197 protein-coding genes, 2 tRNA genes and 3 pseudogenes (1 of these 202 only partly in view) are annotated in these 225678 nt (G+C 71.5%); 69 read left to right on the top strand and 133 right to left on the bottom strand.

The features are described from left to right. Positions 1 to 406: 406 nt before the first annotated feature. The 9 genes from proC to ACLQ2N_RS13190 form a co-directional block, all read right to left on the bottom strand. Positions 407 to 1216, bottom strand: a complete 810-nt coding sequence (gene proC, locus ACLQ2N_RS13150) for a pyrroline-5-carboxylate reductase (RefSeq protein WP_425812378.1) — start codon at positions 1214 to 1216, stop codon at positions 407 to 409. Positions 1217 to 1290: 74 nt separating this feature from the next. After that, on the bottom strand, positions 1291 to 2049 hold the full coding sequence (locus tag ACLQ2N_RS13155) for an ABC transporter permease (RefSeq protein ID WP_425812380.1): 759 nt from the start codon (positions 2047 to 2049) through the stop codon (positions 1291 to 1293). Beyond that, positions 2046 to 2813 (bottom strand): ABC transporter ATP-binding protein, encoded by a 768-nt coding sequence (locus tag ACLQ2N_RS13160; protein ID WP_425812382.1) that lies wholly within the window; start codon positions 2811 to 2813, stop codon positions 2046 to 2048. The genes ACLQ2N_RS13155 and ACLQ2N_RS13160 overlap by 4 nt, the downstream gene beginning before the upstream one ends. A 61-nt stretch (positions 2814 to 2874) precedes the next feature. Continuing rightward, entirely contained in the window at positions 2875 to 3657 is a 783-nt protein-coding gene (locus tag ACLQ2N_RS13165) for a class I SAM-dependent methyltransferase (protein ID WP_425812384.1), read from the bottom strand. Positions 3658 to 3690: 33 nt separating this feature from the next. Then, the gene (locus ACLQ2N_RS13170) at positions 3691 to 4233 is read right to left on the bottom strand and encodes a hypothetical protein (RefSeq protein WP_425812386.1); all 543 of its coding nucleotides are present in this window, start codon (positions 4231 to 4233) and stop codon (positions 3691 to 3693) included. Between the two features lie 70 nt (positions 4234 to 4303). Continuing rightward, positions 4304 to 6157 carry a dihydroxy-acid dehydratase gene (gene ilvD / locus ACLQ2N_RS13175; RefSeq protein WP_425812388.1) on the bottom strand — a complete coding sequence of 618 codons (1854 nt, stop codon included), beginning with the start codon at positions 6155 to 6157 and terminating at the stop codon, positions 4304 to 4306. Positions 6158 to 6335: 178 nt separating this feature from the next. Continuing rightward, the gene (locus ACLQ2N_RS13180; RefSeq protein WP_425812390.1) at positions 6336 to 6959 is read right to left on the bottom strand and encodes a TetR family transcriptional regulator; all 624 of its coding nucleotides are present in this window, start codon (positions 6957 to 6959) and stop codon (positions 6336 to 6338) included. Next, positions 6956 to 7783 carry a sugar phosphate isomerase/epimerase family protein gene (locus ACLQ2N_RS13185; protein WP_425812392.1) on the bottom strand — a complete coding sequence of 276 codons (828 nt, stop codon included), beginning with the start codon at positions 7781 to 7783 and terminating at the stop codon, positions 6956 to 6958. Before ACLQ2N_RS13185 ends, ACLQ2N_RS13180 begins: the two co-directional genes overlap by 4 nt. 93 nt (positions 7784 to 7876) lie before the next feature. After that, positions 7877 to 8827 (bottom strand): Ppx/GppA family phosphatase, encoded by a 951-nt coding sequence (locus tag ACLQ2N_RS13190; protein WP_425812394.1) that lies wholly within the window; start codon positions 8825 to 8827, stop codon positions 7877 to 7879. 201 nt (positions 8828 to 9028) lie between these two features. On the opposite strand from ACLQ2N_RS13190, the gene ACLQ2N_RS13195 reads away from it, so the two are divergent. Continuing rightward, a complete protein-coding gene (locus tag ACLQ2N_RS13195; RefSeq protein ID WP_425813188.1) occupies positions 9029 to 9802 on the top strand; it encodes a hypothetical protein in 774 nt (257 codons plus the stop codon). A gap of 6 nt (positions 9803 to 9808) precedes the next feature. Here ACLQ2N_RS13195 and ACLQ2N_RS13200 read toward each other — a convergent pair whose 3' ends face one another. Then, positions 9809 to 11653 (bottom strand): hypothetical protein, encoded by a 1845-nt coding sequence (locus tag ACLQ2N_RS13200; protein WP_425812396.1) that lies wholly within the window; start codon positions 11651 to 11653, stop codon positions 9809 to 9811. Positions 11654 to 11787: 134 nt separating this feature from the next. Here ACLQ2N_RS13200 and radA point away from each other — a divergent pair, with 134 nt between their 5' ends. Then, positions 11788 to 13200, top strand: coding sequence for a DNA repair protein RadA (gene radA, locus ACLQ2N_RS13205; protein WP_425812398.1), 1413 nt, complete (start codon positions 11788 to 11790; stop codon positions 13198 to 13200). Positions 13201 to 13346: 146 nt separating this feature from the next. Beyond that, positions 13347 to 14471 (top strand): DNA integrity scanning diadenylate cyclase DisA, encoded by a 1125-nt coding sequence (gene disA, locus ACLQ2N_RS13210; protein ID WP_073966311.1) that lies wholly within the window; start codon positions 13347 to 13349, stop codon positions 14469 to 14471. Between the two features lie 123 nt (positions 14472 to 14594). On the opposite strand, the gene ACLQ2N_RS13215 is transcribed toward disA, so the two are convergent. Then, complete coding sequence (locus ACLQ2N_RS13215; protein WP_425813190.1) at positions 14595 to 15362, bottom strand: hypothetical protein; 768 nt, start codon at positions 15360 to 15362, stop codon at positions 14595 to 14597. 332 nt (positions 15363 to 15694) lie between these two features. Here ACLQ2N_RS13215 and ACLQ2N_RS13220 point away from each other — a divergent pair, with 332 nt between their 5' ends. The 5 genes from ACLQ2N_RS13220 to cseC all read left to right on the top strand — a co-directional run bounded on the left by ACLQ2N_RS13220 (position 15695) and on the right by cseC (position 20232). Next, entirely contained in the window at positions 15695 to 16597 is a 903-nt protein-coding gene (locus ACLQ2N_RS13220) for an A/G-specific adenine glycosylase (RefSeq protein ID WP_425812400.1), read from the top strand. Positions 16598 to 16903: 306 nt separating this feature from the next. After that, on the top strand, positions 16904 to 17452 hold the full coding sequence (locus tag ACLQ2N_RS13225; RefSeq protein WP_425813192.1) for a SigE family RNA polymerase sigma factor: 549 nt from the start codon (positions 16904 to 16906) through the stop codon (positions 17450 to 17452). Further along, positions 17440 to 18165: a hypothetical protein gene (locus ACLQ2N_RS13230; protein ID WP_425812402.1), complete on the top strand. Its 726-nt coding sequence runs from the start codon at positions 17440 to 17442 to the stop codon at positions 18163 to 18165. The genes ACLQ2N_RS13225 and ACLQ2N_RS13230 overlap by 13 nt, the downstream gene beginning before the upstream one ends. Positions 18166 to 18175: 10 nt before the next feature. Next, on the top strand, positions 18176 to 18880 hold the full coding sequence (cseB, locus tag ACLQ2N_RS13235; protein WP_425812404.1) for a two-component system response regulator CseB: 705 nt from the start codon (positions 18176 to 18178) through the stop codon (positions 18878 to 18880). Further along, positions 18877 to 20232 (top strand): two-component system sensor histidine kinase CseC, encoded by a 1356-nt coding sequence (cseC, locus tag ACLQ2N_RS13240; RefSeq protein WP_425812406.1) that lies wholly within the window; start codon positions 18877 to 18879, stop codon positions 20230 to 20232. Before cseB ends, cseC begins: the two co-directional genes overlap by 4 nt. A gap of 86 nt (positions 20233 to 20318) precedes the next feature. Here the strand turns inward: cseC and ACLQ2N_RS13245 are convergent, their stop codons facing one another. Next, on the bottom strand, positions 20319 to 21902 hold the full coding sequence (locus ACLQ2N_RS13245; protein ID WP_425812408.1) for an MDR family MFS transporter: 1584 nt from the start codon (positions 21900 to 21902) through the stop codon (positions 20319 to 20321). Between the two features lie 124 nt (positions 21903 to 22026). Here ACLQ2N_RS13245 and ACLQ2N_RS13250 point away from each other — a divergent pair, with 124 nt between their 5' ends. Next, a complete protein-coding gene (locus tag ACLQ2N_RS13250; protein ID WP_425812410.1) occupies positions 22027 to 22611 on the top strand; it encodes a TetR/AcrR family transcriptional regulator in 585 nt (194 codons plus the stop codon). A gap of 45 nt (positions 22612 to 22656) precedes the next feature. Here ACLQ2N_RS13250 and ACLQ2N_RS13255 read toward each other — a convergent pair whose 3' ends face one another. From ACLQ2N_RS13255 to ACLQ2N_RS13265, 3 genes are all read right to left on the bottom strand, one after another. Next, the gene (locus ACLQ2N_RS13255; protein WP_425812412.1) at positions 22657 to 23382 is read right to left on the bottom strand and encodes a M23 family metallopeptidase; all 726 of its coding nucleotides are present in this window, start codon (positions 23380 to 23382) and stop codon (positions 22657 to 22659) included. Between the two features lie 451 nt (positions 23383 to 23833). After that, positions 23834 to 25057 (bottom strand): PQQ-binding-like beta-propeller repeat protein, encoded by a 1224-nt coding sequence (locus ACLQ2N_RS13260; protein ID WP_425812414.1) that lies wholly within the window; start codon positions 25055 to 25057, stop codon positions 23834 to 23836. A gap of 268 nt (positions 25058 to 25325) precedes the next feature. Continuing rightward, positions 25326 to 27851: an ATP-dependent Clp protease ATP-binding subunit gene (locus ACLQ2N_RS13265; protein WP_425812416.1), complete on the bottom strand. Its 2526-nt coding sequence runs from the start codon at positions 27849 to 27851 to the stop codon at positions 25326 to 25328. 441 nt (positions 27852 to 28292) lie between these two features. Between ACLQ2N_RS13265 and ACLQ2N_RS13270 the strand changes: the two genes are divergently transcribed. Then, positions 28293 to 28913 (top strand): SCO3374 family protein, encoded by a 621-nt coding sequence (locus tag ACLQ2N_RS13270; RefSeq protein WP_425812418.1) that lies wholly within the window; start codon positions 28293 to 28295, stop codon positions 28911 to 28913. Here ACLQ2N_RS13270 and ACLQ2N_RS13275 read toward each other — a convergent pair. From ACLQ2N_RS13275 to ACLQ2N_RS13320, 10 genes are all read right to left on the bottom strand, one after another. Beyond that, on the bottom strand, positions 28892 to 29227 hold the full coding sequence (locus tag ACLQ2N_RS13275; RefSeq protein ID WP_018102272.1) for a histone-like nucleoid-structuring protein Lsr2: 336 nt from the start codon (positions 29225 to 29227) through the stop codon (positions 28892 to 28894). The genes ACLQ2N_RS13270 and ACLQ2N_RS13275 overlap by 22 nt on opposite strands. Before the next feature lie 157 nt (positions 29228 to 29384). Next, entirely contained in the window at positions 29385 to 29942 is a 558-nt protein-coding gene (locus ACLQ2N_RS13280; RefSeq protein WP_425812420.1) for an amino-acid N-acetyltransferase, read from the bottom strand. A gap of 9 nt (positions 29943 to 29951) precedes the next feature. Beyond that, entirely contained in the window at positions 29952 to 30395 is a 444-nt protein-coding gene (locus tag ACLQ2N_RS13285) for a BlaI/MecI/CopY family transcriptional regulator (RefSeq protein ID WP_425812422.1), read from the bottom strand. Between the two features lie 122 nt (positions 30396 to 30517). Continuing rightward, positions 30518 to 30697, bottom strand: coding sequence for a hypothetical protein (locus tag ACLQ2N_RS13290; RefSeq protein WP_425812424.1), 180 nt, complete (start codon positions 30695 to 30697; stop codon positions 30518 to 30520). A 43-nt stretch (positions 30698 to 30740) separates the two neighbouring features. Next, complete coding sequence (locus ACLQ2N_RS13295) at positions 30741 to 31313, bottom strand: hypothetical protein (RefSeq protein WP_425813194.1); 573 nt, start codon at positions 31311 to 31313, stop codon at positions 30741 to 30743. A 136-nt stretch (positions 31314 to 31449) separates the two neighbouring features. Next, on the bottom strand, positions 31450 to 32247 hold the full coding sequence (locus ACLQ2N_RS13300) for a type III pantothenate kinase (RefSeq protein ID WP_018102267.1): 798 nt from the start codon (positions 32245 to 32247) through the stop codon (positions 31450 to 31452). After that, positions 32247 to 33278 (bottom strand): carboxylating nicotinate-nucleotide diphosphorylase, encoded by a 1032-nt coding sequence (gene nadC / locus ACLQ2N_RS13305; protein WP_425812426.1) that lies wholly within the window; start codon positions 33276 to 33278, stop codon positions 32247 to 32249. The genes ACLQ2N_RS13300 and nadC overlap by 1 nt, the downstream gene beginning before the upstream one ends. A gap of 2 nt (positions 33279 to 33280) precedes the next feature. Then, the gene (locus ACLQ2N_RS13310) at positions 33281 to 35011 is read right to left on the bottom strand and encodes an L-aspartate oxidase (RefSeq protein ID WP_425812428.1); all 1731 of its coding nucleotides are present in this window, start codon (positions 35009 to 35011) and stop codon (positions 33281 to 33283) included. Next, entirely contained in the window at positions 35008 to 36024 is a 1017-nt protein-coding gene (panC, locus tag ACLQ2N_RS13315) for a pantoate--beta-alanine ligase (RefSeq protein ID WP_425812430.1), read from the bottom strand. The genes ACLQ2N_RS13310 and panC overlap by 4 nt, the downstream gene beginning before the upstream one ends. Beyond that, the gene (locus ACLQ2N_RS13320; protein WP_425812432.1) at positions 36024 to 37013 is read right to left on the bottom strand and encodes a Rossmann-like and DUF2520 domain-containing protein; all 990 of its coding nucleotides are present in this window, start codon (positions 37011 to 37013) and stop codon (positions 36024 to 36026) included. The genes panC and ACLQ2N_RS13320 overlap by 1 nt, the downstream gene beginning before the upstream one ends. A 165-nt stretch (positions 37014 to 37178) precedes the next feature. On the opposite strand from ACLQ2N_RS13320, the gene ACLQ2N_RS13325 reads away from it, so the two are divergent. Further along, positions 37179 to 38369 carry a threonine aldolase family protein gene (locus ACLQ2N_RS13325; RefSeq protein ID WP_425812434.1) on the top strand — a complete coding sequence of 397 codons (1191 nt, stop codon included), beginning with the start codon at positions 37179 to 37181 and terminating at the stop codon, positions 38367 to 38369. Positions 38370 to 38419: 50 nt separating this feature from the next. Further along, positions 38420 to 39538, top strand: a complete 1119-nt coding sequence (locus tag ACLQ2N_RS13330; RefSeq protein WP_425812436.1) for a DUF5937 family protein — start codon at positions 38420 to 38422, stop codon at positions 39536 to 39538. Positions 39539 to 39543: 5 nt separating this feature from the next. Here the strand turns inward: ACLQ2N_RS13330 and ACLQ2N_RS13335 are convergent, their stop codons facing one another. Together ACLQ2N_RS13335 and ACLQ2N_RS13340 are read right to left on the bottom strand one after the other, a co-directional pair. Beyond that, positions 39544 to 40218, bottom strand: a complete 675-nt coding sequence (locus ACLQ2N_RS13335; RefSeq protein ID WP_425812438.1) for a response regulator — start codon at positions 40216 to 40218, stop codon at positions 39544 to 39546. Positions 40219 to 40243: 25 nt separating this feature from the next. Further along, positions 40244 to 41461: a sensor histidine kinase gene (locus ACLQ2N_RS13340; RefSeq protein ID WP_425812440.1), complete on the bottom strand. Its 1218-nt coding sequence runs from the start codon at positions 41459 to 41461 to the stop codon at positions 40244 to 40246. Positions 41462 to 41555: 94 nt separating this feature from the next. On the opposite strand from ACLQ2N_RS13340, the gene ACLQ2N_RS13345 reads away from it, so the two are divergent. Continuing rightward, positions 41556 to 42539, top strand: coding sequence for an SAM-dependent methyltransferase (locus tag ACLQ2N_RS13345; protein ID WP_425812442.1), 984 nt, complete (start codon positions 41556 to 41558; stop codon positions 42537 to 42539). Positions 42540 to 42593: 54 nt separating this feature from the next. Next, on the top strand, positions 42594 to 43736 hold the full coding sequence (locus ACLQ2N_RS13350; RefSeq protein ID WP_425812444.1) for an NADH-quinone oxidoreductase subunit D: 1143 nt from the start codon (positions 42594 to 42596) through the stop codon (positions 43734 to 43736). A 38-nt stretch (positions 43737 to 43774) separates the two neighbouring features. Here ACLQ2N_RS13350 and ACLQ2N_RS13355 read toward each other — a convergent pair whose 3' ends face one another. From ACLQ2N_RS13355 to ACLQ2N_RS13370, 4 genes are all read right to left on the bottom strand, one after another. After that, complete coding sequence (locus tag ACLQ2N_RS13355) at positions 43775 to 44755, bottom strand: hypothetical protein (protein WP_425812446.1); 981 nt, start codon at positions 44753 to 44755, stop codon at positions 43775 to 43777. Between the two features lie 105 nt (positions 44756 to 44860). Then, positions 44861 to 45838 (bottom strand): ABC transporter substrate-binding protein, encoded by a 978-nt coding sequence (locus ACLQ2N_RS13360; protein WP_425812448.1) that lies wholly within the window; start codon positions 45836 to 45838, stop codon positions 44861 to 44863. An 83-nt stretch (positions 45839 to 45921) separates the two neighbouring features. Continuing rightward, positions 45922 to 46596 (bottom strand): ABC transporter permease, encoded by a 675-nt coding sequence (locus ACLQ2N_RS13365; protein ID WP_425812450.1) that lies wholly within the window; start codon positions 46594 to 46596, stop codon positions 45922 to 45924. 1 nt (position 46597) lies between these two features. Next, positions 46598 to 47302, bottom strand: coding sequence for an ABC transporter permease (locus tag ACLQ2N_RS13370; RefSeq protein ID WP_425812452.1), 705 nt, complete (start codon positions 47300 to 47302; stop codon positions 46598 to 46600). Positions 47303 to 47433: 131 nt separating this feature from the next. Between ACLQ2N_RS13370 and ACLQ2N_RS13375 the strand changes: the two genes are divergently transcribed. Then, on the top strand, positions 47434 to 48621 hold the full coding sequence (locus ACLQ2N_RS13375) for an ABC transporter ATP-binding protein (protein WP_425812454.1): 1188 nt from the start codon (positions 47434 to 47436) through the stop codon (positions 48619 to 48621). Between the two features lie 13 nt (positions 48622 to 48634). Here ACLQ2N_RS13375 and ACLQ2N_RS13380 read toward each other — a convergent pair whose 3' ends face one another. Then, on the bottom strand, positions 48635 to 49756 hold the full coding sequence (locus ACLQ2N_RS13380; RefSeq protein ID WP_425812456.1) for an alpha/beta hydrolase: 1122 nt from the start codon (positions 49754 to 49756) through the stop codon (positions 48635 to 48637). Positions 49757 to 49896: 140 nt separating this feature from the next. Here ACLQ2N_RS13380 and ACLQ2N_RS13385 point away from each other — a divergent pair, with 140 nt between their 5' ends. The 6 genes from ACLQ2N_RS13385 (at position 49897) to ACLQ2N_RS13410 (ending at position 54863) form a co-directional block, all read left to right on the top strand. Further along, positions 49897 to 51726 (top strand): phosphatidylglycerol lysyltransferase domain-containing protein, encoded by a 1830-nt coding sequence (locus ACLQ2N_RS13385; RefSeq protein WP_425812458.1) that lies wholly within the window; start codon positions 49897 to 49899, stop codon positions 51724 to 51726. 87 nt (positions 51727 to 51813) lie between these two features. Next, positions 51814 to 52611 (top strand): dihydropteroate synthase, encoded by a 798-nt coding sequence (folP, locus tag ACLQ2N_RS13390; protein ID WP_425813196.1) that lies wholly within the window; start codon positions 51814 to 51816, stop codon positions 52609 to 52611. A 38-nt stretch (positions 52612 to 52649) separates the two neighbouring features. Next, entirely contained in the window at positions 52650 to 53132 is a 483-nt protein-coding gene (locus ACLQ2N_RS13395) for a nuclear transport factor 2 family protein (protein ID WP_425813198.1), read from the top strand. A 210-nt stretch (positions 53133 to 53342) separates the two neighbouring features. Further along, entirely contained in the window at positions 53343 to 53702 is a 360-nt protein-coding gene (gene folB, locus ACLQ2N_RS13400; protein WP_073966343.1) for a dihydroneopterin aldolase, read from the top strand. Next, positions 53699 to 54310, top strand: coding sequence for a 2-amino-4-hydroxy-6-hydroxymethyldihydropteridine diphosphokinase (gene folK, locus ACLQ2N_RS13405; protein WP_425812460.1), 612 nt, complete (start codon positions 53699 to 53701; stop codon positions 54308 to 54310). Before folB ends, folK begins: the two co-directional genes overlap by 4 nt. 67 nt (positions 54311 to 54377) lie before the next feature. Then, the gene (locus ACLQ2N_RS13410; RefSeq protein WP_425812462.1) at positions 54378 to 54863 is read left to right on the top strand and encodes a DUF3180 domain-containing protein; all 486 of its coding nucleotides are present in this window, start codon (positions 54378 to 54380) and stop codon (positions 54861 to 54863) included. A gap of 41 nt (positions 54864 to 54904) precedes the next feature. Here ACLQ2N_RS13410 and folE read toward each other — a convergent pair whose 3' ends face one another. From folE to dacB, 6 genes are all read right to left on the bottom strand, one after another. After that, positions 54905 to 55510, bottom strand: a complete 606-nt coding sequence (folE, locus tag ACLQ2N_RS13415) for a GTP cyclohydrolase I FolE (RefSeq protein ID WP_425812464.1) — start codon at positions 55508 to 55510, stop codon at positions 54905 to 54907. A 150-nt stretch (positions 55511 to 55660) separates the two neighbouring features. Then, the gene (gene ftsH, locus ACLQ2N_RS13420; RefSeq protein WP_425812466.1) at positions 55661 to 57685 is read right to left on the bottom strand and encodes an ATP-dependent zinc metalloprotease FtsH; all 2025 of its coding nucleotides are present in this window, start codon (positions 57683 to 57685) and stop codon (positions 55661 to 55663) included. A 193-nt stretch (positions 57686 to 57878) separates the two neighbouring features. Further along, positions 57879 to 58418 (bottom strand): hypoxanthine phosphoribosyltransferase, encoded by a 540-nt coding sequence (gene hpt, locus ACLQ2N_RS13425; RefSeq protein WP_037777945.1) that lies wholly within the window; start codon positions 58416 to 58418, stop codon positions 57879 to 57881. A gap of 100 nt (positions 58419 to 58518) precedes the next feature. Further along, positions 58519 to 59601: a tRNA lysidine(34) synthetase TilS gene (tilS, locus tag ACLQ2N_RS13430; RefSeq protein ID WP_425812468.1), complete on the bottom strand. Its 1083-nt coding sequence runs from the start codon at positions 59599 to 59601 to the stop codon at positions 58519 to 58521. Positions 59602 to 59788: 187 nt separating this feature from the next. Beyond that, positions 59789 to 60922: a zinc-dependent metalloprotease gene (locus ACLQ2N_RS13435; protein ID WP_425812470.1), complete on the bottom strand. Its 1134-nt coding sequence runs from the start codon at positions 60920 to 60922 to the stop codon at positions 59789 to 59791. A gap of 49 nt (positions 60923 to 60971) precedes the next feature. Continuing rightward, a complete protein-coding gene (gene dacB, locus ACLQ2N_RS13440) occupies positions 60972 to 62459 on the bottom strand; it encodes a D-alanyl-D-alanine carboxypeptidase/D-alanyl-D-alanine endopeptidase (RefSeq protein ID WP_425812472.1) in 1488 nt (495 codons plus the stop codon). Positions 62460 to 62545: 86 nt separating this feature from the next. Between dacB and ACLQ2N_RS13445 the strand changes: the two genes are divergently transcribed. Continuing rightward, complete coding sequence (locus ACLQ2N_RS13445) at positions 62546 to 63040, top strand: inorganic diphosphatase (protein WP_018520452.1); 495 nt, start codon at positions 62546 to 62548, stop codon at positions 63038 to 63040. Between the two features lie 145 nt (positions 63041 to 63185). After that, entirely contained in the window at positions 63186 to 64880 is a 1695-nt protein-coding gene (locus ACLQ2N_RS13450; RefSeq protein WP_425812474.1) for a threonine/serine ThrE exporter family protein, read from the top strand. A gap of 18 nt (positions 64881 to 64898) precedes the next feature. On the opposite strand, the gene ACLQ2N_RS13455 is transcribed toward ACLQ2N_RS13450, so the two are convergent. Next, entirely contained in the window at positions 64899 to 65603 is a 705-nt protein-coding gene (locus ACLQ2N_RS13455) for a DedA family protein (RefSeq protein WP_425812476.1), read from the bottom strand. Between the two features lie 88 nt (positions 65604 to 65691). Then, complete coding sequence (locus tag ACLQ2N_RS13460; protein WP_425812478.1) at positions 65692 to 66450, bottom strand: MerR family transcriptional regulator; 759 nt, start codon at positions 66448 to 66450, stop codon at positions 65692 to 65694. 129 nt (positions 66451 to 66579) lie between these two features. On the opposite strand from ACLQ2N_RS13460, the gene ACLQ2N_RS13465 reads away from it, so the two are divergent. After that, entirely contained in the window at positions 66580 to 67854 is a 1275-nt protein-coding gene (locus tag ACLQ2N_RS13465; protein WP_425812480.1) for an ion channel protein, read from the top strand. A gap of 97 nt (positions 67855 to 67951) precedes the next feature. Next, positions 67952 to 69376, top strand: coding sequence for a glutamate decarboxylase (locus ACLQ2N_RS13470; protein WP_425812482.1), 1425 nt, complete (start codon positions 67952 to 67954; stop codon positions 69374 to 69376). Positions 69377 to 69380: 4 nt separating this feature from the next. Here ACLQ2N_RS13470 and ACLQ2N_RS13475 read toward each other — a convergent pair whose 3' ends face one another. The 5 genes from ACLQ2N_RS13475 to ACLQ2N_RS13495 form a co-directional block, all read right to left on the bottom strand. Beyond that, complete coding sequence (locus ACLQ2N_RS13475) at positions 69381 to 70154, bottom strand: ABC transporter permease (RefSeq protein WP_425813201.1); 774 nt, start codon at positions 70152 to 70154, stop codon at positions 69381 to 69383. A gap of 8 nt (positions 70155 to 70162) precedes the next feature. After that, the gene (locus tag ACLQ2N_RS13480; protein WP_425812484.1) at positions 70163 to 71107 is read right to left on the bottom strand and encodes an ATP-binding cassette domain-containing protein; all 945 of its coding nucleotides are present in this window, start codon (positions 71105 to 71107) and stop codon (positions 70163 to 70165) included. Between the two features lie 83 nt (positions 71108 to 71190). Beyond that, positions 71191 to 71832 carry a PadR family transcriptional regulator gene (locus ACLQ2N_RS13485; RefSeq protein ID WP_425813203.1) on the bottom strand — a complete coding sequence of 214 codons (642 nt, stop codon included), beginning with the start codon at positions 71830 to 71832 and terminating at the stop codon, positions 71191 to 71193. Between the two features lie 56 nt (positions 71833 to 71888). Then, complete coding sequence (locus ACLQ2N_RS13490; RefSeq protein WP_425812486.1) at positions 71889 to 73346, bottom strand: aldehyde dehydrogenase family protein; 1458 nt, start codon at positions 73344 to 73346, stop codon at positions 71889 to 71891. 54 nt (positions 73347 to 73400) lie between these two features. Further along, positions 73401 to 74282 carry a helix-turn-helix domain-containing protein gene (locus tag ACLQ2N_RS13495; RefSeq protein WP_425812488.1) on the bottom strand — a complete coding sequence of 294 codons (882 nt, stop codon included), beginning with the start codon at positions 74280 to 74282 and terminating at the stop codon, positions 73401 to 73403. Between the two features lie 328 nt (positions 74283 to 74610). Here ACLQ2N_RS13495 and ACLQ2N_RS13500 point away from each other — a divergent pair, with 328 nt between their 5' ends. Continuing rightward, complete coding sequence (locus tag ACLQ2N_RS13500; RefSeq protein WP_425812490.1) at positions 74611 to 75111, top strand: ATP-binding protein; 501 nt, start codon at positions 74611 to 74613, stop codon at positions 75109 to 75111. Between the two features lie 166 nt (positions 75112 to 75277). Here the strand turns inward: ACLQ2N_RS13500 and ACLQ2N_RS13505 are convergent, their stop codons facing one another. Beyond that, the gene (locus ACLQ2N_RS13505) at positions 75278 to 75514 is read right to left on the bottom strand and encodes a DUF397 domain-containing protein (protein WP_018102227.1); all 237 of its coding nucleotides are present in this window, start codon (positions 75512 to 75514) and stop codon (positions 75278 to 75280) included. A gap of 249 nt (positions 75515 to 75763) precedes the next feature. Here ACLQ2N_RS13505 and ACLQ2N_RS13510 point away from each other — a divergent pair, with 249 nt between their 5' ends. Continuing rightward, on the top strand, positions 75764 to 76279 hold the full coding sequence (locus tag ACLQ2N_RS13510; protein WP_425812492.1) for a hypothetical protein: 516 nt from the start codon (positions 75764 to 75766) through the stop codon (positions 76277 to 76279). Between the two features lie 36 nt (positions 76280 to 76315). Here ACLQ2N_RS13510 and ACLQ2N_RS13515 read toward each other — a convergent pair whose 3' ends face one another. After that, on the bottom strand, positions 76316 to 78451 hold the full coding sequence (locus ACLQ2N_RS13515; RefSeq protein WP_425812494.1) for an FUSC family protein: 2136 nt from the start codon (positions 78449 to 78451) through the stop codon (positions 76316 to 76318). Between the two features lie 68 nt (positions 78452 to 78519). Continuing rightward, positions 78520 to 79698 (bottom strand): DUF2786 domain-containing protein, encoded by a 1179-nt coding sequence (locus ACLQ2N_RS13520; RefSeq protein WP_425812496.1) that lies wholly within the window; start codon positions 79696 to 79698, stop codon positions 78520 to 78522. A 118-nt stretch (positions 79699 to 79816) separates the two neighbouring features. Between ACLQ2N_RS13520 and ACLQ2N_RS13525 the strand changes: the two genes are divergently transcribed. Beyond that, on the top strand, positions 79817 to 81505 hold the full coding sequence (locus ACLQ2N_RS13525; RefSeq protein ID WP_425812498.1) for a bifunctional 3'-5' exonuclease/DNA polymerase: 1689 nt from the start codon (positions 79817 to 79819) through the stop codon (positions 81503 to 81505). Positions 81506 to 81639: 134 nt separating this feature from the next. Here the strand turns inward: ACLQ2N_RS13525 and ACLQ2N_RS13530 are convergent, their stop codons facing one another. Both ACLQ2N_RS13530 and ACLQ2N_RS13535 read right to left on the bottom strand, forming a co-directional pair. After that, entirely contained in the window at positions 81640 to 82512 is an 873-nt protein-coding gene (locus ACLQ2N_RS13530) for a carbohydrate-binding protein (protein WP_425812500.1), read from the bottom strand. 116 nt (positions 82513 to 82628) lie between these two features. After that, the gene (locus ACLQ2N_RS13535) at positions 82629 to 83987 is read right to left on the bottom strand and encodes an alpha-lytic protease prodomain-containing protein (protein WP_425813205.1); all 1359 of its coding nucleotides are present in this window, start codon (positions 83985 to 83987) and stop codon (positions 82629 to 82631) included. Between the two features lie 218 nt (positions 83988 to 84205). Between ACLQ2N_RS13535 and ACLQ2N_RS13540 the strand changes: the two genes are divergently transcribed. Further along, a complete protein-coding gene (locus ACLQ2N_RS13540) occupies positions 84206 to 84889 on the top strand; it encodes a phosphotransferase (RefSeq protein WP_425812502.1) in 684 nt (227 codons plus the stop codon). A gap of 6 nt (positions 84890 to 84895) precedes the next feature. On the opposite strand, the gene ACLQ2N_RS13545 is transcribed toward ACLQ2N_RS13540, so the two are convergent. Together ACLQ2N_RS13545 and ACLQ2N_RS13550 are read right to left on the bottom strand one after the other, a co-directional pair. Beyond that, entirely contained in the window at positions 84896 to 87346 is a 2451-nt protein-coding gene (locus ACLQ2N_RS13545) for an FtsX-like permease family protein (RefSeq protein ID WP_425812504.1), read from the bottom strand. Continuing rightward, positions 87340 to 88074, bottom strand: coding sequence for an ABC transporter ATP-binding protein (locus tag ACLQ2N_RS13550; RefSeq protein ID WP_425812506.1), 735 nt, complete (start codon positions 88072 to 88074; stop codon positions 87340 to 87342). Before ACLQ2N_RS13550 ends, ACLQ2N_RS13545 begins: the two co-directional genes overlap by 7 nt. Before the next feature lie 131 nt (positions 88075 to 88205). Between ACLQ2N_RS13550 and ACLQ2N_RS13555 the strand changes: the two genes are divergently transcribed. Both ACLQ2N_RS13555 and ACLQ2N_RS13560 read left to right on the top strand, forming a co-directional pair. Next, positions 88206 to 89489, top strand: coding sequence for a sensor histidine kinase (locus ACLQ2N_RS13555; protein WP_425812508.1), 1284 nt, complete (start codon positions 88206 to 88208; stop codon positions 89487 to 89489). Positions 89490 to 89491: 2 nt separating this feature from the next. Continuing rightward, the gene (locus ACLQ2N_RS13560; protein WP_425812510.1) at positions 89492 to 90133 is read left to right on the top strand and encodes a response regulator transcription factor; all 642 of its coding nucleotides are present in this window, start codon (positions 89492 to 89494) and stop codon (positions 90131 to 90133) included. Between the two features lie 78 nt (positions 90134 to 90211). On the opposite strand, the gene ACLQ2N_RS13565 is transcribed toward ACLQ2N_RS13560, so the two are convergent. Next, positions 90212 to 90802 (bottom strand): TetR family transcriptional regulator, encoded by a 591-nt coding sequence (locus ACLQ2N_RS13565; RefSeq protein WP_425812512.1) that lies wholly within the window; start codon positions 90800 to 90802, stop codon positions 90212 to 90214. 152 nt (positions 90803 to 90954) lie between these two features. On the opposite strand from ACLQ2N_RS13565, the gene ACLQ2N_RS13570 reads away from it, so the two are divergent. From ACLQ2N_RS13570 to ACLQ2N_RS13590, 5 genes are all read left to right on the top strand, one after another. Next, positions 90955 to 91227, top strand: a complete 273-nt coding sequence (locus ACLQ2N_RS13570) for a hypothetical protein (protein WP_425812514.1) — start codon at positions 90955 to 90957, stop codon at positions 91225 to 91227. Between the two features lie 210 nt (positions 91228 to 91437). Continuing rightward, positions 91438 to 92220, top strand: coding sequence for an SDR family oxidoreductase (locus ACLQ2N_RS13575; RefSeq protein WP_425813207.1), 783 nt, complete (start codon positions 91438 to 91440; stop codon positions 92218 to 92220). Between the two features lie 216 nt (positions 92221 to 92436). Further along, positions 92437 to 93945 carry a glycoside hydrolase family 43 protein gene (locus ACLQ2N_RS13580; protein WP_425812516.1) on the top strand — a complete coding sequence of 503 codons (1509 nt, stop codon included), beginning with the start codon at positions 92437 to 92439 and terminating at the stop codon, positions 93943 to 93945. Between the two features lie 224 nt (positions 93946 to 94169). After that, positions 94170 to 95363: a TRM11 family SAM-dependent methyltransferase gene (locus ACLQ2N_RS13585; protein WP_425812518.1), complete on the top strand. Its 1194-nt coding sequence runs from the start codon at positions 94170 to 94172 to the stop codon at positions 95361 to 95363. Positions 95364 to 95765: 402 nt separating this feature from the next. Beyond that, positions 95766 to 97184 carry a hypothetical protein gene (locus tag ACLQ2N_RS13590; RefSeq protein WP_425812520.1) on the top strand — a complete coding sequence of 473 codons (1419 nt, stop codon included), beginning with the start codon at positions 95766 to 95768 and terminating at the stop codon, positions 97182 to 97184. A gap of 93 nt (positions 97185 to 97277) precedes the next feature. On the opposite strand, the gene ACLQ2N_RS13595 is transcribed toward ACLQ2N_RS13590, so the two are convergent. The 3 genes from ACLQ2N_RS13595 to ACLQ2N_RS13605 form a co-directional block, all read right to left on the bottom strand. After that, the gene (locus ACLQ2N_RS13595; protein WP_425812522.1) at positions 97278 to 98855 is read right to left on the bottom strand and encodes an N-6 DNA methylase; all 1578 of its coding nucleotides are present in this window, start codon (positions 98853 to 98855) and stop codon (positions 97278 to 97280) included. After that, positions 98855 to 100111, bottom strand: coding sequence for a restriction endonuclease subunit S (locus tag ACLQ2N_RS13600; protein WP_425812524.1), 1257 nt, complete (start codon positions 100109 to 100111; stop codon positions 98855 to 98857). The genes ACLQ2N_RS13595 and ACLQ2N_RS13600 overlap by 1 nt, the downstream gene beginning before the upstream one ends. Before the next feature lie 194 nt (positions 100112 to 100305). Further along, the gene (locus ACLQ2N_RS13605) at positions 100306 to 103866 is read right to left on the bottom strand and encodes a DEAD/DEAH box helicase family protein (protein ID WP_425812526.1); all 3561 of its coding nucleotides are present in this window, start codon (positions 103864 to 103866) and stop codon (positions 100306 to 100308) included. Positions 103867 to 104080: 214 nt separating this feature from the next. On the opposite strand from ACLQ2N_RS13605, the pseudogene ACLQ2N_RS13610 reads away from it, so the two are divergent. Beyond that, positions 104081 to 104643 (top strand): annotated as a pseudogene (locus ACLQ2N_RS13610) (HD domain-containing protein). Here ACLQ2N_RS13610 and ACLQ2N_RS13615 read toward each other — a convergent pair. Beyond that, positions 104631 to 105098, bottom strand: coding sequence for an NUDIX hydrolase (locus ACLQ2N_RS13615; protein WP_425812528.1), 468 nt, complete (start codon positions 105096 to 105098; stop codon positions 104631 to 104633). The pseudogene ACLQ2N_RS13610 and the gene ACLQ2N_RS13615 sit on opposite strands and share 13 nt — an antisense overlap. Before the next feature lie 725 nt (positions 105099 to 105823). Here ACLQ2N_RS13615 and aspS point away from each other — a divergent pair. Continuing rightward, positions 105824 to 107140, top strand: coding sequence for an aspartate--tRNA(Asn) ligase (gene aspS / locus ACLQ2N_RS13620; RefSeq protein ID WP_425812530.1), 1317 nt, complete (start codon positions 105824 to 105826; stop codon positions 107138 to 107140). Between the two features lie 65 nt (positions 107141 to 107205). Here aspS and ACLQ2N_RS13625 read toward each other — a convergent pair whose 3' ends face one another. From ACLQ2N_RS13625 to ACLQ2N_RS13650, 6 genes are all read right to left on the bottom strand, one after another. Further along, positions 107206 to 107988 (bottom strand): hypothetical protein, encoded by a 783-nt coding sequence (locus tag ACLQ2N_RS13625; protein ID WP_425812532.1) that lies wholly within the window; start codon positions 107986 to 107988, stop codon positions 107206 to 107208. Between the two features lie 14 nt (positions 107989 to 108002). Continuing rightward, the gene (locus ACLQ2N_RS13630; protein ID WP_425812534.1) at positions 108003 to 108881 is read right to left on the bottom strand and encodes a radical SAM protein; all 879 of its coding nucleotides are present in this window, start codon (positions 108879 to 108881) and stop codon (positions 108003 to 108005) included. Then, entirely contained in the window at positions 108878 to 110179 is a 1302-nt protein-coding gene (locus tag ACLQ2N_RS13635) for a radical SAM protein (RefSeq protein ID WP_425812536.1), read from the bottom strand. The genes ACLQ2N_RS13630 and ACLQ2N_RS13635 overlap by 4 nt, the downstream gene beginning before the upstream one ends. 4 nt (positions 110180 to 110183) lie before the next feature. After that, positions 110184 to 110543 carry a hypothetical protein gene (locus ACLQ2N_RS13640; protein ID WP_425812538.1) on the bottom strand — a complete coding sequence of 120 codons (360 nt, stop codon included), beginning with the start codon at positions 110541 to 110543 and terminating at the stop codon, positions 110184 to 110186. A gap of 212 nt (positions 110544 to 110755) precedes the next feature. Next, a complete protein-coding gene (locus ACLQ2N_RS13645; RefSeq protein WP_425812540.1) occupies positions 110756 to 111022 on the bottom strand; it encodes a hypothetical protein in 267 nt (88 codons plus the stop codon). After that, positions 111019 to 111234: a hypothetical protein gene (locus ACLQ2N_RS13650; RefSeq protein WP_328943550.1), complete on the bottom strand. Its 216-nt coding sequence runs from the start codon at positions 111232 to 111234 to the stop codon at positions 111019 to 111021. Before ACLQ2N_RS13650 ends, ACLQ2N_RS13645 begins: the two co-directional genes overlap by 4 nt. Positions 111235 to 111772: 538 nt before the next feature. Between ACLQ2N_RS13650 and ACLQ2N_RS13655 the strand changes: the two genes are divergently transcribed. Further along, a complete protein-coding gene (locus ACLQ2N_RS13655; protein ID WP_425812542.1) occupies positions 111773 to 112792 on the top strand; it encodes a DNA-binding protein in 1020 nt (339 codons plus the stop codon). A gap of 16 nt (positions 112793 to 112808) precedes the next feature. Here the strand turns inward: ACLQ2N_RS13655 and ACLQ2N_RS13660 are convergent, their stop codons facing one another. Further along, positions 112809 to 113831: an NAD-dependent epimerase/dehydratase family protein gene (locus ACLQ2N_RS13660; protein ID WP_425812544.1), complete on the bottom strand. Its 1023-nt coding sequence runs from the start codon at positions 113829 to 113831 to the stop codon at positions 112809 to 112811. Positions 113832 to 114028: 197 nt separating this feature from the next. Here ACLQ2N_RS13660 and serS point away from each other — a divergent pair, with 197 nt between their 5' ends. After that, positions 114029 to 115321, top strand: a complete 1293-nt coding sequence (serS, locus tag ACLQ2N_RS13665) for a serine--tRNA ligase (protein WP_425812546.1) — start codon at positions 114029 to 114031, stop codon at positions 115319 to 115321. Between the two features lie 281 nt (positions 115322 to 115602). Here the strand turns inward: serS and ACLQ2N_RS13670 are convergent, their stop codons facing one another. The 6 genes from ACLQ2N_RS13670 to ACLQ2N_RS13695 all read right to left on the bottom strand — a co-directional run bounded on the left by ACLQ2N_RS13670 (position 115603) and on the right by ACLQ2N_RS13695 (position 122391). After that, positions 115603 to 116394: a plasmid replication/partition related protein gene (locus ACLQ2N_RS13670; RefSeq protein WP_425812548.1), complete on the bottom strand. Its 792-nt coding sequence runs from the start codon at positions 116392 to 116394 to the stop codon at positions 115603 to 115605. Positions 116395 to 116719: 325 nt separating this feature from the next. Next, a complete protein-coding gene (locus ACLQ2N_RS13675; protein ID WP_425812550.1) occupies positions 116720 to 118420 on the bottom strand; it encodes a relaxase/mobilization nuclease domain-containing protein in 1701 nt (566 codons plus the stop codon). Next, positions 118417 to 118977 (bottom strand): MobC family plasmid mobilization relaxosome protein, encoded by a 561-nt coding sequence (locus tag ACLQ2N_RS13680; RefSeq protein ID WP_425812552.1) that lies wholly within the window; start codon positions 118975 to 118977, stop codon positions 118417 to 118419. The genes ACLQ2N_RS13675 and ACLQ2N_RS13680 overlap by 4 nt, the downstream gene beginning before the upstream one ends. A gap of 396 nt (positions 118978 to 119373) precedes the next feature. Next, complete coding sequence (locus ACLQ2N_RS13685) at positions 119374 to 120300, bottom strand: DUF2637 domain-containing protein (RefSeq protein WP_425812554.1); 927 nt, start codon at positions 120298 to 120300, stop codon at positions 119374 to 119376. Between the two features lie 364 nt (positions 120301 to 120664). Continuing rightward, on the bottom strand, positions 120665 to 121942 hold the full coding sequence (locus tag ACLQ2N_RS13690; RefSeq protein ID WP_425812556.1) for a DUF3631 domain-containing protein: 1278 nt from the start codon (positions 121940 to 121942) through the stop codon (positions 120665 to 120667). A 233-nt stretch (positions 121943 to 122175) separates the two neighbouring features. Then, positions 122176 to 122391 (bottom strand): hypothetical protein, encoded by a 216-nt coding sequence (locus ACLQ2N_RS13695; protein WP_362250743.1) that lies wholly within the window; start codon positions 122389 to 122391, stop codon positions 122176 to 122178. A 109-nt stretch (positions 122392 to 122500) separates the two neighbouring features. Here ACLQ2N_RS13695 and ACLQ2N_RS13700 point away from each other — a divergent pair, with 109 nt between their 5' ends. Both ACLQ2N_RS13700 and ACLQ2N_RS13705 read left to right on the top strand, forming a co-directional pair. Beyond that, positions 122501 to 123184 (top strand): helix-turn-helix domain-containing protein, encoded by a 684-nt coding sequence (locus ACLQ2N_RS13700; protein ID WP_362250645.1) that lies wholly within the window; start codon positions 122501 to 122503, stop codon positions 123182 to 123184. Further along, the gene (locus tag ACLQ2N_RS13705) at positions 123181 to 124791 is read left to right on the top strand and encodes a tyrosine-type recombinase/integrase (protein ID WP_425812558.1); all 1611 of its coding nucleotides are present in this window, start codon (positions 123181 to 123183) and stop codon (positions 124789 to 124791) included. The genes ACLQ2N_RS13700 and ACLQ2N_RS13705 overlap by 4 nt, the downstream gene beginning before the upstream one ends. A gap of 122 nt (positions 124792 to 124913) precedes the next feature. Here ACLQ2N_RS13705 and ACLQ2N_RS13710 read toward each other — a convergent pair. The 15 genes from ACLQ2N_RS13710 to ACLQ2N_RS13780 form a co-directional block, all read right to left on the bottom strand. After that, positions 124914 to 124987, bottom strand: a tRNA-Thr gene (locus ACLQ2N_RS13710). Between the two features lie 118 nt (positions 124988 to 125105). Beyond that, positions 125106 to 126656 (bottom strand): alpha/beta hydrolase, encoded by a 1551-nt coding sequence (locus ACLQ2N_RS13715; RefSeq protein ID WP_425812560.1) that lies wholly within the window; start codon positions 126654 to 126656, stop codon positions 125106 to 125108. Between the two features lie 94 nt (positions 126657 to 126750). After that, entirely contained in the window at positions 126751 to 127956 is a 1206-nt protein-coding gene (locus tag ACLQ2N_RS13720; protein WP_425812562.1) for a DNA polymerase III subunit delta', read from the bottom strand. A gap of 149 nt (positions 127957 to 128105) precedes the next feature. After that, positions 128106 to 131435, bottom strand: coding sequence for a dTMP kinase (gene tmk / locus ACLQ2N_RS13725; RefSeq protein ID WP_425812564.1), 3330 nt, complete (start codon positions 131433 to 131435; stop codon positions 128106 to 128108). Between the two features lie 253 nt (positions 131436 to 131688). Next, entirely contained in the window at positions 131689 to 134532 is a 2844-nt protein-coding gene (topA, locus tag ACLQ2N_RS13730) for a type I DNA topoisomerase (protein WP_425812566.1), read from the bottom strand. Positions 134533 to 134870: 338 nt separating this feature from the next. After that, the gene (locus tag ACLQ2N_RS13735; protein WP_425812568.1) at positions 134871 to 135068 is read right to left on the bottom strand and encodes a hypothetical protein; all 198 of its coding nucleotides are present in this window, start codon (positions 135066 to 135068) and stop codon (positions 134871 to 134873) included. A gap of 100 nt (positions 135069 to 135168) precedes the next feature. Next, a complete protein-coding gene (locus ACLQ2N_RS13740) occupies positions 135169 to 136008 on the bottom strand; it encodes an ABC transporter permease (RefSeq protein WP_425812570.1) in 840 nt (279 codons plus the stop codon). 71 nt (positions 136009 to 136079) lie between these two features. After that, on the bottom strand, positions 136080 to 136871 hold the full coding sequence (locus tag ACLQ2N_RS13745; RefSeq protein WP_425812572.1) for an ABC transporter permease: 792 nt from the start codon (positions 136869 to 136871) through the stop codon (positions 136080 to 136082). Continuing rightward, positions 136868 to 137917, bottom strand: a complete 1050-nt coding sequence (locus ACLQ2N_RS13750) for an ATP-binding cassette domain-containing protein (RefSeq protein ID WP_425812574.1) — start codon at positions 137915 to 137917, stop codon at positions 136868 to 136870. Before ACLQ2N_RS13750 ends, ACLQ2N_RS13745 begins: the two co-directional genes overlap by 4 nt. 72 nt (positions 137918 to 137989) lie before the next feature. After that, positions 137990 to 138997, bottom strand: coding sequence for a helix-turn-helix domain-containing protein (locus ACLQ2N_RS13755; RefSeq protein ID WP_425812576.1), 1008 nt, complete (start codon positions 138995 to 138997; stop codon positions 137990 to 137992). After that, a complete protein-coding gene (locus tag ACLQ2N_RS13760; RefSeq protein ID WP_425812578.1) occupies positions 138994 to 139317 on the bottom strand; it encodes a hypothetical protein in 324 nt (107 codons plus the stop codon). The genes ACLQ2N_RS13755 and ACLQ2N_RS13760 overlap by 4 nt, the downstream gene beginning before the upstream one ends. A 4-nt stretch (positions 139318 to 139321) precedes the next feature. Continuing rightward, on the bottom strand, positions 139322 to 140863 hold the full coding sequence (locus ACLQ2N_RS13765) for a DUF7059 domain-containing protein (RefSeq protein WP_425812580.1): 1542 nt from the start codon (positions 140861 to 140863) through the stop codon (positions 139322 to 139324). 120 nt (positions 140864 to 140983) lie between these two features. Beyond that, a complete protein-coding gene (locus ACLQ2N_RS13770) occupies positions 140984 to 141640 on the bottom strand; it encodes a small secreted protein (protein WP_425812582.1) in 657 nt (218 codons plus the stop codon). 269 nt (positions 141641 to 141909) lie between these two features. Next, complete coding sequence (locus ACLQ2N_RS13775; RefSeq protein ID WP_425812584.1) at positions 141910 to 142380, bottom strand: ATP-binding protein; 471 nt, start codon at positions 142378 to 142380, stop codon at positions 141910 to 141912. A 278-nt stretch (positions 142381 to 142658) separates the two neighbouring features. Continuing rightward, positions 142659 to 143012 carry an STAS domain-containing protein gene (locus tag ACLQ2N_RS13780; RefSeq protein WP_003967428.1) on the bottom strand — a complete coding sequence of 118 codons (354 nt, stop codon included), beginning with the start codon at positions 143010 to 143012 and terminating at the stop codon, positions 142659 to 142661. 78 nt (positions 143013 to 143090) lie between these two features. Between ACLQ2N_RS13780 and ACLQ2N_RS13785 the strand changes: the two genes are divergently transcribed. Continuing rightward, positions 143091 to 145583 carry a DEAD/DEAH box helicase gene (locus tag ACLQ2N_RS13785; protein ID WP_425812592.1) on the top strand — a complete coding sequence of 831 codons (2493 nt, stop codon included), beginning with the start codon at positions 143091 to 143093 and terminating at the stop codon, positions 145581 to 145583. Positions 145584 to 145834: 251 nt separating this feature from the next. Here ACLQ2N_RS13785 and ACLQ2N_RS13790 read toward each other — a convergent pair. The 7 genes and pseudogenes from ACLQ2N_RS13790 to ssd form a co-directional block, all read right to left on the bottom strand. Then, positions 145835 to 146161: pseudogene (locus ACLQ2N_RS13790) on the bottom strand (Rv3654c family TadE-like protein); the annotation flags it as partial. Further along, a complete protein-coding gene (locus ACLQ2N_RS13795) occupies positions 146158 to 146517 on the bottom strand; it encodes a TadE family type IV pilus minor pilin (RefSeq protein ID WP_425812594.1) in 360 nt (119 codons plus the stop codon). The pseudogene ACLQ2N_RS13790 and the gene ACLQ2N_RS13795, both read right to left, overlap by 4 nt. A gap of 130 nt (positions 146518 to 146647) precedes the next feature. Next, entirely contained in the window at positions 146648 to 146851 is a 204-nt protein-coding gene (locus tag ACLQ2N_RS13800; protein ID WP_425812596.1) for a DUF4244 domain-containing protein, read from the bottom strand. A gap of 67 nt (positions 146852 to 146918) precedes the next feature. Beyond that, positions 146919 to 147758 (bottom strand): type II secretion system F family protein, encoded by an 840-nt coding sequence (locus ACLQ2N_RS13805; protein WP_425812598.1) that lies wholly within the window; start codon positions 147756 to 147758, stop codon positions 146919 to 146921. Beyond that, positions 147755 to 148573: a type II secretion system F family protein gene (locus tag ACLQ2N_RS13810; protein ID WP_425813209.1), complete on the bottom strand. Its 819-nt coding sequence runs from the start codon at positions 148571 to 148573 to the stop codon at positions 147755 to 147757. Before ACLQ2N_RS13810 ends, ACLQ2N_RS13805 begins: the two co-directional genes overlap by 4 nt. A gap of 62 nt (positions 148574 to 148635) precedes the next feature. After that, a complete protein-coding gene (locus ACLQ2N_RS13815; protein WP_425812600.1) occupies positions 148636 to 149784 on the bottom strand; it encodes a TadA family conjugal transfer-associated ATPase in 1149 nt (382 codons plus the stop codon). Then, entirely contained in the window at positions 149781 to 150842 is a 1062-nt protein-coding gene (gene ssd / locus ACLQ2N_RS13820) for a septum site-determining protein Ssd (protein ID WP_425813211.1), read from the bottom strand. Before ssd ends, ACLQ2N_RS13815 begins: the two co-directional genes overlap by 4 nt. Positions 150843 to 151405: 563 nt before the next feature. On the opposite strand from ssd, the gene ACLQ2N_RS13825 reads away from it, so the two are divergent. Then, positions 151406 to 152245: an HAD family hydrolase gene (locus tag ACLQ2N_RS13825; RefSeq protein WP_425812602.1), complete on the top strand. Its 840-nt coding sequence runs from the start codon at positions 151406 to 151408 to the stop codon at positions 152243 to 152245. A 381-nt stretch (positions 152246 to 152626) separates the two neighbouring features. On the opposite strand, the gene ACLQ2N_RS13830 is transcribed toward ACLQ2N_RS13825, so the two are convergent. Beyond that, positions 152627 to 153451 (bottom strand): oxidoreductase, encoded by an 825-nt coding sequence (locus ACLQ2N_RS13830; RefSeq protein ID WP_425812604.1) that lies wholly within the window; start codon positions 153449 to 153451, stop codon positions 152627 to 152629. A 100-nt stretch (positions 153452 to 153551) separates the two neighbouring features. Between ACLQ2N_RS13830 and ACLQ2N_RS13835 the strand changes: the two genes are divergently transcribed. Beyond that, positions 153552 to 154547 (top strand): ATP-binding protein, encoded by a 996-nt coding sequence (locus ACLQ2N_RS13835; RefSeq protein WP_425812606.1) that lies wholly within the window; start codon positions 153552 to 153554, stop codon positions 154545 to 154547. A gap of 89 nt (positions 154548 to 154636) precedes the next feature. On the opposite strand, the gene ACLQ2N_RS13840 is transcribed toward ACLQ2N_RS13835, so the two are convergent. Further along, positions 154637 to 155965 carry a hypothetical protein gene (locus ACLQ2N_RS13840; RefSeq protein WP_425812608.1) on the bottom strand — a complete coding sequence of 443 codons (1329 nt, stop codon included), beginning with the start codon at positions 155963 to 155965 and terminating at the stop codon, positions 154637 to 154639. Between the two features lie 414 nt (positions 155966 to 156379). Between ACLQ2N_RS13840 and ACLQ2N_RS13845 the strand changes: the two genes are divergently transcribed. The 6 genes from ACLQ2N_RS13845 (at position 156380) to ACLQ2N_RS13870 (ending at position 164789) form a co-directional block, all read left to right on the top strand. Next, positions 156380 to 159154: a SulP family inorganic anion transporter gene (locus ACLQ2N_RS13845; protein ID WP_425812610.1), complete on the top strand. Its 2775-nt coding sequence runs from the start codon at positions 156380 to 156382 to the stop codon at positions 159152 to 159154. Between the two features lie 184 nt (positions 159155 to 159338). Beyond that, entirely contained in the window at positions 159339 to 161336 is a 1998-nt protein-coding gene (gene acs / locus ACLQ2N_RS13850) for an acetate--CoA ligase (RefSeq protein WP_425812612.1), read from the top strand. A 225-nt stretch (positions 161337 to 161561) separates the two neighbouring features. Next, on the top strand, positions 161562 to 162968 hold the full coding sequence (gene nhaA, locus ACLQ2N_RS13855) for a Na+/H+ antiporter NhaA (protein WP_425812614.1): 1407 nt from the start codon (positions 161562 to 161564) through the stop codon (positions 162966 to 162968). Positions 162969 to 163007: 39 nt separating this feature from the next. Continuing rightward, on the top strand, positions 163008 to 163538 hold the full coding sequence (locus ACLQ2N_RS13860; RefSeq protein ID WP_425812616.1) for a phage holin family protein: 531 nt from the start codon (positions 163008 to 163010) through the stop codon (positions 163536 to 163538). After that, the gene (locus tag ACLQ2N_RS13865; protein ID WP_425812618.1) at positions 163535 to 164479 is read left to right on the top strand and encodes an alpha/beta fold hydrolase; all 945 of its coding nucleotides are present in this window, start codon (positions 163535 to 163537) and stop codon (positions 164477 to 164479) included. The genes ACLQ2N_RS13860 and ACLQ2N_RS13865 overlap by 4 nt, the downstream gene beginning before the upstream one ends. A gap of 106 nt (positions 164480 to 164585) precedes the next feature. Then, the gene (locus tag ACLQ2N_RS13870) at positions 164586 to 164789 is read left to right on the top strand and encodes a hypothetical protein (RefSeq protein ID WP_073966437.1); all 204 of its coding nucleotides are present in this window, start codon (positions 164586 to 164588) and stop codon (positions 164787 to 164789) included. A 36-nt stretch (positions 164790 to 164825) separates the two neighbouring features. Here the strand turns inward: ACLQ2N_RS13870 and ACLQ2N_RS13875 are convergent, their stop codons facing one another. The 3 genes from ACLQ2N_RS13875 to nth form a co-directional block, all read right to left on the bottom strand. Beyond that, a complete protein-coding gene (locus ACLQ2N_RS13875; protein WP_425812620.1) occupies positions 164826 to 166031 on the bottom strand; it encodes a MarP family serine protease in 1206 nt (401 codons plus the stop codon). A 92-nt stretch (positions 166032 to 166123) separates the two neighbouring features. Beyond that, a complete protein-coding gene (locus ACLQ2N_RS13880; RefSeq protein WP_425812622.1) occupies positions 166124 to 166837 on the bottom strand; it encodes an NUDIX hydrolase in 714 nt (237 codons plus the stop codon). A 62-nt stretch (positions 166838 to 166899) separates the two neighbouring features. Further along, the gene (gene nth, locus ACLQ2N_RS13885; protein ID WP_425812624.1) at positions 166900 to 167838 is read right to left on the bottom strand and encodes an endonuclease III; all 939 of its coding nucleotides are present in this window, start codon (positions 167836 to 167838) and stop codon (positions 166900 to 166902) included. 253 nt (positions 167839 to 168091) lie between these two features. Between nth and ACLQ2N_RS13890 the strand changes: the two genes are divergently transcribed. Further along, positions 168092 to 168766 carry a Crp/Fnr family transcriptional regulator gene (locus tag ACLQ2N_RS13890; protein ID WP_014046869.1) on the top strand — a complete coding sequence of 225 codons (675 nt, stop codon included), beginning with the start codon at positions 168092 to 168094 and terminating at the stop codon, positions 168764 to 168766. A gap of 64 nt (positions 168767 to 168830) precedes the next feature. On the opposite strand, the gene ACLQ2N_RS13895 is transcribed toward ACLQ2N_RS13890, so the two are convergent. The 4 genes from ACLQ2N_RS13895 to ACLQ2N_RS13910 form a co-directional block, all read right to left on the bottom strand. Next, positions 168831 to 169661, bottom strand: a complete 831-nt coding sequence (locus tag ACLQ2N_RS13895; RefSeq protein ID WP_425812627.1) for an MBL fold metallo-hydrolase — start codon at positions 169659 to 169661, stop codon at positions 168831 to 168833. Then, the gene (locus ACLQ2N_RS13900) at positions 169658 to 170617 is read right to left on the bottom strand and encodes an NUDIX hydrolase (RefSeq protein ID WP_425812629.1); all 960 of its coding nucleotides are present in this window, start codon (positions 170615 to 170617) and stop codon (positions 169658 to 169660) included. The genes ACLQ2N_RS13895 and ACLQ2N_RS13900 overlap by 4 nt, the downstream gene beginning before the upstream one ends. Positions 170618 to 170740: 123 nt before the next feature. After that, complete coding sequence (locus ACLQ2N_RS13905; RefSeq protein ID WP_425812631.1) at positions 170741 to 171211, bottom strand: RidA family protein; 471 nt, start codon at positions 171209 to 171211, stop codon at positions 170741 to 170743. Next, entirely contained in the window at positions 171211 to 171369 is a 159-nt protein-coding gene (locus ACLQ2N_RS13910) for a DUF4177 domain-containing protein (RefSeq protein ID WP_003991873.1), read from the bottom strand. The genes ACLQ2N_RS13905 and ACLQ2N_RS13910 overlap by 1 nt, the downstream gene beginning before the upstream one ends. Before the next feature lie 82 nt (positions 171370 to 171451). Between ACLQ2N_RS13910 and ACLQ2N_RS13915 the strand changes: the two genes are divergently transcribed. Together ACLQ2N_RS13915 and ACLQ2N_RS13920 are read left to right on the top strand one after the other, a co-directional pair. Continuing rightward, a complete protein-coding gene (locus ACLQ2N_RS13915; RefSeq protein WP_425812634.1) occupies positions 171452 to 172441 on the top strand; it encodes an ArsA family ATPase in 990 nt (329 codons plus the stop codon). Beyond that, the gene (locus ACLQ2N_RS13920; protein ID WP_425812636.1) at positions 172438 to 173769 is read left to right on the top strand and encodes an ArsA family ATPase; all 1332 of its coding nucleotides are present in this window, start codon (positions 172438 to 172440) and stop codon (positions 173767 to 173769) included. The genes ACLQ2N_RS13915 and ACLQ2N_RS13920 overlap by 4 nt, the downstream gene beginning before the upstream one ends. A gap of 44 nt (positions 173770 to 173813) precedes the next feature. Here the strand turns inward: ACLQ2N_RS13920 and ACLQ2N_RS13925 are convergent, their stop codons facing one another. Continuing rightward, positions 173814 to 174167 carry a WhiB family transcriptional regulator gene (locus ACLQ2N_RS13925; protein ID WP_425812638.1) on the bottom strand — a complete coding sequence of 118 codons (354 nt, stop codon included), beginning with the start codon at positions 174165 to 174167 and terminating at the stop codon, positions 173814 to 173816. A 519-nt stretch (positions 174168 to 174686) separates the two neighbouring features. On the opposite strand from ACLQ2N_RS13925, the gene ACLQ2N_RS13930 reads away from it, so the two are divergent. After that, positions 174687 to 176930, top strand: coding sequence for a transglycosylase domain-containing protein (locus ACLQ2N_RS13930; protein WP_425812640.1), 2244 nt, complete (start codon positions 174687 to 174689; stop codon positions 176928 to 176930). 97 nt (positions 176931 to 177027) lie between these two features. Here ACLQ2N_RS13930 and ACLQ2N_RS13935 read toward each other — a convergent pair whose 3' ends face one another. Then, positions 177028 to 177492: a GatB/YqeY domain-containing protein gene (locus ACLQ2N_RS13935; RefSeq protein ID WP_425812642.1), complete on the bottom strand. Its 465-nt coding sequence runs from the start codon at positions 177490 to 177492 to the stop codon at positions 177028 to 177030. A gap of 79 nt (positions 177493 to 177571) precedes the next feature. Here ACLQ2N_RS13935 and ACLQ2N_RS13940 point away from each other — a divergent pair, with 79 nt between their 5' ends. The 6 genes from ACLQ2N_RS13940 (at position 177572) to ACLQ2N_RS13965 (ending at position 182930) form a co-directional block, all read left to right on the top strand. Further along, positions 177572 to 178513: a metallophosphoesterase gene (locus tag ACLQ2N_RS13940; protein WP_425812644.1), complete on the top strand. Its 942-nt coding sequence runs from the start codon at positions 177572 to 177574 to the stop codon at positions 178511 to 178513. 94 nt (positions 178514 to 178607) lie between these two features. After that, positions 178608 to 178681 (top strand) — tRNA-Pro (locus ACLQ2N_RS13945). A gap of 468 nt (positions 178682 to 179149) precedes the next feature. Next, positions 179150 to 180466, top strand: a complete 1317-nt coding sequence (locus ACLQ2N_RS13950; RefSeq protein ID WP_425812646.1) for a DUF1254 domain-containing protein — start codon at positions 179150 to 179152, stop codon at positions 180464 to 180466. A 292-nt stretch (positions 180467 to 180758) separates the two neighbouring features. Then, positions 180759 to 180992, top strand: a complete 234-nt coding sequence (locus ACLQ2N_RS13955; protein WP_425813213.1) for a GAP family protein — start codon at positions 180759 to 180761, stop codon at positions 180990 to 180992. A 47-nt stretch (positions 180993 to 181039) separates the two neighbouring features. Next, positions 181040 to 181690, top strand: coding sequence for a SulP family inorganic anion transporter (locus tag ACLQ2N_RS13960; RefSeq protein WP_425812648.1), 651 nt, complete (start codon positions 181040 to 181042; stop codon positions 181688 to 181690). Between the two features lie 433 nt (positions 181691 to 182123). Beyond that, positions 182124 to 182930, top strand: coding sequence for an SGNH/GDSL hydrolase family protein (locus ACLQ2N_RS13965; RefSeq protein WP_425812650.1), 807 nt, complete (start codon positions 182124 to 182126; stop codon positions 182928 to 182930). 44 nt (positions 182931 to 182974) lie between these two features. Here the strand turns inward: ACLQ2N_RS13965 and ACLQ2N_RS13970 are convergent, their stop codons facing one another. Next, positions 182975 to 183811: a class I SAM-dependent methyltransferase gene (locus ACLQ2N_RS13970; RefSeq protein ID WP_425812652.1), complete on the bottom strand. Its 837-nt coding sequence runs from the start codon at positions 183809 to 183811 to the stop codon at positions 182975 to 182977. A gap of 70 nt (positions 183812 to 183881) precedes the next feature. On the opposite strand from ACLQ2N_RS13970, the gene ACLQ2N_RS13975 reads away from it, so the two are divergent. Beyond that, positions 183882 to 185768: a S9 family peptidase gene (locus ACLQ2N_RS13975; protein WP_425812654.1), complete on the top strand. Its 1887-nt coding sequence runs from the start codon at positions 183882 to 183884 to the stop codon at positions 185766 to 185768. 95 nt (positions 185769 to 185863) lie between these two features. Then, positions 185864 to 186742, top strand: coding sequence for an SURF1 family protein (locus ACLQ2N_RS13980; RefSeq protein ID WP_425812656.1), 879 nt, complete (start codon positions 185864 to 185866; stop codon positions 186740 to 186742). A gap of 37 nt (positions 186743 to 186779) precedes the next feature. Here the strand turns inward: ACLQ2N_RS13980 and ACLQ2N_RS13985 are convergent, their stop codons facing one another. The 7 genes from ACLQ2N_RS13985 to ACLQ2N_RS14015 form a co-directional block, all read right to left on the bottom strand. Further along, positions 186780 to 187934 carry a hypothetical protein gene (locus ACLQ2N_RS13985; RefSeq protein ID WP_425812658.1) on the bottom strand — a complete coding sequence of 385 codons (1155 nt, stop codon included), beginning with the start codon at positions 187932 to 187934 and terminating at the stop codon, positions 186780 to 186782. Positions 187935 to 188053: 119 nt separating this feature from the next. After that, complete coding sequence (locus ACLQ2N_RS13990) at positions 188054 to 188629, bottom strand: SigE family RNA polymerase sigma factor (protein WP_164402689.1); 576 nt, start codon at positions 188627 to 188629, stop codon at positions 188054 to 188056. A gap of 383 nt (positions 188630 to 189012) precedes the next feature. Then, the gene (locus ACLQ2N_RS13995; RefSeq protein ID WP_425812660.1) at positions 189013 to 190077 is read right to left on the bottom strand and encodes an aspartate-semialdehyde dehydrogenase; all 1065 of its coding nucleotides are present in this window, start codon (positions 190075 to 190077) and stop codon (positions 189013 to 189015) included. Next, the gene (locus ACLQ2N_RS14000; protein ID WP_018102119.1) at positions 190074 to 191345 is read right to left on the bottom strand and encodes an aspartate kinase; all 1272 of its coding nucleotides are present in this window, start codon (positions 191343 to 191345) and stop codon (positions 190074 to 190076) included. The genes ACLQ2N_RS13995 and ACLQ2N_RS14000 overlap by 4 nt, the downstream gene beginning before the upstream one ends. Positions 191346 to 191568: 223 nt before the next feature. Then, positions 191569 to 192228 carry a DUF5063 domain-containing protein gene (locus tag ACLQ2N_RS14005; RefSeq protein ID WP_425812663.1) on the bottom strand — a complete coding sequence of 220 codons (660 nt, stop codon included), beginning with the start codon at positions 192226 to 192228 and terminating at the stop codon, positions 191569 to 191571. A 92-nt stretch (positions 192229 to 192320) separates the two neighbouring features. Continuing rightward, positions 192321 to 192920, bottom strand: a complete 600-nt coding sequence (recR, locus tag ACLQ2N_RS14010; protein WP_018102117.1) for a recombination mediator RecR — start codon at positions 192918 to 192920, stop codon at positions 192321 to 192323. A gap of 79 nt (positions 192921 to 192999) precedes the next feature. Then, positions 193000 to 193338: a YbaB/EbfC family nucleoid-associated protein gene (locus ACLQ2N_RS14015; RefSeq protein WP_330315266.1), complete on the bottom strand. Its 339-nt coding sequence runs from the start codon at positions 193336 to 193338 to the stop codon at positions 193000 to 193002. 383 nt (positions 193339 to 193721) lie between these two features. On the opposite strand from ACLQ2N_RS14015, the gene ACLQ2N_RS14020 reads away from it, so the two are divergent. Then, positions 193722 to 194501 (top strand): SLATT domain-containing protein, encoded by a 780-nt coding sequence (locus tag ACLQ2N_RS14020; protein WP_425813216.1) that lies wholly within the window; start codon positions 193722 to 193724, stop codon positions 194499 to 194501. A 48-nt stretch (positions 194502 to 194549) separates the two neighbouring features. On the opposite strand, the gene ACLQ2N_RS14025 is transcribed toward ACLQ2N_RS14020, so the two are convergent. Next, on the bottom strand, positions 194550 to 195200 hold the full coding sequence (locus ACLQ2N_RS14025; RefSeq protein WP_361027703.1) for a hypothetical protein: 651 nt from the start codon (positions 195198 to 195200) through the stop codon (positions 194550 to 194552). Positions 195201 to 195326: 126 nt separating this feature from the next. Continuing rightward, positions 195327 to 196043 carry a GntR family transcriptional regulator gene (locus ACLQ2N_RS14030; RefSeq protein ID WP_425812666.1) on the bottom strand — a complete coding sequence of 239 codons (717 nt, stop codon included), beginning with the start codon at positions 196041 to 196043 and terminating at the stop codon, positions 195327 to 195329. 143 nt (positions 196044 to 196186) lie between these two features. Here ACLQ2N_RS14030 and ACLQ2N_RS14035 point away from each other — a divergent pair, with 143 nt between their 5' ends. Then, on the top strand, positions 196187 to 198490 hold the full coding sequence (locus tag ACLQ2N_RS14035; RefSeq protein WP_425812668.1) for a protein kinase domain-containing protein: 2304 nt from the start codon (positions 196187 to 196189) through the stop codon (positions 198488 to 198490). A 68-nt stretch (positions 198491 to 198558) separates the two neighbouring features. Here ACLQ2N_RS14035 and dnaN read toward each other — a convergent pair whose 3' ends face one another. The 4 genes from dnaN to ACLQ2N_RS14055 form a co-directional block, all read right to left on the bottom strand. Next, complete coding sequence (gene dnaN, locus ACLQ2N_RS14040; protein WP_425812670.1) at positions 198559 to 199701, bottom strand: DNA polymerase III subunit beta; 1143 nt, start codon at positions 199699 to 199701, stop codon at positions 198559 to 198561. 149 nt (positions 199702 to 199850) lie between these two features. Then, positions 199851 to 200747 carry a glycoside hydrolase family 19 protein gene (locus ACLQ2N_RS14045; protein ID WP_425812672.1) on the bottom strand — a complete coding sequence of 299 codons (897 nt, stop codon included), beginning with the start codon at positions 200745 to 200747 and terminating at the stop codon, positions 199851 to 199853. Positions 200748 to 200934: 187 nt separating this feature from the next. Next, positions 200935 to 201825, bottom strand: a complete 891-nt coding sequence (locus tag ACLQ2N_RS14050) for a glycoside hydrolase family 19 protein (protein WP_425813218.1) — start codon at positions 201823 to 201825, stop codon at positions 200935 to 200937. A gap of 194 nt (positions 201826 to 202019) precedes the next feature. Further along, positions 202020 to 203303 carry an adenylosuccinate synthase gene (locus ACLQ2N_RS14055; RefSeq protein WP_073966464.1) on the bottom strand — a complete coding sequence of 428 codons (1284 nt, stop codon included), beginning with the start codon at positions 203301 to 203303 and terminating at the stop codon, positions 202020 to 202022. A 186-nt stretch (positions 203304 to 203489) separates the two neighbouring features. Here ACLQ2N_RS14055 and ACLQ2N_RS14060 point away from each other — a divergent pair, with 186 nt between their 5' ends. After that, a complete protein-coding gene (locus tag ACLQ2N_RS14060; RefSeq protein WP_425812674.1) occupies positions 203490 to 204341 on the top strand; it encodes a diacylglycerol kinase in 852 nt (283 codons plus the stop codon). A gap of 13 nt (positions 204342 to 204354) precedes the next feature. On the opposite strand, the gene ACLQ2N_RS14065 is transcribed toward ACLQ2N_RS14060, so the two are convergent. Continuing rightward, positions 204355 to 204909 carry a GbsR/MarR family transcriptional regulator gene (locus ACLQ2N_RS14065; protein WP_425812676.1) on the bottom strand — a complete coding sequence of 185 codons (555 nt, stop codon included), beginning with the start codon at positions 204907 to 204909 and terminating at the stop codon, positions 204355 to 204357. 99 nt (positions 204910 to 205008) lie between these two features. Here ACLQ2N_RS14065 and ACLQ2N_RS14070 point away from each other — a divergent pair, with 99 nt between their 5' ends. Together ACLQ2N_RS14070 and ACLQ2N_RS14075 are read left to right on the top strand one after the other, a co-directional pair. Then, entirely contained in the window at positions 205009 to 205923 is a 915-nt protein-coding gene (locus ACLQ2N_RS14070; RefSeq protein WP_425812678.1) for an ATP-binding cassette domain-containing protein, read from the top strand. After that, positions 205920 to 207546 (top strand): annotated as a pseudogene (locus ACLQ2N_RS14075) (ABC transporter permease). The gene ACLQ2N_RS14070 and the pseudogene ACLQ2N_RS14075 overlap by 4 nt, the downstream one beginning before the upstream one ends. A 44-nt stretch (positions 207547 to 207590) precedes the next feature. On the opposite strand, the gene ACLQ2N_RS14080 reads toward ACLQ2N_RS14075, so the two are convergent. From ACLQ2N_RS14080 to ACLQ2N_RS14150, 15 genes are all read right to left on the bottom strand, one after another. Beyond that, positions 207591 to 208814 (bottom strand): cytochrome P450, encoded by a 1224-nt coding sequence (locus ACLQ2N_RS14080; RefSeq protein ID WP_425812680.1) that lies wholly within the window; start codon positions 208812 to 208814, stop codon positions 207591 to 207593. Between the two features lie 163 nt (positions 208815 to 208977). Then, a complete protein-coding gene (locus ACLQ2N_RS14085; RefSeq protein WP_425812682.1) occupies positions 208978 to 209658 on the bottom strand; it encodes a response regulator in 681 nt (226 codons plus the stop codon). Further along, entirely contained in the window at positions 209655 to 210914 is a 1260-nt protein-coding gene (locus ACLQ2N_RS14090) for a sensor histidine kinase (RefSeq protein ID WP_425813220.1), read from the bottom strand. Before ACLQ2N_RS14090 ends, ACLQ2N_RS14085 begins: the two co-directional genes overlap by 4 nt. 147 nt (positions 210915 to 211061) lie before the next feature. Beyond that, complete coding sequence (locus ACLQ2N_RS14095) at positions 211062 to 211937, bottom strand: alpha/beta hydrolase family protein (protein WP_425812684.1); 876 nt, start codon at positions 211935 to 211937, stop codon at positions 211062 to 211064. Positions 211938 to 212132: 195 nt separating this feature from the next. Next, positions 212133 to 213329: a kynureninase gene (gene kynU, locus ACLQ2N_RS14100; RefSeq protein WP_425812686.1), complete on the bottom strand. Its 1197-nt coding sequence runs from the start codon at positions 213327 to 213329 to the stop codon at positions 212133 to 212135. Next, positions 213322 to 214170, bottom strand: coding sequence for a tryptophan 2,3-dioxygenase family protein (locus ACLQ2N_RS14105; RefSeq protein WP_425812688.1), 849 nt, complete (start codon positions 214168 to 214170; stop codon positions 213322 to 213324). Before ACLQ2N_RS14105 ends, kynU begins: the two co-directional genes overlap by 8 nt. 157 nt (positions 214171 to 214327) lie before the next feature. Beyond that, positions 214328 to 214741, bottom strand: coding sequence for a DUF3151 domain-containing protein (locus ACLQ2N_RS14110; protein WP_361027655.1), 414 nt, complete (start codon positions 214739 to 214741; stop codon positions 214328 to 214330). Positions 214742 to 214831: 90 nt separating this feature from the next. After that, positions 214832 to 216352 (bottom strand): MFS transporter, encoded by a 1521-nt coding sequence (locus ACLQ2N_RS14115; RefSeq protein ID WP_425812690.1) that lies wholly within the window; start codon positions 216350 to 216352, stop codon positions 214832 to 214834. Between the two features lie 85 nt (positions 216353 to 216437). Further along, positions 216438 to 217604 carry a MalY/PatB family protein gene (locus ACLQ2N_RS14120; protein WP_425812692.1) on the bottom strand — a complete coding sequence of 389 codons (1167 nt, stop codon included), beginning with the start codon at positions 217602 to 217604 and terminating at the stop codon, positions 216438 to 216440. A 95-nt stretch (positions 217605 to 217699) separates the two neighbouring features. After that, positions 217700 to 218722, bottom strand: coding sequence for a class II fructose-bisphosphate aldolase (gene fbaA, locus ACLQ2N_RS14125; RefSeq protein WP_425812694.1), 1023 nt, complete (start codon positions 218720 to 218722; stop codon positions 217700 to 217702). Positions 218723 to 218923: 201 nt separating this feature from the next. Next, on the bottom strand, positions 218924 to 219463 hold the full coding sequence (gene pyrE / locus ACLQ2N_RS14130) for an orotate phosphoribosyltransferase (RefSeq protein ID WP_164398682.1): 540 nt from the start codon (positions 219461 to 219463) through the stop codon (positions 218924 to 218926). A 71-nt stretch (positions 219464 to 219534) separates the two neighbouring features. After that, a complete protein-coding gene (locus ACLQ2N_RS14135; RefSeq protein ID WP_425812696.1) occupies positions 219535 to 220332 on the bottom strand; it encodes an aldose 1-epimerase in 798 nt (265 codons plus the stop codon). 21 nt (positions 220333 to 220353) lie between these two features. Beyond that, a complete protein-coding gene (locus ACLQ2N_RS14140; protein ID WP_425813222.1) occupies positions 220354 to 221490 on the bottom strand; it encodes an SRPBCC domain-containing protein in 1137 nt (378 codons plus the stop codon). A gap of 108 nt (positions 221491 to 221598) precedes the next feature. Beyond that, positions 221599 to 223191, bottom strand: coding sequence for a polyamine aminopropyltransferase (locus tag ACLQ2N_RS14145; protein ID WP_425812698.1), 1593 nt, complete (start codon positions 223189 to 223191; stop codon positions 221599 to 221601). Positions 223192 to 223275: 84 nt separating this feature from the next. Further along, a complete protein-coding gene (locus ACLQ2N_RS14150; protein WP_425812700.1) occupies positions 223276 to 223797 on the bottom strand; it encodes a DUF2617 family protein in 522 nt (173 codons plus the stop codon). A 757-nt stretch (positions 223798 to 224554) separates the two neighbouring features. Between ACLQ2N_RS14150 and ACLQ2N_RS14155 the strand changes: the two genes are divergently transcribed. Beyond that, positions 224555 to 225678: the 5' portion of a pyridoxal phosphate-dependent aminotransferase gene (locus ACLQ2N_RS14155; protein WP_425812702.1), read on the top strand. It continues 52 nt past the right edge of the window; 1124 of the gene's 1176 nt are visible here — the first part of the coding sequence; the start codon lies at positions 224555 to 224557; its stop codon lies off the right edge, out of view.

Genomic DNA, 225678 nt, shown 5'->3' on the forward strand with positions numbered 1-225678 from the left:
GTGTCCGATTCCCGGCCGAAGCGGGTCAAGCAGTTTTCGCTTTCCAGTTCTTCGCTTTCGCGTTTCCCTTTCCGGCGAGTCCGACTCTATCAGATCCTTTCGGGCCTGATTCCCAGTCAGCGGGGCTTGTCTTCGCGGCCCTTGGGCCGTTCCGACGAGTGAGACATTAGCGGAATGCTGGGCCCCGACGCTAATCGGGGGTCGCGCTCCTTCGAACGCGGATTCCTCATTTCGCATAAACGCACGCCAAGACATGCGACAACTGTCGCGTGCTCGTTGTGGTTACTGCGGAATGGCTGTCCGGGGACCAACCGGAGTCGGCGCTCACGTCGGACAACTCGGAGCACACTACGGATACGGGGAGGGCGTGTCAACCCCCGGCTGGGCCGGAGGTCACCGGCCCTGTTCAGCCGTTGCCGGAGGCCAGCTCGCGGCTGCGGTCGCGGGCCGCTTCGAGGGCCGCGATGAGGGCCGCGCGTACGCCGTGGTTCTCCAGCTCGCGGATGGCGCTGATGGTGGTGCCGGCCGGGCTGGTGACGGCCTCGCGGAGCTTGACCGGGTGCTCACCGCTGTCCCGGAGCATCACGGCGGCGCCGATCGCGGCCTGGACGATGAGGTCGTGGGCCTGAGCGCGCGGCAGGCCGAGCAGGATACCGGCGTCCGTCATCGCCTCGACGAGGAAGTAGAAGTACGCCGGGCCCGAGCCGGAGAGGGCGGTGGCCGCGTCCTGCTGGGACTCCGGAACGCGCAGGGTCTTGCCGACGCCCTTGAAGATGGCGTCCGTCGAGGCGAGGTGCTCCCCCGTTGCGTGACTGCCCCCCGAGATGACGGACATGCCCTCGTCCACCAGGACGGGGGTGTTCGGCATGACACGGACGACCGGGGTACCGGCGGTGAGGCGGTCCTCGATGAACGCGGTCGTGATGCCGGCGGCCGCGCTGATGACCAGGCGGTCCGCGCTGAGGTGCGGGGCCAGCTCGTCCAGGAGGCGGCCCATGTCCTGGGGCTTGACCGCGAGGATCAGGATGTCCGCCCGCTTCGCGGCCTCCGCGTTGGTGACCGCGTCCACGCCGTAGCGGTCGCGCAGTTCGGCGGCCCGGTCCGAGCGGCGGGTGGTGACCAGCAGGTTCGACGGGCGCCAGCCGGCCCGGATCATGCCGCTGAGCAGGGCCTCGCCGATCTTGCCGGTGCCAAGGACTGCAACTGTCTGGGTCATGCCGTTCACCCTCCGGGCGGAGCTCGATGTGCGCGGTGCTCAGTGCTCGTCGGCGCCATCTTCGCACCGCCCCGTCAGGCGGTGCGGCGGCGGAGGGTGGCAGCGCCGAGGGCCAGGACCAGCAGGGCGCAGCCCGCCACGACGAGGACGTCCCGCACGAAGACCCCGGTGACCGCGGTGTGGTGGAGGACCTCGTTCATCCCGTCCACGGCGTACGACATCGGCAGCACGTCCGAGACGGCCTCCAGGAACGGCGCCATGTGGCCGCGCGGGATGAAGAGGCCGCACAGCAGCAGCTGCGGGAAGATCACCGCGGGCATGAACTGCACCGCCTGGAACTCGGAGGCCGCGAATGCCGAGACGAACAGGCCGAGTGCCGTGCCGAGGAGCGCGTCGAGCACGGCGACCAGGAGCAGCAGCCACGGCGACCCCATGACGTCCAGGCCGAGGGCCCACACCGAGAGGCCGGTGGCCAGGAGCGACTGGAGGACGGCGACGGCGCCGAAGGCGAGCGCGTAACCCGCGATGAGGTCGCCCTTGCCGAGGGGCATCGAGAGCAGGCGCTCCAGGGTGCCGGAGGTGCGTTCGCGCAGGGTGGCGATCGAAGTCACCAGGAACATCGTGATCAGCGGGAAGATCCCCAGCAGGGAGGCGCCGATCGAGTCGAAGGTCTGCGGGCTGCCGTCGAAGACGTACCGCAGCAGCGTGATCAGGAGGACCGGGACCAGCAGGAGCAGGGCGACCGTGCGGGAGTCGTGGGCGAGCTGGCGCAGGACGCGGGCGGCGGTGGCGAGGGTGCGGGCCGGGCTCAGGGGGGCTGTCGTGCTGCTCATCGGGCGTTCTCCTCGCGGTTGGCGGCCGCGTCGACCAGGTGCAGGAAGGCCGCTTCGACGGTGTCGGTGCCGGCGGCGGTGCGCAGGGCGTCCGGGGTGTCGTCGGCGAGGATCTCGCCCTCGCGCATGAGGAGGAGGCGGTGGCAGCGCTCGGCCTCGTCCATGACGTGGGAGGAGATGAGGAGCGCGGTGCCGCGTTCGGCGGCGAGGGTGTGGAAGAGCTGCCACAGGTCGCGGCGCAGGACCGGGTCGAGGCCGACGGTCGGTTCGTCCAGGACGAGCAGGTCGGGGGTGCCGAGGAGGGCGACGGCGAGCGAGACACGGGTGCGCTGGCCGCCGGAGAGGTTGCCGGCGAGGGCGTCCTCGTGGCTGGTCAGGTCCACCTCGGTGAGCGCGCGGGTGACGGCCTCGTGGCGGGCGGTGCGGTGGGCGCGGCCGGGCTGGAGGATCGCCGCGAAGGAGTCGAGGTTCTGGCGGACGGTGAGGTCGGTGTAGACGGAGGGCGCCTGGGTGACGTACCCGACGCGGGGGCGGAGGGAGGGGTGTCCGGCAGGGCTGCCGAGGACCTGGAGGGTGCCGGTGACCTTGGCCTGGGTGCCGACGACGGCGCGCATGAGGGTGGATTTGCCGCAGCCGGAGGGGCCGAGGAGGCCGGTGATCCTGCCGGGTTCGACGGTGAAGTCGAGGCCCTTGAGGACCGTGCGGCTGCCTCGTTGGACGGTGAGGCCACGGGCCTCGACGGCGACGCCCGAAGAATTCATCATGTGATGAATATTGGCTCCGCGGGGGCGCCGCCGTCAAGGGACCGGGCGGGGCTGCCCCGGCTCAGCGCACGGCCGCGTGCAGCTCGACGACGTACGCCTCCTCCACCGTTCCGTCGGGGAACTCCGTCAGGAGCCGGGTCCGCTCCTCGGCGAGGAAGCTTCGCGCCGCGTCGTCGTCGGCGGTCAGGAACACGGAGTGGCTGCCGAGGTTGTCGAGGTGGGTGGTGAGGGGGATGCGTCGGGTCCACGGGACGCGGCGGTACGTGAAGGCGAGGTCCGGCGGCAGGTCGCGGTCCTCGGCGGCCGAGCGCCTGGGGCCCAGTTCCTCCGGGCCGACGCCGAAGAAGCGCAGGAGCCGTTCCTCCTGGGCCGCGAGCCACGGGACGGTGGTGTCGGCGACGTTCCACCAGAGGGCGAGCGTGCCGCCCGGCCGCAGGACGCGCCGGACCTCGGCGGCGGAGCGGGCGTGCTCGGTCCAGTGCCAGGACTGGGCGTACGTGATCAGGTCGGCCGAGGCGGTCGCGAACGGCAGCCGGTTGCCGTCGCCCCGCACGAGCGGGACGTCCGGGAGGCCCCGGCGCAGCTGGGCGGCCATGCCGGGCCCGGGCTCGACGGCGACGACGCGAGCGCCGCGGTCGAGGAGGCGGCGGGTCGAGATGCCGGTGCCGGCGCCCACGTCCAGGGCGCGGGCTCCTCGCAGGGGGCGTCCGGCTATGTCCTCGACGGCGTCGAACAGCGCGTCCGGGTAGCTGGGGCGGGCGGCGGCGTACTGGGCGGCGGCGCGGTCGAAGGACAGGGCGCGCGAGGGGCCCGGGACGGCATCCGGTGAGTGTGTCGTGGTCATGCCGCCATCGTGCCCGCCGGGCGCCCGGACGCGTCAGCCTCGGCGGCCCTTCTTCTTGCGGGCGGCCGGGTTGCCGGTGCGGGAGGCGCGGCGCTTCGCGTACCGGGCGACGGCCTCCTCGTACTCCGTACGCCTCAGCTTCTCGCCGGGCGCCTCGGTGAACGTACGGAAGAAGTACGCGAGCAGCGAGCCGACGAAGCCGATGGCCTTCAGGCCGCGCAGGTTCTCCTCGCGGGCCGGGTCGGCCGGGCGGCGGCCGAAGCCCTCCCAGGTCTTGCGGAAGGCGATCGCGCTGCAGACGGCGAACATCGCGACCACCAGCACGCCGACGAAGCCGCCGACGTCCGCGATCTCCAGGCCCTGGTACGCGAAGCGCAGGACGAGGCAGGCCGCGGCCGCCGCGAGGAGGGAGCCGACGGCGGCGCCGGCGCGGCGCAGTCCGTAGTGGCCGTCGTGGGCGACCCACGTGGTCCCGAAGAAGCGGAGGGGCTCCGGCTGCGGGCCCTGCGGGGTCGCGGCCGGGGACTCGGACGGGCCGGGGGCCGTGCCTTCGGGGGTCTCGCTGTTCTCGCTCACGGAGTCGATTATCCCGCAGGCTGGGGGCCGGCCGGGGGGCCGTGCGTGCGGCCCCCCGGTACCGCTGGGGTCAGCCCAGCTTCGAGACGTCGCGGACCGCGCCCCGGTCGGCGCTCGTCGCCATCGCGGCGTAGGCGCGCAGCGCGGCCGAAACCTTGCGGTCGCGGTTCTTCGGGGCGTACACGCCGTTCAGGGCCTCGCGGCGGGTGGCCAGCTCCTCGTCGGAGACCAGGAGGTCGATCGAGCGGTTCGGGATGTCGATCCGGATCCGGTCGCCGTCCTCGACCAGCGCGATCGCGCCGCCGGAGGCCGCCTCGGGCGAGGCGTGGCCGATGGACAGGCCCGACGTGCCGCCGGAGAACCGGCCGTCCGTGATCAGGGCGCAGGTCTTGCCGAGGCCGCGGCCCTTCAGGTACGAGGTCGGGTAGAGCATCTCCTGCATACCCGGGCCGCCCTTGGGGCCCTCGTAGCGGATGACGACGACGTCGCCCTCGTCGACCTGCTGGGTGAGGATCTTCTGGACGGCCTCCTCCTGGGACTCGCAGACGACCGCCGGGCCCTCGAAGGTCCAGATGGACTCGTCGACACCCGCCGTCTTCACGACGCAGCCGTCCACGGCCAGGTTGCCGCGCAGGACCGCGAGGCCGCCGTCCTTGGAGTAGGCGTGCTCGACGGAGCGGATGCAGCCGCCCTCGGCGTCCTGGTCCAGGGTGTCCCAGCGCTCGGACTGGGAGAACGCCTCCGCCGAGCGCACGCAGCCGGGAGCGGCGTGCCACAGCTCGACCGCCTCCGGCGCCGGGGAGCCGCCGCGCACGTCCCAGGTCTTCAGCCAGTCGTCCAGCGACGGGCTGTGCACGGAGTGCACGTCCTCGTTGAGCAGGCCTCCGCGGTGCAGTTCACCGAGGAGGGCCGGGATGCCGCCGGCGCGGTGCACGTCCTCCATGTAGTACGTACGGTCCTTGGCGACGTTCGGGGCGACCTTGGCCAGGCACGGGACGCGGCGCGACAGGGCGTCCATCTCGGTCAGGCCGTAGTCGACGCCCGCCTCCTGGGCGGCGGCCAGGAGGTGCAGGATCGTGTTGGTGGAGCCGCCCATCGCGATGTCGAGCGCCATGGCGTTCCCGAAGGCGGCGGCCGTGGCGATGTTGCGGGGCAGGACCGATTCGTCGTCCTGCTCGTAGTAGCGGCGGGTCAGGTCCAGCACCGTGCGGGCGGCGTTCTCGTAGAGCGCCTTGCGGGCGGTGTGGGTGGCCAGGACCGAGCCGTTGCCGGGGAGGGAGAGGCCGATGGCCTCGGTCAGGCAGTTCATCGAGTTGGCGGTGAACATGCCGGAACAGGAACCGCAGGTGGGACAGGCGTTCTCCTCGATGCGGAGGATGTCCTCGTCGGAGATCTTGTCGTTGACCGCCTCCGACATCGCGTCGACCAGGTCGAGCGTGCGCACCGTGCCGTCGACCAGCGTGGCGCGGCCCGACTCCATGGGGCCGCCGGAGACGAAGACGGTCGGGATGTTCAGGCGCAGGGCCGCGTTGAGCATGCCCGGGGTGATCTTGTCGCAGTTGGAGATGCAGATCAGGGCGTCGGCGCAGTGCGCCTCGACCATGTACTCCACGCTGTCCGCGATGAGGTCGCGGGAGGGGAGGCTGTAGAGCATGCCGCCGTGGCCCATGGCGATGCCGTCGTCCACGGCGATCGTGTTGAACTCGCGCGGGATGCCTCCGGCGGCGGTGACCGCCTCGCTGACGATCCGGCCGACGGGGGCCAGGTGCGTGTGGCCCGGCACGAACTCCGTGAAGCTGTTGGCGACAGCGATGATCGGCTTCCGGCCGATGTCCGCGCCGGGTACCCCGGAGGCGCGCATAAGGGCGCGGGCGCCCGCCATGTTGCGGCCGTGGGTGACTGTGCGGGACCTCAGCGTGGGCATCGTCTTTTCGCTCCTTCTGCGTTGAAGACTGTTCTTGAGCGTACGCCGTTGGTGCCAGGATGTGGACCGGGCGTCCGCTATGCGGAAGCGTGGGGGGCCGGTGCCTGCGGCGGGCCTTGGTTTCGGGGCTCCGCCCCGGACCCGGCGCCTCAAACGCCGGCGGTGCTGTGAGCGAGGGTTACGCGGACGGCTCCGTCAGGTAGCGCTGGAGCGTCGGGGCCACCATCGCCACGATCTTCTCCGGCGGCGCGGACGCCAGCGGTTCCGCCCCCAGCACGTACCGGAGTACCGCGATCCCCACCATGTGCGACGCCGCCAGCTCCGCGCGGAACGTCGCGTCCGGGATGTCCAGGCCCGCCGCCACGCGTTCCAGCAGGCGGCGCAGTACGAAGCTTCGGAGGACCTTCGCGGCGGCCTCGTGGGTGAGGGCGGAGCGGAGGACCGCGAGGAGGGGGGCCCGGGTCGCCGGGTTCTCCCAGATCCCGATGAAGGCGCGGGCCAGGCGTTCGCCCACGTCCTCGGTGTCCCCTTCGAGGACGGCCGGGACGAGCAGCGCGGGCTCGAAGGACAGCTCGATCGCGGCGGCGAAGACCTCGTCCTTGGTACCGAAGTAGTGGTGGACCAGCGCGGGGTCGACGCCGGCCGCACGGGCGATGCCCCGCACCGAGGTCTTGTCGTACCCGCGCTCGGCGAACTCCGTGCGGGCGGCCTCCAGGATGCGGGTGCGCGCGTCCGGGCCGGTGTCCGACGCGGCGCGGGCGGGGCGGCCCCGGCGCCGGGGGCCGGTCGCGTCCGGCGTCATGGGCGGGGGGCGCGCTCGGTGGACGCGGCGAGGTGGAGCCGGGTGAAGGCCAGCGCCTCGGCGAGGTCGGCCTCGCGTTCGGCGGTGGACATCGCCCGGCGGGTGTTGACCTCGATGACCACGTGCCCGCCGAAGCCGGAACCGGCCAGCCGCTCAAGCAGCTCCGCGCAGGGCTGGTCGCCCCGGCCGGGCACCAGGTGCTCGTCCTTGTTGGAGCCCTTGCCGTCGGCCAGGTGGACGTGGGCCAGCCGGTCCCCCATCCGGTCCACCATGGCCAGGCCGTCCGTGCGGGCGGTGGCGGTGTGCGACAGGTCCACCGTGAAGTGGCGGTAGTCGTCGTTGGTGACGTCCCAGTCGGGGGCGTACGCGAGCATCTCGCGGTCCCGGTAGCGCCAGGGGTACATGTTCTCCACGGCGAACCGGACGTCCGTCTCGTCGGCCATCCGCCAGATTCCGGTGACGAAGTCACGGGCGTAATTGCGCTGCCACCGGAACGGGGGGTGGACGACGACCGTCGACGCGCCCAGCTTCTCCGCGGCGGCGCGGGCCCGCTGGAGCTTGACCCACGGATCGGTCGACCAGACCCGCTGGGTGATCAGCAGACAGGGCGCGTGCACGGCGAGTATCGGCACCTGGTGGTAGTCGGAGAGCCGGCGCAGCGCCTCGATGTCCTGGCTGACCGGGTCGGTCCAGACCATGACCTCGACGCCGTCGTAACCGAGGCGCGCGGCGATCTCGAAGGCCGTCGCCGTCGACTCCGGATAGACCGAGGCCGTCGACAGGGCGACCTTCGCATCCGGGACGCGCACCACTGGTTCTGCCACGCAGACAGCGTACGGGCAGTGGTGCGCCCCGCCGAGGGACAGCGGCGGAAAGTGAGAAGGGCCGCACCACCGGCACCACCGGCCCGCGCACCCTCAGGCCGGCGCCGGTTCCCCGTCCGCCGGCAGGTGGTCCAGGCGGCGCAGGATCACGCCCTCGCGCAGCGCCCACGGGCAGATCTCCAGCTCGTCCACGTCGAGCAGGTCCATCGCGCCCTCCGCGACCAGCGCCCCGGCCAGCAGCTGGGCGGCCCGGCCCTCGGACACGCCGGGCAGCATCCCGCGCTCCTCGGTGGTCATCGCGGCCAGCTTCGGCACCCACTCCTCCAGCGCCTTGCGGCTGAGGGTGCGCGGCACGTCCTGGCCCTCGGCGGAGCGGGCCGCACCCGCGATCCTGGCCAGCTGCTTGAACGTCTTGGAGGTGGCCACCACGTGGTCCGGGCGGCCGATGCGGGCGAAGTCGCCGACGCTGCGGGCGATGCGGGCCCGTACGTGCCGGCGCAGCGCCCTGACCTCCGCCGGGTCCGGCGGGTCGCCCGGCAGCCAGCCCGCGGTGAGGCGGCCGGCGCCCAGCGGCAGCGAGACCGAGGCGGCCGGTTCCTCGTCCATGCCGTACGCGATCTCCAGCGAACCGCCGCCGATGTCGAGGACCAGCAGCTTGCCCGCCGACCAGCCGTACCAGCGGCGGGCGGCGAGGAAGGTGAGCCGGGCTTCCTCCGTACCGCTGAGGACCGCGAGGTCGACGCCCGTCTCGTCCCGTACCCGTTCCAGGACCTGGTCGGCGTTGCTCGCGTCGCGTACCGCCGAGGTGGCGAAGGCGAGGACGTCCTCGCAGCCCTTGTCCTCGGCGGCTTCGAGCGCGCCCGCGACCGTCCCGACCAGCCGCTCCACGCCGAGCGGGCCGATCGCGCCGTCCTCGTCGAGGAGTTCGGCGAGGCGCAGCTCGGCCTTGTGCGAGTGCGCGGGCAGCGGGCGGGCGCCGGGGTGGGCGTCCACCACCAGCAGATGAACCGTGTTCGACCCCACATCGAGGACTCCGAGTCTCATACGGGGAACGCTACTGCGGGCGGGACACTCAGGCCGACCGTCAATTGAAGGCCGGCCCCGCGACGCCGCCCTTCAATTGACGGTCGGCCTTACTCTGGGCCCGTGCCAAAGACGAAAAAGGCGAAGCCGGGCAAAGCCACGAAGAAGCGGGACATCGAGGCGGAGACCCCGCAGGACATCAAGCATGTCGAGAAGGTGGAGATGCACACCCCGGCCGCGGAGCCGGATCCCTCCGACGAGACGGAGCTCGACTTCGCGCGCGCCTGGGTGGAGTTCCCCGACCCCGCCGACGACGAGCAGGTCTTCCGCTGCGACCTGACCTGGCTGACGTCCCGGTGGACGTGCATCTTCGGCAGCGGCTGCCAGGGCATCCAGGCGGGCCGCGCGGACGACGGCTGCTGCACGCTGGGCGCCCATTTCTCGGACGAGGACGACGAGAAGCGGGTGGCCGGTCATGTCGCGCGCCTCACTCCGGAGCTGTGGCAGTTCCACGACGTGGGGACGGAGACGGGCTGGACCCAGACCGACGAGGACGGGGACCGCCAGACGCGCCGCTGGCAGGGCTCGTGCATCTTCCAGAACCGGCCGGGCTTCCCGGCGGGGGCGGGCTGCTCGCTGCACATCCTGGCGCTGCGGGAGGGCCGGGAGCCGCTGGAGACCAAGCCCGACGTGTGCTGGCAGCTGCCCGTACGGCGTACGTACGAGTGGATCGACCGGCCCGACGACACGCGGGTGCTCCAGGTGTCGATCGGTGAGTACGACCGGCGGGGCTGGGGTCCGGGCGGCCACGACCTGCACTGGTGGTGCACGTCGGCGACCTCGGCGCACGGGGGCGGCGAGCCGGTGTACGTGTCGTACCGGCCGGAGCTCGTCGAGCTGATGGGCAAGGAGGCGTACGACACGCTGACGGAGCTGTGCGAGCAGCGGCTCGCCTCGCTGCTGCCGATGGCCCCGCACCCGGCGGACCCGGCGTAGAGCGTGTCAGTCCGCGGGGGGCGGGGTGCTCGGGCCCTTCGGCGGTGCGGGCGGTCCGGAGGACCCGGTCGGGTCCGGGGTCGGGCTCGGGCCGGGCTCCGTCGGGGTCGGGGTCGTCGGATCGGGCGTGGGGGTGGAGGGGTCCGGGGTCGGGTCCGGGTCCGGTGTGCCGGGCCTCGGCGGGACCGGGCGCGGATGGAGTCCGCGCGGTGAGGCGCCGGGGGTGGGCGCCTTGGCCCCGTAGCCGTGCAGGGCGACGACCGCGCCCGAGGGGGCGACGGTGAGGTGGGCGGTCCAGGGGCCGGCGGGCTGCCGCGCGTGGTCCACGAGAGCGCGGATCGTGACGCTGCCGCCGGCCGGGAGTCTGCCGGAGGTACGGCTCAGGCTCACCCAGGGCCGGTCGGTCGCGGCGGTCCAGGACACCGGGCCGGCCTTCGAAGCGGTAAGGGTGATCAAGGTGGCGGAACCGGCGGTGCGGGTCCGGACGGTGAGCCGGCCCTCGCCGTGCGCGGCGGGGTCGCGGGAGGGGTCGGCGCCCTTGCTGATGATCTCGGCGGAAACCTCCGGCAGGGGGTCCTCGCGGGTGAAGCGGGAGCCGCCGTCCGGGCGGGCGTTGCCGGCGTTCTCGTAGGGCGCGTAGGGGGTCTCGGCGCCACCGGTCTCGTTGTCGGCGGCGCTGACCGCCGAGCCGTCGCGGCCCTCGCCGGTGAGGGGCGCTCCCCGGTAGGCGGACCACAGGGCGATGACGGGGGCGGCGACGACGGTGGCGACGACCGTCGTGGTCATGACGCGGGAGCGCAGCCGGTCGCGGCGCGCGGCGTGGTCCTTGGGGTCCATGGGGAAGCCGGTGCGGTCGAAGCGTGGAGTGGCGGACCGTTTCTTCTGGTGTTTCTGCGCGTGCAGCATGGCCACGTACGCGGAGGGGCGCGGCGCCTCCACGACCGGCAGCGCGGCGGCCGGGGCCACCGTCTTCCCGGGCCACGGCGCCTCGGCCCCGGCGCGCTCGGCGGCGCGGCGGCAGCGCGGGCAGTCGTCCACGTGCCGGACGAGCTCGCGGCGCAGCGTGGGCGAGAGGAGTGCGCGGTGGTCGCCGGTGAGCCGGCCGGCCGTGGGGCAGTTGCCCGTCTCCACGACGGCGAGGGCGGCCCGGGTGCGCTCGACCTCGCAGGCGGCGCCGGCCAGCAGCTCGCGGGCGGCCGTGGGGGCGAGGCCGAGGACGGCGGCGACGGCGTGCGGGCTCAGTCCGTGCCGGACGGCCAGCTCCAGCGCCTCGCGCTGCTCCGGCGTGGTGCCCGCCGCCTCGGGCCAGGCCAGCTGGGCCAGCTCCCGGCGGTGCGCCTCGGCGGCGGGGGCGCTCTCCGGTGGGGCGGGGCGCTCCGGAGAGGCGGGCGCGGCCGCGGTGGGGTGTGCGGCCGGCGGCGGCGTGGGGCGCACCGCGCGCCGGGCGGGGCGGGGGGCCGCCGGGGCGTGGCGGTCCTCGTCGGCGGGCCTGCGGTGCGGGGGGCGGGCGGCGTCGGGGCGGCGGTGGGCGCGGCGGCCCTCCTTCTGCTCGGTGAGCCGGCGCAGACACGTCCACCGGGCCAGGGCGTACAGCCAGGTTTTACGTTCCTCCTCGTCGGCCGGGCAGCGGGAGCCCTGCCGTTCGGCCAGGGCGAGGACGCCGCCCAGCGCCTCGGTGGCGGCGTCGTGGTCGCACAGGACGGAGAGGCAGTAGGTGAAGAGGCCGTCGAGATGCGGCTCGTAACGGGCGGGCGGCTTCTTCGGCGCGGCGTGCGAGGAGTGGGGCGCGCGATGCTGTCCCCGGTGTGCGCCGGGGGTGTCCGTCGGAGTCTCCAGCCTGCTGCTCGTCACCTTGTGACCGTAAACACGGAGGGCTCACCCCTCGTACTCCTTGAGTAGATTTAACCCTTACGGGTGAACGTATCGCGCGATAAGGGACAGGCGTTCCCGGCCGCGCTGTCAGTCCTCACCGATACGGTGGCGCCATGGCTGCCCGTACGAAATCCGCGAAGGACCGGCCGTCCTACCGCTGCACCGAATGCGGCTGGACCACCGCGAAGTGGCTCGGCCGCTGCCCCGAGTGCCAGGCGTGGGGGACGGTCGAGGAGTTCGGCGGCGCGGCCGCCGTCCGGACCACCGCGGCGGGGCGGGTCTCCACCGCCGCGCTGCCCATCGGACAGGTGGACAGCCGGCAGGCCACCGCCCGGCCGACCGGTGTCGGCGAGCTGGACCGGGTGCTGGGCGGCGGTCTGGTGCCCGGGGCCGTCGTGCTGCTCGCGGGCGAGCCGGGCGTCGGCAAGTCCACGCTGCTGCTCGACGTCGCGGCGAAGGCGGCGAGCGACGAGCACCGCACGCTGTACGTGACGGGTGAGGAGTCCGCCTCCCAGGTCCGGATGCGGGCCGACCGCATCCACGCGATCAGCGACCACCTGTATCTGGCGGCGGAGACCGATCTCTCGGCGGTGCTCGCCCACCTCGACGCGGTCAAGCCCTCGCTGCTGATCCTGGACTCGGTGCAGACCGTGGCCTCGCCGGAGATCGAGGGGGCGCCGGGCGGGATGGCGCAGGTCCGCGAGGTGGCGGGGGCGCTGATCCGGGCCTCCAAGGAGCGCGGGATGTCGACGCTGCTCGTGGGCCACGTCACCAAGGACGGGGCGATCGCCGGGCCCCGGCTCCTGGAACACCTGGTGGACGTGGTGCTGTCGTTCGAGGGCGACCGCCATGCCCGGCTGCGTCTGGTGCGCGGCATCAAGAACAGGTACGGGGCGACCGACGAGGTCGGCTGCTTCGAACTGCACGACGAGGGGATCACGGGCCTGGCCGATCCGTCCGGCTTGTTCCTCACGCGGCGCGACGAGCCGGTGCCGGGCACCTGCCTGACCGTGACGCTGGAGGGGAAGCGTCCGCTGGTCGCGGAGGTGCAGGCGCTGACGGTGGACTCGCAGATCCCGTCCCCCCGGCGGACCACCTCGGGTCTGGAGACCTCCCGGGTGTCGATGATGCTCGCGGTCCTGGAGCAGCGCGGCCGGATCAGCTCGCTGGGCAAGCGGGACATCTACAGCGCGACGGTGGGCGGTGTGAAGCTGTCCGAGCCGGCCGCCGACCTGGCGATCGCGCTGGCGCTGGCGAGCGCGGCGAGCGACACCCCGCTGCCGAAGAACCTGGTGGCGATCGGCGAGGTGGGGCTCGCGGGCGAGGTCAGACGGGTCACCGGGGTGCAGCGCAGGCTGGCCGAGGCGTACCGCCTGGGGTTCACGCACGCCCTGGTCCCGACGGATCCGGGCAAGGTCCCGGCCGGTATGAAGGTGACGGAAGTGGCCGACATGGGCGACGCGCTCAGGGCGCTCCCGCGCCGGACCCGCGCACAGGCCCCCCGGGAGGACGACGCGCGCCGGTAGACTTTGCCCTGGTCTCGCCCGTCCGTACGAACGGTACGAGGGACCAGGGGATGTGTCGGACACTCCCCGGGTCCTTCGATCGGATTGGGCCTGCTCCCTAGCGACAGGCCACGAGGGCACCGCAAACCTGTGACCGGAGGAGTGCAGTGGCAGCCAGCGACCGGGCAGCATCGCCCGGAAAGTCCGGCCAAACCACGGGCAACGAGGCGCTGATGCGCGCCTCGTTGAGCGCCGTCGCGCCCGGAATGGCCCTGCGGGACGGCCTGGAGCGCATTCTCCGCGGCAACACCGGTGGTCTGATCGTGCTCGGCATGGACAAGACCGTCGAGTCGATGTGCACGGGCGGCTTCGTGCTGGACGTGGAGTTCACCGCGACCCGGCTGCGGGAGCTGGCCAAGCTGGACGGCGCGCTGATCCTCGACAAGGACATGTCCAAGATCCTGCGTGCCGGTGTGCAGCTGGTCCCGGACGCGTCGATCCCCACCGAGGAGACCGGCACCCGGCACCGCACGGCGGACCGGGTCTCCAAGCAGTGCAACTTCCCGGTCGTCTCGGTCTCCCAGTCGATGCGCCTGATCGCGCTGTACGTGAACGGGGAGCGGCGGGTCCTGGAGGAGTCGGCGGCGATCCTGTCCCGCGCCAACCAGGCCCTGGCCACGCTGGAGCGGTACAAGCTGCGGCTGGACGAGGTCGCCGGGACGCTCTCCGCGCTGGAGATCGAGGACCTGGTGACCGTCCGGGACGTGACGGCGGTGGCCCAGCGCCTGGAGATGGTCCGCCGGATCGCGACGGAGATCGCCGAGTACGTGGTGGAGCTCGGCACCGACGGACGGCTGCTCTCGCTCCAGCTCGACGAGTTGATCGCGGGTGTGGAGCCGGAGCGCGAGCTGGTCGTGCGGGACTACGTGCCGGAGCCGACGGCGAAGCGTTCGCGCACGGTGGCGGAGGCGCTGACCGAGCTGGACTCGCTGACCCACACGGAGCTGCTCGAACTCCCGGTCGTAGCGCGGGCGCTGGGCTACAGCGGCTCGCCCGAGACGCTGGACTCGGCGGTGTCGCCGCGCGGTTTCCGGCTGCTGGCGAAGGTGCCGCGGCTGCCGGGCGCGATCATCGACCGGCTCGTGGAGCACTTCGGCGGTCTGCAGAAGCTGCTCGCGGCGAGCGTGGACGACCTCCAGACGGTGGACGGGGTCGGCGAGGCCAGGGCGCGCAGCGTGCGCGAGGGCCTGTCCCGGCTGGCCGAGTCGTCCATCCTCGAACGGTACGTCTGAGGACTGTCCCGCAATCCTGGGCGGGCGCCCGGAGGGCGGGCAGGGCGGCGTCGGGCGCATCCCCGAGTTCTCGGCTTCGCTCGAAAGGGGAGACCCCGCTCCTCGGCGTGCCGGCCCCGGTGCTCAGTCCTTCGCGAGGACGAACGAGGCGCGCTGCACGGGCTCGCCCGGCGCCTTGGCCTCCACGAGGTACGTGCCCGGCTCGGCCTTGCCCGCGGGCGGCGTCGCGCACTTGGGGGCGCTCTTCGCCCGGTCCCACTCCACGGTGTGCACGACGGTCTTCCCGGCGGGGACCTCGATCAGGACGGGCTTCGCATCGCGCGGGCAGTCCTTGGAGGACCACACCTCGTCATCGTCCCCGCCCGCCTCGGTGACGGTGAGCACCGCGCTCTTCGGCCCGAAGTCGGCCTTGCAGGCGGTGGACGAGGTGTTCGTGACGAACAGCCGGAACGTGGGCTTCTCGTCGGGGGCGTAGCTGAGTTCGGTCTTCAGGCCGACCCGGATCGCGCCCGCCGCGCAGTCGGGGAGCGAGGAGCCGGCCGGGACGGGACGCGCGGCCTCCGCTCCGTCCGCGGCGCCGGAGCCGGTGGAACCGGAAGCGGAACCCGAACCGGTTTCCTGGCCACCGCCGTTGGCGTCCGAGGAGCCCGAGCCCCCGCCCGTACCGGCGGAACCGCCGCCCGAACTGCCGTCCTTGTCACCGCCGCTGCCGCCGGAGCCGTTGGACTCGCCGCTCCCGCCGGGCTGTTCGGTGATCGCGGGGCCGGAACCGGAGGGTCCGGGCGTGATCGAGCCCGCGGGGCCGGAGCCGGGCGCCTTGGAGTCGTCGTGGTGATCCCCGCCGCCGCCACCGGAGGTGACGGCCCATGCGATCAGCAGCGCGAGCAGCACGACCAGGGCCGCCGCGACCGCCCTCCGTCGCCAGTAGATGCTGGAGGGTAGCGGACCGATCGGATTGCGCAGAGATCCCACGGCCCAAACTGTACGAGAGATCCGGCCCAACTCCCGCCCCACCCGCCGCCTTGATCCCCAAGTTTTGCGGATCATCATCCCGCGCGGGCCAGTTCGGGCGTCGGGAGCGACCGATGTCGCCGTGTGCGACGAAACGTTTACGCACGGCGAGTGCGCCGAGGTGGGCGGAGAACGGCCCATCGGCCAGTTGCCGCAACCGCTCGCGGGGCGTGGGGCTCTTACCGGAACGCCGTGTCAGGATCGATGGTGCGATGACTGCCACGACTGCGACACAGACGCCCCCCGCCTCCCTCCACGCCCCCGTGATCGGATGGTTCGACCAGCACGCCCGCGATCTGCCCTGGCGGCGCCCCGAAGCGGGGGCCTGGGGTGTGATGGTGAGCGAGTTCATGCTGCAGCAGACCCCCGTCAACCGGGTCCTGCCGGTGTACGAGCAGTGGCTCGCCCGCTGGCCCCGCCCCGCCGACCTCGCGGCCGAGCCGCCCGGCGAGGCGGTCCGCGCCTGGGGCCGGCTCGGCTACCCGCGCCGGGCTCTGCGTCTCCACGGGGCCGCCCAGGCGATAACGGAACGCCATGGCGGCGACGTACCGCGTGAGCACGCCCAGCTCCTCGCCCTGCCCGGCATCGGCGAATACACGGCGGCGGCCGTGGCCTCGTTCGCGTACCGGCAGCGCCACGCCGTCCTCGACACCAACGTCCGCCGGGTCTTCGCACGGGCCGCGACCGGCATCCAGTACCCGCCGAACGCGACGACCGCCGCCGAGCGCAGGCTCGCCCGGGAGCTGCTGCCGGACGAGGACGAGCGGGCGGCTCGCTGGGCGGCGGCCACGATGGAGCTGGGCGCCCTCGTCTGCACCGCGAAGAACGAGGACTGCTCGCGGTGCCCGATCGCGGAGCAGTGCGCCTGGCGGCTGGCCGGGAAGCCCGCGCACCAGGGGCCGCCGCGCCGCGGCCAGACCTACGCCGGCACGGACCGGCAGGTGCGCGGCAGGCTCCTCGCCGTGCTGCGCGAGGCGGTCGGCCCGGTCCCGCAGGCGGCGCTCGACGCGGTGTGGGACGAGCCGGTGCAGCGGGCCCGCGCGCTGGACGGGCTGGTCGCCGACGGTCTGGTCGAGCCGCTCGCCGACCGGCGGTACCGGCTGCCGCTGACCTGACGGACCCGGCCGTCCCACCCGCGTAACAGCGTCCGCCCGCCTTCGTAACAACGGCGGACAGGGCCCGCCCGCCCCGTGACAATGACGGGGCGGGCGGGCCCTTCGCACGTCCGGCGCGGGGTCCTTTGTCCGGTCTCCTCCCCGCGCTGTTACACAACCGATGGACAGCCGTGCGTCCGCCTACGGCTGCCTCGCACACCCTCGTGACAACCGCTCCGTAGCGTCTGCGACGTCAGCCGGAAACGACCACCGGCGGGCAGCGGTACGAGCGGTTCACGGGGATTCACGGGGATGGAGGCGGTTGTGATGGCGCAGGGCGAGGTGCTCGGCTTTGAAGAGTACGTACGGACCCGGCAGGAGGCGCTGCTGCGCAGTGCGCGCCGGCTCGTCCCGGACCCCGTGGACGCCCAGGACCTGCTCCAGACCGCGCTGGCCCGCACCTACGGCCGCTGGGACCGCATCGAGGACAAGTCCCTCGCCGACGCCTATCTGCGCCGCGTCATGATCAACACCCGCACCGAGTGGTGGCGGGCGCGCAAGCTGGACGAGGTGCCCACCGAGCAGCTGCCCGACGCCAGCATCGAGGACGGCACCGAGCAGCGCGCCGACCGCGCCCTGCTCATGGACATCCTGGGCGTGCTGGCTCCCAAGCAGCGCAGTGTCGTCGTCCTGCGACACTGGGAGCAGATGAGCACGGAGGAGACGGCGGCGGCGCTCGGCATGTCGGCCGGTACGGTGAAGAGCACGCTGCACCGTGCGCTGGCGCGGCTGCGCCAGGAGCTGGAGAACAGGGAGGCGGCGAGCCGGGAGGTCCGGCGCGCCGAGGAGCGGGGGCGGGAGCGGTGCGCGGCCTGACAGGCAGCGGTGACGACGGCACGGTCACCGGCACAACGGGCGTGGCAGCGGCCGGCGCCGGCAGGCGCCTGCTGACCGGCTGGGCGGCGAGCAGCGCGGCCCTGGCCGGCCTCGCCGTCTTCGGGCTGTTCGCCGTCAGCTGCTCGACCGGCGGCACCGGCACCCGGGACGAGGGTCCGGCGGGCGCCGAACCGGTCGTCCAGGTCACCCCGAGCACGACGGCCGCCGCCACGGCGAGGCCCGCGCCCCGGGTGGACGCCGTGGCGCTGCTCAAGGCGGACCCGAAGGTGAGCGGCCGGGTCCGGATGGACCTGAAGGCGTGCAGCGGCGACGAGTATCCGGTGGACACCTCGTACGGCAGGATCACCGGCGGCTCGTCCGCCGACGTCGTGGTGAACGTGATGACCTGCGGCGACTCGGTGGGAGTCGGCACCTACGTCTACCGGCCGCGCGCCGACGGGACGTACCGGAACGTCTTCACCGTCGAGCAGCCCGCCGTCTACGGCACCATCGACCGCGGGGACCTGGTGGTGACGACCCAGGTGTACGAGAAGAAGGACGCGGTGGCCTATCCCTCGGGCGACGAGGTGATCACGTACCACTGGGCGAACGGCCGGTTCACCGAGCGGGACCGGGTGCGCAACGACTTCAACCGAGCCGTGGGCGCGGGCGACGGGGACCTTCCCGAACCCACGGAACCGCCGAGGAACTGAGAGCTTTCCGATGGCCGAGACCCATGTGCTGTTCGTCGAGGACGACGACGTCATCCGCGAGGCCACCCAGCTCGCGCTGGAACGGGTGGGCTTCGCGGTCACCGCGGTGCCCGACGGACTGACCGGTCTGGAGGCGTTCCGGGCGGACCGGCCCGACATCGCGCTGCTCGACGTCATGGTCCCCGGTCTGGACGGGGTCAGCCTGTGCCGCCGTATCCGGGACGAGTCCACGGTCCCCGTGATCATGCTGTCGGCGCGGGCCGACTCGATCGACGTGGTCCTGGGTCTGGAGGCCGGCGCGGACGACTACGTCACCAAGCCGTTCGACGGGGCGGTCCTGGTGGCCCGGATCAGGGCCGTGCTGCGCCGCTTCGGCCATGCGGCGGGCGACCGGACCGGCGGCGGGCAGCCGGAGTCCGAGGCCGTGGGCGGGGTGCTGGTCTTCGGGGACCTGGAGGTCGACACCGAGGGCATGGAGGTCCGCAGGGGCGGTGCCCAGGTGGCGCTGACCCCGACCGAGATGCGGCTGCTCCTGGAATTCTCCACGACGCCTGGCACCGTGCTCTCCCGCGACAAGCTGCTCGAACGGGTCTGGGACTACGGCTGGGGCGGGGACACCCGGGTCGTGGACGTCCATGTGCAGCGGCTGCGCACGAAGATCGGCCAGGACCGGATCGAGACGGTCCGCGGCTTCGGCTACAAGCTCCGGGCATGAGGCGGCCCTCCCTGCGGACGGGCGTCCGCTGGAAGATCAGCATCGCGATCGCGGCGGTCGGCGCGCTGATCGCCGTGGCGCTGAGCCTGGTGGTGCACAACGCGGCCCGCGTCTCGATGCTGGAGAACGCCCGCGAGGTCCAGCTGGAACGGCTGACCTACGCGCAGCTGCTGTACGAGGCGAAGAAGACGAAGAAGGCCGACCCGCGGTTCGGGGCGAAGCTCAACGATCCGACGATGCCGCGGAGCCTGCGCGAGGAGACCCGGCGCAACCGCCGCGCCACGCATGTGGACGACTCCGGCGGGGTGCCCGACGTCTGGGCTGCCGTGCCGGTGGGCAACGGGAACGTGCTGTCGCTGCACACCCGGTTCGCGGACCGCTCGACCACGATCATGGGCGACCTGGACCGGGCGCTGATCATCGGTTCGGTCTCGGTGGTCCTCGGCGGCTCCGCGCTGGGTGTGCTGATCGGCGGCCAGCTCTCGCGGCGGCTGCGCAAGGCGGCCGCCGCCGCCGGGAAGGTGGCCCAGGGCAACACGGACGTCCGGGTCAGGGACGCGGTCGGCGGTGTCGTGCGCGACGAGACGGACGAGCTGGCCGGCGCGGTGGACGCGCTGACCGACGCGCTGAACGAGCGGATCGAGGCGGAGCGCCGGGTCACCGCGGACATCGCGCACGAGCTGCGGACGCCGGTGACCGGGCTGCTCACGGCGGCCGAGCTGCTGCCTCCGGGCCGCCCCACGGAGCTGGTGCGCGACCGGGCCCAGGCGATGCGCACGCTGGTCGAGGACGTCCTTGAGGTGGCCCGGCTGGACAGCGCGTCGGAGCGGGCCGAGCTCCAGGAGATCGCGCTCGGCGAGTTCGTCAGCCGGCGGGTGGCGCTGCTGGACCCGGAGGTCCGGGTGCAGGTGGTCCACGACTCCTGGGTCAACACGGACCCGCGCCGCCTGGAGCGCATCCTCGGCAACCTGCTGGGCAACGCGGCCAAGCACGGGGCGACCCCGGTGGAGGTCACGGTCGAGGGCCGGGTGGTCCGGGTCCGCGACCACGGGCCCGGGTTCCCGGCGGCGCTGCTGCGGGAGGGACCGAGCCGGTTCCGTACCGGGTCGGCCGACCGGGCCGGGCGCGGGCACGGTCTCGGGCTGACGATCGCGGCGGGCCAGGCCCGAGTGCTCGGGGCCCGGCTGACGTTCCGGAACGCGGCGCCGGAGGGCGCGGCGGAGGGCAGTGGCGGGGCGGTCGCGGTGCTGTGGCTGCCCGAGCACGCGCCGACGGCCACCGGCAGCTATCCGATGCTCCAGTTCACGGAGCAGCGGAGCCCGTCGGAGCCGGGAGCCGACGAGGGGCGCTGACGGGCGAGGCGTGCCGGGACCCTCCGGACACGGGGAGGGCCCCGGGGCGTGTCCCTCCGGGGCGCTCCGCGCGTATCCCTGTCCGGTCAGATCTCCGCGACCGCCGGGGCGGGCTTGGCCTCGGGGCCGGCGCCCCGCAGCGGGACCTCCTTGACGAACACGGAGGCGACGACCGCGGCCAGGCCGACGGACGCGCCGACGAGGAACGCGATGTGGGTGCCGGACGACACCGCGAACTCGTACGCCTCGCGCGCCGGCACCGGCAGCTTGGCCAGACTCGCCGCGTCCAGCTGGGCGGAGTGCGCAGTGGCGGCGCCGCCGCCGCGCGACGCCATCTCGTCCTGGACCCGGCCGGTGAACAGCGCGCCCATGATGGCAACGCCGAAGGAGCTGCCGAGCGTACGGAAGAGGGTGGTCGAGGAGGAGGCGACGCCCATGTCCTTCAGCTCGACGCTGTTCTGCGCGACGAGCATCGTGATCTGCATCAGGAAGCCCATGCCGGCGCCGAGCACCGCCATGTACAGCCCGGAGGTGAGGCGGCTGGTGCCGGTGTCCATCTGGGCGAGCAGGAAGAGGCCGACGACCATGAGGATCGAGCCCACGACGGGGAAGACCTTGTACCTGCCGGTGCTGGTGGTGACCCGGCCCGCGATGAGCGAGACGACCATCATGGACAGCAGCATCGGCAGGAGCAGCAGCCCCGAGTTGGTCGCGGAGGCGTGCTGCACGGACTGCTGGTAGAGCGGCAGGAACAGCACCGCGCCGAACATCACGAACCCGGCCATGAAGCCGACCACGGACATGAGTGTGAAGTTGCGGTTGCGGAATATGTGGAGCGGGATGATCGGCTCGGCGGCCTTCGTCTCGACGAAGAGGAAGCCGGCCAGCGAGGCGACGCCGATCGCGATGAGCTCCATGATGACCGCGGAGTTCCAGTCGTACTCGGAACCGCCCCAGGTGGTGACCAGCACGATCGCGGTGATGCCGACGGTGAGCAGCGCGGCGCCGAGGTAGTCGACGTTCCGCTTGGTCCGCTCCCGCTTGGGCAGGTGCAGGACTGCGGTGATCATGATCAGTGCGACGGCGCCGAGCGGGAGGTTGATGTAGAAGCTCCAGCGCCAGCCGAGGTGGTCGGTGATGGTGCCGCCGACGAGGGGCCCGCCGATCATGGCGATGGCCATCACGCCGGCCATCATGCCCTGGTACTTGCCGCGCTCGCGGGGCGGCACGAGGTCGCCGATGATCGCCATGACGCCGACCATCAGACCGCCGGCGCCGAGGCCTTGGACGGCCCGGAAGCCGATCAGCTGGCCCATGTCCTGGGCCATGCCGCTGAGAACCGAGCCGATCAGGAAGATCACGATGGACGTGAGGAAGATGCCCTTGCGCCCGTACATGTCGCCGAGCTTGCCCCAGATGGGCGTCGAGGCGGCGGTGGCCAGGGTGTAGGCGGTGACGACCCACGAGAGGTGTTCGAGGCCGCCGAGGTCACCGACGATGGTCGGCATCGCGGTGCCGACGATCAGGTTGTCGAGCATGGCCAGCAGCATGGCGATCATCAGGGCGAGCACCACCACGCGGACGCTGCGCTGCGGCGGAGCCATTGGCTCCGCCTTCGTGGCCGGTGGGCCGCCCGCCTTCCCGTCCGCCGTCTTGATCAGGTCCGCCATCTGCCCCAACTCCCCTGTCACCCTGCCACCGGGCCCTTACTTGCCGCCCGGCTAGTTGCTTACACTGGAGGAAGGTAGACCCGTAACTAGCCGGGCGTCAAGTAAGTTAATTTGGGAGAGCACCATGGGCAGCACGCCGCAGCCGCGCCGGGGCAACACCCGCCAGCGCATCCAGGACGTCGCCCTGGAGCTCTTCGCCGAGCAGGGGTACGAGAAGACCTCGCTCCGGGAGATCGCCGAGAAGCTGGACGTCACCAAGGCGGCGCTCTACTACCACTTCAAGACCAAGGAAGACATCCTCGTCAGCATCTTCGAGGACCTGAACCAGCCGGTGGAGGAGCTGATCGCCTGGGGTGAGACCCAGCCGCGCACCCTGGAGACGAAGACGGAGATCCTCCGCCGCTACAGCGACGCGCTGGCCCAGGCGGCCCCGCTCTTCCGCTTCATGCAGGAGAACCAGGCGACCGTACGGGACCTGAGCATCGGCAGGACCATCAAGAACCGGGTCCTGGGCCTGGTGGACCTGATCAAGGAACCGGGCGCGCCGCTCACCGACCAGGTGCGGTGCTTCAGCGCGCTCATCACCCTGCACGCCGGGATGCTCGCCCTGCAGGACGTCGAAGGCGACCCCGAGGAGAAGCGCAAGGCCACCCTCGAAGTCGCCGTCGAGCTGGTCACCCGGGCCCACGACACCGAAGCCCCCCGGTGACCCTGCTCGGAAGCAGGGGCCGGGGAGCCGGGAGCACGGGCCGGATCAGACGTTGATGCCGTGCTTGTGCAGGAAGTTGACCGGGTTGACCGCCGAACCGTAGTTCGGGGTGGTCCGGATCTCGAAGTGCAGGTGCGGGCCGCTGGAGTTGCCGGTGTTGCCGGACAGGGCGATCTTCTCGCCCTTGTTCACGTGCTGCCCGATGTGCACGTCGATCTTGGACAGGTGCGCGTACTGCGAGTACGTGCCGTTGCCGTGCGAGATCACGATGGCGTTGCCGTACGCGGGGCCGTCGCCGCCGCCGTTCGGGCCGGCCTTCACGATCGTGCCGCTGTGGGCGGCCTCGACCTTGGTGCCGATCGGCACGGCGAAGTCCTGGCCGGAGTGCTTGTGGGCCCAGCGGCTGCCGTCGTTGCCGAAGCTGGCGCTCAGCTCGTAGTGGCTGACCGGGGTCTCCCAGGGAAGCTTGGCGATGGCCTTCTTCTTGGCGGCGGCCTTCTTCTTCGCGGCGGCGGCCTTCTTCTTCGCGTCCTCGGCCTTCTTGGCCGCGGTGTGCTCGGCGGCCTTGCCCTGCGCGGCGGCCTGCTTGGCGACCGAGTCGGCGGTGGCCGAGGTGGCCAGGGCCGGGGTCTTGGGGGCGTCCGCAGTGCCGGCCGCGAACGCAGCGCCCGCACCGAGAACCATCGACGTCCCCAGGCCGGCTGCCACGACGGCTCCACGGACACGGGACACGGACGGGCGGCGGGACTGGAACGTAACGCGCTTCGACATAAGCGGAAATCCTCCGGAGATGACTGGACCCGGCGGTGTGCCGGGCTGGCCATACCTTGGTAACCCGCGCCCCCGCCGGTGCTCAAACACCCCATCTACGATCAAAAGCCGTAGAAAGCTCCCCGGGAATTCGCTCGGAGGACCCCGCCCATCCCCCGGGGAAGACCTGCGAAAGTCCTCCCCGGAACAGGTTTACGCCCTGTTCCAAACCGCCCCAACCGGACATACGCCCCCTGTGCGGGCATACGGTCCCGCGCGTGCGGAGGGCCCGTCCACCGCAGGGCCGAAAGGCCCCCGACGGATCGGGCCCGTTGCTCCTAAGCCGGCTAGTAGGCCCGAAACGGCCTGTGCGCCTTGTCACCGGCGGTGGGACCGAAGGCCGTCCGTTTCGGGACCTTCGGCCCGGTGGTCCGAGGGTGTCCCGCCGGCCCTGACCGGCAGGGACACCCGGCTACCCCACGGGCAGCCCGGTCACCTTCTCCGCATGCAGCGCGACCAGACGTTTGCCGCCCGCGGCCAGGTACCAGCGGTCGATGTCGCCGGAGCCGTCGTTGTACGTCCACAGCAGCTTGCCGTCGGACGGGTCGAAGGCGTGGATGCCGCCGTTCTTGTCGAACTGGGTGGCCCCGTAGAGGACGCCGCCCACCTTGGCGAACTGCCAGGGGGCCGCGATCTCCAGGCTCTCCTCGTTGTGCCAGTGGCGCTTCCCGGTCGCCGGATCGACCGCCCACAGGGCGTGGCCGGTGTCCGAGACGTAGAGGACGCCGTCCAGAACGGCCGGGTCGTTGAACCGGCTGTACTCCTCGGTCGCGAAGGACCAGCGCTCGGCGCCCGTCTCCAGGTCGAAGGCGCGCATCTTCTCGCCGGTCGCGATGATGACCAGGCCCTCGTGGAGCTCGAAGCCCCGGTTGGCGGTGCGGCCGATCTTCTTCGTCCAGACCTGGTGGCCGGTCGCGGTGTCGCGGACCGTGAGGTTCTCGCGGAAGTCCGTGTAGACGAGGCGCTTGCCGGAGACCCGCGCGGTGAGGCCGTTCGTCTCGGTGCCGTGGTCGCGCCGCTCGCGCCAGACGACCTTGCCCGAGGAGGTGTCGATGGCGGCGATCACGTTGTCGGGGGTCCGGAAGTTCTTGTCCAGGATCCCGGCGACGACGTAGACGTGACCGGCGTCGGCGGCGATGACCCGGGGCTGGGAGTACTCCTTGTCACCGAGCCGGCTGCGCCAGGTGTCCCTGCCGGTCCTGGGGTCGAGACCGATGACGTTGCCGTCGTACCGGGCGCTGGCCAGGTAGAGGGTGCCGTCGCCGATGAGCATGCTCGCGCCCGGGGTGGTCACCTCGGCACGGGACCAGAGTTCCTTGCCGGTGGACAGGTCGCGGGCCACCAGCGGGTCGCCGGAGACCAGCACCACGTCGTCGACCACGGCGACTGCGGATATCCAGGCCAGTCCGTCGTACGCCGCGGCGTGCTGCCAGGCCGGCTTCGGCTTCCCGCCCGGCTCGGGGGCGGCGCCCCCGGGCTTCCCGGACTCACCGGGCTTCCCCGAACCGGAGCCGCCGCCCTCGGCCGGCTCCTCGACCGGGCCGCAGGCCGCGGTCCCGGCGCCGAGCAGGGCCAGCCCCGCTCCGGCTCCGGCCAGCTTGATCATCCGCCTGCGCGACACATCGCCTCTGCCCATGGCGTGCCCGTCCCCCTCGTTCGTTACGTGATCCCGGGCTCTTCGTTCGCAATCGAGAAGCCCTCTCGGGCAGGCCGCCCGAAGCGGGGCCAGCCTAACCAGCGGTTTTCGGTCAATGCGCGTAGCGAACGCGACCGGAACGGTCCTGTGACGCCGCTGTCACCGAGTCCGTGACGCGCAAAGGGGCGGCCCCGGCCGGTCGAAACCGGTCCGGGGCCGCCCCTTCGGACGCTCGGGCGTTACTGCCGGGAGAGGCAGAAGGCGCCTGTCACGCTTCCTTCGTCATGTTCGGGCCGCCGCCCGCCGCCTGCTCGATCGGCGGGACGTCGGGCAGAGCCGACTTCTCCTCACCGCGGAAGGTGAACTTCTCGTCGTCGCCCTCGCCCTCGCTGCCGACGACCACGATGTGGCCGGGGCGCAGCTCGCCGAAGAGGATCTTCTCCGAGAGGACGTCCTCGATCTCGCGCTGGATCGTCCGGCGCAGCGGCCGGGCGCCCATCACGGGGTCGTAGCCCTTCTTCGCGAGCAGCTTCTTGGCGTCCGTGCTGAGCTCGATGCCCATGTCACGGTCCTTGAGCCGCTCGTCCACCTTCGCGACCATCAGGTCGACGATCTCGATGATGTCTTCCTGGCTGAGCTGGTGGAAGACGACCGTGTCGTCCACACGGTTGAGGAACTCGGGCCGGAAGTGCTGCTTGAGCTCTTCGTTGACCTTGACCTTCATCCGCTCGTAGTTCGTCTTGACGTCGCCCTGGGCGGCGAAGCCCAGGTTGAAGCCCTTGGAGATGTCCCGGGTCCCGAGGTTGGTCGTCATGATGATGACCGTGTTCTTGAAGTCCACGACCCGGCCCTGGGAGTCGGTCAGGCGACCGTCCTCCAGGATCTGGAGCAGGGAGTTGAAGATGTCGGGGTGGGCCTTCTCGACCTCGTCGAAGAGGACGACGGAGAACGGCTTGCGGCGCACCTTCTCGGTGAGCTGGCCGCCCTCCTCGTAACCCACGTAGCCGGGGGGCGAACCGAAGAGACGCGAGACCGTGTGCTTCTCGCTGAACTCCGACATGTCGAGGGAGATCAGCGCGTCCTCGTCGCCGAACAGGAACTCGGCGAGCGTCTTGGACAGCTCGGTCTTACCGACACCGGACGGGCCGGCGAAGATGAACGAGCCACCGGGGCGCTTCGGGTCCTTCAGACCGGCCCGCGTACGGCGGATCGCCTGCGAGAGCGCCTTGATGGCGTCCTTCTGCCCGATGACGCGCTTGTGGAGCTCGTCCTCCATGCGCAGCAGCCGCGAGGACTCCTCCTCGGTCAGCTTGAAGACCGGAATGCCGGTGGCGGTGGCCAGGACCTCGGCGATCAGCTCGCCGTCGACCTCGGCCACGACGTCCATGTCGCCGGCCTTCCACTCCTTCTCGCGCTTGGCCTTCGCCGCCAGCAGCTGCTTCTCCTTGTCGCGGAGGGAAGCCGCCTTCTCGAAGTCCTGGGAGTCGATGGCCGACTCCTTGTCGCGGCGGACGCCCGCGATCTTCTCGTCGAACTCGCGGAGGTCCGGCGGCGCGGTCATCCGGCGGATGCGCATCCGGGAACCGGCCTCGTCGATCAGGTCGATCGCCTTGTCCGGCAGGAAGCGGTCCGAGATGTACCGGTCGGCCAGCGTCGCGGCCTGCACCAGCGCCTCGTCCGTGATGGACACGCGGTGGTGGGCCTCGTAGCGGTCGCGCAGACCCTTGAGGATCTCGATGGTGTGCGGCAGCGACGGCTCCGCGACCTGGATCGGCTGGAAGCGGCGCTCCAGCGCGGCGTCCTTCTCCAGGTGCTTGCGGTACTCGTCCAGCGTGGTGGCACCGATGGTCTGCAGCTCGCCTCGCGCCAGCATGGGCTTGAGGATGCTCGCGGCGTCGATCGCGCCCTCGGCGGCGCCCGCACCCACCAGGGTGTGGAGCTCGTCGATGAACAGGATGATGTCGCCGCGGGTGCGGATCTCCTTGAGCACCTTCTTCAGGCGCTCCTCGAAGTCACCGCGGTAGCGGGAGCCGGCGACCAGGGCGCCGAGGTCCAGGGTGTAGAGGTGCTTGTCCTTCAGGGTCTCGGGCACCTCGCCCTTGACGATGGCCTGGGCCAGGCCCTCGACGACCGCCGTCTTGCCGACGCCGGGCTCACCGATGAGCACCGGGTTGTTCTTCGTACGGCGGGAGAGCACCTGCATGACCCGCTCGATCTCCTTCTCGCGCCCGATGACCGGGTCGAGCTTGGATTCGCGGGCGGCCTGCGTGAGGTTGCGGCCGAACTGGTCGAGCACCAGCGACGTGGAGGGCGTGCCCTCCGCGGGGCCGCCGGCGGTGGCGGCCTCCTTGCCTCCGGAGTACCCGGACAGCAGCTGGATGACCTGCTGGCGCACCCGGTTCAGGTCGGCGCCGAGCTTCACGAGGACCTGGGCGGCGACGCCCTCGCCCTCGCGGATCAGGCCGAGCAGGATGTGCTCCGTGCCGATGTAGTTGTGGCCGAGCTGGAGGGCCTCGCGGAGCGACAGCTCCAGGACCTTCTTGGCCCGGGGCGTGAAGGGGATGTGGCCGGACGGGGCCTGCTGGCCCTGGCCGATGATCTCCTCCACCTGCTGGCGGACCGCCTCGAGCGAAATCCCGAGGCTCTCCAGGGCCTTAGCGGCGACACCCTCACCCTCGTGGATCAGGCCCAGGAGGATGTGCTCGGTGCCGATGTAGTTGTGGTTGAGCATCCGGGCTTCTTCCTGAGCCAGGACGACAACCCGCCGCGCGCGGTCGGTGAACCTCTCGAACATCGTTAATCGCTCCTCAGAGCGGTCAGGCAGTAAGGGGTCGGTCCCCTCCCTGTCCTTCCGCAGCTTAGTCCCGCAAGCGGGGACCGCTCATTTCGACTGCCGACACACGGCCTTGCTTCCTGGCGGATGCCCCGCCCCGAACGCCGACAACTGCTCCAACCCGATGGTGCGAGACGATGTTCCCGCAGGCCAGACAGATACCCCAGTCGCCAGTACGCCGATGGCGAACGTGAGACATGCATGGCTTGCGTGTCGCCCCTCCCCACTAGGGATGTCTTACCCGCAATTACAGACAGTCCATGCGGCGTACGCGGGTTCCCTCCGCTACGGGCGAACATCCTCGTACTCCTGAATGCGCCCGTACGCCCCCAACCCGGACACCCTAAGCGTTCACGCGTGCGCGGTACGTAACCTGCGGGGCCGGTGGAGGGTTGTTCCGTCATGACCCTCACCGTGCCGCCGCCCCGCGTCCCGCCCTCCGTCGAGCTGGGCGGTGCCTCCCGGGGCGAGCCGGGGGACGGCTGGGCCGGGTGGTACGAGCGGGAGATGGGCTGGGCCACGGCGGGCGGTTCACCGGTGCGGCTGCTGACCGGGCTGCGGTTCGACGCGCTCGTCGTGCCCGCCGTCGCCGGGCACGCGGCGCTGCGACGGGTGGGCCCTACGGGGCCGGTGGCGCTCATGGGGCTGCGGATGAGCCTGCTGGTGGCGCCGGGAAGCGCGGAGGAGCTGCCGGGGCTGCTCGACTGGCTGGAGTGGGGCGGGGTCGCGCTGTCGCTGACCGGTCTGGGCGCGGGCGGGCGGATCACCGCTCCGCCGCCTCCGGGACGTCCGGTGGAGCCGGGGGCCGCCTCCTGGCTGCGGCCCCCCGGGCCGTCACGGGAACAGGACGAAGCGCCGGCGCTCCCGGCCTTCTCCGGCTTCGGGAGCAGGCGTGGTGACGCTCCCGACCTCGTCCGGCTCGTGGACGCCGTGGCAACGGAATGCCACCGGGCCCGACTGGCGCGTGCCCGGGCGGGCTTGTTCCACGATGAGCCCGTGGCTCAGCCGTTGGCCTTCTCGTAAGCCTCGCGGATCTCTGCGGGGACGCGGCCGCGGTCATTCACATTGTGGCCGTTCTCGCGGGCCCACTTACGGATCTCGGCGGTGTCCTTGTTGCCACCGGAGACGGCGCGGCCCTTGCCACGCCCCGACGCCGCACGGCCACCGGTACGCCGGCCGTTCTTCGCGTAGGGCTCGAGAAGGGAACGCAGCTTGTCCGCGTTGCTGGTGGTGAGGTCGATCTCGTACGTCTTGCCATCCAGCGCGAACGTCACCGTCTCGTCCGCCTCGCCACCGTCGAGGTCGTCAACAAGAAGGACCTGAACCTTCTGTGCCACCGGATTTCCTTTCATCGAAAATGGAGTACGCGGAAAGGAAACCGCTTTTCCCCGGAAAACACAAACCCTCGGGAGAGGTTCAGCAGCCCAAGGAGACGGGAAACGTGCGCGATTCGGACATAGGGGCGCGGCCCCCCACTTCCCGCTCTTCGCGCGGTCACAGGTGCAGAAGCATCCGGCTGTTGCCCAAGGTGTTCGGCTTCACTCGTTCGAGACCGAGGAACTCCGCGACTCCCTCGTCATAGGAACGCAGCAGCTCGCTGTAGACATCTCCGTCGACGGGCGTCTCGCCGATCTCCACGAAGCCGTGCTTCGCGAAGAAGTCGACTTCGAAGGTGAGACAGAAAACCCGGCGGACACCCAGCCAGCGGGCGGTCCGCAGCAGCTTGTCGAGGACCTGGTGGCCCACTCCGGCGCCCTTGAGGCCGTGATCGACGGCGAGCGTGCGGACTTCGGCGAGGTCTTCCCACATGACGTGCAGCGCACCGCAGCCGACGACCGAGGCGTCCTCGTCCCGTTCGGCGATCCAGAACTCCTGGATGTCCTCGTAAAGCGTCACCGTGGCTTTGTCGAGGAGGATGCCTTCCCGCACGTAGCCGTCGAGGAGACCGCGGACGGCGGGTACATCGCTCGTCCGTGCGCGCCGGACGGTGATGGCCACGTTTATCACCGACGGTTCGGTCCGGAAATCGGTATGCGGAAGCTCTGAGGGCATACGCAGACGCTATCGCCCGGCCTCCGGCTCCGCTCCATCGGCCGCTCCACCGGGTTCGCCCTCCCCTGCTCCGTCCGCGCCGGCCTCGGGAAGAGCGGGCAGAACGATCCGCATCGCGTCGCGCAGAGCGTCGCGCTGCTCGGCCGACATCATCCCGAAGAACGCGACCAGCGCGGCCGCCGGGTTGTCGCTGAGCGACCAGGCTTCGTTCATCAGGGCGGCGGCGTATGCGGCGCGGGTGGAGACGGCCGTATATCGATATGCGCGGCCCTCCACTTCGCGGCGGACCCAGCCCTTCTGATGGAGATTGTCCATTACCGTCATGACGGTGGTGTAGGCGATGGACCGCTCCTGCTGGAGGTCCTCCAGGACTTCCCGCACAGTGACCGGGCGGTTCCATTCCCAGACCCGTGTCATCACGGCGTCTTCGAGCTCTCCCAATTGACGGGGCACAGCGTCACCTTAGTGCCAGATGTCTGGAATGCGTAGCTATTTACACAGCGAAAGGGCGTACGACTCCTCGGGAGTCGTACGCCCTTTCGCATACGGGAGCGCCGGGCGCGGGCCCGGAGGGGTCAGGCCCCTTCGGTACGCGGGGTCTGCTGAACCGACTCGGCGCGGGTGATCGCCGCGTCCACGGCCGCGTCCTCCTTGGCCTTGTTGGGGCCGCCCTGGCTCTTGACGATCGTCACGACCAGGCCGATGAAGAAGGCGGCCATCACCACGGGGGGCACGAGCGCGGATACGTAGTCCATGCCCTCCAGAGTAGCGAGCCGCCTCCCCGCCCCGAGGACACCCCTACCCCGCGCGGCGCTGCGGCGGCTGCGGTACGGGACGGCGCGGCGGGAAGACCTCGGAGGGCTTCGGCGCCGGGCGCTCGGACGGCGGCACGGGGCGGGCCGGGGCCGGCGGCGTCTTCGGCTCGTCCGGCCCGGCGGCACGCCCGCCGGGCAGCGCGAGCAGCCGGCTGCGGGGCGCCGGGGCGGTCCGGGGCACGGCCCGTCCGGCGAGCCGGGCGCGTACGGAGCGCTCCGCGATCATCTGGCAGCGCTCCAGGAGGGCCGCCGCCAGCGGGCCGCCGCGCAGGGCCCGCAGCGCGGCCAGGTCCTCGGGGCGCGGGTCGTATCCGGCGGCCAGGGCGTCCTGGAGGAGCTCCAGATATCCGGTGAGGGAGCCGGGGAGGGCGTCGCGGTAGCGGACGAGGTCGGCGAGGAGGAAGGCGCGCAGCCGTCCGGCCTCGGCGACGGCCTCGTCCACACTGCCCGCCAGCCGCAGGCAGTCCTGGACATCCTCGTCGGGCAGGGGCGCGGGGTGCAGCGCGAAGGCGAGGGCGCGTCGGAGCACTCGCAGCTCGTCCGCGCTGAAGGCCATACCGCCGCGTGATCCGTAGGGCGTGGGCATGACGCGACAATACGTGCTAAAGGGACAAAATCGGCTTAACTGGTCGTGGGTGGCGCGGCGGCTCCGGAGTGCCGTCGCACCCGGAGCCGCCGGTCAGCGGCCTGTACTACAGCCGCGACACGTTGCGCTCGTACACCAGGCGGAGTCCGATGAGGGTCAGCCAGGGCTCGTGCTCGTCGATGACGGAGGACTCGCCCAGCACCATCGGAGCAAGGCCGCCCGTCGCGATGACGGTGACATCGTCCGGGTCGGCCGCCAGCTCCTTCTTCATCCGCTCCACGACCCCGTCGACCTGGCCGGCGAAACCGTAGATGATGCCCGCCTGCATGGCCTCGACGGTGTTCTTGCCGATGACGCTGCGCGGCCGGGCCAGCTCGATCTTGCGGAGCTGGGCACCCTTGACGCCCAGCGCCTCGACGGAGATCTCGATGCCGGGCGCGATGACACCGCCGGTGTACTCGCCCCGGGCCGACACCGCGTCGAAGGTGGTGGCCGTGCCGAAGTCGACCACGATCGCCGGACCGCCGTACAGGTCGACGGCGGCGACCGCGTTGATGATGCGGTCCGCGCCGACCTCCTTCGGGTTGTCCATCAGGATCGGCACCCCGGTCTTGATGCCCGGTTCCACGAGCACGGCGGGGACATCGCCGTAGTAGCGGCGGGTCACCTCGCGCAGCTCGTGCAGCACGGCCGGGACCGTGGAGCAGATCGCGATGCCCTCGATGCCGTCGCCCAGCTCCATGCCGAGCAGCGGGTGCATGCCCATGAGGCCCTGGAGCAGCACCGCGAGTTCGTCGGCGGTGCGGCGGGCGTCCGTGGAGATCCGCCAGTGCTCGACGATCTCCTCGCCGTCGAACAGGCCGAGGACGGTGTGGGTGTTCCCGACGTCGATGGTGAGCAGCATCAGGCGCCGGCCCCGTCGGTGTCGCGGAAGTCCAGCCCGATGTCCAGGATCGGCGAGGAGTGGGTCAGCGCGCCCACGGCCAGATAGTCGACCCCGGCCTCCGCGTAGGCGCGGGCCGAGTCGAGGGTGAGCCGGCCGGAGGACTCCAGGAAGGCGCGTCCGCCGGTCAGGGCGACGGCGTCGGCGGTCTCGGCCGGGGTGAAGTTGTCCAGCAGGATCAGGTCGGCACCCGCGTCCAGCACCTCGGTGAGCTGGGCCGGCGTGTCCACCTCGACCTCGATCGGGACCTCCGGGAACTCCTCCCTGACCCGCTTGAACGCCTCGGCGACCCCGCCCGCCGCGATGACGTGGTTGTCCTTGACGAGCGCGGCGTCGGACAGCGAGAACCGGTGGTTGACACCGCCGCCGCAGCGCACGGCGTACTTCTCCAGGGCGCGCAGCCCCGGCGTCGTCTTGCGGGTGTCGCGGACCTCGGCCTTGGTGCCCTCCAGCACATCGGCCCAGGCGCGGGTGGCGGTGGCGATGCCGGAGAGCCGGCAGAGCAGGTTGAGGGCGCTGCGCTCGCCGGTGAGCAGGTCGCGGGTGCGGGTGGTGACGGTCAGCAGCTTCTGGCCGGGGGCGACGCGGTCGCCGTCCTCGACGTGCCGCTCGACCTCGAACTCGGAGGTGCAGACGATCGACAGGACCGCCTCCGCCACGCGCAGCCCGGCCACCACACCGGCCTCGCGGGCGGTGAAGTCGCCGGTGGCCATGGCATCCTCGGCGACGGTGGCGACGGTCGTGACGTCCACCCCGCCGTCCAGGTCCTCGGCGATGGCGAGGTGCGCGATGTCCTCGACCTGGATGGGGTCCAGGCCGGACTCGGCGAGGAGCCGGGCGAGCGCGGGGTCGAGCCCGCACTCCTCGTACTCCTCGCCGCCGCCGCAGCCGCAGCCGTCCCCGCAGCCGCCCGCGGCGGGGGCGGGCGCGCCGACCCGGATCAGCGGTACGTCCACGGGAGTGGGGCGCGGATTCTCTTCGGGCGTGCTCACGGTTACGGCTCCTCGGGAGTGGGGTGGGTGGTGCTCGTCGCTGCGCAGTCTGCTGCCCCGGGCGCATCCACGGGCCCGAACGCCTCGGTATCCGTCCGACGGAGGACGAGACCGTCCTCGGGGGCGAGCCGGACGACGAGGTGGCGGCGCCAGTCCGCGTCGTCGCGCTCGGGCCGGTCCTCGCGCCAGTGGCAGCCCCGGGTCTCCTCGCGCGCGCGGGCGGCGGCGACCAGGACCCGGGCGACGAGCAGCAGGTTGGTGGCCTCCCACGCCTCGACGCCGGGCACCGCGGGCTTGGTCTCCGCCGCCCCCGCCTCGCGGGTGGCGAGGTGCAGCTCCTCCAGCTCGTCCGCCGCGGCGGCCAGGCTCTCGGCGGAGCGCAGCACCCCGGCGCCCCGGCTCATGGCGCGCTGGACCGCGAGCCGGGTCTCGGGGGCCTGGAGCGGGACGGGCGTCCCGGCGGGTCCGGCGGCCGCACCGGAACGAGGGCGGTCGGCGACGATGCCGGCGGCGATGCGCTCGGCGAAGACGAGTCCTTCGAGCAGCGAGTTGGACGCCAGCCGGTTCGCGCCGTGCACCCCGGTGCAGGCGACCTCGCCGCAGGCGTACAGGCCGGGGACGGTCGTACGGCCCCGCAGGTCGGTGCGGACGCCGCCGGAAGCGTAGTGCGCGGCGGGGGCCACGGGGATGGGCTCGGTGACCGGGTCGATGCCGTGGGACCGGCAGGCGGCCAGGATCGTCGGGAAGCGCTGCTCCCACATCTCGGCGCCGAAGTGGCGGCCGTCGAGGTACATGTGGTCGGTGCCCTTGAGCTGCATCTGGCGCGTGATGCCCTTGGCGACGATGTCGCGCGGGGCCAGCTCCGCCAGCTCGTGCTGCCCGGCCATGAAGCGCGTACCGGAGGCGTCCACGAGGTGGGCGCCCTCGCCGCGTACCGCTTCGGAGACCAGCGGCTGCTGGCCCTCGGAGCCGGCGCCGAGGAAGAGGACGGTGGGGTGGAACTGGACGAACTCCAGGTCCGAGACCTCCGCGCCGGCCCGCAGCGCGAGCGCCACGCCGTCGGCGGTGGAGACCGAGGGGTTGGTGGTGGCGGAGAAGACCTGGCCCATGCCACCGGTGGCCAGGACCACGGCCGGGGCGTTGACCGCGCCGACGCCGTCGTGCTGGCCCTCGCCCATCACGTGCAGGGTGACACCGGCGGTACGGCCTTCGGCGTCGGTGAGGAGGTCGAGCACGAGGGCGTTCTCGATGGTGTGCAGGGCGGCCGCGCGGACCGCCTCCACCAGGGCGCGGGAGACCTCGGCGCCGGTCGCGTCGCCGCCCGCGTGGACGATGCGGCGGCGGTGGTGGCCGCCCTCGCGGGTGAGGGCCACGGAGCCGTCGTCGGCGGTGTCGAAGCGGGCGCCGGTCTCCATCAGCCGGCGCACCGCGCCCGGGCCGTCGGTGACCAGGGCCCGCACCGCGGACTCGTCGCAGAGGCCGACGCCGGCGACCAGGGTGTCGGCCAGGTGCTGCTCGGGGGTGTCGCCCTCGCCGAGGGCCGCGGCGATGCCGCCCTGGGCCCAGCGGGTGGAGCCGGCGTCGAGACGGGCCTTGGTCACCACGACGGTGGCGAGGCCCGCCGCGGCGCAGCGCAGGGCGGTGGTGAGCCCGGCGACGCCGGAGCCGACGACCACGACGTCGGCGTCGATGGACCAGCCGGGTGCGGGGGCGGTCAGCCGTATTCCGGTCACGGGGTCGCTCCGAAGGTGAGGGGGATGTTGTCGATGAGGCGGGTGGCGCCGACCCGGGCGGCGACGGCGAGGATCGCCTCACCGGCCGCGCGGTCGTCGGGGATCTCGGTGAAGTCGGCCGGGTCCACGAGCGCCACGTAGTCCAGGGCGAGCGGCGGGCTCGCGGCCTCCGCCTCCTCCAGGACCGTGCGGGCGGCGGCGCGCACGGCGGCGGGTCCGGCGTCCGGGCGGGCCCGGGCGACCGCCTGGGCGTCGGCCGCGAGGCGGGCCTCGCCGAGCCGGTTGAGCCCGGCGGCCCGGTCCTCGGTGGCGCCGGTGGCCTGCGCGCGGGCGTGCAGGGCGGCCTGGGCGGCGAGACGGTCGCGGGCCGCGAACAGGGCGCGGGACAGGGCGAGCGCGGTGCGGCGCTCGTGCGGGTCGAGGAAGCGGTTGCGGCTGGACAGCGCGAGGCCGTCCGGCTCCCGGACCGTCTCCACGCCGCTGATCTCCACCGGGAAGTTCAGGTCGCGCACCATGCGCCGGATCAGCGCCAGCTGCTGGGCGTCCTTCTGCCCGAAGAACGCGGTGTCCGGCCGGGTGAGGTGGAGCAGCTTGGCGACGACGGTGAGCATGCCGTCGAAGTGGCCGGGGCGCGACGCCCCCTCCAGACGCTCGCCCATCGGGCCCGCCGAGATCCGGACCTGCGGCTCGCCGCCCGGGTAGACCTCGTCCACGGAGGGCGCGAAGACCACGTCGGCGCCGGCCGCGCCGGCCACCGCGAGGTCGGCGTCGAGCGTGCGAGGGTAGCGGTCGAGGTCGGCGGCCTCGCCGAACTGGAGCGGGTTGACGAAGACGGTGACGACGACCTGCCCGGCGGGGCCCGCGTGGGCGCGGGCGGCGCGGATGAGCGAGGCGTGGCCCTCGTGCAGGGCGCCCATCGTCATGACGACGGCCCGCCGCCCCTCGGGGGCGTACGCGTGCAGCTCGGCGGCCGTGTTCAGCAGGACCGGGGCGGTGGACGCGGGGGCGGTCATCAGGACTCCTCCGGTCCGGTGCCGGTGTCGCCGGAAGAGGCCGGGCCGCCGTCCGGGGCGGGGCCCCGCGTGCCCGTGCCGCCGTCCGCCAGCGCGTCCAGCAGGTCCTCGGCCAGCTCCGGCTTGAGCAGGCCGTGGGCGAGGGCGCGGTCCGCGGTGGCGCGGGCCATCGCCACGTAACCGGCGACCGTCTGCGGGGCGTGGGCGCGCAGCTCGCCGAGGTGCGCGGCGACCGTGCCGGCGTCGCCGCGCGCGACCGGGCCGGTGAGCGCCGCGTCGCCGGAGCGCAGGGCGTTGTCCAGGGCGGCGCCGAGCAGCGGGCCGAGCATCCGGTCGGGGGCGGTGACCCCGGCGGTGCGCAGCAGCTCCATCGACTGGGCGACGAGGGTGACCAGGTGGTTCGCGCCGAGGGCGAGGGCCGCGTGATAGAGCGGACGGGACTCCTCCGCGATCCATTCCGGCTCGCCGCCCATCTCGATGACCAGCGCCTCCGCGGCGAGCCGCAGCTCGTCCGGCGCGGTGACCCCGAAGGAGCAGCCGGCCAGTCGCTGGACGTCCACGGAGGTGCCGGTGAACGTCATCGCGGGGTGCAGCGCGAGCGGCAGGGCGCCGGCGCGGCGCGCGGGGGCCAGCACCTTCGTCCCGTACCGCCCGGAGGTGTGGACGAGGAGCTGTCCGGGGCGGACCGCCCCGGTCTCGGCCAGGCCCTCGACCAGCCCCGGGAGGGCGTCGTCGGGGACGGTCAGCAGGACGAGCTCGGCGCGCGCGAGGACGTCGGCGGGCGTCACGAGGGGGACGTCGGGGAGGAGGTCGGCGGCGCGCCGCCGCGAGGCGTCGGAGACCCCGGAGACGGCGACCGGGCGGTGTCCGGCGAGGGCGAGGGATGCGGCCAGGGCGGGGCCGACACGGCCCGCCCCCACCACGCCGACGGTGAGCCGGGCGGGGCGGTCCCTCGCGTCGAGGGGGTCCTTGGGAGCTGTTGCGTTCACACTGCGGGCCTTCCGTTCCAGTCCGCGGGGGGTACCGGACGATTCCCTTGCATGCTACGCCAGCGGCCGCCCCGCCCTCCCGGCTGTCCACAGGCTGTGGATACCGTCCCGGGCGGCCCCGGAAACGCGGTGGGCAGGCCCGGCGTTCTGCGTGATGATCGTTCCATGGCAGACATGAACACGCAGGTGACGGACGAGACGGCGGAGCCGGGGAGCGAGGAGGCGCGGCGATCGCGCCGGATCGCCGCGTGGCGGCGGGCCGGGCGCGCGCTGTCCCGCGCTCCGCAGGACCGCACGCTCGGCGAGCAGCTGGCCGCCCTGGCGGCGGACGCCGGGACGGTCACCGACCTGGAGCTCCCGGCGGACATCTACGGGGACGGTGTCGTCGGCGAGCTGGAGGAGCGGGTCGCCGCCCTGCTGGGCACGGAGGCCGCCGTGTTCTTCCCGACCGGGACGATGGCGCAGCAGGTCGCGCTGCGCTGCTGGGCCGCCCGCACCGGCAACCCCGTGGTCGCCCTGCATCCGCTCGCCCACCCGGAGGTGCACGAGAGCGGCGCCCTGGGAGCGGTGAGCGGGCTGCGCACCGTCCACCCGACGACCGGTCCGAGGCTGCCGACCGCCGAGGAGGTCCGCGACTTCCCGGAGCCGTTCGGCACGCTGATGCTGGAGCTGCCGCTGCGGGACGCCGGTTTCGTGCTGCCCTCCTGGGAGGAGCTGGAGGCCGTGGTGGCCGCCGCCCGCGACCGGGACGCCGTCGTCCATGTCGACGGGGCCCGGCTGTGGGAGTGCGCGACGCACTTCGGCCGGGGGCTGCCGGAGATCGCCGCGCTCGCGGACAGCGTGTACGTGTCGTTCTACAAGTCCCTGGGCGGGATCTCCGGGGCCGTGCTCGCCGGTTCCGCCTCGCTGGCCGAGGAGGCCCGCCTCTGGCGGCACCGGTACGGCGGCCAGCTCTTCCAGCAGTTCCCGGCGGCGGTCGCGGCCCTGGCCGGGCTCGACCGGGAGCTGCCGAGGCTGCCGTCGTACGTGGAGCACGCGAAGGTGGTGGCCGGGGCGCTGGCCGAGGGGTTCGATGCGGCCGGCACGGGCTGGTTCCGGGTGCACCCGGAGGTGCCGCACACGCACCAGTTCCAGGTGTGGCTGCCGTACGGCGCGGAGGTGCTGACGGAGGCGTCGGTGCGGCAGGCGGAGGAGACGGGCGTAGTGCTCTTCCGCCGCTGGTTCACACCGGACACGGGGGCGCCGGGGGTCGCGTTCACCGAGGTGACGGTGGCCGAGGCCGGGCTGGAGTGGAGCGCCGAGGACGTACGGGACGCGGTGGCCGCGTTCCTGGAGCGGCTGGACGGGAAGAGCTGAGGCGACCGGGCCCCGGCCCGGCCGCCTCAGCCACCCGGCACCATGGACCGGTGAGCGTCACCATCGGCATCGCGGGGCTCGACCCCGCCCGCATCGTCTTCCGGACCTCCCCGCTCGTGGAGCTGGGCGTCGCCCTGCACGCCCTCTCCGAGCCGGGGCACCACCCGGGCCTGCACGGCTGGGCGACGGCCACCGCCACGGCCCTGGAGCCCGATCTCGCCGACCGGCTGCACGAGGCGGAGTTCCTGTGGCGGAACACCTTCTCGGACGTCTTCATGCCGTTCGCCGGGGTCGTCGGCGGCGACGGCACGCCGGGCGACGACCTCGCCGCCGATCTGGACATCCTGGACCGGCTGGACGACGACCGGTTCGTCTCCGCCGCCCTGGAGTTCACCTGCGCCGCGTTCTACGGGACCGGCGCGGCCTCCCCGCTGCGCAACGCGCAGGCGCGCGCCCGGGCGCTGGACATGGCGGCGGCGCGCGGCCCGCAGCAGGTGGAGTTCACCGAGCGGCTGCTGGCCGACCCCGCTCCCGTACGCCGCTGGCTGCGCCGCCTGTTCGAGGACTGCGAGCAGGCGTTCTTCGCGGACACCTGGGAGCGGGTCCGGGTCCAGCTGGTGGCCGACGCGCGGCACAAGACGGACCTGCTGCGGCGCAAGGGGCTCGCCGAGGCGGTACGGGCGGTCTCACCCGCGCTCACGCTCGACCCGGACGGCGGCAGGATCAGCGTCGACAAGCTGACCGAGGGGGCGACCGACGCGACGGACCCCGCCGTCGGCCCCGGGCTCACGCTGATCCCGACCAGCTTCGGCCGGCCGCACCTGATGGTGCTGCACGCCCCGGGCTGGCGGCCGGTGATCCACTACCCCGTGCACCGGCCGGAGCTGCCCGCGCCCGCCTCGGTGGAGCTGCTCCGGCTGCGGCTGGAGGCGCTGGCGCACCCGATGCGGATGCGGCTGTGCCGGAACATCGCGCGTTCCCCGTACACCACCGGCGAACTGGCCGACACGAACGGGATCACCCCGCCCGAGGTCTCGCGCCATCTCGCGGTGCTCAAGAAGGCCGGTCTGGTCACGACCCGGCGCCGGGGCCGCTACGTGCTGCACCAGCTGGACCTGACCGTGGTGGCCCGGCTCGGCAGCGACTTCCTGGAAGGAATCCTCCGCTGACGCCCTCAGCCCGCGCCGCCGCCGGCGCGGACCAGCCCCGTCTCGTACGCGAGGACGACCACCTGCACCCGGTCGCGCAGGGACAGCTTGGTCAGGATGCGGCCGACATGGGTCTTCACGGTCGCCTCGGAGAGCACCAGGCGCCCCGCGATCTCGCCGTTCGACAGGCCCTGCGCGACGAGCAGCATCACCTCGCGCTCGCGTTCGGTGAGCCTGGCGATGTCCTTGTGCTGCGGTTCCTGGGTGCCGCTGGGCAGCATCGGCGAGAAGCGGTCGAGCAGCCGGCGGGTGGTGGACGGGGCGACGACGGCGTCCCCGCTGTGCACGGAGCGGATCGCGGCGAGCAGTTCGCCCGGGGGCACGTCCTTCAGCATGAAGCCGCTGGCCCCGGCCTTCAGCCCGGAGAACGCGTACTCGTCCAGGTCGAACGTGGTCAGGATCAGCACCTTCGGCGGGTCGGGCTGCGCGCAGATGCGGCGGGTGGCCTCGACGCCGTCCAGCTTCGGCATGCGGACGTCCATCAGCACCACGTCCACGGCGGTGGCGCGCAGGACGTCGATCGCCTCGGCGCCGTCGCCGGCCTCGGCGACCACCTCCATGTCGGGCTGGGCGGCGAGCACCATCCGGAAGCCGGTGCGCAGCAGCACCTGGTCGTCGACGAGCATCACGCGGATCGCCATGGGGGCCTGTTCTCTCCTCGTTCGTTCAGCGGTCGGCGGCCTTGAGCGGCAGCAGCGCGCTGATCCGGAATCCTCCGCCGGGGCGCGGCCCGGCGTCCAGTGTGCCGCCGACCATGCCGACCCGCTCCCGCATGCCGATCATGCCGTGGCCGGCGCCGTCGGCGCCGCCGTCCTCGTACAGCTCGTGCGCGGCGCCCCGCCCGTCGTCCTCGACCAGCAGGCCGAGCCCGTCGTCGAAGTAGACCAGCCGCACGCTGGCCCCGGCGTGCGGGCCGCCGTGCTTGCGGGTGTTGGTCAGGGCCTCCTGCACGATGCGGTACGCGGTCAGCTCGACGCCGCTGGGCAGCGGGCGGGCGGTCCCCTCGACCTTGAAGTCCACCGCCAGACCGGCCTTGCGGACCTGCTCGATCAGCTCCTCGATCTGCTCGACGTCGGGCTGCGGGACGTACTCCCCGCTCTCCTGCGCGTCGCCCGTCCGCAGCACCCCGAGCAGCCGCCGCATCTCCGCGAGCGCCTGGCGGCCGGTGCCGGAGATGGTCTCCAGCGCCTGCCGCGCCTGGTCGGGCGCCGCGTCCATGACATAGGCGGCGCCGTCGGCCTGCACCACCATCACGGAGACGTTGTGCGCGACGACGTCGTGCAGTTCGCGGGCGATACGGGCCCGCTCGGCGGCCACCGCGACCTTCGACTGGGCCTCGCGCTCCCGCTCCAGCCGGGCCGCCCGCTCCTCCAGCTGGTCGAAGTAGGCCCGCCGGGTCCGCATCGAGTCGCCGAGCACCCAGGCCAGCACGAACGGCACCGTCAGCACGGCCACGACGAACACCGTCTGCGCCCAGTTGCGCGGGGTGCCCGTCTCGTTCGGCCAGCGGAGCTGGGACATCGAGGCGGCGGTCAGGCTGCACGCCAGGGCGAGCCGGGAGGCCCAGCGCTCACCGACGGTGGCCACGGTGAAGGTGATGACGAGCATCGCGAAGTTCGCGACGGTCGGCCGGACGCCGCAGATCAGCTGGACGACGCCCATCGCGATGGCGAGCAGCAGCATCTTCTCCGGCGCGCGGCGGCGCAGCGCCACGACGAGGCAGAGCCCGAGGACGACCGGCACGACCGCGATCCGTTCGAGACGCCCGCCGTGTCCCACGTCGCCCACCACGATGGTCATGCCGGAGAGCCCGAGGAGGAAGACAGCCCAGAAGCTGTCGACGCCCGTCGGGTGTCTGCGGATGAAATCGTAGAGGCGCTGCACGTGACCCAGCGTAAAGAAGGCCGAGGGCCGCCGGGTCAACCGAAGGGCCGATCCGGGTCCCGGGACCGTACTCCCCAAGGTGGAGACTGGGCCCGTGACGGATGAGTGGCGCGGGTGGCAGGAGGCGGCGGAGACCGCTCTCTACGGCGACGAGGGTTTCTACCGGCGCCCCGAGGGCCCCGCGGGTCACTTCCGTACCTCTGTGCACGCGTCACCGCTGTTCGCCACCGCCGTCGCCCGGCTCCTGGTCCGCACGGCGGCGGACCTCGGCGCCGCGCACGTGGACCTGGTCGACATGGGCGCCGGGCGCGGGGAGCTCGTCACCGGGGTCCTCGCCGCGCTCCCGGCCGAGGGCGGGGCGGACCTCGCGGTGCGGGCGTACGCCGTGGAGCTCGCCGCCCGCCCCGAGGGCCTGGACCCCCGGGTGGAGTGGTGCGCCGAGCCGCCGCACGGGGCGCGCGGGCTGCTCTTCGCCAACGAGTGGCTGGACAACGTGCCGCTCCCCGTCGCGGAGACGGACGCCGAGGGCGTCGAACGGTACGTCGAGGTCCGCGCCTGTGACGGCGCGGAGCGGCTGGGCGCTCCGGTGACCGGGGCGGACGCGGAGTGGCTGCGCCGCTGGTGGCCGTCGGCCGGCCCGGGCAGCCGGGCGGAGATCGGCCGCCCGCGCGACGAGGCGTGGGCGGCGGCGGTGTCGTCCCTGTCCGCCGGGCTCGCGGTGGCGGTGGACTACGCGCACGTACGCGGGGAACGCCCGCCCTTCGGCACGCTCACCGGTTTCCGCGCGGGCCGCGAGGTCCGGCCGGTGCCGGACGGGAGCTGCGACCTGACGGCGCACGTGGCCCTGGACGCGTGCGCGGCCACGGCGGGCCCGCCCGCGCGGCTGCGTACCCAGCGCGAGGCCCTGGCGGCCCTGGGCATCACGGGCGGACGCCCGCCCCTGGCTCTGGCGTCGGCCGACCCGTCCGCCTACCTCCGCGCCCTGTCCACGGCGGGCGAGGCGGCGGAACTGACGGCCCGGGGCGGCCTGGGCGACTTCGGCTGGCTGGAACACGTGGTAAGCCCCTCCGGCGATTGAGGAGGGTCCGGGGCAGCGCCCCGCAGCAACGGCGCGCAAGGAATACTGGCCCCCATGACGGAGACGACCATCGGCATCGGCGGCGCAGCCGAAAGCACCGACATGGTGCTCAACATCGGCCCCCAGCACCCCTCCACCCACGGCGTGCTCCGCCTCCGTATCGTCCTGGACGGCGAGCGCGTCCAGCACGCCGAACCGGTCGTCGGCTACATGCACCGCGGCGCGGAGAAGCTGTTCGAGGCCCGCGACTACCGCCAGATCATCATGCTCGCCAACCGCCACGACTGGCTCTCCGCGTTCTCCAACGAGCTGGGCGTCGTGATGGCCGTCGAGCGGATGCTCGGCATGGAGGTCCCGGAGCGCGCGGTCTGGACCCGCACCCTGCTCGCCGAGCTGAACCGGGTCCTCAACCACCTGATGTTCCTCGGCTCGTACCCGCTGGAACTCGGCGGGATCACCCCGGTGTTCCACGCGTTCCGGGAGCGCGAGGAGCTCCAGGCGGTGATGGAGGAGGTCTCCGGCGGGCGTATGCACTACATGTTCAACCGGGTCGGCGGCCTCAAGGAGGACCTGCCGGCGGGCTGGCTCGGCCGGGCCCGGGACGCCGTCGCCTCGGTCCGCTCCCGGATGGACGTGTACGACGGACTGGTGCTCGGCAACGAGATCTTCCGGGCCCGCACCCGGGGCGTCGGCGTGCTGTCGGCCGGGGCGGTGCACGCGTACGGGGTGTCCGGACCGATCGCCCGCGCCTCGGGCGTGGACTTCGACCTGCGGCGCGACGAACCGTATCTCGCGTACGGAGAGCTGTCGCAGACGCTGAAGGTCGTCACCCGGACCGAGGGCGACTGCCTGGCCCGGTTCGAGTGCCTGCTGGAGCAGACGCACAACGCCCTGGACCTCGCCGACGCCTGCCTGGACCGGATGGCGGAGCTGGCGCCGGGACCGGTCAACCAGCGGCTGCCGAAGGTCCTCAAGGCCCCCGAGGGCCACACGTACGCCTGGACCGAGAACCCGCTCGGCGTCAACGGCTACTACCTGGTGTCCAAGGGCGAGAAGACCCCGTACCGGCTGAAGCTGCGCTCGGCGTCCTTCAACAACATCCAGGCGCTCACCGAACTGCTGCCGGGCACGCTGGTCGCCGACATGGTGGCGATCCTGGGCTCGCTGTTCTTCGTCGTCGGCGACATCGACAAGTAGCACGCCATCGCCGCGTGGCGGCGCCGACGACGGCCGCGTTACGAGATCGCGCTGCGCAGCTCCGCCACGTCCAGCTGCTCCGTCTCGTCGTGCGCGGTGAGGTCGATGACCTCGCCGACGGCGCGGTCCTCCGGCGCGTCCGGACGCTGCGCGGCCAGGACCTCCTCGCCCACCACGTCGGCCAGGTCCTCGTTCTGCACGGCCTCGATGGCGGCGCGCTCGGCCGCTGCGGGCACCGCCTTCTGCGTACCGAAGAAGTCGAAGCTGCCCTGCGGCACCGGATGGCGGCGGGACGCCGTGTACGGGACGACCGCGCTGGCGGCCGGAACCGGGCGCGGGGCGGGCGGCTGCGCGGCGGACCGGGTGGCGGGCAGGGCGGCCCGCGGCTCCTGTGCCTCCCGGGCGCGCTCCGCGGTCTCCCGGTGCCGCGCCGCGTCCTCGGCGATCCGGCGGGCCTTCTGGAGCGCCGCGTTGCGCGGGAGGTCGGCCAGCGCGCGGGCGGCGCGGGCGTAGGCGTCGGGCGTGGGGGTGGAGCGGGCGGGGGGCAGGGCGCGGGCGGGCGCGGACGCCTCGATCGCGAGCTGCCGCCGGCTCTCCAGGACGCTGGCGCGCTCGGTCTCCGCGTTGGCGTACCGCCGCAGCAGCGCGGCGTGTTCGCCGCGCAGACCGGCCAGTTCGACGCGCTTGCGGCGCAGCTTCGTCTCCAGGCGGGCGCGGATCTCCCGCGCCTCCTCCAGATCCGCTTCGAGCTCCGCCGCACGCTCCTCGGCGCGCCACTCGTCACTGGCGCGGGCGCGCGTCAGCTCGGCGACACGGCGGCCCGCCTCGCGGTCCCAGGCGCGCATGAGGACCGCGCCGGTGACGGCGGCCGCCGCGGCGGCCGCGACCAGCGCGCGCAGGGCCATGGGTTCGGTCAGCAGCCAGGCCCCCGCCGCACAGGCGACCGCCGCTCCGGCGACTGCCGAAGGCGGAAGGATTCTGTGCAGTGGTGGCGAATGGCGATGGCGTCCACGTGGCATGGCCCGAAATTTACCGTGTGCGCGGTGAACTTGGGGAGCCGCCCGGCAATCTGTGCCCGGCAAGTTACCCGGCGGCTCCCGCGCTCCGTTCTCCGAACGCCTTCGCTACTTCTTGATCAGCCCCTTCGACTGAAGATATTCACGGGCCACATCGGCCGGCTTGGCGCGCTCCGCGTCCACCTTGCGGTTCAGTTGTGCGAGGTCCTCGGTGGTGAGTGCGCCGGTGAGCTTGCCGAGCGCGTCGGCTATCTCCTGGTCGCCGGCGTCCTTCGCGTTCAGGACGGGCAGGACGTTGTCCGCGTTCTGGAGCTTCTTGTCGTCGTCCAGGAACACCAGGTCGTAGGTGTCGAGCACGGCGTCGGTGGTGGTGGTCAGGACGAGCTGGTCCTTGCCGTCCTTCACCGCCTGCTTGGACTGCGGGGTGCCGACGCCCTTGGGGTCGATTCCGGTGACGTCGATGCCGTACGTCTTCTTGAGCCCGGGTGCGCAGAAGGGCCGCACCTCGCACTCGTCGCCCGCCGCGACCTTGACGCCGATCTTCGCGGCGCCGAGATCGGAAAGCGTCTTCAGCTTGTGCTTGCCGGCGAATTCCTTGGTCACCGCGAACGCGTTCTGGTCGACGGCCTTCCCGGCCGGAAGGACCTTCAGTCCGCGCGGCTCGGCGAGCTTCTTCAGGGCGGCGACGGTGGCGGCGGTGTCTCCCGAGGCGACCGGCTTCGCCTCGGCGGCCTTCGCCCCGTTCACCTTCGCGTTGAGGAATTCCGCGATCGTCGCCGCGTATTCCGGAACGACGTCGATCTCGCCCTTCTCCAGGGAGGGTTCGTACAGTTCGCGGTTCTTCACGGTGGTGACCGAGGTGCTGTAACCGGCGTCCCCGAGGATCTGCGCGTACAGCTCGGCGAGCACCTTGGACTCGGTGAAGGCGGCGGCCCCGACGACGAGCGAGCCCTTCTTGCCGGAGTCCTGGCCTCCGGCCGGGGCGCCCTTGTCCTCCTCCAGGCTGTCCCCGCCGCACGCGGCGAGCGAGCCCGCGAGCGTGAGGATGCCGATGACGGCGCCGGCCACGCGTGAAGTCCTGGTCATGTTCTTCTCCGTCCACGGCGGCGAGGCCGTATGCGACAAGTGGTGAATGTGCGACATGGGTGACGAGTCGGGTGGACCGGGGCTCAGGCCGGCCGGCGGCGGCGCAGCGGGGACAGCAGGCGGTCGACGGCCACCAGGACCGCCTCCACCAGCAGGGCGAGCACGGCGACCATCAGGGCCCCCGCAACCACCTGCGCGGTGTCGTACGTGTTGAACCCGGCGGTGATGATGCGGCCGAGGCCGCCCTGCCCGACCATGGCCGCGATGGTCGCCGTCGCCACGACCTGGACGGCGGCCGACCGCAGCCCGGTCATGATCAGCGGGTACGCGAGGGGGAGTTCGACGCGCAGGAAGAGCTGGCCGCCCGACATGCCCATCCCGCGCGCCGCCTCCGCCACCGAGCGGTCCACCTCGGTCATCCCCACGTAGGCGTTGGTGAGCAGCGGCGGCACGGCGAACAGCACCAGGGCGATGATCGTCGGGAGGTACCCCGCGTTGCGCAGGGGCGAGACCATGAAGAGGGCCAGCACCGCGAAGACGGGCACCGCGCGCCCCACGTTGGCCAGGTTGACCGCGAGGGCGCCGCCCTTCCTGATGTGGCCCAGGTACAGCGCGAGGGGCAGGGCGACGGCGCAGGCCAGGGCGAGCGCGACACCGCTGACGTACAGGTGCTCGCTCAACCGGTGGGCGGCCCCGCTCTCCCCCGACCAGTGGGCACCGGTGGTGAGCCAGGTCCAGGCGTCCCCGAGAACTCCCATGTCAGACCGCCCCCGCCCGGGCCGTACCGTGCGCGGCGGCACGTATGCGCGTCCAGGGCGTCAGCAGCCGCTGGAGACCGAGCAGCAGCAGGTCCGCGACGACCGCGAGCAGCACGCAGAGCACCGAGGCGGCCAGCACCTGGGCCTTGAAGAAGCTCGGCAGCGCGTCCTCGATGAGATTGCCCAGGCCGCCCCGGCCGACGATCGAGCCGACCGTCGTCAACGCGATCGTGGACACCGTGGCGATCCGTATCCCCGCCATCAGCGCGGGCAGTGCGAGCGGCAGCTCCACCTCCCACAGCAGCCGGACCGGCCCGTACCCCATGCCGTGCGCGGCCTCCTTCGCCTCCTCGGGCACCGCTTCCAGGCCCGCCAGGATGTTGCGTACGAGGATGGTCAGCGAATACAGCACGAGCCCGGTGACCACCAGGGCGGCGGAGAGTCCGAACAGGGGCAGCAGGAGCGAGAACATCGCGAGCGACGGCACGGTGTAGAGCACCGTCGTCAGCCCGAGGACCGGTCCGGCGAACCGGCGGCCCCTGCGTGCGAGGAGTGCCAGCGGGAAGGCGACGGCCACACCGATCGCGACCGAGACGGCGGTGATCCAGATGTGCTGCACGGTGGCGTCCGTCAACTCCTGGCTGCGGGAGCGGAGATACTCCCCGCAGATCCAGTCGTTCGTCACCAGGCAGTTCCGTCCGGCCATCCGTCCCCCCACCTCCCGTTCGCCTTCTCGTACTGATGTCCGGCGAGCCTATCCTCGACCACTGACAAGCGCCGGAGCCGTTGTGTTCCAGCAACATGTCCTTCACACAACACCCGCGACAATGGGGAACCATGATCCGTTTCGAGCACGTCACCAAGCGGTATGCGGACGGCACCACCGCCGTCGACGGCCTTTCCTTCGAGGTCGCCGAGGGTGAACTGGTCACGCTCGTCGGACCGTCGGGCTGCGGCAAGACAACCACCATGAAGATGGTGAACCGGCTGATCGAACCGACCGAGGGCCGGATATTCCTCGACGGGGACGACATATCCGCCATCGATCCCGTCCAACTGCGCCGCCGCATCGGCTATGTGATCCAGCAAGTGGGCCTCTTCCCGCACAAGACGGTCCTGGAGAACACCGCCACCGTTCCCCATCTGCTCGGCTGGAAACGCCAAAAGGCGCGCGCCCGTGCCGCCGAACTCCTCGACCTTGTCGGACTCGATCCTTCCGTTTATGGCGACCGCTATCCCGAACAGCTCTCCGGCGGACAGCGCCAACGCGTCGGCGTCGCCCGGGCGCTGGCCGCCGACCCGCCGGTCCTGCTGATGGACGAGCCGTTCGGCGCGGTCGACCCTGTGGTGCGCGAGCACCTCCAGAACGAATTCCTGAGACTTCAGGAACAGGTCCGCAAAACCGTCCTGTTCGTCACCCACGACATCGAGGAAGCGGTCCGTCTCGGCGACCGCATCGCCGTCTACGGGCAGGGCTCGATCGAGCAGTTCGACACCCCCGCCACCGTGCTCGGCGCCCCCGCCACCGGCTATGTCGCGGACTTCGTCGGCGCCGACCGGGGCCTCAAGCGGCTCTCGGTCACCCCCGTCGAGGAGAGCGACCTCGACCACCCGCCCGTCGTCCACCTGGACGACCCGCTGTCCACCGCGACCGACCGCCTCCGCGCGGAGGGCGCCCGCTGGGCCGTCGTCCTGGACCGCGACGAGCACCTGCACGGCTGGATCCCCGCCGATGACGCGCGTACCGGCTCCAAGGGCGCCGTCCGCGACCACGCCCGCCGCATGGAGGCGTGGCTTCCCCTCGGCGCCCCGCTCAAACAGGCGTTCGCCACCATGCTCCAGCACGACGCCGGCTGGATCGCCGTCATCGACGAGGCGGGCGAGGGCCGCTTCCTGGGCGTGCTCACCCCGGCCCGCCTGCACGAGGCGCTGCGCCGCTCGGTCGGCGCGGACGGCCGCGCGGTCCCCCGCGCGGAGGTGACGGTCGAAAGCGTCACCGGAGTGGCGCAGGCGCCGGCGAGCTGAACCAGGGGCGCCCTCAGCTCTCGCTCAGCCGGCTGCTCAGCCACTCCAGCGCGGCCGGGATCTCCCGGCGCCAGGTGTTGAAGTTGTGCCCGCCGCTGTCCAGCACGATCGAGGACACCTGCGCCGGCTGCTTCACCTTGGCCACGAACCTCCGCGTGTCGGCGTAGTTCGCCTCACCCTGGCGGGAACTCGTCACCAGGAACGAGGAGTCCGGCTGCGGCCGGTTGTCCAGCGTCCACAGCAGGTCCGCGCGGTGCCGCGCCGCCTCGTCGCCGTGGAAGAGGTCGCCCGTCGTCGGGTCCTCGGCCGCCTTGTAGTACGCGGAGAGCCCCGCGCTCGCGGCGTACCGGCCCGGGTGGTGCAGCCCGATCTTCAACGCGCAGTAGCCGCCCGTCGAGTTGCCGATGATGCCCCAGTTGCGGGCCCGCTTCCCGACCCGGTACCCGGCCGACACCGCCCGGGGCACGTCGTCCGCGAAGAAGGTCTCCGTCTTCGGACCGCCCTCTATGTCCACGCACTCGGTGTCCCGGGGTGGCGCCACCGTCGGACGCAGCATCACCAGGACCATCGGCTGCGCCCGTCCGGCCTTCACCCGTTCGAGTGCGGTACGCGGATAGCGCAGCCCCTTGATCAGGTTCTCCGAGGTGCCCGGGTAGCCGGTCAGCACCACCACCGCGGGGAACTTCCGCCGCGCGAACGCCGGCTGGAAGTACTCCGGCGGCAGATACACGTACGCCGCACTCTCGATGCCCGAGTGCTTCCCCGCGATCACGACCTTGTCGATCCGGCCGCCCACCCTCGGCAGCGCCCCGCCCGGCACGTCCGGCCGCTGCGAGCCCACCCGGACGATGTTCTTCGCCGCCAGCGTCCCGGCCGCGTGGTCGGTGACCACGCCCAGCTCCTGCTTGCGGCCGAACAGGTCGGCCCACGAGCCGTAGAACAGGAAGCTGTTGTTGGCCAGCAGGCCGACCGTGGCGAACACCGCCACCTGGGTCGCGAGCAGCATGCCCACCCGGCCGAGCACGGCGGGAGCGCTGCGCCGGGCGAGCCTCGGCCAGCACCAGACGGTGACGGTGAACAGTACGACGGCCAGCGCGATCGCGAGGAACAGCACCGGCTTGCCCGTGAGGCCCATGACGGGTGAACTTTCTGTCAGGAAATTTCCGGGCAGCGGGTGAACCCGCGGCCCGGAAGGATCGTCCTAGAGGTCGCACATCGTCCGCAGGGCTCCGGCCGCCGGACTCCAGGAAATCTCTCGCGGAACCACGGGAAGCGATGTCTGTCACGCTAGATGGGGATAAATCAGGATCGGTTCCGGTTCGCGCACGCGCGTTCGCGCGCGGGCCCCGGCCGGAGTCCGTGCCCACGCTCGTCGGCACCGCGTGCACCGCCGTCGGGCTGATCGACGTCGCCGCCGGAGTCTTCCCGCGTTTCCGGCACAGCCGCATGCACACCCTCGCCGAAGTGCTCCCCGGAGCCCTCGGTCCGTTCGCCGCCGCGCTCTCGCTCAGCGCCGGCGTCCTGCTGCTCCTCCTGGCCCACGGCCTCAAACGGCACAAGCGCCGCGCCTGGCGCGCCGCCGTCGTCCTGCTCCCGGCGGGCGCCCTGGCCCAGTTCAGCTACCGGCACTCGGTCCTCGGCACCCTGGTCTCGCTGACGCTGTGCTACCTGCTCGTACGTCACCGGAGTGAGTTCGCCGCCCTGCCCGACCCGCGCAGCCGGTGGCGGGCCCTGGCCAACTTCGTCCTGCTCGGCGCCGGTTCGCTCGGCCTCGGCCTGGTCATCGTCAGCGCCCACCCCCGCCGCCTGATCGGCAGCCCCAGCATCGCCGACCGCCTCCAGCACGTGCTGTACGGCCTGGTCGGCTTCGAGGGGCCCGTGGACTACGCCGGGGACACCTCCTGGACCGTCGGCTGCTCGCTCGGCGCCCTCGGCCTGCTGACCGCCGTCACCACCATCTACCTGGCCTTCCGCCCCGAACACCCGGCCGCCCGGCTCACCGAGGACGACGAGGCCCGGCTGCGCGCCCTGCTGGAACGGCACGGCGGGCGCGACTCGCTCGGCCACTTCGCGCTCCGCCGCGACAAGGCCGTGGTCTTCTCGCCCAGCGGCAAGGCCGCCGTCTGCTACCGCGTGGTCTCCGGCGTGATGCTCGCCAGCGGCGACCCGATCGGTGACGTGGAGGCATGGCCCGGGGCCATCGAGCGCTTCATGGACGAGGCCCGGGCGCACTCCTGGGCCCCCGCCGTCATGGGGTGCGGCGAGACCGGCGGCGAGGTCTGGACCCGCGAGACCGGACTCACCGCCCTGGAACTGGGCGACGAGGCGGTGGTGGACGTCGCGGATTTCTCCCTCGCCGGGCGCGCGATGCGCAACGTACGCCAGATGGTGAAGCGCATTGAGCGTGGTGGCTACGAGACCCGCGTCCGGCGCGTGGCCGACATCGGCGAGGCCGAACTCGCCCGCATCCGCCGGGCCGCCGCCGACTGGCGCGGCACCGACACCGAACGCGGCTTCTCCATGGCGCTCGGCCGGATCGGTGACGCCGCCGACCGGGACTGCTTCGTCGCCACCGCCCACAAGGCGGACGAGGACGGCGCCGACTCCCCGTACGGCGACCTGAAGGCCGTGCTCCACTTCGTGCCCTGGGGCACCGACGGCATGTCCCTCGACCTCATGCGCCGCGACCGCTCCGCCGACCCCGGCATGAACGAGCTCCTGATCGTCGCATCCCTCCAGGCCGCGCCCCGGCTCGGCGTCAGCCGCGTCTCGCTGAACTTCGCGATGTTCCGCTCCGCGCTCGCCCGGGGCGAGAAGCTGGGCGCGGGGCCCGTCCTGCGGGTCTGGCGCGGGCTGCTGATCTTCCTCTCCCGCTGGTTCCAGATCGAGTCGCTGTACAAGTTCAACGCCAAGTTCCGGCCGCGCTGGGAGCCTCGCTTCGTGGTCTACCGCACCGCCCGCGACCTGCCCCGCATCTCCTTCGCGGCGATGCAGGCCGAGGGCTTCGTCCACCTCGCGCTCCCCCGCCCCCTGCGGTCCGCCCCCCGCCGCCCCTGCGCCCACGCCCGGCCCCCGGCGGGCGGGCAGGACGCCCGTACGGCGTAGGGCCGTCCCGTACGGGCCTACGCTGGTCATATGAGTACGTTGCGCGGGACGGTCCAGGGGCTGCCGGAGTGGGACCGCTGCGCGGTCATGGGGGTCGTCAACGTGACCCCCGACTCCTTCTCCGACGGGGGCCGCTGGTTCGACACCACGACGGCCGTCAAGCACGGCCTCGACCTGGTCGCCGAGGGCGCCGACCTCGTGGACGTCGGCGGCGAGTCCACCCGCCCCGGCGCCAGCCGGGTGGACGAGTCCGAGGAGCTGCGCCGGGTGGTCCCGGTCGTCCGGGGCCTGGCGGCGGAGGGCGTCACGGTCTCCGTCGACACCATGCGCGCCCGCGTCGCCGAGCAGGCGATCGCCGCCGGCGCGGTCCTCGTCAACGACGTCAGCGGCGGCCAGGCCGACCCGGACATGGTCCCCGTGGTCGCCGCCGCGGGCGCGCCGTTCGTCGTCATGCACTGGCGCGGCTTCAGCGAGTCGATGAACAGCCGGGCGGTGTACGAGGACGTGGTCGGCGAGGTCACCGACGAGCTGCGCGCCCGGATGGACGCGGTGGTCGCCGGCGGCATCGCCCCGGAACGCCTCGTGATCGACCCCGGGCTCGGCTTCGCCAAGGACGCCCCGCACGACCTGGCGCTGCTGGCCGGGCTGGACGCGCTGCACGCCCTCGGCCGCCCCCTGCTGGTCGCCGCGTCCCGCAAGCGGTTCCTGGGCCACGTCCTGGCCCGCGAGGGCGCCGCCCCGCCGCCCGCCCGCGAGCGCGACGCCGCCACCGCCGCCGTCTCCGCCCTCTCCGCCCGGGCCGGCGCCTGGGCGGTCCGCGTCCACGAGGTGCGGGCCACCGCCGACGCCGTCCGGGTCGCCCGCGCCATCGAGGGAGCCGCGTGACCGGGCCGGGCGACGAGGTGACCGGGCCGGGCGACGAGGTGAGCGGGCCGGGCGACGAGCACGCGGACGCCGCCGCCGACATCGCGGCCGTCGAGCAGGCCAACACCGCGTACTACGAGGCGGTGGAGCGCGGCGACCTGGACGCGCTGACCGCCGCCTGGCTGCCGGACGAGGAGCTGACGGTCTCCTGCGTCCACCCGGGCTGGCCGGTGCTCAGCGGGCGGCGCGAGGTGCTGCGCAGCTACGCGCTGATCATGGCGAACACCGAGTACATCCAGTTCTTCCTGACCGACGTCGGTGTCTCCATGACCGGAGACACCGCGCTGGTGACCTGCACCGAGAACATCCTCAGCGGCGGCCCCGCCGAGGAGGGGTCCTCGCTCGGCCCCCTCGTCGGGCAGCTCGTCGTCGCCACGAATGTGTTCCGGCACACGCCGGACGGCTGGAAGCTCTGGTCGCACCACGGTTCGCCCGTACTGGCCGAAACCGGCGAGGAAGAGGACGAAGACCCCTCGCCCTGAGCCGCCCCGCCCCTTTTGCGGGCACGAAAGCCTGCCCCGGGTGATTGGACCCGGCCGCATCGGGGTATCAGCGGCTATCTGTTCCGTGCCCGCAGGCCAGGCCCCACGGGGGAGGGCTGTCGGTGCTCGCAGGTAGATTCGAAATCGGGCACCCGGCCGCCCGCACGCGGCCCCGTGCCCCTACGACCAACGACAGCAGGAGTGATTCGCGTGGATCGTGTCGCGCTGCGCGGCCTCAAGGCCCGCGGGCACCATGGCGTCTTCCCCCGGGAACGGGAAGAGGGACAGACGTTCATCGTGGACCTGGTGCTCGGCCTCGACACCCGCCCCGCGGCAGCCACGGACGACCTGACGAAGACCGTGCACTACGGCGTGGTCGCGGAGGAGGTCGTCGCGGTGGTCCAGGGCGAGCCGGTCGACCTGATCGAGACGCTCGCCGAGCGCATCGCCCAGCAGTGCCTCAAGCACGACGGCGTCGAGGAGGTGGAGGTCGTGGTGCACAAGCCGGACGCGCCCATCACCGTCCCGTTCGACGACGTCACCATCACCATCACCCGGAGCCGAGCATGACTGCATTTTCCACCGAAGGGCAGAGCGACCCGACCGTACAGCCGGTGCCCGCCTCCGTGGTCGAGCAGGTGGACGCGGCGGACATCACCCTCTCCAACCCCAAACTCGCCGTGCTCTCCCTCGGGGCCAACCTGGGCAACCGCTTGGAGACGCTCCAGGGCGCCATCGACGCCCTGGAGGACACGCCCGGCCTCCGGGTCAAGGCGGTCTCCCCGGTGTACGAAACGGAGCCCTGGGGCGTCGACCCGGGCTCCCAGCCCTCGTACTTCAACGCGGTGATCGTCGTGAAGACGACGCTGCCCCCGTCCTCGCTCCTGGAGCGCGGCCAGGCCATCGAGGAAGCCTTCGAGCGGGTCCGCGAGGAGCGCTGGGGCCCGCGCACCATCGACGTCGACATCGTCTCGTACGCGGATGTCGTCTCCGACGACCCCGTGCTCACCCTCCCCCACCCCCGGGCCCGTGAGCGCGCCTTCGTCCTCGCCCCCTGGTACGACGTGGACCCCGAGGCCCAGCTGCCCGGCGCGGGCCCGGTCGCCGAGCTGCTGACCGGTCTCGGGCGCGACGGCGTGCTTCCCCGGGCCGACCTGGAACTCCGGCTGCCCGAGTAGTCGTTAGGCTCACAGGACACAGCACGACGATCACGACGGTCACATGCGGCGAAGGGCGGCTCACCCGGTGAAGCAACTACGGCTCGGGGTCCTGGCCGGCCTCTTCGCCGCCGCCGGAGTCCTGTCCTGGGGCGCCGCCCGCCTCTGGGACTCCCTGGGCACACTGCCGAGCGTCCCGCTCTTCGCGCCCATCGTCCTCGCGCTGATCGCCGTCGTCCTGCTGGCCACGGCGCTGTCCATCCGCGCCCGTCTGCGCGCCCAGCGCGAACGCCGCCCCGGCGCCAAGGGCGTCGAGCCCCTGATGGCCGCCCGCGCCCTGGTCTTCGCCCAGGCGAGCGCCCTGGTCGTCGCCCTGGTCTCCGGCATGTACGGCGGCACGGCCGTCTTCCTGCTCGGCTCCCTGGACAACCCGCCCCGCCGCGACCAGGCCGTCTACGCCGGCTTCGCGGTCCTGGCCGGCATCGCGGTCATCGCCGCCGCCCTCTTCCTGGAACACGTCTGCAAGCTCCCGGACGACAAGGACGACAACAAGCCGGACGCGGCGGCGGCGTAGGGCCGACGCCGGTCCGGCTCGTGGACAGGCCGGAGGCGGGGTCAGCGCGCCATGATGAGGCTCATGGCCTCGGCGCGCGTCGCGGGGTCGCGCAGCTGCCCACGGACCGCGGAGGTCAGCGTCTTCGCCCCGGGCTTGCGGATTCCGCGCATCGACATGCACATGTGCTCGCACTCGATGACGACGATGACGCCGCGCGGCTCCAGGATCTCCATCAGCGACTCGGCGATCTGCGTGGTCAGCCGCTCCTGCACCTGCGGCCGCCGGGCGTAGACGTCCACCAGCCGGGCCAGCTTCGACAGACCGGTGATCTTGCCGCTGGTGGCCGGAATGTACCCGACGTGCGCCACCCCGCGGAACGGGACCAGATGATGTTCACACGTACTGAACACCTCGATGTCCTTGACCAGCACCATTTCGTCGTGGCCCAGGTCGAACGTGGTCGTCAGGACGTCCTCGGGCCGCTGGTACAGGCCGGCGAATATCTCCTTGTACGCCCGCGCCACCCGCCCCGGCGTCTCCTTCAGGCCCTCGCGGTCGGGGTCCTCGCCCACGGCCAGCAGCAGCTCCCGGACGGCAGCCTCGGCACGCTTCTCGTCGAACTCGCCGATCGGCCCCTGGGGGTCCAGCGTCACCGGGTCGGTCATGTGTGCCTCGTTCCTTGAGCTGTCGCTGCGGGGGCATCCGCGCAGGTGTACGGAGAAAGCCGCGCCCCCGACAGGCTAGAACCTGGGGGGCGCGGCTTCCATTCCGGGCCTGGCGGGAACCCCGTGACGGGGGACACACCGGGACGGTGACTAGCTCTCGGGACGGTCCTCGGGGAGGGCCTCCGTGCTCGGGACGGTGTCCGTGACCGAGCCGGCGGCCGTGCTCGCGCCGTTGGTGAGCGCGAGCTCCTTCGGGGAGAGGACCGGCGGACGGGTGGACGGGGTGCGCCGGGCGGAGCCGGTCCACGCGGGGCGGGCCGGGCGCTTGACGATCGGGGCGAAGATCTCGGCGATCTCCTCCTTGCCCAGGGTCTCCTTCTCCAGGAGGCGGAGGACCAGGGTGTCCAGCACGTCGCGGTTCTCGACGAGGATCTCCCACGCGTCGTTGTGGGCGGTCTCGATGAGCTTCTTGACCTCTTCGTCCACCAGCGCGGCGACCTCTTCCGAGTAGTCGCGCTGGTGGCCCATCTCGCGGCCCACGAACGGTTCGGTGTTGTCGCCGCCGAACTTGATCGCGCCGAGCCGCTCGGTCATGCCGTACTGCGTGACCATCGCGCGGGCCGTCGCCGTGGCCTTCTCGATGTCGTTCGCGGCGCCGGTGGTCGGGTCGTGGAAGACCAGCTCCTCGGCCGCGCGCCCGCCCAGCATGTACGCGAGCTGGTCGAGCATCTCGTTGCGCGTCGTGGAGTACTTGTCCTCCTCCGGGAGCACCATCGTGTAACCGAGGGCGCGGCCGCGGGAGAGAATCGTGATCTTGTGGACCGGGTCCGACTGGGGCGAGGCCGCCGCGACCAGGGCGTGTCCGCCCTCGTGGTACGCGGTGATCTTCTTCTCCTTCTCGGACATGATCCGGGTCCGCTTCTGCGGGCCGGCCACGACGCGGTCGATGGCTTCGTCCAGCATGGCGTTGTCGATGAGCTTCTGGTTGCCGCGCGCCGTCAGGAGCGCCGCCTCGTTCAGCACGTTCGACAGGTCGGCACCGGTGAAGCCGGGCGTGCGGCGGGCGACGGCGCCGAGGTCGACGTCCGGGGCGACCGGCTTGCCCTTCTGGTGGACCTTGAGGATCTCCAGGCGGCCCTGCATGTCCGGCCGGTCGACCGCGATCTGCCGGTCGAAACGGCCCGGGCGCAGCAGCGCCGGGTCGAGGATGTCCGGGCGGTTCGTGGCGGCGATCAGGATGACGCCGCCCTTCACGTCGAAGCCGTCCATCTCCACGAGCAGCTGGTTGAGCGTCTGCTCGCGCTCGTCGTGACCGCCGCCCATGCCGGCGCCGCGGTGGCGGCCGACGGCGTCGATCTCGTCCACGAAGACGATCGCCGGGGCGTTCGCCTTGGCCTGCTCGAAGAGGTCGCGGACCCGGGAGGCACCGACACCGACGAACATCTCCACGAAGTCGGAGCCGGAGATCGAGTAGAACGGGACGCCCGCCTCGCCCGCGACGGCGCGCGCGAGCAGGGTCTTGCCCGTACCGGGAGGCCCGTAGAGCAGGACGCCCTTGGGGATCTTGGCGCCGACGGCCTGGAACTTGGCCGGCTCCTGGAGGAACTCCTTGATCTCCTGGAGTTCCTCGACCGCCTCGTCCGAACCCGCCACGTCGGCGAACGTCGTCTTCGGGGTGTCCTTGGTGATCAGCTTGGCCTTGGACTTGCCGAACTGCATGACCTTGGAGCCGCCGCCCTGCATCTGATTCATCAGGAACAGGAAGACGACCACGATGAGGACGAACGGCAGCAGCGAGAAGAGGATCGAGACGAACGGGGACTGCTTCGAGGGCGAGACGGTGTACCCGTCCTTGATGTCGCCGCTCTCGTACTTCTTCTGGAGCATGTCGGCGAGCTGGACGCCCTGGTTGCCGATGTAGCTCGCCTGGAACTTGCTGCCGGACTCGTCGGCCAGCTTCTGGCCGTCCTTCAGTTCGATCTTGATGATGTGATCGTCACCGGTGGTGAGCTTGGCCTGGTCCACCTGGTTCTTGCTGATCGCCTGGATCACCTGTCCGGTGTCCACCGTCTTGTAGCCGCCGCCCGAGCCGACGACATTCATCAACACGACCACGGCGAGGACGGCCAGCACGATCCACATGACCGGCCCACGGAAGTATCGCTTCACGTCCATCCATACGAGGCGAAGACGCCCCGTCCCTCCTGCCCGTAGGTAAATGCTGCTGTGAGTAAAGACTGTTCTTCGGACGGTACCCCAGCATGGTCACCGGCGTCCGCCTCGGACGTCCGGCAATCGCGCCTCGAAGGCTCAACGGCGGGCGGCCCTTGAGGGTTCCCGGCGGGCCCGGCGACGGGTCCGCGGGCCCTCAGCCTCCGTATACGTGCGGGGCGAGGGTCCCGACGAAGGGGAGGTTGCGGTACTTCTCCGCGTAGTCCAGTCCGTAACCGACGACGAACTCGTTGGGAATGTCGAAGCCGACCCACTTGCAGTCGAGCGCGACCTTGGCCGCGTCCGGCTTGCGCAGCAGGGTGCAGATCTCCAGCGAGGCGGGCTCGCGCGAGCCCAGGTTCGACATCAGCCAGGACAGCGTCAGGCCGGAGTCGATGATGTCCTCGACGATCAGGACGTGCTTGCCCTTGATGTCGGTGTCCAGGTCCTTGAGGATCCGTACGACGCCGGAGGACTGGGTGCCGGCTCCGTACGAGGAGACGGCCATCCAGTCCATGGTGACGGGGGTGGACAGCGCGCGCGCCAGGTCCGCCATGACCATGACGGCGCCCTTGAGGACCCCGACGAGGAGCAGGTCCTTGCCGGCGTACTCCGCGTCGATCTTCGCGGCCAGCTCCACGAGCTTCGCGTCGATCTCTTCCTTGGTGAGGAGCACCGACTGGAGGTCGGTGCCCATGTCCTTCTCGTTCACCCGCGTCTCTTTCTGTGCCTGCCGGGTCCGGGGTGGAGCCCCGGGCCCGCACGGCCGCTCGCCCTGCTTGTCAGCCGCTCGTGCGTCAGCTCTGCCGGATGACCAGTCTGCCACCCTGGCGCAGGGCTTCGACGCGGCCGGGGAGGTTGATGGCCTGCTGGCCGCGCCAGCCGGTGACCAGGCGGTCCACTTCCTCGATGTGCCGGGCGAAGAGCGAACCGGCCGGGGATCCCGCCTCTATGGCGGCCCGGCGCAGCACCCGGCGGCGTACGGCGGGGGGCAGGGCGTACAGCTTGGCGCATTCCAGGCGGCCGGCGTCGTCGCGCACGTCGCGGTCGGCGGCGGCGGCCCAGGTGTCGAGGGCGTCGGCGTCGTCGCGGGAGAGCTGGGCCGTACGCGCGAGGGCTTCGACCACGCCCTTGCCGAGGGCCTTCTCCAGCGCCGGCAGGCCCTCGTGGCGCAGCCGGGAGCGGGTGTAGGCGGGGTCGATGTTGTGGGGGTCGTCCCAGACGGGCAGGGACTGGGCGAGGCAGGCGGTGCGGGCGGTCTGCCGGTCGAGCTGGAGGAAGGGGCGGCGGTAGCGGCCGGCCGGGCCGGAGGCGGCGGCCATGCCGGACAGGGAGCGGATGCCGGAGCCGCGGGCGAGGCCCAGCAGGACGGTCTCGGCCTGGTCGTCGCGGGTGTGGCCGAGGAGGACGGCGGCAGCGCCGTGGCGCTCGGCGGCGGTGTCGAGCGCGGCGTAGCGGGCGTCGCGGGCGGCGGCCTCGGGCCCGCCCTCGCGGCCGACGTGGACGGCGACGGCCTCGACGGGGCCGAGGTCCATGGCGGCGAGCCGGGCGGCGACCTCGGCGGCGCGGGCGTCGGAGCCGTCCTGGAGGCCGTGGTCGACGGTGATGCCGCCGGCCCGGACGGGGAGTTTGCGGGCCTCGAAGGCGAGGGCGGAGGCGAGCGCCATGGAGTCGGCGCCGCCCGAGCAGGCGACGAGCACCAGGGGGGTGTCGGGGCGTTCGGGGAGCGTGCCGAGGCGGCTGCCCGCGCCGGCCCGGGCGAGCTCGGGGCGCGGGGCGCGCCCGGCGCATTCGTTCTGTTCGGCGTGTTCGGCGATGACGTCGTGGAGTACGCGGCGGACCGCCAGGCGTATCGCCGCGACCGCAGGATGGGGACCCATGTCCGGTGCCCTTCGTGAGTTCTCAGGGGTGTGTCGGAGTGCCGGGACGGGAAGGAGTGCCGTCACTCAGAGTGCGTCGATGGTGACAGAGCAATGCCGTTCATCGAGCATTGCACGCCTTCCCATGCCCCTGCGGTCCCTCGGATGGGTGATTACCGGCGCGTTTCCTTCGTACCGGGGACCTTGATCACGACTCTGCCTTACGGTGCACCCTCGCGATCCAGTCTGCGGGACGGGCGATCTCCGCCTTGGTCGGCAGAGTGTTGGGCGAGGTCCACACCCGGTTGAAGCCGTCCATGCCGACCTCGTCCACGACGGCGCGCACGAAGCGTTCGCCGTCCCGGTACTGCCGCAGCTTGGCGTCGAGGCCGAGCAGCTTGCGCAGGGCCTGGTCGAGGCGGCTCGCGCCGCGGGCGCGGCGCTGCTGGAACTTCTCGCGGATCTCGGCGACGGAGGACACCACCTCGGGGCCGACGCCGTCCATCACGTAGTCGGCGTGCCCTTCGAGGAGGGACATCACGGCGGTGAGGCGGCCGAGGATCTCGCGCTGGGCGGGGGTCTGGACGAGCTCGACCAGGCTGCGGCCGCCGTCCTCGCCGGACTCGCCGTCGGGCCGGCCGCCGGCGAGGGACTGGGCGGCCTCCCGCAGCCGCTCCAGGAAGGTCATCGGGTCGACGTCGGTCTCGTCCAGGAAGGACTGGATCTCGCCCTGGAGGTGGTCGCGGAGCCAGGGCACCGCGGTGAACTGGGTGCGGTGGGTCTCCTCGTGGAGGGCGACCCAGAGCCGGAAGTCGTGCGGGTCCGCCTCCAGCTCGCGTTCGACGTGGACGATGTTCGGCGCGACGAGCAGGAGGCGGCCGCCGCCGTCGGCGGAGGCGGGGAGCTCGCGGGTGGCGGGTGCGAAGGTCTCGTACTGGCCGAGGACGCGGGAGGCGAGGAAGGACAGCAGCATCCCGACCTCGACGCCGGTGACCTTGGAGCCGACCGCGCCGAGCACGGCGCCGCCGGCGCCGCCGGTGCGCCGTTCCTCCATCTTCTCCAGGAGGGGGCGCAGCAGTTCGCGGAAGCCGGCGACGTTGGCCTTGATCCAGCCGGTGCGGTCCACGACGAGGACGGGGGTGTCCTCGGGCTCGGTTCCCTCGGGGATCATCCGGGTGAAGGCGCGGACGTGCTCCTCCGCCGCCTTCGCGTGCCTGCGCAGCTCCGCGACGACCTCGCGGGCCTCCTCGCGGCTGATCTCGGGGCCCGGCCGCACAAGCCGGGTCGCGGTCGCGACCGCGAGGTTCCAGTCGACCATCCCTGCACCACCGATGCTCGTCATGCGTCAACCGTACGTGCTCATCCCTTGATGCGGTGCGGTGTTGACGGGCTCATCGCTTCCCGGCGCCGAGTGCGGTGGCGAGTCCGTCGAGGGCCTTCTGGGCCTCGGTGGGGGCGGTGGTGCCGGAGGCGAGGAAAGCGAAGGCGAGGAGCCGTCCCTGGGTGTCCACGACGGTGCCGGCGAGGCTGTTGACGCCGGTGAGGGTGCCGGTCTTGGCGCGGATGAAGCCGGTGCCGCCGGCCTTGCTGGTGTAGCGGCTGCTGAGCGTGCCGCTGAAGCCGGCCACGGGGAGGCCGGTGAGGACGGGGCGCAGTTCGGGGTGGGCGGGGTCGGCCGCGCGGGCGAGGAGGCCGGCGAGCAGGGCGGCGGTCACCTTGTCCTCCCGGTCGAGCCCGCTGCCGTCGGCGATGTTCACGCCCTTGAGGGGCAGGCCGAGCTTCTTGAGGCGGGCGGTGACGGCCCGTCGGCCGCCCTTGAAGTCGGCGGGCTGCCCGGCGGCGATGGCGGTCTGCCGGGCCAGGGCCTCGGCGATGTCGTTGTCGCTGTTGGTCAGGGCGCGTTCGACCAGGCCGGAGAGGGGTGCGGAGAGGTGGCCGGCGACGGTGCGGGACGTCTTGGCGGGGCGGCCGGGGGCGGGTGCGCCCTTGGTGGTGACGCCGGCCTTGTCCAGGTATCCGGCGAAGGCGCGGGCGGCGTCGCCCGCCGGGTCCTCGGTGCGCGGGGCGGGGCCCCTGGTGGAGTCGTCCTGGCGGCCCTCGTTCAGCATCAGGGCGCTCATGGGCGCGATGTTCTCGTTGGGGCCGATCGGGTGGTGCGCGGGCCCCGAGTAGGCCGAGGCGTCGTAGCGCAGGCGTACGGAGGAGGCCTTGGCAGTCTTGAGGGCGCGGGCGGTCTCGGTGGCCAGGGCGCGCAGGGCGGCCTTGTCGAGGGTGGGGTCGCCGCCGCCGACGAGGGTGACGGTGCGCAGGTCGCCGGAGGCGCGCACGGTGGTGCGGATGCGGTGGGCGGGGCCGAGGGCGGCGAGGGCGGCGACGGTGGTGGCGATCTTGACGGTGGAGGCGGGCGTCATGGGGGCGTCGGCGCCCTTGCCGTAGAGCCGTTCGCCGGTGGCGGTGTCGACGACGACGGCGGCCCGGCGGGTGCCCAGCGCGTCGTTCTCCAGCAGCGGGTCCAGGACGGCGCGCAGGTCGCGGGTGCCGGCCGGGGCGTTCGCCGGGCCGGTGCCGGTGGCGGACAGGGCGGCGAGGACGGCGGGGGCGCTGGGGGCGGGGGCGGGGCCCTCGGGGTCGCCGGCGTCGTGATGTGCGCCACCTGTGCGTTCGGCGGCGGTCGCCCGGTCCCGCTCGGCCTTACGCTGACCCGAGTCCCAGGGTCCGGCGGCGAGGACGGCGCCGGCCGCGAGGGCCAGTCCGACGACGGCGGACACGGCCGTGAACCGCCAGTCGTTCACTCCGCCGCGTACGCCCGGGCGGGCCGCGAAACTGCCGCCGGGCGTGCCCGGCGGTTCGGTCGACGGTCTTTCCACCGGCTCGGCCACCGTTGACCAGCCCCTTTCGCGAGCACACATCTGCGTGAGGGACACTTAACCACCAGTCGTATGTGTTGATCATGGAGGAGCCACCCGTGGAGTTCGACGTCGTTATCGAGATCCCGAAGGGTTCGCGCAACAAGTACGAGGTGGATCACGAGACCGGCCGGATTCGTCTGGACCGTCGGCTCTTCACCTCGACCAGCTACCCGGCGGACTACGGCTTCGTCGAGGACACCCTCGGTGAGGACGGCGACCCGCTGGACGCGCTGGTGATCCTGGAGGAGCCGACGTTCCCGGGCTGCCTCATCAAGTGCCGCGCGATCGGCATGTTCCGGATGACCGACGAGGCCGGCGGCGACGACAAGCTGCTGTGCGTCCCGGCGTCCGACCCGCGGGTGGAGCACCTGCAGGACATCCAGCACGTGTCGGAGTTCGACCGCCTGGAGATCCAGCACTTCTTCGAGGTCTACAAGGACCTGGAGCCGGGCAAGTCCGTCGAGGGCGCCGACTGGGTCGGCCGCGCCGAGGCCGAGGCCGAGATCGTCGCCTCCCGCAAGCGCCTTGAGGCGCAGGGCGGCGCGCACTGACGTTCCGCTTCCGGTTGTCGCGGGCCTGAGAACGGGCGGTACACCCAGGTGGGTGTGCCGCCCGTTCCGCGTGCCCTCCCTTGGGCGTGGCCATACTGGGCAGGAGTGCGGCCGAGGACGCGCAGCCGAGGAGGAACGAGGTCGAGTGGTGGCGGAACCGGACGGGCCCGATGACGAGAAGCCCCAGTCCGACGAGGCGCACAGCGCCTTCTCGCGGCCTGCCGGGACCGGACCGGCGGTGCCGGAGGAGGACCACCCGACGTCGGAGTTCGCCCTTCCGGAGGGCGTGACGCCCGAGCCGCCGGCCCCGGGTCCCGGGTCCGGTGCGGGTTCCGCTTCCGGCTCCGAGACGACCGGCTCGGCGTTCGCCACGCCGAGCACGTACAGCTTCCGGGACTCCCCGCCGGCGTTCACCCCGGCGTACGGGGTGCCGATGGTCCGGCTGACCAAGGAGGCGCCCTGGCAGGACCGGATGCGCACGATGCTGCGGATGCCGGTCGCCGAGCGCCCGGCGCCGGAGCCGGTCCAGCGGCACGACGAGGAGGCGGGGCCCCCGGTGCCGCGCGTGCTCGACCTGACGCTGCGTATCGGGGAGCTGCTGCTGGCGGGCGGTGAGGGCGCCGAGGACGTCGAGGCGGCCATGTTCGCGGTGATGCGGAGCTACGGGCTCGACCGCTGCGAGCCGACCGTGACGTTCACCCTGCTGTCGATCTCGCACCAGCCGTCGCTGGTGGACGACCCGGTGACGGCGAGCCGTACGGTACGCCGCCGGGGCACCGACTACACCCGGCTGGCGGCGGTCTTCCGGCTGATCGACGACATCACCACGGCCGACGACGAGGTGTCGCTGGAGGAGGCGTACCGGCGGCTCGCGGAGATCCGGCGCAACCGGCACCCGTATGCCGGCTGGGTGCTCACCCTGGCCGCCGGCGGGCTGGCGGGTGCGGCGTCCGTGCTGGTCGGCGGTGGTGCGCTGGTGTTCGTGATCGCGGCGCTCGGGGCGATGCTCGGTGACCGGCTGGCCTGGCTGTGTGCGGGGCGCGGGCTGCCGGAGTTCTACCAGTTCGTGGTGGCGGCGATGCCGCCCGCCGCGATGGGCGTGGCGCTGACGCTGACGCACTGGTCGGATGTACGGCCGTCGGCGGTGATCACCGGTGGGCTGTTCGCGCTGCTGCCGGGGCGGGCGCTGGTGGCGGGCGTGCAGGACGGCCTGACCGGGTACTACATCACGGCGGCGGCGCGGCTCCTGGAGGTCATGTACTTCTTCATCGCGATCGTGACCGGGGTGCTGCTGGCCCTGTACGGGGGGCTTCAGCTGGGCGCGGAACTGGACCCGGAGGCGCGGTTCATCACGCACGACCGGCCGGTGATCCAGATCCTGGCGTCGATGGTGCTGACCCTGTCCTTCGCGATCCTGCTCCAGCAGGAGCGGGTGACGGTGCTCGCGGTGACCCTGAACGGCGGAGTGGCCTGGATCATCTACGGGGCGATGGCCCGGACGGGCGGGCTGTCGGCGGTGGCCGCGACGGCCGCGGCCGCCGGGCTCGTCGGGCTGTTCGGGCAGCTGTTCTCGCGGTACCGCTACACGTCGTCGCTGCCGTACATCACGGCGGCGATCGGGCCGCTGCTGCCCGGCTCGGCGACGTACTTCGGCCTGCTGGGCGTCGCGCAGAACGAGCTGGACCGGGGCCTGGCCTCGCTGTCCACGGCGGTGGCGACGGCGCTGGCCATCGCCATCGGGGTGAACCTGGGGAGCGAGATCTCCCGGCTGTTCATGCGGGTGCCGGGCGCGGTCGGGGGCGCGAACCGCCGCGCGGCCAAGCGGACGCGCGGCTTCTGACCGGGTCGCCCTCGGGCCTCAGCGCTTGGCGTGGCGGCCGCGGCGGCCGGCGGACGGGTCCTGCGGGGGCACCTCGCCGTTCCCGGCGGCGGGGCCCTCCTTCCTGGCCTTGCTCCGGGCGCGCAGGAACTCGATGGCGATCGGGATCACCGAGATCAGCACGATCAGGACGAGCATCGCCTCGATGTTCTTGTGGACGAACTCGACGTTGCCGAGGGCGGCGCCGAGCAGGGTGACGCCGACGCCCCACAGAACGCCGCCGATCACGTTGAACACGATGAACGAGCGGTAGTTCATCCGGCTGACGCCCGCGATGATCGGGGTGAAGGTCCGCACGATCGGCACGAAGCGGGCCAGGATCAGCGACTTCGGGCCGTGCTTCTCGAAGAACTCGTGGGCCTTCTCGACGTTCTCCTGCTTGAAGAGGCGGGAGTCGGGCCGGCTGAAGAGCGAGGGGCCGACCTTGCGGCCGAAAAGGTAGCCCACCTGGTCGCCGATGATCGCGGCCAGCGCGACCAGGACGCAGACCAGCCAGAGCGGGGTGTGCAGCTTGTCGGTCGTGACCAGCAGGCCGGTGGTGAACAGCAGGGAGTCACCGGGCAGGAAGAAGCCGATGAGCAGCCCGGACTCGGCGAAGACGATGACCAGGACGCCGGCCAGGCCGAACTGTCCGATGAGATGGTCCGGGTCCAGCCAGCTCGGTCCGAGCGCAAGCGTATTCAAGGGTCCGGGCTCCAGGATGAGGTCGATGGGCGGCTGCGTGGCCGCCCCAAGCTATCAACGCCTCGGGACGGCCTCGGGTTCCACCCGCCTACGTCCGGCGGCGCGCGTTCGCCTCGATGGCGTCGCGCAGGTGCTCGGCGAGGCCCGGCCGCATGCCGTCGTAGAACGCCTTGAACTGCGGATCGGCGACGTACATCCCGCCGAGGTTCCGGTGCATCTCGTAGCCGCACTCGTAGAACCAGGTGGAGATGTGGAGGCGGTGCTCCTCCGCGAGGTCCGTGGCGCGCTTGCCGCCGGCGGGCTCACCCGCCTCCATCAGCGCCGTATAGCGCTCGCTCCAGGAGTCGACCTCGGCCTTCATCCGCTGCCAGTCCTCCTTGGTGTAGCGGGCGGCCCGGCGCTGCGACTCGGCGTAGGCGTCGGTGCCGCCCCAGCGGCGTTCGGCCTCCTCCGCGTGCTCCTCGGGGTTCTTGCCGCCGAAGACCTCGAACTTCTCCTCGGGGGTGAGGTTGATGCCCATCCTGCGTGCCTCCATCGCTGTCTCTACGGCGGCGGCCATCCGCTGGAGCTCCGCGATCCGGTGCGACAGCAGCGCGTGCTGGCGGCGCAGGTGCTCCTGCGGGTCCGCGTCCGGGTCGTCGAGCAGGGCCGCGATCTCGTCCAGCGGGAAGCCGAGTTCCCGGTAGAAGAGGATCTGCTGCAGCCGGTCCAGATCGGCGTCGTCGTACCGCCGGTGGCCCGCGTGGCTGCGCCCGCCCGGTGAGAGCAGGCCGATGGAGTCGTAGTGGTGCAGGGTGCGCACCGTGACCCCGGCGAAGCCGGCGACCTGTCCCACGGAGTGCTCCATGGCTCCCCGCTCCTTCCTGTGTGGGTACGCGTACGAGCCTGGGCCCTCACGCGGCGTGAGGTGCAAGTCCCGCCTGCCACCCGCCCCTTTTAAACGGTTTTACGGCTTTCGCATCGCTATGGTGTGCCGATGCCGACCGATTCCGCCGTCGCCGCCGAGCCCGCCCCCGCCCGCCGGCTGCTCGTGCTCATCGTGCCCGCCCTGGCCGTGGGCGTGGCCTCGGCCCTGGTCCTGCTCGGGGTCAGCCTGCTCGCCGACCAACTCCAGGACGTGCTGTGGGAGACGCTTCCCGACGCGCTGTCGGTGGGGCGGTACTCCTCGCTGTGGATGATCGTGATGCTCACGGCCACGGGCCTGGTGACCGGCCTGGTCCTGCGCGCCGTACCCGGCCGGGGCGGCCCGGACCCGGCGACCATGGGCCTGGTCGACCCTCCGCTGCCGCCCGCCGTGGTGCCCGGCCTGCTCGTGGTCACCGTCCTGGCCCTGGCGGGCGGCGTCAGCCTCGGCCCGGAGAACCCGATCACCGCGGCCAACATCGCCCTGGCCGCCTGGGCGGGCCGCCGGATCGCGCCCGGCGCGCCCGGTGAGCTGTGGCTCGCGCTCGCCGCCGCCGGCACCATCGGCGCCCTCTTCGGCACCCCGGTCGCCGCCGCCCTGATCCTCACCGAGACGCTGGCCGCCGCGCCCGGCGCCGGGGCGCTCTGGGACAAGCTGTTCGGGCCGCTCGCGGCCGGTGCCGCCGGGTCGCTGACCATGTCGCTGGCCGAGCACCCCAGCTTCGACCTGTCGCTGCCCCCGTACACGCACACCGGCTGGGGCGACCTGCTCGCCGCTCTCGTGATCGCCTCCGCCGGAGCGGTCCTCGGCCTCGCGGCGGTGTACGCGTTCCCCTTCGTCCACCGCTTCTTCCGGGCCCTGCCGCATCCGGTGCTCGCCCTGACCCTGGGCGGCCTCGCGCTCGGCCTGCTCGGGGCGCTGGGCGGGCACCTCACGCTCTTCAAGGGACTGGACGAGGTGAAGACGCTCGCCGCCGGTCCGGACGGCTGGTCGGCCGCCGGGTTCGGGACGATGGCGGTGGTGAAGGCCGCCGCCCTGGTGATCGCCGCGACCTGCGGGTTCCGGGGCGGCCGGATCTTCCCGGCGGTGTTCGTGGGCGTGGCGCTCGGCCTGTGCGCCCATGCGCTGGTCGACGCGGTGCCGGTGGCGCTCGCGGTGACGTGCGCGGTGCTGGGTGTGCTGCTGGCCGTCACCAGGCTGGGCTGGCTGAGCCTGTTCACCGCGGCGGTGCTGGGCTTCGACGCGGCCCTGCTCCCGGTGCTGTGCGTGGCCTCGCTGCCTGCCTGGCTGCTGGTGACGGGCCGGCCGCTGATGCAGCTGCGCGAGGACGGCACGGCGCTGCGCTGAGCCGGACGGCCCAGTGCCGGGTGCCGGGCGCCGGAGCCGTCCGTACCGTCGGACTCGTCCGGTCTCGCGGGCGCGAGCCGAGAAAGGCAGGTCCGTGATGCCGCTCCACCGGGGCTCCACGCACGAGGGCGAACCGTCGGCCGGTCAGCGCAAGCTGGCGCTCAACCCCTTCTACGGGGTCGCCGACCCGGTCGCCGGGATGGAGGCGGCGCCGCCCAGGCACCGGCTGCCGGACGGACCGCTGCCGCCCCACACGGCGTACGGGCTCGTCCACGACGAGCTGATGCTGGACGGCAACTCGCGGCTCAACCTCGCCACGTTCGTCACGACCTGGATGGAACCCCAGGCCGGGGTGCTGATGGCCGAGTGCCGCGACAAGAACATGATCGACAAGGACGAGTACCCGCGCACCGCCGAACTGGAGCGGCGCTGTGTGGCGATGCTCGCCGACCTCTGGCACGCGCCCGACCCCTCGGCGGCCGTCGGCTGTTCCACGACCGGGTCCAGCGAGGCGTGCATGCTCGCCGCGATGGCGCTCAAACGCCGCTGGGCGGCCAAGAACGCCGACCGCTACCCGGCGAGCGCCAGGCCCAATCTCGTGATGGGGGTGAACGTGCAGGTGTGCTGGGAGAAGTTCTGCACGTTCTGGGAGGTCGAACCGCGCCTCGTCCCCATGGAGGGCGACCGCTTCCACCTCGACCCGCACGCCGCCGTGGAGCTGTGCGACGAGAACACCATCGGCGTCGTCGGCATTCTCGGCTCCACCTTCGACGGCAGCTACGAGCCCATCGCGGAGCTGTGCGCGGCCCTGGACGACCTTCAGAAACGCACCGGCCTCGACATCCCCGTCCACGTCGACGGGGCCTCCGGCGCCATGGTCGCGCCGTTCCTCGACGAGGACCTGGTGTGGGACTTCCGGCTTCCCCGGGTCTCCTCCATCAACACCTCCGGCCACAAGTACGGCCTGGTCTACCCGGGCGTCGGCTGGGCGCTGTGGCGCTCGCCCGCCGAGCTGCCCGAGGAGCTGGTCTTCCGGGTGAACTACCTGGGCGGCGACATGCCCACCTTCGCGCTGAACTTCTCCCGGCCCGGCGCCCAGGTCGTCGCGCAGTACTACACCTTCCTGAGGCTGGGCCGGGACGGCTACCGGGCCGTGCAGCAGGCGGCCCGGGACGTGGCGACCGGGCTGGCCGCGAAGATCGAGGAGCTGGGCGACTTCCGGCTGCTCACCCGGGGGGACCAGCTGCCCGTCTTCGCGCTCACCACCAAGCCGGAGGTGACGGCGTACGACGTCTTCGACGTGTCACGGCGACTGCGCGAACGCGGCTGGCTGGTGCCCGCGTACACCTTCCCGGCCGACCGGGAGGACCTCTCGGTGCTCCGGATCGTGTGCCGCAACGGCTTCTCGTCGGACCTGGCGGAACTGTTCCTGGAGGACCTGCGCTCCCTGATGCCCGAACTCCGGGCCCAGCCGCACCCGCTGACCCGGGACCAGAACGCCGCGACGTCCTTCCACCACTGAGGATTCAGCGGCCGAGCCGGGCGAACCGCCGGACCGCGCAGGGGAAGAACACCGAGAGCAGCGCCAGCGGCCAGAGCAGCGCGAGGACTTGCGCGTGCCCGGCCGCCCAGGAGCCGCCGTCGGCGCCCGGGTTGCCGAACAGGTCGCGTACCGCCGTCGCGGTGGCCGAGAGCGGGTTCCACTCGACGGCGGCGCCCAGCCATCCGGGCATCGTCTCCGGCACCGCGAACACCGTGGAGAGGAAGCCCACCGGCCAGACCAGGATCTGCACCGCCTGCACCTTCTCCGGCCGCCCCGCCACCAGCGCCAGCAGGATGCCGAGCCACAGCATCGCGAACCGCAGCAGCAGAAGCAGCCCCACCGCCCCCAGCGCGCCCGCCATCCCTTCGTGCCACCGCCAGCCGACCGCGTAACCCGCCGCCCCCGTCACCAGCAGCGCGGCGGCCGACTGGAGCATGTCCGCGACGGCCCGGCCGACCAGCACCGCCCCGGATGCCATCGGCATCGAGCGGAACCGGTCCACGACGCCCCGCTCCAGGTCACGGGTGACCGCGAGCATGGTCGACTCCAGGCCGAAGGCCATGGTCAGCGCCAGCATGCCGGGCACCAGGTAATCGGCGGTCTTCCCCTCGATCCCGCGGCCACTGCCGACCAGGTAGGTGAACATCAGCAGCAGCATCACCGGGAACGCCAGGCCCACCACCACCGGCGCCGGCTGCCGGGCCCAGCGGGCCAGTTCGCGCCGGGTCATCGTCCATGAGTCGGACACCGCCCACATCGCCGCGCTCACGCCGCCGCCTCCTTCTCGTCACCGCTGTCCGTCAGAGCCAGGAAGACCTCGTCCAGCGTCGGCCGGCGCACCGCGATGTCCTCCGCCTCGATACCCGCGTCCGCCAGCGCCCGCACGGCCCCGGTGAGCACCGCCATCCGGTCCGCCGCCGGTGCTCCGACGGTCCGCCGGTCCGGGTCCGTCACCTGGCCGCCTTCGAGCAGGGAGGCCGCGCGCGCCAGCTGGGCGGCGTCACGCACGACGACGTCGATGCGGTCGCCGCCGACGCGGGCCTTCAGCTCGTCGGCCGTGCCCTCGGCGGCGACCCGGCCGCCGTCGATCAGCGAGATACGGTCCGCGAGCCGGTCGGCCTCCTCCAGATACTGCGTGGTCAGCAGTACGGTCGTGCCGCCGCCGACCAGCGAGCGCACCGCGGCCCACACCTCGGCGCGGCCGCGCGGGTCGAGCCCGGTCGTCGGCTCGTCCAGGAACAGCACCTCGGGACCGGTGATCAGCGAGGCCGCCAGATCGAGCCGCCGCCGCATGCCCCCGCTGTAGTCGCGGACCGGCTTGCGGCCGGTGTCCGCGAGGCCGAACCGGTCGAGCAGGGCGTCCGCCCGTGCCCCGGCCCGGCGGGCGCCCAGGTGGTACAGCCTGCCGAACATCTCCAGGTTCTGCCGGCCGGACAGCTCCTCGTCAAGGGCCGGGTGCTGGCCGAGCAACCCGATCCGGCGGCGCACCTCGGCCGGCTGCCGCCGCACGTCGTGCCCCGCCACCTCGGCCCGGCCCTCGTCGTACCGCAGCAGGGTCGACAGGACGCGGACCGCCGTCGACTTCCCGGCCCCGTTCGGTCCGAGCACGGCGTGCACGGTCGAGCGGCCGACCGTCAGATCCAGTCCGTCCAGGGCACAGGTCCCTCCGTAGCGCTTGCGCATTCCCTCGACCACGATCGCGTCCCGCAATCCAGCACACCCCCGGCAGTCCAGTAATCAAACTTGACTAGTAGGGGAAAGGTAGGCCGCCCCGCGTCATTCGTCAAACTTGATTAGTGAGCGTCGCCCGGGTCCTGGACCCCGGTCGCGTACGGGTTCTCCTCGCCCTCCGCGAGGACGCCGACGAACGGGGCGCCCTCGCCCGCGAAGACGTACGCCCCGCCCTCGATCCGCGCGATCAGGCCGCGCGTCCACTCCGCGCCCGCGTCCGCCGAGTGGACCCAGAAGTTCATGACCTCGCCGATGTGGCCCAGCTGCTCCGGGCCGCCCTCGGGGAGGTAGTGCTCTGTGACGGCTGTCCGCCAGGCCGCGAGGTTCTCCAGGCGCTGCCGGAGCAGGGCCACCGCCTCGGCGCGCTCCAGGTCGACGATGAAGCCGATGCCTGCGGACAGGACGTCCATCCGCTGGTCGTACGAAGTGAGCGAGGCGCGCAGCAGGGCGAAGTACTCCTCGGTGCCGCGTTCGGTGATCTCGTACTCGATGCGCGGCGGGCCGCCCGCCGTGCTCGGGGCCACCTCGTGGGCGAGGAGCATGTCCTGCTTCGCGAGCTGCTTCAGCGCGTGGTAGACGGAGCCGGGCTTGGCGTTGGACCACTCGTGGGCGCCCCAGTACTCCAGGTCGTTGCGGACCTGGTAGCCGTGGGCCCGGCCGTGCTGGCGCACGGCGCCGAGGACCAGCAGCCGGATCGCGGACATGCCCTCCACCTCTCTGGTCAACCCGACCAGCGTAGCGGGACGTGTGTCCGGCGAGGTCAGAAGGGGAAGACGCTGCGGCCGTGCTGGACGGAGATCCACTTCTGGGTGGTGAACGCGTCCACCGCCGCGTCCCCGTTCATCCGGCCCAGACCGGAGTCCTTCTCGCCGCCGAACGCGATGCCCGGGTCGTCGTGCACGGTGGAGTCGTTGACGTGGAACATCCCGCTGCGGATGCGCTGGGCGAACCGGACGCCCCGCCCGGTGCGCGCGGTGTGCACGGCGCCGCTGAGGCCGTACGGGCTGTCGTTGACGATGCGGACGGCCTCGTCCTCCCCGTCGAAGGGGATCAGCAGCGCGACCGGGCCGAAGATCTCCTGGTGGAGCAGCGGGGAACCCTCCGACAGCCCGGTGAGCACGGTCGGTTCGACCAGGTTGCCGCGCACCCGCCCGTGCACCGGCGCCTCGGCGCCGTCGGCGATCGCCTGGTCCACGAGGGCGGCCAGCGAGTCGGCGTGGAAGGTGTTGATGACCGGGCCGATGCTGGTGTCCGGCTCGCGCGGGTCACCGGTCTTCAGGGCGGCGACGCGGGCACAGAACTTCTCCGTGAACTCGGCGGCCACCGGCCGGTCCACCAGGATGCGGTTGGCGGCCATGCAGACCTGGCCGGAGTAGATGAACCGGCTGAAGACGGCGGCGTCGACCGCGTAGTCGATGTCCGCGTCGTCCAGCACCACCAGGGCGCTGTTGCCGCTGAGTTCGAGGACGGTCCGCTTGAAGAGGGCGCCCGCGGTGGCGGCGACATGGCGGCCGACCCGGTCCGATCCGGCGAAGGAGATCACCTGGGGCACGGGGTGCTCGATGAACGCGTCGCCTATCTCGGCTATGTCGGTGACGACCACGTTGAGCAGCCCGGCCGGCAGCCCGGCCTCCTCGAAGATCCTCGCGACGAGCCCGCCGCCGACGACGGGCGAGTTCTGGTTGGCCTTGACGACGACCGCGTTGCCGAGGGCCAGGGCCGGGGCGACCGACTTCATCGTCACCAGGAGCGGGAAGTTGAAGGGGCTGATGACGCCGACGACCCCGACGGGCAGCCGGTAGAGCAGGTTCTCCCGTCCGTCCGCGGCGGACGGCAGGATGCGGCCCTCCTTGGAGAGCGCCTGCCGGGCGGCCTCGCGCAGGAACTCCTGGGTGAGGCTCAGCTCGTACGCGGCCTTGGTACGGGTGCCGCCCAGCTCGTCGATGATCGCCTCGGTGATCTCGTCGGCCAGCTCCTCGGTGACCCGCAGCGCACGCTCCAGGACGTCCCGGCGGCGGTACGGGCTCGCCGCCGCCCACTCCCCCTGCGCGCGCTCGGCGGCGCGGTAGGCGCTGTCCACCTCGGCGGCGGTGGCGATGGTGATCGCGGCGAGCTTCTCACCGTTGTACGGATTGAAATCGATGATGTCCCAGGAGCCGGTGCCCGTCCGCCATTCACCGTCGATGTACTGGCCGGCCAGCTCGTGGAAGAAGGACATGCGATCCCTTAACTCAGGTGCAGACTCCTGCAGGAGCGTCATCGTACTGAAAATTCAGGAGAGTTGGAGAAGTCCTCGGAGCAGGTCACGACTCTCCTCCGGGCCCGGGCTCTCCTCGTGGAGCAGCGTCATCGCCTTTTCGTACTGGGCGACTTCTTCGTCCTTGTCCAGATAGAGCGCGCTTGTCAGCTGCTCCAGATACACGATGTCCGACAGATCGGATTCCGGGAATCGCAGCATGGTGAAGGACCCGCTCTCGCCCGCGTGCCCGCCAAAACTGAACGGCATCACCTGAAGCGTGACATTCGGCTGTTCCGACATATCGATCAGATGCCGCAATTGCGCCCGCATCACTTCACGCCCGCCGTACGGGCGGCGCAGCGCCGCCTCGTCGAGGACGGCGTGGAAGCGGGGAGCCCGTTCGGAGACGAGTACCTTCTGCCGCTCCAGGCGCAGGGCGACGCGGCGCTCGATCTCGGCGGGGGGCGCGCCACGCATGCCCCGGGAGACGACCGCGTGGGCGTAGTCCTCGGTCTGGAGCAGTCCGTGGACGAACTGGACCTCGTAGATCCGGATGAGCGAGGCCGCACCCTCCAGGCCGACGTACGTCTGGAACCAGCCGGGCAGTACGTCCCCGTAACTGTGCCACCAGCCCGCCACGTTGGCCTCTCGGGCCAGGGCGAGCAGGGAGTCGCGCTCCGCCTCGTCCGTGACGCCGTAGAGCGTGAGCAGATCCTCGACGTCCCTGGCCTTGAAGCTCACCCGTCCCAACTCCATGCGGCTGATCTTCGATTCGGAGGCCCGGATCGAGTAGCCGGCCGCCTCGCGCGTGATGCCGCGCGAGTCACGCAGTCTCCTGAGCTGAGAGCCCAGCAGGATGCGCCGCACCACGGACCCACTCGACTCGCCTGCCGCCACTGGTCCAACCCTCCCCATCGCTTCCTGGCATCGGGGCTCCCCCTGAACCCCAAGAGCCGGATTCTGCCATCAAAACGCTTCGCCCCGTACTCATTCGATTACGGAAATGGGAAGAGCTTGGGAAGACGCCGAAACCGGGGCGGGGAAGAAATGAGCAAGAACCGGACGGGGTCGGACAGGTCCGACGCGTGCACGTGCATCTGCCCTTGCATCTGCTGTGCGCATTCGGAACCATGGAGCCCGCGCACCTGCGTTCTCGTTCGTGTTGTGCCGCTGTCGCCGGTACGCAGTACCGGCCCAGCCGCGATTCCCGGGAGTGCCTCGCATGGGGACGAATGGATCGACGATGCTCGAGCCGTTACGGCAGGGGCTTCCACCCATCGATCCCTCGGCCGTCTCCGGGTCGGCCACCTGCAGCCTGCCGCCGCACTACGAAGCGGTCGGGGGCGCACGGCAGTTCACCCGGGCCACCCTGGGAGGATGGGGTCTGAGCGAGCGCTTCGACGACGTCGCGCTCGTCGTCTCCGAACTGGTCACCAACGCCCTGCGGCACGCCCTGCCGGCCGACGCCCCGCGCGAGTGCCAGGAGCCGCCCGTACGGCTTCACCTGATGCGCTGGACCTCGCGGCTGGTGTGCGCGGTGCGCGACCCGAGCCACGCGAGTCCGGTCGCCTCCGAGGCGCCGGACTCCGCCGAGTCGGGGCGGGGGCTGTTCCTGGTGGAGTCCTTCAGCGACTGCTGGGGGTGGCACCCCTCTCCCGTACTGACCACCGAGAGCACACCGGGCACGGCGGCTTCCCGAGGCAAGGTCGTCTGGGCACTGTTCAGACTGACCGACCCGGCGTGACGGGGGCGGTGCGACCGGCCGGCGCACCGCGTGGCACACCGCCCGAGGGCTGAACACCGCTGGACTCCGGCGGGGTTCAGCCCTCTGTGGTGCACGGGGCGGGCGTACGGGACGGGTGTACGGGACGGGTGTACGGGACGGGTGTACGGGAACGCCCCCGCGGCCGTCAGCCCACGAGGTGGTCGAACTCGCCGTCCTTGACACCGAGCAGCAGCGCCTCTATCTCGGCCGGCGTGTAGACCAGCGCCGGCCCGTCCGGGTGGCGCGAATTGCGCATCGCCACATCTCCGTCGGGCAGTTTCGCGAACTCCACGCAGGAACCCTGGGAGTTGCTGTGTCTGCTCTTCTGCCAGACGACTCCGCGAAGCTCTGTGGCCGCCATGCCGTTGTACACGTGGTGCACAGGACGCTCCCCGAGTTGCAAGGTGCAAGTGTCAACTGTCCCGGATCATAGCTGTGTTCGATTCTCCATGCATGAGCGGATGCACGGGCGGATGCACGTGCACGCGGGGTGTCGCTGCGATTACAGCTTCTGCGGACAGAGACGCGTCAACGGCCTCTCCGGCTCCCGATTCCGGGAGTTGACTTCTCGGCAGCCCCTGCGACCCGCTGGTAGCTTGGATGGCCGTTCGTCTTCCAGGGGGAATTCCACATGTACAAAATCGCACGTACCGGCGCGGTCCTCGCCACCGGTCTGCTGACCGCGCTCGTGCTGACCGGTTGCGGAAGCGACGGCGACAAGGGCGACTCGGGCAAGGACTCCGGGTCCAGCGCGAGCCCCACGGCGGACGGGGGCAGCGACGCGCCCTCGGAGCCGGACGGCGCCACCGGCGGCGACGCGAAGGCGCTGGAGGGTGCCTGGCTGGGCCAGACCGACGGCAAGTCGGTGGTGCTGTCCGTCGTCGCCGGGAAGGCCGCCGTCGTCGCCGAGTCCCACGTCTGCACGGGCACCGTGGCGGACATGGGCAAGCCGATGCTGGAGCTGGAGTGCGCCGACGGGGACACCGCCCGGACCATGGGGGCCGTCGAGTCCAACGACGGCAAGACCGTCGTGATCTCGTGGGACGCCGGGGCGAAGGACACGCTGAAGAAGACCGACCCGGGCTCGCTGGAGGGCATCCCCGGCCTCTCCGACCTCCCCGACGTCCCGGACCTGCCGACGCCGTGACGCCGTAACCGCCCTGACGCCGTGACGTCGCGGGGGTTACGAGTCCAGACCCCGCGAGAAGTCCTCCAGCGCATCGAGGAGCAGCGCGACGTTGTTGCGGACGAGCCCGGTACCGGCCGGAGGCGGCGCCCCGGGCTCCGCCGCCTCCTCGCGCGCCCGGCACTCCGCCTCCCAGCGCTCCAGCGCCTCCCACACCGGCGTCCAGTCCGGCACCCGCCGCTCCCGCACCGCCTTGGCGCCCCGGTCGGTGGCGCGGCGCAGCGCGTCGGCCAGCGCGGCGGCCCCCGGCACGGGCCTGGCTTCACTGCGCGGGATGTGGGCCTCCAGGAGCATCGCGACCCGGCCGAGCTGGGCCAGGGTGTGCTGGGTGGCGTCGGCGGCGGCGTGCGAGAGGCCCCGGTGGCGCACCGGTTCGTGAAGGGCCGTCGCCACCGCCTCCTGCCAGGCCACCCGGGCCTCGCGGGTGGCGAGGAGGGCCTGGCGCACATCGTCCTGGCCGCGTTCGGCCGGGTCCGCGTACTGGTCGACGACCGCCGCCGCGTACCGGCCGTCCGCCCTCAGCCAGTCGCCGAGCCGGGTGCGCAGGCGCGGGGTCTCCCAGGCCGGGTAGACGGCGTACGAGATCATCGCCAGGAGCCCGCCGCCGAGGGTCAGGAGCACCCGCTCGAACACGGTCTGGCCCAGGTCGTCGCCGGCCATGCCGAGCAGGAAGACGACGTACGCGCCGACGCACGCCTGGGCGACCGCGTATCCGGTCCGCATGAGCAGGTACATCAGCAGGGCGCAGACCACGGCGAGGGCGGCGAGCGGCCCGGTGCCCGGGTGCGCGGCCTCCACGATCGCGGAGGCGAGGAACACCCCGACGAGGGTGCCGCCGAACCGGGCCACCGCGCGGGAGTACGTCTGGGAGAACTCCGGCCGCATCACCATCACCGCCGCCATGGGCGCCCAGTAGCCGTGGCCGAGCGGCAGCAGGCGGCCCAGGAGGTAGCCGACTCCGGCGACGGCGGCGAGCCGGATCGCGTGCCGCAGGATCGGGGAGCCGTGGTGCACCTCGCGGCGCATCGCCCTGAGGATGACCGGGGCGAGGCGCAGCAGTCCGGGGCGCCGGTGGTGTTCGGCGGGCGGGCGGCTGTCCTTGATGGCACCGGCGGCCTCCTCGGCCCCGGCCCGCTCCTCCTTGGTGCCGTCGCCCTCGGCCGCCTCGATGACGTCGGAGAGCAGGGCGGCGAGCCGGTCGGCGGCGCGCAGCGGCGGGCCGGTGAGCAGGGCCCCGGTGTCGGGGGTCCTCAGCGCGGCGACGGCCGGCGCGGGCAGCTTGACCGGGTGGCCCGTGCGGATCGCCCGGGCGGCCGCGTCGAGCAGCGATCCGGCGGCGGCCAGCAACTCGCGGACGCGGTCCCGCTCGGGGCCCTCGGCGGGCACGCCCATGGCCGGGTCGGCGAGCGAGGCCAGCACCGGCCTGATGCGCTCGGCGGGCCCGCGTGAGCCGTGCAGTTCGGCGGGGCGGCGGCGGGCCTCGCGGGCGGTGACGGCGGCGGCCCGGCGCGCGAGCATCAGCGGCACCGGGTCGAAGTGGGCGACCGGGTCGTGGCGCAGCCGCCGGGCGTAGTCGGCCTCGGCGGCCAGCGCGTCGGCGAGCGCGTCGCGCTGTGCGCCCCATCGGCGGATCGGGAACAGCACGATCAGCGCCGCCTGGACGACTCCGCCGAACATGATCATCGCGCCGTGCAGGGCCGCCTGCGCGACGGAGGTCGGCAGCGTGACCGTGACGAGCATGATCGCGACGTTGGACGCGGCGATGATGCCCCCGGTCGGACCCGCCGCCCAGGCGAGCCCGGCGAGGAAGGTCCAGGTGATCAGGAGGAGCAGGAAGAGCGGGAGATGGGGGCCCGTCACATAGCCGAGGAAGGTGGTGACGCCGAGGCTGACGCCGGAGACCAGGGCGAGCACGGGGCGGGGGCGCCAGCTGCGCTGGAAGGTCGCGATGGCCGCCTGGAACGCGCCGAACGCGGAGCTGGCGGCGACCACAGGACCGAACAGCGCGAGGGCGACCCCGATGACCAGGGCGAGCCCGGCCGCGCCGCGCACCGCGATCAGCGGTTCGAGGCGCCGCCGCTCGATCTTCAGGCCGGAGCGGGCGGTCTCCTTCAGCGCCCGGAGCCAGCTCATGTGCCGAGCCTAACCGGAATAGCCGTTTTGCCCGACTTGTAGGTGATAAGGGTCTGCCTGGTGGTCACTCAGCCCCTGATGCCCCGGGTCTCCCCGCTCATCCGGGCCCGGTCCGCCGCCTGCGTGCCGTGCGTCCAGCCGTCCAGGTCCGTCGCACCCCTGACCCGGGTGGTCGTGGTGCGGGGGAACATCTGCTCGGCGGTCTCGGTGACCGCCAGGTCGCGGGCGGCCAGCACCGGGAGCAGCCCGGCGCCGGCGGCCGCGCCGCCCTCCGCACCGGCCTCCTGCGCACCGGCCTCGGCCGTGGCGCGGGCGGTGCCGTCGGCGAGGCGGCTGCCCAGGCGCTGGGCGTAGGCCATCAGGAAGGACTGCCGGAACGTCTTGGTCCGCTTGCGCCCGCCGGCCCGCTGGCCCGCCTCCGCGCGGGTCATCGCGGCCGTTCCCTGTACGAGCAGTGAGGTGTGGAGCAGTTCGACGGCCTCCAGGTCCGCCTCGAAGCCGATGACCGTGGTGAAGCCCAGGTCGCTGTTCCACACGGCCCGGCAGCGGTTCGCCGAGGCCACCGCGTCGAGCAGGATCGCCTTGGCCGTCTCGTACGGGGCGTCCACGCCGATCCGGCAGGCGCCGGGGGTGCGGTCGCCGTGCGTACGGGCGGCGAGCAGGGCCTCGTCGATGCTGTGCCGGGCCATCAGCTCCTGCGCCTTGGCGGTCAGGGCCTCCGCCTCCTCCGGATAGCCGGTCGCCTCCGCCTTCGCGAGCAGGGCGCGGATGCGGGTCAGCATGCGGGGCTCCCCGGCGGCGGGCGGCCGGGTCAGGGCGTCCCGCGCCGCGCCCGGCGGGGGCCCGACGGGCTCGATGGCCGGGAGGGCGAGCAGCAGGCGGTAGAGGGCGAGGAGCGCGGAGGCGTACGAGAACCGGTCGGGCCGGCCCGCGGGTGGCGCCGCCGGCAGCTCGTCCAGCTGGGACCGCCAGCGCGGCCGCAGCGCTGGATAGCGGCGGACCTCGGAGACGATGAGCCCGGCCGCCAGGGCCGCCGCGTGCTCGTCCAGGTCGCGGCGGACGAGGCGGACGACGTCGGCGGGCAGCCAGCCCCGCTCCCAGGCGCGGCGGACGAACTCCTCACCCCGGCGCACCAGCTCCGCGTCGGCCTGCGGGGCGGCGGCGAGCAGCGAGGCGCCGGTGTCGAGACCGGCGTCGCCCTCCGTGTAGAGGGCGGCCGCGAACGCCTGGTCGATCACCGTTTCCATGAGGTCAGGGTAGGCGCGCGCCTCCCCCGGACCGCCGTCCACAGGCTGTGGATATCGATCGCGCGCGCGAGACGCGGGCTCCCTGCCGTTGTCAGTGCCGGGTGCCAGACTCGGCCGTATGACCGAACGCTGGGCGCTGGCCGTCACGGAGGGCGGGGGCGCGCGCCTCGTTCCACTGGACCGCTCGGGCCTGCCGGCGGGCCCGGTCCTGACCGAGCCGGACCTCGCGGAGGCGGTCCGCTCCCGGCCGGACGTCGCCCGCTGGGTGTGGCGCTCGACGGCTGAGGTCTACCCCCGGCTGCTGGCCGCCGGGGTGCGGGTCGAGCGGGCCTACGACGTGGAGGCCGCCGAGTCCCTGCTCCTCGGCCACGAGGGCCGGCTCGGCGAGCCCCGCTCGGCCGCCGCCGCGCTCGCCCGGCTGCGGGGCGGCCCGGTGCCGCCCGATCCGCCGCCCCGGTCCGCCGAGCCCGGCTCCCAGTCCTCCCTGTTCGAGCCGCCCTCCGGCCCGGAGCTGCCGTTCGACGCGCTGACCGAGGTGTACGCGGCGCAGCTCGCGCGCCACGGGGCGACGGACCGGCCGGAGCGGATGCGGCTGCTGACGGCCGCCGAGTCGGCGGGGATGCTGATCGCCGCCGAGATGAACCGGACGGGCCTGCCCTGGCGGGCGGACGTCCACCGCGAGGTGCTGCGCGAGCTGCTCGGCGAGCGGTACGCGGGCGGCGGCGAGCCCCGCCGCCTCGCCGAGCTGGCCGACGAGGTGTCCGCCGCCTTCGGCCGCCGGGTGCGCCCGGATCTGCCCGCCGATGTGGTGCGGGCGTTCGCGGGGGCCGGGATCAAGGTCCGCTCGACGCGCCGCTGGGAGCTGGAGTCCCTGGACCACCCGGCGGTCCGGCCGCTCGTCCAGTACAAGAAGCTGTACCGGATCTGGACCGCGCACGGCTGGAGCTGGCTCCAGGACTGGGTGCGCGACGGCCGCTTCCGCCCCGAGTACCAGCCGGGCGGCACGGTCAGCGGGCGCTGGACGACCAACGGCGGCGGGGCGCTCCAGATCCCCAAGGTGATCCGGCGGGCCGTCGTCGCGGACGAGGGGTGGCGCCTCGTCGTCGCGGACGCCGCCCAGATGGAACCGAGGGTGCTGGCCGCGATCTCCCGGGACCCGGGTCTGATGGAGGTCGCGGGCCACGAGGGGGACCTCTACACCGCGCTGTCCGACCGCGCCTTCCACGGCGACCGGGACCACGCCAAGCTCGCGCTGCTCGGTGCCGTCTACGGGCAGACGTCCGGGGACGGCCTGAAGAATCTGGCGGCCCTGCGCCGCAGGTTCCCACGCGCGGTCGCCTATGTGGACGACGCCGCGAAGGCGGGCGAGGAGGGCCGTCTCGTACGGACGTGGCTCGGCCGGACCAGTCCGCCGGCGGCCGGTCACGGGGAGGACGGCGAGGCGGGCATCCCGCAGGAGGAGGAGGAGGGGACCCGCGCGCAGTACACGCCCGGTTACGCCTCCTCGGACGCGAGGGCACGCGGCCGGTTCACGCGGAACTTCGTGGTCCAGGGCAGCGCGGCGGAGTGGGCGCTGCTGCTCCTGGCGGCCCTGCGCCGGGCGGTCGCCGCCGCCGGGCTCCGGGCCGAGCTGGTCTTCTTCCAGCACGACGAGGTGATCGTGCACTGCCCGCTCGCGGAGACGGACGCGGTCCTGGCGGCGATCCGGGAGGCCGCCGAGGTGGCCGGCCGGACGGCCTTCGGGGACACACCGGTGCGCTTCCCGTTCACCACTGCGGTGGTGGAGCGCTACTCGGACGCGAAGTGACAGACGCGACGTGGCAGCCGGGAACGGCCCGGGACCGAACCCCCTCCGGCCCGGGCCGTGCGCCGTACGCGCCCCGGGGAGAGAGCCCGGGGCGCGTGGGCGCGGCGGTTACGGCCGCCCGGCCGTCTGCCCGTCTACCCGCGTTCCCACAACGCGGGGACATTCGGCGGCTCCCAGCCGGTCAGGGCGGTGTGAGCCTGCAGACAGCGGTAGGCGACCCCGCCGTATGTGACGCGGTCTCCCGCGGTGTAGGACGTCCCGGCCGCCCAGGTGCCGCCCGGTTCGGTCGGCGGGTCGGTCGGGTCGGTGGGGGGATCGGTCGGGTCCGTGGGGTCCTGGGCGACGTCGAGGACGAAGTCGAAGGTGCCCTCCTTGCCGGAGCCGGCCGCCCGGACGTTCATCAGCAGCGCCGCGTCGTACAGCATGTCGGTGCTGTTGCGCGGCTCACCAGGGAAGTACAGCTGGGTGGTGAGGATGCCCGAGCCGGGGGCCTGGGCCTTCACATGGATGTGCCGGGTGCGGCCGGGGTAGAGGCCGGGCACGATCGTGGTGAGCGTGAACGCGCCGTTCCGGTCGGTGAACTGGTGGCCGCGGAAGGCGTAACCGCTCATGTCGTACGCGCCGTTGGTGTCGGCCTGCCAGAAGTCGAGCAGCACACCGGGGATCGGGCGGCACTCGCGCCCGAAGACGTAACCGCTGACAGTGAGCGGGACGCCGGGTGTCGACGCGGTCACCAGGCTGGTGCGGAGCGGGGAGTTGGGCTTGAAGTACGGGCCCTCGATCTGGTCGTGCGTCGGCTCGTCGCCGTCGTCGCAGTCCGGGGTCGGGGCGAGCGGCCGGCCGGTGTTCCCGGCGTCGCGCGCCAGCGCCACCCCGCCGCCCGCGAACAGCGGTACGGCGGTGGCCACGAGCGCCGCCTTGAGGAGGGACTTGCGGCTGATCGCGGGGCCGCCCGCGGCGTCGGCAGTGGGTTCGGGTGCGGAGGACTCGGGGGTTGCGGGGGGCATGGCTGACGGACTCCTCGGGATGGTGGGGAAGGGCACGTGCGCGGTGCGGGGCCCGGGGCGGTGTCGGTCGCCCCGGGCCCGTTCCTCGATCGCCTGAGGGACGGGGGGTTCTGGTGTTACACGGCCTGCCACAGGGCCGGGACGTTCGGCGGGGTCCAGCCGGGCTGCGCCAGATGGCCCTGGAGGCAGCGGTAGCGCGCCGAGCCGTACGTCACGACGTCGCCGGCCGCGTATGTGGTGCCGGCCGCCCAGGTGCCGCCCGGGTTGGTCGGCGGGTCGGTCGGGTCGGGCGGGGTGGTGGAGCCGTTGGTGACCAGGGTCAGCCCGTACGCCTGGAGCGCCGGGTTCAGCGGCTGGAAGTACGTCACACCGCCCTGCGAGCAGTTGCCGGTGCCGCCGGAGGTGACGCCCTGGGCCTGGCTGCCCGAGACGAACGAACCGCCGGAGTCTCCCGGTTCGGCGCAGACGTTGGTCCGGGTCACCCCGGAGACGGTGCCCTCCTGGTAGGTGACGCTGCTGTTGCGCTGCTGGACCGTGCCGCAGTGCCAGCCCGTCGTGGAGCCGGACCGGCAGACCGACGACCCTTCGATCGCCTCGGTGGAGCCGGTGACCGTCACGTCGCCGTTGCCGTAGCCGTTGACCAGCGGGCGCGGGGTCCAGTTGGTGTTCGTGGCGACCCAGGCGTAGTCGCGGCCGGGGAAGGTGGAGCCCTGGAAGGAGCCCTGGGCCTGCTGGTTGTAGCCGCTGGTGGAGACGCCCGGCGTGCCGCAGTGCCCGGCGCTGACGAAGCCGCCCTGGGTGCCGCGCTTGACGGGGAAGCCGATGGAGCAGCGGCCCGAGCCGTTCATGTAGTACGCGTCGCCGCCCCGCAGGTCCGTGAAGGTGCGGGGCCGCTCGGTGGACCGGGCGACGGTCACCAGGTCGCGGGAGACGCCGGCCCTCGCGAGGAACGCGTCGGCGGCGGACGCCTTCCCGGCCTGGACGACGACGCGGTTGGTGCGTACGTCGACGTACCAGGCGGGCACGTCCTTCGGGGCGGCACGCAGCGCGACCCGGTCCAGGGCGGCCTTGGCGGCGTCGAGTTCGGCGAGGCTGTGGTCGACGACCTCGGCACGGGCCCCGGCCTTCGTGATGCGGGCGGCGTCCGAGGCGTCGGTGGTGGCGACGGTCAGGTCCGCGTCGTCACCGCTGACCCGGACGCCGGCGAACCGGTCACCGAGCGAGTACCGCAGCCCGGCGGTGAGGGCGGCGGCGCGCGACTCACCGGCGATGCGGCCGCGGGCCTCGGTGGCGGTGAGTCCGAGGTCCCGCTGCATGGCCTTCAGCAGGCCGGGCGAGAGGTGGGCGGAGTCCGCCGCGGGGGTGGGGGCGGTGGAGGCGGGGTCGGCGGACGCGGTGCCGGTCAGCCCGGCGAGTGCGAGCGCGCCGACGGCCACGGTGGCGGTACACGCGGCCAGGGCCCGCCTGCGGAGCATGGATCTCTCCACGGAACTCTCCTTGACTTCAGGGGAATCGCTTCGGAGGAATCGCTTCGGGGAATTGCTCGGGGGAAGCGTTTCGGGGGAATCGCCGCCAAGGTAGCCGCGTACACGTCAGCTTCAGGAGATCCCGTCCGCCCCATCGCATCGCGTTATGGGGTTGCGGGCCCAGGCCCGAACTCCCTTTGTATACGGGGCCCGAGTAGGTTCCCCTCATGCGAATAGGCCAACTGCTGGGCAGTGGACGCGACGCGGACGTGTACGAACTGGACGAGGCGTGGGTGCTGCGGCGTTACCGCGACGGGATGGACGCGTCCAGGGAACTGCCCGTCATGTCCTACCTGTCCGCCTCCGGCTACCCGGTCCCCCGGCTGGGCCCGCAGTCCCCTTCGGCCGGTCCCGGCGATCTGGTCCTCCAGCGCCTGCACGGTCCGACCATGCTGGAGTCCCTCATGTCCGGGGCGACGGGCGCCGAGGAGGGCGCCGGCCTCCTGACCGGGCTCCTCGCCGAGCTCCACTCCGTCCCGGCCAGGCTCTCGCCCGACCCCGAGGACCGGGTGCTCCACCTGGACCTGCACCCGGACAACGTGGTGCTGACGACGGACGGGCCCGTGGTCATCGACTGGAGCAACACCGAGGAAGGCCCGCCCGCCCTCGACCGGGCCATGTCGGCGCTGATCCTGGCGCAGGTGGCGGTGGACCCCGCCCACCCGGCGGCGGACGGGGCCCGGGATCTGGTGACCGCCCTGGTGCCGCGCCTGGCCGCCGACGACGGCATCCCCGCCTCCCACCTCGCCGACGCGGCCGCCCGGCGCACCCTCAACCCGACGATGAGCCCGGCCGAGACGGCCCTGATCGGCGACGCGGCGGCCCTGGTCACCGCCCTCTCCGGCCGGTAGCACGTCCTACTCCCTCGCCCCGGCGAGCTCCACCGGCCGAGTGCGCAGGGCGACGGCGGCGGGCACCACGGCGAACACCACCGCGAGCGCCGCGCTCACCGCGATCACCGACCCGACCGCCTCCCACGGCACGACGACCGCCGCCGGGACGTCGAGCCGGCCGAGCGCGGCCCGTACGCCGAACAGGTTCAGCGCGGCCACCGCCCCGCCGAGCCCCGCGCCCACCGCGACCACGGCCAGCGCCTCCGCCCCGGCCAGCCGCAGCACCTGCGCCCTGGTCGCCCCGGCGAGGCGCAGCACGGCGAAGTCGCGGACCCGGTCCGCCGTGGCTATGACCTGGGTGTTGGCGAGGGCGATTCCCGTGTAGACCAGGGCGATCGCCAGGATCATCAGGAGACCGGTCCGGGTGCTGCCGCCGCCCTGAACGAGAGTCGCCGCCCACTGCTCGCGGGTCAGCACCTCCGTGCCGGTCGCCCGCCCGGCCGCGCGCAGCCCGCGCGCGACGGCCTGCCGGTCGGCCCCGGCGCGTACGGCGATCCCGACGCGGTCGACGGGGGCGCCGGCCGCGTTGCGCGGGGTGAGGTAGACGCCGTTGTCGCCGGTGCCGACGGCGAGCACGGCCGCCACTCGCAGGGTGACCTCGCGGCCGTCGCCGAGCCAGACGCGGACGTGGTCACCGACCCGATGGGTCTCCCACTCCTCGTTGACGACGATCGAGCGGTCGTCCAGGTCGGCGAGCCGGCCGGCGACCACGGGCAGCGCGGAGACGGCTGCGGCGTCGGCCGGGTCCATTGCCCGGGCACCGGAGCGGATGAGGGCGGTGCCCTCTTCGAACACGGTGACCGAGGTGGCGCGCGAGGCGCTGACCCGGACGCCCGGAACGCGGCGGGCGCGGTCCATGAACTCCCGGGATATACCCGCGTGTTCGCCCACGGCCAGGAAGTCCGCCGTGACCTGGCCGCGTGCCTCGGCCGCCTGGGCCGCGTCAATGGTGGCCTTGGTGCCCATCAGCGAGGCGGCCAGGGCGGCGGTGACGAGTACGGGCGCGGCGACGGCGGCCGTCCGGCGCAGCCCGGCCGAGGCGTTCTCCCGGACCAGCAGGCCGGTGGCGCCCGGCAGCCGGGCGGGCAACCAGGCCAGGAGGCGGATCGCGGGGCGCACCAGGACGGGTGCGAAGAGGGCGCATCCGACGATCAGGAGCATCGGCTGCGTGGTGTACGTCTTGCGCTTGAGGAGCCCCGCCGGATCCTGGACGAGCCCAAGCACCACCAGCACCGCCCCGGTGAGCAGGACGGCGGCACCCAGCACCACCCGTACCGGCGGCATCGTGGCGCTGTCCACAGCAGCCTCGCGCAGCGCCTCGGCCGGGCGGACCCGTCCGGCGCGGTGCGCGGCGGCGACCGCTCCGGCGAGGGCGACGGCGAGGCCGGTCCAGAAGGCGCTGTGCAGCGGCCAGTTCTGGGCCCCGATGGTGAACCACCCCGGGGCCAGGCCCTCATGGACCATCCAGGACGCGAGCCGGGGCGCCCCGGAGAGCCCCAGCCGGCAGCCGGCGGCCGAGGCGAGGACGCCGACGAGCGCGGCCTCCGCGTACACCAGGCGGCGGACCTGGCCGGGCGTCGCGCCCGCCATGCGCAGCAGGCCGAACTCTCGGCGGCGCTGGGCCACGGCGAAGGAGAACGTCGAGGCGACGACGAACACGGAGACGAAGGCGGTGATGCCGGCGGCCGTGCCCAGCAGGGCGTTGACCGAGACCAGGGCCTCGGCGTCCCGGTCCGGGTCGGGGTCGGCCCTGCGCCGCTCGTCGCCGGTGAGCACGTCGAGACCGGAGCCCGCGGCGGCACGTACGGCGGCCGGGTCGGCGTGCACCACGACGGCGTCGATCTCCGGGGCGAGCCGGGCGGCGTCCGCCTCGGTGAAGAACACGGCGCGCTCGAACCGAGCGGGGCGCACGGTCCCGGTCACCGTCCAGCGCCCCTTGCCCGCAGGCGTGGTGAGGGTGATCAGGTCGCCGGCGGCCCCCTCCCCCGCCGCGACCACGACCTCGCCGGACGCGGCGGGCGGACGCCCGGAGAGCAGCCGGTACGGGGTCGCGGCGGCGACGGCCCACGGGTGCCCGACCGCCCCGCCGGCCCCCGCCGCCACCGGGAACGTACGATCCACCGCCGTGCGCCCCAGCCCCGCGAGCCGGGCGGCGACGTCCGCCGGGACGGGCCGGGGATCGGTGAGCTTCTGCGTACGGACGCCGACCGGCGTGCGTACGCGCACCTGGTCCGCACCCCGCACCACGACCGGCGCCGCGGCAAACCGCTCCGGCACCTGGTCCGGGCCGTCGAAGGTGGCGGCGAGGGCCAGCCCCGTCGTGGCGATGACGCCCACGCCGAGGGCCAGCGCGAGGAAGGAGCCGGTGAGGGTGACCCAGCGGGTCCGCATGCCCTGGAGCACGAGCCTCAGCACGGGACGGCCCCCATCCGCGTCATCCGGGCCGCGACCTCCTCGGCCGCCGGGGCGTGCAGCTCGTCGCGCACTCTGCCGTCCGCGAGGAACAGCACCCGGTCCGCGTAGGAGGCGGCGACCGGGTCGTGCGTCACCATGATCACCGTCTGGCCGTCGTCCGCCATGGTCCGGAGCAGGGTCAGCACCTCGCGGCCGGTCGTGGAGTCCAGCGCGCCGGTGGGCTCGTCGCCGAACAGCACGTCGGGCTGGGTGACCAGGGCGCGGGCCAGCGCCACCCGCTGCTGCTGCCCGCCCGACAGCTCGCCGGGGCGGTGCCCGGCGCGTCCGGCGAGGCCCACCCGGTCCAGGACGTCGAGGACGTCGGCGCGCCTGGGGCGGCGGCCGGCGAGCCGGAGTGGCAGGGCCACGTTCTGCTCGGCGGTCAGCGCGGGGAGCAGGTTGAACGCCTGGAAGACGAAGCCGATGCGGCTGCGCCGGAGCAGGGTGAGGCGGCGCTCGCTCAGGCCGGTCAGCTCCGTGTCGCCGAGGAACACCTGCCCCGCGGTGGGCCGGTCGAGGCCGGCGGCGCACTGGAGCAGGGTGGACTTGCCGGAGCCCGATGGGCCCATGACGGCGGTGAAGGAGCCCCGGGGGATGTCCAGGCCGACCGCGTCGAGCGCGGTGACGGCACCGGACTTTCCGGCGTAGGACCGGGTGACCGAGCGGAGTCGGACGGCAGCGTGATTCATGCCCTCAGCCAACCGCCGCCGCGCGCCCGGCACATCACAGCGGTTTCCACTTCTGAGGTGGAGGTAGCTCCACCTCAGAAGTGGAAACCGCTGGGTGGTCCGGGCCCGTGCGCGCCGCCTACCGTTCCCCCATGTCCTCCTCCCCCGGCCTCCACGGCGCCCTGTGGCAGCGACGCTACGTGCGCGGCCCCTGGCCGTGGCGGGCGGCGCTGTACCTGCTGACCGGCGCGCTCACCGGCGTCCTGACGCTCGCCGTCCTCCTTCTGCTCGCGGTCGCCGGCGGAGTGCTCGCCGTGCTCCTCGTCGGCCTCCCGCTCCTGCTCACCCTGGCCCTCTCCGGCATCCCGCTCGCCGCCCTGGAGCGTCGCAGACTGCGGCTCGTCGATCCCTGCCCCCTCGATCCGGTCCATGGCGAGCCGGACGGCACCGGGATCACCGCCTGGCTGCGGACCCGGCTGCGGGAGCGGGCGACCTGGCGGGAGCTGGCGTACGCGCTGCTCACCGCGGTCGTCCTGTGGCCGCTGGAAGCGGTGACCGTGGGGACGGCGCTCACGGTGTGCGGCGGGCTGATCGCGGCGCCCGCCGTGCTGGCCGCGAGCGGCGGCGAGGAGGTCCGGGTGCTGAAGCTGTGGCTCGTCCACTCCTATCCGGCCGCCTTCGGGGCGCTGCTCGCCGGGCTGGCGCTGCTCGCGGTGTTCGCGTATCCGCTGGGGGTGCTGGCGGCCTGGCGCGCGACGCTGGCCCGGGCGCTGCTCACGGACTCCGGGGCGGGGGCCCGGCTACGCGAACTGGACCGCTCCCGGAGCCGGTTGGTCGATGCCTTCGAGGCGGAGCGGCGGCGCATCGAGCGCGATCTGCACGACGGGGCGCAGCAGCGGCTGGTCGCCCTGTCGATGACGCTCGGCCTGGCCCGCCTGGAGAGCCCGGCCGAGCCCCTGGCCGGGCTGCTGGCGAAGGCGCACGGCGAGGCGGACACCGCGTTGGTGGAGATCCGGGAGCTGATCCGGGGCGTCCACCCCCGGGTCCTCACCGACCGGGGGCTCGGGGCGGCCGTGGAGGACGTCGCGGACCGCTCGGTGGTGCCGGTCGATGTGGACCTGGACCTGCCGGAGCGGCTGCCGGGGGCCGTGGAGAGCGGGGTGTACTTCGCGGTGTGCGAGGCGCTGGCGAACGCGGCCAGGCACAGTGGCGCGGAGCGTGTCCGGGTGTCCGGGCGGGTGGCGCGGGGCCGGCTGGTGGTGGAGGTGGCGGACGACGGGCGGGGCGGCGCGTCCGCCGGGAACGGGACGGGGCTCCAGGGGGTGGCCGACCGTCTCTCGGTGCTGGACGGCCGTTTGGTACTGTCCAGTCCCCCCGGCGGGCCCACGGTGTTCCGCCTGGAAGTCCCCGTACCGGGCGCGAGCGGGAGGCGCTGAGCGTGCGGATCGTACTGGCCGAGGACAGCGTGCTCCTGCGGGAGGGGCTCGTCGGTCTCCTCGAACGGTTCGGCCACGAAGTGGTGGCGGGCGCGGGCACGGCGGACGAGCTGGTCGCGGCCGTCGTCGAGCACGGTCCGGACATTGTCGTCACCGATGTCCGCATGCCGCCCGGCTTCTCCGACGAGGGCCTGCGCGCAGCGCTCGAACTGCGCACCAGGCAGCCGGGGTTGCCGGTGCTCGTGCTCAGCCAGTACGTGCAGCGCACCTACGCGGAGGACCTGCTCGACTCGGCGGACGGGCGGGGCGTCGGCTACCTCCTCAAGGAACGCATCGGCCACGTCGAGGAGTTCGTGGACGCCCTCGCCCGGGTCGCCGCCGGGGACACCGTGGTCGACCCGGAGGTTATCCGGCAGCTGATCCGGCACCGCCGGGACCCGCTGTCCCGGCTGACCGCGCGCGAGCTGGAGGTGCTGGCGCTGATGGCGGAGGGAAAGTCCAACGCCTCGGTGGCGGCGGCCCTTTCGGTGAGCGAGGGCACGGTCAGCAAGCACTTCGGTTCCATCCTCGCCAAGCTCGGCCTGTCGCTGGACGACACCACGAACCGCCGGGTGCTGGCGGTCCTGGCGTACCTCAGGGGCTGACCCCTCCGGCCCGACACGCCCAGCCGGCCCCGCTCCGGCCGCCGGGCCGCCCGTACGCAACCTCCCGGGACAGAACATCTAAGGGCTGGACGGGACGTCGGCGAGGGCCTGGCGGGCGAAGGCCACGACATGGGCGCGCAGGTCGAGACCGCCGGCCGCCTCCGCGTCGGGGCCGATGATCAGGCGGGCGAGCTGCGGCACCGCGTTGGGCCAGGCAGCGAGCCCGATGAGGCTCAGCAGGCAGGCCGCGACCCGCGGCGACGCCTCGGTGCCGAAGCTCTCCGCAAGGGCGGCGATCTTCTCTTCGTAGTGGCCGCGGCGGCCCTCCTCGTTGGGCAGGACCCCGTCGCGGTAGTGCAGGCCCTCCCAGAAGAAGAGGCGGACGAGGACCGGGTTGTCGCGGTGGAAGTCGTACACCCGGCCCACGTACTCTGCGGGGTCGTCGCCGCCCTTGAGCGGCACGGCCGCGGCCAGCTCGTCCAGCGCACGTCCCACGACGGCGTCGAAGAGCTTCTGCTTGTTGCCGAAGTAGCCGTAGATCCGTTCCTTGTTCACACCGGCCAGCTCCGCGATGCGGTCGACGCGGGCTCCGGCAATGCCGTGAGCCGCGAATTCCTCCTTTGCCGCAGCGAGGAGCCGTTCCTTGGTGGAGGTCGCGTCCGAGGTCATGCCACCAGCGTAGAACCGCTCGCCACCGATGCCAACCAACTGGATGGTTGACAGCCAACCAGTTGGTTGGCAGAGTGGATCGCGTCACCGGGGGCGGCACCGCCCTCCGCACACCTCGCGCACCCCGCACCTCAACCCGGATGGGAATTCTCATGACCACCGCCACCTGCCCCGCCGCCGCTTCCGCCCCCACCCCCGCACAGCCGGTCGCACTGCCCTCCGTGCATGTGCGCGCACTGCTCACCTGGATCGCGGTGTTCGCCGCCCTGACCGTGGTGCAGCTGCTCGTCGGCCCGTGCGTCAAGGGCTTCCCGGTACTCCTGCGCACCCTGGTGATCACCGGGGTCGTCGTGCCGGCGGTCGTCTACACGCTGGTGCCGAACCTTCTGAAGCTCCGCGCCGCCGTTCTGCGCCGCCGCGGCTGAGGCGCTGGGCAAGGGCTGACTCCAGCCGTCACCGCGCACCCGTCCCCGCCGCGATGGGCCAGGAACGCGGCGCCGAATCCCATTGCCGTGAAGCGAGTTCGTCCAGCAGGATCAGCACCCGTGACCACCGCAGAGACACCCCCCGCCGAACCACACGCCGCGCCCGCCACACCCGCCACGCCCTCCGTCGCCGACGAGTTCACCGCCACGCTGCCGACCGCAAAGCAGCCCGCGGCCACCCCGCCCCGCCCCCTCGCACTGATCACCGGGGTCGGTCGCACGGTCGGCATCGGGGCCGGCATCGCGCGCCGACTGGCCGCCTCGGGCTGGGATGTCGCCTTCACCTACTGGACGCCCTACGACCGCCGCATGGCCTGGGGCGAGGAGCACGGCGGGACCGCGGCCATCGAAGCGTCGCTCACCGCTCACGGCGCCCGCACCACCGCGATCGAGGCGGACCTGATCGACCCGGACGCCCCCACCCGAATCTTCGACGAGGCCGAGCGCCGGATCGGTCCGGTCACCGCGCTCGTGCTGAGCCACGCCGAGTCCGCGGATTCCGGCCTCCTCGACACCACCCTCGCGAGTTTCGACCGCCACTTCGCGGTGAACGCCCGCGCCACCTGGCTGCTGATCCGTGAGTACGCACTCCGCTTCCGCGCCCCCGCCGGGACCGGCCGGATCATCGCGCTCACCAGCGACCACACGGTCGGCAACCTCCCGTACGGGGCCAGCAAGGGTGCCCTGGACCGCATCACCCTGGCCGCCGCACGCGAACTCGCCCACCTCGGGGTGACCGCCAACGTCATCAACCCCGGCCCGGTGGACACCGGGTGGATGAACGAGGAGCTGGCGGACCTGATCCGCCGGGACACCCCGCTGGGCCGCCTGGGCACCCCGCAGGACACCGCGCACCTGGTCGACTTCCTCTGCTCGCCGCAGGGCCAGTGGGTCAACGGCCAGCTGCTCAAGAGCAACGGCGGCTCGGCGTAAGGGCATAGGAGCGTCGGGGCATAGGCGCGTCAGGGCATAGGGGGCCTCGGGGCATAGGGGCATAGGGGCGCTTCCGCAGCTGCGTCCCACGGGGCGGTCACCCCTTGTCGGGGGCCCGGCGGGTCATTAGGGTCACCCCATTGTCGAAGCGCTTCGACGGAAGCGATCCTTCAGGGCCCTCGGCAGCACGCTCACCCGAATCAGAGGACGGATGCCATGCCAGTCCGAGACCAGACGGGCACGACCGTCAGCAACCCGGTGATCCCCGGGTTCCACCCCGACCCCAGCATCTGCCGTGTGGGCGACGACTACTACCTGGCGTGCTCCAGCTTCGAGTACTTCCCGGGCATCCCGCTCTTCCACAGCCGCGACCTGGTCCACTGGACGCAGATCGGCAACGTCCTCGACCGGCCCGAGCAGCTTCACCTGACCCCGGGGACCCGGGCCTCCGGCGGCATCTACGCGCCGACGCTCCGCCACCACGACGGCCGGTTCTGGCTCGTCGTCACCAATGTCGAGGTGGGCAACCTGCTGTTCACCACCACCGACCCGGCCGGCCCCTGGTCCGACCCGGTCCCGCTGCCCGGTGTGCCGGGCATCGACCCGGACCTGGCCTGGGACGAGGACGGCACCTGCTGGTGCACCGTGGCCGGGGTCTCCCAGGTCCGCATCGACCCGCACACCGGCGAGACCTTCGGCGAACCGCGCCGCATCTGGTCCGGGGCGCCCGGGGCGAAGGCGCCGGAGGCCCCGCACCTCTACCGGATCGGCGACCACTGGTACCTCTTGATCGCCGAGGGCGGCACCGAGCGCGGGCACGCGGTCTCCGTCGCGCGCGGCCCCTCGCCCGCCGGGCCGTTCGAGCCCTGCCCGGACAACCCGGTCCTGACGCACCGGGGCCGCGAACACCCCGTCCAGAACACCGGCCACGGCGACCTGGTGCAAGGGCCCGACGGCACCTGGTGGCTGGTGCTCCTCGGCGTGCGGCCGGGCGGCGGCACGCCCGGCTGGCACGTCCTCGGCCGGGAGACCTTCCTCGCCCCGGTGACCTGGGTGGACGGCTGGCCCGTCGTCGGCGAGGTCTCCACCGAACTCCCGGCGCCGCCCTGGGCGTTGGAGCCCGCCCCCGCGGCCCCGGCCCGGGACGACTTCGACCTGGCCGAACCGCGCCCGTACTGGATCTCGCCGCGCCGCTCGACCGCCGGGCGGGCCGGGACGAAGGAGCGGCCCGGCTGGCTGACCCTGCACGGGCGGGGCGGCACGCTGGACGACCCGGACGCGGTGTTCACCGGCCGCCGCCAGCAGCACCTGGCGTGCCGGGCGCGCACGCTGGCGGACGCGGCGGAGGGCCACGGCGGGCTCGCGGTCCGGCTGGACGAGGCGCACCACTACGCGATCGAGGCGGGCGGCGGCGAGATCCGGCTCATCGTCCGGATCGGCCCGCTCCGCACGGTGGTCGCGTCCCGCCCGGCGCCCACCGGACCGGTGGTGCTCGGGATCGACATCGTGCCCACCCGGGCCCCGCTCGACCCGTGCACGGGTCCGGACACGGTGTCCCTGGGCGTCGAGGAGCCGGACGGCACGTTCACCGTGCTCGGCTCCCTCGACGGACGCTACCTCTCCACGGAGGTGACCGGCGGCTTCACCGGCCGGGTGATCGGCCTGTACGCGGCAAGCGGCACGGTCCACTTCGACTGGTTCGCGTACGAGGCCCTGGAGGACTGAGAGCTGTCACCGGCCGGCTGACATGGCAGGGAGCGAATCACCGGATCGGAGATTCAGCCGATCCGGTGATCAAAGCGTCGGAAAGGCGGGGTGCTGCGGACACCGTTGCGGTTGCACAGCTCACCGAGGCCCTGAAAAACACCCGCCCCGCACCGGCGCGCAGCGCCACCGCACCCCCCGAAAGCGGCCGTCCCGGTAGCCCCCGGGTCCGGTAGGCTTCCCGGATGCGCTATTTCATCCAGTACCCCGCCGGGGCCGGCGAACTCGTCGCGGATGCCATGTCGCACTTCGTCGACGGCTTCCGCGCGGAGTACCAGGACGACAGCGCCATGCTCTTCTCCTCCAGCTCACCAATGGAACGCGTCGCGGACATTCCCTTCGCGAAGAACGCCTTTGCTGTGATCACGGAAATCCGGCGCGGCGACATCGATGAGAATGTGGAGCAACTGGCGGGCTCGCTGAAGAAGGCGCAATTCCCCCCGCTCCCCGGGCCCCGCGCCCGGGGTTTCCGCGTGATGGTCCACCTCGACGGCGAACTGGCTTCCGTCGCGGGCGCGCCGAAGCGCGAGATCGAGCGCACGGTATCCGCCTGCACGGGAATGCGGCTCGAACCCAGCGGCCGGGGCCAGGAGTACTGGGTCATCGGCCGCCTGGACATGCGGAACGTGATGTTCTGCGCACGGCTGCCCAAGCCCGCCCGGCCCAGGAAGGCCCGCGGCGCCCTGTCCCACGAGCTGTCGTCCATGCTGGTCCTGGCGTCCGAACCGCGCCCCGAGGACACCTTCCTGGACCCGTTCGCCGGCAGCGGCTCGTTCGTGGTCGCCCGGCTCGCCCTGCCGGCCCGGGAGGTCATCTACTCCGACCTGGACCTCGCGGACCACCGCGAACACCTGCCCGGCGAGGCCCTGCGCGACCGGCGGGTGCGCCTGCTGGACGAGGACGCGATGATCCTCCCGTCCGTGCCCGACGGCTCGGTGGATGCCGTCGTGACAGACCCGCCGTGGGGCGAGCACGAGGAACTGCCCGTGCCGTACGAGGAGTTCGCCCGGACCACCGGGCTCTCCCTGGCCCGGGTCCTGCACCCGGAGAAGGGCCGGTACGTACTGCTCTGCGCCCGCCGGGGCGCCCCCTCGTTCGAAGCGGCGCTCACCGACGCCGGCCTCGCTGTCCGCCAGACGCACGAGATCCTGGTCAACGGCCACCCCGCCACGGTCTTCATCGGCGACCGGCAGGCCGACTCGGCGCGTTCGCGGAAGACCGTGCAGCAGGAGTCACAGGACTCTCCGGAGCCTCAGCAGCCCGAGAAGCCGCAGGCCGGGCAGAGCGGCGAGCGGCGCCGGACGGCCAGGAAGCCCGCCAACCCCCTGCTCGTCGGAATGGGCACCTACCGCCGCTCGCTGAACCGCTTCTCGCGCTGACGACCACCAGCGGGCTCGCGAACGCCGTGGAACACGCGACGGCGGCCGAGCCGGCTGGGCCGCCCCCGGACATGAAAAAACCCCAGGTCACGGCGAGTGAGTCCTGGGGTAATTCCGAGCCGCCTTCGGGATTCGAACCCGAGACCTACGCATTACGAGACCCCGCAAGATCATCCCAGCCGGTGCCGGACGGTGCCACAGAATCCCGTTTCCGCTGATCAGAGGCTTGCGGCCGTGATCGCCGTGACGCCCGGTCTTCCCTCGTGCCACCCAGTCCGCTCACGCAGCGCTCACGCAAGCAGAGCGTCTGGCGATCGCAAACCCGCAGGTCTCCGATGCTCCCAGAAGCGACCACCCGTACGAGTCATTGCCCCTGGCTCGGCCGCGGGGTGAGCTGTTGCCATGCATCGCTGGTCTCCCCTGAACGAACGACAGCTCGCCCTGCTCGGCCGACTCGCGAGCGGCAAGGACTCCGAGGAGCCTTGGGACCCCGGTGAGTTCCGCACCGCCTACGCGCTGCGCGACAGAGGGCTGGTGACGATCAAGCGCAGTGGGGGCATGGTGGATGCCCAGGTCACCGAGGCAGGCACCTTCTACATCCAGCACGGCCACCACCCGGACGACCCCGCACACGCCGAGGAAAAGAAGACCGCCAGGGGGAAGGCGGCAGGTGGCACCCGCTCCGCGTCCTACGCCGACAGGCCAGTGGCACTCGCCCGTCGGACCAAGGCGAAGGAGCTCATCGAGCGACTCGTTACGGACAGGCGGGTCACCTTCACCGAGCCCGACGACGCCACGGTGACGGAGTGGCGACGCGTAATCGACTACGCGAAGCGCCACAGCCTCGTCCCTGAGGGCAAGCGCATCGAAAGTATCCGCATGTGGAATCGCGACCTGCAGATCTCTCTGATCGAGGGGCCCCACCCCAACTCACTGCGCCAGAGATCGGATGAGGCGCCACCCGTCCACGTACCCACTCAGTTGCGCTCCCCGCATCCGGTCGTGGCCGCACTGAGAGACGACGAGGGCCGACTCGTCATGCCCGCCCCGCTGCGGCGCCGATCGTTGCTGCTTCTCCAGGGCCTCGCCGCTGAGGCAGTACGTCGAGGGCACAAGGTGAAAGGGCATGAAGTCCCCTCCCGCCGGCGCAGTCATGCCTACACGTACAACGGGCGGCACTACCCTTCCAGCTACTCCCTCCGTGAGGGCGAACTGGACTTGGTCGTGAACGGCTTCACCTACACCGTCACGATCCAGCAGGAGTCTCCCCAGTCCACCGACCCAGAGCGCTCGAAGAGCCTCGTGATCGAACTCGGCTACAGCCGATCCGGCCGGCAGTCCCGCTGGGCCGATCGCAAGCGCTGGGTGCTGGAGGACATCCTGGGAGCCGTTCTCCGGGAGATCGAGACCCGCGCCGTAGAGGACGCCCAGCGGAAGGCGGACGAAGAGCGGGCGAAGGCCGAGCGCGAGGTCCGCTGGCGGGCGGCCATGGAGAAGGCGAAGGACCTGGCCGCGCAGGAACAGTATGCCGAGGTACTCCGTGCGCAAGCCGGCCAGTGGCAGGAAGCGGCAAGCCTGAGCGCCTACTGCAACGCCCTGGAGCGTCGACTGGAAGAGGCGGCCGGGGAAGATGAGGCAGCGGTGGCATCGGCACACGGGTGGTTGGCCTGGGCACGCCGTTACGTTCAGAGCCTCGACCCACTGACCCGTCTACCCGCCAAGCCCACCGCTCGCGAACCGAAGCCCGAGGAGCTGGCGCCTTACCTGAACGGCTGGAGCCCACACGGCCCCGAAGCACACCGCGGCTGGGGAGCCCGCTGAGGAGAAACGGGAACCCCACGAGGCACTCCCCCACCAAGCTGGTGCCAGCCTCGCACCTTGGGCGAGACCGGCACCGGCGAAAGCTCCCTTGCCCTACGCCTCCGCGATGACTTCCTCGGCGGCGACGTCCGGCTTAACCTCGCCACCCAGCGCCTCGGCGATAGCCTCAAACTCGGCGAGGGCGGCCTGGAGGTCCTCCACGATCTCCTGGGCGATGACCTCGGGAGGAAGCAGGCTGTCGGCGTCATCGAGCGCCGGATCCTTCAACCACGTGACGTCGAGGTTGACCTTGTCACGGGCAATGAGCTCCTCGTACGTGAACCGCTTGAAGCGGCCGTCCTCGGTCTCCTTGCGCGCCGAGCGGTCATCCGCCTTGTACGCCTCGACGAAGTCGGCCAGGTCGGCCAGACGGAGGGGACGCTGCTTGAGCGTGAAGTGCATCCCGGTGCGGAAGTCGTACACCCAGACCTCGGACGTGTTGGGTACGCCGTCGGCCCGCGGGGGCTTCTTTTCGAAGAACAGGACGTTCGCCTTGACGCCGCCGGCGTAGAAGATGCCCGTCGGCAGGCGCAGAATCGTATGGAGGTTGAACTCCTGGAGGAGGCGCCGCCGGATCTTCTCGCCAGCCCCACCCTCGAACAGGACGTTGTCGGGCAAGACAACTGCCGCACGCCCGTCCATCTCCAACAGCGACATGATGTGCTGCAGGAAGTTCAGCTGCTTGTTGGTGGTCGTCGCCCGGAAGTCGGCCCGGTCGTAGGTGATGTCTTCCCGGTCGGTCTTTCCGTCCGTCCCGACGACTGTGATGGCCGACTTCTTACCGAACGGCGGGTTCGCCAGAACGAGCGAGGCACGCCGGGAGGGAGCGCTGGCGAGAGCGTCGCTGGTAGTGATGAGGGACTCGCCACCAGCTTCGCCGATGCCATGGAGCAGCATGTTCATCGCAGCCAGGCGGGCCGTGCCGGGGACGAGTTCGTTGCCCCAGATCGTGCCCTGACCCAGCGCGAGGCGCTGCTCACGGGAGAGCCCCTTGAGGTGGTGCTCACGGATGTAGCTGTGTGCGGCGATGAGGAAGCCAGCAGTGCCGCAGGCCGGGTCAGTGATCCGATCCTTGGGACCCGGCTGCATCACCTGAACCATGGCATCGATCAGGGGACGCGGCGTGAAGTACTGGCCGGCGCCGGTCTTGGTGTCCTCAGCTCCCTTGGCGAGCAAGCCCTCGTACGCGTCACCCTTGAGGTCAGTACCCTCCAGCACCCAGTCTGTCTTGCCGATCAGTTCAACGACCAGCTTTTCGAGGAGAGCGGGCTCCGTGATCCGGTTCTGAGCCTTGGCAAAGACGGTGCCGAGGGTTGTGCCGGGGTGCCTGCCAAGGTCGGTGAGAACCTTCCGGTAATGGACCTCCAGCTCCTCGCCACGCTTGGAAGCAAGCGATTGCCAGTCGAGAGCGGCCGGAACGATCGGGGCGGCCGCCTCCTCGGCGAACGGATCGGCGGCCAGCTCGTCTGCCATCTTGAGGAACAGGAGATACGACAACTGTTCCACGTACTCAATAGTCGACAGTCCGTTGTCGCGCAGGACGTTGCAGTAGTTCCACAACTTGGCAACGAGCGAATTGGTCTGGGCGATCGCCATGGCAGGGGCGGTCGAGGTGGTCTCAGTGGTGCTCATCAGAGCTCGAACTCCTGCTGAACGGCGGTGCCGGGAATCGGCGTGATGGCGGACGGGGCTGCGGGCAGATTGCCAGCACTCGCCCCCGCTGAACGGGCACGACGGACGCGGCTGGGTTTCTGCTTTCCATTTCGCTGACGCTCGCTTCGAATCCTTTCAAGGATTTCAACGGCTGACTCGTCAACAGAATTTTGGGGAACGAGACGACCAGAGATAGCTCGTTCAAGGGCCGACTGGCGAAGAAGCCGACTGCGGACTCTGGCTGCTTGAAGAGTGGCCCGCGCAGCACCGATAGAACTTTCCCATGCGTCGGCACCCTCCACAAGGGATTGCTGGTCCGAGAGCGCCGGAACGGGAATTTTAACTGACTTCACCTTGGCCGTACTGAGCGTGTACAGCCCACTTGTCGACTTTGCAACCTCACGAAGCTGATCAACGACGAGCGGAGAATTCCAAACCAGCTCCACATAGCGAGGCAATAGCTCGCCTCCAGGGCGAACCCTAATCAAGTGGTTCTGGTGGACTGCATTCTCGATCTGGCCACGCCATGTCGCGGCCCGCCCGATCTGGTCGGGGCTCCCATTGCCCTCTACGACAAGGAGGTCGCCGCGCGTGAGCCTGTATCGATCCAACTCTCCTGCGAATAGTTCAATCTGGTGAATTTCATCAAGCTGCAGCTTCCCGCGCGCAACATTCGCCACGCGCAGAAACGGGAAGAAGTTCTCCACCGGGCGTCGCTTTTGCTGCTTCTGGATCCCCCCTCTCACTTCTGCAACTTCCGAGACGAGGCAAAGGTCGGCTTGAACACTACGCCCGCCAAGGTCACCCCGCGCCACAGAATTGAGCACTGACGCCCAGGCGTGATCAGAACGCTCCAGACTCCTAGCGATACCCACCTCTGCAACGTCGAGACGGGAAACTAGATCATCAAGTGCTTCAACGATCCTGCGCTGCTCCGCCGCCGGAGGAAGCGGGATGGGAATTCGCCGAATCTCCCCTAGACCCAGCCTAGGGCGACCAACACCCTTAATTCGCGATGCCGCATATCGACGAGCCTGGGGCGACTGAAGAGCGTAGAGTACCCATTTGGATGAGATCTCCGAGTGAATGCGTGCACGAATAACATCGGCCTTCACGATGGCCGGGGCCTTCAAGTCTGGAACAATTGCAGCACGTGGCAACACTTCTCCGAGAGAGGCAATGATGAGATCTCCCGGTAGAACCTCATGATTCCGGAGCGTCTCGAAATGCTCCATACTGATGAAGGCTCGCTCATCGCGGAATACGCCGTCACCGACATTCTGCAGGCGGAGAACCCTCGCGCCTTCCTCCGTGTAATGTGCAGACTTGAGATTGGACCCAAATGGCCCGTCCGTGATGGCTCGCGGTGTAGTGGCAAGGACATCCTCCAGGGTCGCCCATGCCCACCCCGATGGAAGCTCCGTGTCGCTCAAGCCAGTTCTCGATTCAGCTCATTCAGGAAGTCATGCGGGTTGCGCCCCGGAAAGGCCAAGGCGAGGCCCCTGCCACCGCCACGACTGACGAACGGTTCAGCCCGGAAGTCCGGCGGGGCGATGCCGACGTCGCTGGCGACGACGTCGCGGATGGCCTCCAGCCACCACATCTGGTCCTCCGTGAACTCCACGCCAGCCTGCAGCTGCCGGAGCAGCCAGCCTTCGAAACGCTCCTCTACCGTCTCACGGTACGGCTTCAGCTCCGAATCTACGCCGAGCTCGTATCGGATGAGCGAGATGAGGTCGGGCACGCCGGCCTCCCCGCCCGGCTGCTCCGTGGCACGGCCGAGGTCCTCGTAGTACGTCCACAGGACCTGCGGGGTCCAGGCGAAGTCGGGGCGCCGGATCTTGTCGGCCAACTCCTTGAGTGCCGCGTACGCCTCCGTCGGGCCGACCGAGCGGGGGCTCGAGAGCGCGATGGAGATCGCGGCGATCTTGTCGCGTTCATCCTCGAGCAAGCGACTCCAGCGGTCGACCTGCTCGCGTGCCCGCTCCTCGCGAGGAATCACGTGAACGTTGGTGACGGCGACCGCAGTCGTCTCATCCATCACGTAGTCCTTGTCCCGGCGGATCTCGATGATCAGCCGACGCAGGTCGGGGCTGGCGGTGAGCGGGGCGACGGCAGAAACGATCAAGGCGTGGGCTGCCTTCTCGCCACCCTCCGCCATGGCCCGGTCCTGTCTGTCGGGGTCGGCGGCCCGGACGATCTTGCTCGCGATATCCGAGAGGGTGAGGCCGCCAGCCGCCTTGGTGATCTGATCGCGCTCTCCGTCGTTGAGCTGCTGGTTCAGGCGGGCGAGGCGACCGGCAAGGATCTCCGCCTCTGAGGCGCTGATCGACTTGGTGCCGGCCTTGTCGAGGAGCTTGGCCAGGGAGACCTGGCGCTCCCCGGCCGGAACGAGCGGTCGGGCGTCCACGAGCGGGGAGTCGGTGACCCCGACTGCGTCCACGAGGACGAAGCGCTCCTTGCGCACTCGCTCATCCCCGCCAGGGGTCACCTCACGCAGCTCAGTGGCATCGATCGTTCGGGCGCCTCGTCCCTTCATCTGCTCGAAGAGGACCGCACTTCGGACTTCCCGCAGGAAGATCACGCACTCCAGCGCCTTGACGTCCGTGCCGGTCGCGATCATGTCGACGGTCACGGCGATCCGGAGGCTCGGGGACGTCCGCAGTGCACGAATCAGCTCGTCAGGGTCCTCGCCGGCCTTGCGGCTCTTGTACGTGATCTTCTTGGCGAACTCGTCCCCCCGCCCGAAGACCTCCTTGGCCTGAGCAAGAACGTCCTCGGCGTGGTCCTCACCGACCGCGAAGATCAGCGTCTTGGGGACTTCCTTGCGGCCGGGGAACCACCGCTGCCAGTTGTCCCGATAGGCGGTGAGAACGGCTCGGATCTCGTCGACAGCCACCACCGAGCGTCCGATCTGACGGGTGGTGTAGGTGAAGTCGTCCGCCAGCTGCTCGTAGCGCTGGTAGCGGGTCTTCCGGTCACGGATCTTGACCGTTGTGCCCTCATCTATCGTCGCGCCGCCGTTTTCTCGCAAATCCGTGTGGATGCGGATGACGTCGAAGTCGACGTTGACGCCGTCGGCTACAGCCTGGGGATAGGTGTACTCAGAGACCAGGTTCCGGCCGAAGAATCCAAGGGTCTGGAGGGTCGGAGTGGCGGTCAGCCCCACGAGGTGGGCGTCGAAGTACTCCAGCACCGCGCGCCAGAGGCCGTAGATCGAGCGGTGGCACTCGTCCACGATGATCAGATCGAAGGACTCGATCGGTACGGCCGGGTTGTAGCCCACGTCGACGGGCCGCTCGGCGGCGTAGGACTCCTCGTACGCCGTGTCGTCGTTCGCCTCGTCTACCGGGTCGTCGTCGACGAGCTGCTCACCGGTCAGCAGGCGGTACATCTTCTGGATCGTGCAGATCACCACCGAGCTGCTGTCCTGCAGCCCTGCGGCGCCCAGACGCTCGACGTTGTAGATGTCGGAGAACTTGCGGCCATCGTCCGGGGTCGTGAACTTCCGGAACTCGTCCAACGCCTGCTTACCGAGGTTGTTTCGGTCCACCAGGAACAGCACACGGCGGGCTCGGGCGTGCTTGAGCAGCCGGTACGTCTGGGAGACGGCGGTGTAGGTCTTGCCCGCGCCGGTCGCCATCTGAATCAGGGCCCGCGGCTTGTCCAGGGCGAGCGAGCTTTCCAGCTTCTTGATCGCATCGAACTGCGCCGGCCGCAGGGCGTTGCGGTGCAGCTCCGGAACACCGCGCAGGGCGGCGCGGAAGGTCGGGGCCGCCAGGTGCTCCTCTGCTCGGCGCATCCAGTCCGCGATGGTCTCGGGCTTGTGGAAGGCAAACACCTCACGGGAGCGCGCCTCGGGGTCCAACCGGTTGATGAAGTACGTCTCGGTGCCCGTGGTCGCGTATCGGAAGGCGAACGGCTCGTCCTCGCGCCACACCGCGAGCCGGTGCTCCTTGAGCACTCCGCCCGCATAGCGGTCGTTCTGCGCGACTGCGCTGGCCAAGTGCGTGCCCTCACGCTTGGCCTCAATGACGCCGGCAATCTGTCCATCCACGTACAGGACGTAGTCGGCCCGTCCCGTGGCGAGCGTGAACTCACGTACGGCCACACCCTGGCCAGCCATGGGGTTGACCTCGCTGCGGTCCTGCACCACCCAGCCGGCAGCGCGCAGCAGCTTGTCGATCTCCTTGCGGGCTTCGATCTCGTTCAGCGGAGCCCGCCGCTGCGCACGATGGATGATCGCGTCACGGGCCGCCGGATCGACCTTCCGCGGGGCCTGACGGGCCTCTTCGTACGCGGCCGTCTGGGCAACTCGCATCTCGGCGACCTGCGCTGCCAGCTGCTCGATCTGAGCGAGGAGCTCCGCGTTGTTCGAGCTAGCACTGGCGATGAGGCGCTCTGCCTCGGCCCGCGCCTTCCGCTCGGCCTCCAGCTCGCTCGTGGACTCCGTGAGGCGCGTGCGCGCGTCGGTCAGGGCCTGGCGGTGGCCGTCCAGGGCCTCATTCAGTTCCGCGGCCTCGTCCGGATCCGTGAGGCGCTCGACCGCCTGCGGATCCGTAGGCGGCACGAACTCCACGACCGTGCGGCGCCCGGAGATCGCGTCGTGGAACCACAGGGCGAGCTTGTGGCAGACGCGGACGGCATCCAGAGCGCGTGCCGTATCGAACAGGTGGGCATGGGCAGCCTTGTTGCGGTCCACCCGCAACTGGTCAAAATCCCGACGTGTCTCAGGGATCAGGACGCCGGCTCGAGTCAGGGCGGTCAGCCGGTCGATCTGCCGGTTGCCCTCCACTCGCATGCCGATCCGGGTGATGAGCTCCTCTGCGAGGACTTCGCCGAACTGACCCGCCTGGACGAGCGAGGAGTTCGGGTTCGTGAAGACCGTGGCCTCGGCCTGAGCGCCGTAGAGCGACAGCAGGGGCTTCAGTGGATAGAGGATGCCGAAGTTCGGAGAGGACTTCGCCAGATTCTTCAGTCGCTCGTCCATGTCCCCCACCAGCTACTCCATCCTCGTGACACCGGCCGTTGATGCGTCCCTGCTGTGTCGAATCGGCACAAGTCTAGAAGCCAGACAGGCAGCGGGAGATGAAAATTGATCTTCTGACCTGTGGTGACGCGGGCATGGCCGGTGCTGGCCGGGTCGAGACGAATCACGTCCTTGGCCACGCTTGTGCGTGCCATGCCCCGGGCAGAGAGCTCGCATGGGTGATCTGATCGACGAGTGGGCGACGCGGGTCGCGGAGGCCGAGCTCAGCAGCGCGCTTCCACGGAGGTGGGCGCATACGCAGGGAGTGGCCAAACACGCGGTCGAAGTAAGTCAGGTTCTCGGCCAAGACGCTGGCCTCCTCGTCGCTGCCGCCATGCTCCACGATGTCAGGTACGCGCCGCGGCTGGCCGTAACGGGGTTCCATCCACTGGACGGCGCCCAGTTTCTTCGCTACGAGCACGGGGCCGACGAGCGGCTGGTGCGGTTGGTCGCGTACCACTCGTTCGCGCTTCTGGAGGCCGAGGAGCGAGGACTGCTGGAGGAGCTCGCGAGCGAGTTCCCCTTGCTGGAGGAACCGCTCTGGTGGACGCGCTTGTGCACTGCGACATGACGACCACGCCCGACGGCGGCTAGATCACCGCCGAGAAGCGTGTTGCGGAGATCCTGGGTCGCTACGGGGATGACAGTGTGGTCGGGCGGTTCATCCGCCGGGCGGCGCCGGAGAACTCCGCCGCCGTGGGGAGGGTGGATGCCGCCCTGGCGGCTCAGCCCAGGTAGGGGTAGGTGCCGGCGAGATAGTCGCCGATCTGCTGGCGCATGCTGGCGTGGATGTCGTACTGGTCGAGGTCGGCCGGCTGGACGAAGCGCACGCCGTCGGCCTCGGCGTTGATCGTGGGCTCACCGCCGACGGGGCGGCCGATGTAGGTGCTCTCGTACTGCTGGCGGATCTCGCCGTCGGTGTACGCCACGATGTGGTTCGGGTTGGTGTAGACGCCGAGGAAGCCGATGATCTCGGCGACGATCCCCGTCTCCTCCAGGCATTCGCGCACCGCGCACTCGCCAGCGCTCTCGCCGATGTCCTGGGCTCCGCCCGGCAGTGCCCACTGGCCGGTGTCTCGGCGGCGCTGGAGCAGGATGGCGCCGCTGTCGTCGACGACCAGCATGTTGCTGGCCGGGATGAGGGTGTTGGCTTTGGGGGCGTTGGGGTCGTTGTAGTACTCAGTCCTGCCCATGTGCGGTGGTCCCCTCCCGGTCGGGCGTCCAGGGCCGTGCGCTGGTCCAGACGGGCCTTCGAAGCTCTGAGCGTAGTTGTCGAACCAGCCGCCTTCGGCGCCCTGCCTGAGGTGGAACAGCGGGATAGCGCTGGCTGGGCCTCCCCATACATGGGGGGGGTAACAGCAGGTTCTCGTCGTAGAGGAACAGCGATGTGCAGAGGGTCGTGTCGTGCAGCCGTACCTCGCACCCTGGCTTGCCCAGGAGTGAGCGGTAGTACGTGAGGGAGGCGCGGATCTTGGTCGCGAGGGTGTCGCCGATGCCTTCCTCTCACCCCCGGACAGCTACCGACCTTCCGGTGGGGTCGCGGAAGCACAGCTGTGCGCGGACGCCGACGGAGGAGCCCGATTCGGCCAGGTCGTGCGCCATCGTCGTGATTACGTTGCAGGGGACTATCAGGATCCCTATTCTCGTGGGCAACGCGTAGATGGAGACGAGTAGCCAAGGATCACGCGAGCAGAGAGAGCCGCCGGTAGCTGGGAAGGCGGACTCGCGCCCGAGGTGAAGACCCTCCTGAGCGCGGGGAGGAACGGCCGCTTGGCCCAATGCCCCGCCGGTTCGCCCCCGTCATCGGGCTGAATGAGGCTGCTGCCCTTCGGGGTGGTGGCGAAAGTGCGGTGGTACCGCGAGTTCCCTTCTCGCCCGCACTCCCAAGGGATCATGACGACGCCCCTGGAGGGCTGCGATGATCCACACTACGAGCCGCGTTCTGACCTCTGACCTACGTGGCCACCTCGACCAGACCGTCTCCGTGTCCGGCTGGGTAAACGCACTCCGGCTGCAGCGGAAGATGCAGTTCGTGATCCTGCGCGACCACTCTGGCATGGTCCAGGTGACCCACAAGCGCGACGGCGGCCCGCTGGAGGCTGTCCTCGAGTCCCTCACCCCGGAGTCCGCCGTCCGGATCACCGGGCGCGTCGTGGACGCGGCCCAGGTCAAGCTCGGCGGTCTGGAGCTCGTCCCCGAGTCGGTCGAGGTGCTGAACCGGGCGGAGACGCCGCTGCCGATCGACGAGCAGACCGGGCCCGAGCACCGGCTCGACTGGCGGTTCCTCGACGTCCGCAAGCGCGAGACCGCGCAGCTCGTGTTCACCGTGCAGACGACCTTGGAAGAGGGACTGCGTGAGTACGCCATGGGGCACGGCTGCACGGAGATGCACACCCCGAAGCTGATGGGGACCGCCTCGGAGTCCGGGGCGGAGGTGTTCAAGCTCGGGTACTTCGACCGGTCGGCCTATCTGGCCCAGTCGCCGCAGTTCTACAAGCAGATGGCGGTGGCGGCCGGCATCGACCGGGTCTTCGAGATCGGGCCGGTCTTCCGGGCCGAGCCGTCGTACACCTCGCGGCACGCGACCGAATTCACCGGCGTGGACGTGGAGCTGTCGTGGATCGACGACGTCGAGGACGTGATGGGCTTCGAGGAGCGGATGCTGGCGCACGCCATCGCTAAGGTCGCCGAGATCCACGGGGAGCGGATCCGGGAGGTCTTCGGGGTTGAGGTGGCGGTGCCGGAGACGCCGTTCCCGCGGATCACGATGGCCGAGGCTCAGGAGGTCCTGCGGGCTGGCGGCTGGGACCCGGAGGGGGTGAAGGAGGACCTGGACCCGGACGGTGAGCGTCGGATCGCCGCGCACATGAAGGAGCAGACCGGGCACGAGTTCGCGTTCATCACGCACTACCCGGCGAGCATCCGGCCCTTCTACCACATGCGCCCGGCGGACCGGTCGGACCTGACGCTCAGCTTCGACCTGCTGTGGAAGGGCCTGGAGGTCACCACCGGCGCCCAGCGCGAGCACCGCTCCGACGTCCTGCTGAAGCAGGCGGAGGAGAAGGGCATGAACACCGAGCCGATGCAGGACTACCTGAACATCTTCCGCTTCGGCTGCCCGCCCCACGGCGGCCTCGGAGCCGGCCTCGGACGGATCCTCATGGTCATGCTCGGTCTGGACTCCATTCGCGAGGCGGCCTTCCTCTTCCGCGGCCCGAATCGGCTGACTCCCTGATTGAGTGCGTACGTGCTGCTGCCCCCCACCGCCGACTGGCGGTGGGGGGCAGCAGCATGGGTTGATCAGTAGCGAGTGTGGCCCAGGTCGAGGGTCCATGCTTCGGCCGGGTTCTTGTCCCAGTGGGACCGGAGGGCGAGCTCGCGGTCGGCGTAGCGGCCTTGGTGGCACAGGCCGCCATGGGACAACGTGACGCTGAGGGCGAGCGGAGACTCCGTGGTGACCCAGTGCGGGGTCAGGGCGTGGCTCCACAACTGGTCACCGGGGTGCATGGTCACGGACTGCCGGTCCGTCTCGTCGTGGGCCGGCGGTTCCTCGGCTGTGGTCTCACCGAGGACGGCGGCTTCGGCCGACAGGTGCTTGTCGGGGTTGTGGTAGCTGTGGAAGGTCTTGGTGCCGTGGACCTGCCAGACGAGGCCGTGCGAGTTGTCGTTGTGGTACGTGGAGGTGGCCCCCTGCGAGGACAGGAAGAGGATGGGCGCGCACCGCTGCCATGTGAATCCCTGGGAGGCGAGGTACGTGCGCCAGGGGATCATGACCTCGTCCTGGAAACCCTCCAGGAGTTCGCCGTAGAACCGGGAGAGGTTGAAGTGCACCAGGCGGAAGGGCCAGGTGATGATCTCCTCGACCGGGGCCGTCCGGAAGGCGGCAGTGCGGTCCATGCGGACCTGCCAGTCCTCCTCGCCGAGGATGGTGAACCGCACCTCTTCGTCCTGGCGGATGTGGTGGAGTATGTCGATGGCGGGCATGAAGAGGTAGTCGAACGGGGCGTGCAGGCGAAAGTTCGGCGGCTGCCTCCAGCAGGCGGTGAAGTTGTGCGGGTCGGTGACAGAGACCGGTGCGTGCACGATGGCTCCCTGGCTCAGGCCGCCGCGCAGGCGTGCGACGCGGGGCGGCAGATGGCGGCGCAGTCGGGTCCGACACGGTCCTTCGACGGCGCTTCGAGGAAGCCCCTGATCTCGGCACGCGGGGCCTGGACGCTGACCCCGTCCGCGCCGTAGGGGCAACGCCGTATCTCGCCTCCGGCGGACATGTAGAGGGTCGCTGACCGGCAGGGATGGCCCTCGTCGTCGGACAGCTGCATCCGACGCAGATCATCGAGGTAGGACCGGTACGCGTTGGACAGACGGAAGCGCCCGGCAAGGGTCGCCGTGTCAGCCTCTCTGAGCTTCACAGAGTCCTGGAGCGATCCGCCGGCCCTGATCAAGCCCTGCTCGTTCAGGAGTACGGGGCTGAGCTGGACCTCAATGCCTGTCCCGGCGACGAGGCCGGCGATCTGCGCTGCCTCCTCCTCCGCCACGTCCAAATAGGTCAAGTGGAGGACCTTCGCGGGAACGTCCACGGCCAGCAGCGTCGCAACGGCGGAGACCACGGTGCGGGTCGTCCGGCCAAGGGCCATCGCGCCCTCGGAATCGGCCGAGACGGTGACGTTGGTCAGAAGGTGCTCGACCTCCGCGAGGGCGGTAACCTCGGCCTCGGTGCGGGCCGAGGTCACCATGGACACCGCCATGCCGAACTGGTGGGCCAAGCGGACGAGCTGCCGTAGCTGGGGGTGGTGGGTCGGCTCGCCTCCGGTCAGGCAGACGCCCTCCACCCCGGTCTCCTTCAGCCGGGACAGGGCCCGGGTATAGGTGTCGATGCTGAGGAAGCCGTGGGCGCGGTCGGCGCGGAAGCAGAAGCCGCAGGCGACCTTGCAGTGGCCGGCCGTCGAGATCAGCGCGGTGCGGGCGGGGGTGCTCATTGCACCCCCGTGTTGTCCCAGACCGCGATGGCCACGGTGCTCGTGTAGAAGGCGCACATCTGCGGATCCGGGGTGTCGCCGCCGATGAGGGCCTGCTCGTTGCGGGACGGTCCACCGCAGATGGCCAAGGCCGGGCAGTCGCCGCAGGCGGGGATCGGAGCAACCTTCTTTGCCGCGGCGGCCAGCAGGCCGGGGTTCTGGCGGAGCTCGTCGACGGTGTGGAGGAACGAGGACTCGGTGAAGTTGATGTCGCACACGCTGACCCGGTTGCCGGGCAGCAGAGCGGCGTTCAGGCTGCGGTCGCCCTGCATGTGGTCGAACAGCATCGGCCGGCGGGTGTCGAGGGCCTGAAACGCGCGGTCGAGGACGGAGAAGAGCATCCCGCCCCGGCCGAGCGCGGTCAGGCGGGCCTCGTACAGCTCGCGGGCGAGGTCGGCGCCGTTCACTCGCCACTCACCCCCCGTGGGGATGGGGGTGTTGACGTATATGAACTTCAGGCCGAGGTCGTCGATGATCCATCGCACGGTCTCGGCCAGGCGCCCGATGTTCGACGCCGTGGGAGTGAGGTTGCAGCCGACGTGCAGGCCCTTGGCTTCGACCAGGCGGCCGACGTTGCGGCGGATGCGGTCATCGGCGGGCTGGCCCCCGAGCAGGAGCCGGTTGGCGGAGTTGATTCCGGGCGGGCCGTCCACGGAGATCCCGACCCCGTACTCGCGCTGTACGAAGTGGTCGAGGGCCTCGTCCGTCAGGCGGGCGCCGTTGGTGACGACCGTCCGGCGGACTCGGTCGACGCCGTAGCGGGCGGCGAGGGTGTCCGCGAGCTCGTCGCCGTACTTCATGAGGTCAAAGCGGATGGTCGGCTCGCCGCCGAACCACTGGATGGACACCTCATCCTGGCCGGCGTTCTGCTCGAACAGGAACTCCAGGCCGGTGGCGAGCTCTTCCTCGGTCATGTCCGGCTTGCCGCTGTTGGTGTCGACGAAGCAGTACGTACAGGCCATGTTGCAGCGGTCGGTGAGGACCACCCGCAGCCCGCTGATCCGTTGCGGTGTCGGGTCGAACCCAAGGGCGTTGAGGCGGTTGTGGAGTGCTTCACGGCGGTCGGTGGCGGGGCCGTCCTGGGTGAAGCCGAGCCCGGCGAGGGCTTCATGGGTCGCGGTCGGGGAGACCCCGGCGAGGTCAGCGACCTCGCCGGAGTCGAGAAGCACACTTTCCAGGGTGACCGGGTCGAGGAGTACAGCCTCCCCGGCCCGGTCGTACTGGAAGTACTTCCCCCACAGCAGCAGGGGAGCGGCCACTGGGTCAGGCCGCCGTTTCCTCTTCGGCGATGCCCAGCTCGGCCATCACGGCGCGGACCTGCTCCTCGGCGCCGGCCTGGAGCTGGGCCGAGGCCGCTGGGCTGCCGCCGTCGGAGAGGACGATGACGCCGGGCAGCGTCGGGTTCGGCACGATGACCGTGAGGCCGGCGGGCTCGGTGCTGATGACCATGATCGCGTCGTTCAGCTCGACCCAGTCGGTGCGGTCCTTGAGCGCGTCGAGGATGCGACCCTGCTTGTCGCGGAAGGAGGCGCGCTCGCCCATCCACACACCCGCCTTGGACTTGGAGTCCACGACGTCTGCGTAGATCAGGTGGTTCTGCTTCTCTTTCCTGGGTTTCGGCATGCCGATCTCCTTGATGGAAGGGTGACTGCCCGGGTTGGGCAGCTCTGATCCGCTCTGCTGGCCGTCGGTCGGAGTGCCGACTGCACTCCGACCGGTTTGTTGCTCGGCGCCCAGGGGCGCCGTTTCCCACGCGTGGTCGTCTGGTTGACCGGCAACGGGCGGGAAGTCTGCTCAGCTCCGGGTGCCGTTGCCCCGTGCCGACTGGACGGTGGTCACCGAGTGTCCGCCGCCACGTTCGAGGCGCTCGGGCGCAGCGGCTGAAGCGATCCGGGATCCGCCGTCCACTCGCGACCCGAGTCGTCCATTGGACGCATGTGCGCGACCCTCTTGACCACCTTGTCGGTGGTCTTCGAGGTGTAGATCAGGACGGTGGCGACGGTTCCGCGTCGTCCGCTGGAGGGCTGGACGACCTCTCGGCCGAGGAGCTGGTGGCCACGGTCGTCCGCCACCCAGAGATTCGCGTCGTTGGCCGTGATCACTGGGCACCCCCGAGACCGAGGAAGGCGTCGAACTGGGCGGAGCTCCAGGTGGCGGGATCACCGTGCTCGGTCCGGAATGCCTCCGCCGCCCGCGGCAAGCGGCGCCTCTCCAACGACGGGGCCGCGTCCGACTCCGCGTACGGGGCTACGGCTGCCTCGTACTGCGGGTTGGTCGCGCCGGGGGTTCGGCGGGGAAGCCGGGGGCTGCTCACGGTCCGTTCCCTTCGCTGGTCTCTTTGGGGTGGCGTAAGAGTCGCTCCGGTATGGGTGTCACGGCCATGACGCGGCGAGTGTCATCTGGTGCCCACTTGGGTGTGTGGGGTGTCATGGAGGTGGCATCGGCATGTCATGTGTGCGGATTCCATTGCAGATCAAGCCTGTTGGCCGGTAGGCAACGCATAGGGACGGGGCGATGTGGTCCGTCTCCTGACTTTGAGGGAGCGACCGATGCAAGATCCGGCCACGCTGCTGCGGGTATTAGTCCAGCAACGACGCTGGCGGTACCGGGACTTCGCCACCGCCTTCGCGCGGGCGGCTTCGCAGGCCGGCTTACCGGGCCTGTCGGTATCGGAAGCGCAGTTCCGACGGTGGACGTCGGGCCGGATCAAAACCCTGCCGGGACCGGATACATGCCGCGTGCTTGAGCACCTGTTCGAGGTGGAGACCGTAGCCCTTTTCGGTCCTCCACCTGCGTCGTCCCCGACCATGTCGGGGGCTCCCGCTGTGTACGACCTCGAAAGTGACATCGCCATGACCGCACGTGACGCCGCAGATGAAGCCGGTGCTGCCGCCGCGCAGTCCGTATCCGACACCACCATCGACCAACTCCGCGACGATGCTCTTGCCCTCGCCCGCTCGTATGGGGCGGTGAGCGCGTTCGACATCTTCCGGCGCGCCAGAGTGCTTCGCACGGAGGCGGAGCACCAGCGGGGGCTGACGCAGGTGCCCGCCCAGCAACAGGACCTGCTGATCGTGGCGGGGCAGGCGTGCGCGCTGCTGTCGACCGCCGCGTTCGACCTCGGCTCCCTGGACGACTCGGCTCGCCTTGCTCGGTCGGCAGCCCTGTACGGGGAGATGGCTCGGTTCGATCCGCTGCGCGCCTACGCGACCGGCTCCTTGGCGATCTGCGCCTACTTCACGGGACGGCCGTCCGAGGCGGTACGGCAGGCCCGGACGGCGCTGGCCTATGCCGGATTGGGGGACACCGCGCGTCGTCGACTGCTGTCCATCGAGGCTCGCGCCCACGGACACCTCGGAGACCACGAGCGGGCGACCCGGGCGCTCGTCGCATCGACCCAGCAGGATCGAGGGGAGCGGGACGAGCTGCACGACGGCGTGGGCGGTGAGTTCGCGTTCAGCGAGGAGCGGCTGTTGATGTCCAACGGCACGACGGCCCTGCTCGTCGGCGACGGGGTAGGTGCCGAGGCCACCGCGCAGCAGGCATTGGCTCTTGTCTCGTCCCGGCCGCCGGCCCGGCAGTCGGTGTCGGTGCGCGGGAAGGCCGCGGCTGACCTCGCCGCCGCGCAGCTCTTGCGGGGCGACCTGGACGCGGCGGCCGTGACGCTGGAGACGGTCTGGGCGATTCCCGAGGACCAACGCGTGGCGGGACTGCTGGAGCGCACCGGGACCTTGAGGCGGGCGCTGACCGCCCCCGCGTTCAGGGGGGCGGGTGCGGCGGTCACGCTAGGCGAGCGGATCGAGGAGTTCGGCCGCCGCTCAGCGCCGAGGCAGCTGGGTACTGGGCGAGGACTGCTCGCCATCGACTCCTGACCCGCTCCGCCCCTTCCTACCTTTGCCCGAGGGCAGTGAGGATCCGGGCCTCCTTGTCCGGGGCCACTCCGTGTTCGGACCACCTCGGGTGCTCGACCGGTCGTCCATCCGCCTGCATCCACGCCCAGGTGTCGGCGATGGTGTCCGCGAGCGGACGGCACCGGAGCCCGGCCGCTGCGGCACGGGAGGCGTCGACGGACCACACGCCGGCATGGGTACGCCACAGCGGAAGCTCTGTCCACTGCTTGACGTCGTGCGCCGTGAGGGTCGCAGCGTCGGTCCACACCGGATGGCCGACGCCGCCCGTGATCGCGAGGCATGCGCTGATGAAGTCCTCCCAGCTGATGCCCTCGGGGTGGGCGATGTTGAAGGCCCGCCCGGGGGTACCGGCCGCGGCCTGATCGACGGCGAAGACGGCGACGTCGCGCACGTCGACGGGCTGGATGCGCTGCTCGCCCGGCGCCGGGACAACGATCGGGCCGCCGCGATGGGCCCTGGTGAGCCACCACGGGAGACGGCCGACGTACTCGCCGGGGCCCAGGATCACCCCAGGTCGTACGAACACCGAATCGTCCCCGAACACGGTCCTCACCGCGGCCTCTCCGCCAGCCTTCTGGAATCCGTACTTCGTCGGGCTGCCGTCGGCGCCGGTGTGACCGAACGACTCGTCAGCATCCGGTGGGCACTCCAGCAGCGGAGAATCGTCAGTGAGCGGGTGGTGGGGCCAGCCCTGGTAAACGGACACCGTGGAGACGTGCACCCACCGGGCGGCAACCGGGCGCAGGGCCTCGGTGGCGAGGAGTACATCACGAGGCGAAAACTCGCTGCTGGAGGTGTCGATGACGACATCCCACGGCCCGTGAGTGGCCAGCCGCTTCACGTCGTCGGGGTCGGTACGGTCACCGCGGACCGTGTCGGCGCCCTCCACCACACCGGAACGGCCGCGGTTGAAGGTTGTCACCTCCCAGCCCCGTCGCAGAGCTTCGTCAACAATCGCGCGGCCGAGGAACCAGGTGCCGCCCATCACCAAAATCCGCATGGGGTCGACCCTGTCACGAAGCACCGGACGGGCACCATCCCGGCCCTGGTCGAGGCTGGCGGGATCTGGACAGTACGTGGGCCGGTAGCGCTGCGCCGTAGAGATCACACGGCGATATTCCGGATCCGCGAGGGGTCGCTGTTGCTACCGTCGCTCTGGAATCCCCATCCCACTCGCTGGATAAAAAGGATCCCCTCATGCATGACGCCCGCGCCCTGATCGAAATGGGTGCCGAAGCTGTTCGCCGGCTCGCTCGTCGCGGTTACTCCCTGGACCTGTCCCGGCTGGAACACCTCCAGTCCCGGCGCAACCAGAACATCCGCTCAGCCGACGAGCTGCGGACGGAGGCCAAGCGGGTGGCGAGCGAGGTCCAGCAGACGGCCAAGCAGGGCGGCGACATCTCCAAGCTGAAGGAGCGCGCCCGCGAGCTGAAGGACCAGATCCGGGACATCGACGCCGAGCAGGAGCAGGTACAGGAGGAGCTGCGCGATCTGCTCCTGACCATCCCGAACCTGCCGGACGACGCGGCCCCGGACGGCGACTCAGAGGAGTTCGCACTCGAGGTCCGGCGCGTCGGCACGCCGCCGGCCTTCTCCTTCGAACCGAAGGACCACGTCGACCTCGGCGAGAGCATCGGCATTCTCGACTTCGCCCGGGCGACGAAGTTGTCGGGCCCCCGGTTCGTCGTCTCCCGCGGGGCGGGCGCTGCCCTGGAGCGCGCACTGGCGACGCTCTTCCTCGACATCCACACCCGCCGGCACGGGTACGTCGAGCACGCAGTCCCGTACCTGGTCAGCCGCAAGACGATGACCGGCACCGGACAGTTGCCGAAGTTCGAGGAGGACCTGTTCAAGACCGGCGTAGCCGACCGTGAACTGTTCCTCATCCCGACGGCCGAGGTACCGCTGACCAACCTCTACGCCGACGAGATCATCCCGCCGGCCGACCTGCCGCTGGCACTGACCGCGCACACGCCGTGCTTCCGGTCCGAGGCAGGCTCGTACGGTCGTGATACCCGGGGCCTGATCCGCCAGCACCAGTTCGCCAAGGTCGAGATCGTCCAGATGGTCGACCCGGCGGATGCGGACGCCACGCTGGAGACGATGGTCGACCACGCCGAGGCGTGCCTGAAGGAGCTCGGCCTCGCGTACCGCGTCGTCAAGCTGGCGGCCGGTGACACGGGCTTCTCCGCCCAGCTCACGTACGACATCGAGGTCTGGATCCCGAGCCAGAGCACCTATCGGGAGATCTCCTCTGTCTCCAACTTCGGCACGTTCCAGGCCCGCCGCGCCAACATCCGCACCCGTGGCGAGGACGGCAAGCCCAAGCTCGTCGCCACCCTCAACGGCTCCGGCCTGCCTATCGGCCGCACCCTGGCCGCGCTCCTCGAGCAGTGTCAGCAGCAGGACGGCTCGATCGTCCTGCCCGAATCCCTCTTCCCGTACCTAGGCTTCCGCCGCATCTCGGCGGAAGGAACACCGGAGGCGTAGCGCGTACCGGGCTCTGCTCGGCGAGCTCCGAGTTCCATGGCCGCCGGTTGCCCGCCTCGTCGAGGGTGAGCCGCGCCGGTAAGCGCAAGCCTCTGGGGGCCAGTGCGATTCGGCGCTGGCCCCCAGAGGGCGTCATGAGGTCAAGTCGGGCTATGGAGCCATGGGATGAGGACGCGACTCCGGAGGTGCCGGCCATCCATCTCGAAGGACCCGGTGAGGTGTGGGGCAGACGTGGCCCACCTGCCGAATGACCTTCCGTTGCCGGGTCCCACGGGTAGGGCTCAGGGGAGGTCACGCTCCCGCCATACAGCGTCCATTTCGGTCAGCGCGGTCATCGCGTGGGCGATGGTCTCGCGGGTGACGGAGCGACCCGGAGCCTGGTACTGGGGGTCGTACTTGGCAAAGGTTCTGGTGCCTCGCGTCTGTGCCAGAGACGTCACGACATCACACAGGAGATAGGTCGCGACCCTGCGCTGCCGTGCGTCTTCCTTGATGCGATCCCGGTGCTTGTTCCATGCCTGAAGCGCGGTGAGTTCGCCCATGATGACCGAGTCCGCGAGGTCAGGGGCCTCGGTGTGCAGCCGGGCCAGGTACTCCTGGCTGGCTTGTGCCCGGGCCTTGTTGGCGAGTGCGATCTCGTGGGCCTTGTCCAGACTGACAGTACGCGTGATGACCGGTTCAACGAGCTCGGGCTCGTGTCGCATGACCATGTCGGCGAGCTCCAGTCGGCCAGTGGAGACACCGGTCGTCTCACTGAGGGAACGCATCGTCTCCTCGGGGGAGAGGTGCTCGTGCGCCTTGGTGCCGGCCTGGGCCTTGGTAGCGATCATCGCGGCCTGTCCCGTGGTCAGTTTGCGCTGGCGGATGTTGACGGACAAGGCGTATCCGTCGGGATCATCGCCTTCGTAGGTGGTGAAGCGGGGTTCGACTCCGAGAGCCTTGCAGATGGCGAGTCGGTGGCGGCCATCGAGGACGGTCCCATCGGGGCCGAGGACGATCGCGTGACGCAGGCCATGGGTCCTGACCGACTCGGTCAGCTCGTGGAGCTCCTCGTCGGTGAGCGGCGGGAACATGGCAGCGGTGGGGTGGAACTTCAGGGTGGTGCTCCTTGTGGTGTGGGTGTGCCGACAGCACCGTGCGGTGCTGTGCGGCTTGGTGGGGTTGGGCGCAGGGCCCGGGCATGTAAATGGTCTGGGGAATCCCCGGCTTGCCTAACCGGGGATCGTCGGGTATGCACGTCGGCCCTCCCACGGCGATCGCGTCCCGGATCCGCCTGTGCCCCTCGGCCCGGAGAACGGCCACGGTGGCGGCCGGCCATATGGGCACAGCCGCGGTCTGCTGCGGGGCAGACGTGTCCTGCTGGGCACAGCGCGGGTGCCACTGAGGAGATCTCAGGGGTCAGCGTCGCGGGCGGTTGGGCCGGACTCCGGGGACTGCTGGCAGCTGTGCGGCGGTGGCCTGCTGGCCGGTCACCGCCGCCGTGGTGCGGAGGCGGGCGGCTTCAGCCCGAAGGTTAGGGCTTGGGTTGCGGCTGGTGTGCTGGAGTCGGGTGATCAGGACGCGGGCCGGCTGGCGGGCTGTACCCAGTTCGCGCTGGGCTGCGGCCTCCTTCAGGAGCTGGTGGGGTTGGTGGCCTCGGGCCTCCGCGTCGGCCAGGAGGGCGGCGAGGGCGGGCCAGCTGGGGTCGGTGAGGATGCGGTCGGCCTGGTCGGGGACGGCGGCGCGGACGTCGTGGGCGAGAGTACGGCGGGTTTCCTGCTTCGGTTGACGCTGTTCGAGTACGACGAGCGTGGGGGTGAGGGCCTGGTCGGCGGCTGCCTGTAGGTGGTGGAGGGCTCGGCGGGCGGCGTCGGCCTGGTGGGCGTGGCCCTTGGCCTCGTGCCAGCGGTTGGCGATGATCCCGGCCCACAGGAGGGCGGCGATGAGGGCGGCGAGGGCGCTGCCGTCGGGACCGGTGGCGGTGTGGACGATGTCGCGGGCCGCGTTCCGGATGGCGTGGGCGGCGCGGTCTTCTGCCCGGATCTGGGAGCGTTGGGCGCGTGCGAACGCCTGGGAAGCGGCATGGAGTTCGGCGCGGAGGTGGGTGGGGGCTTTCTGGGCGGTGGCTTCGAGGAGTTCGCCGAGGGCGGTGATATGCGCCTGGGCATGGGTGTCGTCGGCGAGGTCGGTGCGGAAGCTGTCGAGGGCTTCCGTGGCCTGGTGCCAGGCGGTGGCGGGCCGGTCGCGGCGGGCTGTGGGGTGTTCCTCCGGCCGGCCGGCTTCGAGGCGGGCCTTGAGCTTGGGGAGGGTGAGGTCGGGGGCGATCTTTCCGCCGGGGTGGAAGATCTGTTCGCCGTCCTTGTTGAGGTCGCCGGGGCGGCCGACGGCGTAGCCAAGGAGGTCTCCGGACGGTCCGCGGCGGGGTTTGACCGCGAGGCCGTCGGCTTCGAGGTAGGCGAGAAGTTCCTCGGCGCTGCTGGCGTGGGGGATGGCGGCGCGGATGCGGTCCTGGAGCCAGTCGCGGCTGGTCTGCTCCCAGCCGAGGCGCTGGGCCTTGTGCATCTCGGCCTGGGTGGGCCGGCGTGCGGCAGTACCGTCGCCCTTCTTCAGTCGGCGCAGCCCGTACTCGGCCTCGATCTGGCGGCAGGCGTCGCCGACGCGGATGCCACTGTCGTGGAGCCTGGGGCGGCGGCCGTCTTCGCGGACGGTGGTGGCGAGGATGTGGATGTGGTCATCCGCGTGGCGTACGGCGATCCATCGGCAGCCGAGGTCGTCTCCGGCCGGGGCGATGCCGGCGGCTTCGACGATCCGCTGGGCGATGTCGGCCCACTCGGCGTCGGAGAGGTGGCGGTCTTCGGGTGCGGTGCGGACGGGGCAGTGCCAGACGTGGTCGGAGACCTTCTTGCCGAACTCGCTGTTCCGAAGGTGGACGGGCTCGTCGAGGTGGCGGGCGAGCTGGGTGAGAGTGGCGTCCGGGTCCCGGCCGGGGTCGGGCATGCCGAGCATCGCGAAGCCGGCGACGATGTGCGGGTCGGTGTGCTCGTCGTGGCGGCCTGGGCCGTAGAGGTAGGCAAGCAGGCCACGGGTGTTGGACCCGGCCGGTTTGATGGCGGCGATCACGCGGCCAAGTCCTTCCTGGTGATGTCCGGTTCACGCAGGGCCTCGGCGATCAGCTCCAGCAGATCGTGCAGCTCGCCAAGGCGTCGGCGGATGTCGGGCGGGGTGAGGTCGCTGTTGAGGGCGCGGGCGATCTGGTTGACGTTGACGCCGATGCGGTTGAGCTCGCGCAGCACCTGGGCGCGGAACATGTGGGTGCGGCGGCGGTCCTCGGACAGCGGGAGGTTGGCGGTGAACCGGCCGGTGATGAAGGCGAGGACGATGTCGGCGGCGAAGCCGGATTCCCCCTTGTAGCCGTTCTCGGCAGCGGCCTCCTGCAGCACGTTGTGCTCGTCGCCGGTGAACCGCAGCGGGCCGACGCGGACGGTCCGTTTGGTGCCGGTGAAACGGCGGATCGCCGGCTGCACGCTCTGCACCGCTCGCTCGCCGGCCGTCGGTTCGGTGGCGGGTGTGGGGCGGAGGATTTGCTGCTGGACGGTGTGGAGCTCGTCCTGGTCGGGGCCGCCCTCGGTCCCGACCTCCAGGTCCGGCGCCCCCTGGCGTCGGGCCGTCTCCGCCACCCCCGGGGCGGAGATCCCCGAAGACCGGCCTTGAGTCGGACTCGGGGTACTACTGGCTCCGCCAGGGGCAGGCCGTCCGAACGCGTTCCGCAAGCGCTCTTTCAGCGTAGGTGACTTCGCCGGTATGGACAGTTCGCCCGGGACGACTTCGGCATCGTGCGCGTCGTGCGGGTGGCGCGTCATGGGCAGTTCTCCGGATGAGGCAGAAGGGGCAGGCAGGTCGGCGGGGAAGGCCGGGCGACGTGCAGCCGGTAGTTGGCTGTCCACAGCTGTGGAGGAGTGGGCGCTACGGGCGGGGGCCGGTGGGATTCCGGCGGTTTCGGGGTGTGGGCCGGCCGGGTTTCGGTGGCACCGGAAGTACTTCCGGTGCCACCGAAGGGCGTCGTTGCGGACGGGTCAGCTGGTGCTGCTGCCGACTGCGACCGCGGGGCCCGGCTCGACCATTTGGGCGTTCAGCTCGTCGCAGACGTTCTTCACGCGGGCGTTGCCGACCTTGCGGCCGCGGTTGACGCGGATCTCTTCGCCGACCTCGGTGGGGGAGGCGGTTCCCGTACGGGCCATGACCTCGCGCGCGACGGCCCGGATCTCGTCATCGGAGATGTCCTGCGGGCGCCCGGTACGCCGAGGCCGTGCTCCGGTCGGCTTGGGGAGCTTGCTGGTGGCCTCGCCGCCCGGCGGGGTTGCGGTGTCGGCCAGACGATCGGGGTCGGGATGCTCCGTCGGCCCGTCGCCGTGATCCCTGCCTTCGCCAGGAGTGGCCAGCGGGACGACCACCTTGGCCGGGGGCATCGACTCCGGGACGGACACGGACTTTCGGTGGCCGTCGGGCCGCTCGACGAGCTGGTGGATCTGCCTCATCAGGACGCCGAAAGCAAGGAGCGCGGCGGTCGGCGGGACTGCGGCGACCACGTAGTCGAGCCAGTGCACAGTGCGGGCGTCGCTCGTTCCGCTCACGCCCGCCACGTTGAGCGCGATGGATCCGACCGACCCGATGGCGGTCACAGCGATGGCCCACAAGTCGGTGACCTGGCGCAGGCTCGCGCGGAGCATGAGCAGTTCGCCCGCGACGATGAACGCGTCGAGAGTTGCGGGCCACGCCCAGCGGCGGATCGGGGAATTGCCGAGGCCGTGTTGGCCGGCAACGTCGGCCAGGTGCGCGTAGGAGAGCCAGAACGCTCCGGCCGTCAGAAGGACGATGACGACTCCGGCCGCGATGAGCGCGAACCGTTCGGCAGTGTGCCCAGTTGCCGTCGGCCGCCCCTCACCGGGCCTGCTACCCGGCTGCGTGCGGCGTAGTGGTCGAAGGCGGGAGAGGAGAGTCAAGCGGGGATACTCCTTGGGGTAGTGGTGTGAAGCGTCTTGGGCGTCTTGGCCGTTGCAAGCGCTGGCCAGGGCCGGTACGGCAGGCCCGGTCGGTGTCCGTCTCGGCCGCGCCCCGGGCGGAGGCGGGGCGCGGACGGTACGGGTCTGCTTTCCGTCTTGGCCTCATGGCCGGTGAACTGCGGCGATACGGCACGTACGCGTGGGACGGCACGAGACGGATGCGGGCGACGTCCCGGCGGTCTACACGGGCGACGGTGATCGTGTTGCCGTCTTGGGCCCGGTTGCCGTCTTGCGCGTATGCCCTCTGACCTGCGCGATCACGGCAGGGACGGCAAGGACGGCAACGAGCGGGGGCGGGGCGGGGTCAGCCCTGCGGGTGGGTTGATGCGGCGTCGACCGGGTGGACGGTCGGGCAGTAGCGGCGCCAGGGGTCGAGGAACTTGTTGCGCATGTAGCCTTTGCGCTGCGTTCCGTCGGCGATGCGGACGTTGCCGGGTTTGATGCCGAACTGCCGGAGCATCGAGCCGAGGTCACGCGGGCTGAGCCCGCTGCGCCCCCACTCGGCCCACGGGCTCTCCGGATCCTGGCGCAGGTGGTGGATCAGCTCCTCCGTGGAGAGGCTATCGACCTCGCGCTGGGCGACGAAGACGCGCCGGATGTCGGCCAGAATGCGGGCCCCGCTGGGGTGGTCCTCCTCGGCAGCCGCCTCGGCGGCAACCATTCGCTCGCACGCGGTACGGGCACGGCGCGGCCAGGTACCGGCCGCGAGGTCGGCGACGATGACCAGTGGCTCCCAGGTGTCGGCGGCCCGGTCCTCGACCGGCATCACCGGTTCCAGATCTGCGGCCTCGTCCACCAGGGGCGCCGCCCAGGCGGCGATGCGGTCGCGCAGGTCATGGAGGGACGGGATGTCCCGCCGCGACCGGAAGGGCCGGACGCTCTCGCCTTCCGCCCGTCGGCGCATACGGATGACCACCGACCGGTCCATGATCGTGTCGGGCAGGTCGCCGATCCCGGCGATGGCCGCCATGGCGAAGGTGGCGAACCGGTGGGGCGTGTGGTCGTTGCCGACCACCCGGGTCACGTAGCGGTTGCGCTGGTGGCCGGCGTTCAGCAGGCCACGCATCTCCTCGTTCTTCTCCGCCTGCTTCGGAGTGCCGAAGATCGTGTCCGCCTCGTCCACCAGGAGCGTGGGCGGCTCCTCGGTGATGGAGCGGAAGACCGCCGCCGGCGTGGTGTTGATCGTGAGCATCGGCTCGTGGACCGTCTCGGTCAGCACGTCAAGCAGCCGCGACTTGCCGCACCGCTTCGCCGGCCCCACCACCGCCAGGCGCGGGGCGTGCTGCCACGAGGGCTGGAGATGCGTCGCCGCCACCCACAACGTGACGGCGTCGAGAGCCTGCTCGGAGGGCAGGATCACGAACTTCGCTATCCGCCGACGCAGTTCGTCCAGCAGGACCGATCCTGCGGTCGGCTCGGGGTCCGGTTCCGTCTCCTCGGCAGGCTCGTCCGCCACGGCGCCCTCGGCGCCGTCAGCGGTAGAAGCCTGGCCGATGTACTCGCCGGGCTTGCCGGGAGCGACCACCGGCGGCCACACGGGCTTGTCGGGGTTGGAATAGGGCTGGGGTTCGGGGTGTTCCACAGGGCAGCTCCTCGTCTGGCGGTGGCGGGCTCGCACGCCCTTGCCGCCGGGTTGGTTCTTCCAGGGCCGTTCGGGGTTGCTCGGGCCTCCGGCGTCGCACCGCCGGGGGCCCATTCCCTTCTCGCGGGCAGCAGGCCACCGCGAGGGAACACGGACAGTACGTCCACGCCTGGCCACAGTCCAGCGCTTCTGTGTCAGCTCAGCGCAGAACTGCCTGCTATGTTGCTTCGTCCTCAAGCGGCCAGCCCCAGCAGATTCAACAGGTCCGCGGTCACCACGCGGTACGCCTTGCCCAGGCGCAGGACCTTGCACGGGTACTCGCCCCGCTTGGCCAGCTCGTAGCCCTTGCTCCGCCCGAGACCCAATGCACGGTTACCTGTGTCCAGGTCAACGGCAACTGGAAGGGCTAGCAGTTCCTCACGGCTCATGCTCTTCGCCTGCTCTGCCATCGCCTCATCGCGCACGTAGCGCTCCTTTCGTCACAGCCCTCGGCGAACATGCCCAACACGTCCGGCTCCAGGCGGCTAGGAACCATCATGAGCGAGCTACTGTGTCTGCATGACACAACACGGTTTCGATGATGAAGAGGACGACGACTTCCCGGAGTGGGTGGACCGGATCAAGGCCAACGTGGCCGGCGAGGTCCGGCGACGGAGAAAGGAGATGGGATGGAGCGCACAGGACCTGGCGGACCAGTGCGAGCGGCTCGGGCACCCGATCCCACGCAACGTGATCGCCAACATGGAGTCCGGACGCCGGGCCAACCTGCCGCTGGTGGACGTCATCGTCCTGGCCGCCGCCCTGGAGACGTACCCGGTCTGCCTGATCTTCCCGGTCGGGTACGTCGATCAGACCCAGGAACTCCCCTTTCAGAGGCTCGTCCCCACCTGGGACGCCCTACGGCGCTTCACCGGCGAACAGGAGGTGCCCGAACGCGACGCGGGCATGGTCCCCGACTTCGAGCTTCACGCCAGACTCACGCGCACCGCGCTCGCCGCGCTCGAAGAGGAAGAACGGGCACGGTTCGCCGCCAAGACGGCCACCAGCCGCGCCCAGCAGGAAGAAGCCGAACGCAGGCGGACCGAATACGCCGACCAGGCCATCTCCGCCAAGTACAACCTCCGCCACCTCCGCCGGGACATCCGCGACGAGGGAGCCACCCCACCCGACCTGCCACCCGCACTGGGCGATGTCGACCCGCCCGAAACCGACCCCAACACCACCATGGAGGAAAGCCTTTGAAGGGCTCCACCTACCGCCGCTGCTCGTGCCGTGACCCGAAGTCCGGCAAGGAACTCGGCTCCGCCTGCCCGAAGCGCAACAGCAGGAATCACTGCACCTACTCCATACGCCAGGAGCTGCCGCCCCGCGAGGACGGCGGCCGGCGGTCCTTCGCGCGGGGCGGGTACGACAGTCTCAAGGCCGCCCAGGCCGATCTCGACCACGTGCGGGCTCTCCTGGGGCTCGCCGAGGTCGACGACCCCGAGGGCATACAGCTGGTCGCCGCGATGCTGGCCGAGGTCAGCGGCGAGAAGCTGCCCCTGCCCGACGTGGAGGAGACCCGGCGCCGGCTCAGGGCCGGCCAGGATCTCATCGGCAGCCTGACCGTGGCCGAGTGGCTGGACCGGTGGCTCGCCGGCAAGCGCATCCGGAAGTCGGGCATCAGCCGGTACGAAACCGACGTCCGCGTGCACCTCAAGCCGCACATCGGCCACCGACGTCTCGACCGGCTGCGCGTCAGCCACCTGAGCGACATGTTCACCGCGATCACCGACGCCAACGCCGAGATCCTGGAGCAGAACGCCCAGAGGCGTGCGGCGGTCGAGGAGTTGGCGACCGTCCCGTGTAAGGGTGTGGCGAACCGCGCCCGCCGCAAGGCCATGAAGGCCGCGATCGACGCGATGCCGCCCTTCCGCCGCGTCACCGGACCCGCCACGCGCCAGCACATCAAGGCGACGCTCCGCGCGTCCCTCAACGACGCGATCGGGCAGCAGATCATCACGTTCAACCCGGCGGCCCACGTCGAGATCGACCCGGTCCGCAAACCGAAGGCTCTCGTGTGGACGGACGAGCGGGTCGCCAAGTGGGAGCAGACCGGCGAGAAGCCGTCCCCCGTGATGGTCTGGACGCCGGAACAGACCGGGGCCTTCCTGGACTTCGTCGCCGAGGACCGGCTGTACGCGATGTGGCACCTGATCGCCTTCCGCGGCCTGCGACGAGGTGAGGCGTGCGGGCAGCCCTGGTCGGAGACCAACCTTGACCGGCACTCCCTCACGGTCACCGGCCAGCTTGTCCAGGACGGCTGGGAGGTCGAGGCATCCGAGCCGAAGACGGACAGCGGCTTCCGTGTCGTGGCCCTGGACGACGACACCGTCCACGTCCTGAAGCGGCACCGCGAACAGCAGGATGCCGACCGTGCGGAGTGGGGGTCGGCCTGGGTAAACACCGGGCTCGTCTTCACCCAGGAGGACGGCTCCTGGCTCCACCCTGGCAAGGTCACCGACCTCTTCGAGCGCCTTGTCGCCGCCTCCGACCTCCCGCCGATCCGGCTGCACGACCTCCGGCACGGCGCCGCCACACTCATGCTGGCGGCCGACATCGACATCAAGATCGTGTCGGACACGCTCGGGCACAGCGACACCCGGATCACGCGCGACATCTACCAGAGCGTGCTCCCCCACGTCGGCAAGAGCGCCGCCGAGGCCACCGCCAAGCTGGTCCCCCTCCAACGCAAGGCCGACCAGGAGGAGCAGGCCCGGAAGGCCGCCAAAGAGGCGAAGAAGGCCGAGAAGGCGAAGGTCAAGGGGAAGAAGAAGGGCAAGGCCAAGAAGGCCGCACGCAAGGGCTGACAGCCGCTCCGCTCACGCATCGCTCACGCAAGCACTCCCACGGCATCCCCGTCGTGCGGCTCGGCATGCCCCGAGCATGAAAAAACCCCAGGTCACGGCGAGTGAGTCCTGGGGTAATTCCGAGCCGCCTTCGGGATTCGAACCCGAGACCTACGCATTACGAGTGCGTTGCTCTGGCCAACTGAGCTAAGGCGGCGCGCCCTGTTCGCACCATGATGCGATCAGCAGCGACGCCAAGTCTACACAGTTTCCGGGGGTGCTCCGAACCACCCCGCGCCCGCCGCGAACCCGCAGGTCAGCGGCGGGCGGGGAGGTCAGGTGCACTTCTTGTCCGCGGCCGGCGGGGTACCCTCCAGGAGGTACGTGCTGATCGCCGTGTCGATGCAGTCGCTGCCCCGTCCGTACGCGGTGTGGCCGTCGCCCTCATAGGTGAGCAGGGTGCCCGAGGAAAGCTGGCCGGCCAGGGACTTGGCCCAGGCGTACGGGGTGGCCGGGTCGCGGGTGGTGCCGACGACGACGATCGGGGCGGCGCCCTCGGCCTCGATGCGGTGGGCGGTGCCGGTGGCGGGGACGGGCCAGTGGGTGCAGTTCAGGGCCGCCCAGGCGAAACCCCTGCCGAAGACCGGGGACGCCTTCTCGAAGGAGGGGAGGGCCTTCTCGACGGCCTCGGGGCCGGTGAACGCCGGCGGGAGGTCGAGGCAGTTCACCGCGGCGTTGGCGAACATCAGATTGGCGTACTTACCGCTCGGCTCCCGCTCGTAGTAGCCGTCGGCCAGGGCCAGCAGCCCTGAGCCGTCGCCCGACTCGGCACCGGTCAGCGCCTCGCGCAGCTGGGGCCAGGCCGACTCGTCGTACATGGCGGCGATGACGCCCGTCGTGGCGAGCGATTCGCCCAGCTCGCGCGACTCGCCCGTCGGGATCGGGTCCTCGTCCAGGTCGGCGAAGAGCTTCTTCAGACGGTCCGCCGCGTCGGAGGCGGACGTGCTCCCGAGCGGGCAGTCCGTCTGCTTCACGCAGTCCTTCGCGAACGACTGGAACGCCGTCTCGAACCCTGCCGTCTGCGCCCGGTTCATCTCCACCGACGACAGCGAAGGGTCCATCGCCCCGTCGAGGACCAGGCGGCCGGTGCGCCCGGGGAACAGTTCGGCATAGGTCGCGCCCAGGAACGTCCCGTACGACGCCCCCACGTAATTCAGGCGCTCGTCGCCGAGCAGGGCGCGCAGCATGTCCATGTCGCGTGCCGTCTCCACGGTCGAGACATGCGGCAGGACCTCAGCCGAGCGCTTCTCGCAGCCCGCGGCGAACTTCTCGAAGGCGTCACCCAGCTTCACGACCTCGGCGTCGTCGTCCGGGGTCTGGTCCACCTGCGTGTACGCGTCCATCTGCGGCCCGGTCAGGCACTCGACGGGCTCGCTGCGCGCCACCCCGCGCGGGTCGACGGCCACCATGTCGTAGCGGGCCCGCACCTGGGCGGGGTAGCCGATCCCCGCGTAACCCTGGAGGTAGCCGATGGCCGATCCGCCGGGGCCGCCCGGGTTCACCAGGAGGGAGCCGATCCGCTTGCCGGGGCCGGTCGCCTTCTTGCGCGAGACGGCCAGCTTGATCTCGCCGTCGTCCGGCTTCGCGTAGTCCAGCGGCGCCTTCATCGTCGCGCACTGGAAGCCGCTGACGCCGCAGTCCCGCCAGCTGAGGCGCTGCGCGTAGTACGGCTTCAGACCGGCCGGCACGGCCGAGGGCGACGCGGACGCGGCACCGGCGGAGGAGTCGGCTCCCGACGACGAGTCTCCGCCGCTGCACCCGGAGACGAGCAGGCCGGCAGTGCCGAGCGCGAGGGCAAGAGTGCGGAACGGGCGCCTGGTGTCCATGTCCGGAGCGTAGCCGCCCCGTCGCCGCACACCCGTTTCCCTCCTCTTTCGGGTGATGCAGCGCGCCTGTCGGCGCCCGGCGGCGCCGGACACCTCAGCCCGCGCGCAGGGCCATGGTCATCGCCTCCACCGCCAGCAACGGCGCCACATTGCGGTCCAGGGCGCGGCGGCAGGCCGACACCGCCTCGATCCGGCGCAGCGTGCGCTCCGGGGTGGACGCGCGCGCGACGCGGTCCAGGGCGTCCTCGGCGTCGGCGTTGGCTATAGCGATCCGCGAGCCGAACTGCAGGGCGAGCACATCGCGGTAGAAGCCGGTCAGCTCGGTGAGCGCCAGATCGAGGCTGTCGCGCTGGGTGCGGGTCTTGCGGCGCTTCTGCCTGTCCTCCAGGTCCTTCATCACTCCGGCCGTTCCGCGGGGCATGCGGCCCCCGGCGGCGGCACCGAGCGCCGCCTTCATGTCCTCCGTCTCCTTCGCGTCCACCTCCTCGGACGCCTGCTTCGCGTCCTCGGTCGCGGTGTCGATCAGCTCCTGCGCCGCCTTGAGGCATCCCCCGATGTCCTCGACGCGCAGCGGCAGCTTCAGCACCGCGGCCCGGCGCGCCCGGGCCCGCTCGTCCGTGGCGAGGCGGCGCGCCCTGCCGATGTGCCCCTGGGTGGCGCGGGCCGCCGCGGCGGCCCGCTCCGGGTCGATGCCGTCCCGGCGGACCAGGACGTCGGCGACCGCGTCGACCGGCGGCGTACGCAGGGTGAGGTGCCGACACCGCGAGCGGATCGTCGGCAGCACGTCCTCCAGCGAGGGCGCGCACAGCAGCCACACCGTGCGCGGGGCAGGCTCCTCGACCGCCTTCAGAAGGACGTTGCCGGCACCCTCGGTGAGGCGGTCGGCGTCCTCCATGACGATGACCTGCCAGCGCCCGACGGCCGGCGAGAGCTGGGCGCGGCGCACCAGCTCACGGGTCTCCTTCACACCGATGGAGAGCAGGTCGGTGCGGATCACGTCGACGTCCGCGTGCGTACCGATGAGGCTGGTGTGGCAGCCGTCGCAGAAGCCGCAGCCCGGCGCCCCGCCCAGCGCGCGGTCCGGGCTGGTGCACTGGAGCGCGGCGGCGAAGGCCCGAGCGGCGGTGGAGCGCCCGGAGCCCGGCGGTCCGGTGAACAGCCAGGCGTGCGTCATCTTCGAGCCGGGCGGCACCGGCTCGCCCGCCGCGTCGGAGGTGACCAGCACGTCGGCGTCCCGGGCGGCGGCGCTCAGCTGCTCCTGCACCCGGTCCTGGCCGACCAGGTCGTCCCACACGGACATGGGGCACCGCCTTTCCGCTTCGCTCGACGTGTGGCTCGCGTCGATCCGGTCTCCCATTGTGAGGGACGGGTCCGACAACGCGGACGCCGATGGCCCCGCACCCGTGGAGGCGCGAGGCCATCGGCGTACTTGCGTCGGCGCAGGACCGGTCAGCGGCGCGGCCGTCGTCCCCGGCCGCCCGTCGAATCCGGGCCCTCGTCGTCGTAACCGCCCAGCAGTTCGTCGGCCAGGCTGGGCAGGTCGTCCAGCGGGGTCTCCTCCGCCCAGTCGGGCCGGGGGCGCCGGGGCTGCTGCTGCGCGTGCGGGTCCGTGATCTGCGGCAGCTCACGGGTGCGCTCGTTGTCGCCCTCCGCCTGCCGCTCGTCCCGGAAGATGCCGCGCGGCACGCGGTCGGACGGGTCGGACTCCCGTACACCGCCACCGCGCCCGGGGTCCGGCACGGCGGGCAGCACGGTCGTCTCCTCGGAGTCGTCCGAGAACTTGGGGATCACGGTCGTCTCGTCCTGGTCGGACGGCCAGGGCCCGCCGCGCCCACGGCCGGAACCGGACGCCGGATCCGCGGGGGCGGGAACGGGCTGCGTGATCTCGTTCGGGTCGACGATCGGCGTGGGCACGGTCAGCTCGTTGTCGGGCCCGGAGGGTTCCTCACCGCTGCCGGAACCGCCGGCTTCCGAGGGCGCAGAGCTTCCGGAGTCCTGCCGCAGCCGGGACTCCTCCTCCCGGGCTGCCCGGGCACGGGCTTCCTGCCGCGCTGCCAGGGCACGGGCCTCCTCCTCGCGGGCGGCCCGCTCACGGGCACGCTCCTCGGCGGCAGCCGCTTCGGCTCGGGCCTTGGTCTCGGCCTCCGCCTCGGCCTGCCGGCGAGCGGCCTCGGCCCGGAGCAGGGCCTCCTCGGCCTTGCGCTGCTTCTCCAGCCGCGCGGCCTCGGCCTCCTTGCGGAGGCGGGACTCCTCCTCCGCCTGCCGGCGCAGTCGTGCCTGCTCCGCTTCGTACGCCGCTTCCTCGGCCTCGCGGCGGGCGCGCTCGGCCTCGGCGACGCGGCGGGCCTCCTCGGCACGCTGCCGCTCCTCCTCGGCCTTGCGCGCGGCCTCTTCCTCGGCGCGGCGCCTGGCTTCCTCCGCGCGCCGGCGGGCCTCCTCCGCCTGGCGCTCGGCCTCGCGGCGGCGCGCCTCCTCCTCCTCGCGGCGCTTGCGCTCCTCCTCCTCGGCGCGGAGCTTGGCGAGCTGCTCCTGCCGCTCGCGCTCCAGACGCTCCTCCTCGGCCTTGCGCGCGGCCTCTTCCTCGGCGCGGCGCCTGGCCTCTTCCTCGGCGGCCCTGCGGGCCTCCTCGCGGGCCTTGATCTCGGCCTCGGAGAGCGGCAGGACCTGGTCGAGGCGGTGGCGTACGACCGTGGTGATGGCCTCCGGTTCCTGCCCGGCGTCCACCACGAGGTAGCGCGTCGGGTCGGCGGCGGCCAGGGTCAGGAAGCCGGAACGCACCCGGGCGTGGAACTCGGGCGGCTCGGACTCCAGCCGGTCGGGTGCCTCGGTGAACCGTTCCCTCGCGGTCTCGGGCGCGACGTCCAGGAGCACGGTCAGGTGCGGTACGAGGCCACTCGTCGCCCAGCGCGAGATGCGGGCGATCTCGGTCGGGGCCAGATCGCGGCCCGCGCCCTGGTAGGCGACGGACGAGTCGATGTAGCGGTCGGAGATGACGACGGCGCCGCGCTCCAGGGCCGGGCGGACGACCGAGTCGACGTGCTCGGCGCGGTCGGCGGCGTACAGCAGGGCCTCGGCCCGGTTGGAGAGCCCGGCCGACGACACGTCGAGCAGGATGGACCGCAGCCGCTTGCCGACCGGGGTGGCACCCGGCTCACGGGTGACGACGACCTCGTGGCCCTTGGCCCGGATCCACTCGGCGAGCGCCTCGACCTGGGTGGACTTGCCGGCTCCGTCGCCGCCCTCCAGGGCGATGAAGAAACCGTTCGCGGCCGGCGCGACGGCCGGATCGCCGCCGCGCAGGGCCTCGCGCAGGTCGCGCCGCAGCGGTACGCCCGAACGGTCGTCCGTCTTCGCGAGGACGATGACCGCGACGGGCAGCAGCAGGGCGCCGACCAGCATCAGGGTGAACGCGGCGCCGCCGTGCGCGAAGACGAAGTCGCCGATGGTCAGCCGGTGGGTGCCGATGGCCGCGGCGACCAGGGGGCCGCCGACCGCGCCGAGGGCGATGAGGACCCGGACGACGGCCTGGAGGTGCTCGGTGGTCCTGGTCCGGCGGGCCTCCTCGGTCTCCTGGTCGACGAGGACATGGCCGGTGTTCGCGGCGACGCCCGCCGCGTATCCGGCGAGTACGGCGAGCAGGACGACGGTCGCGGTGTCCGGGACGAGGCCCATCGCCAGGAGGGCGATGCCCGTGACGGCGGTGGCGAACGAGAGCATCCGCCGCCGCGACAGCGTGGGCAGGACCTTCCCCGCCGTGCGGATGCCCACACCCGTGCCGCCGGTGAGGGCGAGGACGAGCAGGGCGAGGGTGACGGGCCCGCCGCCGAGGTCGCTGGCGTGCAGCACGGCGACGGCGGCCGCGGCCGCGATGGCACCGGCGACGGCCGCGCAGGTGGCGACGATCAGCGGGATGGAACCGGTGCGTCCCTTGTCGGGGCCGTTCCCCGCCGAAGGCCGCCGCAATCCTTCCAGGGGCGAGCGCGGGCGCGGCGTCTGCGTACCCGGCAGTTCCAGGAAGTACAGGGTGGAGACGGAGGCGGAGAACAGCCCGGCCGCGACGTACGAGCCGAGGGCCGCCTGGTGGAAGGAGAACCAGTCCAGGCCGGAGCCCAGCAGGCTGCCGATCACCGTGGCGACCAGCAGGACGGCCGCGGCCAGGGGAACGGCCGCGAAGTCCGTACGCAGGGACAGCCGGCGCAGTGCGTCGAGGTGGTCCGGCAGGGGGCGCACGGCGGCGCCCTCGATCGGCGGCGCGGGCAGCAGTGCGGGGGCCGCGCTCTCCTTGGCGACGGTCCAGAGCCGTTCGGCCGCCCCGGCCACGAAGACGGTGACGAGGATCATCGTGAGCGCGTTGGAGGGCGTCCAGTCGATCCACAGGGGCGCGACGACGAGCAGCAGGAGCCGCAGCCCGTCGGCCCCGATCATCAGCCACCGCCGGTCGACCGGCCCGCCCGGCGCCGTGAGCGACGTCAACGGCCCGAGAAGTACGGCTCCGAAGAGCAGGGTGGAAATGGTCCGGGCCCCGAACACGGCGGCGACGGCAAAGGCCGCCCCTCGGTATCCGGCCCCGAATGAGCCCTCGAGAACCGCCGCTTGCAGCGACAGCAGCACCAGCACGAGAAGGGCGAGTGCATCGCCGGTACTGCCGACGAGCTGGGCGCTCCACAACCGCTTCAGCGGAGGGACACGCAACAGGGCTCGTACGGCGCGCTCGCGTGAGTCTGCGGCAAGTGCGTCGGAGGTGGGGCTCACGACCGTAGGCTGCTCGGCTCGCGTCATCCGCCCAGCCTAACGGGACACCCGCATCGCCCGTGCCCCCCACCCGAACAAACACCCGCGAGCCCAGCCGGACGACCCAGCCCGGCCGCATCATCCAGCCCGCCAGCGTTTGAGGTGCGGGGCCCGGGGCAGAGCCCCGAAACCCACTTCGGCGCGCAGCTCAGCCCCTCCGGCGCTCAAGGAGCGGGCCCCGGTTTGGGGAAGGGGAGGGAAGGGCAACAGGCCCGCCGCAGGCGCTCCCCGCCCCAACCGCCTACTCCTCCGCAGCGGCCTTCTTGGCCACAGCCTTGGATGCCGTGGCCTTCTTGGCTGTGGCCTTCTTCGCCGTGGTCTTCTTGGCCGCAGCCTTCTTCGTCGTCGCAGCAGCCTTCTTCGCCGGCGCCTTCTTGGCCGCGGCCTTCTTCGCCGTCTTCTTCTTCGCCGGCCCCTTGGCCCGCTTCTCCGCCAGCAGCTCGTACCCTCGCTCCGGCGTGATGTCCTCGACACTGTCCCCGGTGCGCAGTGTCGCGTTCGTCTCCCCATCGGTGACGTAAGGACCGAACCGCCCGTCCTTCACGACGACCGGAGCCCCGCTCACCGGATCCGTACCCAGCTCCTTCAGCGGCGGCTTCGCCGCAGCGCGCCCCCGCTGCTTCGGCTGCGCGTAGATCGCGAGCGCCTCTTCGAGCGTGATGTCGAAGATCTGGTCCTCGGAGGTCAGCGACCGCGAGTCCGTGCCCTTCTTCAGGTACGGCCCGTAGCGCCCGTTCTGCGCGGTGATCTCGACGCCTTCGGCGTCCACGCCGACCACCCGCGGCAGCGACATCAGCTTGAGCGCGTCGGCCAGCGTCACCGTGTCGATCGACATCGACTTGAACAGCGAGGCCGTCCGCGGCTTCACCGCGTTCTTGCCGGTCTTCGGCGTGCCTTCGGGCAGCACCTCGGTGACGTACGGCCCGTAGCGGCCGTCCTTGGCGATGATCTGGTTCCCGCTGACCGGGTCCGTGCCGAGTTCGAAGTCACCGCTCGGCTTGGCCAGCAGCTCCTCCGCGTACTCGACGGACAGCTCGTCGGGTGCCAGGTCCTCGGGAACGTCCGCGCGCTGGTGGCCCTCGGAGTCCTTCTCACCGCGCTCGATGTACGGACCGTAACGGCCGACGCGAAGCTTGATGTCGTTGCCGACGGGGAAGGACGAGATCTCGCGCGCGTCGATGGCGCCGAGGTCGGTGACGAGCTCCTTGAGCCCGCCGAGGTGGTCGCCGTCACCGTTGCCCGCGTCGGAGGCCGCCCCCGCCCCGGCCGCCTCGTCGCCCTCCTGCGCACCGAAGTAGAACCTCTTCAGCCACGGCACGGACTGGGCCTCACCGCGTGCGATGCGGTCGAGGTCGTCCTCCATGCGGGCGGTGAAGTCGTAGTCCACGAGCCGGCCGAAGTGCTTCTCCAGCAGGTTGACCACGGCGAACGAGAGGAACGACGGCACCAGGGCGGTGCCCTTCTTGAACACGTAACCGCGGTCGAGGATCGTCCCGATGATCGAGGCGTACGTCGACGGTCGGCCGATCTCGCGCTCTTCGAGCTCCTTGACCAGCGACGCCTCGGTGTACCGGGCCGGCGGCTTCGTCGCGTGGCCGTCGACGGACAGCTCGTCGGCGGACAGCGCGTCGCCCTCGGTGACCTGCGGCAGCCGCCGCTCGCGGTCGTCCAGCTCGGCGTTCGGGTCGTCGGCGCCCTCGACGTACGCCTTCATGAAGCCGTGGAAGGTGATGGTCTTGCCGGACGCGGAGAACTCGGCGTCCCGCCCGTCGCTCGCCCGACCGCCGATCTTGACGGTGACCGAGTTACCGGTCGCGTCCTTCATCTGGGAGGCGACGGTCCGCTTCCAGATCAGCTCGTACAGCCGGAACTGGTCACCGGTGAGGCCGGTCTCGGCAGGGGTGCGGAAGCGGTCGCCGGAGGGGCGGATCGCCTCGTGCGCCTCCTGCGCGTTCTTGACCTTGCCCGCGTACGTACGCGGCTTCTCGGGCAGGTAATTCGCCCCGTACAGCTGCGTGACCTGCGCCCGGGCCGCGGAGACCGCGGTGTCCGAGAGGGTCGTGGAGTCGGTACGCATATAGGTGATGAAGCCGTTCTCATACAGCTTCTGGGCGACCTGCATGGTGGCCTTGGCCCCGAAGCCCAGCTTCCGGCTCGCCTCCTGCTGGAGGGTCGTCGTACGGAAGGGCGCGTACGGGGAGCGGCGGTACGGCTTCGACTCGACGGACCGCACGGCGAACGCGGAGTCCGCGAGCGCGGCGGCCAGCGCCCGGGCGTTCGCCTCGTCCAGGTGCAGCGTCTGGCCGGAGGCGGACTTCAGCTGCCCGTCGGGGCCGAAGTCGCGGCCCTGGGCGATGCGGCGCCCGTCGACCGCGCTGAGCCGGGCGGTGAACGTGGACGGGTCGGAGGCGTCGCCGCCCCGCCCGGTGGCGAAGGTTCCGGTCAGGTCCCAGTACTCGGCGGAGCGGAAGGCGATGCGCTCGCGCTCCCGCTCGACGACGAGCCGGGTGGCGACGGACTGGACGCGGCCCGCCGAGAGCTTCGGCATGACCTTCTTCCACAGGACCGGCGAGACCTCGTAGCCGTAGAGGCGGTCGAGGATGCGGCGGGTCTCCTGGGCGTCGACCATGCGCTGGTTCAGCTCGCGCGGGTTGGCGACGGCGGCGCGGATCGCGTCCTTGGTGATCTCGTGGAAGACCATCCGGTGGACCGGGACCTTGGGCCGCAGGACTTCCTGGAGGTGCCACGCGATGGCTTCGCCCTCGCGGTCCTCATCGGTGGCGAGGAAGAGTTCGTCGGACTCGGCCAGCAGCTGCTTCAGCTTCCTGACCTGGGCCTTCTTGTCGGCGTTGACGACGTAGATCGGCTCGAAGTCGTTCTCGACGTCGACGCCGAGGCGACGCACCTCGCCGGTGTACTCGTCGGGAACCTCGGCGGCGCCGTTCGGGAGGTCGCGGATGTGCCCGACGCTCGCCTCGACGACGTATCCGGGGCCGAGATAGCCCTTGATCGTCTTCGCCTTGGCAGGCGACTCGACGATGACGAGTCGGCGGCCGCCCTGTGCGGTCTCGCTGGTCGGGGACAACTTCGCTCTTCTCTCCGGTCGACGCTCGGTGGGCATCCGGGGCAGCGCGAGGGCGCTGCCGACAGTGCTGTCGCTGCGGAGTGTGACGGTACAACCCGCCCCCGTGTCAAACGGCAAAAGCCCGCAACGGCCACTCGAACGGTAACCCGACTTCCGGCATTCCTGCCGCCCGGCCCGCTCGGTCCGCCGCGCGCACGGCCACGGCCTGCGGGTTTCGGCGCGGTCCGGACCGCCCTGCGGGCGTGGGGCGCGAGGGCCGGCCCGCCCGGGCGTGTTCCCGACCTCACCGCCCGGCACCCGGGCAGGGCCGGTCTCGTACGCATGGCGCGTGGACGCCCTCACACGCGACCGAAGCACCACACCCCGAGGACGAGGAAAAGTACGCCGAACACAGTGGCGAGTGCGGTGGAGACCAGAGGGCGCACCCCGTACACCACCGGCGCGCGGTTCAGCACGCGCGCCCCCGTCCACAGCAGCAGCGCCGCGCCGAACAGTGCGAACGTCGCCCCGGCGAGGACAGCGGGTCCGCTCTCCATTCCGTACGCCTCCCTCTTCCCCTGCCGCATCTCGGATACGCGGGGAGGCTCCCACCACGGAACGTCGCGGGTGCCAACACGGGGTGAACAGCAGGCTCCGTCACATCACGTCGAGCGTCGCGCGCCGCCTGCTCCCCCGTTCGAACAGAGCGAGCAGCACGACGGCGAGCAGGGCGTACCCGGCGCCCGTCAGCAGTTCCGCGGCGATCCCCCGGCCGTCGAGTCCGGCACCGGCGGACAACTGTCGCGCCGCGTCGGCGGCGTGTGTCAGCGGCAGTACGTCCCCGACGGCCCGCATCCAGGCCGGCAGGGTCTCCCGCGGCACGTTCGCACCGGTCAGCAGCAGGAGCACCGAAGCGGCCACGTTCGATACGAGGAAGACGTCCCGGAACCGCAGTCCGAGCGCCCCCAGCGCCAGGCCGAACGCGGAGCATCCGGCAGCGGCGGCGAGCAGGACCGCGCCGAGCCCGGGAAGAGCCTCAAGCGGAATGCGCAGACCGAGCAGGAGGCAGGCGGAGGAGAGCGTGAAGACGCTGATGACGAGACCGTTCAGCACATAGGGGAGGGCCCGGCCGAACCAGAGCGGAGCGCGGTGGCGGGGGCTGAGCAGGACCGCGCCGAGCGTCCCGTAACGCCGTTCGTTGGCAACGGCCATCGTGCCCCCGTACACACAGGCTGTGGACGACGAGATCACGGCGTTGCCGAGTAGGTAGAAGCGGTCGTCGGCGACGCCCAGCTGCCGTCCCAGGAAGACGAAGAAGAGGAGTTGCAGCAGCGGGCCGACCAGCAGGGTGCCGATGAACATGGGCGGTGTCGTCCAGTTGAAGAGCGCCCGGTACGAGAGGGCGCCTCCGATCACCACGAGCCGTGCCGCGGAAACGATCCGGCGGTGGAAGCCGGGGGCGGAACCGGAATCCGCGTGCGGGGTACAGGTGGGCATGCGGGCAACTCCAGGGGTGGGGCGGAAGAGAATGCGGGGCGCGGGTCTCCGGAGCGCGCCGGCGCGCCGGGTCAGGCAAGGGCGAGGGTCGCGGCGGCCCGCGCACGCTGTTCGACGCGTCCCAGCACGAGGACGGCGAGCAGCGCGTAGAACGCCCCGAGGCCGAGGGCGGCGCCCATGGGGACCAGCACCTCGCCCGCGCCCCCTCCGCCGGAGGTCGCCGCGTGCACCGCACGGGAGCCCCAGGTGGTGGGCAGCGCCCAGGAGACCGGGCGCGTCCAGTCCGGCAGCACGGTGATGGGCACGAGCATCCCGGACAGCAGCCACACGGGGGCGTCCAGTGGGTTGGCCAGCGCGTTCGCGTTGCGCAGCAGGACGAAGGTGGCGGCGAGCAGCAGCCCCATCATCCCGAGCGAGAGCACACAGACCGGGACGGCCGCCAGGAAGAGCACCGGATGCGCGAAGTCCAGCGGCACGCCGAAGAGCACCGCGCCCCAGAGCACTGTCGCGCCCATGGCGTACGTGCCGATGACGGCGGTGGCCAGCGTGATGGGCAGCAGGACGAGGGAGAGCGGCGTGGGTGAGGCGACGAGCGTCTCCAGGGTGCCCAGCCAGCGCTGGTTCTGCACGGCTCCGCCGGATCCGAAGAGGACCGAGGACCAGATGCCCATCAGCCCGGCCCCGACGGCCGCGGTCAGCAGCCGGTCGGGGTCGTCGGCGGCGCGGAAGAGGTAGACGGAGAGCGTCGCGTAGACCAGGGGCACGAGGACCGCGAAGGTGATCTCCAGCGGCGAACGGCTCATGTACGACACGTGTGTCCGCACGCCGACGACGGTCAGGCGCAGGGCCCGGGCGGGCGTCATGCGGCGACCTCGCCGTCCAGGTGACGGTCCGTCCCGGGGCCGGGTACCTGCGGTGCGGGCTCCGCGCGGGACGGCTCGTCCGCCTCCTCCACGATCGCGATGTAGGCGTCCTCCAGCGTGGGTTCCCGGGTGACGACCCGTCCGACGCGGACCCCGTCGAGCGCTGCCAGGACCTGCCCGTGCAGGTCGGCGCCGTACTCCGTCTGCACGATGACGGCCTGTCGGCTGCCGCGGTCCTCGGCCGCCACACCGTGCACACCGGTCACCGCGCGGATGCGTTCGAGGTGGTCCTCGTCCGCCCCGTACGCCTCGATCTCCAGGATGCCGCGTTCCTGGACACGTGCCTTCAGCCGGTCCGGGGTGCCGAGCGCCCTGATCGTGCCGCCCGCGATGACGGCGATCCGGTCGCACAGCTCGTCGGCCTCCGCCATGTAATGCGTCGTCAGCAGCACCGTGGTGCCACCGGTGCGGAGGTCGGCGACGGTGCGGCGGAGGTCGCGCGCCGCCACCGGGTCCACGCCGACGGACGGTTCGTCCAGGAACAGGACATCAGGGCTGTGCAGCAGGCCGCGCGCAATGTGCAGTCGCTGCCGCATGCCCCGCGAGTACCCCTCGACGCGCTCCTTCTCCCGCCCGGCGAGACCGACCAGGTCGAGCAGTCCGGCGATCCGCCTCTTCTGGTCCCGGGGCTCGACTCCGTACAGCTCGGCGAAGTAGCGCAGGTTGTCGAGGGCGGAGAGCCGGTCGTACAGGCCCCGGTCACCGCCGAAGACGTAACCGATCCGGCGGCGTACGGCGACCGGGTCGGACGCCACGTCGTGCCCCAGCACCCGGGCGGTGCCGGACGTGGGCAGCAGGAGGGTGTTGAGCATCTTGATGGTGGTGGTCTTGCCGGCGCCGTTCGGCCCCAGGAGCCCGAAAAGCTCGCCGCGCGCCACCTCGAAGGTGATACCCCGCACGGCCTCGGTCTCGGTGCGGCGCGGACGCAGGAAGCCGGTCCGGCTGGTGTAGGTACGGCGCAGGTTCTTCGCCTCGATCGCAAGCATGGCCCGGACGCTAGGTCCGCCGTTGCCGCGCTGCCATCGATTCGGAACCGTCCGAATCGTGCGCCCTTCCTCTTACGAGACCGCGCGCAGAACGTCCTCCCCGGAAAGCAGCGCGAGGAGGGCGCGGCCGGTGTCGGTGAGCTGGTAGTAGACGCTGCGGCCTATTCGGTGCCGGGTGACGACATCGGCTTCGGCGAGGGCCGACAGATGCTCGGAGACCGTGCTCGGCGCGAGCCCGAGCCGGTCGGCTATCCCGGCGGTGGTGAGGGGTCCGCCGAGCTGGCGCAGGACGGAGGCCCGGCCCCGGCCCAGCAGCAGGCCGAGCCGGTCGCCGCTGTCGGCGTGCTCCGCCGGCCGCTCGCGCAGGGCGCCCGCGCCGCGCGCCTGGAAGGACACCGTCAGGACCTCGGGGTCGTCGGTGGAGTAGAGCCGGCAGCCCTCCGCGAAGACGAGGGGCACGAGCAGGAGCCGCCGCTCGCCGGCCCGGTACTCCGCGTCGATGTGCTTCGTCAGCTCCAGGACCGGCGACTGCCACTTGGCCCGGCTCTCCAGGCCGGTGAAGAGCGCGTCGATGCCTTCGGTGGCGAAGGTCCGCGCCCTGATCAGCACTTCGTCCTCGACCAGGCGGCGCATGACGGGCCAGCAGGCGGCCATCGCGCCCTCCCAGTAGGCCGCGTACGCATCGGCGAGCGCCGCGCACGCGCCTTCGGGATCGGCGAGATACGGGCGTACGTACGGATGGTCCTCCAGCCCCGCGTAGTGCTCGGCGATCCCCGCGCGTACGACATCGGCCGGGGTGATCCGGACGGCGTCGAGCTCCTTCTCGATGGCGGTGGCCCCGACCGGCCGGGGCAGCATGAAGTCCGGGAACTGGTGCGGGCCGTCGATCAGCAGCCGGAGCGCATGCGTCCGGTCGTCCTCGCGCAGCACCTCGCGGGCCCGCACCACCCATTCCTCGTACGGGCGGGAGGGGTGACGATGCGGCATCGCGAGGTGGAGGCTGCAGAAGGCGTCCCACAGCGGGCTGATCGCGATGCGGGTCGCGCCGAGCGATGCCTCGTCCAGCTCGATCCGGATCATCCGGTCACCGCCCGCGCGCGTACGACATCGGCCGGGGTGATCCGGACGGCGTCGAGCTCCTTCTCGATGGCGGTGGCCCCGACCGGCCGGGGCAGCATGAAGTCCGGGAACTGGTGCGGGCCGTCGATCAGCAGCCGGAGCGCATGCGTCCGGTCGTCCTCGCGCAGCACCTCGCGGGCCCGCACCACCCATTCCTCGTACGGGCGGGAGGGGTGACGATGCGGCATCGCGAGGTGGAGGCTGCAGAAGGCGTCCCACAGCGGGCTGATCGCGATGCGGGTCGCGCCGAGCGATGCCTCGTCCAGCTCGATCCGGATCATCCGGTCACCGCCCGCCCGGGGGCAGCGGCTCCAGGAAGCCCTCCTCGACCAGCAGCCGGATGGCCTGCGGGGTGCGGTCCCGGAGCAGCACCGGGTCCTCGTTCATCAGCTGGGCGATGGCGTCGAGGATCCGCCCGGCAGGGAGCGAGCCGTCGCAGACACCGGCGAACCCGGCCCCGACCGCGTCGACCTTGGTGGCCCTGCGCATGCCGCGGTTCTGACGGAGCACCACATGCTCCGGGTCCTCCGCCCCGGGGAGCCCCACCTGCTCCTGCACCACCTCGGCGGCCAGGGTGAAGTGGGCGGCGAGGAGCGCGGCGTCGTCCTGCTCGCGCAGATAGTCCAGGCGGGCGAAGTGCGCCTCGACCGCGGGGCCGAGCGGCTGCTCCACCGCGTGCGGCCACTCCTCGATCACGAGGGAGGGATTCCCGGCGGCGGCCGGTGCGGACTTCCTCAGCGTGATCCAGCCGAAGCCGACGCCCTGCGTCCGCCGCGCCTCGAACTCGTCCAGCCAGGCGTCGTACCGCGCCTCGTACTCTGCCGGGTCCGTGCGGTGGTCGCCGCTGTCGCGGAGCCACAGCTCGGCGTACTGCGTGACGTCCTGCACCTCGCGCTGCACGATCCAGGCGTCGCACCCCTCCGGGACCCAGGTGCGCAGCCGCTCCTGCCACTCCTCGCCCTCGATGTGCTCCCAGTTGGCCAGGAAGTGCGCGAAACCACCCTCGTTGAGCCGGTCACCGGTCTGCCGCACCAGGGTCCGGCACAGGTCGTCACCAGCCATTCCGCCGTCACGGTACGTGAGCCGGGCGCCCGGCGAGATGACGAACGGCGGGTTGGAGACGATCAGGTCGAAGGTCTCGGCGCCGACCGGCTCGTACAGCGAGCCCTCGCGCAGATCGGCCGGGGCGGCGCCGGACAGGGCGAGGGTGAGGCGGGTGAACGCGAGGGCGCGCGGATTGAGGTCGGTCGCCGTGACCCTGGTGGCGTGCTGCGCGGCGTGCAGGGCCTGGATGCCGGAGCCCGTACCGACGTCGAGGGCGGAGCCGACGGCCTTGCGGACGGTGATCCCGGCCAGAGTGGTGGAGGCCCCGCCGATGCCGAGGACGACGCCCTCCTCGCGTGAGCCGATCCCACCGGCGCCCCCCACCGCGCAGCCCAGGTCGGAGACGATGAACCAGTCCTCGCCGTCCGGGCCGCCGTACGGCCGCACATCGACGGTCGCCCGCACCTCGCCGGCCGTCTCGGCCAGCCAGCCGTCCGCCACGCACTCCTTCAGCGGGAGCACCGCCGCCGCTCGCCCGACGGGCACGGGCCGCTGGAGGAGGAAGAGGCGCACCAGCGTGTCGAGCGGCGTGTCGCCGCGCGTGGCCCGCATGGCCGGGACGGTCTCGCTGCGCGCCAGCGCGGCATAGGCGGACGCGCCGAGCAGGTCGAGGAGCCCGTCGGCCGTGAACGCGGCCGCGAGCAGGGCCTCGCGAAGCCGGTGCGCGTGGTCCGCCGAGGGAAGGTCTGCTGCCGAAAGGCTGGTCTTACTCACGTGCTCCATTGTGACGGCTCCCACTGACAAAGGCAGCGACCCGGCCACCGCACCGGGCGTTCCCGGGAGGGCCGGGCCGCTCACCCGGATGCCGTCCGATCCCCGCGGGCGGTAGCACGGGCCGCCCGGTTACGCCTTTTTGCCGGCGGACGCGGAGGGAGACGCTTCCTTCGACGGCTCGGTCGAAGGCTTTGCGGAGGGCTCGGAATCGTCCGGCGAGCCGGCCGAGGGAGACGCCGAGGCGGTCGGCTTCTGACAGCCCTCCTGCTTGGCCATCGCCGTGCCGACCTCGCCGGACTGGAGCTTCTGCAGCGCCTGGTCACCGCTGGTGCTGATCTTGTTCAGCTCCTCCGCGATGCCCTTGAGTCCGTCGGCGAACTTGCCCTGGTCCTTCGTCTCCAGGTCGTCGACCTTCTCCTTGAGCTTCGCATAGGCCGCGGAGGAGGCGTTGAGCTCCTTCACGGCCTCCTTCTGCGTGGTCTCGCCGTCGTCCACCGGCGGCGGCCCAGCCGAATCGACGGCCGATCCGAGTGCCTTGTACGCCTGCGAGATCTGCTGGAAGGCCGCAGAGTCGGTCTGCTGGACGTCGGCGGGCTTGCTGTTGTCGGAGGTCTGCTGCTGGATGGACGCATTGGCGTTCGCGATCTTCTGCAGCTGGGGCTGAACCTGGTCGCAGACCTTCTTCGCCCAGTCGTTCACCTTGTCGTCGCTGTCGTCGCTGCAGCCCGACAGTGCCAGTACGAGTACCGCACCGCCGGACAGCGCGGCTGCAAGCTTCTTGTTCACCGGTTTGGTCCCTTCCAAGGCTCTCGGCCCCGGAACTTACACGCCGAACGCCCTCCATCCGGGGGCCAGGCGTCCGTTAGGCAGGCTTTTGCAGCCATTTGCACCAAGGGAAATGAGGGATACGCAACTCACCCGGACAGCCCTCACCAAGCCGAACGCGCGAACGAATCTTCACCCTCGCGGTAAGGCAGGCCAAGCGGGCACGGCATCAGACGGCTGCGGTGGCAGAGGAACTGATTGCGCGTCGCCCATGACGCGCACGGGCACACTCAGGGAAGGACGGCGACCGGCGTCTTCGGCCAGCTCATCCGGATCACCCCGCCATCCGCACCGGACCGGACCTCCACGTCGTCAACGAGACCGCTGATGACCGCGAGGCCCATCTCGTCCTCGTCGTCCGCCTCGGACTCGGGCTCGTCAAGCCCTCTGCCGGAGGTGGCGGCGCGTCGCCCGGAGACACCGCCGGGAACGGAGCCGTCAGCGCCGGGGCCCGGCACCTCGTCCCCGACCTCAATGGCGAACGTCTTCTCCTCCTCGATCAGGCGGACCATGACGGGAGCCGTGATGCCGTGGCTACGGTGCAGGCCGACGGCACGACTGCACGCCTCGCCCACGGCGAGGCGGACCTCGTCGAGCACGGCCTCGTCGACTCCGGCCCTGCGCGCCACGGCCGCCGCCACGAGACGGGCGGTCCTGACGTGTTCGGGCTGGGCGCTGAAGCGGAGTTCAACGGTGGCCATGCGATCCCCCTCGAACGTACGTATGTGCATGCCCGGGCCAGGCCGCGGCCCGAAGCCCCGGCTCCCTCTGCGGGCGTCGGCTCCCGGTACCGGAGCGGGCTCCCGGACGGCTGACAAATAAACCGGCCACGGGCCGCCGACCGGGTGATCCCGGCAGCCGGGGCACACCGCACCGCTCACGGCGGTACAGAGCCGTCGCCCCGGCAGACTCCCTCCGGAGCCGCCGCGGGCCGCCCGCCGCCGGACCGGCACGAACCGGCCCGGCACCGGACCGAGTGTCAGTCGGTGGCCGCGACGGCCTCGTCGACCGTGGTGTGGATCGGGAACACCTTGGTCAGACCGGTGATCCGGAAAATCTTGAGAATGCGCTCCTGGTTGCACACCAGGCGCAGCGAGCCCTCATGGGCCCGCACCCGCTTCAGGCCGCCCACGAGCACGCCGAGGCCGGTGGAGTCGAGGAAGTCGACGCCTTCCATGTCGACAACCAGGTGGTAGCTGCCGTCATTCACCAACTCGACCAACTGCTCGCGCAGCTTGGGCGCGGTATACACATCAATCTCGCCACCGACCTCGACGACCGTACGGTCGCCACCAGGGCCGGACACATTGCGAGTCGACAAGGACAGGTCCACGGATCCTCCAGCACCTTGCTATCGAGCGGTCGCCCCTCGGTCTCCCCGACGGAGCCGGGGGACGGATCGCCAGCCGCGATGGCATTCAATCACTTACCGGCAGCCATGCACGACGCCTTCGGACCATTGTCCGCCTCGCCAGTGACACACTCGGTGCCGATGGCCAAGAATCAACGCCCCAGTCGACCCCCGGGGAGTGGGAGCTCCCGCCCCTCTCCCGACATGGTCCTCGACCGGCTCGCCGCAGGGGCGGGCCGGTCCGCGCGCATCACTCATACGGAGCACTTGCCCCCGCGCGCGGGAACCCATGCAGTCTGGCCCGACCGCATCCGTCCGGAAGTGATCGCCGCCATCCAGAAGGCCGGCATCGAGCACCCCTGGGCCCATCAGGCAGCCGCCGCGGAGCACGCGCTGGACGGCACGTCCGTCGTGATCGCCACCGGAACCGCGTCCGGCAAGTCCCTGGCCTACCTCGCCCCGGTCCTCAGTGCCCTCCTGGACGGCTCAGAGGCCCCGAACGGGCGCGGCGCCACCGCGCTCTACCTCTCCCCCACCAAGGCGCTGGCGGCCGACCAGCGGCGATCGGTCAAGACGCTCGCGGCCCCGCTGGGCAACAGCGTCCGGCCCGCCGTCTTCGACGGCGACACGCCAGTCGAGGAGCGCGAGTGGGTGCGCCAGTACGCCAACTACGTCCTCACCAACCCCGACATGCTTCACCGGGGCATCCTCCCGTCGCACCCCCGCTGGTCCTCCTTCCTGCGGTCCCTGCGCTACGTCGTCGTCGACGAGTGCCACACCTACCGGGGCGTCTTCGGCTCCCACGTCGCCCAGGTGGTGCGCCGGCTCCGCCGCCTCTGCGCCCGCTACGGCTCCGACCCCGTCTTCCTCCTCGCGTCCGCCACCTCCGCCGAGCCCGCCGTCGCGGCCGGCCGCCTCACCGGCCTCCCCGTCACGGAGGTGGCCGACGACGCCTCCCCGCGCGGCGAACTCGTCTTCGCCCTGTGGGAGCCCCCGCTGACCGAGCTGCACGGCGAGAAGGGCGCCCCCGTACGCCGGACCGCCACGGCCGAGACCGCCGACCTGCTGACCGACCTCACCCTCCAGGGCGTCCGTTCGGTCGCCTTCGTACGCTCCCGGCGCGGCGCCGAGCTGATCTCCGTCATCGCCAAGGAACGCCTCGCCGAGGTCGACCGCACCCTGCCGTCCCGGGTCGCCGCCTACCGCGGTGGGTACCTTCCCGAGGAACGCCGCGCCCTGGAACGCGCCCTGCACTCCGGCAGCCTTCTGGGCCTCGCCGCCACCACCGCCCTCGAACTGGGCATCGACGTGTCCGGGCTGGACGCCGTCGTCATATCCGGCTACCCAGGGACGAGGGCATCCCTCTGGCAGCAGGCGGGTCGGGCCGGGCGGGCGGGCCAGGGCGCCCTCGCCATCCTGGTGGCCCGTGACGATCCGCTGGACACCTTCCTCGTCCACCACCCCGAGGCTCTGTTCGAGCAGCCCGTGGAGTCGACCGTCCTGGACCCCGACAACCCGTACGTCCTCGCCCCCCATCTCTGCGCAGCGGCCGCGGAGCTGCCGCTCACCGACAACGACCTCCAGCTCTTCGGCCCGGCCGCACCCGGGCTCCTGCCCCAGCTGGAAACCGCCAGGCTGCTCCGCAAACGTCCGTCCGGCTGGCACTGGACCCGGCGCGAGCGCGCCGCCGACCTCACCGACATCCGGGGAGAGGGCGGTCGCCCCGTCCAGATCGTCGAGGAGGGCACCGGCCGGCTGCTGGGCACCGTGGACGAGCCCGCCGCCCACAGCGCCGTCCACGAGGGAGCCGTCCACCTCCACCAGGGCCGCTCCTACCTGGTCCGGAAGCTCGACCTGGAAGACTCCGTGGCCCTGGTCGAACAGGCCGACCCGCCGTACTCGACCACCGCCCGCGACACCACCTCCATCGCCGTCCTGGACACCGACACCGAGATCCCCTGGGGGGACGGCCGCCTCTGCTACGGGTCCGTCGAGGTCACCAACCAGGTCGTCTCCTTCCTCCGCCGCAGGCTGATCACCGGCGAGGTGCTCGGCGAGACCAAGCTGGACCTGCCGCCCCGCACCCTGCGCACCCGTGCCGTCTGGTGGACGGTGACCGAGGACCAGCTCGACGCCGCCCGGATCAACCCCGAGGTCCTCGGCGGCGCGCTCCACGCCGCCGAGCACGCCTCGATCGGTATGCTGCCGCTCTTCGCCACCTGCGACCGCTGGGACATCGGCGGGGTGTCCGTCCCACTGCACCCCGACACCCTGCTGCCGACGGTCTTCGTGTACGACGGCCACCCGGGGGGCGCCGGATTCGCCGAGCGCGCCTTCCACACCGCCCGCGAGTGGCTGTCGGCCACGCGCCTGGCCATCGCGTCCTGCGAGTGCGATGCGGGCTGCCCGTCCTGCATCCAGTCCCCCAAGTGCGGCAACGGCAACGAGCCCCTGCACAAACGAGGCGCCGTCCGGCTCCTCACGGAACTCCTCCGGTCCGCGCCGGGCGGGACGGCCGAGGACGACGGCCCCGCCCGGCGAGCGGGGGCCTGAGCGCCACGCCGGGACGCTTTGGCGAAGGATCGGGCCCTACGCCGGAGGACCCGGACCCCCCGGTTGCGTCCGGTCCGGACCTCCCGGTTGCGTCCGGTCCGGGCCGCCCGGTTGCGTCCGGTCCGGGCCGCCCGGCTGATCCCGGCATGCCCGGTGCGGAGGTACGCGTCTGCCTGAGGAAGCCCCTCCGGCGGCCCCGCCCGGGACCTGACCTCGGGCGCATACGGCCCGAAACGCGCCCGGGCCGTCACATCGGCGACCTCCCCCAGGACCGCGCACCGCACCACCTCCGCCCCCTGGGCTCTGGCCACCTCCTCGGCCGACGCGCAGGCCGACTCCACGCCTTCCAGCGCCCGGTCCGCCGCCGCCAGCGCCGCCAGATCGGCCGCACCCCCGGCCCGGTGCCGAGCCGCCACCACCTGTCCGAGCGCCAGAACCACCGCGAACACGGTGCACAGCGTCACGGTGGTCACCGCCGCCCACACGGTCACCAACCCCTGATCCCGCACCGGCGCCCGAGGCCGGCCCCGCCATCGGACCGGGGTTCCGATCCACCGACGCCGACCCCATCCCCTCACCGGTCACCCCGGGCCACCGCCGGGTTGGGCCCGCCCGCGGCGGTAGCGGCGGCAGGGACCGGCGCGTCCTCGGCCGCGGCCGCCGCCTCCGCCCTCAGCGCCACGGCGAGGCGCCCGGGCCCAGGAGTCGGGGCGGTCACCGTCACCCGCCACAGCGCTCCCGCCCGCTCCACCTCGACCGAAGCCCCCCTCGGTGCCGCGGAAAGAGCGGCCTCCCGCACCTGGGGCGCCGACTCCGAACGGGCTGCGGCACGGGCGCCGGCCCGGGCCGCGTCCACACAACGAATCTGGGCCGACGCAGCCATCAGCGCCCAGAGCAGGGCCAGGGCGAACACCACCAGCACCGGAATCACCATGGCGGCTTCCGCCGTCACCGCTCCCCGATCGCCGAACCTCCTGCCGCCCGGCACGACGCCCCGGCACCGTCCGTTCCCCCCTCGGCTCGGCCGGCCCCCGGGCCAGCTCCCCGCCGCCCTCGCACCAGCCTCAGAACTTCGCATCGAGCGCGCCCTTCAGCAGCGACTGCAGCTGGGACATCACCGCCGCACTGGTGACGACCTTGTAGAGCACAGCGGCAAACGCACAGGCCGCGATTGTGCCCACCGCGTACTCGGACGTCGTCATTCCGCTGTCTGCCCGGGACCGTGCGAGACGGACCACGGACCGCGCCCAATTCTTGATCTTGCACATCACTTCAAACCCCCGACACATCGATTGCGTATGCGACTGAACTGGTCCAACGTCTTCGCCTTCCGGACTACGCCGGCTGAAGCAGGCCACCGGCCAGCCCGATGACCACGGGCGCCACCCCCACCGCCAGGAACGCGGGGAGGAAGCAGAGCCCCACGGGCGCGGTGACCATCACGGCGGCCCGCTGCGCCCGCGCCAAGGCCGCCCTCGCCCGCTCGGCCCGAAGTGCCTCGGCGATCCGGGCCACCGGATCCGCCGCCGGGGCACCGGTCGAGCCCGCCCGGTCCAGGCAGCCGGCCAGGGCGGCGGCTCCCGGTATCTCGCCGAACCTCCCCCAGGCGACAGCAGCGTCTCCCCCAAGCCGGATCTCCGCCGCAGTCCGGGCGAGCTGATCGCCCACCGGACCGCCCAGGGACTCCCCCACCGCCTCGGCCGCCTCCACCGGACCGGCGCCGGCGGAGAGGCAGGCCGCCAGCAGGTCCGCCGCCATGGGCAATTGTCGTGCCGCCTCCGTCGTTCGGGCTTTTGCCTCGGCGGCAATTCGTGAGGCGGGTCCGAGCCGCTCTCGCTGCCATCGCCGGGCGCCGTAGGCCGATGCCACGCCGGTCGCCCATCCCGCCGGGCCGCCCACGAGGAACCACCCCGCCAGCACAACCGCCGACAGCACCATCCACTGCTTGACCGGGGTGGCGGACAAGGTCCGGCCCGCCGGGGGGCCGGACGGCCGGAAGGGGCCCGTCCAGGCACCAGGAACCGCCCGCCCCACCGCCAGGAGGCGCTCGCCCCGACGCCGTACCCGCCGGCAGGCCTGCCGGCGCGCCAACGGCAGAACCACTCGGGCGTACATGCCCACCGCCACCCCCACGGCTCCCACCGCTTGGACGCCCCCGTGGGCCGATGCGCTCATCCCGCTTCCCCCGCCCGGACGATCCGGGCAGCCCAGAGGAGACCGCACACCTCCAGCAGGCCGCCGGTCACCAGGCAGACGAGGCCGGCGGTACTGTGCAACAACACCCTCAAGGGGTCCGAGCCCAGCGCAGCACCGAGCCCCAGACCGAGCACGGGGAGCAGGGCGAGCACCCCGACCGTCGACCACGCCCCCGCCAGCTGCGCTCGCAGCTCATCCCGCTGACGACGTTCGGCACGCAGGGCGCTTTCCAGCCGGCTCAGGCCCGCCGCGAGCCCGGCACCGCTGCCCACCGCCACCCGCCAGCAGGCGGCCACTCCGGCCAGCCCGTCCAGCCCCGGTTCCCCCGCTGCCTGGACGAGTGCTCGTGGCACGTCACCCCCGAACCGCGCGGCGGCCGAGACCCGTAGTCCGGTTTCGCCCATGCCGTCCGTGCCGCGCACCGCGACGAGCAGCGCCTCCCCCGGCTCGCGACCGGCCCTCAGCTCGCCTACCAGCGCACCGCACAGGTCCACCACTCCGTTCGCCCGGGCCTCCCGTTCCTTGCGCGACCGCCTCTTCAGCAACCATCTCCGTGCCAGGGGAACGGCTGCGGCCCCCGCGAGCAGCGGCAGTACGGACTGTCCGAGCACCGCCGGCACCGAAGCCACCGGGAGACACAGCCACTCCCACCGTCCTCTCAGCCGCTCCTCGATCCGGCTGCGTACCCTCCACCACCTCTCCCCGCCTGGTGACCCCTCGCCCCCGTCGGTCAACAGCGCCCGCGCCCTGCGCAGCGGCCGACCACGGCCCCCCACCGCCAGCCACACGGCCATCGCCGCACACAGCGCTACGGCGTGCACCACGTCCGGTACCCCGGCCCGCGCCGTATCCCCGGTCACAACGCACCCCCGATGAGTTCGTGCAGCCGCTCCCAGCCCCGCTCCCGCTCGAAGCCCGTGACGCCCCAGCGCAGCGCCGGAACGGTCAGCACCAGCCCGGCCGCATCCCGCTCCAGCACATGGATGTCCGCGATCCGTCTGCGCCCCGCCCGGTCCCGTACGAGGTGGACCACGACCGACAGGGCCGCCGCCAGCTGGCTGTGCAGCGCCAGCCGGTCGAGCCCTGCCGCGGTTCCCAGCGCCTCCAACCGTGCCGGAACATGCCCGGCAGCATTGGCATGGACAGTTCCGGAGCCTCCCTCATGTCCTGTGTTCAGGGCGGCCAGGAGTTCGGTCACCTCGCTTCCTCGCACTTCACCAACCACCAGCCGGTCAGGGCGCATACGCAGGGCTTGCCGCACCAGGTCCCGAAGGGTCACCCGTCCGGCGCCCTCCTGATTCGCGGGGCGCGACTCCAGCCTTACGACGTGCGGGTGGTCCGGTCGCAGCTCTGCCGAGTCCTCGGCGAGCACGATCCGCTCCCGCTCCCCCACCGCCCCCAGCAGGCTCGAGAGCAGAGTCGTCTTCCCCGCCCCCGTCCCGCCGCTGATCAGGTAGGAGACCCGCGCCTCCACCAGCGCCCTCAGCACTCGGTCGCCTCCGGGCGGCACGGTCCCGGCCTCTACCAGCTCCGCCAGCGAGAAGGCCCTGGGCCTGACCACCCGCAGCGACAGACACGTCGACCCGACCGATACCGGGGGCAGCACGGCGTGCATGCGAGTGCCGTCCGGCAGTCTCGCGTCCACCCAGGGCCTGGCGTCATCGAGTCGACGTCCCGCCACGGCCGCGAGCCGCTGGGCCAGCCTGCGGACCGCGGCCGCGTCCGCGAAGGACACCTCGGTGAGTTCGAGTCCACCACCCCGGTCCACCCAGACCCGGTCGGGTGCGGACACCAGAACGTCCGTGACATCGGGGTCGGCTAGGAGCGGCTCCAGCACCCCGGCCCCGATCAGCTCCCCTCTCAGTTCATCCGCACGGCCGAGCACCTCGGCCGTGCCGAGCAGACGTCCCTGCGCCCGCAGAGCGGCGGCTACCGCGGCCGGGGTCGGAGCAGTGCCGCTGGAGGCGAGCCGTTGCCTGACCGCGTCGAGCAGCGCCTCGGTCATGGAGTGCCCCCGGCGACCGACCTGCTGGCGCCCTCTCCCGCAAGCGCCTGTTCCCAGAAGGCGGCACAGAAACTGGCCAGTGGGCCGCGCCCGTTGCCGCCGGGTGGTTCGCCGATGTCCTGCTCGGCCGACAGGCCCCTTTCCAGCGGGACTTCGCCGGCCAGCGGCAGGCGCATGGCTCTGGCCACCCATTGCGCGTCGAGCCCTGGGGCATACGGACCCCGCGCCGCCACCCGCAGATCGTCAAGCACCATCCCGGCCATCGACGCCACCCGCTTCGCCGCCGCGACCGCGCGCAGTTCTCCGGGAACGACCACGAGCCCGAGGTCCATCTGGGCAAGAGCCTCGGCCACCGCTTCGTCCACCCGGCGCGGCAGGTCGACCACCACCACCCCGCCGAGTCTGCGCGCGGCGGCCAGCACCGCCCGCATGGCGGGTGGCGGGATCACCACCCAGTCGTCGCGGCCCCAGCTGAGCACCCGCAGCCCGTGCAGCGCGGGCAGCGACTCCTCCAGCGCACCTCCGCCGACCCGGCCTTGGGAATGGGTGAAGTCCGGCCACCGCATACCCTCCGCCCGCTCGCCGCCGAGCAGCACGTCGATGCCGCCGCCCAGCGGGTCCCCGTCGATGAGCATGGTCCGCCGGCCCGCTCTCGCCGCGGTCACCGCGAGGGCGCAGGCCAGTGTGGACGCACCCGCGCCGCCCCGGCCCCCGATCACACCGACCGTTACCGCGGGCCGGCCGACGCCTTCCGACGCATTGGCGATCTGGTCGACAAGCCAGGTCTCGGAGTCAGGCAGCCGGATCACGTACTCGGCACCGATCTCCACCGCCCGACGCCACACGTCCGGCACGTCCTGGCCCCGGCCCACGACCATGACCCCCCGCCTGCGCGCCGCTCCGCGGCACCGTGCGGCCGCGTCGTCGCCGACGAGGACCATGGGCGCCTGTTCCCACCCCTCTCGATGGTCCGGCAGCGTGTGATGCACCTCGGGTTCCGCACCGGCAGCGGCACACAGCCTCAGCAGGTCGTCGAGCAGGTCCACGTCCTCGGTCACGATCAGCGGTCCACCCCGCCGCGCGGTGACAGCCGCCCATCGGTCCTGCGCACTTGATTCAGCCACGCTCTCCCCCTCGATCACTCACCTTCGCCGCGGTTCGCGGCGTTCTCGGAGCCCCTCCGAGATCGGTGATTCCGGTACCCGTGGAGTTCACGGGTGGAATCACGGTGCAGCGCTTCCGGAAATGGTGTGGATCTTGCTCGAAATCCGTGGACAACTCAGGGGTTGTGAATAACTCCGTAGCTCATACCGGTGACTTCTCGATGCGACTCTTTCGCTACCCAGCGTCACGGCACATGCTGGAGTGAGCCAGCCTCATACGCGGCTGGCACGGAGCAGAAGGAGGAGAAATGGTCGATTCCGAGCGGCAAACCGCGTGCGGACATGCGACGACCCCCGCCGGGGGGGAGAGCGGGGGTCGTCCCCACGGCCGACTCGGGGGGGGGGAGGAGCCGGACCGGGTTAGCACGGTCGCGAACGATCCGTGACTTCCATGGTGTACCCGAGGCTCTTCTCAGGCAAACCCACGCGCCGGGGTTTACGCCGAATGGCGGGCCCTTATGCTCTGCTGTGTGGAAAACCGCTTCTTGCCGCGCACAGCCGCCTTCTTCGACCTGGACAAGACGGTCATTGCGAAGTCCTCGACGCTGACCTTCAGCAAGTCCTTCTACCACGGCGGGCTGATCAACCGCCGCGCGGTGCTGCGTACCGCGTACACACAGTTCGTGTTCCTTGCCGGGGGTGCGGATCACGACCAGATGGAGCGGATGCGCGCATATCTCTCGGCGCTCTGCAAGGGATGGAACGTGCAGCAGGTCAAGGAACTCGTGGCCGAGACGCTGCACGAACTGATCGACCCGATCATCTACGACGAAGCGGCAACCCTCATCGAGGAACACCACACCGCCGGCCGCGACGTCGTGATCGTCTCGACCTCGGGCGCCGAGGTGGTCGAGCCGATCGGTGACCTGCTCGGCGCCGACCGTGTCGTCGCCACCCGCATGGTCGTCGGTGACGACGGCTGCTACACGGGCGAGGTGGAGTACTACGCGTACGGCCCCACCAAGGCCGAAGCCATCAAGGCGCTCGCGGAATCCGAGGGATACGACCTGGCTCGCTGCTATGCGTACAGCGACTCGGCCACCGATGTCCCGATGCTGGAATCCGTCGGCCACCCCCACGCGGTCAACCCGGACCGCGCGCTTCGACGGGAGGCCACGCTCCGGGAGTGGCCGATTCTCACCTTCGACCGGCCGGTCCGCCTCAAGCAGCGCCTCTCGGCATTCTCCCTGCCGCCGCGTCCGGCGCTCATGGCCGCCGCAGCCGTGAGTGCGGCCGCGCTCACGGCGGGAGCCGTCTGGTACGCCACCCGCCGACGAGCCGGCGCGGCTTCCGCCTGACCCGATCGGCTGGACCGACTCGTCCGTAATTGAACCCAAAAGTAAAGAAGTGCGGCCAGCACTGGCCGCTGCACCGCCCCCGGGAGTACAAAGGAGTCAACGGCCCGCGAGACCAAGGACATCCGCGAGGATGACCTGAATGACGCAGCAACGGCCCCACGGACCGCGCACAAAACCCGGCACCCACGCGACGTCGACCCGTCGATTACGGGCCAGCCACACCAGGAGCGGGCAAAGACCCCGACCTGATGGGCATATACCGAGGACGCTTGGTAACCGGGCGGACGTGCCAGCGGCGGTACCGAGAGCGGTACCGCCGCAACCATGCGCGGCGCCGCACGTCAGCGACCGGACGGCGCCGTCGGCGCGCGGCGACCCGCGTTATGCGGCGCCGCGCTGCAGCGCCTCGCACACCGCTGTCGATTCCCTGGCTCCGAGTTCCGCCGAGCGTCCACAATGCCTGATCCAGACGGCCATACCCTCCGGCGTGCCGGACAGGTAGCCGTCGAAGGCGGCCTCGTAGGCCGCCCACCCCTGCTCTGCATGCCCGACTTCGACCGGGCAGATCGACTTGGGATCGAGCCCGCTTCCGACCAGCACGATGCGCTCCGCAGTCCGCGCCACCAGGCCGTTGTGCGAACCGAAGGGGCGCAGTGCCAGCAACTCTCCGTGGACGACGGCGGCGGTCACCAGAGCGGGCGCTTCACTCCCCGAAAGGATGATCCTGCTGAGACCGTCCAGTCGGCCCGCGACCTCATCCGCTTCCGGCAGCGGCGCTTCGAGCAGGGGCTCGTCCACCGGCTCCCCCGCGAGCCGGGGCCGCCCGAGGGCGTCCTCCGGGACGGCACTGCCCGCCGCCACCAGGTGAAGCCGAGCCAGGACCCGCAACGGCGACTGCCGCCAGATGGAGAGAAGCTGTCCGGCCTCCGCCGTCAAGCGAAGCGCGGCACCGACCACACGCGCCTCGTCGTCACCGCTGAAGTCGGTGCGTCGGCGCACCTCTTCGAGGTTCCAGTCTGCACCGGAAAGAGCAGCCGACCCACGTGCGCCCCGCAGAGCGGCCTCTGCGGTGACTTCGTTGCTGCGGCGGCGCATCACGCGGTGGCCGTAGACACGGTCCACCGCCTTGCGCACGGAGTCCACCGCGTCGGTCACACCCGGCAGAGCACCAAGAGCGACGAGCGGATCCGAGGAAGTCGTACTCATAAGTAGCGAGGCTACGCGCCTCCTGCCTGCCCGTCGGCCGGGAGTGGCCTTCTTCACGAAGCAAGAACGCATAGCAATCAATCGGCTACCCTAGGTGAACATGAAGATCGCTTTCGTAGGGAAGGGCGGCAGCGGAAAGACCACGCTGTCCTCGCTCTTCATCCGCCACCTCGCCGCCAATGAAGCCCACGTCGTCGCGGTGGACGCCGACATCAACCAGCACCTCGGAGCCGCGCTCGGCCTCGACGAGGACGAATCCGCAGCGCTGCCCGCGATGGGTGCCCAACTGCCACTGATCAAGGAGTACCTGCGCGGCAGCAATCCGCGCATCGCGTCGGTCGAGACGATGATCAAGACGACTCCGCCGGGCGAGGGCTCACGCCTCCTGCGCGTGCGCGAGGACAACCCGGTCTTCGACGCCTGCGCCCGTACGGTGCGGCTCGACGACGGGGACATCCGGCTGATGGCCACGGGGCCGTTCGCCGAATCGGACCTGGGCGTGGCGTGCTACCACTCGAAGGTCGGCGCGGTCGAGCTCTGCCTCAACCACCTCGTGGACGGCCCCGACGAGTATGTGGTGGTCGACATGACCGCCGGTTCGGACTCCTTCGCCTCGGGGATGTTCACCCGCTTCGACATGACGTTCCTCATCGCCGAACCGACCCGCAAGGGCGTCTCCGTCTACCGCCAGTACAAGGAGTACGCGCGGGACTTCGGCGTGGACCTCAAGGTGGTCGGGAACAAGGTGCAGGGCGAGGACGACCTGGACTTCCTGCGCTCCGAGGTGGGCGACGACCTTCTGGTGACGGTCGGCCATTCCGACTGGGTGCGAGCCATGGAGAAGGGCCGGCCGGCACGCTTCGAGTTGCTCGAGGCAGACAACCGGATGGCCCTGCAGGCCCTGCAGAACGCGGCGGAGGACTCGTACGAGCGACGTGACTGGGGCCGCTATACGCGCCAGATGGTGCATTTCCACCTAAGGAACGCGGAGAGCTGGGGTAACGAGAAGACCGGGGCCGACCTCGCCGCACAAGTCGATCCCGGCTTCGTACTGGACGAGCGCTTCATCCGCGCGGAAGCCCCGCAGCCCGCGTGAGCGACTGAACTCCAGGCAAGACGGCCACGGTGGCCCCGACGGCTGCTTCCGACGGCGCCGGGCATGTCTCCCGCCCGGCGCCACAGGGCCTAACGACCGGCCGGATTGCCCGCGGCCGCAGCTGGGATCTTCGAGGCCGGCTGTTCCCGGCCCACGCCCGCCCCGAGGAACGCCGGCCAGCCTGCCTCGGGCGCCTGGCCGACCTTCAGCGTCCGAAGCTTCGCCAGGGTCGCCGGGTCCTGGGCGTCGAGCCAGTCCGCCAGCTGCCGGAACGAGACGCAGCGCACGCCCTTCTTGGTGCAGATCGCAGCGATCGTCTGCTCGATGGCACGCATGTACGTGCCACCGTTCCAGGACTCGAAGTGGTTACCGATGATCAGTGGGGCTCGATTGCCGCCATACGCGCGGTCGAAAGCCTGGAGCAGGCCGTCACGCATCTGATCTCCCCAGTACTCGTGCTTGCCGGGGTCACCCTGCGTCGTTCCGGACTGGTTGAACATGAAGTTGTAGTCCATCGACAGCGTCTCGAAGTCGCGCCCCGGTACCGGTACCAGTTGCATGGAGAGATCCCAGACACCGTTCTTCTTCCGGGGCCACACCTGATCGTTGACACCGCTGGAGTCGTAGCGGAACCCCATGGTGCGTGCTGCTGCCACCATGTTCTGCTGCCCCTCCAAGCAGGGGGTGCGGCCGCCGACGAGCTCCTTGTCGTAGTCGAAGGGCAGCGCCTTCTCGTCCTTGAGGACCGGGTCGTTGGTCTTCCAGCCCTTCACAAATGACTTGGCCTGACCGATCTCGCTCTTCCACTCCTCGACGGACCAGGTGCCAACGCCGCCGTCCTTGCCGCAGAAGTGTCCGTTGAAGTGGGTGCCGATCTCGTTGCCGTCCTGCCAGGCCCCTCGAAGCTGAGTCAGGGTGTCGCGGATGCCCTTGGTGTCGTTGAAGCCGATGTCGGAAGCGCCGGCGTTGTGCTTGGGCGGGTCGTACTGGGTCCGTTTCCCCTCCGGCAGGAGATATACGCCGCTGAGGAAGTACGTCATCGCGGCGTTGTACTTCTTGCCCACCTCTCGGAAGTGCGAGAAGAGCCGCTGGCTGTCCTCGCCCGCCCCGTCCCACGAGAACACCACGAACTGTGGGGGCCTCTGGCCGGACGTCAGGCGCTCCACAGCCGGCTGCTTGGGCTGAACACCCGTGAAGGCGGTGGAACCATCGCCAATGGCCCGGAACACATGCTCGGGCGCAGCCTCAGCACCCTTTTTCTTCTCTCCCGCAGCACCGTTCACGGCCCCGGGGCCGGAGCGCTCCGCGCCAGGACCGTCCCCGGCGCACCCCGCCGCCCCCGCGACCAGCACGACGGCCACAACGCCCAGGCCGAATCTCTTCCTGGCGTCCATCGCCTTCTTCGCGGCGGCCATCATCCGCCCACCTCTTTCGCAGTAGCTTGCGCCGGGTGCCGACACGGCGCGGCCAAAGTCGCACGCACTGCCCAAGAACCAGCACGACAGGCCGAATGAAAAGCTGACTATTCACCGGAATGGATGGATGGATGGCCCATTTGCCCTTAATCCTGGACACCACTCTTTACTCTCCATTACGATCTGTTTACCGAGAGTTGAGATATCCCGCCGCTGCACGCCATGACCCACGGCCGCGTCATCGAGTTCCACGACCGCGCTGCCCAGGAGGAGACGGGAAATATGTCTGCCTGCGTACCCACTCGCCACGAACACTCTTCCCGCAGTTCGCGCCCCTCCCGGTCCTCGGGAGTGAAGCGCCCACACAGCCCGCCCCCGCCGCCGCGCCGCGGACGGTTCCGCATCTCGGGCGCCGATGTGTCCGCGTCCATCACTGTTTTCCTGCTCGCCATCCCCATGTCGCTCGGTCTTGCTGTGGCCATGGGAGCCCCTCTCGAGGCGGGCCTCATCTCCGCCGCAGTCGGCGGCATCGTCGCCGGGCTCCTCGGCGGCACTCCCCTACAGGTCTCCGGCCCGTCCGCCGGACTGACCGTGGTCACCGCAGAGACCATCCAGGTCTACGGCTGGCGCACCACCTGTGCCATCACGATCGGCGCGGGCCTGCTTCAGCTCGCGCTCGGCTCACTGCGAGCGGCCCGCAGCGCACTCGCTGTCAGCCCCGCCATCGTCCACGGCACGCTCGCAGGCATCGGCGTGGCCATCGCGCTCGCTCAACTCCACATCGTGCTGGGCGGTTCACCGCAGAGCTCGGCGATCTCCAACGTCCTGCATCTTCCCGATCAACTGGCACGTGTCAGTCCCGCCGCCCCGTTGATCGGCGCGCTCACCGTGGCCGTTCTCGTCCTGTGGCCACTGCTGCCCGGACGGACCGGGCGGTTGCTACGCCGGGTTCCGGCAGCCCTGGCCTCCGTGGGTCTGGCCACCGCCGTGGCCGCGTGGGCAGCACCGTCGATCGCCCGGGTGGATCTGCCCTCCTGGCGTTCGCATGCCCTGCCCGAAATGCCGCACGGGCCGGTGCTCGGTCTGGCTACTGCCGTGTTCACGATGATGCTGGTCGCCAGCCTGGAGTCGCTGCTCGCCGCTGTCGCCGTGGACAAGCTGGCCGCGGACCGCAGCCGTACGCACTCGGCGCATTCTCGTGCGAGGACCGGAACGGGTGCGAGGACCGGAGAGGTACAGGGCGACGAGACGGACGAGGCGCGCGAGAACGGCGACCGCCCGGCCACACCCGGCGCCCCCGCTACCGGAGTGATCACCGCCCACACCGGCCCGGACGGCGTCGAGCGGCCCGCTCCACCTCTGCTCAAACGCTCCGACCTCGATCGGGAGCTACGCGCTCAAGGCGTCGCCAACGCGGTATCGGGCCTGCTCGGGGGACTCGCGGTCTCCGGCGGAGCTGTGCGCAGTTCGGCGAACGTCAGGGCCGGGGCGACCGGCCGCGCGTCCACCGTGCTGCACGGCGTATGGATTCTGGTCGCATCCGGCCTGCTCGTCACCTTGCTGGAGCGCATCCCACTCGCCGCACTGGGAGCGCTGGTGATGATGGTGGGCCTCAAGATGGTGAGCCTGGCGCATATTCGCAATGTCCATAAGCACCGGGAGTTCCTGGTGTACGGCGCGACCATCGCCGGGGTGCTCGTCGTCGGCGTCCTCAAGGGCGTGGTCATCGGCATCGCCGTGGCAGTGGCCGTCGCCTTGCACCGCCTGGGCCGGACCCGGATCTCGGTGTCCGAACGGAACGGGCAACATCTCGTGGTCGTACGCGGCCAGTTGACCTTCCTGGCCGTCCCACGCCTCAGCCGGATCCTGGGGCGGCTCCCCCAGGACGCCGATGTGGTCGTGGAGCTGGACGGCTCGTTCATGGACCACGCCGCATACGAGACGATCCAGGACTGGAGCAACGCCCATACGGCCCACGGCGGCCAAGTGGCGTTCGCCGGGAGGTCGGGCGGCAGGATCGCCGAGCCCGCCGCGGCAGCGCACTCCTGCTGCCGGCCCTGGACCCCCTGGCGCAACCACCACTGCCACGACCAGCCCGAACACGCCCCTGCCACGGAGATCGGCGCGGATGCTACCGCGACCGAGGCCGTGGAGCACACGGCGAGCACCCCGGACGTGGTCCACCCGCCGAGCGCCGCACGCACAGCGGGCACGGCAGCAGCAGCCGCCGGGATCGCCACCGCCGTCAGCACGGCTCCAAGCAGTCCTACTTCCGCATCCGCCCCGCCTCACACCGGCCCCGACACCAGCACCGGCCCCGACACGCCACCCGCGCCCACCCCAGCCCTCCAGCAGCCCCCATCCACCTCGCGGCCGCAGACCACCGCGCCCGCCGCTACCCCCTCCCCTCACGCACCCTCCACCCCGCACGCGGAACGCCCCGCTCAAGTCGCCTCCGCCCAGCAGCGCGCATTCGCCCGCCGCCCCTCGCGCCCAGCCCGCGATCATCGGCTGGTCAGGGGTCTCAGCTCGTTCCAGCGCGATACGGCGCCCCTGGTCCGGGGGGAGCTGGCGCGACTCGCCCGGGAGGGCCAGCGTCCCTCGCAGCTCTTCATCACCTGCGCGGACTCGCGCCTGGTGACGAGCATGATCACGGCCAGCGGACCGGGCGACCTGTTCACCGTGCGGAACATCGGCAATCTGGTGCCACCTCCCGACGCCGAGAAGGGCGACCATTCGGTGGGAGCCGCGATCGAGTACGCGGTGGACGTGCTCGGCGTCGAGTCCATCACTGTCTGCGGCCATTCGGACTGCGGTGCCATGAACGCGCTGCTGGGCGCCGCACCGGAAGCCCCGGACACATCGCTTCGGCGCTGGCTCCGACACGGGCTCCCCAGCCTGGCCCGGGTGGCCTCAGACGACACCCCCGTCCGGCTCTCCGGGCAACTGTCGGCCGACACGGTGGAGCAGCTCTGCCTGACCAACGTCGTCCAGCAGCTCGACCATCTGCGGGCCCACCCCTCGGTGGCGCGCCGGGTCGCCGACGGCTCCCTTCAACTCCACGGCATGTACTTCCACGTCGCGGAGGCCCAGTCGTATCTTCTGGACGAGAACGCGGAGAGCGGCACGGGCGAGATCTTCGACCCGATCGCGCCGGCGTACCCGGCCGAGCCGGCCCGTACCGACGCCTGAACCGCAGGCACCCCGGATCCGTAAGGCCTAGTGATCCCGCTTCCGTATCGGAAGCACCCGCACCGGCGGTTTGCGCCACCGTGCCGCAACGGCGTGGAGGCGGGATCATGCCTCTATACACGAGACACAGGTCTAAACCAATTCCGGGCAGACACTTGTCACCCGGCCTCGGGACTGATGAGCTATGCCCCGGGACACAACGGACACCCTGGGACTGGGAGAAGTCGTGAGCAACGAGAGCCTGGCCAACCTGCTTCGGGAAGAGCGGAAGTTCGCTCCGCCTGCCGAGCTGGCCGCCAACGCCAACGTCACAGCAGAGGCGTACGAGCAGGCCGAAGCGGACCGGCTGGGCTTCTGGGCCGAGCAGGCCCGCCGCCTGACCTGGGCCACCGAGCCGACGGAGACCCTCGACTGGAGCAACCCGCCCTTCGCGAAGTGGTTCGCAGACGGCGAGCTCAACGTCGCGTACAACTGCGTCGACCGTCACGTCGAGGCGGGCAACGGTGACCGGGTCGCCATCCACTTCGAGGGCGAGCCCGGCGACAGCCGCGCCATCACCTACGCGGAGCTGAAGGACGAGGTCTCCCGCGCCGCCAACGCCCTCACCGAGCTCGGTGTCGGCAAGGGTGACCGGGTCGCCGTCTACCTCCCGATGATCCCCGAGGCCGCCGTCGCGATGCTGGCCTGCGCCCGCATCGGCGCCGCGCACTCGGTCGTCTTCGGCGGCTTCTCCGCCGACGCCATCGCCGCCCGCATCGAGGACGCGGACGCGAAGGTCGTCATCACGGCGGACGGCGGCTACCGCCGCGGCAAGCCCTCCGCGCTCAAGCCCGCGGTCGACGACGCCGTCTCCCGCATCGCCAGCGTGGAGCACGTCCTGGTGGTCCGCCGTACGGGCCAGGACACCGCGTGGACCGAGGGCCGCGACGTCTGGTGGCACGAGATCACGGGCCGCCAGTCCGCCGAGCACACACCCGAGGCGTTCGAGGCGGAGCAGCCGCTGTTCATCCTGTACACGTCGGGCACCACCGGGAAGCCCAAGGGCATCCTGCACACCTCCGGGGGCTACCTCACCCAGGCGGCGTACACCCACCACGCGGTCTTCGACCTCAAGCCGGAGACCGACGTCTACTGGTGCACCGCCGACATCGGCTGGGTGACCGGGCACTCGTACATCGTCTACGGACCCCTGGCCAACGGCGCCACACAGGTGATGTACGAGGGCACGCCCGACACCCCGCATCAGGGGCGCTTCTGGGAGATCGTCCAGAAGTACGGGGTCACGATTCTCTACACCGCGCCGACCGCGATCCGCACGTTCATGAAGTGGGGGGACGACATCCCCGCCAAGTTCGACCTGTCGTCCCTGCGCGTCCTCGGCTCGGTCGGTGAGCCGATCAACCCCGAGGCCTGGGTCTGGTACCGCAAGCACATCGGTGCCGACAAGTGCCCGATCGTGGACACCTGGTGGCAGACCGAGACCGGCACGATGATGATCTCGCCGTTGCCCGGCGTCACCGAGACCAAGCCGGGGAGCGCCCAGCGCGCCCTGCCGGGCATCTCCGCGACCGTCGTGGACGACGAGGCCAACGAGGTCCCGAATGGCGGAGGCGGCTACCTGGTCCTCACCGAGCCGTGGCCGTCGATGCTCCGCACCATCTGGCGCGACGACCAGCGCTTTCTCGACACCTACTGGTCGCGCTTCGAGGGCAAGTACTTCGCCGGCGACGGTGCCAAGAAGGACGAGGACGGCGACATCTGGCTGCTGGGCCGGGTGGACGACGTCATGCTGGTGTCCGGGCACAACATCTCGACCACCGAGGTCGAGTCGGCGCTCGTCTCGCACCCGTCGGTCGCCGAGGCCGCCGTGGTCGGCGCCGCCGACGAGACGACCGGCCAGGCCATCGTCGCCTTCGTCATCCTGCGGGGCACCGCGACCGCCTCCGACGAGCTGGTGGCGGAGCTGCGCAACCACGTCGGGGCGACGCTCGGACCGATCGCCAAGCCGAAGCGCATCATGCCGGTGGCCGAGCTGCCGAAGACCCGTTCCGGCAAGATCATGCGCCGTCTGCTGCGCGACGTGGCGGAGAACAGGGCCCTGGGCGATGTCACGACCCTGACCGACTCCTCGGTCATGGACCTGATCCAGAGCCAGCTGCCGTCGGCCTCCTCCGAGGACTGAAACACCGACACACGACCCGAAGGGCACCCGGCAACGCGCCGGGTGCCCTTCGCGCCCTTACGGTGAGATCACCGCTCCCAAGCACCCTTACCGCCGCGCCCCGCGGGTACAGTGGCAGCTGATCGACAACAAGACAGGAAAATCTCCACAGGGGTGCCGGGAAGTCTGGTCGGCAAGTGCATCAGCCATGCCATCGCTGCCGTACCGACCCGGAGGTCTCCCCCCGTGGCCACACCCACCCCCGCGCCCCCCGGCCCGCGCCGCACCTTCCTGGGGCGGCTGCCGCTCCCCGAGCGCAACTACGTCGCCGATGCCCTGCGTACGGAGACCGTCGGGGGCATCATCCTGCTGGTCGCCGCCGTGGCCGCGTTGGTATGGGCCAACACCGCGGGTTCGAGCTACTCGGCCGTCAGCCATTTCCACATCGGGCCCGAGACCCTCGGACTGCACCTCTCCGTGGAACACTGGGCCGCCGACGGGCTGCTCGCGATCTTCTTCTTCGTCGCGGGCGTCGAACTCAAACGCGAACTCGTAGCGGGAGAACTGCGCGATCCGAAGGCCGCGGCGCTCCCCGTGGCCGCCGCGCTCTGCGGCATGGCGGTACCGGCGGTCGTCTACACCCTGGTGAACGTGTTCGGCGACGGCTCGAAGGACGGCTGGGCGGTCCCCACGGCCACGGACATCGCCTTCGCGCTCGCCGTTCTCGCCGTCATCGGCGCCTCGCTGCCCTCCGCGCTCCGGGCCTTCCTGCTGACGCTCGCCGTCGTGGACGACCTCTTCGCGATCCTCGTCATCGCCATCTTCTTCACCGACGACATCGACTTCCTCGCGCTCGGCGGTGCCTTCCTCGGCCTGGGCCTGTTCTATCTGCTGCTCCGCCTCGGCGTGCGCGGCTGGTACGTCTACGTGCCGCTCGCCCTGGTCATCTGGGGGCTGATGTACAACAGCGGCATCCACGCCACCATCGCCGGCGTCGCCATGGGACTGATGCTGCGCTGCACCCGCCGTGAGGGCGAGGAACACTCCCCCGGTGAGCGCATCGAGCACCTGGTGCACCCTCTGTCGGCGGGCTTCGCCGTGCCGGTCTTCGCACTCTTCTCCGCCGGGGTCTCCCTGTCCGGCGGCGCGGTGGCCTCCGTGTTCAACCGACCGGAGACCCTCGGCGTCGTCCTGGGCCTGGTCGCCGGCAAGACCATCGGCGTCTTCGGCGGTACGTGGCTGACCACCCGGCTCACCAGGGCCGAGCTGAACAAGGACCTGGCCTGGGCGGACGTCTTCGCGATCGCCACCCTCGCCGGCATCGGCTTCACCGTGTCGCTGCTGATCGGAGAGCTCGCGTTCGCCGGTGACGACGACATGATCAACGAGATCAAGGCGTCGGTTCTGCTCGGCTCCCTCATCGCCGCCGTACTCTCCGGTGTACTGCTCAAACTCAGGGTACGCAGATACAGGGCACTGACCGACGCCGAGGAACTCGACGAGGACGGTTCCGGAGTGCCGGACGTCTATGAGCAGGACGATCCGGCGTATCACCTGAGGATGGCCGCGATCCACGAGGAGAAGGCGGCCGAGCACCGCCGCCTTGCCCGACTGGCGAGGGCAGCGAGCGACAGGCCGGACAGTCCGGCATGATCTGACATCGGACGTGTTGAACAGGAGAGGGAGTCAGGGATGAGCGACCCCGGCAATTACGCGGGCAGCGCCGACCGCAGTCTCGGCCAGCTGGTCGCGTCGGCGACAGCCGAACTGTCGGCGCTGGTGCACGACGAAATCGCCCTGGCCAAGGCCGAGGTGCGGCAGGACGTCAAGCGCGGCGTCATCGGCAGTGTGGCGTTCATCGTCACGGGCGTGCTGATCCTGTTCGCGATCCCGGTGCTGAGCTTCGCGGCCGCGTACGGCATCCACAACCTGGGACTGGGCCTCGCCTGGTCGTTCCTGATCGTGGGCGGCGCGTTCATCCTGTTGGGCGTTCTGCTCGCGCTCTTCGGCTACGCGAAGATCAAGAAGGTCAAGCCGCCGGAGAAGTCGATCGCGTCCGCCAAGCAGACCGCCGCCGTCCTTCAGGGCGTCAAGCCGCACCCGCGCCCCGAGACCTCGGCGGACGCGTTCCTCCCGGTGGGCGGAAGCACCCGCTCCGACCGGGCCATCGAAAGCGCACCGGTCCAGGACAAGGCGTCGGCTGTGGCACGCTCATCCACATGAGCGCTCCCGCACCGCCCGCCCCGGCCGGCGGCCCCGTCCGCATCGACGGCCCCTGGACCCACCGGGACGTCGCGGCGAACGGCGCCCGCTTCCACATCGCCGAAATGGGTGAGGGTCCGCTGGTCCTCCTCCTGCACGGCTTCCCGCAGTTCTGGTGGACCTGGCGCCACCAGCTGCCCGCGCTCGCCGAGGCGGGCTTCCGGGCCGTGGCGATGGACCTGCGCGGGGTGGGCGGCAGCGACCGCACCCCCCGCGGTTACGACCCCGCCAACCTGGCGCTCGACATCACGGGCGTGGTCAGGTCCCTCGGCGAGCCGGACGCCGCCCTCGTCGGCCATGACATGGGCGGCTACCTGGCCTGGACGGCCGCCGTGATGCGCCCCAAGCTGGTGCGCCGGCTGGTCGTCTCCTCGATGCCCCACCCACGGCGGTGGCGCTCCTCGATGCTCTCCGACTTCGCGCAGTCCCGGGCCGGCTCGTACATCTGGGGCTTCCAGCGGCCCTGGGTGCCGGAGCGTCAGCTCGTGGCCGACGACGGTGCCTTGGTGGGGCGGCTGATCAGTGACTGGGCCGGGCCGGGCAGAACGGAGTTCCCGGGCGAGGCGACGCTGGGCGTCTATCGGCGGGCCATGACGATTCCCTCGACGGCTCACTGCTCGATCGAGCCGTACCGCTGGATGGTGCGCTCGCTGGCTCGTCCGGACGGCATCCAGTTCAACCGGCGCATGAAGCGGCCCGTTCGGGTGCCGACTCTGCACCTTCACGGCTCACTCGATCCGGCGGTCCGCACCCGCAGCTCGGCCGGGTCCGGCGAGTATGTAGAGGCGCCCTACCGGTGGCGACTTTTCGACGGTCTGGGTCACTTCCCCCACGAGGAGGACCCGGCGGGGTTCTCGGCCGAACTCATCAACTGGCTCAAGGATTCCGAGCCGGATCGCTAGCCGTTCCGGCACACATGCCCGACGAACAGCCACGTGCCCGGCGCATAAGCCAATTGGCTGACGGATAGGCGGTTACGGACCATGAGGCACGGGCAGACGTCCGGGTATGGGCTGGACGCACGACTTCGGTGACGCAGCACGCAACCGTCGCTCGACCGCCACGGCGGTTCCGGGCATTCATGAGGGGGACGGCCTTCAGGGCCGGGTGCACGCTTTGCACGTCATGCATGATCCTCGGCTCGGCATCTCACGCATCCTCCGCCGCAGGGCCCGCTGGGTCTCGGCGCGGCTGCGCCATCCCCGTAACTGACGCGCCGGCGGTGGCGCACCGGCCGCCCGGAGAACTTCAGAGCGCGCATCCCTGGCTGTCGACCTGCTGGTTGGCGGTACGGCCCTGCGTGATGTCATCGCGGATCTCGTCCGCCGTCAGCGCGTAGCCCGTGTCCGGGTCGTCGAGCGACTTCGCGAACACGACCCCGTACACCTTGCCTTCGGGGGTCAGCAGCGGGCCGCCTGAGTTGCCCTGGCGGACCGTGGTGTAGAGCGAGTACACATCACGGCGGACCGTTCCCCGGTGGTAGATGTCGGGGCCGTTGGCATCGATGCGGGCACGGACGCGCGCGGAGCGCACGTCGTACGAGCCGTTCTCCGGGAAGCCCGCGACGATGGCGCTGTCGCCCGTCTCCGCGTCGCTGTCGGGGCCGGTGAACCGCAAGGGCTTCACGTCGAGGTCCGGGACGTCGAGTACGGCGATGTCGCGCTGCCAGTCGTAGAGGACGACCTTCGCGTCGTACAGGCGGCCCTGGCCGCCGATCTGCACGGTCGGCTCGTCGACTCCGCCGACGACGTGGGCGTTGGTCATCACCCGGCGGTCGGAGAACACGAACCCGGTGCCTTCGAGGACCTTGCCGCAACTCGGGGCCGTACCCACGACCTTCACGATGGACTGCTTGGCGCGCGCGGCGACGGGGCTGCCGACGAGCGCCGGGTCGGGGGCCCTGACCTCGGTGATGGGTTCGTTGGCGAACGGGCTGAAGACCTGGGGGAAGCCGTTCTGCGCGAGGACCGAGGAGAAGTCCGTGAACCAGGTGGACGCCTGGGGCGGCATCACCCGGGAGACGCCCAGCAGGACCGAGGAGCTGCGGACCTCCTTGCCCAGCGTCGGCAGCGAGGTGCCCGCCAGGGCCGAGCCGATCAGCCAGGCGACGAGCAGCATCGCCACCACGTTGACGAGGGCGCCGCCGGTCGCGTCCAACGCGCGCGCGGGCGACCACGTGATGTGCCGGCGGAGTTTGTTTCCCAGATGGGTGGTGAACGCCTGGCCGACCGACGCGCACACGATCACGATGACGACCGCGACGACGGCCGCGGTGGAGGAGACCTCCGAACCGTCCGTCATCTGGTCCCACAGGACCGGCAGGAGGTAGACGGCGACGAGACCGCCGCCCAGGAACCCGATCACCGACAGGATGCCGACGACGAACCCCTGGCGGTAGCCGATGACCGCGAACCACACGGCCCCGGCCAGCAGCAGGATGTCCAGCACGTTCACCGTCTATAGCCTCGCAGATTCGTCACCGGGCCCGTACGTACGTCTCCGTGGTCCGGGCGGTCCCGGATCGGCGGAGCACGGAAGTCAGCCTGTCATGCGCGCCAGTCCAGCGGCACCTGCCTGGTCCTGTCCCACGGGCGTTCCCAGCCCGCGAAGTGCAGGATCCGGTCGATCACACCGGCGGTGAATCCCCAGACGAGCGCTGATTCGACCAGGAATGCCGGGCCCCGGTGACCGCTGGGGTGGACGGCCGTCACCCGGTTGGCCGGGTCCGTGAGATCCGCCACGGGGACCGTGAAGACCCGCGCCGTCTCCCCCGGGTCGACCACACCGACCGGGCTGGGCGTCCGCCACCAGCCGAGGACCGGCGTCACCACGAAGCTGCTCACCGGGATGTAGAGACGGGGCAGCACGCCGAAGATCTGCACTCCGCGCGGATCGAGGCCGGTCTCCTCCTCGGCCTCGCGCAGAGCGGCCCTGAGCGGTCCGGTCGTCGCCTGGTCGCCGTCCTCGGGATCGAGCGAGCCACCGGGGAACGATGGCTGGCCGGGGTGGGAGCGCAGGCTTCCGGCCCGCTCCATCAGCAGCAGCTCGGGGCCGCGCGCGCCCTCGCCGAACAGGACGAGCACGGCCGACTGGCGCCCCGCCCCGTCCTCCGGCGGCAGGAAGCGGCTGAGCTGCTGCGGCCGCACCGTGCGCGCGGCACGGGCGACGGGGTCGAGCCAGTCGGGCAGCCCCTCCTCCGAAACCATGACCGCAGGGCCGTCCGTCCCACCGCGCTCCGTGCCGGTCTCATGCGTCTTCATAGGCACCCCTCCGTCTCACAACGCCCGTCGTCCCGCGATTCGTTCCGCAGCGGCGGTCCGCGTCAGCCGGCGCCCAGGGGAGGTGCCGGGCTCCCCGGGTAGTCCGGCGGCGGGCTCAGCCGCTGGCCCGGCTTGCCGCCCATCTCGTACTTCAGGAGCTTGCGGGCCTTGTCCGGGTCCGTTTCGCCCTCACCGTACGACGGGCACAGCGGGGCGATCGGGCAGGCGCCGCAGGCGGGCTTGCGGGCATGGCAGACGCGGCGGCCGTGGAAGATGACGCGGTGCGAGAGCATGGTCCACTCGCTCTTGGGGAAGATCGTCGCGATCTCCGCCTCGACCTTCTCCGGGTCCTCCTGCTCGGTCCACTTCCACCGTCGGACCAGTCGCCCGAAATGGGTGTCTACGGTAATTCCGGGCACTCCGAAGGCATTGCCCAACACGACATTGGCCGTCTTGCGGCCGACCCCCGGCAGCTTGACGAGATCCGCGAGCCTCCCCGGCACCTCGCCGCCGAAGTCGTCGCGGAGCGCGGCGGACAGGCCGAGGAGAGACTTCGCCTTGGCCCGGAAGAAGCCGGTCGGCCGGATGAGCTCTTCCAGCTCCTCCGGAACAGCGGCGGCCATGTCCTCGGGGGTGGGACAGGCGGCGAAGAGGGCGGGCGTGGTCTGGTTGACCCTCAGATCGGTGGTCTGGGCGGACAGAACCGTGGCCACGAGCAGTTCGAACGGATTCCGGAAGTCCAGCTCCGGATGGGCGTACGGGTAGACCTCGGCGAGCTCGCGGTTGATCCGGCGAGCGCGGCGGACCATGGCCAGATGCGACTCCGGCCGCCCGGGCCTCTTCTTCGGTCCGGCGGCTCCGGACGCCCCGGCCTCCTCCGGCTTCGCCCGCTTGGCCGAGCCGGGACCGGCGGTGCCGCCGGATCGGCCCTCCGCCGTTCCGGAGCTGCTTTCCGCCGTTTTCTTCAGCTTCTTCCCCTTGCCCGCACCCTGTTCGCCCACAGCGGAATCACGGCCCTCCGACACCCCATCAGCCCCCTTGGCCTGCGCTCTCACCGGCAATCCGGACACCCGGCCAGCCTAGAACGCGGCACTGACATCCGCCCCGGTCACGGGTGATCCGCCCCCAATCGGCCCCCTGCCGTACCCCTCGGCACGCGCGTGCGTCAAACTGGTTTGTGATTGATCGCACTGTTTTACCGTCCGGCATGATGGGGACCACGGTTCCCTGAACAGGCCGACAAGGAGAGAACTCGTGGACGACGTTCTGCGGCGCGCCCCGCTTTTCGCGGCGCTCGATGACGAGCAGGCCGCGGAGCTCCGCGCCTCGATGAGTGAGGTGACCCTCGCGCGCGGTGACGCGCTGTTCCACGAGGGTGACCCGGGCGACCGCCTCTATGTGGTCACCGAGGGCAAGGTGAAGCTCCACCGCACCTCCCCCGACGGCCGCGAGAACATGCTGGCGGTCCTCGGCCCCGGCGAGCTGATCGGTGAGCTCTCGCTCTTCGACCCGGGCCCGCGCACCGCCACCGCCACCGCGCTGACCGAGGTCAAGCTCCTCGGCCTCGGCCACGGCGACCTGCAGCCCTGGCTCAACGCACGCCCCGAGGTGGCCACGGCCCTCCTGCGTGCCGTCGCCCGGCGCCTGCGCAAGACCAACGACCAGATGTCCGACCTGGTCTTCTCCGATGTGCCCGGCCGCGTCGCCCGCGCCCTCCTGGACCTGTCGCGCCGCTTCGGCGTCCAGTCCGAGGAAGGCATCCACGTGGTGCACGACCTGACGCAGGAGGAGCTGGCCCAGCTGGTCGGCGCGTCCCGCGAGACGGTCAACAAGGCCCTCGCCGACTTCGCCGGCCGCGGCTGGCTCCGGCTGGAGGCCCGCGCGGTGATCCTCCTGGACGTGGAGCGGCTGGCCAAGCGGTCGCGCTGACCCGCCGTCGTACGTCATGGGTGAGGGCCCTGCCGGTGCCGGCAGGGCCCTCACCCATGCGCCCTCAGATCAGCCCGTGCTCGGCCAGGTAGTCCAGCTGCGCCCGCACCGACAGCTCCGCGGCCGGCCACAGCGAACGGTCCACGTCCGCGTAGACATGGGCCACCACCTCGGACGAGGTCCGGTAGCCCGATTCCACCGCGGTCTCCACCTGGGCCAGCCGGTGCGCCCGGTGGGCGAGATAGAACTCGACCGCCCCCTGCGCGTCGTCCAGCACAGGTCCATGGCCGGGCAGCACCGTGTGGACCCCGTCGTCCACCGTCAGCGAGCGCAGCCGCCTCAGCGAGTCGAGGTAGTCCCCGAGCCGGCCGTCCGGGTGCGCCACCAGCGTCGTCCCGCGTCCGAGAATCGTGTCGCCGGTCAGCACCGCCTGATCGGCCGGAAGGTGGAACGACAGCGAGTCCGCCGTGTGGCCAGGCGTCGGCACCACGTACATCTCCAGGCCGCCGGTCGTGATGACGTCGCCCGTCCCCAGGCCCTCGTCGCCGAGCCGCAGCTCCGGGTCGAGCGCGCGCACCTTGGTCCGGGTCAGCTCGGCGAACCGCGCCGCGCCCTCCGCGTGGTCGGGGTGGCCGTGGGTGAGCAGCGTCAGCGCGATCCGGCGGCCCGCCCGCTCGACGGCGTCGACGACGGCGCGCAGATGAGCCTCGTCCAGCGGGCCGGGATCGATGACGACCGCCTGGTCCGAGTCGGGCTCGGCGACGATCCACGTGTTGGTCCCGTCCAGCGTCATGGCCGAGGGGTTCGGCGCCAGGACGTTGACCGTACGGGCCGTGGCGGGCCCGGACAGCACCCCGCCGCGCGGCTGCCCGGGCAGCGCCGCCGCGTCACTCATGCCGCACCGCCTTCCGCTCGGGGCGCCTTGGCGACGTCGGAGGTCTCCCCACCGGATTTCGACTCTGCGGGCGTTCTGTCCGTTCCGGTGGTGGGAACGTGCTTGGTGAACTCCTCGTGCCCGGGCCAGCTCAGCACCAGCTCGTCACCGTCCAGACGAGCCTGCGCGAGTACGGGGGTGAGGTCCTGCTCCGACGCCGCCTCCAGCGCCTGCGCGGCGGTGGCGTACGGCCGCAGTGCCCGCAGCGTCGCCACGGTCGGCGGCATCATCAGCAGCTCGCCCCGGTCGTATCCACCGGCCGCGTCGCCCGGGGTGATCCACACCGTGCGGTCGGCCTCCGTCGAGGCGTTCCGGGTGCGCTGGCCCGTGGGGAGTGCGGCGACGAAGAACCACGTGTCGTAGCGGCGCGGCTCGAACTCCGGCGTGATCCAGCGCGCCCACGCGCCGAGCAGGTCCGAGCGCAGCACCAGCCCGCGCCCCTCCAGGAACGCGGCGAACGACAGCTCCCGCGCGACCAGCGCCGCGCGGTCCGCCTCCCAGTCGTCGCCGGTGGTGTCGGTGACGACGGTCTCCGGCGTCGGACCGGCCAGCAGGACCCCGGCCTCCTCGTACGTCTCGCGTACCGCGGCGCAGACGATCGCCTGCGCCTCGGCCGGAGTGCCGACACCCAGCCGGCGCGCCCAGGTCTCCAGCGCGGGCCCGGCCCAGCGGACGAGCCGGTCGTCGTCGCGCGGGTCGACGCCGCCACCCGGATAGGCGTACGCCCCTCCGGCGAAGGCCATCGAGGTGCGCCGGCGCAGCATATGGACGGCGGGCGCGCCCCCGGTGCCGGTGGGGTCGTCCCGGAGCAGCATCACGGTGGCGGCCCGCCGGGGCTCGGCGGCCGTCAGTTCGCCTGCGGCGAGGGCCCTGATCCGGCCGGGCCATTCCGGGGGGTACCACTGACCATTGGACATGGCCGGAGGCTATCCGGAACCGCGTCGATGTTCGAGGGGCCCCGGATCCGTACATGGCGCGTACACGCAAGATCCCGTCCGGTCCTCAGGACCGGACGGGATCAGGGGCGGAGACGGTACGGGTCAGGATCCGGTCAGCTCGACCTGGATCTCGACCTCGACCGGCGCGTCCAGCGGCAGCACGGCCACACCCACGGCGCTGCGGGCATGCACGCCCTTGTCCCCGAGGACCTCGCCCAGCAGCTCGCTCGCACCGTTGATCACACCGGGCTGGCCGGTGAAGTCGGTGGCCGAGGCGACGAAGCCGACGACCTTCACGACCCGCGCGATCCGGTCCAGATCGCCCGCGACCGACTTCACGGCGGCGAGGGCGTTCAGCGCGCAGGTCTTCGCCAGCTCCTTGGCCTCGTCGGGCGTGACCTCGGCACCGACCTTGCCGGTCACGGCCAGCTTGCCGTCGACCATGGGCAGCTGACCGGAGGTATACACGTACCCCCCGGACTGCACAGCCGGCTGGTACGCGGCCAGCGGCGGTACGACGGCCGGGAGCGGCAGTCCGAGCTCGGCCAGCCTCGCCTCGACGGTGCCCGCCACTACTGCTTCTCCCGCTTCAGGTACGCCACGAGCTGCTCGGGGTTGTTCGGGCCGGGAACGACCTGGACCAGCTCCCAGCCGTCCTCGCCCCAGGTGTCCAGAATCTGCTTGGTCGCGTGCACGAGAAGGGGCACGGTCGCGTATTCCCACTTGGTCATGGCCCGACTGTAATGCCTGCGCGATCCAGGGCACGCGCAGCCTCGTGCGTAGCCTGCGGTGCGACTGGTTAGGCTCGAATACGTGAGCAGGTTCCAGGTCGTCAGCGGCAAGGGCGGTACCGGTAAGACCACGGTCGCCGCCGCCCTCGCGCTCGCCCTCGCGGCCGAGGGCAGGCGCACCCTCCTCGTGGAGGTCGAGGGCAGGCAGGGCATCGCCCAGCTCTTCGAGGCGGATTCCCTTCCTTACGAGGAGCGCAGGATCGCCGTCGCTCCGGGCGGCGGCGAGGTCTACGCCCTCGCGATCGACGCGGAGCTGGCGCTCCTCGACTACCTCCAGATGTTCTACAAGCTCGGCAGCGCGGGCCGGGCGCTCAAGAAGCTCGGCGCGATCGACTTCGCCACCACCATCGCGCCCGGCGTGCGGGACGTCCTGCTGACGGGCAAGGCGTGCGAGGCGGTCCGCCGCAAGGACCGGCAGAACCGGTTCGTCTACGACTACGTGGTCATGGACGCCCCGCCGACCGGCCGCATCACGCGCTTCCTCAACGTGAACGACGAGGTGGCCGGGCTCGCGCGGATCGGCCCGATACACAATCAGGCGCAGGCCGTGATGCGGGTGCTGAAGTCCCCGGAGACCGCGGTGCACCTGGTGACGCTGCTGGAGGAGATGCCCGTCCAGGAGACCGCGGACGGCATCGCGGAGCTGCGCGCCGCCGAACTGCCGGTGGGCCGGGTCATCGTGAACATGGTGCGCCCGCAGTTGCTGGACGGGGAAGCGCTGCGCGCCACGGTGGGCGGACGGCGCAAGGAGATCGCCAAGACGCTGACGCGGGCGGGCGTGACCGGCGCGGCGGGGCTCGTACGTCCGCTGGTCGAGCAGGCCACCGAGCACAGCCAGCGGGTCGCTCTGGAGCGTGAACAGCGCACCGTCCTGGCCAGGCTGGGTCTGCCGGGGTACGAGCTCCCGCTGATCGGCGAGGGGGTGGACCGGGCCGGGCTCGACCACCTGGCGGCAGCACTCCGCGATCAGGGCGCGGGCCGAGCGGGATCCGGACGAGGGGCGGGTTCATGACAGCGCGCACGAAGGCGGGGGCGGGCAACGGTACGGAGACGGGCGCGCCGGGCCCCGTACCGGCTCTGGAGACCGATGCCCTGATCGACGACCCGGGCATCCGGATCATCGTCTGCTGCGGTTCCGGCGGCGTCGGGAAAACGACCACCGCCGCCGCCCTCGGGGTGCGGGCGGCGGAGCGCGGCCGCAAGGTCGTCGTCCTCACCATCGACCCGGCCCGCCGGCTCGCCCAGTCCATGGGCATCGACTCACTGGACAACGTCCCGCGCCGGGTGAAGGGCATCGAGGGCTCCGGTGAGCTGCACGCCATGATGCTCGACATGAAGCGGACCTTCGACGAGATCGTCGAGGCGCACGCGGACGGCGAGCGGGCCCGCGCGATCCTGGAGAACCCCTTCTACCAGTCCCTGTCGGCCGGCTTCGCGGGCACGCAGGAGTACATGGCGATGGAGAAGCTGGGGCAGCTCCGCGCGCGGGACGAGTGGGACCTGATCGTCGTGGACACGCCGCCGTCGCGGTCCGCGCTGGACTTCCTGGACGCCCCGAAGCGTTTGGGGTCGTTCCTGGACGGGAAGTTCATCAAGCTGCTGATGGCCCCGGCGAAGATGGGCGGCCGCGCGGGGATGAAGTTCCTCAACGTGGGCATGTCGATGATGACCGGGACGCTGGGCAAGCTGCTGGGTGGTCAGTTCCTGCGCGACGTACAGACGTTCGTCGCCGCGATGGACACCATGTTCGGAGGATTCCGCACCCGGGCGGATGCCACATACAAGCTTCTTCAGGCGCCCGGTACGGCGTTTCTCGTCGTCGCTACGCCCGAGCGGGACGCCCTGCGCGAGGCGGCTTACTTCGTGGAACGTCTGGCGGCGGAGGACATGCCGCTCGCGGGGCTGGTGCTCAACCGGGTCCACGGCAGCGGCGCCGCACGTCTCTCCTCCGAGCAGGCGCTCGCCGCCGCGGAGGAACTCGAAGCAGAAAATCTTGAAACCGACGGCATTGTGGATCAGGCGGCAGGGAAGGCTGGACTTCGTGAGCCCGCCGACTCCCCCACGGACGGGCACGCACCCACCACGGACCCCGGACCCCGGCCCGACAGCACGGCAGCCGTCACAACCGAAGAACTGACCGCGGGCCTGCTCCGTCTGCATGCCGAGCGGATGCACATGGTCGCGCGCGAACAGGACACACGCGACCGCTTCACCGCGCTGCACCCCGAGGTGGCCGTGACCGCCGTGGCCGCACTGCCCGGAGATGTCCATGACCTCTCGGGCCTGCGAGCCATCGGAGACCGCCTCGCGACCGGTTCCGCACCGGACGGAGCTGCCTAGCCCGTCGTCCCACGTAATCCGTACAACGTACGAGCCGCCAGAGGTTAGCCGACGGCGGCGAACGTCTCGTGCAGCTCCTCGCTGTCGTCCAGCCCGATCGCCACGGGCAGGATGCCCGAGGCGCGCTCGTACTCGCTGCGGGCGGTCTCCAGCAGCCGGCGCCAGGACGTCACCGTCGGCCGCCTGCGCAGCAGCGCGCGGCGCTCCCGCTCGGTCATCCCGCCCCACACGCCGAATTCGACGCGGTTGTCCAGGGCGTCGGCCAGGCACTCCGTCCGCACCGGGCATCCGGTGCACACCGCCTTGGCCCTGTTCTGCGCTGCCCCTTGTACGAACAGTTCATCCGGATCAGTAGTGCGGCAGGCTGCCTGCGCACTCCAGTCGGTTACCCAGCCCATTCCGGCGCCGTCCTCTCCCGAATCGAGGCTCCCCCACGGCGACAGCGGCATATTCACCGCTGCCAGTTGAGGACGTTACGGAAGGTGGCGACAGCACAACACCCCCTTCGGGCCCAATCTTGAATGGCCCGAACGGACTATGCGTATACGGCAGATCACCCAGGGGAGTGAGGTGAGGACATGTGGGACTATCCCGTCAGAATCGGGACAGTCCACCAAAACCACATCGGACGTTCGGTGACACACGGGGCGAATTCGGGAGCGCCGGGCGTGTGGCCGGATCGTGCACGGGGGTTGATACGGAACCGGACTGCTGTGACAGTTGAGAGCAGCTTAGGCCAAGGCATATCCGTGTGTCCGGCGAATGGGAACGTAGCCGCATCGCGTCGCCATGCCACCAGGTCCGGCGGCCGCGGCGCGGCAACCACGCCGGAACCGAATGTCACGGTCCGGTACGCGAACGCTCCGATGGACCCCCGGTCCTACGGAACGCTCATATCTACGGATTAGGCTGCCCCCATGCCAAAGAAGCGCTCGGGCGGGGGTCTCACCACGACCCAGCAGGCCGCCAAGTTCCTCGGTGTCGCCGCACTCTCCGGAGTCGTCCTGGCGGGCATCGCGCTGCCGGCGGCCGGAGCACTGGGCCTCGCGGCCAAGGGGACGGTCGACGGGTTCGACGAGATCCCGGCCAACCTGAAGACCCCGCCGCTGAGCCAGCGCACCAAGATCCTCGACAGCAAGGGCGGCCTGATCGCCACGGTCTACTCCCGTGACCGCACGGTGGTGCCGCTCACGAGCATCTCCCCGTACATGCAGAACGCGATCGTGGCGATCGAGGACGCCCGCTTCTACGAGCACGGCGCGGTCGACCTCAAGGGCATCCTGCGCGCACTGAACCGCAACGTGCAGGCGGGCGGTACGGCGGAGGGCGCGTCGACCCTCACCCAGCAGTACGTGAAGAACGTCTTCGTGGAGGAGGCCGGCGACGACCCGGCCAAGGTCGCCGAGGCCACCCAGCAGACGCTGGGCCGCAAGGTCCAGGAGCTGAAGTACGCGATCCAGGTCGAGGAAGAGCTCGGCAAGCGGAAGATCCTCGAGAACTACCTCAACATCACCTTCTTCGGGCAGCAGGCATACGGCGTCGAGGCGGCTTCCCAGCGCTACTTCTCCAAGTCGGCCAAGGACCTGAAGCTGGAGGAGGCGGCGCTGCTGGCCGGGATCGTGCAGTCGCCCAGCCGCTACGACCCCATCAACGACACGGAGGAAGCGACCAAGCGCCGCAACACCGTGCTCCAGCGGATGGCGGACATCGGCAAGGTCTCGCAGGAAGAGGCGGACAAGGCCAAGAACACCCCGATCAAGCTGAAGGTCAAGCGACCGCGGAACGGCTGCATCACCGCCGTCAGCGGAGCCGGGTTCTTCTGCGACTACGTCTCGAAGATCGTCAAGAGCGATCCGGCCTTCGGCAAGACCGCGAAGGACCGCGCCAAGCTCTGGGCGACCGGCGGTCTGACCATCAAGACGACCCTGGACCCCAGGTCGCAGGCCGCGTCCAACGAGGCCGCCGTCTCCCGGGTCAACGTGGACGACAAGGTCGCCGACGCGGTCGTCCAGGTCCAGCCCGGCACCGGACGCATCCTGGCGATGGCCCAGTCCAGGCCGTACGGTCTCGACCCTTCCAAGCACCAGACCATGCTGAACCTCTCCGTCGACCACGCGATGGGCGGCAGCTACGCCGGCTTCCAGGTCGGGTCCACGTTCAAGCCGATCACCGCGGCGGCGGCGCTGGAAAAGGGCATCAGCCCGGCCCAGAGTTTCGACACCCCGCGCAAGATCAGCCTGCCGGCCGACTCCTTCCGCACCTGTGCGGGCGCACCCACGGACGACAAACCGTGGTCTGTGCAGAACGAGACGGAGTCGGAGAAGGGCATGTTCGACATGACCAGCGCGCTGGGCAAGTCGATCAACACCTACTTCGCGAAGCTGGAAGAGAAGACCGGCCTCTGCGAAACGCTCGCGATGGCGAAGAAGGTCGGCTACGACCGCGGCGACAACAAGCCGTTGTGGGAGGTCGCCAACACCACGCTGGGCGGGCAGGAGTCGACCCCGCTGGCCATGGCCTCGGTGTACGCGACCTTCGCCAACCGCGGCACGTACTGCACACCGGTCGCGGTCCTCTCGGTCACCAAGCCGAACGGCAAGCCGATCGACGTGCCGAAGTCGCGGTGCAACCGCGCGATGAGCGAGCACACGGCCGACACCATCAACCAGATGCTCAAGGGCGTCGTCGAGGACGGCACCGGCACGCAGGCCGGCCTCAGCGACCGTGACAACGCGGGCAAGACCGGAACCACCGACGAGCGCAAGAACGCCTGGTTCGTCGGCTACACGCCGAACCTGTCCACCGCGGTCTGGGTCGGCAGCGACGGCGCCCACCAGAACAAGATGGCCAACATCGTCATCGGCGGCCAGTACTACGACAAGGTCTGCGGTGGCTGCCTTCCCGGCCCGATCTGGAGGACGGCGATGACCGGCGCCCTCAGCTCGTCCGAGACCCCTTCCTTCAACCCGGTCGACGTACCGCGGGCGAAGGAGAAGGAGGACAAGGACAAGAACCGGGACCGGGACAAGAAGAAGCCGGGCGACGACAAGCCCGGCGACGACAACAACCCGTTCCCCGGCATCAGCATCCCGCCGGACGTCCTCGGCGGGAACAACGGCCACGGCCGAGGCCAGAACGACGGTGGCACGAACGGCCCCTGACCGGCCGTTACGCGTACGAGAGCGGGGCGCTCCGGATCACCCGGGGCGCCCCGCTCTCGTACGTACGCGGCCCGGCCCCGGCCGGCTGCGGCTTCGTTCAGCCCGCGAGAAGCTTCTTCACCGCGGCGGCCACCCGACCACCCTCGGCGCGCCCCGCGACCTTCGGATTGACGATCTTCATGACGGCGCCCATCGCGCGCGGCCCCTCGGCCCCGGCGGCCTTCGCCTCGTCGACGGCGGAGGCCACGATGGCGGTCAGCTCCTCGTCGCTCAGCTGCTGCGGCAGGTACGCCTCGAGGATCGCGCCCTCCTTCTTCTCCCGCTCGGCCTGCTCGGTCCGGCCGCCCTTGGCGAAGGCGTCAGCGGCCTCACGGCGCTTCTTGGCCTCCTTGGCGATCACCTTCTGCACCTCGTCGTCGGAGAGTTCGCGGGCGGTCTTGCCACCGACCTCTTCCTTCGTGATCGCGGTGAGGGTCAGCCGGAGCGTGGACGAGGTCAGCTCGTCACGCGCCTTCATGGCCGTGGTGAGGTCTTCCTTGAGCTTGGACTTGAGCGTGGTCATGAGGTGATTGTGGCAGGTCCGGGGCGCCCGGCGCCCGCCTGTTTTCCTGCGGGCGTACGACGTCTGCGACGATGGGCGCATGCGCGCACGCTACGGAGTACCCCTGAAAATCACGGCGGTCACCGCCGCGGCCGGCGCCGCCGGTCTCGCCTACGCGGCCGGCTTCGAGGTCCGCTCGTTCCGCCTGCGCAGGGTCACCGTCCCGGTGCTTCCGCGAGGGGCCCGCCCGTTGCGCGTCCTCCAGATCTCCGACGTGCACATGGTCAGCGGGCAGCGCAAGAAGCGCGCCTGGCTCCAGTCCCTGGCCGGCCTGCGCCCCGACTTCGTGGTGAACACCGGCGACAACCTCTCCGACCCCGAGGCCGTGCCGGAGCTGCTGGACGCGCTCGGCCCGCTGATGGAGCTCCCGGGCGTGTACGTGTTCGGCTCCAACGACTACTACGGCCCCAAGCTGCGCAACCCGGTCCGCTACCTCTTCGAGAAGGCGTCGGGCAAGCACGGCCTCAACGGCAACGCCCCGGCGGTCGGCGTCGTCCACAACCCGTGGGAACCGATGCGCGACGCCTTCGACGAGGCGGGCTGGCTCAACCTGTCCAACACCCGCGGCCGCCTCAAGCTGGACGGCCTGGAGCTCGCCTTCACCGGCCTGGACGACCCGCACATCAAGCGCGACCGCTACGCCGAGGTGGCCGGCGGACCCGAGACGGGCGCCGACCTCTCGATCGGCGTTGTCCACGCCCCCTACCTGCGTTCCCTGGACGCGTTCACCACGGACGGTTACCCCCTGATCCTCGCCGGTCACACCCACGGCGGCCAGGTCTGCATCCCCTTCTACGGCGCCCTGGTCACCAACTGCGACCTGGACACGGACCGCGTGAAGGGCCTCTCCACCCACTGCTCCGGCGGCAACCGCGCCTACCTCCACGTCTCGGCGGGCTGCGGTACGAGCCGCTACGCCCCGGTCCGCGTGGCCTGCCCCCCGGAGGCGACCCTGCTCACCCTGACCCCCCGGGACACCTGACCGGGTCGTCCCGCCGATCACGACAAAAACCGGATTTCGTCTCCGGGCGCCGGTGGGCTAGAGTTGTCGATGTCGCCGGGAGACCGGCGGCGATCGGGGTGTAGCGCAGCTTGGCAGCGCGCTTCGTTCGGGACGAAGAGGTCGTGGGTTCAAATCCCGCCACCCCGACAGCCGTAAAACCACTCAGGGGCCTGATCCGAGAAATCGGATCAGGCCCCTGAGTGGTTTCTTGGGAGCCGTTGGGGAGCCGACTCGAAAGCTGGCTCCCGCCCCGACAACCGACACCGACGAGTCCGCGACCGACAACGACACCCAGAGGCGGTGGACCCTCGCCGCCGACAGCGATCCCTGGGGAACACGGGGTTCGACCGGCACACACAGGCTCTGACCACCGCCGCGCTCGCGCTGGTAGCCGCCGGCGCCACGGTGTGGGCCATCGTGAGACGCCGACGCGCCTGACGTGCGCCCCTCAGAGGAGGGGCTTAGCTTCTACCCATGGGTGATATGGGACGGTCTGGGGCGTTCGGTGGCAGTCTCGGCGCCCCGGAGGGTTCCGCCGTCGACCGCGGTCGGCGGCTCGACGACATCAGCCCCGCGTGACCTCGCCCGTTCCCGTACGTACGTCAGGAGCCCCTCGTGGAGTACCCCACCCCCGACACCGTGCGCGCCACCGCCGCCGACGGCTGGATCTGGGGCTTCGCACTCTTGCAGAACTACCGCACCCTGTACCCGCAGGCCGTCGACTCCGACGACCCCCGCTACACCGGCGGATTCGGGCGCTTCCGGCACTACCCGCAGCCCTTCACTCCCGACAACACGGACATCGTCACGCCGAACAACGACACCCCGTACTCCTGGGGCTGGCTCGATCTGCGCGCCGAACCGTGGGTGGTGTCCGTGCCCGCCATGGGCGACCGCTACTACGTGCTCCCCTTCCACGATCTCGACACGGTCTACGCCGGGTTCGTCGGCGCCCGCACCACCGGGCAGGACGCCGGTGACTACCTGATCGCCGGGCCCGACTGGGACGGCACCACACCGGACGGGATCAGCGGTGTGCTGCAAGCGGCGACCCAGTTCGTCGGGATCCTCGGGCGCACCTATCTCGCCGGGCCCGACGACGTGAGCACGCTGAAGGCGATCCAGGAGCAGTACGTGCTGCGGCCGCTGTCCGAGTTCACCGGCACCGCCGCGCCGGAGCCCGCCGCCGACCCGGCCTGGCCGATCTGGCGCGAGGAGTGCATGGACTCGCCTGAGTTTTTCGCCGTCCTCGACTTCCTGCTGCCCTTCTTCCCCGTACGCGACGACGTGCGGGAGCTGCGCGAGCGGCTCGCCGCGCTCGGAGTCGACGGCACCGGGGCCTTCGAGCCCGGCGCCCTGCCCGAGGAGGCGCGCGCCGCCATCGAGCAGGGCATCGCCGAGGGGCGCGGGCGCCTGGACGAGGCCAACCGGCATGCGGTGAAGTCCGTCGGCCTCTTCGGCACCCGCGAGCAGCTCGGCACCGACTTCCTCACCCGCGCGGTCGGCGTCGACAAGGGCATCTACGGGCTGCCGGCCGAGGAGGCGTGGTACGGCGGCTGGGCTGTCGACGACCAGGGCAACCGGCCGCCGGACGCCTCCGGGCGCGACTACACGATTCACTTCCCCGCCGACGCCCTGCCGCCCGCCCGCTTCTTCTGGTCGGCCACCATGTACCGCCTCCCGGAGCGCCTGCTCGTCGCCAACCCCATCGACCGCTACTCCATCGGCGACCGCACCCCCGGCCTCCACTACGACGCCGACAGCGGCCTGACCCTGTACGTGCAGAAGGACCGGCCCTCCGACCCCGCGCGGGCCGGCAACTGGCTGCCCGCGCCGGACGGCCCCTTCTCCGTCATCATCAGGATGTACGGGCCCGACCCGGCCGTGCTGAACGGCAGTTGGGCCCTACCCCCGCTGACGGTCCAGAGCTGAGGGCGGGGCAGCCGTCATGGGCGACGCCATCGGACAGGTGCTGGCCACGCCGCGCGGCAGGCGAACGGCACCGCGTACACGCTCGGCTGGATGGTGACGCTCGGTGTGATCACTACCCTCGTCGTGGCGGCCGGCTCCGACGCTGGCGCGGACGACGGCGGCTCCCCCGCCACCTGGACGTAATAGTTGAAGCTGGCCCTCGGTGTCCTGTTCCTGCTGATGGGCGCCCGAGCAGGGGAAGGACCGGCCCAGAGAGGGGCAGGAGCACAAACTGCCGGGCTGGGTACCGGCCATCGGCACCTTCACGCCCGGCAAGGCAGCCGCCGGGGTCCTGTTCGTGGTGATCGGCTCGCTGTGCGTGCTGCTGCCGCTCCTGGTGTACGTCTTGGGAGGCGCCAAGTCCGCGCAGTTGCTCGGCGGTTGGAAAACGTGGATGGGTGAGCACAACTCGGCGATCATGACGGTGGTCCTCGTCGTGCTCGGCGCGAAGTACGTCGGCGACGCCGTCAGCGGGCTCGCTTCGTGACACGAGGCAGGTGGCCGTGGCGCTTCGGCAGGCCGCGGCCGTCCGACGTGTCCGCCGGGCTCGTCACCGGGCTGTTCTCCATCTCCCAAGTCATGGCGTACGCGGCGATCGGCGGCTTCAACCCGGTCACCGGTATCTACGCGGGTGTCGCCCCGACCGTCGTCGGCTCGCTCTTCTCGCGCACCGTCCTGATGGTCACCACCCTCACCTCGGCACTCACCCTGACCTCGCAGAGCGTCCTCAAGGAGGCGGGCGCCTCGACCCAAAGGACACGGGCCACATCGCCACCCGCGGTCCTGGCCGGGGCAGTCATGCTGCTGATGGGAGTGCTGCGGCTCGGCGTCGTCATGTCGTTCGTGTCGAACGCCGTGATGACCGGCTTCTCCACCGGCATCGCCCTCCAGATCATCACCGGCTCGCTCGAGGACGCAACCGGCTACGATCCCGGCCCGCACAACAAACTTGCCCAACTCGCCGACTCCCTCTGGCACATCGGCGACTGGTCCGTGCAGGCGAGATCAGTAACCGAACCTCATTCGGGACGAAGAGGTCGTGGGTTCAAATCCCGCCACCCCGACAGTGAAGTACCACTCAGGGGCCTGATCCGCGATGCGGATCAGACCCCTGAGTGGTTTCCGAAAGCCGGTGGAAGACGCACACCGGAGAGATCGCGCCCCAGGACATCCAGTACGCGGTAGCCGCAGACGACGCCCAGCCCTGGCAGGCGCCGTCTTCCTGGTGCGTCTGAGGCATCTCCCTACGGCTCCCAGTGGTTCACCCCAGGTCTTCATCGAGCGCGCGGTCGCCGCGCACATGCTCAGCGGTCCCCTCCGGGAGCAGCGCCCCGTACGGGAAGACCTGAACCGCTCCTGGCGCACCGCGCAGACCCACGCAGGGCGTCCAGAGCCTGAAGGACCACCCCTGCGAAGCGACGGACCGATTGCCGTAGAACCTTTATTTCAGGGGTGGTTGAGGGTTTATCTACGCGCGGAGCTACGCCTGCCGACCGATCATTCGGGCAATTCAGGCGGGTTCTCGCAGAGCTATTACCGACTGGTACCGGGAGCTGCTACAACGGGGACGCTCACTCAACCCCCCACCCACCCCCCACACTTCGGAGGGCTGACAGGTATGTCAGTACGGAGATTCTGGGCGTCCGCATCCACTCTGCTCCTCGCCGCCGCTGCCGCTCTGGGGATCGCCCAGCCGGCTTCGGCATCCCCCTCGGCCGCCGCCGGCGGGTACGTCGCCCTGGGCGATTCGTACTCGTCCGGTGTCGGCGCGGGAAGCTATCTGTCCGACAGCGGTGACTGCCGTCGCAGCACCAAGGCGTACCCGTACCTCTGGGCGGCGGCGAACTCGCCGTCGTCATTCACCTTCGCCGCCTGTTCGGGCGCCACCACGAGCACCGTGGCCAGTGGTCAGCTCGGGGCGCTCAGTTCGTCCACCTCGCTGGTGAGCGTCACCGCGGGCGGCAATGACGTCGGGTTCGCCGATGCCATGCAGGACTGCGTACTGTCCGGCGAGTCCGCCTGCATCTCGGCCGTGAACGCGGCCGTCGGGAAGATGAACAACACCCTGCCGTCAGGGCTGAGTTCGCTCTACGCCTCCATCCACTCCAAGGCGCCGCAGGCCCATGTCGTGGTGCTGGGCTACCCGCGCTTCTACAAGATCGGCGGAAGCTGTCTCGTCGGCCTGTCCGACAAGGCGCGTACGGCCATCAACAACGCGTCCGACGTACTGAACGGTGTCATCGCCAAGCAGGCTGCGAACGTCGGATTCACCTTCTCCGGGGTCGCCGACGAGTTCACCGGGCACGAGCTGTGCTCGGGAGATCCATGGCTGCACAGCGTCTCGATCCCCGTCTACAACTCGTACCACCCCAAGCCCGAGGGCCAGTCCGGCGGTTACCTGCCGGCGTTCCGCTCGGTGGCGTGACACGGCAGCGGCGCCCCGGTGGGAACCGGGGCGCCGCTCCTCCGTCAGGCCGCCGGGCGGGTCGCCTTGAGGGAGTACATCAGCGGGATCCTCGGACGGTCCGACGGAAAGCGGAAGAAGTCGTCCCCACCGCGTTTCAGGACCGGGAAACGCGCGAAGAGCGAGACATCGTGCTCATGGAGGAATTCGATCCGCAGACCGGCGGCGGCCAGCGCGGACACCACACTGCCCACCGGATGCTGCCACTCGACGCTGCGGTTGTGGAGGGTCTGGGCATCGAAGTCCGCGTACGTACCCGGCGTCTCGTCCACCCATGCCTCGCGGCTGAAGTAATCGTGCACGATCCGCGAACCCGTCTCGTCGTCCAGACAGTCCGTGAGCGGATGGAACTCCGCGAGGTAGAGGAAGCCACCGGGCGCCACCAGTGACGCGGCCGTCTCGGCCCAGCGGACGATGTCGGGCAGCCAGTTGAGCGCGCCGACACCCGTGTAGACGATGTCGTACGAGGAGTCCGGTACGGCCTGGGCCGCGTCATACACGTCGGCGGCGACGAAAGCCGCACGATCGGGACCGAGCCCCAGGTCCTGGGCGAGGGCCCGGGCGGTCTCCACGGCCGGTTCGGAGAAGTCGAGGCCGACGACCTGGGCCGCGCCGTGCCGCGCCCAGGAGAGCGTGTCGAGTCCGATGTGGCACTGCAGGTGCAGCAGCGACCGGCCGGTCACATCGCCGACCTCGGCCAGCTCGAAGGGCCGCAGGGCGTCCTTCCCCGCACGGAAGGAGTCGAGGTCGTAGAAGTCACTGCCTGCGTGAATGGGCACACGTTCATCCCACATCCTGCGGTTGGCCTCGCGCCAGTCGGGCGGTGTCGGAGCGGTGGACATGTGCGCGAGGCTATCCACAGGCTGCGGACGAAGCGAACGGATTGTCGGGCGTCCGGCGCAGAATGGGGTCATGACTGAGGCCACTGGTTCGCCGACGACCGCATCCGTCCCGCTCTGGGAGCAGCGCTTCCGCGCTCCCCGGGTATCGCTGCCCGACTGGGCCGAGGACGCGCCGGACCGCGCGTTGTTCGTCTCCAACGCGACGGGTACCTATGAGCTGTACGCGTGGGACCGGGCGACCGGTGAGCAGCACCAGGTGACCGACCGGCCGAATGGGACGACGGACGGCGTGCTGACGCCGGACGGCGATTCCGTGTGGTGGTTCGGCGACACCGACGGAGACGAGTTCGGGGTGTGGATGCGCCGGCCGTTCCACGGCGGGGTGGACACCGAGTCCACGCCGGCCGCTCCCGGCCTCGAGCCGTCCTATCCGGCCGGGCTCGCGATCGGCCGGGACGGCACGGCGGTGATCGGCCGTTCGACGGACGAGGACGGAACGACGGTCCATGTCGTACGGCCGGGCACGGCCCCCGTGGAGATCTACCGCCACCGCGAGTCGGCCGGGGTCGGCGACCTGAGCCACGACGGGACTCTGATCGCCCTGGAGCACACCGAGCACGGGGACGCGATGCACTCCGCGCTGCGCGTCGTCCGCCCGGACGGGACGACGGTCGCGGAGCTGGACGACACCGAGGGCGGTACGAAGGAGCTGGGCCTCGCGGTCCTCGGCTTCGCGCCGGTCGCCGGGGACACCCGGCTGCTGGTCGGACACCAGAGGCGCGGACGCTGGGAGCCGATGATCTGGGACCCGGTGGCGGGCACGGAGACGGACCTGGCCATCGACCTGCCCGGCGATGTGGGCGCCGAGTGGTATCCGGACGGCTCCGCACTGCTCGTCGAGCACGGCTTCGAGGCCCGCAGCGAGCTCTGGCGGTACGGGCCCGCCGCGGCCGACGGCAAGCTGGTCCGGGTGGAGACGCCGGCCGGCACGGTCTCCGGCGCCACGGCCCGCCCGGACGGTACGGTCGAATATCTGTGGTCGTCGGCGGCCGAGCCGCCCGTCGTCCGCTCCACGACCGGGGCAGTGGTGCTCGACCCGCCAGGGGCCAAGGCGCCGGCCTCGGTGCCCGTCGAGGACGTGTGGGTGGACGGACCCGGCGGCCGGATCCACGCGCTCGTCCAGCGTCCGGCGGCCCCCGCCGAAGGGCCGTTCCCGACAGTCTTCGAGATCCACGGCGGCCCCACCTGGCACGACAGCGACGCCTTCGCGGCCGGCCCTGCTGCCTGGGTCGACCACGGCTATGCGGTCGTCCGGGTCAACTACCGCGGCTCGACCGGCTACGGACGGGCGTGGACGGACGCGCTCAAGCACCGGGTCGGGCTGATCGAGCTGGAGGACATCGCGGCGGTACGGGAGTGGGCGGTGAAGTCCGGCCTCGCGGACCCGGCGAAGCTCGTCCTGGCGGGGGGCTCCTGGGGCGGCTATCTCACGCTGCTCGGACTCGGTACGCAGCCGGGCGACTGGGCCCTCGGACTGGCCGCCGTACCCGTCGCGGACTACGTCACGGCATACCACGACGAGATGGAGGCGCTGAAGGCGATGGACCGCACGCTGCTGGGCGGGACGCCGGAGGAAGTGCCCGAGCGGTTCGAGGCGTCGTCCCCCCTGACGTACGTCGACGCCGTGCGCGCCCCGGTCTACATCTCCGCCGGGGTCAACGACCCGCGCTGCCCGATCCGCCAGGTGGAGAACTACGTGGACCGGCTGAAGGACCGGGACGCCGTGCACGAGGTCTACCGGTACGACGCGGGGCACGGCTCGCTCGTCGTGGAGGAGCGGATCAAGCAAGTGCGACTGGAGCTCGACTTCGCACGCCGGCACTTGTCCGGGGTGTCACCGGCGGGGCCCGGCGACCCGGTCGGCCCGGGCAAGCAGGCACCGGCCGGCAGCGCGTAGGAGAGGCGCCGACCGGCGTGCAGGCGCCGGATGAGGGACCGCTCTCCGGATGCCCCCGCTCCGGCCGGCCGGAGCGGAGACCGTACCGTGGAGGGGTGTACCGGTTCCTGCTGACCCCGCGATGGTGGGGGATCAACCTCTTCGTCGTGCTGGCCATCCCGTTCTGCGTGTTCATGGGCACCTGGCAGCTCGGCCGCTTCGAGGACCGCGTGCATACGCACGAGGCCGCCGAGAAGCAGCCCGCGCCGGGCACCCGGGCGGCCAAACCGCTCGACGCGCTGCTGCCCGTCGACACGGAGACCTCCGGCCGGCCGGCCATCGCGACCGGGCGGTACGCGGACCGCTTCCTGGTGCCCGGCCGTGAGCTGGACGACCGGAAGGGCTACTACGTCCTGGACATGCTGCGGACCGACAGCGGCAAGGCCCTGCCGGTGGTACGCGGCTGGCTGCCCGGGAAGCCCGGACAGACCCGGGTACCGCCCGCACCGTCCGGCCGGGTCACGGTGACCGGCGACCTCCAGGCGTCGGAGAACGCGGGCACCGCGGGGGTCGGCGCGACGGGCGGGCTGCCGGACGGCCAAGTGGGCATGATCAGCGCCGCGTCGCTCGTCAACCTGGTGCCGTACGACGTGTACGACGCCTGGGTGACACTCCCGAAGAGCGGTGCGGGCGGCTCCGAGAAGGCCGTGGGCACCTCGGAGGACGCGACGAGCGGTGCCGCCCGGTCCGGGGCGACCGCGCTGCGCCCGGTACCGGCGGCCGCGCCGGAGGGTGGCGGGCTCGACCTCAAGGCTTTCCAGAACCTCGGCTACACGGGTGAGTGGTTCGTCTTCGCCGGGTTCGTGCTCTTCATGTGGTTCCGGCTGCTCCGGCGCGAGGCCGAGGCCGCCCGGGACGTGCGGCTCGGCCTGGTCCCCGAGGCGGAGGCCGCCGCCCCGCCTGTTTCCGAAGCGGAGGCCCGCTCAGGGGCGTGAGCGGGCGGCCCGGGCCACCGGCCGCCCGTACCCGCTCCTACGAAGAGGGCTCCAGGACGCCCGTTCGGTAAATCGTTCCCGCGCAAGCGTTGTCGATCTTCGTCGCGGCGACCGGGGCCCCCGGCTCCGGGGTGTGCTGCACGGAGATGCTGCCTTGGGCGGGTGCGGCCCCGTCGCTGCCGAACTGCGTCTCCGTGCCCGTCTCGCTCTCGCCGGTGCCACCGGCCGCCGCGGAGCCGGCCGGACCGCCGCTGCCCGCGCCCACCGTGCCGTCCGTCGGCGTCGGGGAGGGCGAACCACCGGTGGACGGACAGGTGTCCTTGGGGACCCAGGCGAACTGCACCTCGTAGACCGCGTCCGGCTTCAACACGACGTTGGTCTCCTCGGTGGCGGGGTCGGGCAGACCGGAAGCGGGGTCGCCCTCGGTGTGCCGGACGACGTCGATCCGGGTCGGGTCGGCCGCGCCCATCGCCTCGAAGCCCACGGTGCCCCCACTGCTCACCACGCAGTTGTCGCCGGAGACGTTGGCGATGCGGAAGGCTCCGTACACCGTGCCGTCGGCACCCGCCGCGCCGGTCCTGGCCGACCTGACGCCGAGCTGTCCCGGGTCGCACGGGCGCATGGGGTCCGCCGCGCTCGTGGCGGGATCGGCGGACGCGCCGGCCGGATCGCCGTCCTGGCCCTGGCCGCTGCTGTCGGACGGGGTCGTGGTGCTCTCCGGAAGCCCCTGGCCCCCGTTCGGGTGGCCGCCGCTCTCGCCGCCACCGCCGTTGCCGGAGCCCGCGCCGCGGTCGTCGCCGTTGCCGCCCTGCGCCTGCTCGCCGTGGCCGGCGATGGCGGGGCTGGCCGTGCTGGAGCCCTCCGAGTTGGCGACGTGGACGAACGCGGGAATCGCGGTGCCGATGAGCAGTGCCGCCGCGGCGGCGCCGACCAGGGCCTGCCTCCGACGGGCCCGCCGGGCGGGCACCGCGCGCTGCAGCCGGTCGAGGCTGCCCTCGCTCGGCTCCAGTCCCTGCACGACGCCGTGCATCATGCGGCGCAGCGCATCCTCGGCGCCGTCGTCACCGTCGTCGCCGAAGGGCGCGCTCCCGCCGGACGAGCTGCCTCCACCGAACAGTCCGGTCGGGGCCACGAGGCCCTGGGTGTCGCCGTCGTGGTCCGCGTGCGGGGCGTTCTCCGGCCCGTGGTTCACAGTTCCGTTCCCCGTCCCGTCCAACGGGAACCCGCGCGAGGAGCCATGCCGGTATCCGTTACGGCCCCCCGGCCGCGGGTCCTGTTCATGGTCGTGGTCGTGGTGGTCACCGCGCCGGCTCATACCTGCGCCTCCATCACCACGCGCAGGGCCGCGATACCGCGTGACCCGTACGCCTTCACCGAGCCCAGCGATATGCCCAGTGTCTCGGCGACCTGAGCCTCGGTCATGTCCGCGAAGTAGCGCAGGACCAGCACCTCGCGCTGGCGCCTCTGCAGGCCGCGCATCGCCTTGATCAGCGCGTCCCGTTCCAGCTGGTCGTACGCTCCCTCCTCCGCGCTCGCCATGTCCGGCATCGGCTTCGAGAGGAGCTTCAGCCCGAGGATGCGGCGGCGCAGCGCGGAGCGGGAGAGGTTGACGACGGTCTGGCGCAGGTACGCGAGGGTCTTCTCGGGCTCGCGGACCCGGTTGCGCGCGGAGTGCACGCGGATGAACGCCTCCTGCACGACGTCCTCGCAGGACGCCGTGTCGTCCAGCAGCAGGGCCGCGAGGCCGAGCAGCGAACGGTAGTGGGCGCGGTAGGTCTCAGTGAGATGGTCGACGGTGGTTCCGGCTGCCACGCCCTCTTCAGCACCCTCGCGCTGCGCCGGCAGCCCCGTCTGACGCGCGGCGGGCATGGGCGCGATCACCGGCATGCCACCGGCCGCACGGGCCCGTCGGAGCGGTCGCACCGAAGCGCCGCGCAAGGGGCCCACCACTGTGATATCGAGAACCTCTGCCACGCCAGTTGGACACGCTTCCCCCCGTCAGGGTTGTACGCGTACGGCACCGCGTTTGAGACCCTGCGAAATGCCCTCATACGTACCCGCTCTTCCCCAGATGCCCCGCACATGCGCCCCGCCGCGCAAGAAGTGACCGCTTAGACGCCTGGCGCCCGACCCGCGGTTGCAACGAACCGAAGGGTCATCGTCCGTCACGGCGACTGCCCAGCTCAAGAGGTTCAGACCAGCGAGTTGCTCACAGATCTTTCACAGAAAGTGCAAAACAGGCTCGATCCGGACCTCGTGACCACGAGCTGTCAGGACCGCAGGAATTCCGCGGCCACGGATTCGGCGATCTGGGCCACGTTGAGCGCTGCCCCCTTGCGGAGGTTGTCGCCGCAGACGAAGAGCTCCAGCGCCTGCGAGTCGTCCATCGAGCGGCGGACCCGGCCGACCCAGGTCGGGTCGGTGCCGACCACGTCGGACGGGGTGGGGAAGTCGCCGGCGCCCGGGCTGTCGTAGAGCACCACCCCGGGGGCGGTGGCCAGGATCTCGTGGGCCCGGTCGACGGCGACCTCGTTCTCGAAGCGGGCGTGGACGGACATCGAGTGCGTGGCGACGACGGGTACGTACACACAGGTCGCCGTCACGCGCAGGCTCGGCAGGCCGAGGATCTTGCGGCACTCCTCGCGGATGGCCAGCTCCTCCGACGACCAGCCGTCCCCGGCGTCCGTCCCGGCCCAGGGGACGACGTTCAGCGCGACCGGCGCGGCGAACGGGCCGCCGTGCGTGTCGCCCACCACGCGGCGCACGTCGCCCGGCTTCGTACCGAGTTCCGTACCGGCCACCATCGACAGCTGTTCGCGCAGTACGGCGACCCCGTCGCGGCCGGCACCGCTGACGGCCTGGTACGAGGAGACGACGAGCTCCCGCAGACCGAACTCGGCGTGCAGGGCGCCGATGGCGACGATCAGCGCCAGCGTGGTGCAGTTCGGGTTCGCGACGATGCCGCGCGGTCTCATCCGTGCGGCGTGCGGGTTGATCTCGGGCACGACGAGCGGAACGTCGTCGTCGGCCCGGAAGGCGGCGGAGTCGTCGATGACGACCGCACCCTTGGACGCCGCGAGCGGGGCCCAGCGCGCGGAGACCTCGGCGGGCACGAGGAACAGTGCCACGTCGATGCCCTCGAAGACGTCCTCGGTGAGTGCGAGGACCTCGCTCTCCTCACCGCGTACGACCAGCTTGCGGCCGGCCGAGCGCGGTGAGGCGACGAGTCTGACCTCGCCCCAGACGTCCGCGTGCTGCGAGAGGATCTGGAGCATGACGCCGCCGATCGCCCCGGTCGCACCGACGACCGCGAGCGAAGGGCGGCGTGCGGTCATCGGCCGGTGCCCCCGTACACGACGGCCTCGTCGGAGTCGCTGTCGAGGCCGAAGGCGGTGTGCACGGCACGCACGGCCTCGTTGACGTCGTCGGCGCGGGTGACCACCGAGATGCGGATCTCGGACGTCGAGATCAGCTCGATGTTCACGCCCGCGTCGGACAGCGCCTCGAAGAAGCCCGCGGTGACCCCGGGGTTCGTCTTCATACCTGCGCCGACCAGGGAGATCTTGGCGATCTGGTCGTCGTAGCGCAGCGAGTCGAAGCCGATCACGCCGCGGTTGCGCTCCAGGGCGTCGATGGCCTTACGGCCCTCCGCCTTGGGGAGCGTGAACGAGATGTCCGTCAGGCCGGTCGACGCGGCGGAGACGTTCTGCACCACCATGTCGATGTTGACCTCGGCGTTCGCGATCGTACGGAAGATCGCGGCGGCCTCGCCCGGCTTGTCGGGCACGCCGACGACGGTGATCTTGGCCTCGGAGACGTCATGGGCGACTCCGGAGATGATCGCGTGCTCCACCTTCTGGTCCCCTTGCGGCTCGTTGCTGACCCAGGTGCCGCGCAGTCCGGAGAAGGACGAGCGGACGTGGATCGGGATGTTGTATCGGCGTGCGTACTCGACGCAGCGGTGCAGCAGCACCTTGGAGCCGGACGCGGCCAGCTCCAGCATGTCCTCGAAGGAGATCCAGTCGATCTTGCGGGCCTTCTTGACGACCCGCGGGTCGGCGGTGAACACGCCGTCCACGTCGGTGTAGATCTCGCAGACCTCGGCGTCCAGTGCGGCCGCGAGCGCGACGGCAGTGGTGTCGGACCCGCCGCGGCCGAGGGTGGTGATGTCCTTCTTGTCCTGGGACACACCCTGGAACCCCGCGACGATCGCGATGTTCCCCTCGTCCAGCGCCGTACGGATGCGGCCCGGCGTCACATCGATGATGCGCGCTTTGTTGTGGACCGAGTCGGTGATGACGCCCGCCTGGCTGCCGGTGAACGACTGGGCCTCGTGGCCCAGGTTCTTGATCGCCATGGCCAGCAGCGCCATGGAGATCCGCTCTCCCGCGGTCAGCAGCATGTCGAACTCACGCCCGGCCGGTATCGGGGATACCTGCTCGGCGAGATCGATCAACTCGTCCGTCGTGTCGCCCATCGCGGACACCACGACAACCACCTGGTTGCCGTTCTTCTTGGCATCGACGATTCGCTTGGCGACGCGCTTGATGCCCTCGGCATCGGCTACGGAGGAGCCTCCGTACTTCTGCACGACAAGGCCCACGTGCGCTCCTCGCTCAGTCCATTACTGCGGTCGGCTCAGTTTAACGAGCAGCCCGGAAACGCCCCGCTGATATCACATGCTGAGATGTCCCGCTCACCACGTGATCATCGGCGCGTCGCTCCGAGCCGCTCGTACCGCCCTGCTGCCCACCGGACACGTACGCATGCCCCTTTGTGGCCCAGCCCACACCTGGGCCGGGCCACCGGACGGCCCGGGTGCCCTCCTACTTGGCCGGGCGCAGGCCCAGCGGTCCCGCGATCTCCTCGAACATGACGCGGCCCGCCTCCTCGGCGAGATTGTCGTCGCCGGCGTCCTGGTCGGTGTCCAGGCCGTCCAGCTCCTGGAGGGGCTGGTTGAGGCGGATGTGGGCGATCAGGGACTGGAGGGCGCGCAGGGCGGCGGAAGCGGTGGAGCCCCAGTTGGAGAAGTAGGAGAACTGCCACCACCACAGGGCCTCGGTGGTGCGGCCCTCCTCGTAGTGGGCCAGGCCGTGGCGAAGGTCGGTGACGAGGTCGGCCAGATCGTCGGAGATGCGGGCCGCGACCGGGGCCTTGCGGGGCTCATACGGGTCGAAGACCTCGGAGTAGACGTCGATCGGCTCCAGGAGGGCCGCGAAGCGCTCGCGCAGGCCGTCCGCGTCCGGTTCGGCGCCCAGGTCGGGTTCGTAGCGCTCGTCGGGGACGATGTCCTCGTACGCGCCGAGCCGGCCGCCGGCCAGCAGGAGCTGGGAGACCTGGAGGAGCAGGACCGGAACGGCCTCTTCCGGCTCCTCGACCCGAGACACCTCGGTGACCGCGACGATGAACGTCTTGATCTGGTCGGCGATCTGGACCGCGAAATCACCGGGGTCCTGTGTGACGGTGTTCAACGTGGCGTCAGACATCGAGGAGACCTCCCGCGTGACCGGTCGGAGACTGTGAGTAGAAGATAACCGCGCTGAACGTAAAGCCGCCGTGAGATGCGGGAACGCGACCGTCAGACATCGAGCAGCCGCCTCCCCTCGAAGGCGCGGCCGAGCGTGACCTCGTCCGCGTACTCCAGGTCGCCCCCCACCGGCAGGCCGCTGGCGAGCCGGGTGACACGCAGGCCCATCGGCTTGACCATCCGCGCCAGGTACGTCGCGGTGGCCTCGCCCTCCAGGTTGGGGTCGGTCGCCAGGATCAGCTCCGTGATGGAGCCGTCGGCGAGGCGGGCGAGGAGCTCGCGGATGCGCAGATCGTCCGGACCGACCCCCTCGATGGGGCTGATGGCCCCGCCCAGCACGTGGTAGCGCCCCCGGAATTCACGGGTCCGCTCGATCGCGACGACGTCCTTGGGCTCCTCGACCACGCAGATGACCGACCGGTCGCGCCGCTGGTCGCGGCAGATCCCGCACTCCTCCTCCTGGGCCACGTTGCCGCAGACCGCGCAGAAGCGGACCTTGTCCTTGACCTCCAGGAGGGCGTGGGCCAGGCGCCGCACGTCCGTCGGCTCCGCCTGCAGCACGTGGAAGGCGATCCGCTGCGCGCTCTTGGGACCGACGCCGGGCAGCCTGCCCAGTTCGTCGATGAGGTCCTGAACCACGCCTTCGTACAACGGAACGCCTTCCTGACTGAGTCGGCTGAGTCGTGGTACGTACCGTAGGGGGTACGTACGGTCTTGGGTATGCGGCCGGTCAGAACGGCAGGCCGGGCATGCCGCCGCCCAGCCCCTGCGTCAGCGGGCCCAGCTTCTGCTGCTGGAGCTGCTGGGCGTTCTCGTTGGCCGCCTGGACCGCCGCGACGACGAGGTCCGCGAGGGTCTCAGTGTCCTCCGGGTCCACCGCCTTCGGGTCGATCACCAGGGCACGCAGCTCGCCCGAGCCGTTGACCGTCGCCTTGACGAGGCCGCCGCCTGCCTGGCCGTCGACCTCGGTCCTGGCAAGCTCTTCCTGGGCCTGGGCGAGGTCCTGCTGCATCTTCTGGGCCTGCTGCAGCAGCTGCTGCATATTGGGCTGACCACCACCGGGAATCACGGTCACTCCAGGCATTTCGACGACAAATGTTTCGGTATGCCGAGCCTACGTGGTCCCCGGGCGGCGCGCCCCACCCGCCGAGGAGCAACTCTTTCGAGTGAGATCGGGGGAGCCGTGCCGCGGCTCCTATACCTGACCAGAGGCCGTGCACACCCGGGAATACCGCGATTTCGACCCCACGGCCCACCATTCGGCGGTAGGAAGGGCATGCGTCCCGGCACGCACGCGCCTACCCCTCCTCACGCATGGTTACGCATGGGGGACTGCCCGTCGCGTCCAGGGACCGGGAGCAGAGCAAGGATCCGCCCCGTCGTCGAGTACGCGGTCGAGAGCACGCGTCGCTATGCAGCATGCAGAGGAGTACCCCGGTGAGTCAGCCGGAGATGCAGCCCGAAGTGCCGCCCCGCAAGTCCGGCACGTCCGGACCGGCGGGCGCGGCCGCTCCCTCCGGTACGGACTCCGAGGACCGTGCGGGGCGAGCCCGTGACCTGACCGGAGCGCCCTTCCCGCTGGGCGACTGGGGGGAGCCCTCCCAGCGGCTGGACGAGCTCTACCAGTGGCTGGAGGCGGACGCGCTGCGCACCGCCGACTGGTATCTGAACGACCGGCTGTGGAAGCGGCGCGGCGCCCGGGCACTGCGGATGGGCACTGCCGCCGGGGCGGTCGCGGGCGCCGCCCTGCCGCTGCTCGACCTGACGGGCGCGCTGCACGGCGCGGCCGGCTGGGGCTATCTGTCGCTGCTCCTCGGTGCCGCGTGCATGGCGTGCGACCGCTACTTCGGCCTGACCTCGGGCTGGATAAGGAACCTCGCGACCGCGCAGGCGGTGCAGCGGCGGCTCCAGGTGCTCCGGTTCGACTGGGCGTCGGAGTGCGTACGGGAGGTGCTCGGGCCGACCGAGGGCACGGCGAGCGAGGCGACCGAGCGGTGCCTGGGCGTGCTGCGGCGCTTCTCCGAGGACATCACGGAGCTCGTACGGTCGGAGACCGCCGACTGGATGGTGGAGTTCCGTGCCGGGCCCGCGCCGCTCGGGATGCAGGCCCTGGTCTCCGGCGGCTCCGGGAACGGGCGCCCGGAGCCGGGAGCGGCGCCCGGACGCTTCCCGCTCCAGTCGATGGGCCGGCCGAACATGCCTCGGCAGCGGCCGCCGGAGTCCCCGCGCTGACCGTTCGCCGGCCGGTGCGGGGCTCCGGCGCGGGGCACCGGGAACACGTCAGCTGAAGACGATCATCGATCCCTGGGCGAGGCTGCGGGTGGCCGCGGCGTGCAGGCCGAGCCATACGTGGCGCTCCCGGGCGAAGGGGTTGTCGTCGTACGGAACGGAGGTCGCCGGTTCCTCCAGTTCGGTGGGGGCGGCGGGCGGCAGGGGGGCGGCCGGCGGGTTCGCCGGGTCGATCCCGATGGCCGGGGCGACGAACTCCAGCTCCCGCAGCAGCCCGTGCGCGGAACCGAGCGGGCCGCCCGCTGCCAGCAGGTCGTCGGTGGAGACGGGCGCGGCGAAGTCGAGGGGTACGTAGGCCCCCGCGTGGTCGAAGTGCCACACCAGGTGCGACTGCCGGGCCGTGGCCTCGAACATCTCCAGCAACTGCTCGTAGTCCCCGCCCAGCTCACCGACCGGCGTCACGGCGAGACCACTGAGCTGGAGGAGGTAGGCGCGGCGCAGGAAGTGCAGGGCGTCGTAGTCGAAGCCGGCGACCGGGGCGACGTCTCCGGTCAGTCCCGGCATGTAGGCGTAAACGGGGACGGGCGGCAGTCCGGCCTCGCCCAGGGCTTTGTCGTAGAGGGCGATCTCTTCGGCGAAGGGGTTGTCGGGGCTGTGGCACAGCACATCGACGAGGGGGACCAGCCACAGGTCACAGGCCACGAAGTCTCGCTCTCCAACGGGGGCGTGCGGTGGTCGGGACAGCGTAATGCGACCGGCACCGCGCGCACAGTGGTCGCTCACGAGCGGCCCGGGGGCGCGGTGGAGCGGCGAGGGTGCCCGCGGGATTCAGGTGCGCCCCTCGGTGTCCCCCGCGGACGGTCCCCGCCCGGCCAGGCGGTCGGCCCAGCTCAGCGCATGGCCGTTGTACCCGTCTATCGCCGCACGCAGGGCTTCCCCGTCCCGGTGCGTGATGGCGGCGACCAGCTCGGCATGGCCGTTCCACAGCCAGTCCCGCAGATCGGCGTCGCCCCGCAGGTACGGCACGGCGAACACCCATGCCTGGACGCGCAGCCGGTGCAGGAAGTCGCTGATGTAGCCGTTGCCGATGAGCCCGCCGAGCTCGCGCCAGAAGCGCAGGTCGTAGCCGATGAGGATGTCCAGGTCGCCGCCGCGGGCCGCGCGGGCGGCCTCCTCGGCCCGGCGGCGTACGGAGACGAGCGCGTCCCGGTAGTCGGCCCGCCGGTCCGGAACCGGCTCGTGGAAGACGTCCCGGATGACCCCGTCCATGACCAGGGCCCGGGCCTCGACCATCGCCCGGTAGTCCTCGACCGTGAACTCGTGCACCCGGAATCCGCGGTGCTGGTCGGATTCGAGCAGGCCCTGCGCGGACAGGTCGAACAGCGCCTCGCGGACGGGCGTCGCGGACACCCCGTACTGCTCGGCGATCTGCTTGACGGTGAACTCGCGCCCCGGCAGCAGACGCCCGGCGAGCACTTCGTCACGCAGCGCGTCCGCGATCTGCTGTCGCAGGGTGCTGCGGGTGACGGCTCCGCTCGCGCACATGGGCGCCCCTCCCCCATTCGGTTCCGGGTCACCTTAGACCGGGGTCGCACCGGTCCTGAGCCCCGGAGGGGCCCGGCCGGGCGATCCACGCCGCTATTCTCGTCCCCGTCCGGGGTGTTGTCGTACGGGGGAGGCCGCACACCATGGAGAAGCTCGGGTCCACCGATCCACAGCGCATCGGCGCCTACCGCCTGCTCGGGCGCCTCGGCGCGGGCGGGATGGGCCAGGTGTATCTGGCCCGGTCCGACCGCGGCCGTACGGTCGCGCTCAAGCTGATCCGCGAGGAGCTGGCTGCGCAGCCGGAATTCCGCGACCGGTTCCGTCAGGAGGTGCGGGCCGCCCGGCGGGTGGGTTCCGCGTGGACCGCGCCCGTCCTGGACGCCGACACCGAGGCCGATGTCCCGTGGGTCGCCACCGGGTATGTGGCGGGTCCCTCCCTCCACGCCACCGTCTCGGGCGGGCCGGGCGCCGCGTCCGGTCCGGCCACCGGCGCCTACGGTCCTCTGCCGGAGCGGTCCGTCCGCGTTCTCGGCTCCGGTCTGGCCCACGCCCTGAAGGCCATCCACACGGCCGGCCTGATCCACCGGGACCTGAAGCCCTCCAACATCCTGCTCACGATCGACGGCCCGCGCGTCATCGACTTCGGGATAGCGAGGGCCCTGGACACCATCACCGACGGCGGTCTCACCCGCACCGGCGCCCTGGTCGGCACGCCCGGCTTCATGTCGCCGGAGCAGGTGCGGGGCGAGCGGGTGAGCGCGGCCAGCGACGTGTTCTGCCTGGGGTCGGTGCTGACGTACGCCCTGACCGGCCGGCTTCCCTTCGGCGCCGTGGCCAACGAGATGCACGCCCTGCTGTTCCGCATCGCGCAGGAGGACCCGGACCTGACCGGGGTCACGCCAGGCCTGGACGACCTGATTCGCGGCTGCCTCCACAAGGACCCGCAGGCCCGGCCGTCCACGGACGACATCCTGGCGCTGCTGGCCGACGGCGACAGCGGCGCGGAGCCCTGGCTCCCGGGTGCCCTCCTCGCCCAACTCGGCCGCCACGCCGTGGAACTGCTCGACTCGGAGGACCCCGAGGACGCGGTCCCGGCCGACGCCGTGGTGCCGACGGACGCGGCGGTCCCGGCCGACGCCGTGGTGCCAGGTGGCGGGGGGCCCGCCACTGCGGGGGGCGGTGACGCGCCGAACGACGCGGTGCCGGCCGACGCGGTGCCGTCTGACGGGGTGCCGTCTGACGGGGTGCCGGACCCGGACCGAACCACGGGCCCCGCCCCAAGCCCCGGGGCCGGGAAGCCGCAGGGCGCGGTCCCCCTCACCAAGCCGGTCGCCCCCGCAGACGCGGTGAGCGGCGCCCCGTCCGGCGCACCCTCCGGCGCTGTGCCCGGCGCACCCTCCGGCGCTGTGCCCGGCGCACCCTCCGGCCCGGTCACCGGACCTGCCGCCGAGCCGGCGACCGAGGTCCTCAACGCCCCCACCGGTCCGACCGCCCCGCTGCCGTCTCCCGGGCAGCCCGGGTCCGGCCCCGGCCACGCGCTCCCCACCGCTGCCGGTGCCGCCGCCACGCCGCCGAGCGGGCCGCCCCCGGTCGCCCCGCCGCCCGGCTACGGCTACCCGCACCAGGCCGCCCAGCCGCAGCAGCTCCAGGGCTACGGCCACCCGCAGCAGCCCAACCCCGACCGGGGATACGGCTATCCGCAGCAACCCGGCCAAGGCCAGGCATACGGCTACCCCCAGCAGCCGGGCCCGGACCACGGCTACCCGTACGGCTACCCGCAGCAGCCCGCCCAAGGCGCCACTCCCCCGTACGGCCCCGGGTACCCCGGCGGCACCCAGCATCCGGCCCCCGCTCCCGAACCGGCCCGCAGGAGCAGCGGCTCGACCATCGCGCTGATCCTCGTCGCCGTGCTGGTCGCCGTAGGCGCCGGCGGGTCCGTCTACGCCCTCATGAACGACAAGGGCGGGTCGCCCACGGCCAAGCCCACCCATTCGGCCGGGCCCACTCCATCTCGGGCCATCGACGAGTCCCCTTCCCCCGACGTCTCCCCGGACCCCTCGCCCGACGACGGGGAGAACGGCGAGGAGGGCGGCATCCCCGACGGCTACCTGGGCTCCTGGTCCGGCAGCATCGACAACGACACCGGCCACTCCACCCGTGAACTCGTCATCCGCCAGGGCGAGGCGGGCGACACGGTCCTCACCCTGACCGCCGAGGGCCCCCTCGCCGACGGCGGCACCTACCACTGCGTCTTCGAGGCACCCCTGACCGCCGAGGCCGCCGAGGGCGAGTCCGTCAGCATCGGACCCTCCACCGTGACGGAGGGGGAACCCGCGGCTTCTTGCTCCCCGGGCGCTCCGACGACGCTCACCCTGCTCCCGGACGGGAGGCTGAGCCGTGAGAACACGTCGAGCGGTGAGAAGCTCACGTACACGAAGTCCGGCTGACGCTCCGGGCCGGGCGGGACCGCCGGTGCGTGCGCACGGCCGCCCGCTGCCCTGCCCCGCAGCCGGTTTCACTGGATCAGCGGCCGGAGCGACATGAGCAGGTGCTGGTGGACCGTGTCCCCCACCCCGTCCGCCGCTGCCGCCGCTTCCTCATGGTCCTGGTGTCCGGTGATCATGGCGCGCTGGCCCTGGCCCATGAGCTGGAACCGGACCACCGGGCTGTCGAACGTGGCCAACGCGTCCATCAGGTAGGAGGGGTTGAAACCCACGGCGACCTCGTCGGCGCCCAGGAGTCCGGCGGGCAGGCGCTGGGAGGCCACGTCGTCCTCGTACCCGGCCTGGAGCAGGACGGAGTCCCCGGTGAACGCGAACTGGAGCGGGCTGTCGCCGTCCGCCACGACCGCGACCCGCTTCACCGCCTCGACCAGCGGTTCGCGCTCGGTCACCGCCTTGACCGGCCCGCTCAGCACGAACAGCTTGTCGTGGCGCGGAAGCCGGCCGTCGAGCAGCCGGACCGTGGTGCGCATGCCCTCCCGTTCGAAGCCCGCCGAACCGCTGTCCAGGGCGAGGCGGACCGTACCGGAGCGGGTGCCGACCGAGCGGGCGATCTCGCTGAGCCGACGGGCCGAGACGACGACGTCGGCGGTGACGCCGTGGCCCGTGGGCAGCCAGTCGAGCGTCCGGACGGCGAAGCGGTAGCGATCGGTGGCCGCGAGGGTCATCCGCTCGCCGTCGAGCGCCAGGCGGATTCCGGTGAGCGTGGGGAGGGTGTCGTCCCGGCCGGCGGCCACCGACACATCGGCCACGGCTGCCGCGAACTCCGGCCCGTCCACCTCACCGAGTATCTCGGGCAGCGGCGGCAGCGCGGGGTAGTCGTCCAGCGGCAGGACGGACAGACCGAATCCGGCGCCGCCGCCCGTCACCGTGAACCGTGAGCCCTCGACCGCGCATTCCACCGGCCCCTCGGGCAGCACCTTGCACACGTCGAGCAGTCGGCGGCCCATGACCAGGACCTTCCCGGGCCGTTCGGTCCGCGCCGCCACCTCGATCCGGGCGGATGCCTCGTAGTCCAGGCCGGAGATGCTCAGTCTGTCGTCCGTCGCCTCCAGCAGCAGCCCGCCCAGGACGGGCACGGGCGACCTGGTGGGCAGAACGCGGGCGGCCCAGGCGACAGCATCCGCCAGCTCGCCTCGTTCGATCCGGAACTCCATCGTGGTGACCTCTCCTCGTGCGCCGACCGCCAGCGGTCCCGATGCTTGCGACGTTAGAGGCGACCACTGACAACAAGGTGGGGGACGCCTCCGTCCGCAAGGCCGGAGGCGTCCCCCACACGAGTGAAGTTGTCGGACGAAAGCCCTGGTCAGCAGCTCAAGTTGGAACCGGGCGTGGTGCCGAGGATCTGCACGAACGCCTGGTACCTGTCGATGCGGCTCTGGACCTGGGCGGGGTTGCCGCCGTTGCACTCGATCGAGCCGTTGATGGAGCGGATCGTCTCACCGAAGCCGGCGCCGTTCGCCATGGCGTTGTGGGCGGTCATGGTGCCGGGGCCGTTCTGGGTGTTCCAGTACCAGAGGCCGGTCTTCCAGGCCACGGCGGCGTCGGTCTGTACCAGGTTCGGGTTGTGCAGCAGGTCGATGCCGAGCGCGTCACCCGCGGCCTTGTAGTTGAAGTTCCAGCTGAGCTGGATGGGGCCGCGCCCGTAGTACGCGGCCTGGCCCGCCGGGCAGCCGTAGGGCTGGCTGCTGTCGCAGTAGTGCGGGTAGTTGGCCGTGTTCTGCTCGACGATGTACACCAGTCCGCCGGTCTCGTGGCTGACGTTGGCGAGGAAGGCCGCGGCCTCCTGCTTCTTCACGGTGTCGCTGCCGGTGTTGGCGAAGCCCGGGTAGGCGTCCAGCGCGGCGACGAGCCCGCTGTAGGTGTAGAAGGAACTCCGGTTCGGGAACATCTGGTTGAACTGTGTCTCGCTCACCACGAAGCCGGAGGACGAGCCCGGGTCGCCCGGATCCGTGCCGCCTCCGCTTCCGCAGGCGCCCTTGTCGGCCCAGACGTCCGAGCTGCCCGGCTTCTCGTTCTGGGTCCACCACTTGGCGGTCCAGTTGTGCCCGTTGTACGAGGCGGTGCCGCCGCCCGTGTACACGGACGAGGCGTTCCAGGCGGCCGCGCAGTCGGCGGCAGAGGCGGTGGTGGCGGGGAGTACGACAAGCCCTGTGACGACCGCGCCCAGCGCGGCGAGCAGGCCCATGATGCGTCGGAACATCTGCACACTCCTTCGGCGCGGCGCACCGGTCGTCGCGGCGCACCGCTGTGGGGGGTTGCCGCCACTCAAGCGCGGTTGGCCTGAACCTGTCAAGGTCTAGACCAAAAAACGGAACCTCTTCAACCGCGAGAGCCCCGGGGCCTGCCCACGATGCGCCGACCGCACCGGCCCCGGGGCCGGGGAAACGTCAGCAGGTCAGATGCGCCCCCGGGTCGACGCCGATGACATCCGTGATGTGCTCGTACTTGGCCGCCCGGGCCTGCACCGAGCCGGGGTTTTTGCCGTTGCACTCCAACGAGCCGTTGAGCGAGCGGATGGTCTCACCGAAGCCGGCCCCGCCGACCATGGCATCGTGGGAGGTCATGGTTCCGGGACCGTTCTGGGTGCTCCAGTACCAGAGCGCGGTCTGCCAGGCGACGGACGGATCACGCTCCACCAGCCAGGGGTCGTGGAGCAGGTCGAGGCCGAGCGCGTCCCCTGCCGCCTTGTAGTTGAAGTTCCAGCTGAACATGATCGGGCCGCGCCCGTAGTAGGCGGACTGGCCGGCCGGACAGCCGAACGGCTGGCTGTAGTCGCACTTGATCCAGTAGTTGGCCTCGTTGATCTCCTTCACGTACCGCAGGCCGACCGACTCGAAGTCGGCATGCGTCAGGAATGCCGCGGCCTCCCGGCTCCTGGTCTCCACGGTGCCGGTGTTGGCGAAGCGGGGATACGCGTGCAGCGCGTCGATCAGGCCCTGGTAGGTGTAGAAGGGGTCGCGACCAGGGAAGATCTCGTCGAACTCCGCCTCGCTGATGACGAAGTCGGAAACCCCTCCCGTACAGGCACCCGCGTCCACCCAGACGGTGGTGGCGCCCGGGTTCTCGTTCCGCGTCCACCACTTCGCCGTCCAGTTGCGGCCGTGGTGCGAAACCGCGCCGCCCGCCGTGTAGGCGGTCGCGGAGTTCCACAGAGGTGCGCACGACGCGGAATCCGTGGCCTCCGTTGCGGCCGGCGCGGCGGCGGCGACGCCTGGCAGGAAGGCGGCCGTGACGACGACCGCGCTCAGTACGGTCAGGATGCTCTTGATGCGGTTCAGCGCTGCTCACTCCTTCGACGAGGACGGGCATGGTGCGCCGCACACCTCGGCGGGCAGGCCGTGCGGGCATCCCTGCACCCAACCGCCGCTGGTCTGGACCTGTCAAGGTATAGACCAGACGACCGTGTGGAGCGCGTACATGCCGGAGGGCCGGGGCTCAACCGCCGCCCCGGCCCTCCTGCGCACCCGTACGACTACAGGAACGAGTTGATCTCGATGGTCTCGGTACGGCCGGGGCCGACGCCGATCGCGGAGATCGGGGCGCCGGACATCTCCTCCAGAGCCTTCACGTACGCCTGCGCGTTCTTCGGCAGGTCGGCGAACGTCTTCGCCTTGGTGATGTCCTCGGACCAGCCCGGAAGCATCTCGTACACCGGCTTCGCGTGGTGGAAGTCGGTCTGGCTGTACGGGAGCTCCTCGACGCGCTTGCCGTCGATCTCGTACGCGACGCACACCGGGATCTGCTCCCAGCCGGTCAGCACGTCCAGCTTGGTGAGGAAGAAGTCGGTGAGGCCGTTGACCCGGGTCGCGTACCGCGCGATGACCGCGTCGAACCAGCCGCACCGGCGGTCGCGGCCGGTGGTGACACCGCGCTCGCCGCCGATCCGCCGCAGCGCCTCGCCGTCCTCGTCGTGCAGCTCCGTCGGGAACGGGCCGGCGCCGACGCGAGTCGTGTACGCCTTGAGGATGCCGATGACCCGGCTGATCTTGGTCGGACCGACTCCGGCACCGGTGCAAGCACCGCCCGCGGTCGGGTTCGACGAGGTGACGAAGGGGTACGTGCCGTGGTCGACGTCGAGCAGGGTGCCCTGGCCGCCCTCGAACAGGACGACCTTGCCCGCGTCGATGGCGTTGTTCAGGACGAGCGTCGTGTCGGCCACGTAGGGCTTGAGCTGCTCCGCGTACTGGAGCATGTCCTCGACGACCTTGCCGGCCTCGATGGCGCGCCGGTTGAAGACCTTGGCCAGAAGCTGGTTCTTCTGCTCCAGGGCCGCCTCGACCTTCTGCTCCAGGATCGACTCGTCGTAGAGGTCCTGGACGCGGATACCGACCCGGTTGATCTTGTCGGCGTACGTCGGGCCGATGCCGCGCCCGGTGGTGCCGATCTTGCGCTTCCCGAGGAACCGTTCCGTCACCTTGTCGACGGTGACGTTGTACGGGGTGATCAAATGAGCGTTGCCGCTGATCAGCAGCTTCGACGTGTCCACGCCGCGGTCGTTCAGCCCACTCAGCTCGGAGAGCAGGACCGCCGGGTCGACGACGACACCATTACCGATGACCGGGGTACATCCCGGTGACAGGATGCCGGAGGGGAGGAGATGCAGTGCGTACTTCTGGTCACCGACGACCACCGTGTGGCCGGCGTTGTTGCCGCCCTGGTAGCGCACCACATAGTCCACGGATCCACCGAGGAGGTCGGTGGCCTTTCCCTTGCCCTCGTCACCCCACTGAGCACCGAGCAGCACAAGTGCGGGCACAGGCGTACACCCCTTCCGGGCGGGGCATGTCCAAGGTCAGGGGGCGTACGAAAACGCCGTACATGCCGTACGTCGTTGTACGGCACAGTCCGAACCGTCGAACCGGGTGCCCCGGAATAGACGAAACCCCTGGCGCAATAGCGCAAGGGGCTCTTGCACCAAGATGCTACCCGAGGAAGGACCGAGGTGTCGGCTGCCCAGCCCCCCGGTAACGGCGCGCCCCACCTGCTGGTGGTGATCGATCCGGTCGCCCGCCGGACGGACGGCGAGTCCGTCCGCATCGCCAAGGACGTGCTGAGCGCGGGCTCGCACGCCAAGATCTGCCTCCCGGACAGCCCCGGGGAATTCGCCCGGGTCCTGTCCCGCCGGGGCGGCCGGCGGCCGGTGGTGATCGGCGACGACCGGGCGCTGCGGCGCGCCGTGTCTCTGCTGCACCGGGAGCGGGAACCCGCCATGAGCGCGCTGTCCCTCGTCCCCGTCGGCGCGTCGGGCGCGCTGGAACTCGCCCACTCGCTCGGCGTGCCGAACGGTGCCGTGGCGGCGGCACGCACAGCGCTGGACGGGGCGGTGCGGCGCCTCGACCTGCTCGTCGACGACAGCGACGGTGTGGTCCTGGGCGCGCTGCGCATCCCCGCGCTGACCGGAGCCCCGGGGGCGGGGGCCGACCGCTCGGGCGTCTCCTCCGTCTGGGACGCCTGCTGCTCGCTGGTCCGGACCCTGGTGCGCCCCGCGCCTCCGGAACCGCCGGCCGTGCCACCGACGCACCGGCTGCGCGTGGAGGCCGACGGCGTCGTGCTGAACGACCTCGACCGTCCGGTCGCCTCCGTGACGGTGACGTCGGGCTGCGGCGACGACGGCTTGGCAGCGGTGACGATCGACGCACCGGACACCGCCCCGGTCACCACGGAGGCGAAGGCGGTCACGGTCTCGGGTGCGGACTTCCGCTACCGGGCGGACATACAGGTCGCGGGGCCGGTGCGGACCCGGACGTGGACGGTCCGGGCGGGGGCCTGGGGACTGATGCTCCCGGCGGGGTAGCGGGCGCGGGTCCTCAGATGCCCGCGCCGGTGCTGCCCACCGGCAGGTCGAGGGCCTTGCGGTGCTCCTCCCAGCGGCCCATCAGCCCCTCCAGCTCCGACTGCAGGAACTCGAAGAACGCCGCCGTCTCGGCGATCCGGGCGCCGGCCGGGGTGTGCTCGCCGAGCGTGCGCGCGCCTTCCCTGAGGGTGCGCTCCCAGCGAGTGAGGACCTGGTCGCGGCTGGCGAAGGTGGTGTACCAGATCTCGTTGTGCAGGCGGTACCGGTCGCGGCGCGAGCCCGGTTCGCGTTCGCGGCCGACCATGCTGACCTGCGTGAGGTAGTTGATCGCACCGGAGACGGCGGCGGGACTGATCTGCAGGGCCAGGGCGAGCTCCGCCGAGGTCATCGACGCGTCGTCGTCCGCGAGCAGGGCCGCGAAGACGCGCGAGGCCATGCGCTGCATCCCCGCCTCGGTCATCTCGGACGCGAACCGCTCCACGAACCGTGCGACCGCCTCGGCGTCCCGGTCCCCCGGGCTCCGGACCGCGCCCTCGACCGCGCTCTCCGCCGCGGATTCGCCGCTCATCCCGTTCCTCTCCCTCCGTGCGCCACTGCATGTCACTCCTTCGAGTTTATACGGTTCCTTAACTTCACAAAATTGTGAAAGTAGCGTACGTTCGAAATCATGACGATGGCAATCACCGTGGCCGGACTGCGCAAGTCGTTCGGCCGGACGCAGGCGCTGGACGGGCTCGACCTGGCCGTCGAGACCGGTGAGGTCCACGGCTTCCTCGGTCCGAACGGGTCGGGGAAGTCCACCACCATCCGGGTCCTTCTGGGGCTGCTCAGAGCCGACTCCGGTGCGGTCCGGCTGCTCGGCCGTGACCCCTGGCACGACGCGGTCGAGCTGCACCGGCGCGTGGCGTACGTCCCCGGGGACGTCACGCTGTGGCGCAACCTCTCCGGCGGCGAGGTGATCGACCTGTACGGACGGCTGCGCGGCGGCCTCGACGAGGCCCGGCGCGCGGACCTCGTCGGCCGCTTCGAGCTCGACCCGACGAAGAAGGGGCGGACGTATTCCAAGGGCAACCGGCAAAAGGTGGCCCTGGTCGCCGCCTTCGCGTCGGACGTCGACCTGCTGATCCTGGACGAGCCGACCAGCGGGCTCGACCCGCTGATGGAGGAGGTCTTTCAGAGCTGCGTGGCCGAGGAGCGCGAGCGCGGCCGGACGGTGCTGCTCTCCAGCCACATCCTGAGCGAGGTCGAATCGCTCTGCGACCGGGTCAGCATCATCCGCCAGGGCCGGACGGTGGAGGCCGGAACACTGGCGGACATGCGTCATCTGACGCGGACGCACATCAGCGCCGAGCTGATACGCGATCCGGACGGCCTGGCACGGCTTCCCGGGGTCCACGACCTCGGGGTCGAAGGGCGGCGGGTCTCGCTCCAGGTGGACACGGACCGATTGGACGCCGTCCTCAAGTCCCTCTCCGCGTCCGGTGTCCGCTCGCTGACGTGCAATCCGCCCACCCTGGAGGAACTCTTCCTTCGCCACTACGCGGCGGACGCCGAGCAGTCGTCGGAGGTGGTGGCGCGATGACCGCTGTGTCCCTCGGAACGAAGGCGGATGTGCGGCGCCGGGAGTCCACCGGGCAGCTCACCGGGACCTGGACCCTGCTGAGGCTCGCCCTGCGGCGCGACCGCATCGTCATCCCTGTCTGGGTGCTCGTGCTCGGTGGCTCCTTCTCCTCAGTCGGTACATCCATCTCGTCGCTCTACGAAACGTCGGCCCAGCGAGCCGAGCTCGCCGCGTCGATGAACGGCAACAGTTCGGTGCGGGCGATGTACGGGCCCGTGTTCGACGACTCCTTGGGTGGGCTCGTCAGCTGGCGCATGCTCGCCTTCGGCGCAGCGCTGGCAGCGGTGATGAGTCTGGTCGTCGTCGTGCGCCACACCCGAGACGAGGAGGAGACGGGCCGTCAGGAGATGCTCGCGTCGGCGATGGTCGGACGCCGTGCCCCGCTCACCGCCGCACTGCTCGCGGCTCTGATCGCCAATGCCGGCCTGGCCCTGGTGATCACAGCCGGAATGGCCGGCTCGGGTGCGGGGGGCCTGGGGGCGGTGGCGCTCGCGTCAGCCGTCGCCGGGGTCGGTGCGCTGTTCGCCTGCACGGCCGCGATCGCCGCACAGTTCACGGAGAGCGGGCGCCTCGCCAAGGGAGTCACGGCGGCGGTGGTGGGTGCCGCGTTCGTCCTGAAGGCGGCGGGCGACTCGGCCACGGACGACGGCTCCTCCTTCCTCACCTGGCTCTCCCCGCTCGGCTGGGCGGAGAACGTCCGGCCGTACGCGGGCGAGCGGTGGTGGGTGCTCCTCGTGATCGCCGGTGCGGTGGCGGCGCAATGCCTCGTGGCGTACGTGCTGACCGGTCGCCGGGATGTCGGCATGAGCTTCCTGGCCGCTCGTCCGGGGCCGGCGCGGGGCCGGATGTCCACCGCCTGGGGGCCTCGCGATACGTCTGCAACGCGGCGCGCTCCTGGGGTGGACGGTGTCCTTCGCCGTGGTCGGGTTCGTCTTCGGTGGACTGGCCGGCGGGGCGGCGGACCTGGTCGGGGACAGCGAGAAGGCCCGGGAGATCTTCGAGCGGATGGGCGGGCAGTTCGGCCTCACCGATGCCTTCCTCGCCTCGATGGTCTCCGTGCTCGGCACAGTCGGCGCTCTGTACATCGCCGCGTCGGTGCTCCGGCTGCACGGGGAGGAGACCGCCGGCCGTGCGGAGCCGGTGCTCGCGGGCGGGGTCGGCCGGCTCCGCTGGGCGGGGGGTCATCTGCTCATCGCCTTCGGCGGGGCGGCCCTGATCATGGTGGTCGGTGGTCTCGGTCTGGCGGCGGGATACGGTCACGCGCTTCCGGCCGTGTTCGGCGCATGCCTGGTGCAACTCCCCGCCATCTGGCTGCTCGGCGGGGTCACGGCCCTTCTCCACGGGGCGATACCGAAGGCCGCTCCGGCGAGCTGGGGCGTGGTGGGGCTCTGTCTGGCGCTCGGCTGGATCGGGCCCGCCCTGGACCTGCCGCAGCCGGTGATGGACGCGTCGCCGTTCACGCATCTGCCGAAGCTGCCCGGAGCGGGGATGGAGTGGGGGCCGGTGACGCTCCTCACCGTGGTGTCGGCGGTGCTGGTGACCGCGGCTCTGGCGGCGCTGCGCCGCCGGGACCTGGTGACGTGAGGCGGTGCGGGCGGGCGCGCGCGGGAACGCCGCCCGCCAGGGCCTCACACCTCGACCCGCAACTCCTTCAGGCCCCTGATGACGTAGCCCGGGTTCCACTCGGGCTCGGCGGCCAGTCGCAGTCCGGGTGCCTTGCGCAGCAGCTCACCGAAGGAGGCGGCCAGCTCGACCCGGGCGAGCGGGGCGCCCAGACAGAAGTGGATGCCGGCACCGAAGGTGATGTGCGGGTTGTCCCGCCGGGCGAGGTCCAGGGTGTCCGGGGCCGCGAAGCGGGCGGGGTCGCGGTTGGCCGAGCCGAAGAGGAGTGCCACTTCGGAGCCCCGCGGGATGACCGCGCCGTCGATCTCGATCTCGTCCAGGACCCAGCGCTCGAACATCTGAAGGGGGGTGTCGTACCGCATCAGTTCTTCCAGCGCCGTGGGCAGAAGCCCGCGGTCGGCGCGGAGGGCGGCCAGCTGCTCGGGGTGGCACAGCAGCGTCCGCCAGCCGTTGACCGTGGTGTTGACGGTCGCCTCGTGCCCGGCATTCAGGAGGAGGACGCAGGTGGAAACCATCTCCTGCTCAGTCAGCCGCTCGCCCTCGTCGTGGGCGGCGACGAGGGCGGAGATGAGGTCGGTGCCCGGGTGGGCGCGTCGCTCGGCGATCAGCTCGCGCAGATACGCGGAGAATTCGAGGGAGGCGCGGACGGCGGCGCGGGCGGTGTCCTCGGACGGGTTGAGCTCGAACATCCCGCAGATCGCCGCGGACCAGGGCCGCAGCGGGGCCCGGTCGGACTCCGGGATACCGAGCATCTCGGCGATCACGGCGACGGGCAGCGGCTCGGCGACGGCGGTCAGCAGGTCGCCCCCACCCTGCTCGACGAAGTCGTCCACGAGCCCGGCGGCCAGCCGCTGGACGGTGGGGACGAGCTGTTCGACGGTACGCGGGGTGAACGCCTTGGAGACCAGGCGCCGGATGCGGGTGTGGTCCGGCGGTTCGAGGTCCAGCAGCCCTTGCCCGTTGAGCGTCTCGAACGGCTCGTGCTCAGGGGGCGGTGGTGTCCGGCCGAACTCCTCGTGCGTGAACCGGTGGAGGTAGGTGCGCCCCAGCCGCCGGTCACGCAGCAGGGCCGACACGTCGGCGTAGTGCGGGACGAGCCACTGGTCGGTGGCTTCGAAGTAGTGCGCCCGGCCGGTAGCCCGCAACTCGGCGTAGGCCGGGTACGGGTCGGCGACGAACGCCGCCGACCAGGGGTCGAACGGGGCGGGGGAGGTGCTGGGCTGGACCATGGGCCGACGCTAACCGGCCGCCTACGACCCGGCCAGTCCCGCCGTGGCCGCGTGTGGGGCCGGGGGCCCGGCCTCGGGACCGCGTGTGGGGCCGGGGGCCCGGCCTCGGGACCGCGTGTGGGGCCGGGGGCCCGGCCTCGGGGACGGCGCCAGACCACGGTGCTCAGGAAGGGGTGACCAGGCGGGCCTCATAGGCGAACACGGCGGCCTGGGTGCGGTCGCGGAGGCCGAGCTTAACCAGGATGCGGCTCACGTGGGTCTTGATGGTCGACTCGGCGACGACGAGGTGTCCGGCGATCTCCGCGTTCGACAGGCCCTGGGCAATGAGGACGAGTACCTCCGTCTCGCGCTCGGTGAGCTCGCCGACCCGGGCCAGGGCCGGAGGGCGGGGAGCGGAGGCGAGCCGGGAGAACTCGTTGATCAGGCGCCGGGTCACGGTGGGGGCCAGCAGCGCCTCGCCGGACGCGACCACACGTACGCCGTCGGCGAGCTGGCGGGCCGAGGCGTCCTTGAGGAGGAAGCCGGAGGCCCCCGCACGGAGGGCCTGGTAGACGTATTCGTCGAGGTCGAAGGTGGTGAGGACCAGGACCTTCGCGTCCGCGTCAGCGGCGACGATCTCGCGGGTCGCCTCGATGCCGTTGAGCTCGGGCATGCGGATGTCCATCAGCACCACGTCGGGACGGAGTGCGGTGACCTGGGAGACGGCCTCGCGGCCGTTCACCGCCTCGCCGGCGACCTCGATGCCCGGCATGGCGTTGAGCAGGACCGAGAAGCCCTCGCGGACCATCATCTGGTCGTCCACGATCAGGACCCGGATCGGCGGGGTGGCGGGCTGCGTCGTCATACCTGCTCCTTGAAGGCGCCGGACGCACCGGGGGACGTCTGCTGGGCCGGGATGAAGGCCGTGACCTCGTAACCGCCCTCCTCGGTGGCCTCGGCGGTCATCTCGCCGTTCAGCATCGCGACCCGCTCCCGCATTCCGGTGATTCCGTGACCGGCACCCGGCGACGGCTTCACCGGAGCGGTCGGCGGGCCGTTGACCACGCGCAGGCCGAGCCCGCCGAGGACGTAGCCGATCTCGACCCTGGCCGTGGCGCCCGGGGCGTGCCGGAGGCTGTTGCTGAGGGCTTCCTGGATGATCCGGTACGCCGACAGCTCGACGCCCTGGGGCAGTTCGCGGACCGCGCCGGTCACCGCCTTCTCGGTCACCAGGCCCGCGTCCCCAACGTTGGCGAGCAACCGGTCGAGGTCGGCGAGGGTGGGCTGCGGCGCGTCCGGTGCCTCGTAGTCGTCGGCCCGGACGACACCGAGCACCCGGCGCAGCTCGGTGAGCGCGGCCACGGCGTTCTCCCGGATGGTGACGAACACCTGCTCCAGCTCCGGCGGCGGGTTCTCCACCCGGTACGGGGCGGCCTCGGCCTGGATGGCGACGACGGACATGTGGTGGGCGACCACGTCGTGGAGTTCGCGGGCGATCGTGGTGCGCTCCTCCAGCAGCGTGCGCCGGTCGCGCTCGACGGCGGTGACGGTGCGCTGCACGGTGACCTCGCGCTGCGCCTCCCGCCGGACCTGCACCATGCTCACCACCAGCAGCGCGAATGCCGAGACGACCGCCATGCCAGCGGTGTTCGGCCCGCCGGCCCCGCCGGTGACGACGCCCTCCACGACGAGGCCGAGCAGCAACGTGAGCGCCCACATCCAGGCGGCGGTACGTGGCCGGGTCCTGGCCGCGACGACGAACAGCACCACCAGGTGGGAGATGAAGACGCTCGGTGCCCACGGCTCGTAGCCGCCCACCACCACGCTCACCGGCACCAGAACCATCGACATCCAGAACGCCCCGACCGGCCTGATCAGGGTCATCGCCACGCAGACGGCGGGCAGCAGCCCGGACAGCAGGACCCCGGCGTTGCCGGTTGAGGTGAACCCCGCCATGAAGGTGATCAGCGCGGCGCCCAGAACGGCCGCGTGCGGGATCCACGCGGCCTGTGCCGCGAGCCGCTTCGGCAACCGCCTCGTCAGGAGGCCGTCCGTGCGCATCGGTGACATCGGCCGGTAGGCGAAGGCGTCCTCGAAGAGGTCTTCCCAGAGGTCGTCCATCGCACGCGCGGCGAGCCGTAGCTCCGGGCTTCTGGTCTTGGTCTCGGTCACGCCTCCACGGTAGGCGGGGCGGCGGGCCGGGGCGTCAGCAGTGATGCGGATTCCCGGCCGTCCGTCGCAAGTACTACGCGCGCCCGTCGCGACGCCCTACCAGGCGAGCTGGGCGATCTCCTCCGCGACCACCGCGCACGCGTCGGCGGCCGGGTCGATCAGGGGGAAGTGGCCGACGTCCGGCAGCAGGGTCAGCCCCACCGTCTCGCCCTCCTTCGCGGCCGCGTCCACGAACGCCTCGGCGACGGCTGCCGGGACCGTGAGGTCCGTCGTGCCCTGGACGACCGCGGTCGCGATGCCCGTGGGCAGCAGCCGCGACGGGTCGGCGTGCGCGCTCCGCCCGGCGAAGTCCTCCGCAGACCCCAGCAGCTGCCCGATCGCCCCCGAGCACACGTCGAGCGCGACCGCCGCGCCGAAGTCCGCGATCGGCGCGAGTGCCACCACGCCCCGCAGTGCGGGCGGCCTCGGGAGCCGCCACGGCGACCCCTCCGGCAGTACGTGCCGGGCTGCGGCCCACAGCGCCAGCTGCCCGCCCGCCGAGTGCCCGGTGACCACGATCCGGCGGACGTCCGCCGCCGGCAGCTCCCGCGCCAGCAGCTCGGGCAGCGCGTCCATCGCGGCGGCCACGTCGTCGAAGGTCTCCGGCCAGCGCCCCGCCACCGGGTCGGCCCCGCGCTGCTGCGGAAGCTCGCTGCCGCGCCGGTACTCCACACTGGCCACGGCGAACCCGCGCCGCGCCAGGAAGCCCGCGAACGGCGACATATGCGCCCGGTCGTACGGAGCCCGCCACGCGCCACCGTGCAGCACGACCACGACCGGTGCGACGGCGCAGCCCCCACGCGGGGCGTAGAAGTCGATGACCTGGTCGGGATGGCTGCCGTAGGCCGCGGACGCGTCGGGAGCGACGGCCGGATGCGAGAACGCCGACTCGGTCTCGGCGGCGTCCCGCTCGCGCGCGGCAGAATCCGACATCCCGCTCCCACCCTCCCTGTCGTCCGGCCCAACTGGCCTGACCTGCGGGGACGGTACCAGTACGGCGGACGGCCCCGCCCACCGGGAATCCGCGCCCCCGCACACCGCCCGCACCGGCCCCGGCACCACGGCCGGCCCGCACCATGGCGCCGTCCGGCGACCGGGGCGAGCCGGTCACCGGACGGATGCGGCAGCCTACGCCGCCGGGGCGCCCAGAACCTCCGCGAGCACCCGCGCCGCGCGTTCCGCGTCCGCGAACCCCACGTACAGCGGTGTGAAACCGAACCGCAGCACATCGGGCCGGCGCAGGTCCCCGACGACACCGCGCGCGATCAGCTCGGCCATCACGGGCTCCGCGTCGTCGCACCGCAGCGCGACCTGGCTGCCCCGTTCCGCGTGGGCGGCCGGGGTGACCGAGGCGACCCGGCCTTCGGGGGCGTACGCCTCGACGCACTCCAGGAAGAAGTCCGTCAGGGCCAGGGACTTGGCCCTGACCGCCTCGATCCCGACGCCGTCCCAGACGTCGAGGGACGCCTCCAGGGCCAGCATGGACAGGATGTCGGGCGTGCCCACCCGGCCCCGCACCGCACCGTCCGCCGGGGTGTAACCGGGCGTCATCGCGAACGGATCGGCATGCGACGTCCACCCCGGGAGGGGCGAGTCGAAGGACGCCTGGTGGCGCTCGGCGACGTACAGGTAGGCGGGCGCACCGGGGCCGCCGTTGAGGTACTTGTAGGTGCAGCCGACCGCCAGGTCCACGCCGTGCTCGTCCAGGCCGACGGGGAGCGCGCCCGCGCTGTGGCACAGGTCCCATACGGCGATCGCGCCCGCGGCACGGACCGCGGCGGTCAGTCCCGGCAGGTCGTGCAGCCGGCCCGAGCGGTAGTCGACGTGGTTGAGCAGGACGGCGGCGGTCCGCGGACCGAGCGCGTCCGGCACGTCCGCGGGGTCGACCGGCACGATCCGGTGGCCGGTCATCCGGGCCGCCGAAGCGGCGATGTAGCCGTCGGTGGGGAATGTCCGCGCGTCGACCAGGATCTCGTCGCGGCCCTCCGGTGCCAGCCGGGTCGCGGCGACGAGGGCCTTGAAGACGTTCACGCTGGTCGAGTCCCCGACGACGATCTGGCCGGCCGCCGCGCCGACGATCGGGGCGATGCGGTCACCGATCCGTTCCGGCGCCGTCCACCAGCCGCTCTCGCCCCAGGACCGGATGCGCAGCTCGCCCCACTCGCGGGTGAGGACCTCCTGCACCCGGGCGGGCACGTGGCGCGGCAGCGCGCCGAGCGAGTTGCCGTCCAGGTAGACGGTGTCGTCCAGGGTGAACAGCTCGCGCAGCGCCGCGAGGGCGTCATCGGTGTCGAGCGCCTGTGCGCGCTCCTGCAGGTCAGACATGGCTGCGGGCCGTCCAGAGCTCGGGGAACACGTTCTTCGTGGCGCGCTTCTCCAGCCAGGCCACGCCGGCCGAGCCGCCGGTGCCGGTCTTGGAGCCCATGGCCCGCCGGGTCGCGAGGAGATGGTCGTTGCGCCATCGCCACACCAGCTCGCCCACATCGGTGAGCACCTCGCCGAGGCGGACCAGCTCGTCGTTCTGGTCCGGGTTGGCGTAGATCTCCGCCCAGACGGCCTCGACCTCGGGCGACGGCTCGTACTTCCGGGTCAGGTCCCGGCCGAGCACGGCCTCCGGGACCGGGTGCCCGCGCCGGGCGAGCAGGGCGAGGGCCTCGTCGTACAGGCCGGGCTCCGCGAGGGCCTTCTCCAGCTCCGCGTGGACGCGGGGCGCGCCCCGGTGCGGCACCAGCATGGACGCGGACTTGTCGCCCAGCAGGAACTCCATCCGCCGGTACATCGCCGACTGGAAACCGGAACCCTCGCCGAGCGAGGACCGGTAGGAGTTGAACTGGGCGGGGGTGAGCTGGGCGAGCGGTGTCCAGGAGGCGTTCAGGGCCTCCAGCTCGCGGAGCGACCGCTTCAGCGCGTCCTGCGCGACGTCCAGGCGGTCCTCGCGCATCGCGTGCGCTGCGGTCTCCCACTCATGGACGATGACGGTGAACCACAGCTCCATGACCTGGGTGGTGACCAGGAAGACCATCTCGCCGGGATCGTCCGAGCGGAGGTGCTGGAGGTGGGTCAGGACATCCGCCTGGACATAGTCCTCGTACGGAGTCGTGCCCGCGAAGTCGAGGTGCGGGGTCGCCGCACCGGTGGCTTCGGGGTCGGGGTGAATCGTCGACATCGCTGTCTCCTCGACACGAGCTTCCGGGTAGCGGTCCGCCCCTTCCCTGCGGAAGTGGAGCTCCGGTCCCCTGTGCGCATCCTAAACGCCTGCTCCGGACACGCGCAGGCCCCGCAGTCGCGGATGCGGAGCTGCGGGGCCTGCGGTACGGCGTCGGCTAGCCGAGGGTCTCGGCGGCGGTCGGCGAGGAGTCGCGCAGGAACGTCGAGCAGCGCTCGTACTCCTCCTGCTCGCCGATGGACTGCGCGGCCCGTGCGAGGGCGTGCAGGGCGCGGAGGAAGCCTCGGTTCGGCTCGTGCTCGAACGGCACGGGGCCGTGGCCCTTCCAGCCGGCCCGGCGCAGCGCGTCGAGGCCGCGGTGGTAGCCGGTGCGGGCGTAGGCGTACGACTCGATCACCCGGCCGCCCTCGAACGCCTCGTCGGCGAGCTGCGCCCAGGCCAGCGAGGAGGTCGGGTACTTGGCGGCGACGTCGGCGGGGGCCGTGCCGGCGGCGAGCAGTTCGCGCGGCTCCGGGTCGTCGGGCAGGTGGGTCGGGGGCGGGCCCCCGAGCAGGTTCTCGTGGATCGACATGCCCCCAGTGTGCCTGGCACGGGCGCGCCGATGACCCGGTGGGCACGAATCCCGCCCCGGCCCGTGCGGCTTCGGGACCCGCCGCGCCCTTCATCCCGTCCTGTCCGGCGGGCCGGTCTCCGGTGCGGGTTCCAGCGGCGGGCTCGTGACGCCGCAGTGGACCGCGCATTCGGGCCGCGCGGTGTCGCGCACGGGGGCGGGTGTGCGTACGGTCGCCCAGGCGATCAGCGCGCCGAGCACCAGCAGTCCGGCGCACATCGGCATCGCCCGCCGGAACGTCGCGGCGAACTCCCCTGCGTCCCGGTACGCCTCCGGCCCCATGCCGGCGAGCAGCGGCAACGCGGCCACCGCGATGAGGCCGGCGGCGCGTGCGGCGGCGTTGTTGATGCCGCTGGCGAGCCCGGCCCTGGCCGTGTCCACAGAAGCCAGGACGGTCGCGGTGAGGGGTGCCACGACGGTGACGAGACCGACGCCCAGGACGGCCACGGCGGGCAGGACGTCGGTGAGGTAGCCCGTGACGGAGTTCGATCCCTTCCCCACGCGCAGCATCAGCAGCATGCCGGCGGCGGCGATCAGTGGCCCGGCGGTGAGCGGGACACGCGGACCGATGCGCTGGCCCAGCTCGCCCGAAGCGGCCGAGAACAGCAGCATCAGGAGGGTGGTCGGCAGCAGCGCGGTACCGGCGCCCAGCGCCGAGTACCCGGCGACGACCTGAAGCTGGATCGCGGAGAGGAAGAAGTAGCCGCCGAGCGCCGCGTACACGCACAGGGTGACGACGTTGACGGCGGTGAACTGGCGGGACGCGAACACCGAGGGCGGCAGCATCGGATGGGCCCGCCGCCGTTCGAGCCGGACGAAGGCGGCACCGAGGAGCACTCCGCCCGCCGCCGCTCCGAGCACGGCCGGGGAGGCGCCCTGGCCCGGCGCGTCGATCAGCGCGTATGTCACCAGGGCGAGCGCGAGGGCGCCGAGGGCCGCTCCGGCGACGTCGAACCGCCCCCGGGCGTCCGGGTCCCGGGACTCCGGTACGTGGCGCAGCGCGACGGGCACGCAGACGGCGGCCAGCGGCAGGTTGAGCAGGAACACCCAGCGCCAGCCCGGCCCGTCGACGAGCCAGCCGCCCAAGAACGGCCCCACGGCCGCGCCGACCCCGCCGAACCCGGACCACAGCCCGACGGCGCGGGCCCGGTCGTCCGGATGGAAGCTCGCCTGGATCAGGGCCAGCGAGCCGGGTGTCAGGAGCGCGCCGCCGACCCCTTGCAGAGCGCGGGCGGCGATGAGTACGGGGGCGTTCGGGGCGAGGCCGCAGACCAGCGAGGCGGCGGCGAACCAGATGACGCCCACCACGAAGACCCGCCTCCGCCCGTAGCGGTCGCCGAGCGCCCCGCCGAGCAGGATCAGCCCTGCCAGGGTCAGCATGTAGGCGTTGACGGTCCACTGGAGCGCAGCCAGGTCGGTGCCCAGGTCGTCGCCGATACGGGGGAGGGCGACGTTGATGACGGTGGAGTCGAGCAGGGCCATGCTCGACCCGAGCACCGTCGTCAGGACGACCCAGCGCCCGACGGGGGAGGCCACCCGGATCGCGGGCCCGTCCGCCTCGCTCTTCTCCATGGCCTCAGCATCGTCGGCACCCGGCCGAAGGGCCACCGGGAGGGCCTGGCGGGCGGGACGTGTCAGCCAGGGCCACCGGGAGCCCTCAGGCGCCGACGCGTACCGCCTCGACGCCCCGGATCAGCGCGTCGAGCCCGGCCTCGGCCTTGCTCCGCGCGCATCCCACGTTCAGCCGGACGAAGCCCTCGGCCCCGTACGTGCTGCCCGGCATCACCGCGACGCGCTCCCGCTCGATCAGGACGCGCTGCAACGCCTCGTCGTCCTGGACGCCCGCACGCCGCAGATCGATCCAGGCCAGGTAACCGGCCTGCGGCGGCTCCCACTCCAGGGCGGGGAACGCGGCGTTCAGCCGCTCGGCGACCAGGGACAGGTTCTCCGCGACGTACGCGCGTACCGCGTCCAGCCAGGGCGCGCCCTCCCGGTACGCGGCGATGTGCGCGGTCAGGGAGAGCACCGCCGGTGAGGCGAGGCCCTCCGCCGTCTCCATCCGGCGCAGGTACTCGGTCCGGTCCTCCGGCCGTCCGATGAGGCCGTACGAACCGGTCAGCGCGGGGAAGTTGAACGACTTCGAGGCCGAGCTGACGACCGCCCAGCGCGCGTCGCCGCCCACCCGGGTCCACGGCACGTGCGGACGTCCGTCGTGCACGAAGTCCGCGTGGATCTCGTCGCTGATCACGGCCACGCCGTAGCGCGCGGCGAGCTCCGCCATTTCCGCGAGCTCCGCCTCCGTCCACACCCGCCCGGACGGGTTGTGCGGGGAGCAGACCACGAGGACCTTGCTGTCCGGCCGCGCGAGCTCCCGCTCCAGCGCGTCCGTGTCCCCCAGCGGCACGCCCCGCAGCTCCCGCCCGAGTCCGTGGATCGCCTTGCGGAAGCCGTCGTACGTGGGCGTGTGCAGGACCACGCCGTCGCCCTCGTCCGTCCACATCTGGAGCAGCTGCGAGAGCTGGCTGAGCACGGACGGACCGTACACCAGGCTCCCGGTGTCGATCGCGGTGCCGTACCGCGTCGCGTACCAGTGGGCGACGGCCGGCCGGAAGTCGCCCAGCCGCCAGTCCGTGTAGCCGAACACCCCGTGTTCGAGCCGTTCCCGCAGGGCGGCCAGCACCTCGGGGGCGGTCTCGAAGTCCATGTCGGAGATGGTGAACGGCAGCAGCCCGTCCACCCCGAAGCGGTCCGCGACCCCGTCCCACTGGACGCACCAGGTTCCGCGGCGGTCGATCACGGTGTCGAAGTCGTAGGACGTGCTCACGGCTGTTCCCTCGGGTCGTGCGTGACGGGTCCGGACATGCCGTGGGCCCGGCACCCGGAGGGGGTGACGGGCCCACGCCACACAGCGGTACCGGACTACTTCAGCTTGGTGCCGGTGGAGCGCAGGTTGGCGCACGCCTCCGTGACGCGCTTGGCCATGCCGCCCTCGGCGGACTTGCCCCAGCTGCGCGGGTCGTAGACCTTCTTGTTGCCGACCTCGCCGTCGACCTTCAGCACACCGTCGTAGTTGCGGAACACGTGGTCCACGATCGGGCGGGTGAAGGCGTACTGGGTGTCGGTGTCGAGGTTCATCTTCACGACGCCGTTCTCCAGCGCGGTGGCGATCTCCTCGGCGGTGGAGCCGGAGCCGCCGTGGAAGACGAAGTCGAACGGCGACGTCTTGCCGTACTTGGCGCCGACGCCCTCCTGGAGGTCCTTGAGGAGCTCCGGGCGCAGGACGACGTTGCCCGGCTTGTAGACGCCGTGCACGTTGCCGAACGAGGCGGCCAGCAGGTAACGGCCCTTCTCGCCCAGGCCCAGCGCCTCGGCGGTGCGCAGCGCGTCGTCCACGGTCGTGTAGAGCTCGTCGTTGATCTCGTGGGTGACGCCGTCCTCCTCGCCACCGGTCGGGGTGATCTCGACCTCAAGGATGATCTTGGCGGCGGCGGCCTTGGCCAGCAGCTCCTGGCCGATGGCCAGGTTGTCGGCCAGCGTCTCGGCCGAGCCGTCCCACATGTGCGACTGGAACAGCGGGTTCAGACCCTTGGCGACGCGCTCCGCGGAGACGTCGATCAGCGGACGGACGTACGTGTCCAGCTTGTCCTTGGGGCAGTGGTCGGTGTGCAGCGCGACGGTGACGTCGTACTTGGCGGCGACGATGTGCGCGAACTCGGCGAGGGCTACAGCGCCCGTGACCATGTCCTTGTTGTACTGGCCGCCCAGGAACTCCGCGCCGCCGGTCGAGATCTGCACGATGCCGTCGCTCTCGGCCTCCGCGAAGCCGCGAAGGGCGGCGTGCAGGGTCTGGGTCGACGTCACGTTGATGGCCGGGTAGGCGAACTTGCCTGCCTTCGCCCGGTCGAGCATCTCGGCGTATGCCTCGGGGGTTGCGATGGGCATCTGTCCGCTCCTTGGGATGTGCGGGTGTGCGTTGCTGGGTCCCTGACCTGGGGGCGACGTCATCGTCGCCCCCATCTTCCCAGACTCTGGTTCCGGCTCCACCCGGCGGTGCCTCCCGGCCCGGGCGGTGCCTGCTCACGGGCGTACGACGAAGGCGGTCGGTTTCACGTGAAACCGACCGCCTTCGGGCAAACTGCCAGGTCAGTCGAGGTCGAGGTCCGGGACCGTGTAGACGTGGACGTACGGAAGGCCCGCCTCGGCGATGGCCGGGGCGGCTCCGCGCTCCACGATCACGGCCACCGCGACGACCTCGCCGCCGGCCTCGCGCACGGCCTCGACCGCGGTCAGCGGCGAGCCGCCGGTGGTCGAGGTGTCCTCGACGACGAGGCAGCGACGGCCCTTCACGTCCGTGCCCTCGATCCGGCGCTGCATCCCGTGGGCCTTCTGGGCCTTGCGGACGACGAAGGCGTCCAGCTCCTGGCCGCGGGCCGCGGAGGCGTGCAGCATCGACGTGGCGACCGGGTCGGCGCCCAGCGTCAGACCGCCCACGCAGTCGTAGTCCAGCTCGGCCGTCGCGTCGAGCATGACCTGACCGACCATCGGAGCGGCCTTGCCGTCCAGCGTGATGCGGCGCAGATCGATGTACCAGTCGGCCTCCAGGCCGGAGGAGAGCGTCACCTTGCCGTGAACCACGGCCTTGTCCTTGATCTGCTGCAGCAGCTCAGCACGTACGTCAGTCATGGCTATGAGGATAAGGCGCGCGTTTTCCGCGACGTCCCGCCCCGAGCCCGGAACCCGCCCGGGCCCCGCGCTCAGAGCCGGCGCCAGCTCCAGGTGGTGGCGATCTCCAGCGGCTCGATCGGGGTGACATAGCGGGGGTCGGTGTTCAGCCCGTTCGGCGGGCCCGACTGCGGCTCCACGCACACCGCCTCGTCCTGTTCGTCGTAGATCACGACCCACTCGGACCGGCTCTTCACCGTCAGCTCCAGCCGCTCCGGCCAGGTGAGGGTGACGTCGACACCGTCCGGCATCCCGAAGCAGTCGTCCCACGGGCCGGGCAGGGCCGGAATCCGGCGGCCGGTCGGCAGGTGGTTCTCGCCGCGCTCCTCCTGCCAGGCGGCGTCGAAGTCGATGCGGACCTCCTCACCGCTGTCGAGCCGGCGGCGGAACCACGGGTGCCAGCCCGCCTGGGCCGGGAAGGAGTCCCCGTACGTCTCGATGCCGAAGGCCAACGTGAGGGAGTCCTCGGCCAGTTCGAAGGTCTGGGTCACCCGGCCCGGGTACGGCCAGGGGTCGGCCAGGTCGTAGTAGAACGACGCCTGCGTCCCGCTCTCCAGGGCGGTGTGCCACGCCGTGTCGCGGCCGGTGCCGTGGATGGCGTGCGGCGGAGCCGTCAGCGGCAGTTTGTGGAGGACACCGCCGTCGCGGAACTGCCCGTTCTCGGTCCGTCCGCACCACGGGACCATCGGGAAGCAGCCGTACCGCTCCCCCTGCCTCAGTAGTTCGGTACCCCCGATCCGCAGGCTGCTGATACGGCAGCCGTTGGCGGGGTTCACGGTCAACTCTGTGTCGCCGACGGAGAGCCGGACGTCCTTCTCGCTACTGCTCACGGGACGACCCTACTGGCGCCGCTACCTCCGGCGCCGCAACGCCCGGCTCACGACCACCGCCGAGGCCAGGGCCAGAGCCGCCGCCGGGGCGACCCAGCGCAGCGTCGCACCCGCCCCGCCCGAATCCGGCGAGGGCACGGGGGCGTAGCGGCCGCGCGGCGGGGCGTGGTCGACCTCCTCCGCGCTGCGCCCGATCATGGTGCGCCGGGCGTGCGCGGCCTCGGCCGGAGGCCCGTCCGGCACGGTGAACTCGATCCCGGCGACCGGGTCCAGCGACGACGGCGGAACGGGCGCGTCGAACAGGGACTCCCCGTCCGAGGACTCTTCCTCGTCGCGCTCCGCCGGCTGCTCGGCGCCCGGCGCCTCGTCCGGGGCGGCCTCGTGCGTCGGCAGCGACTCGTCGGCGCCGCTCAGGGGTCCGGAGCCGCTGAGCGGGGAGCCGGCCGCGGGCTCGGGGCCGCTCTGGTCCGCCTCCTCGGCGGCCTCTTCGAGCGCCTTCTCCACGGCCTCCCCGACCGCCAGCTCATCGGCGGTGACCTCGGCGGCACCCGGCGTCTCCGCATTCTCCGGCGTACCGGAAGAGGCCCCACCCGAAGAGGCACCACCACCGGAAGCCCCGTCGCCGGAGGCACCACCACCGGAAGCCCCGTCGCCGGAGACGCCACCACCGGAGGCCGCGCCGCCCCACGCCTCGTCGGCCGCGCCCTCGCCCTGGGCTGCCAGCGACTCCGTCACGAGCTGCTGGGCGAACCGGTCCAGCAGGCGGTGGGCCGTCGACAGTGCCGCCGCCGGCTCCAGGTCCCGCAGGCGCCCGTCGCCGCTCGCCCCGCCCTCGAAGGCGATCGACGTGCCCTCGTCGCCCTCCGTCAGCCGGAGGATCAGCGACAGCTTCGCCGAGCCCCCGCCCCGGGCCTCCACGCCCTCGCCCTCCACCCGGACGGCGTGCACGGAGTCCACGTCCGGGTCGCCCGGCAACGGCGTGAGACGCAGCGTGCCCCTGTACGTGATGGTGTGGCCGCCCGCCCGGATTCTGAGCCGGCCCGCCAGGGGGCCCGCCGACGCGTCGGCGTCCTGCTGGAACCCCGGCACACAGCGGGCGACGCGGACGGGGTCGCCCAGCGTCCGCCGCAGGGCCGGGACCGGAACCGGAACGAACACCTCATGCTCCATGGTGAACGAGCCTACTCAGCCCCGGCCGTCCCGTCAGCGCTTCCGCACCCGTGACCGCCCCCGCACCCCGTCACCGCGATCGCGCACCGCTGCACCTCACCGCCCGTCCCAGTAGCGCGGATGCACCAGCGTCGACGGCGGGAGGCCGGACAGCCGCCCGGCCTCCGCCCCGCGCCCCGCGGCCAGCAGTCCCGGCACGTTCAGGAAGCGCAGCGCGGGCGCGTCCGGGGACAGGCCGAGGGTGGGCGTCGCGGCCGTCCCGGCCAGCAGGAAACCCCAGCCGCCGTCCGCGTCGTCGCCGGCCCGGTCGGGACCGGCCGCGGAGCCCGACTGGCGCCCGCTGATCCGATAGGGGCGCGGACGCAGCCCGGCGGCCCGCATGGAGGCGTCGACCGTCCAGTAGGTGCGCGGCCGGCCGACGGGCGGTCCCGCGTGCACCGCGAGCCGTCCGTCCGGTGCGAGGGCCTCAGCGACCAGGCCGTAGAACTCCGCCGAGTAGAGCTTCGTGCCGGCCGAGATCCCGGGATCGGGGAGGTCGGAGATCACCACGTCGTAGCGGCCGCGGGCGGTCCGCAGCCAGGTGAACGCGTCGCCGGTCACCGCCGTCACGCGGGGGTCGTCCAGCGCGTGCGCGTTCAGCGCGGAGAGCGCGGGGTCCGTACGGGCCAGTCGGGTGACGGTGGGGTCCAGCTCCACCAGGGTCACGCTCCGCACGTCCGGGTAGCGCAGCACCTCCCGCGCCGCCAGCCCGTCCCCGCCGCCCAGGATCAGGACCCGGGCGTGCGGCCCGTTCATCGCCGGGTGCACCAGCGCCTCGTGGTACCGGTACTCGTCGCGGGCGCTGACCCGCAGCCGGCCGTCCAGATAGAGGTCCAGGGAACTGCGGCCGGCCCCGGTCAGCACGACCTCCTGCACATCGGTCCGCACGGCGACCCGCACCTGGTCCCCGTACACCGCGCGCCGCGCCGCCCGCTCGAAGTCGTCGGCCAGCAGCGCGGCGGTGGCCAGCACGGCGATCACCGTGACATTGGCGGCGATCAGCAGCCACCGCGCCCTGGGGGACACGTCCCGCCGGAAGACCCACAGCACCAGCGCCCCGCCCGCCGCCGCGTTCACCGCGCCGGTCAGCAGAGCGCCGGTGAGCTGGCCGAGCATCGGCAGCAGCAGGAACGGAAAGGCGAGACCTCCGACGAGCGCGCCCACGTAGTCCGCCGCGAACAGATCGGCGACCGCCCCGCCCGCGTCCTGCCGGTCCACCCGCTGGATCAGCGTCATGAGCAGGGGGATCTCCGCCCCGATCAGGACGCCGATCGTCAGTGAGAACGCGACCAGCGCGTACCGCGACTCGCCGAACCAGGCGAACGACGCGTAGAGCACCAGTGCCGAGAAGCCCCCCACCAGGGCGAGCACCGCCTCGATCAGTCCGAAGCCCACCGCCGCCCGGTTGCGTAAACGTTTCGCGAGCAGCGAGCCGATCCCCATCGCGAACACCATCACGGAGAGCACGACGGACGCCTGGGTGACCGAGTCACCGATCAGATAGGAGGCGAGCGCCACCAGTTCGAGCTCGTACACCAGTCCGCAGGCGGCACAGACGAAGACGGCGGCCAGCACGAGGTACCGACCGGTCCTCGGCCGGACGGGAAGCCGCGCCGCGCCCCCTCGCAGCGACACCTGCTGGTCGATCATGCCGCGAACGCTACGTCACTGATCGCTCGCTGCTTGTCACCCACAAGGGTGTAAGTGGCGCACCCGCGGCGTGGCAGGTGTGCGTCACAGCGCCACCGCGGGTGTCCGCACGCCCACCCGGGTCCGCGTCACGACGAGCTGGCCCTCCTGCGGGTACGCGTGCCAGGTGCGCCACCGCACCTGGTCCCCGGTCCGCTGGGCGAGCATGGCGGTGAAGGCGTGCGGGCTGCCCGGAAACGTTCCGGCCAGGCCGTGCGGGTGGTCGGCGACGAGCGCCAGCAGCTCCTGCGCGCGTCCGGCGAAGGAGCCCGCGTTGAGCGTCTCCACGCGGGCCGCGAACTCGTACTCCCAGCCGCCGATCCGCTTGGCGACGCCCAGCGGCAGCGGGGTGCTGCTGCCGGGCATACAGGCGACGGTCTCGGAACAGCTGCCCTGCTCCTCCTCCAGGAGCACCTGGTGGGAGGCGCCGAGCAGCCGCAGCTGCAGGGTGGCGCCGGCGAGTTCGAGGTCGAGGACGGCGAGCGCCGGGAGCGGCTCGCGCCCCAGCGCCCAGGCCAGATCGGCGGCACGGGTGTCGGAATAGGCCGTATGAAGGGTCGTGAGCATGGGTCGGCTCCGCAAACACGCATGGACACATGGACAGGGGACGCCCCCATGGCGCGCGCGTGGGGGTGGGAAGCGCCCGATCAGGTCCAACTGGGGTCCGAGGGCTGGATGTTCTCTCCCACGAGGGAATCACGAACTACGCCGCACTCACAGCGTTTTTGCCCAACTTGCCGGGGTTTCCATCCCCCTCGGGGGGCTTCCCGCTCACCTGTTCACCGCAGACCTGTGGGAATCCCCAACAAAAAGGAGCCCGGCGGGACTTGGCGCGTTCACCGCGCGTCCCGCCGGGCCCCTGGGCGTGTTCGCGAACACGCCCACGCGGACCAACTGCCCCGTGTCAGCTGCCTCCGCCGCACCCACCCCCGCCGCCTCCACCGCACGAGGAACCCCCGCCGCAGGAGGAACCCCCGCCGCAGGAGTGGCCGCCCGAGTGCCCACCGCTGCCGCAGGACGAGCCGCCGCCGTCCCCGGCCCACCAGCTGCCCCCGGCGGCCGAGCCGTCCGCCGTACCACGCCGCCTGCCGCGCGCCGGCGCACGCCCCCGTCCACCGGCCCCCGCCAGCATCGCGACGAGGACCGCGACCAGCACGACCAGAATCACCCCGACCAGAAAACCGTCCATGACCTCACGTCCTTCTGTCCCCCGAAGCGAGGCCCCCCGCTCCGCGCCCTTCCGGCGTGCAGGGGAGATGCCCCCGCCGCCGTACGGCCAAAGCAGACTTGAGCAAGTCCAGAGCTTGCGCGCAGGATGGCGGCCATGACACACGGACGACCGCTGCTCAACCGCCGCCTCGCCGAGTTCGGCACGACGATCTTCGCGGAGATGTCCGCGCTGGCCGTCCGCACCGGAGCCATCAACCTCGGCCAGGGCTTCCCGGACACCGACGGCCCCGAGGAGGTCCGCGAGGCCGCGGTGCGTGCCCTGCGCGCCGGGCACGGAAACCAGTACCCGCCCGGCCCCGGCGTCCCCGAGCTGCGCACCGCGATCACCGGCCACCAGCAGCGGCGCTACGGCCTGACGTACGACCCCGACACGGAGGTGCTGGTCACCGCGGGCGCCACCGAGGCCATCGCCGCCTCGCTCCTGGCGCTCCTGGAGCCCGGTGACGAGGTCATCGCGCTGGAGCCGTACTACGACTCGTACGCCGCCTGCATCGCGATGGCGGGCGCGACGCGCGTTCCCGTCACGCTGCGGCCCGACACCTCCGCGGGCACCTACCGGCTGGACCTCGACGAACTGCGCGCGGCGGTCACCCGGCGTACCCGGCTGCTGCTGATCAACACCCCGCACAACCCCACCGGCACGGTCCTCAGCCGCGAGGAACTGCACGCGATCGCGGAACTCGCCTGCGAGCACGACCTGCTCGTCGTCACCGACGAGGTCTACGAGCACCTGGTCTTCGAGGGCGAACACCTGCCGCTGGCCGGCTTCCCCGGTATGCGCGACCGCACGGTCACCATCTCTTCCGCCGGCAAGACATTTTCGTACACCGGCTGGAAGATCGGCTGGGTCACCGGGAGCCCCGAGCTGGTGACGGCGGTGCGTTCGGCGAAGCAGTATCTGACGTACGTCTCCGGCGGGCCCCTCCAGTACGCCGTCGCCGAGGCGCTGCGGCTGCCCGACAGCTTCTACGAGGAGCTGCGCGCGGATCTGCGCGCCAAGCGGGACCTGCTGTGCGCGGGCCTCGCCGAGGCCGGGTTCGCGGTCTACCGGCCGGCCGGCACGTACTTCGTCACCACCGACATCCGCCCGCTCGACGCGACCGGCGACGGCATCGCGTTCTGCCGGGCACTACCGGAACGCTGCGGCGTGGTGGCCGTCCCCAACGCCGTCTTCTACGACCACCGCGACCAGGGCGCGCCCTTCGTCCGCTTCACCTT

Origin of the sequence: Streptomyces sp. DT224 (assembly GCF_049844595.1) — a bacterium.
Classification (GTDB): Bacteria; Actinomycetota; Actinomycetes; order Streptomycetales; family Streptomycetaceae; genus Streptomyces.

What these genes read in the sequence shown, in the direction of transcription:
- proC (WP_425812378.1), bottom strand. Translation starts at nt 1,216, where the DNA reads ATGACCCAGACAGTTGCAGTCCTTGGCACCGGCAAGATCGGCGAGGCC.
- ACLQ2N_RS13155 (WP_425812380.1), bottom strand. Translation starts at nt 2,049, where the DNA reads ATGAGCAGCACGACAGCCCCCCTGAGCCCGGCCCGCACCCTCGCCACC.
- ACLQ2N_RS13160 (WP_425812382.1), bottom strand. Translation starts at nt 2,813, where the DNA reads ATGATGAATTCTTCGGGCGTCGCCGTCGAGGCCCGTGGCCTCACCGTC.
- ACLQ2N_RS13165 (WP_425812384.1), bottom strand. Translation starts at nt 3,657, where the DNA reads ATGACCACGACACACTCACCGGATGCCGTCCCGGGCCCCTCGCGCGCC.
- ilvD (WP_425812388.1), bottom strand. Translation starts at nt 6,157, where the DNA reads ATGCCCACGCTGAGGTCCCGCACAGTCACCCACGGCCGCAACATGGCG.
- ACLQ2N_RS13180 (WP_425812390.1), bottom strand. Translation starts at nt 6,959, where the DNA reads ATGACGCCGGACGCGACCGGCCCCCGGCGCCGGGGCCGCCCCGCCCGC.
- ACLQ2N_RS13190 (WP_425812394.1), bottom strand. Translation starts at nt 8,827, where the DNA reads ATGAGACTCGGAGTCCTCGATGTGGGGTCGAACACGGTTCATCTGCTG.
- ACLQ2N_RS13195 (WP_425813188.1), top strand. Translation starts at nt 9,029, where the DNA reads ATGCACACCCCGGCCGCGGAGCCGGATCCCTCCGACGAGACGGAGCTC.
- radA (WP_425812398.1), top strand. Translation starts at nt 11,788, where the DNA reads ATGGCTGCCCGTACGAAATCCGCGAAGGACCGGCCGTCCTACCGCTGC.
- ACLQ2N_RS13220 (WP_425812400.1), top strand. Translation starts at nt 15,695, where the DNA reads ATGACTGCCACGACTGCGACACAGACGCCCCCCGCCTCCCTCCACGCC.
- ACLQ2N_RS13225 (WP_425813192.1), top strand. Translation starts at nt 16,904, where the DNA reads ATGGCGCAGGGCGAGGTGCTCGGCTTTGAAGAGTACGTACGGACCCGG.
- cseB (WP_425812404.1), top strand. Translation starts at nt 18,176, where the DNA reads ATGGCCGAGACCCATGTGCTGTTCGTCGAGGACGACGACGTCATCCGC.
- cseC (WP_425812406.1), top strand. Translation starts at nt 18,877, where the DNA reads ATGAGGCGGCCCTCCCTGCGGACGGGCGTCCGCTGGAAGATCAGCATC.
- ACLQ2N_RS13245 (WP_425812408.1), bottom strand. Translation starts at nt 21,902, where the DNA reads ATGGCGGACCTGATCAAGACGGCGGACGGGAAGGCGGGCGGCCCACCG.
- ACLQ2N_RS13250 (WP_425812410.1), top strand. Translation starts at nt 22,027, where the DNA reads ATGGGCAGCACGCCGCAGCCGCGCCGGGGCAACACCCGCCAGCGCATC.
- ACLQ2N_RS13255 (WP_425812412.1), bottom strand. Translation starts at nt 23,382, where the DNA reads ATGTCGAAGCGCGTTACGTTCCAGTCCCGCCGCCCGTCCGTGTCCCGT.
- ACLQ2N_RS13260 (WP_425812414.1), bottom strand. Translation starts at nt 25,057, where the DNA reads ATGGGCAGAGGCGATGTGTCGCGCAGGCGGATGATCAAGCTGGCCGGA.
- ACLQ2N_RS13265 (WP_425812416.1), bottom strand. Translation starts at nt 27,851, where the DNA reads ATGTTCGAGAGGTTCACCGACCGCGCGCGGCGGGTTGTCGTCCTGGCT.
- ACLQ2N_RS13270 (WP_425812418.1), top strand. Translation starts at nt 28,293, where the DNA reads ATGACCCTCACCGTGCCGCCGCCCCGCGTCCCGCCCTCCGTCGAGCTG.
- ACLQ2N_RS13280 (WP_425812420.1), bottom strand. Translation starts at nt 29,942, where the DNA reads ATGCCCTCAGAGCTTCCGCATACCGATTTCCGGACCGAACCGTCGGTG.
- ACLQ2N_RS13290 (WP_425812424.1), bottom strand. Translation starts at nt 30,697, where the DNA reads ATGGACTACGTATCCGCGCTCGTGCCCCCCGTGGTGATGGCCGCCTTC.
- ACLQ2N_RS13295 (WP_425813194.1), bottom strand. Translation starts at nt 31,313, where the DNA reads ATGGCCTTCAGCGCGGACGAGCTGCGAGTGCTCCGACGCGCCCTCGCC.
- ACLQ2N_RS13300 (WP_018102267.1), bottom strand. Translation starts at nt 32,247, where the DNA reads ATGCTGCTCACCATCGACGTCGGGAACACCCACACCGTCCTCGGCCTG.
- panC (WP_425812430.1), bottom strand. Translation starts at nt 36,024, where the DNA reads ATGACCGCCCCCGCGTCCACCGCCCCGGTCCTGCTGAACACGGCCGCC.
- ACLQ2N_RS13325 (WP_425812434.1), top strand. Translation starts at nt 37,179, where the DNA reads ATGGCAGACATGAACACGCAGGTGACGGACGAGACGGCGGAGCCGGGG.
- ACLQ2N_RS13335 (WP_425812438.1), bottom strand. Translation starts at nt 40,218, where the DNA reads ATGGCGATCCGCGTGATGCTCGTCGACGACCAGGTGCTGCTGCGCACC.
- ACLQ2N_RS13350 (WP_425812444.1), top strand. Translation starts at nt 42,594, where the DNA reads ATGACGGAGACGACCATCGGCATCGGCGGCGCAGCCGAAAGCACCGAC.
- ACLQ2N_RS13355 (WP_425812446.1), bottom strand. Translation starts at nt 44,755, where the DNA reads ATGCCACGTGGACGCCATCGCCATTCGCCACCACTGCACAGAATCCTT.
- ACLQ2N_RS13360 (WP_425812448.1), bottom strand. Translation starts at nt 45,838, where the DNA reads ATGACCAGGACTTCACGCGTGGCCGGCGCCGTCATCGGCATCCTCACG.
- ACLQ2N_RS13365 (WP_425812450.1), bottom strand. Translation starts at nt 46,596, where the DNA reads ATGGGAGTTCTCGGGGACGCCTGGACCTGGCTCACCACCGGTGCCCAC.
- ACLQ2N_RS13370 (WP_425812452.1), bottom strand. Translation starts at nt 47,302, where the DNA reads ATGGCCGGACGGAACTGCCTGGTGACGAACGACTGGATCTGCGGGGAG.
- ACLQ2N_RS13375 (WP_425812454.1), top strand. Translation starts at nt 47,434, where the DNA reads ATGATCCGTTTCGAGCACGTCACCAAGCGGTATGCGGACGGCACCACC.
- ACLQ2N_RS13380 (WP_425812456.1), bottom strand. Translation starts at nt 49,756, where the DNA reads ATGGGCCTCACGGGCAAGCCGGTGCTGTTCCTCGCGATCGCGCTGGCC.
- ACLQ2N_RS13385 (WP_425812458.1), top strand. Translation starts at nt 49,897, where the DNA reads ATGTCTGTCACGCTAGATGGGGATAAATCAGGATCGGTTCCGGTTCGC.
- folP (WP_425813196.1), top strand. Translation starts at nt 51,814, where the DNA reads ATGGGGGTCGTCAACGTGACCCCCGACTCCTTCTCCGACGGGGGCCGC.
- folK (WP_425812460.1), top strand. Translation starts at nt 53,699, where the DNA reads ATGACTGCATTTTCCACCGAAGGGCAGAGCGACCCGACCGTACAGCCG.
- folE (WP_425812464.1), bottom strand. Translation starts at nt 55,510, where the DNA reads ATGACCGACCCGGTGACGCTGGACCCCCAGGGGCCGATCGGCGAGTTC.
- ftsH (WP_425812466.1), bottom strand. Translation starts at nt 57,685, where the DNA reads ATGGACGTGAAGCGATACTTCCGTGGGCCGGTCATGTGGATCGTGCTG.
- hpt (WP_037777945.1), bottom strand. Translation starts at nt 58,418, where the DNA reads ATGGGCACCGACCTCCAGTCGGTGCTCCTCACCAAGGAAGAGATCGAC.
- tilS (WP_425812468.1), bottom strand. Translation starts at nt 59,601, where the DNA reads ATGGGTCCCCATCCTGCGGTCGCGGCGATACGCCTGGCGGTCCGCCGC.
- ACLQ2N_RS13435 (WP_425812470.1), bottom strand. Translation starts at nt 60,922, where the DNA reads ATGACGAGCATCGGTGGTGCAGGGATGGTCGACTGGAACCTCGCGGTC.
- ACLQ2N_RS13460 (WP_425812478.1), bottom strand. Translation starts at nt 66,450, where the DNA reads ATGGAGCACTCCGTGGGACAGGTCGCCGGCTTCGCCGGGGTCACGGTG.
- ACLQ2N_RS13465 (WP_425812480.1), top strand. Translation starts at nt 66,580, where the DNA reads ATGCCGACCGATTCCGCCGTCGCCGCCGAGCCCGCCCCCGCCCGCCGG.
- ACLQ2N_RS13470 (WP_425812482.1), top strand. Translation starts at nt 67,952, where the DNA reads ATGCCGCTCCACCGGGGCTCCACGCACGAGGGCGAACCGTCGGCCGGT.
- ACLQ2N_RS13475 (WP_425813201.1), bottom strand. Translation starts at nt 70,154, where the DNA reads ATGTGGGCGGTGTCCGACTCATGGACGATGACCCGGCGCGAACTGGCC.
- ACLQ2N_RS13485 (WP_425813203.1), bottom strand. Translation starts at nt 71,832, where the DNA reads ATGTCCGCGATCCGGCTGCTGGTCCTCGGCGCCGTGCGCCAGCACGGC.
- ACLQ2N_RS13490 (WP_425812486.1), bottom strand. Translation starts at nt 73,346, where the DNA reads ATGTCCTTCTTCCACGAGCTGGCCGGCCAGTACATCGACGGTGAATGG.
- ACLQ2N_RS13495 (WP_425812488.1), bottom strand. Translation starts at nt 74,282, where the DNA reads ATGGGGAGGGTTGGACCAGTGGCGGCAGGCGAGTCGAGTGGGTCCGTG.
- ACLQ2N_RS13500 (WP_425812490.1), top strand. Translation starts at nt 74,611, where the DNA reads ATGCTCGAGCCGTTACGGCAGGGGCTTCCACCCATCGATCCCTCGGCC.
- ACLQ2N_RS13510 (WP_425812492.1), top strand. Translation starts at nt 75,764, where the DNA reads ATGTACAAAATCGCACGTACCGGCGCGGTCCTCGCCACCGGTCTGCTG.
- ACLQ2N_RS13515 (WP_425812494.1), bottom strand. Translation starts at nt 78,451, where the DNA reads ATGAGCTGGCTCCGGGCGCTGAAGGAGACCGCCCGCTCCGGCCTGAAG.
- ACLQ2N_RS13520 (WP_425812496.1), bottom strand. Translation starts at nt 79,698, where the DNA reads ATGGAAACGGTGATCGACCAGGCGTTCGCGGCCGCCCTCTACACGGAG.
- ACLQ2N_RS13525 (WP_425812498.1), top strand. Translation starts at nt 79,817, where the DNA reads ATGACCGAACGCTGGGCGCTGGCCGTCACGGAGGGCGGGGGCGCGCGC.
- ACLQ2N_RS13530 (WP_425812500.1), bottom strand. Translation starts at nt 82,512, where the DNA reads ATGCCCCCCGCAACCCCCGAGTCCTCCGCACCCGAACCCACTGCCGAC.
- ACLQ2N_RS13535 (WP_425813205.1), bottom strand. Translation starts at nt 83,987, where the DNA reads ATGCTCCGCAGGCGGGCCCTGGCCGCGTGTACCGCCACCGTGGCCGTC.
- ACLQ2N_RS13540 (WP_425812502.1), top strand. Translation starts at nt 84,206, where the DNA reads ATGCGAATAGGCCAACTGCTGGGCAGTGGACGCGACGCGGACGTGTAC.
- ACLQ2N_RS13550 (WP_425812506.1), bottom strand. Translation starts at nt 88,074, where the DNA reads ATGAATCACGCTGCCGTCCGACTCCGCTCGGTCACCCGGTCCTACGCC.
- ACLQ2N_RS13555 (WP_425812508.1), top strand. Translation starts at nt 88,206, where the DNA reads ATGTCCTCCTCCCCCGGCCTCCACGGCGCCCTGTGGCAGCGACGCTAC.
- ACLQ2N_RS13565 (WP_425812512.1), bottom strand. Translation starts at nt 90,802, where the DNA reads ATGACCTCGGACGCGACCTCCACCAAGGAACGGCTCCTCGCTGCGGCA.
- ACLQ2N_RS13570 (WP_425812514.1), top strand. Translation starts at nt 90,955, where the DNA reads ATGACCACCGCCACCTGCCCCGCCGCCGCTTCCGCCCCCACCCCCGCA.
- ACLQ2N_RS13580 (WP_425812516.1), top strand. Translation starts at nt 92,437, where the DNA reads ATGCCAGTCCGAGACCAGACGGGCACGACCGTCAGCAACCCGGTGATC.
- ACLQ2N_RS13585 (WP_425812518.1), top strand. Translation starts at nt 94,170, where the DNA reads ATGCGCTATTTCATCCAGTACCCCGCCGGGGCCGGCGAACTCGTCGCG.
- ACLQ2N_RS13590 (WP_425812520.1), top strand. Translation starts at nt 95,766, where the DNA reads ATGCATCGCTGGTCTCCCCTGAACGAACGACAGCTCGCCCTGCTCGGC.
- ACLQ2N_RS13595 (WP_425812522.1), bottom strand. Translation starts at nt 98,855, where the DNA reads ATGAGCACCACTGAGACCACCTCGACCGCCCCTGCCATGGCGATCGCC.
- ACLQ2N_RS13600 (WP_425812524.1), bottom strand. Translation starts at nt 100,111, where the DNA reads ATGGAGCATTTCGAGACGCTCCGGAATCATGAGGTTCTACCGGGAGAT.
- ACLQ2N_RS13605 (WP_425812526.1), bottom strand. Translation starts at nt 103,866, where the DNA reads ATGGACGAGCGACTGAAGAATCTGGCGAAGTCCTCTCCGAACTTCGGC.
- ACLQ2N_RS13615 (WP_425812528.1), bottom strand. Translation starts at nt 105,098, where the DNA reads ATGGGCAGGACTGAGTACTACAACGACCCCAACGCCCCCAAAGCCAAC.
- aspS (WP_425812530.1), top strand. Translation starts at nt 105,824, where the DNA reads ATGATCCACACTACGAGCCGCGTTCTGACCTCTGACCTACGTGGCCAC.
- ACLQ2N_RS13630 (WP_425812534.1), bottom strand. Translation starts at nt 108,881, where the DNA reads ATGAGCACCCCCGCCCGCACCGCGCTGATCTCGACGGCCGGCCACTGC.
- ACLQ2N_RS13640 (WP_425812538.1), bottom strand. Translation starts at nt 110,543, where the DNA reads ATGCCGAAACCCAGGAAAGAGAAGCAGAACCACCTGATCTACGCAGAC.
- ACLQ2N_RS13655 (WP_425812542.1), top strand. Translation starts at nt 111,773, where the DNA reads ATGACCGCACGTGACGCCGCAGATGAAGCCGGTGCTGCCGCCGCGCAG.
- ACLQ2N_RS13660 (WP_425812544.1), bottom strand. Translation starts at nt 113,831, where the DNA reads ATGCGGATTTTGGTGATGGGCGGCACCTGGTTCCTCGGCCGCGCGATT.
- serS (WP_425812546.1), top strand. Translation starts at nt 114,029, where the DNA reads ATGCATGACGCCCGCGCCCTGATCGAAATGGGTGCCGAAGCTGTTCGC.
- ACLQ2N_RS13670 (WP_425812548.1), bottom strand. Translation starts at nt 116,394, where the DNA reads ATGTTCCCGCCGCTCACCGACGAGGAGCTCCACGAGCTGACCGAGTCG.
- ACLQ2N_RS13695 (WP_362250743.1), bottom strand. Translation starts at nt 122,391, where the DNA reads ATGGCAGAGCAGGCGAAGAGCATGAGCCGTGAGGAACTGCTAGCCCTT.
- ACLQ2N_RS13700 (WP_362250645.1), top strand. Translation starts at nt 122,501, where the DNA reads ATGACACAACACGGTTTCGATGATGAAGAGGACGACGACTTCCCGGAG.
- ACLQ2N_RS13715 (WP_425812560.1), bottom strand. Translation starts at nt 126,656, where the DNA reads ATGGACACCAGGCGCCCGTTCCGCACTCTTGCCCTCGCGCTCGGCACT.
- ACLQ2N_RS13720 (WP_425812562.1), bottom strand. Translation starts at nt 127,956, where the DNA reads ATGTCCGTGTGGGACGACCTGGTCGGCCAGGACCGGGTGCAGGAGCAG.
- tmk (WP_425812564.1), bottom strand. Translation starts at nt 131,435, where the DNA reads ATGACGCGAGCCGAGCAGCCTACGGTCGTGAGCCCCACCTCCGACGCA.
- ACLQ2N_RS13735 (WP_425812568.1), bottom strand. Translation starts at nt 135,068, where the DNA reads ATGGAGAGCGGACCCGCTGTCCTCGCCGGGGCGACGTTCGCACTGTTC.
- ACLQ2N_RS13740 (WP_425812570.1), bottom strand. Translation starts at nt 136,008, where the DNA reads ATGCCCACCTGTACCCCGCACGCGGATTCCGGTTCCGCCCCCGGCTTC.
- ACLQ2N_RS13745 (WP_425812572.1), bottom strand. Translation starts at nt 136,871, where the DNA reads ATGACGCCCGCCCGGGCCCTGCGCCTGACCGTCGTCGGCGTGCGGACA.
- ACLQ2N_RS13750 (WP_425812574.1), bottom strand. Translation starts at nt 137,917, where the DNA reads ATGCTTGCGATCGAGGCGAAGAACCTGCGCCGTACCTACACCAGCCGG.
- ACLQ2N_RS13755 (WP_425812576.1), bottom strand. Translation starts at nt 138,997, where the DNA reads ATGATCCGGATCGAGCTGGACGAGGCATCGCTCGGCGCGACCCGCATC.
- ACLQ2N_RS13760 (WP_425812578.1), bottom strand. Translation starts at nt 139,317, where the DNA reads ATGATCCGGATCGAGCTGGACGAGGCATCGCTCGGCGCGACCCGCATC.
- ACLQ2N_RS13765 (WP_425812580.1), bottom strand. Translation starts at nt 140,863, where the DNA reads ATGGAGCACGTGAGTAAGACCAGCCTTTCGGCAGCAGACCTTCCCTCG.
- ACLQ2N_RS13775 (WP_425812584.1), bottom strand. Translation starts at nt 142,380, where the DNA reads ATGGCCACCGTTGAACTCCGCTTCAGCGCCCAGCCCGAACACGTCAGG.
- ACLQ2N_RS13785 (WP_425812592.1), top strand. Translation starts at nt 143,091, where the DNA reads ATGGCATTCAATCACTTACCGGCAGCCATGCACGACGCCTTCGGACCA.
- ACLQ2N_RS13795 (WP_425812594.1), bottom strand. Translation starts at nt 146,517, where the DNA reads ATGGTGATTCCGGTGCTGGTGGTGTTCGCCCTGGCCCTGCTCTGGGCG.
- ACLQ2N_RS13800 (WP_425812596.1), bottom strand. Translation starts at nt 146,851, where the DNA reads ATGTGCAAGATCAAGAATTGGGCGCGGTCCGTGGTCCGTCTCGCACGG.
- ACLQ2N_RS13805 (WP_425812598.1), bottom strand. Translation starts at nt 147,758, where the DNA reads ATGAGCGCATCGGCCCACGGGGGCGTCCAAGCGGTGGGAGCCGTGGGG.
- ACLQ2N_RS13810 (WP_425813209.1), bottom strand. Translation starts at nt 148,573, where the DNA reads ATGGCCGTGTGGCTGGCGGTGGGGGGCCGTGGTCGGCCGCTGCGCAGG.
- ACLQ2N_RS13815 (WP_425812600.1), bottom strand. Translation starts at nt 149,784, where the DNA reads ATGACCGAGGCGCTGCTCGACGCGGTCAGGCAACGGCTCGCCTCCAGC.
- ACLQ2N_RS13825 (WP_425812602.1), top strand. Translation starts at nt 151,406, where the DNA reads ATGCTCTGCTGTGTGGAAAACCGCTTCTTGCCGCGCACAGCCGCCTTC.
- ACLQ2N_RS13830 (WP_425812604.1), bottom strand. Translation starts at nt 153,451, where the DNA reads ATGAGTACGACTTCCTCGGATCCGCTCGTCGCTCTTGGTGCTCTGCCG.
- ACLQ2N_RS13835 (WP_425812606.1), top strand. Translation starts at nt 153,552, where the DNA reads ATGAAGATCGCTTTCGTAGGGAAGGGCGGCAGCGGAAAGACCACGCTG.
- ACLQ2N_RS13840 (WP_425812608.1), bottom strand. Translation starts at nt 155,965, where the DNA reads ATGATGGCCGCCGCGAAGAAGGCGATGGACGCCAGGAAGAGATTCGGC.
- acs (WP_425812612.1), top strand. Translation starts at nt 159,339, where the DNA reads ATGCCCCGGGACACAACGGACACCCTGGGACTGGGAGAAGTCGTGAGC.
- ACLQ2N_RS13860 (WP_425812616.1), top strand. Translation starts at nt 163,008, where the DNA reads ATGAGCGACCCCGGCAATTACGCGGGCAGCGCCGACCGCAGTCTCGGC.
- ACLQ2N_RS13865 (WP_425812618.1), top strand. Translation starts at nt 163,535, where the DNA reads ATGAGCGCTCCCGCACCGCCCGCCCCGGCCGGCGGCCCCGTCCGCATC.
- ACLQ2N_RS13870 (WP_073966437.1), top strand. Translation starts at nt 164,586, where the DNA reads ATGGGCTGGACGCACGACTTCGGTGACGCAGCACGCAACCGTCGCTCG.
- ACLQ2N_RS13880 (WP_425812622.1), bottom strand. Translation starts at nt 166,837, where the DNA reads ATGAAGACGCATGAGACCGGCACGGAGCGCGGTGGGACGGACGGCCCT.
- ACLQ2N_RS13895 (WP_425812627.1), bottom strand. Translation starts at nt 169,661, where the DNA reads ATGAGTGACGCGGCGGCGCTGCCCGGGCAGCCGCGCGGCGGGGTGCTG.
- ACLQ2N_RS13900 (WP_425812629.1), bottom strand. Translation starts at nt 170,617, where the DNA reads ATGTCCAATGGTCAGTGGTACCCCCCGGAATGGCCCGGCCGGATCAGG.
- ACLQ2N_RS13910 (WP_003991873.1), bottom strand. Translation starts at nt 171,369, where the DNA reads ATGACCAAGTGGGAATACGCGACCGTGCCCCTTCTCGTGCACGCGACC.
- ACLQ2N_RS13920 (WP_425812636.1), top strand. Translation starts at nt 172,438, where the DNA reads ATGACAGCGCGCACGAAGGCGGGGGCGGGCAACGGTACGGAGACGGGC.
- ACLQ2N_RS13925 (WP_425812638.1), bottom strand. Translation starts at nt 174,167, where the DNA reads ATGGGCTGGGTAACCGACTGGAGTGCGCAGGCAGCCTGCCGCACTACT.
- ACLQ2N_RS13930 (WP_425812640.1), top strand. Translation starts at nt 174,687, where the DNA reads ATGCCAAAGAAGCGCTCGGGCGGGGGTCTCACCACGACCCAGCAGGCC.
- ACLQ2N_RS13935 (WP_425812642.1), bottom strand. Translation starts at nt 177,492, where the DNA reads ATGACCACGCTCAAGTCCAAGCTCAAGGAAGACCTCACCACGGCCATG.
- ACLQ2N_RS13940 (WP_425812644.1), top strand. Translation starts at nt 177,572, where the DNA reads ATGCGCGCACGCTACGGAGTACCCCTGAAAATCACGGCGGTCACCGCC.
- ACLQ2N_RS13965 (WP_425812650.1), top strand. Translation starts at nt 182,124, where the DNA reads ATGTCAGTACGGAGATTCTGGGCGTCCGCATCCACTCTGCTCCTCGCC.
- ACLQ2N_RS13970 (WP_425812652.1), bottom strand. Translation starts at nt 183,811, where the DNA reads ATGTCCACCGCTCCGACACCGCCCGACTGGCGCGAGGCCAACCGCAGG.
- ACLQ2N_RS13975 (WP_425812654.1), top strand. Translation starts at nt 183,882, where the DNA reads ATGACTGAGGCCACTGGTTCGCCGACGACCGCATCCGTCCCGCTCTGG.
- ACLQ2N_RS13990 (WP_164402689.1), bottom strand. Translation starts at nt 188,629, where the DNA reads ATGCCGGTGATCGCGCCCATGCCCGCCGCGCGTCAGACGGGGCTGCCG.
- ACLQ2N_RS13995 (WP_425812660.1), bottom strand. Translation starts at nt 190,077, where the DNA reads ATGACCGCACGCCGCCCTTCGCTCGCGGTCGTCGGTGCGACCGGGGCG.
- ACLQ2N_RS14005 (WP_425812663.1), bottom strand. Translation starts at nt 192,228, where the DNA reads ATGTCTGACGCCACGTTGAACACCGTCACACAGGACCCCGGTGATTTC.
- ACLQ2N_RS14020 (WP_425813216.1), top strand. Translation starts at nt 193,722, where the DNA reads ATGCAGCCCGAAGTGCCGCCCCGCAAGTCCGGCACGTCCGGACCGGCG.
- ACLQ2N_RS14030 (WP_425812666.1), bottom strand. Translation starts at nt 196,043, where the DNA reads ATGTGCGCGAGCGGAGCCGTCACCCGCAGCACCCTGCGACAGCAGATC.
- ACLQ2N_RS14035 (WP_425812668.1), top strand. Translation starts at nt 196,187, where the DNA reads ATGGAGAAGCTCGGGTCCACCGATCCACAGCGCATCGGCGCCTACCGC.
- dnaN (WP_425812670.1), bottom strand. Translation starts at nt 199,701, where the DNA reads ATGGAGTTCCGGATCGAACGAGGCGAGCTGGCGGATGCTGTCGCCTGG.
- ACLQ2N_RS14045 (WP_425812672.1), bottom strand. Translation starts at nt 200,747, where the DNA reads ATGTTCCGACGCATCATGGGCCTGCTCGCCGCGCTGGGCGCGGTCGTC.
- ACLQ2N_RS14065 (WP_425812676.1), bottom strand. Translation starts at nt 204,909, where the DNA reads ATGAGCGGCGAATCCGCGGCGGAGAGCGCGGTCGAGGGCGCGGTCCGG.
- ACLQ2N_RS14070 (WP_425812678.1), top strand. Translation starts at nt 205,009, where the DNA reads ATGACGATGGCAATCACCGTGGCCGGACTGCGCAAGTCGTTCGGCCGG.
- ACLQ2N_RS14080 (WP_425812680.1), bottom strand. Translation starts at nt 208,814, where the DNA reads ATGGTCCAGCCCAGCACCTCCCCCGCCCCGTTCGACCCCTGGTCGGCG.
- ACLQ2N_RS14085 (WP_425812682.1), bottom strand. Translation starts at nt 209,658, where the DNA reads ATGACGACGCAGCCCGCCACCCCGCCGATCCGGGTCCTGATCGTGGAC.
- ACLQ2N_RS14090 (WP_425813220.1), bottom strand. Translation starts at nt 210,914, where the DNA reads ATGGACGACCTCTGGGAAGACCTCTTCGAGGACGCCTTCGCCTACCGG.
- ACLQ2N_RS14095 (WP_425812684.1), bottom strand. Translation starts at nt 211,937, where the DNA reads ATGTCGGATTCTGCCGCGCGCGAGCGGGACGCCGCCGAGACCGAGTCG.
- kynU (WP_425812686.1), bottom strand. Translation starts at nt 213,329, where the DNA reads ATGTCTGACCTGCAGGAGCGCGCACAGGCGCTCGACACCGATGACGCC.
- ACLQ2N_RS14105 (WP_425812688.1), bottom strand. Translation starts at nt 214,170, where the DNA reads ATGTCGACGATTCACCCCGACCCCGAAGCCACCGGTGCGGCGACCCCG.
- ACLQ2N_RS14110 (WP_361027655.1), bottom strand. Translation starts at nt 214,741, where the DNA reads ATGTCGATCCACGAGAACCTGCTCGGGGGCCCGCCCCCGACCCACCTG.
- ACLQ2N_RS14115 (WP_425812690.1), bottom strand. Translation starts at nt 216,352, where the DNA reads ATGGAGAAGAGCGAGGCGGACGGGCCCGCGATCCGGGTGGCCTCCCCC.
- fbaA (WP_425812694.1), bottom strand. Translation starts at nt 218,722, where the DNA reads ATGCCCATCGCAACCCCCGAGGCATACGCCGAGATGCTCGACCGGGCG.
- pyrE (WP_164398682.1), bottom strand. Translation starts at nt 219,463, where the DNA reads ATGACTGACGTACGTGCTGAGCTGCTGCAGCAGATCAAGGACAAGGCC.
- ACLQ2N_RS14145 (WP_425812698.1), bottom strand. Translation starts at nt 223,191, where the DNA reads ATGATCGACCAGCAGGTGTCGCTGCGAGGGGGCGCGGCGCGGCTTCCC.
- ACLQ2N_RS14150 (WP_425812700.1), bottom strand. Translation starts at nt 223,797, where the DNA reads ATGCTCACGACCCTTCATACGGCCTATTCCGACACCCGTGCCGCCGAT.